We start from the raw sequence: 205,109 nt of genomic DNA, 5'->3' as shown, positions 1-205,109 counted from the left end.
CGGGGTGGCTCGGGGAACGCGGCGTCCGGGGCGCGTTGGTGGGGAGGTCGCGGACTGCGCCCGGATGTCCCGAGGTGCCAGTCCAGCCGCCCTGCCCCTGACGTCCACCGCGCGGCGACGGCGTTGCGCCGCTGGGAGCCGACGGGCTCGCCGGAGAGCCCGCTGCGCCGGCAGGGGCGTTGCCCGAGGGCTGGTCCGGGCGCGGAGCCGCGGGGGCCGACTGCGGAGCGGCCGCGTCCGGCCTGGCCGGGGCGTCGACGGCGGCCGCCGAGGTGCTGGAGGGGGCTCGCGGGACGTCGGAGGTGTGCGCACTGGACGTCGCACCGCCCGAGCCGGCGTTGCTCGACCCCGTGTCGGCGCGAGTCGCTCCACCCGGGTCCGCGTGCGACTGGGTCCCCGAATCGGGGCGGGCCTGCGGTCCTCCGGAGTCCGCGTGCCGCTGAGAGCCCGAGCTCGGATCGGAATCGGCCTGCGATTGCGATCCCGAACCGGAGTCGGATCGCGTCGAGTCCGAAGCATCCTGCGACTGAGAACCGGAATCGGTGCGGTTCGAACCGCCCGAGCCCGAACCGTCCTGCGACTGGGTGTTGGACCTAGCCGAACCGCCGGAGTTCGAACCGTCCTGCGACCCGGCACCGGAATCGGTGCGCGTCGATCCACCCGAATCAGCGCTCGACCGCGAATCCGGGCCCACGTCGCCGCGCCCGCCAGCGGAACCCCCGGGACTCGAACCGTCCGAAATGGACTCGGAACGCGGAGAGCCGGTCTCCGCGATGGATTCCGAGCGGGCCGAAGACGGCGAATCCCCCTGCCCCGAAGCACCGCCCGACGACCGAGGACCTGACTCCCCACCACCGGAAGCCGAATTACCCGAGGACGACTCGCCGTCCCCGGAGCTCGGAGCGTCCGGGCCGCCGAACTTGGCGTTGTGCTTGCCGACGACGTCGGTGCCGAAGGTGTCGTCGACCTTCTTCCAGGCCTTCTCCGCGATCCGCTCGGCGACGTCGAGCTTCTCGGCGACCTTCCCGATCGCCCCAGCACCGGCCTTGCCCTTGTCGCCGAGGGTTCTCATGATGTCGCCGAAGACCTCGGCGAGCTTGGCGAGCTTCGGGGAGACGTTGCTGATCGTCCTGGTCAGCTTGCCGACGATGTCGGCGATCTTGGTGACCGTCTTGGAGATGAACGCGACCGCCTGCGGGATCACCCAGGCCAGCGAAGCGATCGGCGGCAGCAGGGCTTCCAGCGCGTAGGTGATCAACCGCGAGATGCAGTCGGCGACCAGGTCGCGGACGAACTCTCGGACGAACGAGACGACCTCGCCCATGATCGTCACGACCGAGCTGATGGTCCCCGCGAGCTTCGCCGCTCCGTCGAGGGCTTCGCCCTTCTCGGCGGCGGTCCTGCGGTAGGCGTCGCCCGCGGCACCGGTCCAGCTCGCGGTGTCGGCCTTGACGGCGTCCTTGTACTGACTCGCGGCCCCCTCGACGGCCTTGGAGACGTTCTCCCAGGTCTTGCCGTAGGCGGTGACGCCGTCGGGGTCTCCTGCGAACCAGTCGAGGGCTTCCTTGAGCGGCTGGACGTGCTCGATCAGCCAGGTCAACCCGTAGGAGAGCAGCGTGCCGATGGGATCGACGGCGAGGCTGATGCCCTCCAGCGCGAGACCGCCGTAGCCGAGGCCCGACTCGACCCAGCTCGAACCTTCGTCGAGGCTGGAGACGTCGTTGACGGACTCGGCGATGCCGATGCCGCTCGCCCAGCCCGCGTCACCGCTGCCCTGGGTGACGAAGCCGTCGTTGCTCTCCGGCTGCTTCTCGACGAGCGGGTTCGTCACGGCTGCACTCCGCGGATCAGCGCGCTGTTGGAGTCGTCGACCTGCTGGTAGTCCTCGGCGGTGGCGCGCACGTCGTCGGCGATCTGCCGCATCGACGTCACGGCCTCGCGCAGCGCGTCGACGCCGTTCTGCTCGACCGGGTCGATCATCCACGCGAAGGGGCGGCACAGGATGCCGTAGGCGTCGTTGTCCAACGAAACCTGCTGCGAGGCATCGACGGCCGTGTTCAGCTGGTCCACCACACCATCCACTTTGGACGCGTGGATGCGCAGGTCCTCGATGGCGACGTTCATCTCGTCAGGCATGTGCAGTCCCCAGGTCAGCGCAGGAAGGAGCCGTTGCCGAAGTCGTCGTCGAAGTCGTCGGGCCTGCGGCGGCCGGGCGACTGCCGACGTTGCGGCGGCTGGTGGTCGTCCTCGACGGCCGGGCGGATCTCGTTCGGCCGGGTGCCGCGCGGCGGCTCCTCCTCGGGCGGGGGCTCCGGGAAGTGCTTGCGGGCCTGGTCGAGCACGTGCTGGGCGGCCGAGTCGGCGAGCCCGACGGTGCCTTCGACGGCCTCCTGCATCTGCCCGGGGATCTTGGCCTGCGCTTGCTGCACCAACCGCATGATCTCCGCACCGAGCCTGGGCATCGGGCGGTTGTTGGCGTTGTCGGCGAGCTGCAGGTCCTGCAGCATCCCGGTGGACGCCACGGTCACCCTAATCGCGCCATCGCGGGAGGACTCGGTCACCGAGATCTGCTCGACCTGCTGCTGCAGGCGGTTGAACTTCTCGGCCTTCTCCGCCGCCCGGTCCTGCCACTCGCGAACCATCCGCTCGGCGGCACCGATGTCCCTGCCGAAATCCTCCGCCACAACACTCCCCGTCGATCAACTGTCCAGCGGCTGAGCACGTTATCAACCGATCGTGCACCGGCAGGGTCGAACGGATCTTTCCCACCGAGGCGATGATCACGACGAGCCATGAGGCACCGCTGCGCGGACCGAGCGCCGCTCGAGGTACTAAGGTCTGCACCGTGACGGTGGGATGGTTCGCTGGGCTGGTTCACCCGGACAGCAAGCAGCTGACCGAGGCCCTCAGGGCCGCCGTCCGGGACGGATCTCTCGCGGCCGGCAGCCGGGTTCCCTCGACGCGTTCGCTCGCTCAGGAGCTCGGGATCGCGCGCGGCACCGTCACCCGCGCCTACGACCAGTTGGTGGCCGAGGGGTTCCTGGTGGCCCGGCAGGGCGCTCCCACGGTCGTCGCCGAACTGCTCGCGACCCCCGCGCAGCCCGACGCGCCCGAGCCCGCGCAACCGGGCGTCGCGCGCTGGGACTTCCGCTCGGGACGGCCGGACCTGAGCTCTTTCCCGCGCCGGGACTGGCTGGCGGCCAGCCGCCGCGCGCTGCGCGACGTGCCCACCGACGACCTCGACTACGGCGATCCGCAGGGGCATCCGCGGCTGCGCGTGGCGCTCGCCGGCTACCTCGCGCGCGAGCGGGCGGTGGCGACCACGCCGGGCAACATCATCGTCTGCAATGGCTACACGCAGGCGTTGTCGCTGCTCAGCAATGCGCTTGCCGATCAAGGCGAGTCCTCCGTCGACTTCGAGGACCCGTCGGCGCCGCACCTCTGGGACATCCCCGCCGGGTTCGGGATGTCGGTGCACGGCATCCCGGTCGACGGCGAAGGAATCGACGTCTCCCAGCTGCGCAGCCGGGCCGTGGTGGTCACCCCGGCGCACCAGTTCCCGCTCGGCGTCAGCATGAGCTCGGCACGACGGGCGGAGCTGGCGCGGCGCGCCAAGGACGAGGACCTGCTGGTCATCGACGACGACTACGACGGCGAGTTCCGCTTCGACCGGCAGCCGATGGGCTCGCTGCAGGGGATGGGCCCGGACAACGTCGTCTACGCCGGGACGGCGAGCAAGACCCTGGCGCCCGCGCTGCGTCTGGCCTGGTTGGCGCTGCCGTCGCGGCTGGTGGGACCAGTTCGGGAGCTCAAGCGGAACAGCGGGTTGCACGCTCCGCTGTTCGAACAGCTGGCCATGGCTGAGTTGATCTTGTCGGGGGCCTACGATCAGCACGTCCGCCGATCGCGCGCCACCTACCGTCAGCGCCGCGAGCACCTCGGTGAAGCGCTGCGCGGAATGCGTGCGAAACACCGGCCCCACCCGGCCGGTATCTCGGCGGGACTGCACGTGACCTTGCAGCTGGATCCGGAAGGACCCACGGAACTCGAAGTCCTCGACAGGGCGCGGCGGCGGTCGGTGGAGCTCCAGGTGCTGGGGCCGCACTGGCTCAGCCCCGGATCGCACCCACCCGGCGTGATCGTCGGGTACGCGGCGCCCTCCGACCACGCGTTCCGTCCCGCACTGCAAGCCCTGGTCAGCGTCCTCGAACGGTGACCTGATCAGACGACACTGCGCGTCGTCGGCGTGTCCACTGCAACAGCTGGGGAACACCTGTTCTATTCTGGTGTCCCCTCCCGCGATAAACAGGAGCACAGAGTTGACCGAAGACCAGACCACTCCGGCCGAGAACACCGGCGCGGACAGCACGGCGCCCTCCGCTGTCGCGACCGAGGCCCCCTTGTCCGAAACCCAGGCCCCGGCGGCCACCGAGACCTCCGAGGCTCAGGCTGAGGCGCCCAAGAAGCGCCAGACCCGCAAGAGCACCGCGAAGAAGACCCGCACCGTCGAGCTCACGCTCACCGTCACCGGCACCGCCGACGGCGAGTGGCAGGCCGACCTGCTGCACCAGGGCAAGCGCGTCGTGCAGGCCCTGCCGGTCGCGGCCGCCGCGGTGTCCAAGGCCGCCGCCGAGCTCAACTCGGAGATCTCCGAGACAATCGAGGGCGTCATCAACGAAGCCCGTCAGCAGCACGAGGCCAAGCTCGCCGAGCTCGAAGCCGAGGTCGAACGAGTCCGCAAGGCCCTCGCCGAGCTCGAAGGCTGACCCGAGGACTCCCGGGGCGCCGTGGTCCCCTCCCAGGCATGGCCCCCTGGACATGAAGAAGCCCCTGCCCAGCAGGGGCTTCTTCATGCTCGAAAGTCAACGGAATGATCACCAGAGGTTCCGCTTGACCATGGACTGCACTAACTTCCGTCGCATGAGTCCAGCCCCCGCTGAACAGACGCTCCCCATGCCCAAGATCGAGGCGGAAGCCCTCGCCGACCACTACGACGCGCAGTCCTCCCCCGCGGATGCCACCGCGGACGAACCTCAGCACTAGTAATAGCGCACAACAACACCACGACGAACATCGGTTGATGCGATGGAAGCGCCCCCTGCCCGGAGGAGTCGGGCAGGGGGCGCCTGATCACTTCGGACCTCAGCGGTAGTCGCGGCCGAAGTCGTAGTCGTCCAGCGGGACGGCCGCACCGGTGCCGGCGCCGAACACATCCGGGGTGTAGTAGCTGTCGTCGTAGGACGGGATCGCGTAGGCCGCGGCCCGTGCCTCCTCGGTCGGCTGCACCTGGATGTTGCGGTACCGGTTGATGCCCGTGCCAGCCGGGATCAACTTACCGATGATCACGTTCTCCTTCAGGCCGACCAGCTTGTCACTCGCGCCCTCGATAGCGGCGTTGGTGAGGATGCGGGTCGTCTCCTGGAAGGAAGCCGCCGACAGCCACGATTCGGTGGCCAGCGACGCCTTGGTGATGCCCATCAGCACCGGACGGCCGGAGGCCGGGTCCCCGCCTTCGGCGACGACGCGGCGGTTCTCGGCCTCGAACTGCGAGCGCTCGACCGGCGAGCCGGGCAGGAACTCGGTGGCACCCGAGTCGATGATGATGACCCGGCGCAGCATCTGGCGGACGATGACCTCGACGTGCTTGTCGTGGATGCCCACACCCTGCGACCGGTACACCTCCTGCACCTCGTTCACCAGGTGCAGCTGGGCCTCGCGCGGGCCCATCACGCGCAGCACCTCGTGCGGGTCGACCGCACCTTCGAGCAGCTGCTGACCGACCTCGACGTGGTCGCCGTCGGAGATCTGCCGCTCGGTGCCGTCCACCGAGATCGCCGCGAGCCGCTGACGCTTGGACAGCTTGTCGTAGACGATCTCCTCGCCGCCGTCGTCCGGAATGATCGTGATCTTCCAGTAGCGGTCGTTGTCCTCCAGCCGGATGCGTCCGGAGGTGTCGGCGATCGGGGCCTTGCCCTTCGGAACGCGGGCCTCGAACAGCTCCTGCACACGCGGCAGACCGGTGGTGATGTCGTCACCGGCGACACCGCCCTGGTGGAAGGTGCGCATCGTCAGCTGCGTGCCGGGCTCACCGATCGACTGGGCGGCGACGATGCCGACGGCCTCGCCGACGTCGACCAACTTGCCGGTGGCCATCGAGCGGCCGTAGCAGACCGAGCAGACGCCGACCGCGGACTCGCAGGTCAGAACGCTGCGAACCTTGATCTTCGTGATCTTCGCGGCGAGCAGCTTCTCGATCGCCGGGTCGCCCAGGTCGGACCCGCGAACCAGCACGATGTTGCCGTCGGCGTCGGTGACGTCCTCGGCGGTCGTGCGGGCGTAGACGCTGGTCTCGACGTGCTGGTCGCGCAGCAGCTTGCCGTCCGGCAGCAGCTCCGCGATCGGCATCTTGACGCCGCGCTCGGTGCTGCAGTCGGTCTCGCGGACGATGACGTCCTGCGAGACGTCGACCAGACGACGGGTCAGGTAACCCGAGTCGGCCGTGCGGAGCGCCGTGTCGGCCAGACCCTTGCGGGCACCGTGGTTGGAGATGAAGTACTCCAGCACGGACAGGCCCTCGCGGAAGTTCGCCTTGATCGGGCGCGGGATGTACTCACCCTTGGGGTTCGACACCAGACCACGCATACCCGCCAGCTGAACGACCTGGGTCATGTTACCGGCCGCCCCGGACTTCACGATCGTGCTGATCGAGTTGTCGTCGGGGAAGTTGGTCTCCATGGCCTCGGCGACCTCGTCCTTGGCCGCGGTCCAGACCTTGACCAGCTCGGCGTTGCGCTCCTGGTAGGACAGCGCACCACGGCGGTACCGCTTCTCGACCTGGTCGGCCTTGGCCTCGTAGCCGTCGAGGATCTCGGTCTTGTTCGGCGGCACGACGACGTCGGTGATCGACACGGTCACACCGGAACGGGTGGCCCAGTGGAAACCGGCGTCCTTCAGCTTGTCCAGCGTCTGGGCGACGGCGACCATCGGGTACCGCTCGGCGAGGTCGTTGACGATCGCGGCCTGCTTCTTCTTCGGCAGCAGGTCGTCGACGAACGGGTAGTCCTCGGGCAGCAGCTCGTTGAACCAGACGCGGCCCAGCGTGGTCTCGGCGATCCACGCCTGCCCCGGCTCCCAGCCCTCCGGCATCTGCTGCGCGTTCGGGACCAGGTCCCGCAGGCGGATCTTGACCTTGGCCTGCAGGTCCAGCACGCCGCGGTCGAAGGACATGATCGCCTCGCCGACCGACGAGAACGCCAGACCTTCGCCCTTGGCGCCCTCGACCAGGCGGGTCAGGTGGTACAGGCCCGTGACCATGTCCAGACGCGGCATCGCCAGCGGCCGACCGGAGGCCGGCGACAGGATGTTGTTGCTGGACAGCATCAGGACCCGGGCCTCGGCCTGAGCCTCGGCCGACAGCGGCAGGTGGACCGCCATCTGGTCACCGTCGAAGTCCGCGTTGAACGCCTCGCAGACCAGCGGGTGCAGCTGGATCGCCTTGCCCTCCACCAGCTGCGGCTCGAACGCCTGGATGCCCAGGCGGTGCAGCGTGGGAGCACGGTTGAGGAGCACGGGGTGCTCGGCGATGACCTCTTCCAGCACGTCCCACACCTGCGGGCGCTGGCGCTCCACCATCCGCTTGGCGGACTTGATGTTCTGCGCGTGGTTGAGGTCGACCAGCCGCTTCATGACGAAGGGCTTGAACAGCTCGACGGCCATTTCCTTCGGCAGACCGCACTGGTGCAGCTTCAGCTGCGGGCCGACGACGATGACCGAACGGCCCGAGTAGTCGACTCGCTTGCCCAGCAGGTTCTGACGGAAACGACCCTGCTTGCCCTTGAGCAGGTCGGACAGCGACTTCAGCGGCCGGTTGCCCGGACCGGTGACCGGGCGTCCGCGGCGGCCGTTGTCGAACAGCGCGTCCACGGACTCCTGCAGCATCCGCTTCTCGTTGTTGACGATGATCTCGGGGGCGCCGAGGTCGATCAGTCGCTTGAGGCGGTTGTTGCGGTTGATCACGCGGCGGTACAGGTCGTTGAGGTCGGAGGTCGCGAAACGACCACCGTCGAGCTGCACCATCGGACGCAGGTCCGGCGGGATGACCGGCACGCAGTTGAGCACCATGCCGCTCGGGTCGTTGCCGGTGGCCTGGAAGGCCGCCACGACCTTGAGCCGCTTGAGGGCGCGCAGCTTCTTCTGGCCCTTGCCGCTGCGGATCGTCTCGCGCAGCGACTCGGCCTCGGCACCGATGTCGAAGTTCGACAGCAGGGTCTGGATCGCCTCCGCGCCCATGCCACCGGTGAAGTACTCGCCGTACCGGTCGTAGAGCTCGCGGTAGAGGACCTCGTCGGCGATGAGCTGACGGGGCTCCAGCTTGGTGAAGGTGTCCCAGATCTCGTCGAGCTTGTCGAGCTCGCGCTGCGCGCGGTCGCGCAGCTGCTTCATCTCGCGCTCGGCGCCTTCCTTGACCTTGCGGCGCTGGTCGCTCTTGGCGCCCTCGGCCTCGAGCGCGGCCAGGTCGGTCTCGAGCTTCTGGGCCCGGGCCTCCAGGTCGGCGTCGCGCTGGTCAGCGGTCCGCTTGCGCTCGACGCTGATCTCGCTCTCCAGCGTCGACAGGTCGTTGTGCCGCAGCTCGGTGTTCACACCGGTGATCACGTAGGCCGCGAAGTAGATGATCTTCTCGAGATCCTTCGGGGCCAGGTCGAGCAGGTAACCCAGCCGCGACGGAACGCCCTTGAAGTACCAGATGTGGGTGACCGCGGCGGCCAGCTCGATGTGGCCCATCCGCTCACGACGCACCTTGGCGCGGGTGACCTCGACGCCGCAGCGCTCGCAGATGATGCCCTTGAAGCGGACCCGCTTGTACTTGCCGCAGTAGCATTCCCAGTCCCGGGTCGGACCGAAGATCTTCTCGCAGAAGAGCCCGTCCTTCTCCGGCTTCAGGGTTCGGTAGTTGATGGTCTCGGGCTTCTTGACCTCGCCGTACGACCACTGGCGGATGTCGTCGGCCGTGGCGAGGCCGATGCGGAGTTCATCGAAGAAGTTGACGTCAAGCACGTCGGGTCTTCTCCCTTGGTCGAATGGTGCCTCTCCCGGTGCCACCGGTTGAAGCAAGTGCCAGGTTGGGTCGGTCGCCGGCCCGCGGGACTAGGCCCGCGGGCCGGCGGCGAGGGTCAGTGCGCGATGTCGTCGACCGACGGGTTCTCGTTGCGGGACAGGTTGATGCCGAGGTTGGCAGCGGCGCGCTCCAGGTCCTCGTCCTCGGTGTCGCGCATCTCGATCGCGGCGCCGTCGCTGGAGAGCACCTCGACGTTCAGGCACAAGGACTGGAGCTCCTTGAGCAGCACCTTGAACGACTCCGGGATACCCGGCTCGGGGATGTTCTCGCCCTTGACGATCGCTTCGTAGACCTTGACGCGGCCCACCACGTCATCGGACTTGATCGTCAACAGTTCCTGCAGCGTGTAGGCGGCACCGTAGGCCTGCATGGCCCAGCACTCCATCTCACCGAAGCGCTGACCACCGAACTGCGCCTTACCACCCAGCGGCTGCTGGGTGATCATCGAGTACGGGCCGGTGGAACGGGCGTGGATCTTGTCGTCCACCAGGTGCGACAGCTTGAGGATGTACATGTAGCCGACCGCGGTCGGGTACGGGTACGGCTCACCGCTGCGGCCGTCGAACAGCTGCGCCTTGCCGTCTCCGCCGACCATCCGGTCGCCGTCGCGGTTCGGCTTGGTCGAGCCGAGCAGGCCGGTGATCTCCTCCTCCCGCACACCGTCGAAGACGGGGCTGGCGGTGTTGGTCCCGGGCTCGACGTCGAGCAGCTCCTCCGGCAGGCGCTTGGCCCACTCGGCATCGGGGTCGATCGTCCAACCGCGCGAGGCGATCCAGCCGAGGTGCGTCTCCAGCACCTGGCCGATGTTCATCCGTCGCGGAACACCGTGGGTGTTCAGGATGATGTCGACCGGGGTGCCGTCGGACAGGAACGGCATGTCCTCGGCGGGCAGGATCTTGCCGATGACGCCCTTGTTGCCGTGGCGGCCGGCGAGCTTGTCGCCGTCCTGGATCTTGCGCTTCTGAGCGACGTAGACCCGCACCAGCTGGTTGACGCCCGGGGGCAGCTCGTCGTCGTCCTCGCGGTTGAACACGCGGACGCCGATGACCTTGCCGGTCTCGCCGTGCGGCACCTTCAGGGAGGTGTCGCGGACCTCGCGGGCCTTCTCGCCGAAGATGGCGCGCAGCAGCCGCTCCTCCGGGGTCAGCTCGGTCTCGCCCTTCGGGGTGACCTTGCCGACCAGGATGTCACCGCCCTGGACCTCGGCACCGATGCGGATGATGCCGCGCTCGTCGAGGTCGGCCAGCACGTCGTCGGAGACGTTCGGGATGTCCCGGGTGATCTCCTCGGCACCGAGCTTGGTGTCGCGAGCGTCGACCTCGTGCTCCTCGATGTGGATCGAGGTGAGCACGTCGTCCTGCACCAGGCGCTGGCTCAGGATGATGGCGTCCTCGTAGTTGTGCCCCTCCCACGGCATGATCGCCACGAGCAAGTTCTTGCCCAGGGCCATCTCGCCGTTCTCGGTGCACGGTCCGTCCGCGATGACCTGCCCGGCCTCGATCCGGTCGCCCTCGTTGACGATCGGCTTCTGGTTGATGCAGGTGCCGTGGTTGGACCGGGAGAACTTCTCCATCCGGTACGAGCGGCGGGTGCCGTCGTCGGCCATGATCGTGACGAAGTCCGCGGTCAGCTCCTCGACCACACCGGCCTTGTCAGCGGTGATGACTTCACCGGCGTCGACCGCGGCGCGCAGCTCCATGCCGGTGCCGACCAGCGGGGACTCGCTGCGCAGCAGCGGCACCGCCTGACGCTGCATGTTCGCACCCATCAGGGCGCGGTTGGCGTCGTCGTGCTCCAGGAACGGGATCATCGCGGTCGCGGCGGAGACCATCTGCCGCGGCGAGACGTCCATGTAGTCGATCTCGGTGGGGGCGAGCAGCTCGACCTCACCGCCCTTGCGCCGACCCAGCACGCGCTCGTCGATGAAGTTGCCCTCGTCGTCGATCACCGCGTTGGCCTGGGCCTTGACGTAGCGGTCCTCTTCGTCGGCCGTCAGGTAGTCGATCTGGTCGGTGACCCGGCCGTCGACGACCTTGCGGTACGGCGTCTCGATGAAGCCGAACGGGTTCACCCGCGCGAACGTGGCCAGCGAGCCGATCAGGCCGATGTTCGGGCCTTCCGGCGTCTCGATCGGACACATGCGCCCGTAGTGCGAGGGGTGCACGTCTCGGACTTCCATGCCCGCGCGCTCACGGGACAGACCGCCCGGGCCGAGCGCGGAGAGACGACGCTTGTGCGTCAGACCCGCGATCGGGTTGGTCTGGTCCATGAACTGCGACAGCTGCGAGGTGCCGAAGAACTCCCGGATCGCCGCCGTGATCGGGCGGATGTTGATCAGGGTCTGCGGCGTGATCGCCTCGACGTCCTGCGTGGTCATCCGCTCGCGGACGACCCGCTCCATGCGCGACAGACCGACGCGGACCTGGTTCTGGATCAGTTCGCCGACGGTGCGCAGGCGGCGGTTGCCGAAGTGGTCGATGTCGTCGACCTCGACCGGGATGTTGTCGCCGGCGTCCTCACCGCGAGCGGGCATCTCGATCTCGCCTGCGTGCAGGCGGACCAGGTACTCGATCGTGGTGACGATGTCCTCTTCGGTCAGCACGCCGGTCTCGTAGGACTGCGAAAGACCGATCTTCTTGTTGACCTTGTAGCGGCCGACGCGAGCCAGGTCGTAGCGCTTCTCCTTGAAGAACAGGTTCTCCAGGAGGGTCTGGGCGCTCTCCTTGGTCGGCGGCTCGCCCGGGCGCAGCTTGCGGTAGATGTCCAGCAGCGCCTCGTCGGTGCCGCCGGTGTGGTCCTTCTCCAGGGTCGCCATCAGCGTCTCGGAGAAGCCGAAGCGCTCGCGGATGGCCTCTGTGGACCAGCCCAGCGCCTTGAGCAGCACGGTGACCGGCTGACGGCGCTTGCGGTCGATGCGGACACCGACGGTGTCCCGCTTGTCGACGTCGAACTCGAGCCACGCACCGCGGCTCGGGATGATCTTGACGCTGAAGACGTCCTTGTCAGTGGTCTTGTCGACCGACTGGTCGAAGTAGACACCGGGGGAACGCACGAGCTGGGAGACCACGACCCGCTCGGTTCCGTTGATGATGAAGGTGCCCTTGTCGGTCATCATCGGGAAGTCACCCATGAACACCGTCTGGCTCTTGATCTCGCCAGTCGAGTGGTTGGTGAACTCAGCGGTGACGAACAGGGGCGCCGCGTAGGTCATGTCCTTGTCCGTGCACTCCCCGACGGAGGCCTTGACCTCGTCGAAGCGCGGATCGGAGAAAGACAGCGACATCGATCCGGAGAAGTCCTCGATCGGGGAGATCTCGCTGAGGACCTCCTCAAGACCACCAACCGGATTGTCCTCGCCGGCGTCGACCCGGCGCTGGAACCAGGCCTCGTTACCGACAAGCCATTCGAAGGACTGGATCTGCAGGTCTAGCAGGTTCGGCACGTTCAGCGGTTCGCGGATGTTCGCGAACGAGACCCGCTTGGGTGCCCCAGGGATCCCCGACGTGTAGTTGGAAGCTGCAGAGACCTTGGTCGCGCGGGAGACTGCCAAGATGCGTCCTTCCGGGACTCTGAACTGGCTACAGCCATGCTCACGGCGAGAAGCGCGCGTCAGGCAAGCGCGCAAATCACTAGCACAGCTGTCAAGGGTGCAATGGCGCCGACCATCCTACGGTCCAGTGCGGGCAGACCAATAGGAGGGCAGCGCAAAGTAGCAGTCTAGCCGGAAGGACGCCAGCTGTCGAGGGGGCCCACCGATGGCGGCCCAGCCCCGCGTTGAGGACCAGAGTGAACCCGCGCGCGCTTTCAGTCAAGAGATCACCGATCGATCACTCTCGTGGCGGAAGACACGATCACCTCGCGTGATCACCGAGGGGCTTGTTCAACCTGGTCAGGGCCTTTTGATCAGCACATGAGGCAGTTCCTTCACGCCCTCGGCGAACCCGTCCGATCGGCTCTTGACATCCGTTCAGGAACTCCCTTCGGGCTACGGTGCAGGGACCCCGGAACGCGCTTCCGGCGCGCCCGCGGGCGCACCGAGACCGCCCGGGACCGCCTCGACGCGGGCGAACTTCACCTTAAAGTGGTCATTCACTGTCGGCGTGTCACTTCCGCGACGCACGCCACACAATTCCCACAGGCCCCATGAGCCCCAATTCGCACGCGCCCTGAGTGGAATCAGCCAGAACTCGGGCGCGACATTTCGAAGCGTCGGTGTCGCGATCTTGAAAGGATTGGCCCAGACCATTTATCGGGACCACCCGAGACCACTCGACGAGATCGGGAATCTGGAAACGCCCGTTCATGATCGACTACGTTGAGTGGTGGCAGGTGTTGTGACCTGGACGGCCGCCACCCGAACGTCGTAACGCTCCGAGGCTTCACTTCGACTCCGGGCGACCGTCGACGCGGCTTGACCACATCGAGACCCCAAGATGCCGCAAACCTTCCCCTATGGGGCTGATGCCGTCGCGCAGAGCTAGTAGTTTCACCAACCGAAGCTCAGCAATTACATCCAACGGGGGGACGCGTCACCTCTGTGGCGATCCCACCTAGTAACACATGGGCTACTCGACAGATACCTCCGCCGGTAACGTGAGACGACCACCGGCTTCCCCGACCGGTGCCCGGCAGGCCACAGGAGAAACGACCGATGACAGACGATGCACGCCGCGCGAGCGAGCGGTTCCGCGGGCTGCAGCGTTGGACCGGAGGCAAGGACCAGAGCGGCCCTCAACCCCCTCAATCCAGTTGGTTCGCGCCGGAGGACGACGGCCAGGCCACCGCGGACAGCCCCGACGCGCGACCCGGCGGCCCGCACACCGGCACCAACCCCGGCACCGGCACCAACCCCGGCTTCGGTGGCGGACCCGGCAGCGGCGGCCCTGCCACCGGTGGGAACAGCGCGGTCGCCAGGCCCGGGGGCACCGAGCGCCGCAGCGCCGAGCAGCGCTACGCCGACGCGATCGCGGCGATGAACCAGATCGTCACCACGCTCGACTTCAGCAATCTGCAGTGGGTCACCGAGGTCTTCCGCACCACCGCGGGCGTGCTGCGCGAGGACGACCCCGCCCGAGCGGGCGTGCTCAACAACCTCGGCAGCGCCGTCCAGCTGACCTACGTGCGCAGCCGCGAGCTCGCCGACCTCGAAGACGCCATCGGCTACTACCGAGCGGCGACGAACTCCGCGCACTCCGGCGACCGCGACCGCATCCTCTACTACTGCAACCTCGCGCTGGCCCTCACCGACCTCGCGGGCAAGACCGGTCAGGCCCAGTTCGCCGCTGACAGCGCGCACGTCGCGCGCGAAGCCGTCGAGATCACCCCCAAGCGCGACCAGCGGCGCCCCATGGTGCTGCTGCGGCTGGCCAACGCGCTGAAGTTGCACGCCCAGCTCGCGGACTCGGCGGAATCCGACGTGGAATCCATCTCGGTCTTCCGGGAAGCCGCGCGGATCTCCCCGGCTAGCGACGCCACCACCTCCGAGCTGCTGATCAACCTCGGGGGCGCGCTGATGCGCCGCTACCAGCGCAACGGCGACCAGGACGACCTCGACGAGGCGATCAAGCACCTCTCGGCCGGATCGGGTGCGCTGCCCGACGGCGACGCCCGCCGCGGCGGGCTGTGCCGGTACGCCGAGGCGCTGCGGCTGCGCTTCCAGCGCAACGGTGACCTCACCGACCTCAACTCCGCGATCAACGAGCTGATCGGCGTCCTCGGCGTCCTCGAAGGCGGGAACCCGCAGCTGGGCCTGGCCGTTTGGCAGTTGTCCGTCGCCACCGCCGAGCACGTCGACGCCACCGGTGAGTCCGGCCAGCTGCGCCGGGTCCTGCGCCCGATCACGCCGGCCGTGCGGGCGCTGGCCAACGAGGACACCCACCGCTCGCTCGCACTCGGCGGGTACGCGATCCTGCTGCGCAGGCACTTCATGCACGGTGGCGAGGTCAAGGCGCTGGACACCGCGGTCACCGCGGGCGAAGCGTCGGTCGAGGCCGCCGCTCCCTCCCAGCGCGCGCGGATGATCACCGCGCTCATCACGAGCCTGCTGGTGCGCTACGAGCACGTCGAGAACCGCGACGACCTGGACCGCGCGGGCGAACTGGCCCGCGAGGCGGCGAAGGCCTCGGACTCCCAGACACAGCACATCGCGTGGGTGCAGCTGGGCGCGGTGCTGGCGCACCGGTTCCAGCGGGCCGGGCGCGCGCAGGACGTGGAGACAGCGATCGAGCTGTTCGACCAGGCGCTCATCGGGATGCCGGACACCACTCCCGGGCGGGCGGCGGTGTCCATCCAGCTCGGCCGGGCGCTGCAGGCGCTTCACCAGCGCACCGGTCGTCGCCGGTACCACCGCTGGGCGCGCAAGGTGCTCACCGAGGCTGCCACCCAGATCAACGCGCCCGCCGAGCAGCGGCTTCGGGCAGCCGCGCTGGCCGGACGCATCAGCGCTCAGGAGCAGCGCTGGTCGGAGGCGCTGGAGTCGTTCACCACCGCCGTCGAGCTGCTGCCGCTGATGACCCGCGGCAAGCGGGTCGTGGCCTCCCCGAGCGCGCAGCAGCGCTGGGCATCGATCGTGGCCGACGCAGCGGCCAGCGCCATCGAGGCCGGCGAGCCGGACAAGGCCGTGGAGCTCATCGAGCACGGCAGGTCGGCGATCCTGGCGGACTTCCTGCCCAGCGGCGGCGAGCTCGGCTCGCTGCACCGCGAGCACCCCGACCTCGCCAACGAGATCGTGCGGCTGCGGCGGTTGCTGGACCGCCCGGCCGAGGACCCCGACCTGGGCGACACCGACGACCGCATGCGGCTGGCCGAGGCCTGGGCGGTGCTGATCAACGAGGTCCGCGAAGTCCAGCCGACGCACCTGCGGGTCCAGCCGTTCTCCGAGCTCAGCGGTGTCGGCGGCGACGGGTCGGTGGCGATCGTCAACCTCAGCCGGTACCGCTCGGACGTGCTGGTGATCTTCGGCGGTCGGGTGCTGACCGTGCCCATCCCGCACGCCACCCCGGAGAAGGCTGGTGAGCAGGCCCTCGCGCTGCTGACCGCTGCGCAGCAGGACGACCACGCGTCGATGGCCGAGGTGCTGGACTGGACGTGGGTACGACTGGTGCGCCCGGTGCTGGACCGGATGGGATACCTCAACACACCTGCCGCGGGCGCGCGCTGGCCCCGGGTCTGGTGGAGCGCTTTCGGCGCGTCGGCCTACCTGCCGCTGCACTCCGCGACGGCGCATGCCGGCGCCTCGGCGCTGGATCGCGTCGTCTCGTCGCACACGCCGACGCTCGGTTGCCTGCTGCGCGCCCGCACCCGGCCCGTGCCGGAAGGCGACGCGCTGGTGGCGGCCGGATCGGCCGAGCAGGTCTCGCGCGAGCTCCCGCCGCAGAACCAGGTGCTGGCCCAGCACTGGCCGAGCGCGGAGATCATCTCCACCGAGAGCGCCAGCGCGACCGACGTGCTGCGGATGCTGCCGAACTACCCGTGGGTGCACATCTGCGAGCCGAGCTCGCAGTTCCCCGCCCAGCCCGCCGCCGGGATGCTGCTGGACCGCGACGGCCAGCGGCCGCTCGGCCTGGTCGAGCTGGGGCAGGTCGCGTTGGACAAGGCGGAGTTCTGCTACCTGGGTCAGGTCGCGACCGCGGCCGATCATCCGTGCGCGGCTGCGCTGTCGCTGGCCTCGGCGCTGGGGTTCGCCGGGTTCACCCACGTCATCGGCACCCTGTGGGAAGTCGACGTGAGCAGCGCGGTCGAGGCGCACGCGGACTTCTACTCGGAGGTGTTCGGGCAGCGCGGGTACGGAACCGACGGTGCCGCCTACGCGCTGCACAACGCGGCCCGGGAGCTCCGCAACGCCCGTCCGAACGACCACGCGACCTGGAGCGCCCACATCCACGTCGGTCCCTGAGGGAGCGGCTGCTGCGACGAGGGCGGTCCTGGTCCGACCAGAACCGCCCTCGTCGTGCAATGCCGGGATCAGCGCAGCGTGAGCTGGGTGATCTTCCACTTGTCGCCCTGCTTCTCGGCGCTGACCGAGAGCTGGGCGGGGCCGATGTTGGACTCACCGGTGTTGGCGCGCATCGCGTGCTGATCGACGAAGATGAGGACCTCGGCGCGGTCGCCTTCCAGACGCGTCACCGCGCTGTTCTTCACCGTGGTGGTGACGATCAGCTGCTGCTGCGGCGCCTGCTGCTTGACCAGGGCGAACAGCTCGTCGTACTTCTGCACCGCCGGGCCGACCAGGAGGTCCTTGGCGGCGTTCTCGGTCTTGGCCGTGTCGTTGAAGTCGTAGGAGAAGAGCTTCTCGATCCCGTCGCTGACCTGGCCGTTGACCTCGCTGGTCGCGCCCGCCGAGGTCAACGCCTCGTTCGCGGCAGGGCCGGTGTTGTAGGTCGTGTAGGCCGAGACACCGAAGAAGATCGCCAGCGCGAACAGCAGCGCCGTCACGCCCCACAGCACCCACGGCTTGCCGGCCTCGCCGGACTCCGCGACCTCGGACTTCGAGCTCTCGGGCTCGGCATCCTCGGTCTCGGTCCTCTTCGGCTCCGAGGCGGACGACTCCGCCTCGGATGACCGCTCGTCGGCCGCGACAGCCTCGCTGACCTGCTGTTCCGGCTCAGCGGCGTCGGGCTCAGCCGCCTCGCTCTCGGCTGTCTCCGGCTCAGCGGCCGCAGGTTTCGCAGCCTCCGGCTCAGCAGGCTCCGGCTCGGCGGCCGCAGGCTCCGCAGCCTCCGGCTGCTCGGTCACCGCAGTGCCGTTGACCTGGTCCTCTTCCTCCGGCTTCGCCGTCTCCTCGGAGGAGGCGGGCGAAGTGGGGCGCTTGCGCAGGCCGGCCACCTTCGGCCGGCGTGCCGCTGGCTGCCGGTTCGTGCCGGAACGGCGGTTGGTAGGCACTGGCTGTACTCCTCGAATCGCTTTCGGGTCTCGCCGTTCAGCCGACCGGGACGGTGCCCAGTCCGCTGATCTTCCAGACGTCGCCCTCACGCGTGAGTTCTGCCTGGTAGCGATCCTGCTTGTTGGCCGGGGGCTGGCCCTCCACGGTGACCGTGATCTGCACGACCGCGATCATCCGGGCCTTGCCCGCGTTCTCGTCGAGCTCGACGATGCCCGCGTCCAGCACGCGAGCGGTGGTGCTGCTCTTGGCCTGCTGGATGCGGGTGGCGTAGTCCTTGCGGCCCTTCCGGACCTCGTCCCGCAGCGCACCGGTGGAGTTGTCCTCCCACCGCTGCAGACCGCGGTCGATGTCCTTGTGGTCCAGCGAGTTGAAGTTGACGATCGCTTCTTGGCCCTGCTGCAGCGCCTCATCACGCGTCGCCGCGTAGGCCACCGACGAGTTGTTGCTGGCCAGCACCCACAGCACCCCGAGGACCAGGGCGCACACCAGGCTCACCACGAACAGCACCAGCGACAGCTTGTGCCGCCGGCGAGCGGTGTCGGCTTGAACGGTCACGTGTTGCCTCTCTTACTGCCCGGGTGCGTTCTGCGCGCCGCGCACTGAGGTCGGACTGCCCGGAGGCTCCGCGCAGTGCGCGTCCTTGTTGAGCGGGACCGGCGACATGTCGGTACCCGTCCGTTCGGGTGTTCCCTCGTACCCCTTGGTACACGGCATCGGGTGGAACATGTTGAGAACCAGTCCGAAATGAGCGGTGCCATCCCCGGGGACGACCGTGTTGGAGACCGCGACCTGAGCCGGGTAGCTGACGAAGAGCTGCTCCATGCCGTCGGTGTGCGACGACAGCAGCTTCGCGGTCGTGGTCAGGTTGGCCAGCAGCGGCCCGATCCGGGGGTTGTCCTCGATCAGGCCGGACAGCTGCACCGCAGCGGGCGGCGCCTTCCGGATGACGCCGCGCAGGTCGCCGTCGGAGCGTTCCAGCGACTGCGACAGCAGGTTCAGGTCCTTGCTGAAGGACTTGATCGCCGAGCCCTGGTCGTTCTGCGTCGCCAGCACGGTCTTGCCGTCCTCCAGCAGCTGCACCGTCTGCGGCAGGTGGTTCTGCGCCTGCGTGGTGAACTCCCGCGAGGTGTCCAGGATCGTCTGCAGGTGGCCGCCGTTGTCGCGGAAGGCGGTGCCCAGCTCGCTGACGACGGTGCGCAGCGAGTCCTGCGGCACCGAGTTGGCGAACGAGTCCAGGTTCATCATCAGGTCCTGGACCGGCAGCGGCGTGGTGGTGCGGGATTCGGCTATGACCGAGCCCTCTCGGAGGTACGGGCCCTCGTTCTGCTTGGGACGCAGGTCCACGTACTGCTCACCGACCGCGGACCGGTTGGTGACCACGGCCTCCACGTCGGACGGGATCGCCGGCGCGTTCTCCTCGATGTCCAGCGGCACCTGGACGCCGTCGTCGGTCAGCTTGAGCTCGCCGACCCGGCCGATCGGCACGCCCCGGTAGGTGACCTCCGCGTTCTCGAAGACACCACCGGTGCTGGCCAGGTTGAGCGCCACCTCGTAGCCGCGGTTGCCGAACAGGCGGTCCAGGCCGGCGTACTTGAACCCTGCGTAGCTGCAACCGATCAGCGCGATCAGCACGAAGCCGATGATCTGGAATCGGGCTCGACGGGTGAGCATCAGTTGTCACCTCCGAACAGCCAGCCCAGCGCGCCGCCACCGGATTGTTCTTCCGGCTTCGGCTGGGGCGGTGCGGGTAGCTGGGGCTGCTGGGGCTGCGGCGCCTGCCCGTCGAGCGGCAGCGGGAGCCCGTCGGGAACTGGCAGCAGCGGCTGGCGGGAGCGCCCGAGGTTCTCCACGATCGTGCTCAGGTTCAGGTCGACCTCGAGGTACAGGTTGTTGTAGTCGCTGCCCCCGATGCCTTCCACCGCGTTGTCCGGGAACGGGAAGGTGACCAGGGTTTCCAGCGATTTCGGCAGCGAGTCACCGGCGGCTGCGAGCTGGTGCAGCGTCGGCGCGAGCTGGTTGAGGTCGTGCACCAGGTCTTCGTGCGACTTGTCGACGACGTTGGTGGCCACGCCCGAGAGCCTGTCCAGCGACTGCAGCATGGTCACCAGCTGTCCGCGCTGCTCGTTGAGCACCTGCAGACCGGGGCCCAGGTCGCGCAGCGCGGTGTCGATGCTGCCGCGCTGCTCGTTGAGCTTGGCTGAGAGCCGGTTGATGCTGTCCAGCGCGCGCACGATGTCGTTGCGCTGCGCGTCGAGCCCGGAGACCAGCTCGTCGAGGTTGTTCAGCAGGCCGCGGATGTCGGACTCGCGGCCGCTCATCGCCTTGTTGAGCTCCCTGGTGATGTCCTGCAGCTGCGCGACACCACCACCGTTGAGCAGCAGCGACAGCGCGCCGAGGACCTCTTCCACCTCGGGGTTGCGGTTGGAGCGGTTGAGCCCGATGGTCGCGCCGTCGGTCAGCCGCCCGGAAGCCGCCTGCGGTGGCGCCGCCAGCTCGACGTACTTCTCACCGAGCAAGCTGGACTGGCGCAGCCGGGCGATGGAGTTGGCCGGTAACTTCACGTCGCCGTTGACGGTGACGGTCACCTCGGCCTCCCACGTCCCCGGAGCGAGGGCGATGTTCGAGACCCGGCCGACCGCGACGTCGTTGACCCGGACGCCCGCGTTGGGCACCAGGTCCAGCACGTCGGAGAAGCGGACCTTCACGTCGTAGGGGCGGCTGCCGACGTCGGCGCCGCCCGGCAGCGGCATGTCGTAGACACCGCGGGAGGAACACCCCGACAGCGCCAGCAGGCCGACCGTCGCGACCGCGCCGACCTTGACGGCCGAGGAGCGGGTGAAGACGGATCGCACCAGACGAGTCAAACCGGACCGCATCACCGGCCACCTCCAGCGGGCTGAAGTCCGTTGGTCAGCGGGAGCGGCAACGGCGGCAGCTTGCCGTTCTGCACCGCGTTGAGCGTTTCGGCCGGTGTCGGCAGCTTCTCGGCGCCGGCCAGCACCGGGCGCAAGGCGTCGCAGGCGCTGCTGACCTCGAGCGGAACCTGCTGCGGTGTCGACTGGTCGAGCAGCTTGCACACCGCCACCAGCGGCGGCTGGTTGAGCTCGTTGAACATCGCGCGTTGGTCCAGCGTTCCGGAAGCGCCGTTGTAGGAGTTGTTCAGGTTGCTCATCGCAAGCGGCGCGGTGGTCAGCGACTCGTTGAGCGCGGCCTTCTGCTTGACCAGCACAGCGGCAACGTCGTGGAGCTGGCTGACGTTGGACTGCACCTCGGAGCGGTTGTCCCGCACGAAGGATTCCACCTTGCCCAGCGCCACGGACAGCTCGGCCAGGGCCGCGCTCATGTCGTTGCGCTCTCCGGCGAGGTTGCTGCTGACCTCTTGCATCTGCGTGTTGAACCGGCGCATCTGGCCGTCGTTCTCGGCCAGCATCCCGGTGAAGCGCTGCAGGTTGTCGACGGTCTTGAACAGCTCTTCGCTGTTGCCCGACAGCGTCGTTCCCGCCTCACCGAGGTTGCGCAGCGTTTCCGACAGCGCCTTGCCGTTGCCCTCCAGGTTGGCGGCACCGGTGTTGAGCAGGTCGGTCAGCGCGCCGTTCTTGTTGGCCCCGTCGGGTCCCAGCGCCTTGGTCAGGTCGTTGAGGCTGCGGTAGATGTTGTCCAGCTCGACGGGCGTCGCGGTGCGCTCGGCGGGGATGACCGCGTCGTCTCCCAGCTTCGGGCCTCCCTTGTAGACCGGGGCGAACTGCACGTACCGGTCGGAGACGATGCTGGGGGAGACCGCCACCAGGCTCGCGTTGGCGGGGATCGCGGTGTCGCGGTCGACGCTCAGCGTGACCTTGACCTGCTTGCCCTGCGGCGTCACCTCGTCGATGGTGCCGATCGGGACGCCGAGGACGCGCACGTCACCGCCCGGGTACAGGCCGACCGCGGCGTCGAAGTAGGCGGTGACCTTGCGCTCCGCCGCGCCGTAGAACAGCCACCAGCCGCCGACCGCGCCGAGCAGCACGACCACGATCCCGATGGTGAGGACCTTGGCCAGGTTCGAGCTCTTGAGGGGTGCGTTCATCATTGCTTGCAACCCTCCTGGTTGATCGGACCCACGGCGGGCGGCAGCAAACCGCAGACGTAGGTGTCGAACCAGCGCCCGTTGCCGAGGACGTTGGAGAACAGCCTGGTGAACGGGGCGAAGGTGTTCAGGCTCCGGTCCAGGTTGTGCTGGTTGCGCTGCAGCATCTTGGTCACCTTGTCCAGCTGTTGCAGCGTCGGCCCGAGCTGCGCCTGGTTGTCGTCGACCAGGCCGGTCAGCTGCTGCGACAGCTCCTGGGTCCCGGTCAGCAGCGACGAGATCGAGTCGCGGCGAGCCCGCAGCTCCTGCAGCAGCAGGTTGCCGTCGGAGAGCAGCTTCTCGAAGTCCTCGTTGCGGTCTGCGAGCTGCTGGGAGACCTGCGTGGTGTTGTTCAGCAGGTGCTCGATCTGCTCGTCGCGCGAGGAGATCGTCTTGGAGAGCTGCGAAAGCCCGTTGAGGGCGCCGCTGACCTCGCCCGGGGTGTCCTTGAACGTGCTCGACAGCGTCTCGAAGCTCTTCGCCAGCTGCGCTGTGTCGATCTGGTCGACGTTCTTGGACAGGTCGCTGAACGCCTCGATGACGTCGTAGGGCGACATGGTCCGGCTCAGCGGGATCGGCTGGTCGTTGTCGAGCTCCTTGGAGCCCTGCGGGTCCAGCGCCAGGTACTTCTGGCCGAGCAGGGTCTTGACCTTGATCGCCGCGGTGGTGCGGTCACCGAGCTCGACGTCGGAGACCCGGAAGCTGACCAGCACGTGGTCACCTTCGAGCTCGACGTCGGAGACGGTGCCGACCTTGACCCCGGCGACCCGGACCTCGTTGTCCTCGCGCAGTCCTGCGGCCTCGGTGAACTGCGCGGTGTAGGTGGTGCCGCTGATCAGCGGCAGCCGCTCGTAGTTGGCAACCAGCAGGAACGCCAGCACCAGCACCAGGATGCCGGCGACGCCGATCTTGAGGGGGTCGCGCTGGGAGAAAGCAGTCATCGCTGGCACCTCGGCTGGGTCACCGGCATCAGCGGCAGCGGCAGGGTGATGTCGCCGACGCCGACGTTGCCGGAGCTCTTGCACATGAAGAAGTTGAACCACGACCCGTGCGAGGCGGTCCGGCTCAAGCTCTCCAGCTTGTTCGGCATGTTGCGCAGCACCCGGTCGACCAGCTGCTCGTGGTCGTTGAGGTTCTTCGACACCTCGCCGAGGCCGGCGATGTCCTGCTGCAACCCTGGCCTGGCGTCCTGCAGGAGCCCGGCGGTGGTGTTGGTCAGCCCGTCCATCGCGGTGATCGCGCTGCCGATGGAGTCGCGGTCCTCGGCGAGTCCGGACACCACCTGCCGCAGCTGGCCGACCAGCTCGGAGAGCCGCTGGTCACGCGTGTTCACGGTGTCCAGCACGCCGTTGAGGTTGTTGATCACCTCTCCGATCACCTGGTCGCGCGAGGCGATGGTGGTCGTCAGCGAAGCCGTGTGCGACAGCAGGCTCTCCACCGTGCCGCCCTCGCCCTGCAGGACCTGGATGATCTGGTAGGACAGCTTGTTGACGTCCTCCGGCGACAGCGCCTGGAACAGCGGCTTGAAGCCGCCCAGCAGCACCGTCAGGTCCAGCGCGGGTTTGGTGCGCTCCAGCGGGATCGTGCCGCCCACCGGCAGGTACCCACCTCGGACGGTCCGGCCGGAGGCGCCGCCGGAGCCGGTGGTGGGCGTGGCGCCCTGCTCCAGCGCGAGGTAGCGCTGCCCCACCAGGTTCCGGTACTTGATGGTCGCGGTCACCGAGGACGGCAGCCGCCGGTCGGCGACGTTGAACTCGACCTCGGCGACCTTGTTGTCGACGAGCTCGATGTTCTCGACCTCACCGACCTTCACACCGGAGATGCGCACCTCGTCACCCACGTTGAGGGCGGTGACGTCGGTGAACCGCGCGGTGTAGGAGTTCGCCGAGCGCAGGTCCTGGTTGGCGATCGTCATGATCAGCAGGCCGGTCGCCAGCGAGGTGATCACCACGAAGACCAGGAACTTGACCAGTGGTCCGCGAACGCTGATCCCGTTCATCGGTAGCTCACCTCCGCACCCCGCAGGACCGGTCCGACCAGCAGGCTGCCCCAGCCGGGGACCTCCGAGGAAGGACGGCCCAGAGCAGGAGCCAGCACGGTGGCGACCATGTCGCGCTCAGCCGGCGAGTTGACCCACTGGGTCGCGGTGGCCGCCGGTGCCGACTGGGGAGTGCTGCCCGCGGGTGGGTTCAGGCCACCGTTCGACGGGCGCGATGCGGGCGGGGGAACCGAGCCGTCCTTGAACGGGCCGTCCGGCGGGTACTCCGGCATCGGGTCGAGGTTCTCCCAGAAGTTGTAGCAACGCGGTCCGCGCTTGTCGCGGAACTCCGGCTCGTCCTGGTTCGGGCGGTACTCGCCGCGGTGCGGCGCGACCTCCAGGGTCACGTGCAGGCCGGGCTCGTTGGTGCCCTCGCCGAACGCCTGGCGGATGCGCGGGACGAACTCCTCCATCTCCCCGAGGAAGCACGGGTAGGACGGCGAGTACTTCGCCAGCACGTCGAGCGTCGGACGCTGGGCGTCGGCGAGCTGGATGAAGTTCTGGCCGTTGGCGTCGAGGAACGTCGTCAGGTCACCGGAGGTGGTGGTGAGCTGCCCGGTCATCTTCTGCAGGTCCTGCTTCTGGTCCACCAGGGTTCGCGCCGTGGTGGAGAAGTTGTCCAGCGCGGAGATGATGTCCGGTGCGGCTTGCTCGTAGGTCTGCGCGACGCCCACCAGCTCCCGCAGGTTGTCCCGCAGGGCCGGCACCGACGGGTTGAGCCCGTCCAAGTAGGTGTTGAGCTGGGACAGCGTTTCGCCGACCTGCTCACCGCGGCCCGACAGCGCCTGGTCCAGCGCGTTGAGCGTGGCGGACAGGTCGTCGGGGTTCACCGCCTGCAGCACCGGCATGGTGTCCGCCAGCACCGTTTCCAGCTCCAGCCCCGCGCGGGTGCGGTCCTGCTCGATCACGCCGCCGGAGGCCAGCGTCTTCGACGAGGGCTTCTCCGGCAGGTCCAGCGCCACGTAGCGCTCGCCGAACAGGGTGCGCGGCAGCAGCTGCGCGGAGACGTTGGCCGGGATCTTCTCGGCCATCTCCGGCTGCAGCGCCAGGTGCAGCTCGGCGCCCTTGCCGTCGGACTTCACCTCGACGACCCGGCCCACGATCATGCCGCGCACCTTGACGTCGGATTCCGGCAGCAGCTGGTTGCCCGTCGAGGCCGCCTTGAGGATGACGTCCGAGGACGCCGTGAACGCCTTGTTGTAGAACGCCAGGCACAGCACGACGAACATGACCATGCTCATCAGCAGCGCCAGGCCCATCAGCCTGCGCTTGACCTTGGTGACCGCTCCCTGCGCGCTCATCCGGTGATCCGAACGGTCGTCGTGGTGCCCCAGATCGCGAGGCTGAGGAAGAAGTCCAGCAGGGCGGTGGTCACGATCGCGGTTCGCACCGCGCGCCCCACCGCGACGCCGACGCCGGCGGGGCCGCCGCTGGCGCGGTATCCGTAGTAGCAATGCGTCATGATCACCACCACGCTGAAGATCAGCACCTTCCCGAAGGACCACAGCACGTCCTCGGGAGGCAGGAACAAGTTGAAGTAGTGGTCGTAGGTGCCCGCCGACTGGCCGTAGAGGTGGACGGTGACGCCTCGGGCCGCGACATAGGACGTCAGCAGGCCCAGCACGTACAGCGGGATGACGGCGACGAAGCCGGCCATCACGCGGGTGGTCACCAGGTAGGGCAGGCTCGGCACGCCCATGACCTCGAGCGCGTCGATCTCGTCGGAGATCCGCATCGCGCCGAGCTGGGCGGTGAAACCGGAACCGACCGTCGCCGACAGGGCAAGACCGGCCACCAGCGGCGCGATCTCACGCGTGTTGAAGTAGGCCGAGACGAAGCCGGCGAAGGCAGAGGTGCCCAGCTGGTCGAGAGCCGCGAACCCCTGGATGCCGACGACCGTTCCGGTGAACAGCGTCAGGCCGATCATCACGCCGACCGTGCCACCGATGACCGCCAGTGCGCCGCTGCCGAAGCTGACCTCGGCCAGCAGGCGCAGCGTTTCCTTGGCGTAGCGCGGGATCGCCCGCGGAATCCATGCCAGCGATCGGATGTAGAACGACATCTGGTCACCCAGGTCGTCCAGCACCTCCACCGGCCGTCGGGCCGCGCGCTTGGCGCGCTGCGAGATCGTCACCATGTTCCCATTCCCCTGGCGGCCATCACATTCCCTTCGGCGGGACCAGCTGCATGTACAGCGTCGTGAGGATGAAGTTCACCGCGAACAGCAGCAGGAAGGTGATCACCACCGACTGGTTCACGGCGTCCCCGACGCCCTTCGGGCCTGGTGGCGGGTTCAAACCCCGGAAGGCGGCCACCACGCCTGCCAAGAAGCCGAAGATCAGGGCCTTGATCTCGCTGATCCACAGGTCAGGCAGCTGCGCCAGCGCGTTGAAGCTGGCCATGTACGCACCCGGCGTGCCGTTCTGCATGATCACGTTGAAGGTGTAGCCGCCGACCACGCCGACGACGCTGACCATGCCGTTGAGCAGCACGGCGACCAGCATCGCGGCCAGCACCCGGGGCACCACGAGGCGCTGGATCGGCGAGACGCCCAGCACCTCCATCGCGTCGATCTCATCGCGGATCTTGCGCGAGCCGAGGTCGGCGCAGATCGCCGAACCACCGGCACCGGCGATCAGCAGCGCCGTCACGATCGGGCTGGCCTGCTGGATGATCGCCAGGACGCTGGCGGCACCGGTGAACGACTGCGCACCGATCTGCCTGGTCAGCGATCCCAGCTGGAGCGCGATGACCGCGCCGAAGGGGATCGAGACCAGCGCCGTCGGCAGGATCGTGACGCTGGCGATGAACCAGCACTGCTGGATGAACTCGCGGACCTGGAACGGTCGCGAGGGCATCGCCCGCACGATGTCCATCCCCAGCGCGAACAGGCGGCCCGTCTGGCGCAGCCCACCGGCACCGGGGAACTGTGCCCGGGACGCGCTCACCGCTCACCTCGCTTCCGGCCGAACCAGCGGCGACGAGCGCCCGCCGAATCCTCCTCGGCCTGCAACCCACCGGGCCACGCCGACTCTTCCTCCGGCTGCCGCGGGTGCGGCGAGGGCCGCATCTGCTGCTGGGGCTGAGCGGGAGCGGCCTGCTGCGGTTGAGCAGGAGCGGGCTGGGGCGCTTGAGCGGGAGCGGTCTGCGGGGGTGCCTGCGGGACGGCCTGCTGCTGCGGCCAGGAACCCGTCGTGGGCGACTTGAACCCGTACAGGGCGAGCTCGTCCGACGACAGGCTCTTGAGGATCTCCTCCTGCGCGGAGGGGTTCATCGAGCGCAGCTGGCGCAGCACGCGGTCCTTGCGGCGGTGCACCGCGGTGCGGTCCGGCAGTCCGGGACTGACCTCCAGCTGCGGCATCATCGGCGGCACCTGGGGTCGACCGTGCTTGGCCAGCTCCGCTTCAACCAGCGCGGTGTCCTTCTCCTCGCTCATGCCGATCGGGCCGTCGGGGCGGCCGTTGAGGAACTGCACCACCACCGGCTCGTCTGAGGTCAGCAGCACCTCGCGCGGCCCGAACATCACGAGGTTGCGGCGGTAGAGCATGCCGATGTTGTCCGGCACGGTCCGCGCGGTGTTGATGTCGTGGGTGACGATCAGGAAAGTCGCGTCGATCTGCGCGTTGAGGTCGACGATCAGCTGGTTCTGCACCGCGGTCCGGACGGGGTCCAGGCCCGAGTCGGGCTCGTCGAACAGGAGGATCTCCGGGTCGAGCACGAGGGCGCGGGCCAGACCGGCGCGCTTCTTCATGCCGCCCGAGATCTCACCGGGGAGCTTGTCCTCCGCGCCGATGAGACCGACCATCTCCATCTTCTCGAGCACGACGTTGCGGATCTCGGACTCGCTCTTGCGCGTGTGCTCGCGGAGCGGGAACGCGATGTTGTCGTAGAGGTTCATCGAGCCGAACAACGCGCCGTCCTGGAACAGCACGCCGAATAGCTTCCGGACCTCGTAGAGATCTTTTTCCGAGCAAGTGCATATGTCCGTCCCGTTGATGACGACCTTGCCCTCATCCGGCTTGAGCAGACCCACCAGCGACTTCAGGAACACCGACTTACCGGTGCCGGAAGGCCCGAGCAGCACGCTGATCTCGCCCTGGGGCAGGTTCAGCGAGACGTCCCGCCAGATGGTCTGCGGGCCGAAGGACTTCGAGAGCCCGTCGACAACCACCTCGACGCCCATCGGAACCTCCGCGTCCTCGATTACACCGATTTCGGGGAGGCAATCCGTCCCCGAAGAAGCACCCTCGCACACGTGACGCGCATAACGAAGGTAGTTGGCGTCACACCTATGCAACGAGCTCGACGCAGCAGGGTTACTCATGAGTTCACTGCAAATCAAGGTGCCATCTCGGATTCGTCCGAAAAAAGGCCCTTGTTTCCGCGCAAAGGAAAAGAGAACGGGCACCCGCAACAGCGAGTGCCCGTTCTCTTACCGTGAGTCAAAGACCCAGAACCCGTTCCAAACCCAGTGCGAGCGGCGGAGCCGAGTGGCGCCGGAATCCAGACGGAGCGTCAGGTTCCGCTACCGCCATGCAGCGGGAGCACCGGATCAGGAAAGCAAGGTCACTTGACGGAGACGGAAGCGCCAGCTTCTTCCAGCTTGCCCTTGGCCTCTTCGGCCTTCTCCTTGTCGACCTTCTCCAGGATCGCCTTCGGGGTGCCCTCGACGAGCTCCTTGGCCTCCTTCAGGCCCAGGCCGGAGACGATCTCGCGGACGACCTTGATGACCTGGATCTTCTTGTCGCCGGCGCCCTCGAGGACGACGTCGAACTCGTCCTGCTCCTCAGCGGCGTCAGCCTCGCCACCGGCGGCCGGCGCAGCGGCGACCGCGGCCGGGGCGGCGGCGGTGACGTCGAAGGTCTCCTCGAACTGCTTCACGAACTCCGACAGCTCCAGGAGGGTCATCTCCTTGAAGACGTCCAGCAGCTCGTCGTTGCTCAGCTTCGCCATGTCGGCGTTCCTTTCTGCTCAAAGCCCGGATGCCGTCGGCATCCCGGTGGGGGTTGTCGCGAAAGACGGTCCGCGGACCCGCATCGGCGGCGCGCTCTCCCGCACCGTCCACTGCGGACTGCGGAGAGCCTTACTCGCCCTTCTTCTCCTGAAGGGCGGCGGCCATGCGAGCGACCTGCGAAGCAGGTGCGACGAACAGCGCTGCGGCCTGGTTCATCTTGGCCTTCATGGCACCGGCCAGCTTGCCCAGCGTGACTTCGCGCGAGTCGAGGTCGGCGATGCTGTCGACCTCGGACACGGACAGCGCGCGGCCGTCCATGTACCCGCCCTTGATCACCAGGTTCTGGTTGCCCTTGGCGAATTCCTTGATCGCCTTGGCTGCGTCGACCGGCTCGCCCTCGACGAAGGCGATCGCGGTCGGGCCGACGAACAGGTCGTCGAGACCCTCGACGCCCGACTGCTCGGCGGCACGCTTGACCAGCGTGTTCTTCGCGACACGGTAGCTCACGTTCGAACCGAGCGCGCGGCGCAGCTCAGACAGCTGAGCCATCGAGAGCCCGCGGTACTCGGTCACAACGGCAGCGGTGGAGCTGTTGAACTTCTCCGAGATCTCGCTGACCGCATCGACCTTGTCGGACTTCGCCATGTCGCCTCCTCTCTGTTTCCGACTGTGGCTGACCCATCCAGTCGGTCCTGAGACGACAGAACGCCCCGGCGCAGGGCAGCACGGGGCGTGAAGATCGGTGCGCGCGGACAGGACACGCGTGACCAGCCTCGTCCCTCCTGCGCGGGTCGCCCGCATCTCACGGGACCTTCGTTCCTCCCCGCTCGTTGCCGAGCCGGGAGGAAGACCAGCGGTCTTGGGTGGAACCTCGACAAGACTACTCGACTCGGGACGGGCGCTTCCACCGGCCCCCGTCGCCCGGCATCATGTGGGCGTGGCTGATCAGCGGGAACCGCGCTCCGACAACCTGCCCGAGATCGTCGACGCGGAAGTCGTCGAGGTCGCCGAGTACGACCCGCTCCCGGAACCGGCTCCGCGCGGCGACGCTCCGAAGGCGGCCGACGACCCGGAATACCAGGAGTTCCTGGAGTTCAAGCGGTTCAAGGAGTGGCAGGCCTCCCAGGGCGGTGGCACGACCGCCGCGGCGCCCGAGAAGCCCGGGTGGAAGAAGGCTCTCGGCCTGCTCCACCACAAGTGGGTGCGGCGGATCATCTACGTCCTCGTCGCGCTGCTCCTGCTAAACCTGGCATACGACCACTACTTCGGCGGCAGCGACGGCTCGTCGAGCGGCAACGGCTCCGGCGGGAGCGCACCGGCCGACTCGGTGCCGATGACCGCGCAGAACCCGCAGCAGGCCATCCGCAGCGTTTTCAACTACCTGCGGGCCGAACCGCCGGAGCAGGCGTGCGCGCTGTTCGACGACCAGGGCAAGGCGGATTTCGCCGCCGCCTACGGCACCCCGGACTGCGCGGGCGCGGCGCGCGCGGTGCACGGTCAGATCACCGACTTCAACGCCTACGCCAATCCGAAGTTCGCCCACGACGCCATCGTGGAAGCGGGACCGGAAGCGCAGGTGCCGGGTTGCCGCCTCCGAGTCAGCGGCGGACCGGGGCTCGGAACTTTCAAACTCACCCGCACGCCACAAGGCGGTTGGACCATCTCCGCTTACGCCCTGACCAGTTCCGCGTGCCCCTGACCGAGCAATTCCCGGACTACCCGAATCGTATTTCCGGAGTAATCATCTCGGCACTGCCCGTCACCTCTTCCGGGAGGCGGGTCGGTTCTGCTCAGAATGTTTCCGGGCAAATGGGATACCGATCATGCCGGTTTGACGGAAATCGTCGTGGAATGCGAAAGAGGGCGAGCGCTCGTGGAGCGCTCGCCCTCTTTCGAAGGGGTATCGGGTCAGGCGGACGCCGACACGCGCGTGGCGGTCGGGTCGACCGGGATGCCCGGACCCATCGTGGTCGTGAAGGTGACCTTCTTCAGGTACCGGCCCTTCGACGCCGACGGCTTGGCGCGCAGGATCTCGTCCAGCGCGGCCGCGTAGTTCTCCACCAGCTTCTCGGTGTCGAACGACGCCTTGCCGATGATGAAGTGCAGGTTGGCCTGCTTGTCGACGCGGAAGTTGATCTTACCGCCCTTGATGTCCGCGACCGCCTTGGTGACGTTCGGGGTGACGGTGCCGGTCTTCGGGTTCGGCATCAGACCGCGCGGGCCGAGAACCCGAGCGATCTTACCGACCTTGGCCATCTGGTCCGGGGTGGCGATCGCCGCGTCGAAATCGAGCCAGCCGCCCTGAATGCGCTCGATCAGGTCCTCGGAACCAACCGCGTCCGCGCCGGCGGCCTCGGCCTCAGCGGCCTTGTCGCCGGTGGCGAACACGATGACGCGGGCAGTCTTACCAGTGCCGTGCGGCAGGTTCACGGTGCCGCGGACCATCTGGTCTGCCTTGCGGGGGTCGACGCCCAGCCGCAGAGCGACCTCGACGGTGGCGTCGTACTTGACCTTGGTGGTCTTCTTCGCCAGCTCGGCGGCTTCCGACGGGGTGTAGAGACGCTCCCGGTCGATCAGCTCGGCCGCCTGCTGGTATGCCTTGCTGCGCTGTGCCATTTCTGTCCTAAGAGTCAGGTTGGATCAGTTGTGGTTGGTCGGGCTGCGCATGAGCCCTCCCACTACCCGTGCGCGCCGGTGGAACCCGGCAGCGGCTCAGGCTTCGACCGTCAGGCCCATCGAACGAGCAGTACCAGCGATGATCTTCGCGGCCTGGTCGATGTCGTTGGCGTTGAGGTCTTCCATCTTGGTCTGCGCGATCTCCTTGACCTGCTCCATGGAGACCTTGCCGACCTTGGACTTGTGCGGCTCGCCGGAGCCCTTCTGCACGCCAGCGGCCTTGAGCAACAGCTTCGCGGCCGGCGGGGTCTTCAGCTTGAAGTCGAAGGACCGGTCTTCGTACACGGAGATCTCAACCGGCACGACGTTGCCACGCTGAGCCTCGGTGGCCGCGTTGTACGCCTTGCAGAACTCCATGATGTTGACGCCGTGCTGACCCAGCGCCGGGCCGACCGGCGGAGCCGGGTTGGCTTGGCCGGCCTGGATCTGCAGCTTGATGATCCCTGCCAGCTTCTTCTTCTTGGGCGGCATGTTTGCTTCCTGTGTCTTCGCTATCCGGTTGCTCGGTCCCGCCGGAAGGCGGCACCGAATCTGGCGAGACCACGAGACGGTGGAATCGCCCCTGCTGCGCGGGTCCTGCCAGGTCCACGCGCAGCCCGCCGCGCTCCCGCAGACGGGAGAGCGGTCAGAGCTTGGAGACCTGGTCGAACGAGAGCTCGACCGGGGTCTCGCGGCCGAAGATCGACACCAGCACCTTGAGCTTCTGGGCGTCGGCGTTGACCTCGTTGATGGTGGCCGGCAGCGTCGCGAACGGGCCATCCATCACGGTGACGGACTCGCCGACCTCGAAGTCGACCTCGACCGCTGTCTTGGTCGCGGCGGCGGTCTGTCCCGCACCGGCCTTCTTGCCCGCTTCCGGCTTCTTCTCCTCGACCTGCGGCGCGAGGAACTTCAGCACGTCATCGATGGTCAGCGGCGAAGGCTTGGAGGTCGCACCGACGAATCCGGTCACACCCGGCGTGTTGCGCACGGCGCTCCACGACTGGTCGTTGAGATCCATCCGAACCAGGATGTAGCCGGGCAGCACCTTGCGCTGCACCATCTTACGCTGGCCGTTCTTGATCTCGGTGACCTCTTCGGTAGGCACCTCGACCTGGAAGATGTAGTCCTCGACGTCGAGCGTCTGAGCACGGGTCTCGAGGTTGGTCTTGACCTTGTTCTCGTAACCCGCGTAGGAGTGGATCACGTACCAGTCGCCGGGCGCGCGGCGAAGCGCGGCGCGCAGCTCCTCGACCGGGTCCACCTCTTCGGCTTCCGCCTCTTCAGCGTCGCCCTCTTCAGCGTCCGCCTCGTCGGCGTCCGCCACTTCAGCGTCGCCCTCGTCAGCGTCGCCCTCGTCGGCGTCGGCCTCTTCGGCTTCCGCCTCCTCGGACGCGGTCTCTTCACCGCCAGCGGCCACGGTCGCAGTGTCGTCGGCCGCGGCGTCGTCGGCCTCTTCGGCGGAGTCGGTTTCCGAGGAATCGACTGCGCCGGCCGCTTCAGCCTCGACGGACACGGCCTCGGCTTCGGCAGCCTCGGGCTGCACCTGCTCGTCGGTGAGGCCGGTGGCTTCCTTGGAGGTCTCCTCGTGCGAGGTCACAGTCGGTCTCGCTTCCTCTCGTGCGTTGCGTGCCGGGTCGTTGTTCCGCCGCCGGCACCACTTAGGCGGGCCCGGAGGTTCAGCCAGTGCCGAACAGCCAGCCCACGCCCTTCGCGAAGAGCACGTCCACGCCGGCGACGAACGCCACCATGATGCTGACGAACACCAGCACCACAAGCGTGTAGGTCACCAGCGCCTTGCGTGTCGGCCAGATGACCTTGCGCAGCTCGGCGACGACCTCGCGCAGGAAGCGCCCGATCTTCCGGAACAGCGAAACCCGACCCTGCCGGCCATCCCGCGAGGGAGTGGGCCGACCCTTCGACTCAGTTGTGCGCGCCGGACCGGAGCCCGACTGGGAACGGGCGGAGGCACGACGCTCGCGCCGCGCCGCGGCGCTGGACGGACGTGCGCCCTCGCGCGCTCCGTCCTGGCCCTGCTCGCGGTCCTCGCTCACGACCATCCTCCGCTCACCGTCGCATCGACGCAGGGGTGACAGGACTTGAACCTGCAACCTGCGGTTTTGGAGACCGCTGCTCTGCCAATTGAGCTACACCCCTCTGCGGCCTGTGGAGCCCGACCGCAAAGTCGGGACGCCATTCACCAGCCTTGAAACTGTGTATTTCAAGGTGCTCAGGCATCCCAGGTTCGAAAGTGTACGGCACGTGGAGAACGCAACTCCAACGGCACCCCCGTGTTGGCGGGAACACGACTTCGCCGCTGGTGAGCGCACTGCGTCACGCAGCGATGCGGACCGTGGCCGAAGCGCCCCCGAGCACGCCCTGGTCGGCGGACTTCGCGGTGATGCTGACCTTGATCGTGCCGTCTTCGTTGATCTTCGCGACCTTGCCGCCGAGCTCCACCACGGCGCCGCTGCCGTCGTCCGGGACGACCACAGGCCGGGTGAAGCGCACGCCGTAGCGCACGATCGCGCCAGGGTCGCCGGTCCAGCTGCTCACCAACCGCCCGGCCAGCGCCATGGTCAGCATCCCGTGTGCGATCACGTCCGGGAGGCCGACGTCCTTGGCGAACCGCTCGTTCCAGTGGATCGGGTTGAAGTCGCCCGATGCGCCCGCGTAGCGGACCAGGTCGGACCGCTCCAGCGGCACGCTCAGCGGCGGCAGCTCGTCCCCGACGTTGATCTCCGACAGCTTCACGCCTCAGGCCCCCTCACGACCAACATCGACGTGGCGGTGCAGACCTGCTCCCCGTCGGTGGTGGTGATCTCCGCGCGGACGGTCAGGAAGTCGTTGCCCGCCCGGGTCTTGATGTCGTCGACGTGCGCGACCGCCAGCAGCCGATCACCGGCGCGGATCGGCCGGTGGTGGACGAAGTCCTGCTGGCCGTGCACCACTCGGCCGTAGTCCAGGCCGAGCTGGTCGTCCTCGACGATCTGGTCCTGCGCGGCCATCGAGAGGATCACCGCGAAGGTCGGCGGCGCGATCACGTCCGGGTAGCCGGCGGACTTGGCTGCGTCGACGTCGTGGTGCAGCGGGGAGTCGTCCTTGACCGCGCGGGCGAACTCGCGGATCTTCTCCCGGCCCACCTCGTAGGGCTCGGTGGGCGGGTATTCACGTCCGATGAATGACTGGTCGAGCGGCACGCGGGAAGGCTACTAGGTCTCATCCGGAACGGCGGAACCGCTTTGACCTCCCGGCGACCACCCGAGCAGTCCCGCGCCCGCGGGAACGAGAAGAGCCCGCCCCCCGGACCAACCGGGGGACGGGCTCTCGAAGGCGTTCCGAAGGAACCGCTGGGGTCAGCGGGTCTCCTTGTGGAGCTTGTGCGTGCCGCAGTTCATGCAGAACTTCTTCATCTCCAAGCGGTCCGGGTTGTTGCGCCGGTTCTTGTTGGTGATGTAGTTGCGGTTCTTGCACTCCTCGCACGCCAGCGTGATCTTGGGTCGAACGTCGGTGGCGGCCACGGGGGTGCCTTTCTCTCGGTCGTAACGTGTCGGTTCGCTGGAGAAGTCCTCGCGAACCCGTGACTGGTAGCGGTGGCCGGACTTGAACCGGCGACACAGCGATTATGAGCCGCTTGCTCTACCGACTGAGCTACACCGCCATGCCGAGGCCGCGGTGTGCACCGGTTGCCTCAAGCGACGCAGGATGTCCCACGCAAAACAGCCACAGCACTCAGTTTACCGAGCACCGCGGCTGCCTTTCGAGCCCCAATACGGAATCGAACCGTAGACCTTCTCCTTACCATGGAGACGCTCTGCCGACTGAGCTATTGGGGCGTGCCCTTGCGGAGCGATTAGAACTTTACACACCCGCAGAACCCGCCGGAACAGGGGGGTACCTTCTTGCGAAAACGCAGGTCATAGCCGACTTTTCACAGGACACCTCACCGGATCGGGCGAATTCGGACATCAGTGCAGGAGTGTGAGCACGGTCTCCTCGCGGCTGCCCTGGTCGCGCTTGGTGCGGGCCTGCAGCCACGCTTCGAAGCGCTCCTCGGACAGCGGGCGGGAGATCAGGTAGCCCTGGGCCACGTCGCAGCCCATTCCGACCAGCTGGTCGCGCGCGGCGTCGTCCTCGACGCCCTCGGCCACCACGGCGAGGTCCAGCGAGTGGCCGAGCTCGACGATCGTGCGGACCACCGCGAGGTCGCTGAGATCGGTTCCCATGCCCAGCACGAAGCTCTTGTCGATCTTGACCTCGTCCACCGGCAGCTGCCGCAGGTAGGCCAGCGACGAGTAGCCGGTGCCGAAGTCGTCCACCGCGAGCACCACGCCCATCGCGTGCAACCGCCGCAAGACCGGCAGCGAACGCTCCTTGTCGGCCATCACGCTGGACTCGGTCAGCTCCAGGGTGAGCAGCTCTGGCGGGATGTCGTGGCGTTCGAGCGCCTCGGCGACCCGCTCGGGGAAGGTCTCGTCAGCGAGGTTTCGCACCGACAGGTTCACCGCCACCGACATCCTCAGCCCGCGGTCCAGCCACTGCCGGATCTTGATCAACGCGCACTCCAGGACGAACGCGGTGAGCGCGTCGACCAGCCCGGTGGCCTCCACCAGCGGCACGAACTCGTCGGGATCCAGCCTCCCGTACTCCGGGTGCGACCAGCGCACCAGGGCCTCGGCGCCGACGACCTGACGTTCCGGCAGCGCCACCTTCGGTTGGTAGTGCACCTCGACCTGGCCGGTGTCCAGAGCCTGCCGGAACTGGGTGACCAGCTGGAAGCGGCGCAGGAACACCTGACCCATGGCCGGGGCGTAGCAGCGCACGCCGTCCTCGCCGTTGCGCGCGGCCCGCACCGCCACATCGGCGTGCTGCAGCAGCGTGTCGACGTCGGTCTCGGCCTCACCATCGGCGGGCGCAGAGGACGCGTAGCCGGCGACCCCGGCGGCCTCGACCACTATCCGGTCCAGCGGGTAGGACATGGCGATCACGTCGCACAACCGCAGCGCCACCTGGTGCGCCTGCTCCTCGGTGTGGTCGAGCAGCAGCACGGCGAAGGAGTTGGCCTCCAGCCGTGCCACCGGAGCGTCACCGAGGGCTTCGCGCATCCGCTGCCCGGCGGCGATCACCATCCGATCGCCCCAGGTGTAGCCGAGGGCTTCGCTGACCGTGGTGAGCAGGTCCAGGTCGATCCGCAGCACGACGGCGGCACGGCCGGCGCGGAGCTCGTCGCCGGAGATCTCGCGGAAGCCGGTGCGGTTGAGCAGCCCGGTCAGCGGGTCGTGGTAGGCGTCGTGCCGCAACCTGGCCAGCAGCCTGCGGTTGTCCATCGCGGTGGCCAGGTGACTGGCCAGGGTGTGCAGCAGTCGCACGTCCGCGCGGCCGAAGCCACGCCAGCGGCTGACCCGGTCGTGGACCTCGACGGCACCGAGCAGCTGGCTGGCACCCCGGAGCGGGACCACGAGCGCCTCGTAGGCGCCGCGCTGCCGCAGCGCGCGGCGAACCTCCTCCGGCGCTTCGAGGGTCCGGAACGACCGCACGTGGCTTCCGGGGAGTTGCAGCAGCGGGTCGTCGCGCAGCGCGTCCGGTGCCGCCTGGGTCGCGGCGTCCGGCATGGCTTCACCGGCGACCAGCGTGGTCACCTCGCCGCGCGGGTCCAGCCGCAGCCGCAGCACGACCCGGGTGGCGTTGAGCTGTTCGCGGATCCGCTCGGCGACGGGTTCCCACTCGCTGACCGGCACGGCCTGCTCGCCGACGGGATCGGGCGCGGTCTGCGCACCCTGGCCGGAGCGGGCCACGCTGAGGCTGACGTCGCTGAGCGCCTCCAAGTCGCGCTGCTCGCGCAGCAGGTCGGAGTAGGCGCGGTACAGGCCGATCACGGCGACGGCGACGAGCCCGACCAGCAGCCAGCCCCAGGGCGTGCCGATGGCGACCTCGTACCCGATGAGTCCCACGGAGGTGTTGAGCAGGCCGACGGCCAGCGTGCGCGCGGCCAGTCGCGCGCCCGCGGCGACCTTCATCGCACCGCCCAGCACGGTCAGCGCGGCCAGCGCGAACCCGCAGCTGATCAGCGGCGAGGTCAGCGTGCCGACAACGGGACCGAACCAGTCGGGAGCGACGCCGATGAGGACCTGGTTGACCAGGTTGGCGACCGCGAACGGCACCGCGATCTCCAGGCACAGCACGCCGGCGTTGTAGACGACGTGGGTGGCCGCGCGCCTGCCCACCTGGGCGCCGAGCCCGGCCAGCAGGTTCGCGGCGAGCACCACCTCGAACGGCGCGGTGAGCAGGCCGAGCAGCAGCGGGATCTCGGTGAAGGAGATGGTCCAGCCGACGCGCTTGACGTCGACGTCGATGGTCAGCTGCTCGGCGAGGAGGAACCCGACGGCCAACAGCGGACCGATGAACAGCAGCTCAGGGGTGTAGCGCGCCTCGAGGCCGCCCGCGGTGACCAGGGAGATGCCCACGCCCGCGGCGAGGACCACGAAGGAGAAGGTCGCGAAGGTCCGGCGGCGCACCGGATCGACTTCGGCTCTGACCGGTGGCCTGGATGGTTCCAGACCGGGATGCGGACTGAGGGAGCGGTGACGCTCGATCATCCACGCTCCTCCCGCTGGCGATACGGCCGTACCACATATGTCCGTCCGCCGATCGTGACGCACGAGAGCACGGTTGGCCAGGGTCGAACGGCCCTCCCGGCACACTCCGGATGCACGCATCAGATGAGTTCAACCGGCGGGTGGCGCGGGAAGGCTTTCTCTCAAGACCACTCTGACCTGCGGAACCTTCGCCGAGCACGGTGGAGCGCAAGAGCCCCTTGGGCTTCTCGCGGCTAACTCGCGACTGTGTGAGGATTACCGCAACAACATCAGATCGAGGTAACGGTACGTATTCGTTCTGACCACAAGAAGTCATCCTTGTAGATCGAACTCGTCCAGGAAGTCACGCACAGCACGGTCCAAGTCGGCCAGCCCGGACTCCTCGACGGGCAGATGACCGGACCCGCGCAGGGCGGTCGTGCGGGTCGGCCCGGCGATGCGGTCGAAGAACTCCTTCGACAGCAGCGGCGGCGTCCAGCGGTCCTCGTCGGGTTGCGCGAGCAGCAGCGGCGTCCCGGTGAAGCGCTCGGGCGGCACGACCGGTGCGGTGACCAGGCAGCTGCGGGCGAAGCGCAGCGAGATCCAGCCCCCACCGGCGAGCTCGTCGGCCCAAGCGAGGTTGGCGTACTGGGTCTGGTTGGACACCGCGGCGATGTTGACCAGCCAGTGCACGGGAACCCGCATCGCGGACAGCGGTTCGCGCACGAGCGAGAGCAGACCGGCCCAGCGCGCCATCTCGGGTCGCGCGGCCAGCACCCGCCTGACCTCGTCGCGGCAGGGGTCGGCCAGGCAAGTGGCGATGACGCCGTCGACCTCGGTGCTCGCCGCGACGTCGTAGGCGAGCCGTCCTCCGGTGCTCACGCCCAGCAGCACGACGGGGCGGGAGTCGCGCTCCTTCTCGCGCTCCACAAGGTCGCGCGCGCAGTCCAACCAGTCCGAGTAGGTCGCGCCGAGCAGCGGTGTCCCGGTGAGGCCGAAGCCGGGCAGGTCAGGGGCGATGAAGTCGAGGTCGGCCAGCGCGGGCAGCCTGCCGTAGGGGGCGAGCATCCGCCCGTAGGTGCCGACGCCGTGCAGCGCGATGACCTTGGCGGGAGCGCCGGCGCGCTCGACGCGGTCCACGTGCACCTTCAGCCCGCGCCACTGCCACCACTGCTCGTCGGGTGCGTTGTCGACGCTCAGGCGCAGCGCGCCGGGGAAGAACGCTTGATAACGCTGCCAGTGCAGGTGGTCGTGGTAGCCGGGGTCGACGTCGGTGGCAGACCCTGGGGTGGATGGAGCGCTCGAGGGCACACTTCGAACATACGGAGTCGGGCCGACCGCGCGCATCAGCCGTCAGCGGGCGCGGGCTGGTCTAGGCCGAAGGCGAACGCCTGAGCCGCACGACGTTGGAGTCCAGGTCGAGCGGACCGGCACCGGACTCGCGTTCGTCCTCCTTCGCCACCTCGACCCAGGCCAGGTGGTCGAGCTGGTGCTTGACCCCAACGTTGAACAACCCCTCGACCTCCATCGCAGCGCTCGCCGCGCTGGAGCGCTCCGGGGTGGGTGCGGGCGCGGTGGCCCGCAACTCCTCGCGCCGCTTCGCGCGTGCCGCGCGGTCGATGGCCATGGCTCCACGCTAACCCGGCGAAGCCGCTGAGCAGCACCGCCGACATCGACCCGCCACCAGTAAGGTCGTGCCCGTGCTCGATCCGTACTTCGTCCAGGTCGAAACGTCGGAACTCGCGGATCTCACGCGAGCTCTGGAACTCCTCGACTCCCGCGCGGACCTCAACCACCGCTACCGCAAGATGCTCGACGAGTCCCGCCAGCTGCTGACGGCCGACCAGATCCGCCTCACACAAGCCCGAGGCCTGGCGAAACGCCTCATGGTCCTGATCAAGGCAGCGGGCCCGGACTTCCCCGGCACCCTCGAGCACGAGTCCCGCGAAATCCTGCGCGCGGGCGAGACCAAAGCCGACGACCTGGTCTTCCGCCCGGAAGGAACTTGACGCCCACCCCCACCGAGGAACCGCGGTAACTGGTCTGTATGCTCTTCTCGCAAGCCAGCACGCTGGCGAGCACGCCGGGTTGCCCGAGCGGCCAAAGGGAGCTGACTGTAAATCAGCCGGCATTGCCTTCGGAGGTTCGAATCCTCCACCCGGCACAAGCAGGAAAAAGACCCCGTGACCAGCATCAAAGCGGTCACGGGGTCTTTGCTTTGCAGTCCGGCTGTGTCCGGCGTCGTCCGGCCGTGTACGACCGTCCACGGCAAATACACGGCAAAACTCAGGCTTGGGCTAGCGCCTGTTCCACTCGCTGGCGGGCTGCCTGCTCGCCGCCGTCCAGACACTTCGCGTAGACGTGAAGCAGCACGCCAACGCTGTGGCCGGCCCATTCGGCGACACGAGTCGGCTCGACCCCGCCGTTGAGCCAGGTGGACACGGCAGCATGACGTAGGTCATAAGGCCGTTTCCCGAGCGGCGAGTGAGCCTCCCGGGAGTGAATGCCGTTTCCCAGGCCTTGGCCCAAGCCCGGCCGTAGACCGTGCTCGAGATCCGTCCTCCGTTTCGCCGTCCCCGGAAGAGGCGGCCGTCAGGCGTCGTGCCGAACCTCGTGAGGTGGTCATGCAGGTACTGCGTCAGCTCAGGCGGGCACGGCACCTGGCGACCGGTGCCGTCCTCCCGATGCTTCAAGGAACGCTGCTCGCTCCTGGTTCGAGAGTCGGTCTACTCGGCTCCGATCTCAGGAGCCGAGGCTTCGAGGTAGAGCTCACCCCAGCCCTCCTTCGGTAGCGACAGGTTGTGCTTGCGGGAGGTCTGCGGCCTCTTCTGGACGAAGCGCCGCGAAGTACATCAGGGCGAAGAACGCCGGAAGGCGCTCGTTCGACTCGCCGACGGCGTGCAGCAGCTGTCGAGCCTGCACCGGGTTGACGACGCTACGACGATCAGCCTGGTGCAGCTTCGCCCGATGCCTTTCACTCGGACCTCCGAAAGCTGGATGTGTTGATCGGTTTTCCCTGCTCAGCAGCCGTTGTTCGCAGTTAGGCACTTTTGGTGCTGATGCCCGGGCAGCATTGTGATTCATCGGTAATGGTCGCCGCATCTAGCAGACATCGTTGTAGCCCTGGAGATCAGCCTGAGCTTGGTCCTTCTGCGGTTCTCGTGGGTTCATCGCGGGCTGCCAGCTGTTGCTGCACGCGGTCGGCGTCGCCGGTTCGATATTGCTTGTGGTAGAGCGTGAGAGCTAGCTGCCAGCTGTGTCGTGCTTGATCGTGCGTGCCCATAGCTGTGTGGGCCTGGCCGAGGCGATCGAGCACGTCGCTTTCTGCGTAGGTGTGGTTGAGTTCCTGGAATCGCATGAGCGCTTGTTCGAAGCATTTGATGGCCTGGCTGTGGTCGCCACTGTGGTGGGCGATGTAGCCGAGGCTGTCCAGCGTGTGCGCCTCGCCGAGGCGCTCGTTTCCGCGGCGGAACAACGTGAGGGCGGCTTCGCAGTTGGCGTGGGCCTGTTCGTGGTGGCCAAGTCGAGCGTGGAAGTAGCCCACCAAGTTGAGCGCTGGGGCTTCCTCATCCGAACCCTGGATGGTTTGGACGAGTTCGAGCGCTTCGCCGGCGTGCTCCAAGGCTTGCTGGTAATTGCCTTGCTGTCCCCATGCCCACGCCAACGCGCGATGGATGTTCGACCGCTCACCGATGTCACTGGTAAGGGCCAGGCCTTGCTGGAGATGGCCGATAGCTTCTGCCGATCTGTCCACGCGTGTGCATGCGTTACCGAGAGCTCGCCGGACTCGGGCTTGCACAGCTGGTTCCCGCAATTCGTCGGCAGCGGTCAGCGCCGCACGCCATGCAGCGAGCTGATCATGACGGTGCCCGCGCCTGTAATGGAAAGTTGCCAGCGTCCACGCGACTTGCCACACGGCCGTGTGCCAACCGCGGTTGAGGGCTAGTTGTTGGATCTCAAGTAGACAGTGGTGCTCAGTGTCCAGCCATGTCCAAGCTGTCGCGTCATCTCGGAGTGTCTCGGAAGCGGAACCGGAAGCGGCCGGTGCGATCTCGAATTGGGTGCGTCCAGGCTTGATTCTCTGGTCGGCGGCGTGCGCGGTATGCAGGTAGAACTCGACCAGCCGCTTTAGCTCCAGTTCGCAATCTTCATGGAACTGATGGGCTTGTTCGGCTGCGTACAGGCGAATGAAGTCGTGCATCGTGTAGCGGCCAGGGCGGTGTTGCTGAACGAGGGACACTCGCTCCAACGCCTTGAGGTGGGCCTTGGTTTGGCGTCTGGTGAGACCGGTGAGGTGGGCGGCGGCGGGCAGGCTGATGTCCTGGCCGGGAACTACGCCGAGCAGCCGGAAGACGGTCGCCTGCTCTGACGTGAGCGCAGCGTAGGACCAGGACAGCACTGCGCGCGGGCTTATGGCCGGGTCGCCTTCATCGAGGGCATCCAGTCTGTTGGCGCTTTCCTCGAGCTCCGTTGTGAGGACCTCTAATGGCATCTGCGGTTCGAGAGCGGCGCGGCTCGCAACAATGCTCAAGGCAAGGGGTGACCCGCCACAGTAGGTAATCAGCTTGTCGACCACATCCTGTGGTTCGGCAGCCAGCCGCTGCTGGCCGAGACGATGGGCCAAGAGATCCTGTGCTTGTTGCTCATCCAGCACATCCACTGCGACTGGTCGGGCGCCATGCGCGATGACCAAGCCTGCAAGCCGATCACGGCTGGTTACGAGCACAGTGCAATTCGCGCTTCCAGGCAGCAACGGAGCGACCTGACTGGCGTCGCGGGCATTGTCCAGCACGATCAGTATGCGGCGTCCAGCGACAAGGCTGCGGTAGAGAGCTCCCTGGCCGTCGATCCCCATGGGAATTGCAGCTGGTTCCACCCCCAGAGCGTCGAGGAAGCCCCGCACAGCGACTGCCGGGGGCATAGGCGTGCCCGAGGGAGCGAATCCCCGCAGGTCGACGAACAGCTGACCATCGGGAAAGGAATCGGCATTCAAGTGGGCCCAGCGTAGTGCGAGGGAAGTCTTGCCGATGCCGCCGGCTCCGCTGATCACGGAGATCGCAGCCGGTGCCGGGCGATCGGTGGTACTTCCGAGTGCGTTGGTCAGCGCGTCGAGTTCGGACGAGCGCCCGCTGAATACCCAAGGCGCAGCAGGGAGCTGGAGCGGGATGCCCCGTTTGGGGGCTGCTGGATTGAAATGGACGTCGCCGTGAATGGTGTTGGCCTGCACGATTCCGTGAGCGACGGTGCCGCTCAGCTGGTTGTGGACGCCATACCTACCAGACATGACGATCAGTGTGACGTGCAATAGCCTGGACCAGCCACCGCTTCAGACGAAAACAGCGAAGCCGAAAGTTATGGCCCAGTCCACTCGGTGAGCGGCGCAGTAGGTCAGATACAACGCCGTGCGGCCTGCGTAGACCCTGATCGTGTTCGGTGGGTCCCGACCCGTCAGCCCTACCAGGAACGCGGTCGCCTCGACATGGATGTCGTAGGACTCGACGTTCACCACGTGCCGGTGGTCAATGTCTGGACAGCGGAGCACCCACTATTGCGGTCACCACAGGGCGGAGACTGGCAGCCCGACCGACGACCGGACGCCCCAATCACAGTTGATCAAGCTCGCCCACGTCCTATCGCCCAGCCCGTCCTCGCGGTCTCGTCGGCGCCCGCCTGCTCAACGTTCATGTGGTCGCAGCGGCTCGTGACGTCAGGCTTGCCACGACGACTGGGCTACCGCCGTCCCACTGCGCGGCTAGCTGCCGTTCGCCGCCCGGATTGGCGTCCAACACGTGCGGGATCGTCAGCCGCACGGTGTCCACGGTGGCAGTTGCTGCGGGCATGTCATGCCCGTCCAACCCAGGCCCAGATGTGATGGTCACCCGTACCCCCGTTCCACGGCGGGCGATGAACTCGGCGCCTTCCCAGACCTCCATGTCGGCTTGTTCGAGCTGTCCTAGCAAGGCTCTGACGAAGCAATCGAAACCCACCGGATCACTCGTCGCAAGGTAGATCCAGCGCCTCCCGAGTGCGGAATGCTCCATCGTGGTCAGCAGCCGGGCACCGGCGTCGTCCATCGGCGCCCCCCGATAAGTCAGCGGCAGCTGAAAATGCGTTCCCCCGCGCCGTACAACGAGAGACTCAACACCCACCTCCCCCGCCGGGTCGTCGAAGCGGTAGCTACCCAACATCTCGACCCGCCCTTCAGCTCCCCAAGACTGCGCGTCGAGCCATGAGGTGACGATTTCCTGCTTGGTCGGCGAGACGGTCGCCCGGTGCACGATGGCCATGCCCGAAGGCTATTGCAGTCCGCCGGCACGTTGTGGCGTCCGCGGACTGCTCTCAGCAAGACGCTGCCGACGGTGCAACTGCTGTCGTGATTGGCCGAACGCCGCTTCGAGCCGATCACTGCTGCTTGCTCCCACCTGGAGTCGCCGAAGCACGTCCGGCTCAGGTCGACCAGGCTCTTGCGATGACCGGGCAAGGTCGGGGTGCGTTGGTCGGCCGCCCTGCGCATGAGCTTCGGTCGGCTGCCCAAGCGGCATCGTCCCCGGCAGTGCGAACCCCTCTCCGCGGGGGGACCGACGATTCGTTCCAGGTCGTCGCGGGTACCAATTGAGGATGACCAATGCGCACCCACGGTCGAACGCGTTCGCCGATGCATTGCGGGAGTTCGAAGACACAGGCGACAACTCCCAGCTCTACGAGCTGTTCGGCGAGAACCCCGAGCTGGTGCGGCCCGAGGTGGCTGGGAGCGACCACGACACCTCTGACGTGGCTCGGTTCTGGGAGGAATACCGCTCTCAGTTCTCCCGCATCTCGACCGAGTTCGTCCGCATAGCGGAAGCCGGCGACATCGGTGTGCTCGAGTGGACATCCAGCGGCACCCTCGCCACCGGCCGACCGATCGAGTACCGCGGGGCCTCGCTGCTGACCTTCGACGGCCAGGGCCGGGTACGCCGATTCGCAACCTATTTCGACACCGCTGCCTTCCTGCGGCCGGAGCCCCCAGGTGGATGACCACGGGACACCACCAACCTCGAAGGCGCCTACCTCGCCGATGCCCACCTCAATGGCGCCGACCTCAGCGCCGCCGAAGCATCAAAGCGGTCACGGGGTCTTTGCTCTGCAGTACGGCTGTGTCCGGTGCGGTTCGGCCGTGCACGACGGTCCACGGCAGATCGAGTGTTGATCTCCGGTGTCGGTGGCGGCGAGCAGTTGCTCGCCGGACGAGCATCGAGCGCGGCTAGCCTCGGCTCCGAGCTTTGCGGACGTACATGTCGCGGTCGGCGGCGTCCAGCAGCTCCACGCGGGAGAGCGTCGGGAAGGTCGTGGTGGCAAGCCCGACGCTCGCCTGCAGGGAGATCCGGCAGCCCGACACGGGGACGTCGGTCTTGAGGCACTTCTCCACGCGGTCGCGAAGCGCCTCCGCCGCCGCGAGATCAGGCACGTGGCTGACCACCACGAACTCGTCTCCCCCGAAACGGGCCACGGTGTCACCGGTCTGCGCGGCGCGCAGCAGCGCGTCACCCACCGAGATCAGGAGCTGATCGCCGACGGCGTGCCCGTGGCGGTCGTTGGTCTCCTTCAGCTTGTCGAGGTCCACCAGCATCACGGCCAGCACGCCCCCGTCACGTGGTAGTTCCGCTAGTGCGTGATCCAGCCGATCGGCCAGCAGTGCGCGGTTGGCCAGCCCGGTCAGCGGATCGTGCAGGGCCAAGTGCGCGAGGTGCTCGTCCGACATGCGCCGATCACCGATCTCCTCGTACTGGCCGACTACGCACACCGGCGCTCCCTCTGGGCCTGGTACCGCGCTGACCCGGATGAACAGCCAGACCGGGTACCCGGCCTTGTGCCGGTAGCGGGTTTCGACGCTCACCCGGTCCAAGCGCCCCTCGAAGACATCGGCGAGCGCCGCGCTCGCCTCTTCGTCCGGGTAGGTGAGGGCGGTGGGATCCAGGTCCACCAGCTCGTCGTGGCTGTAACCGAGCAACTCGCACAAGGCCGCGTTGACCTCTGTCCAAACCCCGTGCGCGTCCAGCAGAGCCATCCCGATGGGAGCGTTGGCGAACGTCCGTTGCCATCGGTCGTTGGATTCGTGCCGGTCTGTGATGTCCTGCGCGTGGGTCACGATGCAGAGCGGACGGTCTTCGTCGTCCCGGATGACCGAGGCGGACAGGAGCAACCAGACGACCCTCCCGTCGGCGCGCACGCATCGGAACTCCTGGGAGACCTCGCCCGAGGGTTCCGCGAGCACGTCGCCGATCATGTCGAGCCCCACCGTGTCGTCAGGGTGGATGTAGTGGTGGCGGTGGTTCCCGACGATCTCGTCTCGCTCGTAGCCCAGGAGCCGGCACAGTGCCCGGTTGACGTAGAGGAAGCGCCCCTCGAGGTCGAGCACCGTCATCGCGGATGCGGCCTGGTCGCACACGACCTGCCACGGAATCCGATCCTGGTCACCCGATGAGGGCATAAGCCGACCGTAGGCGGGCTCGTGCGCATGTCGAGCCCGTTTCACCCCTGTGAGTGATTTGCCTTGCCACGGTGACGAGTGACCGGCAATCGAAGCACCGCAGAAGCCTCGCAACGCACGGGGCCTCAAGATCTGGAGCTGATCGCGCATCCAGCGGATGCTCTCCGGCCGGACGTGACGTTCGGGTGGGCGCCCGCGCACCCGGAACACGGCCGTGTTCGGGCACCGACCACTGCGGTGGTCTGCACATCTCGGAGGAGGGGCGAATCCGCTGGCGGCCTGGCGGGAGGATGGGTTGATGCGGGTCTCTTTGGTTTCTCTCGTGGTGGATGACTACGACCGGGCGATCGCGTTCTTCGTGGACGTGCTGGGTTTCGAGCTGGTGGAGGACTCGCCTTCGCTGACCAACGACGGGCGGGAGAAGCGGTGGGTCGTGGTGCGGCCACCGGAGGCGGGAACGGGCATCTTGCTGGCCAAGGCGGACGGGGAGCAGCAGGTCGCGGCCGTGGGGAACCAGACCGGTGGCCGGGTGGGCTTCTTCCTGCACGTCGACGACTTCGACGCGCAGCACCGGCGGATGGTCGAGGCCGGGGTGACGTTCCTCGGCGAACCCCGGAACGAGCCCTACGGCCGGGTGGTCGTGTTCCTCGACGTCGCGGGTAACAGGTGGGACCTCCTCGGACCCCGGTAGCGTGTCTTGGCAGACCTGAACAGCGGCTCAACTGGGAGGTACTCAAGGTGGCAAACCCGTCCTTCGACGTGGTCAGCAAGGTGGATCACCAGGAGGTGGACAACGCGGTGAACCAGGCGGCCAAGGAGCTCGCCAACCGGTTCGACTTCCGCGGCACCGGAACCAAGATCTCCTGGTCCGGCGAGGACGCCGTCGTACTGGAGTCGGAGACCGAGGAGCGTTGCAAGGCCGCGATCGAGGTCTTCAAGGAGAAGCTGATCAAGCGGAACATCTCGCTGAAGGCCCTGGACATGGGCGAACCGGCGAGTTCCGGCCAGATCTACAAGGTCACCGGCAAGATCGTTCAGGGCATCTCGCAGGAGACCGCGAAGAAGATCTCCAAGAAGGTCCGCGACGAAGCGCCCAAGGGCGTCCAGGCGCAGATCCAGGGCGACGCGCTGCGCGTGTCAGGCAAGAAGAAGGACGACCTGCAGGCCGTCATCTCGCTTCTGAAGTCCTCCGACTTCGACGTGGCACTCCAGTTCGAGAACTACCGGTAGGTCCTCACCTCGTCCGCGCTGGGCCCGGCCCAGCGCGGAGGTCGGGGCCAGCAGCGTTGGCGGCGGTATCGGCCAGTGCTGGTCCGAACGGTCCGTGGTCGATGTCGCTCTTGCCCGGTAGTCCGGCAACACTGCCCGGCTCCCGCGCCGCGCTGGCGGGAACCTGCCTCGGAGCTGCGCGGATGTCCTCTTCATGCCTCTCCCGGATACGCTCGTCGACGTGTTCGGGGCGGGTCCGCCGCGCCGGCTGATCGGGAAGGTGTTCGTGTGAAGGGGATCGTGCTGGCCGGAGGCAGCGGGACTCGGTTGCACCCGCTCACCCAGGCGGTGTCGAAGCAGCTTCTCCCGGTCTACGACAAGCCGATGATCTACTACCCCATCTCGGTGCTGATGCTCGCGGGCATCCGGGAGGTCCTGCTGATCTCCACCCCGTCGGACCTGCCACTCTTCCAGCGTTTACTGGGCGACGGATCGCAGTTCGGGCTGGACATCTCCTACGCCGAGCAACCGCAGCCCAACGGCCTGGCGGAAGCCTTCGTCATCGGGGCCGACTTCGTCTCCGACGAACCCGTCGCCCTGGTGCTCGGCGACAACATCTTCTACGGCCAGGGCTTCTCCGGAATCCTCCGCAACTGCGTACGTGACCTGCGCGGATGCACCCTGTTCGGGTATCCGGTGCGGGATGCGCAGCGGTACGGGGTAGGCGAGGTCGACGCGGACGGCAAGCTGCTGTCGATCGTGGAGAAGCCCACCGAACCCAGGTCGAACATGGCGATCACCGGGTTGTACTTCTACGACAACGCCGTCGTCGACATCGCCAAGGGGCTCTCCCCTTCGGCGCGAGGCGAGCTGGAGATCACCGATGTCAACCTCGCCTACCTGCGAGAAGGCCGCGCGCACCTGACCGAGCTGGGCCGCGGCTTCGCCTGGCTGGACACCGGGACGCACGACTCGCTGCTGGAGGCCGGCCAGTTCGTGCAGGTGCTCGAACACCGCACGGGGGTGCGCATCGCCTGCCTGGAGGAGGTCGCGCTGAAGATGGGCTTCATCTCCGCGGAGGCCTGCTACGAGCTCGGCGCGAAGCAGTCCAAATCCGGCTACGGCGAGTACGTGATGGAGGTCGCCCGCAAGGCGGGCGCCTAGTGGATCGGGGGCAGTTGCCTGCCCGCCATGCCCTCCAGCCGCGCGATGCGCTCGTCCATCGGCGGGTGCGTCGAGAAGAACCTGGTCAAGCGCTCGCCCGGGCGGAACGGGTTGGCAATCATCAGGTGCGACTGCGACACCAGCCGCGGTTCCGGCGCGAGCGGCGCCGCCTGCGTCCCCAGCTGCAGCTTGCGCAGGGCCGAGGCCAGGGCCAGCGGATCGCCGGTGAGCTGAGCGCCCGAGGCGTCCGCCTGGTACTCCCGTGACCGGCTGACCGCCATCTGCACCACCGCCGCCGCGACCGGCCCCAGCAAGGCCACCAGCAGCATCGCGAACGGGTTGGGGCGGTCCTCGTCACTGCCGCCGAACATGCCGAAGAAGATCCCGAAGTTCGCCAAGAACGTCACGATGCTGGCCAGCGCCCCGGCCACGCTGGAGATCAGGATGTCGCGGTTGTAGACGTGCGAGAGCTCGTGGCCGAGCACCGCGCGCAGCTCGCGCTCGTCGAGCAGCTCCAGGACCCCGGTCGTGCAGCACACCGCGGCGTTGCGGGGGTTGCGGCCGGTCGCGAACGCGTTCGGGGCGCGGGTCGGGCTGATGTACAACGAGGGCATCGGTTGGCGCGCCGAGGTCGCCAGCTCGCGCACGATCCGGTACATCGCCGGCTGCTCGGCCTCCGAGACCGGCCTGGCGCGCATCGATCGCAAGGCCAGCTTCGCCGAGTTGAAGTAGGCGAACCCGTTCATGCCCAGCGCCACGACCAGCGCGATGACCAGTCCGGCCCGACCGAAGATCGCACCGACCAGCAGCACCAGCGCGCTCATCCCGCCGAGCAGCACCGCGGTTCTCAGACCGTTGAAATGACTGCGCACCTCTGCCTCCGCCCGTGATTCAACTGGAAAACGCGTGGCGTCGGCGGCTGGTTCCGTTGAACGGATGTGCGGAATGCAACTACGCCCTCCGATCGGGTGAACTCGGTAGTCAATCTAGGCTGAAACACCCAGTGATTGAAGCAGAAACTTTTCCTCCGCTTCCCGTCCAGGAGGACGCTCAGAAGGGATTCTCAATGGTCCTCGCCAAGCTGCGCCGACGGTTGTCGGCCAGCCCCGGCACTCCGGCACGCTCCCCCCGCGGCGGATTCTCCCTGCACCCCACGCCACTGGACAGCGGTCTGGTGAGCGGTCAGGTGCACGACGAGCGCGGCTCGCTCCTCCCCGAGGTGAGCGTCACCATCGTTGACCGGCTGAACCAGGTCATCGGTGAGACCAAGACCGACTCCTACGGCGGCTTCGCCGTCTCAGTCGCCCCCGGCACGCACAAGTTGTCCCTCACCGCCGGCGGTTACCGCCGCTACAGCACCCGGGTCCAGGTGCAGGTCAACCAGCACTCACCGCTCGGCAGCATCGGGGTGGAACCCGATGACTCGCTGCAGTTGCCGCAGCCCGGTCGCTACCGGTTCGACCCGTACCACACCGAGATCCGGTTCGTCGCCCAGCACATCGGGCTGTCCAAGATCCACGGGGAGTTCCGCCGGTTCGACGGCGTGATCGACGTGGCGCCCCGGTTCGAGGACTCCCGTATCGAGGTCGTCATGGAGGCCGATTCCATCGACACCGGCGTGAAGATGCGCGACGACCACCTCCGGTCGGCGGACTTCCTCGACGTCGAGTCGCACCCGCAGCTGCACTTCCGCAGCAACCGGCTCACGCACGTGCGCGCGGACCGCTGGAAGGTCAGCGGCGCTCTCACCTTGCGCGGCACCACGAGTCCGGTGGAACTGGCCGCGGTCTACCTGGGGCAACGCACGTTCCAGGGGCCCGGGTTCGACGGCGACCTGCGGGTCGCCTGCGACGCCACGGCGACCCTGCGCCGCGAGGACTACTCGGTGAACTGGCAGGCCACGCTCGCCAAGGGCATCGCGGTGGTCGGCCCCACGGTCAGCATCGAGCTGGGCGTTCAGGCCGTCATGGTGTGACGACGCGGAGAACGGCTGCACGATCGGCTCGCGCAGCCGTTCTCCCAGGTCAGTCGTGCAGTTCCATGGTGCAGCACTTGGGGCCGCCACCGGACTTGCGGAGCTCGGAGATGTCCAACCCGATCACCTCGTACCCGCGTTCCACCAGCTGCCCGGCCAGGCCCGTCGCCTCGAACGGCAGCACCACGTGGTGGCCGTCGGAGACGCCGTTGAGGCCCAGGCAGGAGGCGTCGGCCTCGTCGGCGATCACCGCGTCGGGGAACATCCGCGCCAGCACCCGGCGCGAGCCCTCCGAGAAGGCGCCCGGGTAGTAGGCGATCTGCGCGTTCGGACCCTTGTCCAGGACGAACAGGGCGGTGTCCAGGTGGTAGTAGCGCTCGTCGACCAGGCTGAGCGAGACGACCGGAACGCCCAGGGCCTCCTGCGCCTCGGCGTGCGCGGCGGGGTCGGTGCGGAACCCGGTACCTGCCAGCAGCACCTCCCCGGTCCAGGCGAAATCACCCTCCGCCTCGTTGATCCGGGTCGGCATCACCAGGTCGCGGTGGCCGTGGTTGACGAACCAGCGGCGGAAGTGCTCGGCCTCCGCCGCGCGTTCCGGGGCCCGGAACTTCGAGCCGAGCACGCGGCCTTCGATCACCGTGCCGGAGTTCGCGGCGAAGACCATGTCGGGCAGGCCGGGCTGAGGCTCGATGGTGTCCACGGTGTGGCCGAGCCGCACGTAGGTGTTCTTCAGCTCTTCCCACTGGGCCATCGCCAGCGCCGCGTCCACCGGTTCGTCCGGGTTCATCCACGGGTTGATCACGTACTCGACGGTGAAGTACGCGGGCGGGCACATCAGGAAGTGGCGGGTGGTGGCCTGCTTGGCCGCGAGCGTTTCGGCGGGTCGCTCCGCTGTTGCCGTCATGAATCGAAATCTAAGCGCTACGGATACCTACCATCAACGCCGCTACGTTCGTCGTTTGCGGCAGAATGTTGCGCATGGATGCCTTGGACCAACGAATCATTTCGCACCTGGTCGCCGACGCCCGCGCGAGCTACGCGGAGATCGGTTCCGACGTGGGACTGTCCGCGCCCGCGGTGAAGCGACGGGTCGACAAGCTGCTCGACCAGGGCGTTCTGCAGGGGTTCACCGCGGTGGTCGACCCCGAGGCGCTGGGCTGGGGAACGGAGGCGTTCGTGGAGGTCCACTGCCACGGCAACGTTCCCGCGCACCGGATCCGGACCGGGCTCGAACCGCTGCCGGAAGTCGTGGCCGCCTACACGGTCTCCGGGCAGGCCGACGCCATCGTGCACCTGCGCGCGGCCGACATCCACCACCTGGAGGAGGCGATGGAACGGCTCCGCGAGGTCGACTTCGTCTCCCGCACGGTCTCCACCGTCATCCTCTCGCGCCTGCTCGAGCGCCAGCCCCAGCCGGACTGACGCCGGACCCCAGCAGCCTCAACCGCGTGGGATCAAGAGCGGTTCCAGGCTTGGAAACCGGCGATCTCGGCGTCGGAGGGCGTGCGGAACCAGACGTCCGCGCTGACCTGGTCGTACTGCGGGGAGTCCGGGGTGTGGTACTTGCGGGACGCCGAATGCCCCTTGATCATCGGACCGCCTGAGGCGGGGACCTGGGCAGGCTGGGGCTTGGGCGGAGGGGCCTCGGCCCCGGCCCAGCGGGGTTCCGGTCGGTCCGGGACGGGTTCTTGGGCACGGGGGGTTTCCGAGGGCTTCTCCCACTTGGCGTCGCGGCCCGGATGAGGGCCTGCGCCGGGGGTGCGGCGGGGAAGCGGAGCGGAGTCGTCGGGGTTGTCGACCAGCTTGATCTCCGGGGCTTCCGCACCGTCGTCACCGCGCGAGAGCGGTTCGCCGTTCTCGACGCGCTGCCGCAGCGAGTCCGGGATCTTCGGCGGATCGGACTGCGCGGGGGAGTCGGAGCGCGGCTGCGGAGTGCGCTTCGGCAGCGGCTCGACCTCGGCACCGTCGCCGTTCGGGCTGCCGGCCTGCGGCTGCTCTCGGGGAACGGCCGGGAGGACCTGCGTGGCGTCGGCGCCGACCGGCGGCGTGTACGGCTCGCCGGCGTCACCACCGGACTCCGGCTCGAACAGCGAGCGGAGCTGACCCGAGAGCTGATCTGACTCCTCGTCGTCGGCTCCCGGCGGGAAGCGCGACGGGCGCGACTCGGCCTTGGGATCCTCCACCTCGGGATTGCGGAACCAGGTGTTGTCCCCGGACGGCCCCTCCGGCTCGGGTTCCGGTTCCGGCAGGCGCTGCGTCTCCGCTGGAGCGGAGCGGGTCGTCGCCTCCGTCGCGACCCACGGGCGCGGCCTGCGGTCCCACTCCTCGAGCTGCTGCTCCTCTGGGGACTCCCACCGGGGCGGGCGCTGTTCGAGCAGGTCCAGCGACCGGTGCTCGCCGACCGGCTCGTCCTCGTAGGTCTCGTGGACGGGCTCGTCGTAGACGGGTTCGGCGTAGCGCGGCCTGGCCAGGTCGGCCTTGAGCCTGCGCCGCAACGGCCGGACGAACAACGCCCAGGTGACGAGCGCGCCCAACAGGAAAGCGGCGAGGCTCCACAGCCACACCTGGGTGAACAGCCAGGTGATCACGAGAGATGTCCCTCCTCCGGGGCTCCAGCAGCTCCGCCGGTCACACCCGGGTTCCTACCACGCGTGCGAGCCAACCCGGTACCTCTTTGACCCGCTCGTGACTCAGACGGCGAGTTCAAGACAGGCCTCGCGTCGGCAGCGGCACATCACCAGGTGCGGGCGACCACGTAGTCGACGAGGGAGGACAGCGACTCCCTGGCCGGCACGTCGGGCAGCGAGGCGAGTTCTTTGCGCGCGTCGTCGGCGAACTCCTGCAGCGTGCCGCGCGTCCGCTCCAAACCGCGCGATCCGCGCAGCAGCTCCAGTGCCTCGGCGACCTCGGCGTCGGAGGACAGCGGACGTTCCAGCAGCTCGCGCAGCCGGGGCGGGCAGTTCTCGTCGGCCAGCGCGTAGAGCATCGGCAACGTCTTGACGCCCTCGCGCAAATCGGTGCCCGGGGTCTTGCCGGAATCCCGGGAGGGCGAGGCGATGTCGATGATGTCGTCCGAGATCTGGAACCCGGTGCCGATCAGCTTGCCGATGCGCTCCAGCGAGTCGATGGTCGCCCCGTCGGCACCGGAGAACCAGGCGCCGAACCGGCCTGCGGTCGCGATCAGCGAACCGGTCTTCTCGTAGATCACCTTGAGGTAGAAGTCGACGGCGTCATCGCCCTCGCCGACCCCTTCGGTCTCCCGCATCTGACCGGTGACCAGCGCCTCGAAGGTGGCCGCCATCCGGCGGACCGCCTCGGCGCCCAGGTCGGCGATCAGCTGGGAGGCCTTGGCGAACAGGAAATCGCCGGTGAGGATCGCGACGGAGTTGTCCCAGCGGGCGTTGGCGCTGGTCGCGCCTCGCCGCATGGTGGCCTCGTCCATCACGTCGTCGTGGTAGAGCGTCGCGAGGTGGATCATCTCCACCACAGCGCCGGACTTGACCACCTCGTCGGTCTCGGGGTCGCCGAACTGAGCGGCGAGCAGGACGAACAGCGGGCGGAAGCGCTTCCCGCCCGCGTCCACCAGGTGCAGCGAGGTGCGCGTGGCGAAGTCGAGGTCGCTTCGCACCTCGTCGTGCAGCAGCTGCTCGACGCGTGCCATGCCCCGCTTGACCGAGTCTGCCAGCTCCGTGTCGGTGATCTGGAAACCACCCAACCCGGCTGCGCTCAGTTCACTGATCGGGTCATCCGCTGGCCTGCTCACGTCACCGTCGCCTTCGCTCCCCCACGATCGCCCTACGGGCGAGCACTCTACGACACGAATCCCCCGACGTTCGCCCAGTCCAGAGCCAACGTCGGCAGCACGCCCAGCAACAACGTCACGACCACGCCCAGCGTGATCGCCGCCGTCGTGAACGCACCCGGCACGCTCACGGTGGGGCCGTCAGCAGCCGGTTCTTGGAAGTGCATCAGCACGATGACACGAAGGTAGAAGAAGGCCGCAACCGCACTCGCCACCAGGGCCACCACCACCAACGGTGCCATGCCGTCGCTCAGGGCGGCCTCGAAGACCACGAACTTTCCGACGAAACCGCTGGTCAGCGGAATTCCGGCGAGGGCCAGCAGCAGGAAGGTGAACACCCAGGCGACCAGGGGTGAACGCTTCGCCAGGCCCGCCCAGTCCGAAAGGTGAGTTGCCTCACCGTCGGACCGGCGTACGAGGCTGATCACACCGAACACGGCGATCGTGGTGAACCCGTAGGCGAGCAGGTAGAACAGCGTCGCCGCCAGACCGCGGTCGGACAGCGCGAGCGCCCCCAGCAGCATGAACCCGGCGTGGGCCACCGAGGAGTACGCGACCATGCGCTTCACGTCGCGCTGGGTCAGCCCCAGCACCACGCCGATCACCATCGACACCACGGCGATCGTCCAGACGACGCCGCGCCACTCCCAGCTGGACGCCTCGAAGGCGACCTGCAGCACGCGCAGGATGCCGCCGAAGGCCGCGACCTTCGTGCAGGCAGCCATGAAACCGGTGACCGCGGTCGGGGCGCCCTGGTAGACGTCCGGCGTCCAGGTGTGGAACGGGCCCACCGAAGCCTTGAACAGCAGGCCCACCAGCAGCAGGCCCAGACCGGCGAACAGCAGCGTGTCCGAGCGCTCCGAACCGGCCGTGGCGTCGGCGATCGCTTGCAGCTTCACCGAGCCCGCGTAGCCGTAGAGCAGCGCGAGGCCGTAGAGGAAGAACGCCGAGGCGAACGCGCCCAGCAGGAAGTACTTCACGGCCGATTCCTGCGACAGCAACCGGCGGCGCTTGCCCAGCCCGCACATCAGGTACAGCGGCAGGCTCAGCACTTCCAGCGCGATGAACATCGTCAGCAGGTCGTTGGCCGCGCAGAACACCATCATCCCGCCCAGCGAGAACAGTGCCAGCGGGAAGACCTCGGTGCGCATCCCGGACGCCGACGCGGCGGCGCGGCTCATCGTCCCCGGCCCCTCGGCCGGGATCGCTTCCGCCACGAACGCACCGCCCGGCTCCACCGAGCGGTCCGCGATCAGCAGCACCGAACCCAGGCCGAGCGCCAGCAGCGTGCCCCACAGGAACAACGTCGGCGGGTCGACGGCCAGCGCGTCGGACAGCGTGGTCACACCGGTCCCGGCGGACCGCGCGAACGCGGCCAGCGCGACACCCGCGATGACGATCGACGCCAGGCTGAGCCCGACCTGCACCGACCAGCGCTGGTGGCGGGGCAGGAACGCCTCGACCAGGATCGCCAGGCAGGCGGCACCGAGGATCACCAGCACCGGCGCGATCGCCGCGTAGTCGATCGGCGGAATCTCGACGGTACCCAGCTGGCTCGGGAATCCCTTGACCACTGTCAGTTACCTCCCTGCGAGGTCACGGGGTCGGTGACGCCGACCTCGCTCATGGTTGCCGCGACCGACGGGTTGATCACGTCCAGCACCGGCTTCGGGTACACGCCGAGCCCGATGATCAGCACGACCAGCGGGGCCAGCACGGCGATCTCCCGAGCGCCCAGGTCGGCCAGCCGGAGCCGGTGCGCGCCTTCGCGGTTCGGGTCGGTCACCGCCCCCGGCCCGGCCGCGGTGCCCAGCAGCGCGTCACCGCGCACCGGGCCCTGCATCATGCGCTGGTACAGCCACAGCACGTAGACCGCGGCCAGCACCATGCCGATCGTGGCAAGCGCCGTGTGCACCGGGCGGGTCGGGAAGGACCCGACCAGCACGAGGAATTCGCTGACGAAGGAGTTGGTGCCCGGCAGCGACAGGGTGCTCAGGCCCGCGATCAGCAGCGTGCCCGCCAGCAGCGGCGTCACCTTCGCCATGCCGCCGTAGTCGGCGATCCGGGTCGAGCCGCCGCGCACGATGATCATGCCGATCACCAGGATCAGCATGCCCGTGGCGATGCTGTGGTTGATCATGTACGACACCGCGCCGACCTGCGCCTGCGAGGTGAACGCGAAGATGCCCAGCGCGATGAACCCGAAGTGCGCGATGGAGACGTAGGCGATGAAGCGCTTGAGGTCGGTCTGCCCGAACGCCTGCAGCGAGCCGTAGAGCACCCCGATCACCGCGAGCACCAGCACCAGCGGCGCCAGCTGCTGCGACGCCTGCGGCGTCAGCGGCAGGCTGTAGCGCAGGAAGCCGAAGGTGCCGACCTTGTCCAGCACGCCGACCACGATCACCGCGACGCCGATCGGCGCCTGCTGCGCGGCGTCCGGCAGCCAGGTGTGGAACGGGATGAGCGGGGCCTTGATCGCGAACGCGGCGAAGAAGCCCAGGAAGAGCCAGACCTGCACGTTCAGCGGGGCGTCCGACAGGATCGGGACGAGCTTGGCCCAGTCGAAGGTGCCCTCGCCGGTGACCTGCGCGCTGTAGCTGTACGCGCCGATGGCCGAGGCCAGCATGATCAGGCCGCCGAGGAACGAGTACAGGAAGAACTTCACCGCCGCGTAGCTGCGGTTCTCACCGCCGTAGCCGCCGATGAGGAAGTACATCGGGATCAGCATGATCTCGAAGAGCACGTAGAACAGGAACACGTCGGTGGCGGCGAAGACGGCCACGGTCAGCGCCTGTTCGAGCAGCAGGAGCGAGAAGAACCCGCCGTGCGTGCGGCCCTCGGGCAGCCGTTCGCCCCAGCTGTAGCCGAGCACCAGCGGCATCAGCACGGCGATGACCAGGACCATCACGAGCGCGATGCCGTCCACGCCGAGCGAGAAGTTGATGTCGAACGACGGGATCCACGGGATCGAGCTGGTCAGCTGCAACCGCGGGCCGGCCGGGTCGTAGGCGAACCACGCGGCGACGGCGATCGCGAGCTCGGCGAGGGAGAACCCCAGCGCGGTCCACTTCGCCGCGCCGGCGTTGCCGCGCAGCAGCGCCACCACCACCGACCCGACGATCGGCAGCAGCACCAGGGCGAGCAGCAGGGTCATCGGATCTCCTCCCGGAGCTCACTGTGCCGAACAGGACTGGGCAGAACGGGTGCGTGCGAGGTCGTCATGCCGGGATCCCCACTGCCATCAGGGCGGCGATCACCACGACGCCGCCGAAGAGCATGGACAGCGCGTAGGACCGGACGAAACCGGTCTGCCAGCGGCGCATCCGGCCCGAGCTGGAGGTCAGCAGCGCGGCGATGCCGGTGACCGTGCCGTCGACGCCCTCGCGGTCGACCGCGAGCAGGCCCTTGGTCAGGCCGAAGGTCGGGCGCACCGCGAGGAGGTCGTTGATCACGTTGCCGCCGAGGTCGGCGCGAGCCGCGCGCACGACCGGCGAGACCTTCACCGGGCGCTCGACCGGAACCGGCTTGCGGCCCACGACCAGCCACGCGATCACCGCGCCCAGCGCGGAGATGGCCACCGTCAGCACGGGGATCATCGCGTGCGGGATGGCGGTGTGGTGGGCTTCCTGCAGCTCGCCCAGCGACGGCGACAGGAACGCCACCAACCGGTCGCCGCCGGCCAGGAACATGCCGGCCCCGATCGAACCGACGGCCAGCACGATCATCGGCGCGGTCATGATCGCCGGCGACTCGTGCGGGTGGAACTCCTGACCGTTGCTCGCCTTCAGGTTCTTCCAGCGCTTCTCACCGAAGAACGTCATCAGCACCAGCCGCGTCATGTAGAAGGCGGTGATGCCGGCGCCCAGCATCGCGGCACCGCCGAAGACCCAGCCGCGCCAGCCCTCCTGGCCGAACGCCGCCTCGATGATGGCGTCCTTGGAGTAGAAGCCGGACAGGAACGGGAATCCGATCAGCGCGAGGTAGCCGAGGCCGAAGGTGCCGAAGGTGATCGGCATGTACCTGGCGAGGCCGCCGAACTTGCGCATGTCGACCTCGTCGTTCATGCCGTGCATGACCGAACCGGCGCCGAGGAACAGCCCGGCCTTGAAGAAGCCGTGGGTGAGCAGGTGCATGATGCCCAGCGCGTACCCGGCCGGGCCGAGCCCGACCGCCAGCATCATGTAACCGATCTGGCTGACGGTGGAGTACGCGAGGACCTTCTTGATGTCGTCGTAGGCGCAACCGATGACGCACCCGACCAGCAACGTCACCGCGCCGACGATGGTGACGGCCAGCTGCCCGCCCGGGGAGAGCGAGAACAGCGGGTTGGAGCGGGCGACGAGGTAGACGCCCGCGGTGACCATCGTCGCGGCGTGGATCAGCGCCGAAACCGGGGTCGGGCCTTCCATGGCGTCCGGCAACCACGCCTGCAGCGGGACCTGGCCGGACTTGCCGCAGGCGCCGAGCAGCAGCAGGAGCGTGATCGCCAGCAGCACGCCCGGTGAGAGCTCACCGGCGCGGGCGAAGACCTCCGCGTACTGCGTGGTGCCGAGGTTGGCGAACAGCAGGAAGATCGCCAGCGCCAGGCCGACGTCGCCGACCCGGTTCATCACGAACGCCTTGGTCGCCGCCGCGGCGGCCGACGGCCGGTGCTGCCAGAACCCGATCAGCAGGTACGACGCCAGACCAACTCCCTCCCAGCCGAGGTAGAGGGTCACGAAGCTGTTGCCCAGCACCAAGATCAGCATCGAGGCGACGAACAGGTTCAGGTAGGCGAAGAACCGGCGGCGCTCGGTGTTGGCCGAACCGGTGCGCCCCTGCTGGTCGTGGCTCATGTAGCCGATCGAGTACAGGTGGATCAGCGATCCCACACCCGTGATCAGCAGCAGGAACACCATGGACAGCGGGTCCAGCCGGAGCCCGAAGTCGACCTGCAGCGCGTTGACCGGGATCCAGGAGAACAGGTGCAGATCGCGGACCTGCTCACCTTCCGGACTGCCGGCGACGGAGGTGAACAGCAACAGCCCGTAGACGAACGAGGCGATCACCGTGGCCGACCCCAGCAGGTGTCCCCAGCCGTTGGCACGGCGTCCCGCGATCAGCAGGATCGCGGCACCCACCAGCGGGAACGCGACCAGCAGCCAGGCGTAGGACTGCGCGGGCCCGGTCGCCTCGGCGACCCCCGCTGCGGTTTCAAGCGTCTTTGCCGTCACCACGCGCCCTCTCAGTACTTGAGCAGGTTGGCGTCATCGACCGAGGCCGAGCGACGCGTCCGGAAGATCGACATGATGATGGCCAGGCCGACCACCACTTCGGCGGCCGCGACGACCATCACGAAGAACGCCATGACCTGCCCGTGCACCGTCCCCTCGATGCGGGCGAAGGTGACCAGCGTCAGGTTGACCGCGTTGAGCATCAGCTCGACGCACATGAAGACCACGATGGCGTTGCGCCGCACCAGGACTCCCACCGCGCCGATCGAGAACAGCAGCGCGGACAGCAGCAAGTAGTACGTGGGGGTCACTGGTGAACCTCCTCGGTGGCGTGCCCGGCCCGCTGGTTCGAACGACCGTTGGCGCTGCCCGGCTCCGGAATCTCGGGACCCGCGTCGATGACCGGTTCACCGGACTTGCCGGAACCGGTCTGCTCGGGCGGCTCCGGCCGGTCGGTCAGCGCGTGCGCGTCGGGTTCGGGCTCGTCACCGGCGACCGCGCTGCGCTCGTGGTCCAGCCGTTCGGCGGGCAGGTTCTCCAGCAGCTCCGACAGCGACTCCGGCGCGACCGAACCGTCCGGCAGCAGCGCGGGCACCGCGACCGAGTTGGCCGTGGCGTACACGCCGGGTCCGGGCAGCGGCGACGGGCGCTCGCCGCGGAACCGCGCGTTGGCGCGCTCCCGCTGGCTCAGGCGCGGGCCGCGGCCCTTGCCGCCGTAGGTAAGCACCATGGCCCCGACCGCTGCGGTGATCAGCAGCGCGGAGGTCAGCTCGAACGGGAACAGGTAGTCGGTGAAGATCAGCCGGCCGAGGCCGCCCGCCCCACCACCGACGGGCTGCCACGGGTCAAGCGGCGGTGCCGCCTGCACCGAGGTCAGCGACCGGGCCAGTCCCGAGACCAGCAGCGCTGCCAGGCCGACCCCGCCGATCCCGGCCCAGAGGCGTTGTCCGCGCAGGACTTCCACCACCGAGTCCGAGGAGTCGCGGCCGACCATCATCAGCACGAACAGGAACAGCATCATGATCGCGCCGGTGTAGACGATGATCTGGGTGAAGCCCAGGAACGGCGCGCTCTGACCCATGTAGAGCACGCCCAGGCTCAGCATCGTCAGCACCAGCCACAGCGCGGAGTGCACCGCGTTGCGGGCGAAGACCATGCCGAGCGCGCCCAGCAGCGACAGCGGACCGAGGACCCAGAACAGCGCCGCCTCCCCGGTTCCGACCACGTTGCCGGCCTGTGCCAGCACGATTCCGGTGCTCATCGCGCATCAACCTCCGGACCGGATTCCACCGTCGATCCCGCGGGAACCCCTCGCTGCTTGGCGAGCTCGGGACCGTTGACGTAGTAGTCCTGCTCGTCCTCGCCGAGGCGCATCGGGTGCGGTGGCTGCTCCATGCCGGGCAGCAGCGGCGCCAGCATGTCGGCCTTGGTGTAGATCAGGTCCTGGCGGTTGTCGTCCGCGGTCTCGTACTCGTTGGTCATCGTCAGCGCCCGCGTCGGGCACGCCTCGATGCACAACCCGCAGCCGATGCAGCGCAGGTAGTTGATCTGGTAGTCCATCCCGTAGCGCTCACCGGGCGAGTAGCGGGCCTCGTCGGTGTTGTCGCCGCCCTCGACGAAGATCGCATCCGCCGGGCACGCCCATGCGCACAGCTCGCAGCCCACGCACTTCTCCAGCCCGTCCGGATGCCGGTTGAGCTGGTGGCGGCCGTGGAACCGGGGCGCGGCGACCTTCTTGACCTCGGGGTACTCCTCGGTGACGACCTTCTTGAACATCGTCGAGAAGGTGACGCCGAAGCCCTTGATCGGATCAAACATTCCCATGGGGCGCCTCCTCGCCTTCCGGACCCGCGAGCTCGCCGGGACCGGTGCCGCTTCGCACCGGGGTGCGTCGCGGCGGGGTCTTGGGGACTTCCAGGTCGATCGGCGGCACCGGGAACCCGCTGCCCGCGAGCGGCACCTCGTCGGGGTCCTCCTCGGGCTTGCGGTCCGGGATGAGGAACGTGGCCGCGACCAGGATCACCACCACGACCGCGCCGCCGATCATGAACTGCTGGGTGCTGACGGTGTCGGAGTTGCGCAGCGCCCGGATCACGGTCACCGCCACGATCCACACCAGGCTGACCGGGACCAGCAGCTTCCAGCCGAGGTCCATGAACTGGTCGTAGCGCAGGCGGGGCAGCGTGCCGCGCAGCCACACGAAGAAGAACAGGAAGGCCAGCGTCTTGCCGAGGAACCACAGCACCGGCCACCACCCGGTGTTGAGCACCCCGTCGCCGATCAGCGACAGCGGCCACGGCGCGTGCCAGCCGCCGAGGAAGAGCGTCGTCGCCAGCGCGGAGACGGTGACCATGTTGATGTACTCGGCGAGGAAGAACAGCGCGAACTTCAGCGACGAGTACTCGGTGTGGAAACCACCGACCAGCTCGGACTCGGCCTCGGGGAGGTCGAACGGGGCGCGGTTGGTCTCGCCGACCATCGACACCAGGTAGACCAGGAAGCTCACCGGCAGCAGCGCGAAGAACCAGCCGTTCTCCTGCGCTGCGACGATGCCGGAGGTCGACAGCGTGCCCGCGTACATGATGACCGCGACGAACGACAGGCCCATCGCGATCTCGTAGGAGATCACCTGCGCCGCCGACCGCATCGAACCCAGCAGCGGGTAGGGGGAGCCGGAGGACCAGCCGGCGAGCACGATGCCGTACACGCCCACCGAGGCGCAGGCCAGCACCACCAGCAGGCCGACGGGCAAGTCCACCAGCTGCAGCGCGGTGCGCTCGCCGAAGATCGTGACCTCGGGCCCGATCGGGATCACCGCGAACGACACCAGCGCGGGCGTCGCGGAGATCACCGGAGCCAGGAAGTACACCCACTTGTCGGCCATGACCGGGCGGATGTCCTCCTTGAAGGCCAGCTTCAAGCCGTCGGCCAGCGACTGGAGGATGCCGAACGGTCCAGCACGGTTCGGGCCGGGCCTGTGCTGCATGCGGCCGATGACCCGGCGTTCCGCCCAGATCGTCAGCAGCGTCATCAGCACCAGGAAGGCGAAGATGGCCACTACCTTGAGCAGGATCAGCCAGATCGGGTCGTCCGCGAGGAGTTCGGCTGTTCTGGTCATGCGTTCCCCCCGTTGTGGTGGGCCGGGGAATGGCCGTTCAACGAATGCCCGTTGATCTCCAGGCTCGCGCTGCTCGGCGCGATGTCGACGAGCGCTCCGTGCCCGGAGCCGAGAACCTCGAGCACGCGGGCCTCACCGGAGTCGGTGGGCACCCACACGACGTCATCGGGCATGTCGGCGATCTCGACCGGCAGCACGATCTTGCCCTGCGCGGTGCGGACCTCCAGCCGCTGTCCAGAACTGATCTCGACGCGCTTGGCGGTCTCCGGCGAGACGATCGCGACCCGGTTGCGGGCCGTACCCGCCAGGCTCGGCTCCTCGGCCTGCAACGATCCGTTGTCCAGCAGCTGCCGCCAGGTCGCCAGCACGGCCTGGCCGGGGCCGGGTCGTGGTGCGTGCGCGACGGCCTCGTCCGGGGCCGCGGTGCGTCCGCCGGTGTGGGTGCCGAGCCTGTCGAGCTCGGCGCTCGCGGCGGCCGGGCTCTGGGTGAACAGGTCGGCGTCCATCTCGACCGCGAGCGTGTCCAGCACCCGGCAGTCCGGCAGCGCGCCGGTGCCCTCGATGGTGGTGGCGAACTCGCGACGGCGGCCCTCCCAGTTGAGGTAGCTGCCGCTCTTCTCCACGCTGGGCGCGATCGGCAGCACCACGTCGGCCTGCTCGGTCACCGCGCTGGGGCGGAGCTCCAGGCTGACCACGAAACCGGCCACGGTCAGGGCCTTGCGTGCCAGTTCCGGGTCGGGCAGGTCGTTCGGGTCGACGCCGCCGACCAACAGGCCGGAGAGCTCCCCGGAGGCGGCGGCGGTGAGGATCTCGGTGGCGTCGCGACCCGCAGCGGCGGGCAGCGAACCGGGCGCCATGCCCCAGGCCCGCTCCACGTCGGAGCGGGCGTGGTCGTCGATGACGGGACGCGCTCCGGGCAGCAGGGTCGGCAGCGCGCCGGCCTCGATGGCGCCGCGTTCGCCGGCTCGGCGGGGGATCCAGGCGACGCGCGCTCCCGTCCGCTGGGCGGTGCGCAGCACCTCGGACAGCAGGCCGGGCACCTCGGCGGCGCGTTCGCCGACGATGAGCACCGCGCCCTGCTGCCGGATCGCTTCGTCCACATCGGCCGGCAACGACTCCAGCGCGGCCCCCTCGCCACCGGGCACGCACCGCACCAGCGAACCGGTCCGCACCGGGCCTCCGGCGTGGGTGATGACCGTGGTCTTCTCCACGCCCGGCGAGTTGCGCGGGGCGAGGTGGAAGACCTGCGTCTTGCCCGTCCGCGCGGCCTTGCGCAGCCGCAGGAAGACGATCGGCGACTCCTCCTCCGGCTCGAACGCCACGCACAGCACCGCCGGGGCTGACTCCAGATCGCGGTAGGTGACACCGTTCTCCGGCGTCACCCCGACCACGGTGGACTCCAGGAACCGCAGTTCCTCGGTGGAGTGCGGCCGCGCGCGGTGGTCGATGTCGTTGGTGCGCAGCGCTACCCGCGCGAACTTCGAGTAGGCGTAGGCGTCCTCGACGGTCAACCGGCCACCGGGCAGCACCCCGACCCCACCCGCGTCACGCGCGGCGGTCAGGCCTTCGGCGGCTGCCTGCAGCGCCTCGGTCCAGGACGCCTCGCGCAGCTGGCCGTTCTCCCGGATCTGCGGCCGGGTGATGCGGTCGGCGGCGTTGGCGTAGCGGAACGCGAAGCGACCCTTGTCGCAGATCCACTCCTCGTTGACCTCCGGGTCGTCCCCGGCCAGCCGGCGCATCACCTTGCCGCGCCGCCAGTCCGTCCGTGTCGCGCAGCCCGACGCGCAGTGCTCGCACTGCCCGGGGGTGGAGACCAGGTCGAACGGCCTCGACCGGAACCTGTAAGCGGCGCTGGTCAGCGCTCCGACCGGGCAGATCTGGATGGTGTTCCCGGAGAAGTAGGACTGGAACGGCTGCTGCTCGCCGATGCCGATCTGCTGCAGCGCACCCCTTTCCAGCAGCTCGATGAACGGGTCACCGGCGATCTGCTTGGAGAACCGGGTGCAGCGCTGGCACAGCACGCAGCGCTCGCGATCGAGCAGCACCTGCGAGGAGATCGGCACCGGCTTGGCGAAGGTCCGCTTGGTGTCGTGGAAGCGGGAATCCGCGCGGCCGTGCTTGAGCGCCTGGTTCTGCAGCGGGCACTCGCCGCCCTTGTCGCAGACCGGGCAGTCCAGCGGGTGGTTGATCAGCAGGAGCTCCATCACGCCCTGCTGCGCCTTGTCGGCCACCGGCGAGGAGTTCTGCGTCTTGACGACCATCCCGTCGGCGACCGTCATGGTGCAGGACGCCTGTGGTTTCGGCATCGCCCGGCCGTTCACCTCGACCTCGACGAGGCACTGCCGGCAGGCACCGGCGGGGTCCAGCAGCGGGTGGTCGCAGAACCGGGGGATGGTGATGCCCATCCGCTCGGCGGTGCGGATCAGCAGCTCGCCCTTGGGCGCCTCGACCTCGATGCCGTCGATGGTGAGCCGGACGTAGCCCTCGGGGACCGGGCGCGCTTCGGATTCGGGTGCCAGGGTCATCGGGCCGCTCCTACCAGTTCCGCGGCGGACTTGTTCTTGTCGCACAACGCGAGGAACTCCTCGCGGAAGTACTTGATACCGCTGGTGATCGGGCTGACCGCGCCGTCGCCGAGGGCGCAGAACGAGCGGCCGAAGATGTTGTCGCAGACGTCCAGGAGGGTGTCGATGTCCTCCTCGGTGCCGTGCCCGTCGACCATCCGCTCCAGCACCTGCGCGAGCCAGTAGGTGCCCTCCCGGCAGGGGGTGCACTTGCCGCAGGACTCGTGCTCGTAGAACTGCGTCCACTTCATCACGGCCCACGGCACCGACACGGTCTCGTTGAACACCTGGACGGCCGTGGTGCCCAGCATCGACCCGGCCTCGGCCGCGCCCTCGAAGTCCAGCGGGACGTCGAGGTGCTCGGCGGTGAACAGCGGTGTCGAGGACCCGCCCGGGGTCCAGAACTTCAGCGGGACGCCGTCCTTCATGCCACCCGCGAGTTCCAGCAACTGCCGCAGCGTGGTGCCCATCGGGGCCTCGTACTGGCCCGGGTCCTCGACGTGCCCGGAGATCGAGTAGATCTTCGGTCCCGGCGACTTCTCGCTGCCCATGGTGCGGAACCAGTCCGAACCGCCGTTGACGATGAACGGGACCGACGCGATGGTCTCCACGTTGTTCACCGTCGTCGGGCAGGCGTAGAGCCCTGCTGCCGCGGGGAACGGGGGCTTGAGCCGCGGTTGACCGCGCTTGCCCTCCAGGGAGTCCAGCAGCGCGGTCTCCTCACCGCAGATGTAGGCGCCCGCCCCGGCGTGCACGACGATGTCCAGGTCGAACCCGGAGTCCAGGATGTTCTTGCCCAGGTACCCGGCGGCGTAGGCCTCGCGGACCGCGTTGTGGAGCCGCCGCATCGGGTGCAGGGCCTCACCGCGCACGTAGATCATGCAGTGGTTGGCCCGCATCGCGTAGCTGGCGATGATGCAGCCCTCGATCAGCGAGTGCGGGTCGGCCATCATCAGCGGGATGTCCTTGCAGGTCCCCGGTTCGCCCTCGTCGGCGTTGATGACCAGGTAGTGCGGCTTGACCGGGTCCTTGGGCATGAAGCTCCACTTCACGCCCGCCGGGAACCCCGCGCCGCCGCGACCGCGCAGCCCGGACGCCTTGACCAGCTCGATCAGCTGGTCCGGGTGGGCTCGCAGCGCCTTGCGCAGGGCGGTGTAGCCCTCCAGCTGCTCGTAGGTGCGCAGCGTCCAGGAGTTCGACGACAGCCACCGCTTGGTCAGCACCGGGGTCACCGGGCTGGTGCTCGGTTCGGTCATGGCCACCCTCACTTCTTCTCCGGCAGCGGCGGGAGTTCCGCGTCATCGGGCATGCTCGGCGCGGTCCAGCCGCGGTCCCGGGCCAGTTCCGCACCGCGCACCGTCTCGGTCGCCTGCGACGGGCCGGTCACGGTCTCGTCGAGGTCGTCGAAGAACCCGGCCAGCTGGCGTTCGGCACCGCGGAAGTCCGACAGCGCCGGTCCGCGCGTCGGCGCGGGCTTCTCGCCGCGCTGGAGGGCCTTGACCAGCTCCAGAGCCTGCTCGGGCGTCTGGTTGTCGTAGTACTCGTAGTTGACCTGCAGCACCGGCCCGAGATCGCAAGCAGCCAGGCATTCGGCGTGCTCCAAGGTGATCGAACCCTCGCTGCCGGGTTCCCCGGCCGTGCCCTCGTGCCCGACGTCCAAGTGCTCGCCCAGCGCCTTGTAGATCGCGTCGCCGCCCAGCACCGCGCACATCGTGTTGGTGCACACGCTGACCAGGTGCTGACCGCACGGCTTGCGCTTGTACATGGTGTAGAAGGTCGCCACGGCGCTGACCTCGGCGACCGACAGCGCCAGCTCCTCCGCGCAGAACTTGATTCCCGCCGGGCTGACGTGCCCCTGCACCGACTGCACGAGGTGCAGCATCGGCAGCAGCGCCGATCGCGACTCCGGGTACCGGGCGATGATCTGCCTCGCCTCGGCCCGGGTGTCCTCGCCGAACACCGAGGTGTCGACCGCGTCGGTCTGCTCCTCGGTGGTGGTGAACTCGAACTGCTCGGTCATCGATCCACCCCGCCCATCACCGGGTCGATGGAGGCGACGGACGCGATCACGTCGGCCACCAGTCCGCCTTCGGCCATCACCGGCATCGCCTGCAGATTCACGAAACTGGGTTCGCGCACGTGCACCCGCATCGGCCGGGTGCCGCCGTCGGAGACCAGGTGGACACCCAGCTCGCCGCGCGGCGACTCGACCGGCGCGTACGCCTGTCCGGGCGGGACGTCGAAGCCCTCGGTCACCAGCTTGAAGTGGTGGATCAGCGACTCCATGGACTGGCCCATGATCTTGCGGACGTGCTCCAGGGAGTTGCCCATGCCGTCGGCGCCGATGCTCAGCTTCGCCGGCCAGGCGATCTTGGCGTCCTCCACCATGTGCGGACCGGACTCCACCTTGTCCACGCACTGCCGGATGATCTTCAGCGACTCGTGCATCTCCTGCACCCGCAGCAGGTACCGCGCGTAGCAGTCACCGTCGTTGCTGGTGGGCACCTCGAAGTCGTATTCCTCGTATCCGCAGTACGGTTCGACCTTGCGCAGGTCCCACGGCAGTCCCGCGGCCCGCAGCAGCGGTCCGGTCACGCCCAGCTGCAGCGCGCCGTCCAACGGCAGGTAGCCGACGTCCTTCAGCCGCTGCTTCCAGATCGGCTGACCGCTGAACAGCTTGTCGTAGTCCGGCAGCCGGGTGTCCATGACCTTGATGAACTCGCGCACCTTGTCCTGCCAGCCCTCCGGCAGGTCCTGCGCGACACCCCCGGGCCGGACGAACGCGTGGTTCATCCGCAGGCCGGTCAGGAACTCCAGCAGGTGCAGGACCTCTTCGCGCTCGCGGAAGCCGTAGGTCATGCCGGTGGTCGCGCCCAGCTCCATGGCCCCGGTGGCCAGGAACACCAGGTGCGAGGAGATCCGGTTGAGCTCCATCAGCATTACCCGGATCGTCTGAGCCCGCTTCGGCGCCTCGATGCCCAGCAGCTTCTCGATGCCGAGGCAGTAAGCGCTCTCGGTGAACAGCGGCGCCAGGTAGTCCATGCGCGTCACGAAGGTGACGCCCTGGGTCCACGTCCGGTACTCGGTGTTCTTCTCGATGCCGGTGTGCAGGTACCCGATGACCGAGCGGGCCTTGGTGACCGTCTCGCCCTCGAGCTCCAGCACCAGCCGCAGAACGCCGTGCGTGGATGGGTGTTGCGGGCCCAGGTTGATGACAATCCGCTCCTCGCCGCCGGTTTCGTCCAGGAACTCGTCCCAGTCGCCGCCGGTGACGGTGAAGATGCGGCCCTCGGTGGTGTCTCTCGACTCGGCGGGGTACGCGCCGGTGAGTGATTCGGTGGTCATTGCCCACACCTCTCCGCGATCACGAGTAGGCCCTGCGCTGGTCCGGCGGCGGGATCTCGGCGCCCTTGTACTCCACCGGGATCCCGCCGAGCGGGTAGTCCTTGCGCTGGGGGTGACCGTCCCAGTCATCGGGCATCAGGATCCGGGTCAGCGCCGGGTGCCCGTCGTAGACCAGGCCGAACATGTCCCAGGCCTCGCGCTCCTGGAAGTCGGCGGTCGGGTAGACCGACACGATCGACGGGAGGTGCGGGTCCTCCACGTCCACGGCGACCTCCAGCCGGATGCGGCGCCGGTAGGTCATCGACGTCAGGTGGTAGACCGAGTGCAGCCGCTGCGGCGCGTCCGGCCCGTAGTCCACACCGGACACCGAGCTGCACAGCTCGAAGCGCAGCGCCGGGTCGTCGCGCAGGGTGCGGCAGACCTCGACGAGGTCGTCGCGGCGCAGGTAGAAGGTGATCTCGCCGCGGTCGACGGTCACCTGCTGCACGGTGTCGTCCGGAAGCCCCTTGGCGCGCAGCGCGTCGAAGAGCGCGTCGGCGACCTCGTCGGACCAGCCACCGTAGGGGCGCTCGCCGGCCGGCGGCACGTAGGCCGGCAGGCGCAGCCCACCGAAGCCCGATGTGTCACCGGTGCCGCGCACGCCGAACATGCCCTGCCGCTCGCGGCCGGCTGCCGGAGCTCCGGCGCGCGCCGGCTCGGCTCCCGTGGGCGTCAGGTCCGCGGCGCGCTCGGCGCTCGAACCGGGTTCGCCCGGGGCCGGGGTGGTTTCCTTGTCCGCCATCGAATTCACCTACCCGACTTGAGTTCCGGGCGCTCGGGCGCGCTCTCGAACGCGCCGAGCTCATCCGTTCCGCCCATCTCGCGTCGCTGCGCGGCCTGCTGCCGCTCGGCGCGCTTGCGCTGCGAGGCGTTCTTCGGCGCGTACCGGACCGAGGACGGGATCATCGGGGTGCGGTCGCCGCGTTCGAGCTTCTCCTGCGCGCGCTTGGCGTTGATCGGCTCGTCCATGATCTTGGCGTGCAGCTTGAGGATCGAGTCGAGCAGCATCTCCGGTCGCGGCGGGCATCCCGGCAGGTACATGTCCACCGGCACCACGTGGTCGACGCCCTGCACCACCGCGTAGTTGTTGAACATGCCGCCGGTGGAGGCGCACACGCCCATCGCCAGCACCCAGCGCGGCTCGGGCATCTGGTCGTAGATCTGGCGCAACACCGGGGCCATCTTGTTGGTCACCCGACCGGCCACGATCATCAGATCGGCTTGTCTCGGGGTGGCGGAGAAGCGCTCCATGCCGAACCGCGAGATGTCGTAGCGGGAACCGCCAACGGTCATCATCTCGATGGCGCAGCAGGCCAGCCCGAACGTCGCCGGCCACATCGACGTCTTCCGGGTCCAGTTGACGAGCTTCTCCACGTTGGCCAACAGGATGCCGTTGGGCAGCTGCTCTTCGAGCCCCATCGCCGGCACTCCTTCCCGCGTCCTTGCGGCTAGTCCCTTTAATCCATCTCGGGCGAGTTCCACTCGAGCGCCCGGCGAACCGGGCGGTAGCGCTCGGTTAGTTCCAGTCCAGTCCGCCTCTCCGCCAGACGTAGATGTAGGCGAAGCCGACGGTCGCTATGAACAGCACGATCTCGACGACGCCGAACATCCCCAGGGCGTCGGCCGAGACCGCGAACGGGTAGAGGAAGACCATCTCGATGTCGAAGAGGATGAACAACATCGCGGTCAGGTAGTAAGCGACGGGCATCCGGCCGCCGCCGATGACGGGCTGCGGCGACGGCTCGATCCCGCACTCGTAGGCGTCGAGCTTCGCCTTGTTGTAGCGGCGGGGACCGACGAGCGGTGCGATCGCGACCGAGAAGACCGCGAATCCCAGCGCCAGCGCGAACAACAGCACCAACGGGATGTACGGGTCGAGCACCTCTGCTCCCCTCCAACCGGTTCCGGGCCCTGTGACCCGGAACACACATCGTCAGTCCCCGCCAAGGCGCAGGTCACGCCTCAGGCCTCCGATGCGCACTCTATGCGGTCGGCCGATTCGGCTCCGTAGTGAGGCGCACCTAACTTTATGACTTCCCTCACGGTTACCGGGACATCTGACCAGACACTCAGGGTCACGCGCTAGGGGTGACGCGAGTAGTGGTGCTGATCACACGGTCCATGACGTCCCCACCCTTCTCGTCGTAGAGATTTGCCAGCAACTTCAACACGAAACGCATCAACGTCTGCCGCGGCAGGCCGTGCTTGGTGGCCATCCGCATGACCGTGGGATTGCCAATCAACTTGCTGAAGATATTGCCGAGCCGGAAGTAGCCGCCGAGCTCTTGCTGCACCGCCGTCGGGTACCGGCTCAGGGCCTGCTCGCGGGAGAACGCAGTCGGTCGCGCCATCGCGTGCACCGCGCACTCGGCCGCCAGCCGGGCCGACTGCAGCGCGTAGGCGATGCCCTCGCCGTTGAACGGGTTGACCATGCCGCCCGCGTCGCCGACCAGCAGCAGGCCGTCGCGGTAGTGCGGGGTGCGGTTGAACCCCATGGGCAGCGCGGCGCCGCCGATCTTGCCGGTGGCGTTGTCCTCCCGGAATCCCCACTCCTCGGGGGTCCCGTCCAGCCAGGACCGCAGCAACTGCCGGTAGTCGGTCTTGCCGTAGGCCGACGAGGTGGACAGGATGCCCAGCCCGACGTTGACCGTCCCGTCGCCCATGCCGAAGATCCAGCCGTAGCCGGGCAGCAGCGTCGGGTCGGCCGGGTTGGACTTGTCCCACAGCTCCAGGTGCGACTCCAGGAAGTCGTCCTTGGTGCGCGGGCTCGCGTAGTACCGGCGCACGGCCACGCCCATCGGCCGGTCGTCGCGCTTCTGGATGCCCACCGACAAGGCCAGTCGAGCCGACACCCCGTCGCAGGCCACGACCAGCGGCGCCCGGTAGGTCACCGGCTTGCGCTCGGGCCCGGTCTTGGCCTCCACGCCGACGACCCGGCCGGTGCGCTCGTCGGTGATGGCGCCGCTGACGCTCGTCTGCTGGAACAGGCGGGCCCCGGCGAGCTGGGCGTTGCGGGCCAGCAGGTCGTCGAAGTCGTTGCGCGGGCGGACCACGCCGTAGGGCGGGAAGTCGGACAGGCTCGGCCAGTCGAGCTCCAGGCTGACTCCGCCGCCGACCACCCGAAGGCCCTTGTTGTGCAGCCAGCCGGCTTCTTCCCTGGTGTCGATGCCCAGGTCGATGAGCTGCTTGACGCCCCGTGGCGTGATCCCGTCGCCGCAGACCTTCTCCCGCGGGAAGACGCTCTTCTCCAGCAGCAGGACGTCCAGTCCCGCCCTGGCCAGGTACGTCGCAGCCGTCGAGCCGGCCGGTCCCGCTCCGACGACGATCACATCGGCGTCATCGTCCGGTCGGCGGCGGCTGGTGGCGCTGGTCATGACACTCCTCGAACTAGTGCAGTGCTCGGTGCGAAACCCGCTTGTGAACGAGTTCACTAACTCCGAGTCTAAGCCGCTGCACCAGCGCGATCGACCCTTTCGCGTAGGCCACCTGAGTGAGGAAACCCGCCATCCGGTTCAAGGTCCGCGAACCTCGCCGAGGGCAGACCTGGTCCGGACTGACCGGGCGGTGGCGGATTTCGATCACGGACGGATCGGACCACAACCGCCCACCAGCCCCACGCGCTCCTCGCGACTCACAGATCCAGGGCGAGGAGGCGGGAGCTGAGGGTCTTCCCGTGGGTGTCCAGGGACAGGGACGTGGTCACGCCCCCGTCGAGGGCTCGGTGGCAGGTGAACTGCAGGGCTTTGAGCAGGGGGAGCTCGCAGCGGGTGACCTCGCCGCGGACCTGGCAAGCGAGGTGGGTGCGCACCCGGTCGGCGGTGAGCTCCCGACGCAGGCGGTCGTAGTCGGCGTCGTCGAGCGGGAACACCGACAGGATCGAGGTGTCCCCCTTGTCGCCCGCTCGGCAGTGCGCGATCTCATGCAGTCGCATCGTTCACCTCCAGGGTCCTGACCTGCGATGTCACATCAGACCTGGGGATCAGGGCGGAGACGATGCCGATCACCTCGCGCACGTCGGTGCGCACTCCGCCGCCTCCGGCAGGGCCGTTGGTGTAGAGCGATTCGACCTCGTGGCAGACCGCCTGCACCGCCGTCCGGTCCTCCGCGATGGCGGCCACTCGCAGCCGGCACTCACCGTCCGGATCGCCCATCGCCCCCAAGACGTCGGCGCGCACGCGCAGCCCGGTGCCGCGCAGCCGCTCGCTCACCACGTCCGCAGCCAACCTCGCCCGTTCGGCCGCCCCCGGTCCGGCGTAGCTGATGCCGCATTCGGCGCGGTGCCCCGCGCGGTAGCCGACGCTGACCTTCAGCTCCTCCGGCCTGGTCCGCCCGCGTGCTCCGCTGATGCGCACCCGGTCCGCACCGGTCCGCTCGGCGCGGACCTCGCGGAAGTCCAGGACCACATCGGGCGTGCGGTAGGCGGTCGGGTCGGTGACCTCGTAGAGCAGCTGCTCGCGCACCGTTGCGACCGTCACCATCCCGCCGGTCCCGTCCGGTTTGCCGATGGTCGCGCTGCCGTCGGCGTTGACGTCGGCGAACGGGAACCCGAGCTCGGCCAGCCCGGGGACGTCCTTGGCGCCCGGGTCGGCGAAGTAGCCGCCGGTCACCTGCCCCGCGCACTCCAGGACGTGGCCGACCAGCGTCGCGGCGGCGACGCGCTGAACGTCGTCGAGATCCCAGCCCATCCGCTGCGCGATCGGCGCCACGAACAACGAAGGGTCGGCGACCCGCCCGGTGATCACCACGTCCGCGTCCAGCGCGGGCAGCAGCGCCTCGGCGCCGAGGTAGGCGTTGGCGGAAACGATCTCGCCGTGCTCGGCCAGCGGGAGGCCGTCCTCCAGCGCCGGCGTGGCCGGGTCGAGCCGGTCCAGCACGTCGTCACCGGTGACCACGGCGATGCGGCCGGCCAGCCCAGCGGCCGTCATCACCTCCCGCGTGACCTCGCCCGCCCGCAGCGGATGGGCGGCGCCCATGTTGGTGATCACCCGTGCTCCGTTCGGCACCGCGACCGGCAGCAACCGCTCGAACCGCGCGCGCAGCAACGGGTCGTACCCCTGATCCGGATCCCCCAGCCTGCGTTGCTGCCCGAGGGCGATGGTGCGCTCGGCCAGGCACTCCAGGACCAGGTCGTCCACACCCGCCCGCACGAGCTCCAGCGCCGGTTCGAGGCGGTCACCGGCGAAACCGGCTCCACTGCCGATGCGCATCTACAGCACCCCCGTGAGCAGCGCGACCGCCGTCATCACCAGCGTGGTGCCGAAGGCCCAGCCGAAGATGAACCGCTGGTGGTCGCCGAGATCGACCTTGGACATGCCGAGCAGGATGAACGTCGAGGCGGTCAGCGGGCTCAGCGGGAACCCGGTGGTCATCTGGCCGAGGATCGCCGCCCGCCCGATCGCGGCCGGATCGCCGCCGAGCGCCGCGCTGGTCTCCGCCAGCACCGGGACGACCCCGTAGTAGAAGGCGTCGGGGGTGAAGACCAAGCTCAGCGGCATCCCGGCGATGGCCGTGACCACCGGCAGCAGGGCGCCACCGGCGTCGGGGATGACCGCGACCAGGCTCTCGGCCATCGCCTTGATCATGCCGGTGCCGGTGAGGATGCCCGTGAACACGCCGGCAGCGAAGATCACCACGACGACCAGCACCACGTTGTAGGCGTGCTTGGCGAACAGCTCCTGCTGGCCCTGCCACGACGGGCGGTTGATCAGCAGCGCGACCAGGAAGGCCACCAGGAACAGCACTTCCAGGTCGGCGAGCTGGAAGAGCAGGCAGCCGACCAGGGCCAGCGTCAGCGCCGCGTTGATCCAGAACCGCACGCGGTCCGCGCCGGTCAGCCGCGCCCGCTCGCCGACTTCGATGCTCACCACGCCGAGTCGCTTCCGCTCGGATCGGCCGATCAGGTAGGCGGCCACCAGCACCCAGCAGATGCCGGCGAACATCGCGGGCAGCACGGGCAGGAACAGCTGCGCGGAATCGAGCTCCAGCGCGGCCATCGCGCGGGCGGTCGGACCACCCCACGGCACCATGTTCATGACTCCGGCGCCGAGGCAGACCACGCCGGCCAGCACGATTCGGCGCATCCCCAACCGCTGGTAGATCGGCAGCAGCGCGGAGACGGTGATCAGGAAGGTCGAGGCCCCGTCGCCGTCCAGCGCGACCAGCAGGGTCAGCAGCGCGGTGCCGACGGTGATCTTGAGCGGGTCGCCCTTGGCCCAGCGCAGGATGCGGGTGACGGCGGGGTCGAACAGCCCCGCGTCGATCATCAGGCTGAAGTACAGCACCGCGAAGGTGATCATGATGGCCACCGGGGCGACGGTGAGCAGGCCATCGGCCACCAGCTCACCGAGCCCCGCGCCGTGACCGCCGAGCAGTGCCGCGGCGATCGGCACCAGGGTGAGCGCGAACAGCACCGACACCCTGCGCGAGAGCACCAGGGCGAGGAACACGCCGATCGTCAGGAATCCACTCGCGGCCAGCATGGGCAACCTCCGAACACCGCAGTTGGGCCGGGCGAGAGAACTGTGATCCACCTCGCTCATGCTGGTCAAGCACTGAAAATTGATAGATTCATGCGCCATGGGCATGGATTTGACCGTGCAGCAGCTCCGGCTGGTCCTCGCTGTGCACGACACCGGTGGGTTCACCGCCGCTGCCGAGCAGCTCCACCAGGCGCAGTCCTCGATCAGCCGCGCGGTGCGCGACGTCGAGCGCAAGCTCGGCATCACGCTGTTCCAGCGCAGCACCCGCAACCTGGTCACCACACCGGAGGGCACCGAGTTCTGCCTGGTCGCGCGGCGGGTGGTGGACTCGTTCGACGCCGGGATCAACCACTTCCACGGGTTCCTGGCAGGCACCCGCGGCCGCGTCCGGGTGGCGGCGCTGCCGTCGATGGCGGCGATCCTGCTGCCCCCGGTCGTCTCGGCCTACCGCGCGGAGCACCCGGACGTGGAGCTGTCGATCGAGGACGGCATGTCCGACGAGGTCCTCGCCAAGGTTCGCGCGGGCACCGTCGACCTGGGCGTCACGGTGGTCGCCGAACCGCTGCCCGACCTGGCCGTGCACCCCATCGCCACCGACCGGATGTGCGCGGTGTTCCCGCAGGAGCACCGCCTCGCCGCGCGCGAATCGCTGACCTGGGCGGAGCTGGCGACCGAACCGCACATCGCGTTCGCGCCGAACTCCAGCATCCGCCAGCACGCCGACCGCGCCTTCGCCGCCGCGGAGGCGCACCCCCGCGTGGTCCTGGAATCGGGCAACATCACCGCAGTGGCAGGGCTGGTCGCCGCGGGCCTCGGCACCGCCATCATGCCCGGGATGGTCCTACCCCTGATCGCCTTCGCAGGCCTGGTCCACGTCCCCCTAGCAGCACCGGAGACTCACCGGCGGATCGCGGTGATCCGCACTCCCAACCACCCGCAACCTCCGGCCACCAGGGCCTTCACCCGGTCCCTCACCTGGGCCAGGACCACGACACCCGAGACCACCTGGCTCTGAGCCGCTCCCGTGCCCGGTCGATCAGGACGGGTTCTTGGCGTGGTGGACCGTCACGACGCCGCTCGTGAGGTTCTTCCAGGTGGTGTCGGACCAGCCGGCTTCGCCGATGAGCTCGGCGAGGGCTCGCTGGTCGGGCCAGGAGCGGATGGACTCGGCGAGGTAGACGTAGGCGTCCGGGTTGGAGGAGACCGCGCGGGCGATCGAGGGCAGCGCGCGCATCAGGTAGTTCATGTAGACGCCGCGGAAGGGCTGCCACGTCGGCGTGGAGAACTCGCACACCACCAGGCGCCCGCCGGGCCGCACCACGCGGCGCATCTCGCGCAGGCCCGCGACCGTGTCGGCGAGGTTGCGCAGACCGAAGGAGATCGTCGCGGCGTCGAAAGCGCCGTCGGCGAACGGCAGGTGCAGGGCGTCGGCCGCCACCAGCGGCACACCCCGGCCCTTGCCGACCGAGAGCATGCCCAGCGAGAAGTCGGCCGCGACGCAGTAGGCGCCCGAACGGGAGAACTCGACGGTCGACACGCCGCTCCCAGCGGCGAGGTCGAGGACCTTCTCGTCCTGCTGGGGCGCGAGCAGCTGCCGGGTCACCTTCCGCCAGCGCCGGTCCTGCCCGAACGACAGCACCGTGTTGGTCAAGTCGTACCGACGCGCGACGCCGTCGAACATCGCCGCGACTTCGCGAGGGTTCTTGTCCAAGCCTGCCCGAGACACACCCGAAGCGTACGTGGCCCGCTCCGGAGCCGGTTCAGGCAGCTGCCGACTCCACGTACCCGCTCACCGACGCGTAGTGGTCCACCAACTGGCGGCACAGGGCCGGCCAGGTGCGACCTGCCACGGCGTTGCGGGCGTGGGTGCCGAAGCGCTCCCGCAGCGCGGGATCGCGCAGGTCGGCGATGGCGCGGCGCAGGGCCGCGGCGTGCTCGGCGTCGTCGTGGGCGGGCAGCAGGTAGCCGGTGCGCCCCACCTCGACCAGGTCGCGGGGCCCGCCCGCGTCCGGGGCGACGACCGCGACTCCGGAGGCCATCGCCTCCTGCACCGCCTGGCAGAACGTTTCGTGCGGGCCGGTGTGCACGAAGACGTCGAGGCTGGCGTAGATGCGGGCCAGCTCATCGCCGGTGCGCTGACCGAGGAATGCGGCGTTGGGCAGTTCCGCGTTCAACCGCTCGCGCTCCGGGCCGTCGCCGACCACGACCAGCCGCACGCCGGACGTGCCGTCGAGCTCGGCGAGCCGCTCGATGCGCTTCTCCGGTGCCAACCTGCCGACGTAGCCGACCAGCAGTTCACCGTTCGGAGCCAGCTCGGCCCGCAGCTGCTCGTCGCGCTTGCGCGGCGTGAACCGCTCGGTGTCGACCCCTCGACCCCACCGGTGCACGCGCGGAACGCCGTGCTCGCGCAGCGTCTCCACCGCCCACGTCGAGGGGGCCAGCGTGCGGTCGGCGTGGCAGTGCAGGCGGCGGATCCACTTCCACGCCGCCTTCGCGGTCAGCCCGAGCCCGTAGGACTCGGCGAAACCCGCCACATCGGTCTGGTAGACGGCGACCGTCGGAACGCCCAGCCGACGCGCGGCGTTCATCCCGCGCGCCCCGACCACGAAGGGCGAGGCCAGGTGCACCACGTCGGGCGCGAACTCCTGGAGCCCGCGCAGCACGCGGCGGCTCGGGAACCCGATGGGCAGCGACGACACCATCGGCAGGTCCACCGCCGGCAACCTGATGACGGGGAAGCCCGCGTACTCGTCCGGACCGGGTCCGGGGGCGATGACCAGGGCCTGGTCACCTCGACGACGCAAGTGCTCCAGCACCCGCAACACCGAGTTCGTCACTCCGTTGATCTGCGGCAGGAAGCTCTCGGTCACGATCGCGATGCGCACGGACAACACGGTCGCCGCCGGTTCCGGCGAGCAGCCGAAGGCAACGTGACGCGATCCCCAACGACAACCGAAGAGCACCCCAACTCGCCGATCGGCCCGCAAACGTGGCTTGCGGCTCCGCAGCCGGTCACCTCGACGTTGCTGAGCGGTCACCCGCCACGCGGAGGCTGGGGACGCATGACGGCCCTGCCTACTCCACCCGCCCAGATCGAACCGGCCCTGGTGTCGCGGGCGTTCGAGGTCGCCGGTCGGCTGGCCAACGACGCCGCCGACGTCATCATCGCGACCGCGGGCAGAGGGGCGCGGCCCGAGCCCAGCGAGTCGCCGTTCGACTGGGTCACCGATACCGGCCGCACGCTGGAACGGCACACCCGCCGCATCCTCGCAGACGAGTTCCCCGGCACGCCGGTGTTCGGCGAGGAGTTCGGGGACGAGCCCAGCGTTCCGCCGCAGCAGGGCGCCTCGGAGTTCCGCTGGTCGGTCGACCCGGTGGACGGCACCGCCAACTACGTGGCCGGGCTGCCCTGGTGCGCCTACAGCCTGGCGATGCTCGACGGCTACGGGCCCGTGGTCGGCGTGGTCGCCGACCCCTACCGGACCCAGATCTACGCGGCCGCGCGAGGCCGGGGCATGCGGGCCAACGGCACTCCGGTGCGGTTGCCCGACCGCACCGAGATACGCGGCGGCATCGTGTGCACCGAGCTGACCAAGAACGGGCCGTGGCCTGGGATGAACCGGTTCATCACCAACGCGGCCAGCGCGCAGGTCGGCGTGCGCTTACTGGGTTCACCGGCGCTGGCCATCACCCAGGTCGCCCTCGGCCACACCATCGCCGCCGTGCTCGACGACTACGAGGAGTGGGACGTCGCCGGAGCGCTCGCTCTGGCCACCGAGGCCGGTGCCACGGTCCTCGACCGGCGCGGCGAGCCCAACCCGCTGCCGCGCGACGGGCTGCTCGTCGCCGCGCCCGGTGCGGCCGTCGAGGTCCACGCGTGGTGGGCGCAGGCGGCCGAGGTACCGGCTAGCTGACCGGATCGGGCAGGACTGCCGAGATCGGTCGCAGCAGCGGGAACCGCCCGCGCAACTCGCCCACCCGCTCGGGGTCGGGGTCCTCGACGAGTTCGAGCACCTCGCGGGTGACCGCGCCGAAGCGCTCCTCGGCCTCGGCCAGCTCGTTGCGCACCCGGCCCGCGATCTCGACGTCGCGGGAGGTCGCCCCCAGACCGCGTCCGAGTTCGGCGAGCACGCGCAGGTTGGGCAGCTCGGCGTCCATCCGGCGCACGACGGTCAGCAACCGGTTGCGGGCTTGCTGCGAGGACATCGCCTCGACGGCCCGGCTCGCGCGCAGCACCGCCTGCTCGCAGTGCCGCACGGACGGACCCCAGCCGTCCGGCTCCCGCTGCGGCAGCGGCTCGGGTGCGGGTTCCGGTTCCTCCGCGACCTGCTCGGCGGGACGTCCGCGCACCGCGAGGACCACGCCCGCACCGGCACATCCCGCCATCAAGGCCATGAGCACCTGCAACCAGATCTCGTCCATCCGCGTTGCGCCCTTCCACTAGTCCCCGACCGAGGAGCGCGGAAGACCCCAGGCACTGCTCCCGCCGCCTCTACTGCCCCTCGATCACTGTGCGCCCGGCCGGTGCTCATCGGCTTGCGGGGAACTACTCATCTTCCATTGCATTTCTGAAACTTCGCTCGTCCTGTTGAGGCTTCTTCGGGGGTTGCCCGCTGGCCAGCCCCGCCCTGACCAGGTACTGCATGTCGGCCAGCAGGAACTCCATGGATTCGGTGTGCGCGCCGTCGCGACCGCCCGGCCGGACGAACTCGCCGAACTCGGTGGTGTCCGGGTGCTGGAGGCGAGCGATGGAGAACACCTCGTCGAGCCCCTGCCCCACCCGAGCGCGCAGTCGGGAGGTGTCCACGCCGTAGCCGGCGTCGGCCAGCCTCGCTTCGACCGGGTGCGAGACGAACAGCTCCGCGGCCAGCGGCCACACGCGTTCCAAACCGGCGCTCATCAGCTGCGAGCCGTTGGGGCCGTGATCGCCCAGCTTGATCACCCACTGAGCGGCGTGGTTGCGGTGTTCTGCCAGCCGGTGCAGCGACCTCGCCGCCAACGTCCCCAGCACCGCGTCCCGGCAGGTGGCGAGTTCCTCGAAGACCACGAGGCGCCAAGTGGTGAACAGCAGCAGGCGGGCCACCGTGGTCGGGAAGTCACCGCCCGGCCCAGGGCCGCAGTCGACCTCGGCCAACCGCACGTTCCGGAACTCGGCGGGCTCCCGGTGGTAGGCGAGCAGGTCCTCGTCCTGCTCGCCGCGCACCTCGACCGCCCGGCCGTACAGGACCCGGGCCTGTCCGAGCAGGTCGTGCGCGATCTCCCCGAGCGCTGCGGACTCCTCCAGACCGGCGCGCATCCCCCACTCGGTCAGCCGGTGGGAGAGCACCAGGGCGTCGTCGCCGAGCATCGTGCAGTACAGCGCCAGTTCGGCGGGATCCACCTCAGCGGGTACCGACCGGTCGACGGTGGACAGCACCGGTGCGCCGAGCACCCACTGCTGCTGAACCTGGGGCCAGTCGGACAACGCTCTAGGGCTGTTCATGGGCAACGACCTCGCAGACGCGGGGTCGGCCCTTCGGAGTGTGACCACCGACCCCTTTGCGGCGGATACCCAGTCTGGCACCGGCCGAAAGGCGCCGGAAGGGCCCTCAGTCCCTGTCCGATCTCCTGAGCAGCCAATACGTTGGCAGCAGCACCGCCCACAGGACCGCCAGCGTGCTGAACACCGGCAGCAGCGAGATCATCGCCGTGCGACCTGCGACTCGGACCAGGTCGGGGTTGCGGGAGTCGTACTCGACTCGCACCAGCTGCCCCGCTTGCAGGTCGGTCGGGTAGATCACGCCGTTCGGCGGTATGTAGACGCGGCCGTCCTCGGTGTTGAACCGCACCACGGTCCGGGTCAGCGAGGTGTCCACGACTTCGGCCACCGCTTGGCCCCGTGATTCCATGATCGTGCGGTCGTTGATGAAGCAGGCACCGATGATCGACAAGCCCATCACCGACAGCAACAGACCCGTGATCAGCACACCGCGTCTCACTCGGCGGCGGACCCTCCCAGGTGAGGGCTGTGCTACCGACTGATAACCGTCCGTGTTTGACCTGGTCACAAAGTCGGCCGCGTCCTGGGGCACCGCGTCGCCTGCCACGGTGACCGATTGTAAGGGCCGGGGGTCGTGTCCAGGGCCACGCGGCCGGTCAGCCCACCCGGATTCGCACTCCGCATACGCTCCAAGCGTGGCGACTACATCCAGGCGGCTGACGGCGCGCACCCGCAGGCTCGATCCTGCCGACCCACGGCACGACCGCCCGCTGCTGGACCTGCTCCCCGCCGGCGAGTCGCTGAGCTGGGTCCGCGAGGGCCAGGGCCTGGTCGGATGGGGCTGCGCGGCACGGCTGGACACCTCCGGCGCGGATCGCTTCACCGACGCCGACGCGTGGTGGCGGCAGCTGTGCGGGCACATCGACGTCGATGACGCGGTGGGGCTGCCCGGCTGCGGACCGGTGGCCTTCACCAGCCTGGCCTTCGCCGACCGCCCCGGCGACTCGGTCCTGGTGCTGCCCGAGCTGATCATCGGTGAGCGGGACGGCGTCCGCTGGATCACCACCATCGGCGACGCGCCCGAACCGGCCCCCGAGCCGGTGCGCCAGCCCGGCACGGTCTCCTACAGCGATGGTCGGCTGTCGTCCACGGCATACCGGCAGGCGGTGACCGAAGCTGTCCGGCTGATGCGGGAGTCCGGTGGTGAGCTCCGCAAGGTGGTGCTCGCGCACGACCTCGTCGCCAACACCTCCGAGCCGCTCGACGTGCGCTTCCTGCTGCACAACCTGGCCGCGCGCTACGCGAACTGCTGGACCTTCGCGGTGGACGGCCTGGTCGGCGCCACCCCGGAACTGCTGTTGGAGCGGCGCGGGTACGAGGTCCGCTCCCGGGTGCTGGCGGGCACGGCCTGGCCACACCCCGGCCGCACCGACCACGAGATCGCCGCCGAACTGCTCGACTCGACCAAGAACCGCAGCGAGCACGCCTACGCCGCCGAGTCGCTGGCCGAGAAGCTGCGCCCGTTCTGCAGCGAGCTGTCGGTGCCGACGTCGCCGTCGGTGCTGCGGCTGCGCAACGTGCTGCACCTGGCCACCGACGTCGAAGGCAAGCTGGCCGACACGCCTGACGGGTCGGGGCTGCTGCAACTCGTCGAAGCGGTGCACCCCACGGCGGCGGTCGGTGGCACCCCGACCGAGGACGCCGTGCCGCTGATCTCCGAACTCGAAGGCATGGACCGCGGCCGCTACGCGGGTCCGGTCGGTTGGATCGACGGCGCGGGCAACGGCGAGCTCGGCATCGCGCTGCGCTGCGGGCAGATCGAACAGCAGAGCACCGCCGGAGCTGGCTCCGGCGGTGCTCGTGGCGGCCGGGTCCGGCTGTTCGCCGGAGGCGGGATAGTGCCCGACTCCGAACCGGACCTGGAGGTGGCCGAGGTGGAAGCGAAGCTCCTCCCGGTGCGCGAAGCCCTGGAAGGAGTTCGTTGACCGGTTAGTGGTCGTGGAGGTGTTCGTGCGCGCGGTCGATCTCGGCGACCGCCGGGGGCGTGGGCACGTGCTCGCGGGCCGCGCTGGCCGCGACTCCGGCCGCCGGGTTCACCGCGGGCTTGCCCTTGGTGAACAACCAGGTGTTGAACACCTCGTCGAGCTGCTTGCCGGACTTCTGCTCCGCCAAGTCGATGAACTTCTCGATGGTGCCGGTCGAGAAGCGGTGCTCCGCCGCCCAGGTGCGGGTGATGTCCAGCATCACCTCATCACCGACGACGCTGCGCAGCGCGTGCAGCGTCATCGCGCCCCGGTCGTAGACGGCGTCGTGGAAGACGTTCTCGGCACCCGGGTCTCCCGGCAGGACCTGCCAGAACGGGTCATCCGCCGGGTGCGAGTTGTAGTAGTGGTCGAACAACTCCTGCGCGGTGCCCGTGCCGTGCGCCTCCGACCACAGCCACTCCGAGTAGGACGCGAATCCTTCGTTGATCCAGATGTCGCGCCAGGTGTCCACCGACACCGAGTCGCCGAACCACTGATGGGCGTTCTCGTGCACGACCACCGACACGTTCGACGCGCTCTGGAAGAACTTGTGGCTGTACGTCGGGCGGGTCTGGTTCTCCAGGGCGAAGTTCAGGCCCTCGGACGGGACGACACCACCCTGCGCGGAGAACGGGTATTCCCCGAACAGCTGGGTCAGGAAGTCCACGACCTCCGGGGTGCGCTCGATGCTGGCCTTGGCCGGTCCGGCCAGCGGGCCGAGCTTGTCGGAGTAAGCGGTGACGAACGGCTGGCCGAACGCACCGGTCTTGCTGCTGATCTCGTACTGGCCGATGGTCATGAACGCCAGGTAGGTGGCGGTCGGCTCGGTGTTGCGCCAGTTCCAGGTGGTCCACCCGGCCAGGCTGCTGTTGCGGGTGTTCACCCCGTTGGAGATGGCCTCGGTCCCGTCGGGCACGGTGACCGCCACGTCGTAAGTGGCCTTGTCCCTCGGGTGGTCGTTGCCTGGGAACCACCAGGAGGAAATTTCCGGCTGGCCGATCGCCAACGCTCCGTCCGAGGTGCGCACCCACGGGTTGAAACCGTCGACGTCCGCGGTCGACGGCGTGCCCTCGTACTCCACGACGAAGGTCGCCACCTCGCCCTGCGGCAGGGTCGACGGCGGGGTCACGGTGAGCTCCAGGCCTTTCTGGGAGAACTGCGCCGGCACGCCGTTGACCCGCACCGACTTCGCGGTCAGGGCGAAGTCCAGGTTGAACGCCGTCAGGTCCTGCGTGGCGGTCGCGACGATCGTCGCGGTGCCCTGCAGGTGATCATCGGCGGGTTGGTAGCGCAACTGCAGGTCGTAGTGGGATACGTCGTAGCCGCCGTTGCCGTAACCGGGGAAGTAGGCGTCGCCCGCTCCCGGTGCGCCTGGTCCTTCACTCCCCGCCAACGCCGGCGCGACGAACACCGCGCTCGCACAGCATGCCGCGATCACCGCGCGCAGGCCCTGTCGTCGAATCACCCTGCACCTCCTCGAACTCTTCGGTCCGATCAGGAGACTAGGCACTCACGTTCACACCGGGCGCGCTTTTCGCGCCGAGTTTTTCCCATCGCCACGCGGAAAAACGCGAATGCACACCAACGGGCTAACGCACCCGTCCGACCACTGTGTCCGGTCGCACCGCACCTCACCTTGCGGCTGACCCAGGGCGTTCACGTTCCCGAGGCGCACGAGGAGTGTCGCCGCAACGGTTTTCGCCCGGTCGTTCTCACCCGAGCAGGGCGGAGCGGACGGCGGCGTGCAGCCGCTGGTGCACCGCGCGCAGCTCGTCGCGGTTGGCGCGCACCTCGACGACGCGCAGGCCGGGTTTCGGCCGCAGCGCCTCGCGGAGTTCTGCGTGGCCCGGCACCTTGACGTGGTCGACCCCGTGCGCCGCGCACAGCTGCCCCAGGTCGGTGCCGTGCGGCGTGCCGAAGACGCGGTCGAAGGAGTCGCTGTGCTCGGGACCGCCCTGCTCCAGCAGGCTGAAGATGCCTCCGCCGTCGTCGTTGAACACCACGATCGTCAGGTCCGGCCGCTGCTCGTACGGACCGAGCACCAGACCGTTGCTGTCGTGCAGGAACGTCAGGTCGCCCAGCAACGCGTAGGTCGGCCCGCCGTGGCCGGTGGCCGCTCCGAGCGCCGTGGACACCGTCCCGTCGATGCCGGCCGCGCCGCGGTTGCGGTGCACCAGCACATCGGGCCGCTGCCGCCCGGCGAGCGCGACGTCCCGGCTCGGGTTCGACGACCCGAGCACCAGCAGCGAGTTCTCCGGCAGCGCGTCGACCACCTCGCGCGCCACCGCCGGCCCGTTCGGCCACCGCTCCAGGTCGAGGGCGGCGTGCAGGGCAGCGGAGGCCTTCTGGTCGGCTTGCTGCCAGGCCGTCAGCCACTGCGGGTCGACGAGTCCGGGACCTCCGGAGTCGGCCCCGAAGGTCTCGGCCACCTCGCGCACGTTGTGCGCGGGCGCGGGCCAGCCGATCCCGCCGTGCGCGAGCAGCACCTCCACCCCGGAATCGGCGAGCAGTTGCTGAACCTGGCGGAACACCGTCGGGCGTCCCACGCACAGCACCTGCTCGGGCCGGTGCTCGCGAATGAACTCGGGCAGGTTGAGGAGCCACATCCCGGTGCTGATCGCAGCCGGTCCGGACACCCCGACGCCGCCGACCTCCGACAGCACGGGCCAGCCGACGCGCTCGCCCCAGGCGCTCGCCTCCTCGGCGCCGTCCCAGTCGCCCACCAGCACGAGCCCGCGACCGGAGCTCAGCCTCCCCAACGAGCTCGGCGACGTTCCGCGATCGGCGACCTCGGTCCACCGCGCACCACCCGGTCGTCCCTCCAGCAGCTCGAACCACTCGGTGTCGCCGTCGGGCACCAAGGGCTCGCGGAACGGCAGGTTGAGGTGCACCGGCCCGCCGCGCATGCCGCACGCCGCAGCCGCCCAGGCGCGGCACACCTGACTCCGCCAGTAGGCGTTCTGCCCGGAACGCGCCTCGGCGACGCCGAGCTCGTCGAACAACCGCACCTCACTGCCGTACAGCCGGTGTTGGTCGATGGTCTGGTTCGCTCCCGCCGCGCGGAGCTCCGGCGGCCGGTCGGCCGTGATCACCAGCAGCGGCACTCCGGCGTGGTACGCCTCGCTGACCGCCGGGTGGAGGTTGCTCGCGGCGGTGCCGGAGGTGCAGAACACCGGAACCGGCCGACGGGTGCGCGCCGCCAGGCCCAGGGCCAGGAAGCCGGCACTGCGCTCGTCGATCCGCACGTGCAGCCTCAAACGCGCAGCGTGTGCGGCCCGGTGCAGAGCGTAGGCGAGAGGTGCGTTACGCGACCCCGGGGCGAGCACCGCGTGGCGCACCCCGTTTCGGACGAGCTCGTCGACGATGACCTCAGCCTGAGCTGTGGACGGGTTCAACCGATCACCTCTGAAATCGCCTGGCGGACAACGGCGGAGGGTCCGCGGCTCCCTCCGTCGACGTCCACGCAAGCACCGGGCGGTCGCGGGGAGGACCCCGCGCCGAGCACTTGCGCCCCCTATTGTCCCAGGTGTGCAGAATCCCGTTGTCTCTGAGCTGTTCGATCCGAAGTTGTGGGAGCCCATCGAGGGCTTCGACTTCACCGACATCACCTACCACCGCTGCATCGAGGACGGCCCCGGAAAGGGCACGGTGCGCATCGCCTTCGATCGCCCCGAGGTCCGCAACGCCTTCCGCCCGCACACCGTCGACGAGCTCTACCGCGCCCTGGACCACGCGCGGATGAGCAGCGACGTCGGCTGCGTGCTGATCACTGGGAACGGCCCGTCCGAGAAGGACGGCGGCTGGGCCTTCTGCTCCGGCGGTGACCAGCGCATCCGGGGCCGTTCCGGGTACCAGTACGCCGGTGGCGAGACGGCCGAATCCGTCGATCCCGCTCGTGCCGGCCGGCTGCACATCCTAGAGGTGCAGCGGCTGATCCGGTTCATGCCCAAGATCGTCATCGCGGTCGTCCCAGGCTGGGCCGCCGGTGGCGGGCACAGCCTGCACGTGGTGTGCGATCTCACCCTCGCCAGCGCCGAGCACGCCATGTTCAAGCAGACCGACGCCGACGTCGGCAGCTTCGACGGTGGCTTCGGGTCGGCGTACCTGGCACGCCAGGTCGGGCAGAAGTTCGCCCGCGAGATCTTCTTCCTCGGACGCCCCTACACCGCCGAGCAGGCCCACCAGATGGGCATGGTCAACGAGGTCGTCCCGCACGCCGAACTGGAGGCCACCGCGCTGCAGTGGTCCCGGGAGATCAACGGCAAGTCCCCGACGGCGCAGCGCATGCTCAAGTACGCGTTCAACGCCATCGACGACGGGCTCGTCGGTCAGCAGCTCTTCGCCGGTGAAACCACCCGGCTCGCCTACATGACCGATGAGGCCGTCGAGGGCAGGGACGCGTTCCTGCAGAAGCGGGACCCCGACTGGTCCACCTTCCCCTGGTACTTCTGAGACCTCCCCCTCCTCTTCGACCAGCACTCCGGACAGGAACAGCCCCGGCGGGCGTCCCTCCTCCGGCGTCTTCCGCACGGGTCCGGCCGGGCCGGTGTCAGCACCGGCCCGCGGCTGGCCCTGCGGCGAACCCGACGACTGCTGCGGATGCGGCGGAGTCCCGGCGGGGACCGGGACGACCAGCACGAACACGAGAAACATCGCCTCCTCCTTCCGCTCGCACCAAAAACATCGACCAATCCTTTCGAACACTTGATCGCTCGAACAGGTGAGCTAGTGGCGAACCTCTCGGGCACCGGCGGAGTGGCCAGCGACGCCGGTGCCGAGAATGGAGCTCATGCCGAACCTTCGGGACCTCCAGCCGCTTCCAGTCCCCTCGGGCACCGGCGCGCTGGACGTGCTGCCGGCGCTGCGCCGGGCGCTGGACGGTGAAGGCCCCGCGCTGCTGCCTGTCGCGGCCGACGACCCCGGGCGAGCGCACCACCTGATCGGACCGCTGAACCCCGGCGAGGACGCCGAGCACGACCCGACCGCCCTGGTCGTCACCACCTCCGGCTCGACCGGAACCCCCAAGGGCGTGCTGCTGCCCGCCGGCTCGCTGCGCGCCTCGGCCGCGGCCACCCACCGCAGGCTCGGCGGCCCGGGCGAGTGGTTGCTGGCGATGCCCGCGCACCACGTCGCCGGGATCCAGGTCCTGGTCCGCGCCCTGATCGCGGGGACCACGCCGGGCGCGGTCGACACCTCCGGCGGCTTCCGCCCGGACGGCTTCGCCTCGGCGGCGCGCGAGCTGCTGGCCTCCGACCTCCCGCACTACACGGCCCTGGTCCCGACTCAGCTGTCCCGGCTACTCAACGACGGCGGCGAGGGCCTGGACGCGCTGCGCGCCTTCGACGCCGTGCTGCTCGGCGGCGCCGCCACTCCGCCCGCCGTGCTGGCCCGCGCCCGCGACAGCGGCGTCCGGGTGACCACCACCTACGGCATGAGCGAGACGTCCGGCGGCTGCGTCTACGACGGCGTGCCGCTGGACATCACCGAGGTCGACGTGGACGGCGAGCTGGGGCCGATCCGGCTCGCCGGACCCATGCTGGCCAGGGGTTACCGCAACCAGCCTGAGGCTGCGGCGTTCGCGGGCGGCTGGTTCCGCACGGGCGACCTCGGTCGCTTCACCGACGGCGAGCTGGAAGTGCTCGGGCGCGCCGACGACATGATCATCACAGGCGGGGAGAAGGTCGCCCCGCTGCCGGTCGAGCGGGTCCTGGCCGAGCAGCCGGGCGTGCACGATGCCTGCGTGCTGGGCGTTCCCGACCCGGAGTGGGGGCAGGCGGTGGTGGCCGCCGTCGTGGCCGATCCCGCGGCCCGGCCGGACGAGGAGATCTTGCGGGCCGCCGTTCGCGAACGCCTCGGCGCCGTGGCCACCCCGAAGCGCATCGCGCTGGTCGACGAGCTCCCGCTTCGCGGCCCCGGCAAACCGGACCGACGCGCGCTCGCCGAGCAGCTGACCTGCTAGCCGGAGGACTTGCCGCGTGAGCGAAGATGAGGCTCATGGCGACTGTCGCGCAATGGATCGAGGGTGCCCGTCTGCGCACCTTCCCGAATGCGATCGCGCCGGTGCTGGCCGGGTCCGGCGCCGCCGCGGGAGTGGACGAGTTCGACCCGCTGATCGCACTGCTGGCGCTGGCCGTCTCGGTCAGCCTGATCACCGGCGTGAACTTCGCCAACGACTACTCCGACGGCATCCGCGGCACCGATGACTCCCGCGTCGGCCCGTTCCGCCTCGTCGGGTCGCGTTCGGCGCGGCCGGGCGCGGTGCGCAACGCGGCCTTCGCGTGCTTCGGCGTGGCCGCGCTGGCCGGTCTCGGCGTGGTCGCGCTGAGCGGGCAGTGGTGGATGCTGGCGATCGGCGCGCTGTGCATCGCAGGCGCCTGGTTCTACACCGGCGGCAGCAAGCCCTACGGCTACGCCGGGCTGGGCGAGCTGGCGGTGTTCGTGTTCTTCGGCCTGATCGCCGTGCTGGGCACGATGTTCGTGCAGGCCGGTACGGTCTCGGGCTTCGGCATCGGTGCCGCCGTGGGCGTCGGCGCGCTGTCCTGCGCCGTCCTGGTGGCCAACAACCTCCGCGACATCCCCTCCGACCGAGTCACGGGCAAGCGAACCCTCGCCGTCATGCTCGGCGACCGCGACACCCGCACGCTCTACACCGCCCTGGCGCTGATCCCGTTCGTGATCACGGTCCTGATCGGCCTGCGCAACTCCTGGGCGCTGCTGGGATTCCTCGCCCTGCCCCTGCTGCTCGTCCCGCTGCGTGCGGTCGTGCGCGGAGCCACCGGCCGCTACCTGATCCCGGCGGTCCGGGACACCGGGTTCGCCATGCTCGCCTGGGGCGCCATCACGGGCCTGGCGCTGGCCTTCGGCTGACGGTGGTGTCCCGCAGCGGGCCGCACCGCTGCGGGACACCGCTCGATCAGGCGTGGGTCTTGCGCGCTCCCAGGCCGAGAACGCTGACCGCGAGGAACGGCGCGACGGCGACCACTGCGGCGCCGAGCTGGACGATCCGGTCCTTGGTGCGAGCTCGTGGACCATCACCTGAGACCCGGTGCGGATGCGCACGGGCGCGGTGCAGGTCATCTTCGCCGGGCAGCAGAACCAGGGTTTGATCAGCTGGAGCGTTCCTCCGCAGAGCGCGGTGACCGCCTCCACCGCCGGGACCAGCACCACCATCAACCCGGTGGAGCTGGTGTCGGCCGCGGTGCTCTCGGCCCACTCGCCGATCCTGTTCGAAATGGCCGGTGCTTCGGTCGAGAAGTCCTTCGAAGCCGTTGAGCTCCGACGGAATCACCCGCCATCCCACCCCTCTGCTCGCCGTTCGGGGAGTGCGTTGAGGAACCTGCGCGCAACCACGAGGCACGTCCGGGCGAGAACCGGCAAGATGATCTCCCGGCATGTGCGCGTTCGATCCAGCGCGCTGCGAACTCCCCCAGTCGCGAGCATTCAAACCGATCCGGTCAGACCGCGAACGAGCTTCCGGCTAAGCGTTACGGGTTGGAGGTCTACCGCGTCACGCGACCACGGCGGGCAGCACGTACTGGGCGACGTGCGAAGCGATGCGGCACTGATCGGTATCGGCCTGGTCGGCGATCACCACGATCTGCAGGGTGGCTCCGGCGACGGGGGCGTAGACGGTGCAGCCGTCGGCCCGCAGGACCTGCGTGCCGCGAACGGCTCCCAGCTCGACCTCCTCGGTCCCCAGGTCGGCGAAACCGGGAGCCTGAGCTCCGATGAGCACTTCCCGTCCTCCGCTGCGGTCGGGGAACCCGCACCCGCGCACCGGGGGCTGGATCCCGACCTCGCGCGCCCGTCCGGGCTCGGTCTCGAAGGCCAGCGCCGCGATCTCGTCCGGCCGGACCAGCCCGCACAGCTCCTGCGCCGACATCGATCCCAGCATCCGCCGCTGCTCCGGCCGGACCTCGCGGGTGATCGACGGCGCGGTGCTGGTCGCCGTGGACTCCTCGGAGGTGCTGGGCTGCGACGACGGAGGACTGGGCACGACCTGCTGCACAGCGGTGCAACCGGCCAGTGCGGCGCTCAGGAGCACCGCGCTGATCAGCAGGCGCTTGGCGACCACCGGACCTCCACCACGCGATCGTTGAGGAACTGCTCTGCTCGGCGGTGCGGTAGCGGGACCAGACCTGGCGCGCGAACTCCGCGCGCCACTCCTGATCCATGCCAACACACGGGTCGCGGCGTCCTCGCCGCGAAGCCGATGAGGAACCCGCCGCGGGGCCAGCTGAGTCCCACACCGGGAACAGCGGCCCCCGCCGCACTCATGAACAACTCCTAGTCTGCCTGGAACTCACCGGTGGTGTGGAAGTGGTCCAGGATCTTGCGCGGGGTCTCCAGGTCCATGCCCTGGTCGGCGACCCAGCGGTCGTCGAAGTAGGTGTTGGTGTAGCGCTCGCCGCCGTCGCAGAGCAGCGTGACGATGCTGCCTTCTCGGCCCTCGGCGAGCATCTGCGAGATCAGCGCGAACACGCCCCACAGGTTGGTCCCGGTGGAGCCGCCGACGCGGCGTCCGAGGACCTGCTCGGTGCAGCGGATGGCCGCGATGGAGGCGGCGTCCGGGACCTTGATCATCCGGTCGATGGCCTGCCCGATGAACGACGGTTCAACCCTCGGCCTGCCGATGCCCTCGATGAGCGAGCCGGAGTCGCTGGTGAGCGAGGAATCGCTGTCACGCCAGGCTTCGAAGAACACCGAGCGCTGCGGGTCGACGACGGCCAACCGAGTCCCGAGCCTGCGGTAGCGCAGGTAGCGGCCGATGGTGGCGCTGGTACCGCCGGTGCCGGCGCCGACGACGATCCAGGCGGGTTCCGGGTGCGGTTCGAGCGCGAGCTGCTCGAAGATCGACTCCGCGATGTTGTTGTTGCCCCGCCAGTCGGTGGCGCGTTCGGCGTTGGTGAACTGGTCCATGAAGTGGCCGCCGAGCTCGGAGGCCAGCAGCCGGGACTCGGTGTAGATCGCGCCGGGCTCATCGACGAAGTGGCAGCGGCCGCCCTGCCACTCGATGAGCGCGACCTTCTCGCCGCTGGTGGACCGGGGCATCACCGCGATGAACGGCAACCCGAGCAGTCGGGCGAAGTAGGCCTCCGAGACCGCCGTCGATCCGGACGAAGCCTCGATCACGGGCGTGTTCTCGGTCACCCAGCCGTTGCAGATGGCGTAGAGGAACAGCGAGCGGGCCAGTCGGTGCTTGAGCGAACCGGTCGGATGTGTTGACTCGTCCTTGAGGTAGAGGTTGATCCCCCACTCGGCGGGCAACGGGTACCGCAGCAGGTGGGTGTCTGCGCTGCGGTTCGCGTCGGCCTCGATGATCCGGACGGCCTCGCTGGTCCAGGCTCGCGTGCGCTCGCAGGAGCGGTCGAGGTCGCTGGTCATTCGGCATCCGCCGGGGCGTCGCCGCGCAGTTGGGCGCGCAGCTGCTCGCGGCGTTCGCGGCGGTCCTCGGTGCGCTCGGCCATGCCGACCGCGACACGGCGCCGGAGCTTGCCGAAGACGAGCAGCGACAGCGGCATGACCACGACGACGGACACCGCGATGGCGACCAGGACCGGCACCTGGGCCAGCATCAGCAGCACCGCGACGATCGCGACCAGGCCGAACCGGGCTGCGGTGTAGAGCGCGATGTCGCGGGCCAGGTTGGGCTTGACCTCGGACGTCTCGCCGGTCGGCTGCTCAGGGCCTGCTCCGGGCATCTTGACGTCGGCGGTCTCGGGCTCGTCGGTTCTCGTCTCCTGCTGTTCCCGCACGTCATCCAGGGTAGAGCACCCTTGACAGCGACCGATTCGGCGGCCGGGGACCGCAGGCCAGAGCGCCCGAAGCGCCGGTTTCGTCCCTTACCTTCCCTTTACCTAAACCCAAACGTTCGAGTACCTGACCCTTCAGGTGCCACGATTGCGACCGGAATGCCCGAATACCAGTTATCGCAAAAGTGGAGGTCACCTGTGACCGCGTCGACTCAGCAACCTCGCCAGAACGGTCAGGAGCAGCTCCTCACGCCGGGTGAGGTCGCGGCGCTCTTCCGGGTCGACCCCAAGACCGTGACCCGATGGGCGACCGCCGGCCGGATCGGTTCGATCCGCACCCCCGGTGGCCACCGTCGCTTCCGCGAGTCTGAGGTCCGCACCCTGCTGGCCGAGCTGACCAACGATGTGAACCGCACCGCCTGACCAACCGGTCCGGCAGCGGCGAACATCTCGAAGCGGCGCGGACGTCAACGCGGCGGTGCGCAGGCCCACTCGCCAGACCCCTCGTGGTGAGTGCACCGAGCACCGCTGCAGGCGCCGAACAAGCAGTCGCAACAGCCGTGGATCACCGCACCAGGTCGAAGATCGCTCGGCGGCCGGCCGATGACGACCGCCGTCCCTGGTGACGCCTCGCACATCCACGAGGCGTCACCAGGGACCCCGCTCGAACCGGACACCTCCGGACAAAGACACCGCCTGCTCTGATTGGCTAGTGTCGTAAGCGGAACGGTTGGAGGTGGCCACGATGATCTATGCCCTCGCCGCCATTGGCGCGCTCACCATCGCTGTGCTGATGTGGAAGGCGTTCGGCCCGCAGGTCGCCGCGCCCCGCGCCCGCAGAGCCCCCGTGGCACCCGACGACGACCCGGAATTCCTCCGCAGGATCGCCGAAGAACAACGCAAGAACCAGCGCCGCGCAGAAGAGGACGGCGGCCTCGAGTGATCCCGTCAGGCAAGCGGCGAAGCCGCTCGCTCAGCACCCCCGAAGCAGCAGGCACCGCCGCGGATTCTCAGACGTCTTCTGGCGAGGACAGCCGCAGCGCCGCGCGCATCGACGTGCTCGAGTCGCGATTCCCGGAGCCAGGAGGCGACTGAGGTTGCTGCGAACGCACCGCTGAGCGCACCAGGCACGGAGCCCTAGGACTGAGCCTGACGCCCAGGAGCGTGGGGGAAGTCGTCGGCGACCATCGCTGCCAACTCCAGCAACGCCATCCGCGTCGGAGCCGCCAGCTGGTCGAGTTCGACCTCCGCACCCTCTTCCAGGTGCGGGTCGAACGGGATGCGCGAAACGGCGCGGCAGCGGGACGCGAAGTGGGCGCCGAGCTTGTCCACGTCGACCTTGCCCGATGCCGGGCGCACCGAGTTGATCACGGCAACGGAGCGGGAGACCAGGTCGCCGTAGCCGTGGGCGTCGAGCCAGTCCAAAGTGGCCGAAGCGCTGCGGGCGCCGTCGATCGAGCTGGAGGAGACGATCACCAGCGAGTCGGCGACGTCCAGCACGCCCTTCATGGCCGAGTGCATCAGACCGGTGCCGCAGTCGGTGAGCACCACGTTGTAGAAGTGCTCCAGCAGCGTCACGGTGCGCCGGTAGTCGTCCTCGCTGAACGCCTCGGACACGGCCGGGTCCTGCTCGCTGGCGAGGATTTCCAGTCGGCTCGGGCCCTGCGAGGTGTAGGAGCGGACGTCGCTGTAGCGGCGGATCCGGTGCGCGTCGCGCAGCAGGTGCCGGACGGTCGCGGTGGTCTCCAGCGGGATCTTCTGGCTCAGCGTGCCCCGGTCCGGGTTCGCGTCGACGGCGATGACCCGATCGCCGCGCAGCGAGGCGAAGGTCGCACCGAGCGTGGCGGTCGCGGTGGTCTTGCCGACGCCGCCCTTGAGGCTGAGCATCGCGATCTTGTAGCAGCCCTGCAGCGGCTGGTTGATCCGCGTGATGAGCTCGCGGCGTCGGCGGTCGGTCGGTCCCTCGCCGAAGTTGACCGTCTTACCGCTGGCCAAGTAGACGGCCTTGCGCCAGCCGGACTGCGGCGGCCGCTTGGTCTGCCGCAGCAGCTGTGCGGACGACAGGTCGGCGTTCGGCTGCGGCTGCTGGTGACCCGGCTGTTGCGGACCGGGCTGCTGGGGCGGCTGCTGCGGGTACGGCTGGCCGGTCGGGAACGGCCCGGACGGACCGCCCGAGACGGGCGCGTACGGGCTCACCGGAACCGGCCCGGAGCCGCCCTCCGCGACCGGGTGCGGGCCCGAGACCTGGTGGGGGCCCGAGACCTGGTGGGGTCCGGAATGGTTCCCCGGGTAACCGGGCCACGGCTGCTGCTGCGGGTGCGGATCTGACTGGGACGGGTCGGGGTACACCGGCGCTCCGCTCGGGTAGTACGGCTGCGGGGTGCCCGCGACCGGGAAGGGACCGGACACGTCGGGCTGCGACGGGTCCACGTACGACGGTTCGGGGTGCTCCGGAACCGGCTTGGGCTGGTGCGGCCGGGTCTCCGGGTCGGTGTAGGAACCGTTGCCGCCGGTCTTGCTCCCGGCCTCGGTGCCCGCCGGGCCGTCTGCCTCCGGCGGGACAGCACCGGCGTCCCGCCTCGTCTCGGGCTCTTCGTACTGTCCCGTCACCGTCGCCGTCCCTCCAACGTTCGAGCCGAGCTGTACCGCGCTTGCGCACAGCAACCTAAACCCACGCACACCCCCAGTCACCATAGGTGGCAGGTAGGCGCCGCGGGTTCCTCACGTCACCAAACGCGATTCGCGCCACGGCTGCGAGCCGAACGCGCCGTCGCACTCCTGCGAACGCCGGATCGAGTGCTGCTCACAGCCCGGCGTAGGAGTGCAGACCCGTGACGACGAGGTTCACGAAGAACAAGTTGAAGATCATCACGGCCAGGCCGAGGACGTTGATCCACGCCGAACGCACCCCGCGCCAGCCCGCGGTCGCGCGCGCGTGCAGGTAGGCGGCGTAGACGATCCAAGCGATGAACGCGCAGGTCTCCTTGGGGTCCCAACCCCAGAACCGGCCCCACGCGGCCTCCGCCCAGATGGCGCCGGCGACGATCGCGAACGTCCACACCGGGAAGATGATCACGGTGGCCCGGTAGGCCATCCGGTCCAGCGCCTGGCTGGTGGGCAGCCGCGAACCGATCTTCGCCATCTTCAGCGGGTTGTTCTCGTACCGGCAGCGCAGCAGGTAGAGGACGCTGGCGACACCGGCGAACAGGAGCGCGCCGCTGGAGACGATGGCGGCGGCGACGTGGATGATGATCCAGTACGACTGCAGCGCCGGCTGCAGCGGCGCGGCCTCCGCGTAGAGCACGGTGCCGGAGAGGAACAGCAGCAGCGTCACCGGCAGCATCAGGAATCCGCCGAGGCCGCGCAGCTGGGCCGGAGTGGCCTCGCGGCGCGCGTTGCGCAGCTGCCGGAACAGCACGATCAGCCAGGCGACCACGGCCGCCAAGCAGATCGCCGAGCCGAACTCGTACATGTTGCCCCACGGCACCCGGCCGGTGGCCAGACCGCGGGTCAGCAGGGAGACGAAGTGCACCAGCGCACCCAGCACGGTCATCGACACGGCCATGCCGCCGAGCCGCTCGGCCAGCGGCCGCTTGGGCTGAGCCGGGACGTGGCCGACGACGTCCTTGGCCTCGGACGACTTCTCCGCGCCCACCAGGGCGGCTTCGCGGGTCCGGGTGGCAGTGGCGACCCTGCCGTAGGCGAACTCGCCGAAGTACAGCAGCATGGCCGCGATGTAGATGACCACCGAGGTGGCGTAGGCCATGTCGCTGTAGTTCGACAGCGTCTCGTTGACCGGCATCAGCTCTTCCTTTCGCGCGCGGTCCCAGCGTCCGCGCGGGGCTGGGGCGAGTGGTCGACATCCGCACCGAGCAGGTCATCGGCGATCCGGGCGAACTCCTCGCCGTACCCGGCCTGGTCGGTGCGGGCGAGCCCGCCGACCTCGACAACGGTACGCGCGGCGGGGCTTTCGCCGGATTCCGGGTGCGGAGCGGCCCGCACCCAGATGCGGCGGCGCTTGACGATCAGCGAGGTGCCGAGTCCGAAGATGATGAGCACCGCGAAGGCCAGCACCGATGTCTGGAACGGATCGTGCGAGACCTGCAGGTTCGCCCAGCGCTCGACGCCGTCGAAGCGCACCGTGGTGCCATCGTCGAGGCGGATCTCTTCGCCGACGCGGACGTTCTCGCGGGCGACCCGGTTGAGCCTGCCCTGCTCGACCATCGACTGGTCGACGCCGAAGATCGACTGACCGCGCCCGGAGTCCAGACCCAGGTCGCCGCGCATCACGTCGATGGCCGCGGTCGGGTCCAGCAGATCGGGGAACCCGGAGCTGAGGATCTTGCCGTCGAACGCCGCCGTCGGCGCGAACAGGCCGGTGATGGCCAGCTGGCTCTGCCTGCGCTGCACCTCGTCGGTCACGCCGGGCTGGTCGAACTTGGTGGCGCCCTGCGACAGCATCGTCTGCGGCGACATCGGCTGCCACTGCACAAGACTGGTGCGCTGCTGGCCGTCCGGCCAGGTCACGGTGAACCGGGGCGCGTAGCCGTTGCCGGTCAGGTAGATCCGGTCACCAGCGGTGCGCAGCGGGTGGTTGACCTGCAGCGTGTAGGGCTGCCAGGTGTTCGTCTCCAGCCCCTCGCCGGACTGGTACTGCATGCCCACGCGGTAGTTGGCCACCTGGCCGTTGGGCTGGTAGTCGACGTCGAAGTCGTCGACCTTGACGCAGAACGGGGACAGCTGGGTGCCGTCGACCGACAGTCCCGCGCGGAACGAGTCGTAGTTGTAGGTGCCGGAGTTGCAGAACTCGGAGCCGTCGGCCACCACGATGACCTGCCCCTCGTAGCCGTAGAGCTTGCCGCCCGCGAGGCCGATCAGCAGCCCGACCAGCGCGAAGTGGAACACCAAGTTGCCGATCTCGCGGAGGAATCCGCGCTCGGCGCTGATCGACCGGGCTCCGTCGCTCTCGGTGTGCTCGACCATCCGCCAGCCGTGCAGCCGAGTCTTCGCCGCGGCGATGGCCTCGTCGACGGAGGTGCCGTCGAGCGTCTTCTCCGCGTGGTGCGGCAGCCGACCCAGGTTCCGCGGGGTGCGGACCGGCTTGCTGCGCCACTGCTTGTAGTACTCCCAGCAGCGCGGCAGCAGGCAGCCGATCAGCGAGGTGAACAGCAGCACGTAGATCGAGGCGAACCAGACCGAGCTGAAGACCTCGAACATGCCGATCTTGTCCAGCAGCGGAGCGATGTCCGGGTACTGCTGGAAGTACTTGTCCACTTCGGACCGGTTCAGCGAGCGCTGCGGGATCAGCGCACCCGGCAGCGCGGCCATGGCCAGCAGGAAGAGCAGCACCAGCGCGGTGCGCATGGACGTCAGCCCGCGCCAGGTGTTGCGCAGGAGAGCTAGGGCGGTCTTGAGGTGGTCGCGCATCAGATCGGCGTCTCGAATCCGGCGATCGGGCCACGAAGCATCGAGATCAGCTCTCCCCACAGACCGGTGACGAGCAGCAGACCCACCACCACCAGCAGCACTCCGCCCGCGATCTGGATCGCGCGGCCGCGCCGCCGCAGCCAGCCCGCGCTGCGCACCGCCCAGCGGGCGCCCAGGGCCAGCAGCACGAACGGGACTCCGAGGCCGACGCAGTAGGCGAGCACCAGCAGGATTCCGCGCAGCGCGGTGCCGGTGTCCACATCGGTACCCGCGGCGACCGAGATGACGCCCACCAGAGTCGGTCCCAGGCACGGGGTCCAACCGAGGCCGAACACCGCGCCGAGCAGCGGCGCGCCCCACACCCCTGCGCGAGGCACGCGGTGCATCCGCACGTCCCGCTGCAGGGCGGGGATCAGGCCGAGGAACACCAGGCCCATCGCGACCGTGACGACGCCGCCGATGCGCTGCAGCAGCAGCTCGTTGGTCAGCAGCGCATCGGACACACCGAGCAGCAGCAGCGCTCCGGCCGCGAACACGACGCTGAAACCGGCCACGAACAGCAGCGCGGCCCCGGCCACCCGCCAGCGACCGCGCCGGTTCTCCTCGGCTTCGGCTTCGTCGACCGGCGGCGAGTCGGCGCCCACGACGCCGGCGAGGTACGCCAGGTAGCCGGGCACCAGCGGGACCACGCAGGGCGAGGCGAAGCTGATCGCCCCGGCGAGCGCCGCGATCGCCGCCGCGAACAGCAGCGGTCCGGACGCGGCGAGCTCGGTGGGGTTCACGCTTCGAGGGTAGGAAAGCCGACGTCGCCCTCACGCACCGGGCTCGGTGAACCAGCCCACGAACCCCCAGGTGAAGGCAATGCCCAGGCACGAACCGCGCACCAGGAGGACGTGGGTCCCACCCATTTCAGGACCAACGTCCACCACCGAGAGGCACAACTCACAACTACCGGCATCGGGCCATCAGCCCCAACCACCGTCAGGCAACCGGCGAAGCCGCTTCCTCAGACTCCACCTGATCGACCGGCACAGCCGCGGGTTCTGAGCGGCTCTCTGGGGAGGACAGCCGTAGCGCCGTGCATTAAGCGTCTCGGATCCCGGAGCCAGAAGGCGTGTCAGGTTCCGCCACCCGCACCGCTGAGCAGAGAGACCACTAAGAGTTGCAGTAAACCCGGTCGAGCAGTTCAGAACCGGAGCTAGAAGGCCGCCCAGGTGTCGCTACCCGCACCGCGAGCAACGAGGCCAGGGGGACGCAGCAAGCACCTACGCAGGCTCGGAAGCGATCTTCTGCACCTCGGGGAGCAGTTCGCTCTCCAGCATCTCGGTCAGGAAGATCGCCGCGACCCGGTGCTGGCGGTCGAGGACGATCGTGGCCGGCACGGTGCTGCGCGGGAACTGGCGCAGCGAGAGCAGCGTGCGGCCTGCCGGGTCGAAGATCGACGGGTAGCTCAGGCCGCGGTCGCGGTGGAAGTCCGCCGCCGCGCTCTGGTTGTCCCGCACGTCGATGCCCAGCACCTGCACGCCCTGCGGACCGAGCTTGTCCTGCACGGCCTGCAGGTCGTCGGCCTCCGAACGGCACGGACCGCACCAGGAGCCCCAGATGTTGAGCACCACGACCTGGCCCTGGAAGTCCTGAATTCCCAGCTGCTTCCCGGGTTTGAGCAGGTCGTCGCCGGAGAGGTGGCTGATCCGGCCCCGCTCACCCGCCGGGTAGAAGATGCGCGTCTGCCCGCCGGGCGAGACGAAGGTGAACTCGCCGCCCGCCTTGCTCGAGTCGTCGCCCTCGGTGGCGCAGCCACCGAGCATCGCCAGCACGGCCGTCATCAGGCCGAGCCGCACCAGGAGCTTTCTCATGCGCCCGTCACTCTCGGATCGGTGCCACCTGCGGGTTCCACGTAGGCAACCCGCACCAGCTGTTCGCCGCGGAACACCAGCGTCGTCACCGACGCCAGCGAGCACTGCCTGCGGCGGGGGTCGTGCCACATCGGCTTGCCCTCGACGTAGCGGCGCAGCGTCCAGATCGGCAGCTGGTGCGAGACGCACACCGCTTCCCGCCCGGCCGCCGCGGCACGCGCGCGGTGCGCGACGCCGAGCATCCGGTGCGCGATCTCCAGGTACGGCTCGCCCCAGGAGGGCGCGAACGGGTTCCACAGCTTCGGCCAGTGGCGGGGTGAGCGCAGGGCCCCGTCGCCGACTGAGACCTTCAGGCCCTCGAAGCGGTTGTCGGCTTCGATGAGCCGGTCGTCGGTGGCCACGTCGACCTGGAACATCGAGCCCAGCGGGCGGGCGGTCTCCTGGGCGCGCTGCAGCGGTGAGGAGATCACGCGGGCGATGTCGTGCCCGGAGAGGAACTCCGCGACGAGCTTGGCCTGCTGCTCTCCCTTGTCGGACAGCCGGTAGCCGGGAAGCCGGCCGTAGAGGACGCCCTCCGGGTTGTGCACCTCGCCGTGGCGGAGGAAGTGCACGAGGGTCTTCTCAGCCTGCGGCTCGGTCATTTCGACGCCTCCGGGGCCGTGGCGGCGGCGGCTGCGCGCGCGGCGTGCGGCAGGGCGTCGGCGATCTGCTCGAACGCCTCGTCGTCCATGGCTGCGTTGACGAACCAGGTCTCGAAGGCGCTCGGCGGCGGGTAGATGCCGCGCGCGAGCAGCTCGTGGAAGAAGGCCGGGAAGCGCCAGGTCTTCTGGGCCTGGGACTGCTCGTAGTCGTGCACCGGTGTCTCGCTGAAGAAGACGCTGAGCATGTTGCCCGCCGAGGCGATCTGGTGGACAACGCCTTCGGCGCTCAGCGCGGACCCGATGAGCTCGCGGAGCCGTTCGGCGTTGCGGTCCAGCGCCGCGTAGGTCGAGGCGTCGGCGGCGCGGAGGTTGGCCAGGCCGGAGGCGACGGCGATCGGGTTCCCCGCGAGCGTGCCCGCCTGGTAGACGGGGCCGGTCGGCGCGAGGCGCGACATCACGTCGGCACGACCGCCGAAGGCCGCGGCCGGGAGACCACCGGACATGACCTTGCCGAAGGTGTAGAGGTCACCGGCGACGCCGTCGATGCCGAACCAGCCGGCAGCGGAAACGCGGAAGCCGGTCATCACCTCGTCCATGATCAGCAGTGCTTCGTTCGCGCTGGTCAGCTCCTTGAGCCCGGCGTTGAAGCCGGGCAGCGGCGCGATCGTGCCCATGTTGCCCGCGGCGGCCTCGGTGATCACGCAGGCGATCTCGTCGCCCTGCTCGGCGAAGACCTGCCGCACGGCTTCGAGGTCGTTGTAGGGCAGCACGAGGGTGTCGGCGGCCTGCGCGCCGGTGACACCCGGCGAGGTCGGCAGGCCGAGCGTCGCGACGCCCGAGCCAGCGCTGGCCAGCAGCGCGTCCACGTGGCCGTGGTAGCAGCCCGCGAACTTGACGATCTTCTGCTTGCCGGTGAAGGCGCGGGCGAGCCGCACGGCGCTCATCGTCGCCTCGGTCCCGGAGTTGACCAGGCGGACCTGCTCGACCGGCTCGACGCGGTCGATGATCTCCTGCGCCAGGTCGATCTCACCGGCGCCGGGTGTCCCGAAGGACGTGCCGTGCACGGCCGTGTCCCGCACCGCGGCGACGACGTCGGGATGGGCGTGCCCGTTGATCATCGGGCCCCAGGACGACACCAGGTCGACGTAGCGGTTGTCGTCGGCGTCCCAGAGGTAGGCGCCCTCACCGCGCACCATGAACCGCGGCGTGCCGCCGACGGACTGGAAGGCGCGGACCGGGGAGTTGACGCCGCCGGGCGTCACCGCCTGCGCACGCTCGAACAGCTGCCGCGACTGCGGAGCCGGATCGTCGTGCCGGGTCGAAGCGGAGTTCGCAGAAGCTGTCACGCCCCCCAGTTTGACACTCCCCGCACTGTGGCCGGGCGCACACCGACCTCGTGTCCGAGAGGGCGGCGGAACCGCTGCGCTGCCCCCTTCGGGGGTTTCCGCCACCCAGACCGCGACGCAAGGCGGCCCGCAGCAGCAACCCTAGCCGCCCGCTCGGATGGCGAGGCCGATCTGGCGCGGCGCGTCGACGAGCAGCAGTCCGGCGAAGGTGGCGGCGATGACGGCACCGGACAGCCAGCTTCCGATGGAGCGGGTCACCACGTCAACGGCGCCTCGCTGCCCGGGCAGGTAGGTGGTCACCACGCCGCGGTGCCACGCCCACCACGCGAGCAGCACCAGCGCTACCGCGGCGACCAGTTCGAGCCCGGCCACGGCCGCGCGCCACGGCTGGTTCAGCCGACCACCCGAGCGCACCGGTTCGGCGTCGCCGTCGAGCTTCGGCCCGCTGGCGGGCCCCTGTTCGGCAGTCGTCACGGCGGAGAGCGTCTCACACGTCGCGGGCGTCGAGGACCGCGCTGATCCGGTCGGTGCGCTCGGCGTGCCGGGCCGCGTCGTGGGAGAGGTGACCGAGCAGCCGGTAGATGCGCTCGTGGTACTCGGGCAGGTCGAGGTAGAAGATCGGCTCGTGGTGCATGACCCGGTTGCGGAAGTCGAGCAAGCCCATGAAGTCGTCGTGCAGCGCGTTGCGCGGGCCCGTGTAGTGGGGGAAGGCGCGGTGCGCCGCGGGAACCCAGATCTGCCGGTCGTGGGTGCGGCTGAGCAGCGAGACCCAGAACCCGAAGGTCAGCTCGGCCACCACGTCATCGGGGGAGGAGTCCGCCCGGCGTTCGACCTTGCGGCGAGCGCGGCCGATCTTGAACTTGGCGTTGTCGGCCAGCTGCGCGACCTCCCACCAGTCGTCCCGGCCGAAACGCTCACGCAAGCGGTGGTGCAGGGCGTTGCGCAGCGACACCTCCAGCCAGTGCAGCGGGCCGTAGAAGGCCGCCGAAACCTGCACGTTCCAGTCGTAGAGCCGGACCGCGACGTCGACGTCGCCTCCGGCCTTCTTGAGGTAGCGGTCGAAGCGAGATTCCGACAGCAGCTCCCTCACCCAACCGGGGAGCTCGACGTCGTCCCTGGTCATGGGGCTTTCCTTTCGACCGCTGCGGATCTCGTGCTAGGTTGGGCGGCGTAGGCCCCGGGTTCGCCTCTGCTCCGCGCATGCCACCCGGGGCACTTTGCTGCCTAGAGCTCCGGCGAGCGCTCCTCGACGAGCTCCGCGAGTTCGGCCGACAGCTTCTCGTGGTCCTTGGCCCAGGCCAGCACCACGGTGTCGTCGGTCAGCCGCAGCGGGATCTCGCCGGTGCCCTTCGGGACCGTCCAGCTACCGCCCAGCACGCGCGCCCCTACGGGCGCTCCCACGTCGTTGACCTCTGCGATCTTGTCGACCGCGACCGCCTCCCTGCCGAGCACCAGTTCGGACGTCGTCAGGCGCACCGCGAGGAGCCGCTGCCTGCCGTAGACCCAGGTGGCGGCGCAGACGGCGAGCGCGAGTCCGACCAGGACCCACATCGCGACGTGCTGCGGGCCGAGCGTGAGCTGCTCGGCGAGGAGCCCCAGCAGCGCGAAGGCCGGGCCCCACAGCACCGGCCACCAGCTGCTGCCGCGTTCGGAGTACAACACCGGATCGCTCATCGCTCACCCGTCAGGAAGTCGGAGCTCTGCTGCGCCCACATCAATACGGTCCCGGCGACGCCGAGCACAAGGAGCAGGACGGGCATTCCGAAACCTGCACCCGAAACGACCATCAGCACCGCGTGCACCGCGGCGAACGCGCTGAGCAGGAACCGCGCCCACCCCCGGCGACGGAGCACCAGCGCACCCAGCGCCAGGTAGATCGCCGCCATGACGACCCCGACGACGGTGTTGACCAGCAGCAACCGACCTTGGACGGCGGGGTCGAACCAGGCCTGCCCGGTCTCCAGCAGGAGCAGCAGGGCCACGACCCACCACAGCACGACCGCGATGCGCAGCGGTTTCGGCGGCGCCATCAGTACTGGCGGTTCGACGCGTCGAAGTAGGCGTTGGACTTCGCCGTGAAGACCAGCACCACGAAGGCGACCGTGCCGACCACGCCCAGCCCGCCCTGCACGTAGCTCAGGGCGTAGTAGCTCCCGGGCAGCGCCTCGGTATCGCTCAGACCGGTCGCCATGCCGCCGGAAGCCAGGGTGCCGGTGCTCGACATCGCCCAGAACGCGGCGAAGATCGTCAGGGTGACCCGCGCCCAGTTCCGGCCCGCCCGCAGCTTGAAGCCGAATGTGATCCACAGGCCGGTCAAGATCAGGTAGAAGATCGTCACGATGACGAAGAAGACCATCATCACGCCGTTGACCGCGGAGGTCACCTCCGCGGTGACGTCCTCCGAACCTCCGCCGATCGAGTCTTGCACCCAGCCCTGCAGCACCAGGTAGCTGACCACGTTGAGCACCGTCACCAGCAGTGGGAGCACCACGGCGATCCAGAACGCGGTCTCGACCGTCGCGGGCCGCTGCGGCACGGCCATCTCGTGGACGGGCACCGGCGGCGCGCTGAACGGGTTCTGCGAGTAGGGCTGGTATCCGCCGAGCTGCTGCTGCGGAAAACCGCCGGAAGGAGTCCCCGACTGAGGGTGCCCACCCTGCTGCCAAGGATTCTGCGGGAAGTTCACGCACGAACCCTAGGAACCAGCCGATACCCCTGTCCACCGGTTCAGGTCAAGTACCGCGAAGAGGACGTTCACATCACCACCCGGGTCCGGCAAGCGGAGCAACCAGGTGGGTCAGCGGGGCTGGAGGTACTGGTTCGAGGGAGCCAGGTAGGCGTAGACGATGGTGGCGGCGATCGTCGCGAGCTGGAGGACGGCGACGAGGACCGTGGCGATCCCGCCTGCCGCGCCCCCGATGACCGTGGGGATCGTCAGCAGGAACCACAGCGCGCCGACCACCGTGATCACAACGCGGGCCCAGTTGCGGCCGTTGCGCATGAAGATCAGGAACATGATCCACAAGCCGGCCAGAACCAAGCAGAACACCACCGCGATCGCGATCGCGACCTGGAACAAGGAGCGGGCCTGATCGAGGCTGAGCGCCGGCTGACCGGTCGCTCCCGCCTGGTTGAGGACCATCTGCAGCTCGGCGTCGCTGATCGTCGCGAACGCCAGCGCGAACATCACGAACCCGACGACCGGGCTGGCGATCCCCGCCCAGAACGAGTTGTCGATCGTGCGCGGGCGCTGCGACCCCGGCGGCCGTTCCGGCGGTGGCGGTGGGGCAGCGCCGTACGGGTTGACTGCGTCTGGCGGCGTCACCAGGTCAGCCTAGGAACAGGCCGAGGCCGTGTCCACCGAATGGTCACCACACGTTACGGGGCGGTTGCGGGCGGAAGCGTCGGGACTCGCGGAAGAACCGGTTGGCCTCGGGCCGGTACATGAACACGATCGCCGCGACCTCGACCGCGGCCACCAGCACCGCGAACACCACGTCGACGCCGCTCACGGTCATCCCGGTCAGCTGCTTGATCAGCGCGGGACCGACCAGCGACACCGTCAGCACGGTGATCACGGCGTTGAACACGCCGAAACCGCCGAACACCGCGAGCGTGATCCGACCCCAGTTGCGACCCTCCAGCATCCGCTTGCACAGCAGCACGTACACCATCAACGTCAACGCCTTGAACATGAAGGTGAACATGATGCCGCTGTTGGCGGCGGCGTCCAGGTCGGTCTGGGTCATCTCGGGTTGCAGCTGGCGGAGCTCGCCGATCAGCCGTTGCCGGTCGAGGAGCTGGACGAACGCCTGCACCACGCCGACCAGCACGGCACCGATCCACAGCCACCGCGCGGTCTGCAGCGCCTGCGGCGGCTCGGGGGGTTCCGGCGGCGGGACCGGTCGGCCGAAGGCGTCCACCCGCTGCTCCAAGTCGGTCATGCGCGCGCGTCCTGCAGCCACTGCGCGGCTTCGGTGGCCCAGTAGGTGAGCACGACGTCCGCGCCCGCGCGGCGGATCGAGGTCAGCGCCTCGAGCACCGTGCGCTGCCGTTCGAGCCAGCCGTTGGCCACCGCCGCCTCGATCATCGCGTACTCGCCGGACACCTGGTAGGCGGCGACCGGGACGTCGGCGACACCGGCGATGTCCCGCAGCACGTCCAGGTAGGACATGGCCGGCTTGACCATCACCATGTCGGCGCCCTCGGCCAGGTCCAGGTCCGCTTCGCGCAGGGCTTCGCGGCCGTTGGCCGGGTCCTGCTGGTAGGTCTTGCGGTCGCCCTTGAGCTGGGAGTCGACGGCCTCGCGGAACGGGCCGAAGAACGCCGAGGCGTACTTCGCGGAGTAGGCCAAGATCGACACGTCGTCGAAGCCGGTGGCGTCCAGCGAATCCCGAATCACGCCGACCTGACCGTCCATCATGCCGCTCGGCCCGACCACGTGGGCACCGGACTGCGCCTGCACCACGGCCATCTCGCCGTAGATCTGCAGCGTGCGGTCGTTGTCGACGTTGCCGTCCTCGTCCAGCACGCCGCAGTGGCCGTGATCGGTGAACTCGTCCAGGCACAGGTCGGCCATCAGCACCGTGCTGTCGCCGACCTCGGAGCGCAGGTCGCGCAGCGCGACGTTGAGGATCCCGTCGGGATCGACCGCGCCGGACCCGTCCGCGTCGTGCTCCTCCGGCACCCCGAAGAGCATCAGCCCACCGACGCCCGCGCTGACCGCCTCGGCCGCGGCCTTCTTCAGCGAGTCGCGGGTGTGCTGCACGACCCCGGGCATGGACTTGATCGGCACCGGCTCGGAGGCCCCTTCGCGGACGAACATCGGCAGCACCAGGTGCCGCGGCTCCACGGAGGTCTCGGAAACCAGCCGACGCACCGCCGGGTTGCGGCGGAGTCGACGGGGACGGCTCGTCGGATACATAACAGCGGCTCCCCAAGCTGACTAGGCGGGGTGACTCCCCGAGCGTAACCACTCCGTGAATTCAGACTCCCGGAGACCTCACCCGACCGTGATCGTCCCCTCAACCCGAGGCGGTCGCCAGACCCCTCCCGAAGGACTTCAACAGCGGTGTCCGTCCCGGTGAGGTGCCGAAGGGCGCCTGGACGTGGTGTCCTGGGCGCCCTTCGAGGTCTCGATCGGCTTTCGACGCCGCGCCGGATCAGCTCCGGCGGGCTCGCTTGGCCTTGCGCGGAGGCGGCAGCGCGCCTTCCGCGCGGAGGCGGGCCGCGTGAGCGGCGAGGGCGTCGACCAGCTCCTCGACCCGGGGGGCCTCGGGCTGGACGTCGACCCGCAGACCGAACTCCTTCGCCGTTTCGGCCGTGTTCGGCCCGATGCAGGCGACGAGCGTGCGGGCGTGCGGCTTGCCCGCGATGCCGACGAGGTTGCGGACCGTGGAGGACGAGGTGAAGCAGACCGCGTCGAAACCACCGGTCTTGATCATCTCGCGGGTTTCCGCGGGCGGCGGAGCGGCGCGGACGGTGCGGTAGGCCGTCACGTCGTCGACCTCCCAGCCGCGCTCCTGCAGCCCAGCCGACAGCGTCTCGGTGGCGATGTCGGCGCGCGGCAGCAGCACCCGGTCAACCGGGTCCAGTATGTCGTCGTGCGGCGGGAACTCCTGCAGCAAGCCCTCGCTCGACTGGTCGCCCGAGGGCAGCAGCTCCGGGAAGATGCCGAAGGCGCGCACCTTCTCCGCAGTGGCCTCGCCGACGCAGGCGATCTTCACACCGGAGAACGCGCGGGCGTCCAGGCCGAACTCCGCGAACTTCTCCCACACCGCGCGGACCGCGTTCGCCGAGGTGAACACGACCCACTGGTAGCGGCCGTCGACCAGGCCCTTGACCGCGCGCTCCATCTGAGCGGGGCTGCGCGGCGGCTCCACGGAGATGGTCGGCACCTCGTGCGACACCGCACCGTGCGACCACAACCGCTCGCTCATCACGCCGGCCTGCTCCTTGGTGCGCGGCACCAGGATCTTCCAGCCGTACAGGGCTCGGGACTCCCACCAGGACAGCTTGCTGCGCTCGGAGACGATGTCGCCGATCGTCACCACCAGGTGGCCCTGCAGCTCGCCGGCGTCGGCGGCGAGCGAAGCCAACGTGGTGTCGATGGTGCGCTGCTGCACCGTGGTTCCGGAGGCGGTCACCGCGACCGGGGTGGTCGCCGGACGGCCGTGCTCGACCAACCGCGAAGCGGCTTCGGCGAGGTGGCTGCCGGTGGTGTGCAGCACCAGCGCGCCGGGCACACCGGCCAGCGCCGGCCAGTCGGCATCACCGCGGACGTCGACCTCGGTGTGCACCGCGCCCAGCGCGATGCCGGCGTAGGCCGGAACCGCGCTGCCGCCGGAGACACCGGGGATGACGTCGAACGGAGCCTCGGTCTTGGAGACCTCCTGCGTCTCGCGGACCACCGCGTCGGCGGTGAGCGGGTCACCGGCGACCAGGCGCACCACGTTGCGGCCTGTGTCGGCCTCGTTCACCAGGTCCTTGGCCACGTCGGAAGGATCGCCGACGGCGGGGCGAACTTCCGCCCCCTCGGCGGCCATCGCGACGATGTCGGCGGGTACGTCCGGGTCGGTCACCAGCAGCGAAGCGCGGGCGATCACATCCCGGCCCCGAACGGTGAGAAGTCCCGCGTCACCGGGACCGGAACCCACGAAAGCAATCCGTCCGGGGGTCTTACGTGCTCGGGTCATCAGGGCACTCCCCATCAACTACTGCCGGGACCGCTGAGCAAAGCGGCCCTGGCTTCGAGCAGCTCATCGGCCAGTTCCAGGCCAAGCTGCTCTGCGGCGGTCGTCTCACCAGTGGCGGAAGCGCGGACCAGGACATCGTCGTCGGTCGCTACCACTCCACGAAGGGACAGGCGCAGCGCCACGCGCCCGTCGTCGTCGAGGTCCTCCACCACTTCGGCCAGCGCGCCGACCGGCGCGTGGCAGCCGGCTTCGAGCCGGGCCAGCACAGCGCGTTCGGCGGCAACCGCGGCGCGGCTGGCCTGATCGTCCAAAACGGACTGCAGCAAGTGCTCTGTGTCCACGTCGTTGACGCGGCATTCCACTGCGAGCGCGCCCTGAGCGGGCGCGGGCAGCATCTGCAGTGGATCGAGCGTTTCCGTGATCACCGAAAGCCGGCCCACCCGGGCCAGCCCGGCGCGGGCGAGGACGACGGCGTCCAGCTCGCCGTCTGTCACCTTGCGCATTCGGGTGTCCACATTGCCGCGGATGCCGCGCACCTCCAGCCCCAGGCCCGCGGCCCGGAGCTGACTGGCGCGGCGCGGCGAACCGGTGCCCACAACGGACCCCGGGGGCAGTTCGCCGAGCGTCAGACCGTCCCGTGCCACCAGCGCGTCCCTCGGGTCCTCCCGGACCGGGACAGCGGCCAGCGACAACCGGGGGTCCGGTTCGGTCGGCAGGTCTTTGCAGGAGTGGATGGCCACGTCGACCTCGTCGTTCACGAGCGCTTCGCGCACCGCGGAGGTGAACACGCCGACGCCGATCTCGGCGATCGGGGCCGTCGACTGGTCACCGGGGGTCTCGACGGCCACCAGCTGGGTCGGGTAGCCGGCCGCCTCCAGCTGTTCGGCGACCCACGTGCTCTGCGCCATCGCGAGCGCGCTTCCGCGGGTGCCGATCCGGAGGGTCTTGTTCAACGGTCCTCACCGTCCTGTTCCGCCCGGCCGCGCAGCAGCGCCTGGGCGACCGTGACCCCGCCTGGGAGGTTCTCCTCGGCTAGCGGGGTGCCGATCACCGCAGCGGCCTGCGGGTCGAGCTCGAAGAGCTCACGGAGTGCGTCGGCGTAGCCGGAACCACCCGGCTGCGACGCGAGTTGCTTGACGCGGACGGTCGGCGCGTGCAGGAGCTTGTCCACCACGCGGCGCACCGTGCGGCTGAGCTCCTCCCGCGTCGGCGCGTCGATGTCGGGAAGCCGCGAGTCCAGTCGCAGCAGTTCGCTGTCGACGACCTCGGCGGCGCGCTTGCGCAGCGCGGTGACCGTGGGGGTCACCTCGGCCGAGCGCTGCGCGGCCAGGTAGCCGCGCACCTCCTCGGCGACGATCTCGGCGGCCCGGTCGGACTCGTTGCCGCCCTGCTTGGCCGACAACCGGTGCTGCAGGCTGGCCAGGTCAACGACGGTGACACCGGGCAGGTCGCCGACCTCGGCAGCGATGTCGCGCGGGAGCCCCAGGTCGCAGCACAGCAGCGGCCGGTCGTCCCGGACCACCAGCGCTGCGGAGACGACCTCTTCGGTCACCACGGCACCGACCGCGCCGGTGCAGGCGACCAGCAGGTCCGCCGCGGCGATCGCGTCGGCCAGGTTCGAGAGGTCCGCGGTGCCGGCGTCCACGCCGTCGGCGCGCAGGGACTCGGCCAGCCGCTCGCCGTTGGCGGCGGTGCGGTTGGCGATGACGACGCGACCGATGTCCGCTCGCTTGAGCTGCGCGGCGGTCAGGCCGCCCATCGAACCGGCACCCACCAGCAGCGCGCTCTTGCCTTCGAGGCCGTCGAGCGCGGCCTCGGCGTCGGCCAGGGCCTCCGAGACCACCGAAGCGCCCTCGTTGTCGATGCCGGTCTCGCTGTGCACGCGCTTGCCGACGCGCAACGCCTGCTGCGCCAGCTCGTGCAGCGTCTTGCCGACGGTGCCGCGCTCGTCGGCGGTTCCGTAGGCCTGACGCAGCTGGCCGAGGATCTGCGCTTCTCCGACGACCATCGAGTCCAGCCCGGACGACACCGAGAACAGGTGCTCGACGGCGGCGCCGGCGTAGTAGACGTAGAGGTGGTCGGCGAGTTCACCGACCTCGGTTCCGGAGTGGCGCGACAGCACGGCCGTCACGTCACCCAGGCCGCCGTGGAAGGTCTCGGCCAGCGCGTAGATCTCGACCCGGTTGCAGGTGGAGATCACGAACGCCTCGGCGATGTGCTCGCGCAGCACGAGCTCGTCGAGGATCTTGTTGATGTCCGCACCACTGATGGCGACCCGCTCCAGGACCCGGACCGGTGCGCTGTGGTGGGAAATCCCGACGGTGAGCAGGTTCACAGCCGTTCCACCATCCTGTTCGCCGAATCGATCTCACCCGGAAGCCCCGCGCCGCCGCCCGGCGGTCCGCCGTCGGACGCCGCGGCGTCGACCGCGTTCGCGGCTTCCTGCTGCCGTCGGGCCACGTGGAAGGAAAGGATCTGCATCTCCACCGCCAGGTCGACCTTGCGCACCTCGACGTGCTCGGGGACCTGCAGCACGATCGGGGCGAAGTTCAGGATGCACATGACGCCGCCGGCCACCAAGCGGTCGCAGACCTCCTGCGCGCCCTGGGTGGGGGTGGCGATGACGCCGATGGTGACCTCGCGCTCCGAGCACACCTCGACGATGTCGTCGATGTGGCTCACCGGGATGCCGCCGACCGGTACACCGACCAGGTCGTCGTCGAGGTCGAACAGCGCCGAGACCGGGAATCCCCGACCCGGGAATCCGCCGTAGTTGGCCAGCGCGTGCCCGAGGTTGCCGATCCCGACCACGGCGACGCTGTGCTTGCGGGTCAGGCCGAGCGTCCGCTCGATCTGGCCGATCAGCACCTCGACCTCGTAGCCGACGCCGCGGGTGCCGTAGGAGCCGATGTAGGAGAGGTCCTTGCGCAGCTTGGCGGAGTTGACGCCGGCCGCGGTGGCGAGCTCTTCGCTGGAGACCGTGGTGATGTCCTGCTCGGCGAGCGCGGACAGGGCGCGCAGGTAGACCGCGAGCCGGGCGACGGCCGCTTCCGGGATGGAACGGGCGCGCTCGCGGGCGGCCGGGACGGCGATGGAGGTGCCGTTGGGGTCGGCGGCCCCGTTCGACGCCCCCGAGGACGCAGCGGTCCGGGCAGTGGTCTGCCCGTCTCCTTCTGGCACGTCCGCTCCTTGGGCCGTCACGCTGGATCTCCCTCGCCTGCTGGTGGTCTGCGCCTCGGGCGGCACCGAAGTGGTGCGAACACCGGGGAAACGGTGAGGCGGAACCACCCGACCCGCTGTTCCGCGCCGGAAAATCCGACGGGGAGTCCCGGCGGCACGACCCTTACACCGTAGCCATTTGTGAATGCATGCACAAAGTCGGCGGGGGTGAGCGCACCGGAGGCGCGAACCTTCCCCGCCATCATTGCGGATACCCCCCTGAAGTGCCAAAACGGGTGGTACAGGGCACGTGACCGACGTCGCCGGGCTCCGAGACGGGTCAGTTCCGCAGCGCGCGGCGGAAGCGCTCTTCCTCGACCTTCCAGAAACCGTGCTCGACTCCATCGATCAAGATCACCGGGACGCGGTCGCCGTACTCGGCGCGCAGCTCCGAGTCGGTGTCGACATCGCTGACCGACCACGCCACGCCCAGCTCATCGCAGATGCGACGCACGTCGGCGATCGCGTCGACGCAGGAGTGGCAGCCCTCGCGGGACATCACGGTCACCTCGTGCACGTCGCCTCCTCAGCGAGCCGTTCGAAGAATTTCGGCACTTCCAACCTACTCAGCCCGTGGCGCCGCGGAGACCGGGCTCACCTCGCCGACCGAGCAGCTCACGTGCGCAAAATCACGCGGCGTGATCATGGTCATCCAGCGCGGACAACACGGAGCGCGACCGGACCGTCACCGCAAAGATCTACCTACTTCCGAGTAACAACACGTATGCTGCTGCTCCAACGCCCACCCCGGTGAGCGTTAGCCAGTCGAGTGAAGGCCCGATCGAGCGGTACCGGCGCGACCCGTCGTAGCTGATCGGCCCCCGGATCAGGTGCCCGTCACGGGCACGACGACATGGTTGCCGGCCCGATGCGTCCCAGATCCACCAGCGCCGGTGAAGCCAACGAAGGCAGGAGGTCGCCGGAGATGAGCAGCCCCAAGACGCTCACACCCCCCGCCCCCGACACCGCAGACCTCACTCAACACGTCTCGCCGCGGCCGTTGAGTTCAACGCGCACGAACGTCTCCGTGCCGGACAGCTGGCCGACCGAGAAGTTCACCCCGGACACCTGGGCCTACGTCAGCGCGGCGCAGCAAGGCGACAACGACGCCTTCGGCAGGCTCTACGACGAGTACTCCCAGACCGTCTACCGGTACGTGCTGTTCAGGGTCAGCGACCACTGCCTGGCCGAGGACATCACCAGCGAGACCTTCCTGCGGGCGCTGCGGCGCATCGCCTCGATCAGCTACCAGGGCCGCGACGTGGCCGCCTGGTTCATCACCATCGCCAAGAACCTCGTACTCGACCACATCAAGTCGAGCCGGAACCGCCTGGAGATCCCCACCTCCGAGGTCACCGACCACCTGCCTTCCAAGGGCACGCACGTCGGTCCCGAGAACCAGGTTCTGCTCGACGCCACCAACGACGAGCTGCTGCAGTGCATCCGCCAGCTCAACCCCGACCAGCGGGAATGCATCCGGCTGCGGTTCCTCGAGGACATGTCGGTGACCGAAACGGCCATCGCCATGCAACGCAACGAGGGCGCCGTCAAGGCCCTGCAGCACCGCGCGGTCCGCAGGCTGGCGCAACTCCTGCCCGACGATCTCCGATAGTGCTTGCCGATCCCGGCGGAGGTGCGCAATCGTGGCGCGGACGAGGTCTTAAGCTGTGAGGCAGCCGCCCCCGGGACCGGGGCCGGTTGGATCACGGACTTCGCACACCACCACTCCGGAGGACCCTGGGAGGCGCGGCGGTGCCGACACGGCAGGGCTCGGCCGATGACGCGGACCACAACGGCATGCGCACGTCCAGCACAGAGCAGATCGACAGCGCGAAAGTAGCAGGTCGCGCCTCGGCCGAGGCGGCGGTTGCAGCCGCCACGGTCCAGGACGGCACGCTCACGACGCCGCCGGACCTCACCGCGGCGGCGTTCTTCGACGTCGACAACACGATGATGATGGGCGCCTCGCTGTTCCACTTCGCGCGAGGCCTGGCCGCCCGGAAGTTCTTCAACCCGGGGGACCTGGCCGGATTCGCCTGGCAGCAGCTGAAGTTCCGGATCGGTGGCCGGGAGAACCCGCAGGACATCCAGGCCAGCCGCGAGCAGGCGCTGTCCTTCGTCGCCGGGCGCAGCGTCGAGGAGCTGGTCACCCTCAGCGAGGAGATCTACGACGAGCTGATGGCCGACCGGATCTGGGCGGGCACCCGCGCGCTCGCGCAGATGCACCTCGACGCCGGGCAGCGGGTGTGGCTGGTCACCGCGACACCCGTCGAGCTGGCCTCGATCATCGCCCGGCGCCTCGGCCTGACCGGCGCGCTGGGCACGGTCTCCGAGAGCGAGAACGGCACCTACACCGGTCGCCTGGTCGGTGAGATGCTGCACGGCCGCGCCAAGGCGCACGCGGTGCGCGCGATCGCCGCCAGCGAAGGCTTGGACCTGCGCCGCTGCACCGCCTACTCCGACTCGGCCAACGACATACCGATGCTGTCGGTCGTGGGCACCGCCGTGGCGGTCAACCCGGACCAGCGGCTGCGCGAGATCGCCCGAGCCCGGGACTGGGAGGTCCGCGACTTCCGCACCGGGCGCAAGGCCGTCCGCATCGGCCTCAACTCCATGCTCGGCGCGGGCGCGGCAGCGGGCGCCGTCGCAGCAGGCCTCGCCTACCGCCGCCGTGACCGCTCCTGACCAGCGCTCACAGGCACTGGCGCTTCCTCAACCCCGCAAGGGCAACCCGCACCGCCGGGAATTCTCCTGAGGACGAGCGCGCGATTCGACACGCCCAGGTCACCCACCCGCACCGCTGAGCGAGCCGACGACGGTCAATCCGAGATGTCGACCATCCAGTTGGTGCCGTGTCGGTCGGTGCACATCCCGAACTCGTCGCCCCACATCTGCTTCTCCAGCGGGACGTGGACCTGTCCGCCTTCGGCCAGCTTGACGAAGTAGCCGCGCAGCGCGTCGGCGTCGGCCGCCTCGCCGCTGATGCTGATCGAGAAGTTGTTGCCGGACTGGGTGGGCGTGTCCGGCGGGGCATCGGCCGCCATCAGCGTGAAACCGAGCTGCGTGATCAGGTTGCCGTGCATGATCTTGTCCGCGGACGGCCCGTCGGCCTGACCGAACTGGCCGTAGGTGTTCAACGTCAGATCCCCGCCGAGCACCGACTGGTAGAACTCCAACGCCTGCCTGGCGTCGCCGTTGAACTGCAGGTACGGGTTGAGCTTCGCCGCCACCGTCGATCGCCTCCAGCACTAGGGGTGCGGATGGGCCGGCGCGGCGACATCCCCGCCCGCCGCGCCGGCCCGCTACATCCTCGTCATGCGGCGGCGCACCACGCACGCCCGACGGCCCGGGATCATCAGTCCGAGTGGCCTTCAGCCCAGGAAGACGTTCGTGCGCTGCGACAGCAGCCGGTAGAGCGTCTGCTGGATAATCTCCCTGACCTGGTCGGACAGGCTGAACACCAGCATCGGGTCGTCCGCCGCGCCCTCCGGGTACCCGGAGGTCTCGATCGGCTCACCGAACTCGATGTACCACTTCGAGGGAAGCGGCACCGCGCCCAGCGGGCCGAAGTGCGGGAACAGCGGCGTCACCGGGAAGTAGGGCAGGCCCAGCAGCCGGGCGATCGGCTTCAGGTCCGCCAGCTTCGGGTAGATCTCCTCGGCACCCACGATCGCGCAAGGGATGATCGGCGCGCCCGTGCGCAGCGCGGCTGAGACGAAACCCCCGCGGCCGAAGCGCTGCAGCTTGTAGCGGTCCTTGAACGGCTTGCCGATGCCCTTGAAGCCCTCCGGCCACACCCCGACGATCTCCCCGCCGGTCAGCAGCCGCTCGGCGTCGGGGTTGCAGGCCAGCGTGTGCCCGGCCTTGCGGGCCAACGCGCCCAGCATCGGCATCCGGAACACCAGGTCCGCGCCCAGCATCCGCAGGTGCCGCTCGGCTGGGTGGTGGTCGTGCAGCGCGACCGTGGTCATCAGCGCGTCCCACGGCAAGGTGCCCGAGTGGTTGGCGACGACCAGCGCACCGTCATCGGGAACGTTGTGCGCGCCGATGGTCTCCACCCGGAACCACTTGTCGTAGAACGGGCGGATCATCCGCAGGAGGACCTCGTCGGTGAGCTCCTCGTCGAAGCCGAACTCGTCGACGCGGTAGTCGCCGAGCAGCCGACGCCGGGCGAAGGCGAGCACGTCGATGACGGCCTCCTCCCAGCCCGGCTCGTCCGGGGTGGGAGGAGGCCGGACGCCGTTCTCCGGTCGCAACGGGATCACCTGCGCATCGGCCATCGCGCCTCCGTCTCGCCTCCCGCTCACCGCGGTCTCGAAAGCAGTTCCCCGGCGCGCCGCTCCAGCGCCATGATCTTCTCCGGCTCCACCACCGGGCGCAGGCCGCGGCCGCGCACGAAGTCGTCGAACGCTTGCTGGGTGGTCCAGCGCGGGGTGAACCCGAAGGTCTCACGAAGCCGCGTGGTGTCCAGCACCCGGCCGAAGTTGAGGAAGCGCAGCTGCTCCGGCGAGAAGTCCACCAGCCGGGCGCTGCGGAACAGCTGCGTCACGGCGGGCACCGACGGGCTCGGCAGCGGCAGCGCCACCCGGCCCGCGCGGCGGATCGCCTGCGACAGCATCAGCACCCCGTCGCCGGCCACGTTGTAGACACCGGTCCTGTCGCCCAGCGTCGCGCGCTCCAGCACGGCCAGCGCGTCCTCGGAGTGCAGCAGCTGGAAGCGCGCGTCGAAACCGAGGACGGTCGGCACCACCGGCAGCATGAAGTAGCGGGACAGCATCGCGTCGATGCGCGGGCCGATCAGGTTCGAGAACCGCAGCGTCGTGACGTCCACGTCGGGCCGGCGGCGGCCGAAACCGCGCACGTAGCCTTCGATCTCCACGGCGTCCTTGGCGTAACCGGACGACGGCAGGTCCTTGGGCTCGACGTCCTCGGTGAACACGGCGGGATCGCGCGAACTGGACCCGTAGACGGCGCAGGTGGAGCGCACCACGACCTTGCGGACCCGCGGAGACTGCTGGCAGGCCGCCAGCAGTTGCATGGAGCCGATGACGTTCATGTCCTTGAGCGTCGCCCGGCCGCCGGGACCCGTGTGCGTGTTGATCGCCGCGTGCACCACGGTGTCGACACCGGCGTTGTTGATCACCTTGCTGATCAGCGGGTTGCGGATGTCGGCGCGCACGAACTGGGTGCGCCCCATCCGCCGCATCAGGTCACGACCGGGCTGGACCGTGTCCACGCCCAGCACCCGATCGATCGCCGGATCGGCCGCCAGCCGCGCCGCCAGGTGGCCGCCCAGGAAGCGGCTCACACCCGTCACCAGCACGACGTTCGGCCCCATGTTTACCCCGCGCAGTCGAAGGAGTGCCGCCCGAGATCGATGCTACAGGCGGACCCGCCTCCCACCAGTCATCCCGGCGTTACCGGGCGGGGTCGAACAAGCAAAACCGCCGTCGACTCCGAGGGTCGACGGCGGCTTTTGTCAGATCACTTGCCCAACTTGCGACGCTGGACCCGCGTCTTGCGAAGCAGCTTGCGGTGCTTCTTCTTGGACATGCGCTTGCGGCGCTTCTTGATGACCGAGCCCATGCGGACTCCTTCACTCTTGACGGCGGTTCGAACGTCTTCCGTGCCGGAGCAGCTGCCAGGAGCGCATCAGGCACGACCAACCCAAAACTTTACCCGCCCTGGTCTCGGGCCTGCCGCCGTGGTCCGGCAAGCAGGGTTCGATCACCCCCGGGCGCGCCTGGGGGTGATCTTCGCGAGCGGCTCAACCCGCGTCGTAGTAGGCGTGTTCGAGGTAGGCGTGGACGTCCTTCTCGGCGACGCGGAACGAGCGGCCCACCCTGGCGGCGGGCAGCTCGCCTGCGTGCACGAGCCGGTACACCGTCATCTTCGACACCCGCATCAGCTTGGCCACCTCGGCGACGGTGAGGAACCGCACCTGGCCCATGCTCGGCGGTGCCTGGCGACCGGGTTCGGAGTTCGCAGACATGCTTCACCGTGCCCTCCACACGTGTCGCCCCCGGCGGCTTCCCCGCCCGCCGGAAACCTCACGCACGTGCTCCACCGAGACTAACGGGACACACGACAATTGTTGAGTTGACTTTTTGCTCGTTGGTCGCCTTTCGTGGCGGTGCGGTGGCCGGGCTCGATCGGCTTGGTGGACTCCGCGCGCCGATCCTCGAGTACCTGAGCGCGGCGTCGCGGTGCACTCGCCACGACGCCGCTGAAGACCCGCGGCGGCAAGCTGCGGGGGTTGGGGCGCGGAGAGAATCGGCTCGCCGGTTGCCTGACGCGGCCCGGCTGTGCTCAGTCGTCCTCTTCGTGGGCTCGGCCGAGTTCGACCGAGCGGTCCCGGGCTGCTTCGATGGCGTCGATGAGGGCTGCTCGGACTCCGTGCTTCTCCAGCTCGCGGATGCCGGCGATGGTGGTGCCCGCCGGGGAGGTGACCGCTTCGCGGAGCATGACCGGGTGTCCGCCGCCCTCGCGGAGCATGGCCGCTGCGCCGACCGCGGACTGGACGATGAGGTCTGCGGCCGTGGCCCGCGGGATGCCCAGCAGGATCCCAGCGTCGATCATGGCCTCGACCAGGTAGAAGAAGTACGCCGGACCGGAACCCGACAGCGCGGTGACCGCGTCCTGCTGGCCCTCCGGAACCCTCGCGACCTTGCCGACGCTGCCCAGCAGCTCCTCGACCAGGTCCAAGTCCCGGTCCGCGGCGTGCGCGCCACCGGAGATGGCGGCCATGGCCTCGCCAACCAGCATCGGGGTGTTCGGCATGACCCGGACGACCGCCGTGCCCTCCGGCAGCCGGCGCTCGAACAGCTTCGTCGGCAGGCCGGCGCACAGCGACACGACCAGCTTGCCGCCCGGGACCTTCGGCGCCATCTCGTCCAGCAGCGGCTCGATGTCCTGCGGCTTGACCGCCACCACGATCACGTCCGCGCGCTCCACCGCCGTGGGCACGTCCACGTGCGAGATGCCGTAGGTCTTGGTCAGCTCCTCGGCACGGGTCGGGAAGCGCTCGGTGAACAGCAGGTCGGACGGCGCTCGTCCGGCTTTGATCAGGCCCGAGAGCAGGGCTTCTCCGATCTTTCCGGCTCCGAGCACGGCGATGGTCGTCATGAGGCTCAGGGTGCCAGACCACGCTGCGTGTCGACCCCTCCCGTTGGCCCGCACCTGCGGCTACCGTGTTCCGCACCACAATTCTGAAGGTCTTTCACCCCGCCGCCACCACGCGACCCCCACAGCGGAGGAGCTTCGACCATGTTGAGCACGATGAACGACGGCCCCCTCTCGATCGCCCGGATCATGCGGCAGGGCACAGGCCCGCACGGTGCCACCGCCGAGGTCGTGACCTGGACCGGCGCCGAGTCCCGGCGCAGCGGGTACGCCGAGATCGGCCGGGAAGCCGCGCGGCTGGCGCACGCGCTGCGCGGACTCGGCGTCACCGGCGACCAGCGCGTCGGCACGTTCATGTGGAACAACGCCGAGCACCTGACCGCCTACCTCGCGGTGCCGTCCATGGGCGCGGTGCTGCACACCCTCAACATCCGCCTGTTCCCCGAGCAGCTGGTCTACGTCGCCAACCACGCCGAGGACCACGTGGTGCTGGTCGACCACACCCTGCTGCCGCTGTTCGCCAAGCTGCTGCCCGAGATGAAGACCGTCCGGCACGCGGTCGTGGTGGGCGGTGACGCGAGCGCCTTGGAGGCGCCCGCGGGCGTCGAGGTGCACGGCTACGCGGATCTGCTGGCCGGGCAGCCGGAGGAGTTCGACTGGCCCGAGCTGGACGAGCGCTCCGCCGCGGCTATGTGCTACACGTCCGGGACCACCGCCAACCCCAAGGGCGTCGTCTACTCGCACCGCTCCATCTACCTGCACTCGATGCAGGTGTGCATGACCGACGGCATGGCCCTCGAGCAGGGCGACCGGGGCCTCGCGGTGGTGCCGATGTTCCACGCGATGTCGTGGGGCCTGCCCTACGGGGCGTTCATGGTCGGTGCCTCGCTGATCATGCCGGACCGTTTCCTGCAGCCCGAACCGCTGGTGGCGATGATGACCGCCGAGCGCCCGACGATGGCCGCGGCGGTGCCGACGATCTGGCAGGGCGTGCTCGCGGAGCTGGCGAAGGAACCCCACGACATCTCCTCGCTGCGCGAGGTCGTGATCGGCGGTTCGGCGTGTCCGCCGACGATGATGCGGACCTTCCAGGAGGACTACGGCATCACGGTCGTGCACGCCTGGGGCATGACCGAGACCTCGCCGCTGGGCAGCCTCGCACGGCCGCCCGCTGGAGTGACCGGCGAGGACGAGTGGCCCTACCGCGTGAGCCAGGGACGGCTGCCCGCCTCGGTGGAGGCGAGGCTGGTCGACGACGACGGCCGGATCCTGCAGTGGGACGGCCTGAGCATCGGCGAGCTGGAGGTTCGCGGCCCGTGGGTCGCCGAGGCGTACTACGGCGACGACGATCCGGAGAAGTTCCACGACGGCTGGCTGCGCACCGGCGACGTCGGCTACCTGACGCCCGAGGGCTTCCTGCACCTGACCGACCGGGCCAAGGACGTCATCAAGTCCGGCGGTGAGTGGATCTCCTCGGTGGAGCTGGAGAACCAGGTCATGGCGCACCCCGCGGTGGCCGAGGCGATGGTCATCGGAGTTCCGGACGAGAAGTGGTCGGAACGCCCGCTGGTGGCGGTGGTGCTGCGCGAGGGCGAGACCGCCGACGCGGCGGGCCTCCGCGAGTTCCTGTCCGGTTCGGTCGCGCGCTGGCAGCTGCCCGAGTACTGGACGTTCATCACCGAGGCGCCGAAGACCAGCGTCGGCAAGTTCGACAAGAAGCGCCTCCGCAAGCAGCATTCCGAAGGCGATCTCGACGTCATCCACCTCACCTGATCGGGGCGGCGAGGGCGGGACGAGATCCGGACGTGCCCGCCCTCGCCCCGCATCAGGAGGGGGACAGGGCGAGCTGGCGGGCCTGGCAGATGAGGCGGCCGACCGAGTCGATGACCTGGACGTCCTCGTCGAACCACTGGCCGTGCACGGCACGGCAGTCGACCAGCATGCGCAGCCACCCGTTGGCCGGGTGGGCGCGCAGGTAGGCGGTCAGCTGCACCGTCGGTGCCCAGCCGAAGCGGCCCATGTTGAGCGTGACCGGGACCGTGAGATCCCCCGCGACCAGGCCGAACAGCAGATCTGGCTGGCCCTCGCGCGGCCTGACCCACATCCGGTAGCGCGGCTCACCGGTGCCGCCGTTGAGGAACTCGGCCGTGTTCGGGTCCAGCCGCATGTCGCAGACCTCCGCGAGGTGGAAGAACCTCGTGGACTGGCTGAGGTCGATGGCGTCCGTCGGCGGGTTGACCGGCATGGACGGCAGATCAGACCACTCCGGCTCGGCCGCGGGCATCCGTCCCGCGGTGACCGTCGCGTCAACGCACACCTGGCCGCGCTGCTCCAGCGCCGCGCGCACCACCGTGACGGTCTTGCCGGTCTTGAGCGCCTGCAACCGGATCATCACCGGCCCGACCCGCGGCGGGCGCAGGTACTGCGCGCTGATCGACAGCGGTTCGAGCCCGCTGCCGTCGCTGACGGCTCTGGTGAGCAGTGCCAGTAGGTACCCGCCGTGCGGGTTGTCACCGACAGCCCAGTCCGGGTGGAGGTTCGCGACGTAACTGCCGTCGCCGAGCGAACGCACCGAAGTGGCCGCGGAGAACGGATCCTGGACCTCGGTCACGTGCGATCCACCGGTCGAACGCCCACTACGCGCAACGAGTTCATGGTCGAAGATTCTAATGACCTCCACCGAAGTTGATCATCAGGTATCGGTTAGCGGCCCTAAGCTCCCAGCGGTTCCAGGTGCAGACGGGCGAACAGCAGCGCTTCGGCGAGTATTTCCGCTCGTTGCTGGGGATTCCGCGCCTTGCGGGTGTTGACCTCCAGCACCACCGAACCGTCGAAGCCGTCAGCCGCCAGCGCCTCGCAGACCTCCGCGCACGGCTGGCTCCCCTGGCCGGGGAGCAGGTGCTCGTCGCGGGAAGCGCCGGTGCCGTCGGCGAGGTGCACGTGCGCGAGGCCGTCGCGCATCCGCTTGAGCAGTTCGATGGCGTCCACGTGCGCCGCGGCCGAGTGCGAGAGGTCCAGCGTGTAGTTGCGGAAGCCCACGTCAGTGGGGTCCGGCGAGGGCTTGAACGCCGAGAGCCCGCCGTTGGTCCGACCGCTGCGGAGCCGGTTGAGCGTGTTCGGCGGGCGCAGCGGGAACATGTTCTCCACCGCGATCTTGAGGCCGCTGGTCTCCTCCAGCTCCTCGACCAGCTCCGGGAACGCGTCGGCGTAGCGGCGCTGCCAGCGGAACGGCGGGTGCACCACGACCGTCGAAGCGCCCAGCTCGCCGGCCACCACCACGGCCTTGCGCAGGCGCTCCTCGGGCTCCGGCGACCAGACCCGCTGGGTGATCAGCAGGCAGGGCGCGTGCACCGCGAGCACCGGCACCCCGTGCTGCTGCGACAACCGGCTCAGCGCGTCGACGTCCTGGCTGACCGCATCGGCCCAGACCATCACCTCGACCCCGTCGAAACCGAGGTCGGAGGACATCTCGAACGCCGCGCGAGCAGGCTGCGGCCACACCGAGGCGCTGGACAGCCCCACCGGAATCCGCCCGGGGGTGTCCTGGCGCTCAAGCCGCGAAGGTTGTCCCGTCATCTCGAACCAAGCATGACCCACGGCCCTGGTGAGGTTGCGCGGCGGTGGGTCGTCCGGCCTCGCACCGCCCGGCGGTCACCTGTCCGAGCCAACACCGACAACCTCTCACTGATTGATCAACAGCAGTGCGGCCGGAGACACCGTGCAGAACAGGCCGACCAGCACCGAGAGCAGGATGGTCTGCAGATCGTTGGTGCGGAAGAACTTCCACGCAACGAGCACCAAAAGGCCGGTGAACACCAGTGCCGCGCCGAACGCGGCGATGGTCGCGTTGATCCACAACCAGCGGAAACCCACCCACACAGCACCGCCGCCGACCAGGCCGAGGACGCCCTGCAGGGCGAGCGTGCCCCACTCCTTGCCCGCCGACGGCGGCCGGTCGGCCTCCTCGTCGGGGTCGTAGTCATCGTTCAGCCCGGCGGGAGCGGAGCTGTCGTAGTCCTCGTCGTAGGACTGGTCGTAGTCCTCGTCGTAGGGCTGCTCGTAGGCACCGGAGTAGCTCTGCTCGGAGTCGTCGAAGGGCTCGTAGTCGTACGGATCGGCGTGGGGCTCGGCCTGCGCCGCGTACGACTGATCAGCACCGCCGTCTATGCGCGGCAGCTGCTCGGTGAAGTTCTCCGGCAGCTGCGGCGGACCGGCCGGCGCCATCGGCGGCCCCGGCCGAGCGGGCGGTGTCGGCAGCGCCGGCTGCCGGATGGTCGCCTCGGCGTCGCTGCTGGGCGCGGAGGGCGTCAACGGGGTCGAGGCGGCACTGCCCGGGCTCCCGAAGCGCTGCGCCCAGTAACCGGCGCTGCCGGGCTTCGGGCCCGACTCCGCCGGCGGTTCGGCCGCGGGGCGCGCGGGCGGCGCGCTGGGCGGCGACACCGGCCCGGCGGCCTGCGGCGGCTTCGCCGGGGGTTGAGCGGCCGGAGGCTGAGCGGCCGGAGCTTGGGCCGTGGGGGGCTGAGCTGGTGGTGTCGCCGGGGGTTGGGCTGCCGGAGGCTGAGCGGGCGGCTGGCTCGCCGGAGCCGCGTGGGGCGGGGCGGCGGCCGGCCCTGCCTGCCTGCGGCTGCTCGGCGGCTCCTCGTCCGGCTTGACCGGGCGCATCTTGCCGCTGTCGGACAGCACCCGGTTGATGATCTCCTGAGGCGCCGTCTCGGTCGGGTCCTCGGCCTTCCTGCGCCGGCGCCGGGAGCCCTTCTCCGAGCTGCCGCCGTACTCGGCGAGCAGCTCTGCAACGGTGCGCTGGGTGGGCTGGTCCGCCCCGCTGTCCCGACTCATCGTTCCCACCGTGCCCCGTGCCGCGTTCGCAGTCCAGTTCCGTCCACCGGTGCCTCGGTTCCATCCCGTGTCGGGCCGGACGCATTCTCCTGCGCCGGCACGAGCCCGTCCGTGCCCCCCGCACGCACCGGAACGCCGCTCCTGAACGCAGTGTGACTATCTCCGTTGGTGTGGTCCAGCCGCCGAAGGATGACTCCCTCGCGCAGGGCCCACGGGCAAATCTCGAGTTCGGTGACTCCCAGCGCCTTCATCGCGGACTCGGCGACCAGCGCACCTCCGACGAGCTGGTGCGACCGCGCGGCGCTCACACCGTCGAGCGCGGCCAGGTCGCTGGCGGACATGCGTGTGATGAACGCCAAGAGCTGCCGCAGGCCCGTGTCGGTCAGCGTGCGCGACACGCGCTGCCCCGCCGAGGACGGCGCCGCACCGGTCAGCCGGGCCAGCGAGCGGAACGTCTTCGACGACGCCACCACCCGGTCCGGCCGGGCCAGCTTGCGGAACTTCTTGGCGGTGGGCGCCAGCTGGCCCTCCAACCAATCCCGCGCCTTCTTGATCTCGTCCTGCTTCGGCGGGTCCTTGAGCATCGTGCGGCTCATCCGGCCCGCGCCCAGCGGTAGCGAGACCGCCAGGTCCGGCTGCTCGTCGATGCCCAGCGCCATCTCCAGCGAACCACCACCGATGTCGAGCAGCAGCAGGTTGCCCGCCGACCAGCCGTACCAGCGGCGGGCCGCGAGGAAGGTGTAGCGGGCCTCGTCCTCGCCCGGCAGCACCTCCAGTTCGACCCCGGTCTCGACGCGCAGCCGGTCCAGGACCTCCACCGCGTTGTCCGCGTCGCGGATCGCCGAGGTCGCGAAGGCCATCAGCTCCTCGCAGCCGGCCGCCACGGCCGAGTCCCGGGCTTCGGAGATCGTCCGGATCAGTTCGTCGGCGTCGTCGTCGGAGAGCCGGCCGTGGTGCGCACCGATCCGCTCGGCGAGCCGCAGCACGGTCTTCTCCGATGTCATCGGGGTCGGGTGCGCACCACGGTGCGCGTCCACCACGAGCAGGTGGACGGTGTTGGAGCCGACGTCGAGGACTCCTAGGCGCATGACCGACAAATTACCGGCTGCGCATGCGCCGGGGCGGCAGGTGGGCGGGAAACTGCGGTCCGGAACACTCCCGCCACGCCCGCTACCAGGTCAGCAGCCCGTCGGGAATGCGACCGGGCACACCCGGCCGGCTCAGGCCTCGAACTTGTAGCCAAGACCACGCACGGTGATCAGGTAGCGCGGGTCCGCGGGGTCCGGTTCGACCTTGGAGCGAAGCCGCTTGACGTGCACGTCGAGGGTCTTGGTATCGCCGACGTAGTCCGCTCCCCACACCCGGTCGATGAGCTGACCGCGGGTCAGCACCCGGCCGACGTTGCGCAGCAGGTACTCCAGGAGGTCGAACTCCTTGAGCGGAAGGCTCACGTCCTCACCCTCGACGGTCACCACGTGCCGCTCGACGTCCAGCCGAACCGGGCCCGCCGCCAGGACTTGCGGTTGGAGCTCCTCGGCCTCACCGCGGCGGCGCAGCACGGCGCGCACGCGGGCGATCAGCTCGCGCGCCGAGTAGGGCTTGGTGACGTAGTCGTCGGCTCCCAGCTCCAGTCCCACGACCTTGTCGATCTCGCTGTCGCGCGCGGTCACCATGATCACCGGGACCGCGGAGCGCTGCCGCAGCTGCTTGCACACGTCGGTGCCGCTCATCCCGGGCAGCATCAGGTCCAGCAGCACTATGTCCGCACCGTTGCGGTCGAACTCGTCCAGGGCATCGGTGCCGTTGGTCGCGACGGCGGCCGTGAAGCCCTCCTTGCGGAGCAGGAAGGCAAGTGGGTCGGCGAAGGACTCCTCGTCCTCCACGATCAACACTCTGGTCACCGGACTCCTCCCGTTTCGACGGTTGTCACGCCGTCCGCGCTTTCCGTGATCGACCGCGCGGCTGGTGCCGCCCGATCCGGTTCGGTGGTCGCCACGTCGCCTCCGACTTCGCCCGCGCCGTCGACTCCGCCCGTGCCGTGCCTGGGCACCCGGATGGTGAAGGTGGAGCCCGTCCCCGGCCTGCTCCACAGCTTCACCTCGCCTCCGTGGTTCGCGGCGACGTGCTTGACGATGGCCAGCCCCAAACCTGTACCGCCGGTGGCCCGCGAGCGAGCGGGATCCACCCGGAAGAACCGCTCGAACACCCTTTCGTGGTGTTCGGGTTCGATCCCGATCCCGCGGTCGGTGACCGCGATCTCGACGAAGTCCTCGGACAGCCGGCGCGAGATCGACACCGGGCTCCCGTGGGACGAGTAGTTGACCGCGTTGGTGATCAGGTTGGTCAGCGCGGTGACCAGCAGCGCCCGGTCGCCTTCCAGCAGGTACCCGGACGGCCCGTCCACCGCGATCTCGATGCCCGCGGACTCGGCCGCCAGTCGGGAGCGGCCCAGCGCCTCCTCGACGACCTCGTCCACCTCGACCGAGTGGAGCTCCGGCAGCCGTTCCGCGCCCTGCAGGCGGGACAGCGCGATCAGCTCGGAGACGAGCGTCCCGAGGCGCGTCGACTCGTGCAGGATCTTGGTGGAGAAGCGCCGGACTTCCTCCGGGTCTTCGGCGGTGTCCAGCAGGGCCTCGGCCAGCAGAGCCAGCGCGCCCACCGGCGTCTTGAGCTCGTGGCTGACGTTGGCCACGAAGTCCCGCCGGGTCGCCTCCAGGCGCACCGAATCGGACTGGTCCGCGGCGTCCACGACGGTGAAGCCGTCGCCGAGCGGGCGGACGTCGCCGATCACTGCGGCCGGACCGCGTCCGGCCAGCGAGGCGCGACCGTCCAGCGGGCAGAGGTCAACGGTCACCGTCTCCCCGGTCTTGCGCGCCTGTTCAGCGGCCTTCTGCGCCCGGGGGTCGGCTCGGTAGTCGTGGATCACGCCCAGCTCGACCGCGCGCGGGTTGTGCAGCACCACGTCGCCGAAGCGGTTGAGCAGCACGACGCCGCTGGTGCTGGTGTGCACCTGGCGCTGGAGCAGCTCTGCGACGGTGGGGCCCTGCGGCTGGGACTTGCGGTAGGGCCGGGGTCCTCCGGCTGCCAAGAATCCGCCGACCGCGCCCAGCAGGAGCGCGGCGATGATCAGGGCGGTGTAGCCCAAAGCGGTCACATCTGCATCGTAAGCAAGCGCGGGTGGGGAAAGGCCAGTCCACAGGGGCGTTCAGTGACGCCCGTGACACGAATCGGGCCGTTCTTCACCTCTGGTTCATCCCCTGCTCGGAGCTGATTCAGCTACCGACCGAGCCTCGGTAGCGCTCCGTTCCCCAAGTCGGCGATTTCTCGCCACTCCTCACCCACGTGAGTGACGCGTGGAGGGCACCGGACCTCGGGTTCGTGCCGTGGTGCCCTCCACAGCGGGCTGCAGCTCAGCGACCCTGGTTCGCCACGGCGGCGGCGGCCTTCGCAGCGGCCTCCGGGTCCAGGTAGGTGCCGCCCGGGTTGGTGGGTTCGAAGTTCACGTCCAGGTCGTAGCGCAGCGGGATGCCGGTGGGGATGTTCAGCCCCGCGATGCTCTCGTCGGAGATCCCGTCCAGGTGCTTGACCAGCGCGCGCAGCGAGTTGCCGTGCGCGGCGACCAGCACGGTCTTGCCCGCCTCGAGGTCCGGGACGATCGCCGATTCCCAGTACGGCAGCAGCCGGGCCACGACGTCCTTGAGGCACTCCGTGCGCGGCATGCCGGTGCCGAGGTCGGCGTAGCGCGGGTCGGAGTCCTGGCTGAACTCGTCACCGAGCTCGATCTCCGGCGGCGGGGTGTCGTAGGAGCGGCGCCAGAGCATGAATTGCTCCTCGCCGTAGGCGTCGAGGGTCTGCTTCTTGTTCTTGCCCTGCAGAGCGCCGTAGTGGCGCTCGTTGAGCCGCCAGTCGCGCTTGACCGGGATCCAGTGACGGTCAGCGCCGTCGAGGGCGATGTTCGCGGTGGAGATCGCGCGCCGCAGCAGCGAGGTGTGCAGCACGTCCGGCAGCACGCCCGCCTCGCGCAGCAGCTCGCCGCCGCGCTTGGCCTCGGCCTGGCCCTTGTCCGACAGCGGGACGTCCACCCAGCCCGTGAACAGGTTCTCGGCGTTCCACGTGCTCTCACCGTGCCGCAGCAGCACCAAAGTCGAAGTCATGGCCCCAGGCTATCCGCACCCCTGAGCAGGGCAGCCAGGTTGTGAGCTTCACCCGAGAGTTACTCAATCACCGTTCGACTGTGACACGATCGTGGCGGCCGTCACTTCCCGTGGGCGAAATGGCCCTCTCCAAGGCTCCTGCTCTGGTTTTCTTTTCGAACATCACACGAATGGAGTAATGCGGCAGCCTTGTGGCGGCTACACAACTCTGCGAGGTTGGCAATGCTCTCCTTGATCGGCTCCCACGCACTCCCCGATCCAGCGAGAGCGAGAAACGCGGTTCAGCTCCCCCAACGAACCGCACCCGCCGGGTCCCCGGGTGCCCCCCGCCCTCCAGGCCCGTCAGGCGGGACCAGCGTGGTGGGGCGGCTCGAGCTCGTGACTCCCCCTCTCTCCCGAGCCGCCCCCCTCGTGGGGCTCTTCGTCGCCTGACCGTGGTCGTTCTGCGAAGCGGTGCGGGTAGGGGTCATGACCGGCGCTGGAGTCGCGCCGGGCTCGTGCCACGGCGTCGCGCACAGCACCGCTGCAGAACCCCCGGCGAGCCGGTCGCTCGGGGTGGTGAGCAACAGCGCGGCGCTTGCCTGACGGGTGTTGGGCTGTCAGTCGCCTTCTTCTTCCACCAGTTGCTTGAAGGGTTGCAGGTTGGCGAGGGATTCTCCTCTGGACTCGCGCCAGGCCCACTCCCTGCGGATCGCAGTGGCGAAGCCGAGTTCCAGCAGGGTGTTGAAGTCGCCGTCGGCTGCTTCCAGGACCTGGCCGAGAACCCTGTCCAGCTCTTCCTCGGTGACCGCGTGGAGACCGATCCGGCCCACCAGGTAGATGTCGCCGGACTTGTCGATCGTGTAGTGGACGCCGTAGAGCTTCGCGTTGCGGCGCAGCAGGTAGCGGTAGACGTCCTCGTGCGCCTCGTCCGGCTGCCTGCAGACGAACGCCTCGATGAGCAGGGCGTGCTCGGCGACGATGAGCCAGCAGTTGGTCTGCAGCTTCTTGGTGCCGGGCAGCGTCACGAAGAACCGGCCGCCGCCCTTGTCCTGGTAGCCGAGCTCGTTGGCCTCCAGCGTGGACGTGATGACCTGCTCGGGGCTCACGCCGTCACCTCCTCGATCCGCAGACTCCGGTGGAAGGCCAGTTTGGCCTGCGCGTAGGCGTCGAGCAGCGACTCGGTCGTGCGCGTCCAGGAGAACGTGGTCGCGTGCTCCCGCGCGTTGCTCGCCAACCGCTCCCGCAACCCGCGGTCCAGCACGACCGGACCGAGCGCGTCGGCCCACTGCCCGGTGCGGTGCCCGTCGACGAGCAGTCCCGAAACACCGTCGCGGACCGCGACCGGAAGACCGCCGACCGCCGCCGCCACGACCGGCGTTCCGCACGCCTGCGCCTCCAGCGCGACCAGGCCGAACGACTCGTTGTGGCTGGGCACCGCCACCACGTCGGCGGCCCGGTAGACCTGCGCGAGCTCCGCTCCGCCGCGCGGCGGGAGGAAGCGCACCACGTCGTCGATGCCCAGGTCCACCGCCAGCTGCTGCAACGCCCGAGGTCGCTCCAACCCGCTGCCGGACGGCCCGCCGACGACCAGCACGACCAGCCGTTCGCGCAGTTCGGGGCGCCGGCCCAGCAGCTCGGCGGCCGCGCGCAGCAGCACGTCCGGGGCCTTCAGCGGCTGGATCCGGCCGATGAACGCCAGCACCAGCGCATTGGCCGGAACACCCAGCTGCTCGCGGGCGGCGGCGCCGTCGCCGGGTGTGAAGGCCCCCAGGTCCACACCTGGCGGGATGGTCGCGACCGCGTCCGGATCGGCGTCGTAGCGGTCGACGAGATCCGCGGCCTCGAACTCGGTGTTGGCGACCAGCATGTCGGCTTGATCGACGATCTGCTCCTCGCCCAGCACGCGCACCCGCGGTTCCGGCAAGTCCCCTTCGGCGAGGTTGGCGTTCTTGACCTTCGCCAGGGTGTGCGCGGTGTGCACCAGCGGCACGCCCCAGCGCTCCCGCGCCAGCCAGCCGACCTGCCCGGACAGCCAGTAGTGCGAGTGCACTAGGTCGTAGTAACCAGGTTCGTGCCGGGCTTCCACCCGCAGCGCGCCAGCGGCGAACGCGCACAGCTGCGAGGGGAGGTCGTTCTTGTCCAAGCCCTCGAACGGCCCGGCCACCACGTTGCGGACCAGCACCCCCGGGGCCATTTCCGCGATCGGCGGGATGTCGGAGGAGGTCGCGCGGGTGAAGATCTCGACCTCGGTGCCGAGTTCGGCCAACCGCCGGGAGGTCTGAGCGATGTAGACGTTCATCCCACCGGCGTCACCGGTGCCTGGCTGCTCCAGCGGGGAGGTGTGCAACGAGAAGACGGCGGCGCGACGAGGCCGCATGCGTAATGTCCTGGAACTCATCTGCTGCCCTCGCAAGCCGGTCCGCCCGAGTCGTTCGGACGCTGATCAACTCCGACATCGCGCGCCGCTGAAACATTCCCGTCCAGTCGGCGAGACCTCGGAGCCAACGCTGGACGCTACCGCCGAGGGGCGGCGAAGCCTCCGCTCCGCCGCCCCTCGGTGGCTTCCGTCACAGCAGTCCTCCAGGCGAACGGCGAAGCCGATTCTCCTTGCCCACCTTCGCAACCGGCACCGAGGGAGGTTCTCTAGCGGCTCTCCTGGGAGGACGACCGTGGCGCCGTGCACTGGTCATGCACCAGTCCCGAACCCGGAACCAGACGATCGGTGAGGTCCCCACCAGCACCGCTACGCAGGACGAGTGCATCCGGACTAGAGCGCGGACTTCGCCTTCCACTGATCCCAGGAGAGGATCCAGTCGTAGACGTCGTAGCGGGGCTCCATCGAACTGGCCGAGCCCGTGACCTCGACGGGATCGCCCAGCAAGGCGCTGTCGTAGTAGGCCTTGGCGTCGGCGGCGCTGAGGTTGATGCAGCCGTGCGAGTTGTTCACCTTGCCCAACGCGGCGGCGTTCTCCTGGTTCTCGTGGATGAACTCGCCGTGGTTGGAGAACCGAGCGGCCCAGGTCTTGCGCACGTCGTGGTAGCCGTAGCGCGGGTTGTCCATGATCTCGACCGGGTTCTTCTGCATCACGATGTAGGTGCCGTTCGGGGTGTTGCGCCCCGGGTCGTACTCCTCGCCGAAGCTGGCCGGGTAACTGGCGACCTGCTGCCCGTCGCGCATCACGACCATCTGGTGGGTTCCCACCGCGGCCTTGACGATCTGCTCGCGGCCGATGTCGAACTCGCTGGTCAGGTCGGCCAGGCCGTAGGCGCCGTTGCCGTAGGGCACGCCGTAGAGATCAGCCTTGACGGTCACGTGCGTTTTGGCCGGCCAGTACTCCTTGGGCCGGTAGTCGACCTGCTTGTCCGACAGCCACGCCCACGCCCCCTCGACGGGCGTGGAGGTCTGCACGCTCAGCGCGCGCTCGGCCGCGGCCTTGTCCTTGACCGGCTCGTCGAACTTGACGCTGATCGGCATCGCGACCCCGACCTGGGCGTCGTCGGTGGGGTTCACGGTCGCGCGGACCGTCTTCTTCGGCTGCACGGTCCGGAAGGAGCCCCGCACCGGCGCCTTCTTCCCGTCGGTGCCGACGGCCTGGCCGGACCAGGTGTAGTCCTTGCCGTAGCCGAGCGCCTCGCCGGCCTGCCACGTCTTGCCGTCCGCGGACAGCTGCCCGGCGACGGCCTTGCCGTCGGCGTTGGTCAGCTGGACGGATTCGAAGCGGCCCTCCTCGACCGTGGCCTTGATCGGAGCGGTCGGACTGACCTCACCCGCACCGGCACCCGGTTCGAAGTGGACCGCGGCGACCGCCGGAGCGGTTTCGGACCGCCCCGGCGGTTGCGCGGAACAGCCCGAGATCAGCAGGACGGCCGCCAGCGCTCCCAACAACACGCGGGCCGGCAGCCGCATCACACCACTCACCCTGAAGAATCCTCTCTGGAATCGAACCATGACGAAGGGGACATCGCCGAAAAAGCGGAGAACGGCCCACTTCTCGTCCAGCCGACGGTTCTACCCCGCCCCCACGATGAAGACGTGCGAAAGGCCGAAAAGATGTCCGAACCTCGCTGTGCATCGCATCACAACTGCTGAACCGCACGTCAACCGGCCCGGAATGCGCGCATTCCGCCGAACGGTGTTCAGCGGGAACGGGAAGACGATTCGCGCGGAATACCGCTCACACGCCGAGCGGCTGCGATCGCGGGTTGAGCCGGACGTCGAGTTCAGCGAGAACGTCACCGATGGGCGTCGCGTAACCGATCCCGCCGTCGGAGGCACCCGCGACGTGCAGGCCCACCAGCCGACCACCCAGGTCGAGGACCGCCGCGCCCGCATCACCGGGACCGCAGAAGCGCGGCCGGTCGGTGGCGATGCGGATCTGCTCGCGCAGCACCCGCACCCCCAGCGCCTCGCCGTGGTCCACGCGGATGGTGGCGTCGGTCGAGGTCACGAAGCCGTCGGTGAGACCGGTGCCGAAACCGTGCTTGCGGACCAGCTCACCCGGGTACGCACGAGCGCGGCCGGTCACCGGCCCGAGTCCGCCGACCTCGGGCGAGGCCGCCAGACCGGGGACGAGGCTGACCGCTGCGGCATCGACCCGGCCGGACAGCGCCGCCCGCGCGAGCTCGGCGTGCACCCTCCCGCTGTCGACGTCGACCATGCGGTCGCCCACCGCCCAGGCGTCGTCCAGGCAGCCGACGTCGAAGGTCGTCAGCCCCATCGGTTCGGCGGAATCACTGGTCACGAGCGCCCCGAGGGTGCCGACGCGGCGGTACTCGTCGGACCCCACCCGGACCGCCCTGCACGGCGCCAGACCGCTTCCGCCGCGCACCGCCCGAATCGGGCAACCCGCGCTGCCGCCGTCGGAGCCGATCGTCCGGGTGGGCCACCGCAGCGGTTCGCCGCACGCGCGGTGGATGTGCTGCAGGAGCGGCTGCTCCTCGACGACGTCGGTGGGGATGCCGAAGACCTCCTCGGGCACGCAGTCGTCGCGCCCGAGGCCCTCCCTCGGCCGCTTGCCCACGACCGACACGACGATGACCTGCTCCCGGAGGCGGGTGCCCGCGCGGGTCCGGCTGCCGATGTCGACGCCCGTCACGCCGGGCAGGTCGAGCAGCTGATCCTCGACGGCGCGCTTGATCGGGCGGATCACCGCCCGATCCCGAAGTTCCCTGATGCTCAACATGGTGGCCCCCTCCACCCACATCATTTAACACTCAGGGTTATCGATCAGTCACTAAGAGTCACCCTTACGGCGGCTGGTCAGACCTCGCAGTCGACCATGACCGGCTCGGGAACGAGGGTGACGCCGAAGGCCGAACGCACGCCGTCGCGGACCTCGCGTGCGAGTCCCAGCAGATCAGCGGTGGTGGCACCGCCTCGGTTGGTCAGCGCCAGCGTGTGCTTGGACGACAGCGCGACGCGCCCACCCGGACCGCCGTGGCCCTTGGCGAAGCCCGCGCGCTCGATCAGCCAGGCCGCCGACAGCTTCCCGCCGCCCGCCGCCGGGTACTGCGGGATCCGCTGGTCGGCGCCGACCTGCGCGGCGATGCGCGCGATCACGTCCGGCAGTTCGGCCTCGGCGATGATCGGGTTGGTGAAGAACGAACCCGCGCTCCAGGTGTCGTGATCGGCGGGATCGAGCACCATTCCCTTGCCGCGCCGCAGTTCCAGCACCGCCTGCCGCGCCTTCGCCGCGTCGACCCGCTCACCGGGCTCGACGCCCAGCGCGCGGGCGAGCTCGGCGTAGCGGATCGGCGCCGACAGCCCGCTGTCGTGCAGCTGGAAGCGGGCGCGCAGCACCACCGCCGCGTCGCTGTGCTTGAGCACGCTGTTGCGGTAGGTCAGCCCCAAGTCCGCGGCCCGCACGGTGCGCACCCGCCCGGTCGCCCGGTCCAGCAGATCCACCGAGACCAGCAGCTCCGAGACCTCCACGCCGTAGGCGCCGACGTTCTGCACCGGGGTCGCCCCGGCCAGGCCCGGGATGCCGGACAGGCATTCCAGCCCGCCCAAGCCCTGCTCGACCGAGTCGGCGACCACGTCGTCCCAGTCCTCGCCCGCCTCCGCGGTGAGCTGGACGATCCCGTCACCGACGTTGTCGTACTCGCGGCCCTTGGTGGCGATGCGCACGGCGTGCCCGTCGAACCCCTCATCGGCGACGACCAGGTTCGACCCGCCGCCGAGCACCAGCAGCCGGTGCCCGTCCCCGTCGGCTGCCCGGACCGCGTCGATCAGCGCGTCGTCGCTGGTGGCGACCACCAGACCGCGCGCGGGGCCACCGAGACGCAGGGTGGTGAACTCGGCCAGCGGCGACCCACCGCCCGGCCGCTCACCAGGCAGGGCAGTGTTGTCGCGCACTTCGTCGGCACCGGACATGGAGGCACTCACGATTGCCAAAGGTAACCTCCGCTGCATGGCACGCCGCATCGAGCACCGCAGCACCTCCGAACGGTCCGCTGTCGAGGTGTACCGGGCGCTGATCGATTCCGGTTACCTCGCAGCCCGGTTGGAAGAGCTCGGCGGACCCACCGCGTCCCTCGTCCAGCACGTGGGCACCGAGGACGGCGCGCGCTTCCAGACCCGGCAGGGCGTCTCCGTCGACAAGCTCCCGTCGCTGGCCCGCACGGTGGTCGGCGGTGACCTCCTCATCGACCGCAGCGAGTCCTGGCGGCGCGAGGAGGACGGCCACTACACGGGCGAGATCGCGGCGGAGATCGCCGGAGCGCCGTGCTCGATCACCGGCTCGATGTGGCTGCGCGACATCGTGGCGCCGACCGGCACCGCGGTCAGCGAACTCGTCGTGGAGGGTGCGGTCAAGGTCACCGTCCCGTTCATCTCCGGGAAGCTCGAAGACCTCATCGCCGACCAGGTGCAGAAGATGCTGGTGGACGAGGACAACTTCACCGCCGCCTGGCTCGCCCAGCACGGCTGATGAGCGCTTCGACGTCCCGCCGCGCTCGGGCGCTCACCGCGACGAGAAGGCGGCTCCTCCGCTCCGCGACGGAGTTCAGCCCGCGATGAGCGTCCCGAAGAAGCGCAATCCCCGGCTCGCCGCCGGACGCGCCCGCGCGATGGGCGTGCCGACGCGCGGCACGACCAACCCGAACCGGCTGCGCCGCATCGACCGCTGGATCGCCGGCACCCCGTGGGTGGCACGCGCCGTGCGCAGCGCCGTCGAACCGGTCGTCATCGACCTCGGCTACGGCGCCACCCCGACGACCACCGTCGAGCTCGCGCAACGGCTGTCCGGTCTGCACCCGCGGTTGCGGGTCGTCGGCCTGGAGATCGACCCCGACCGGGTGGCGGCGGGCAGGGCCGTGGCCGACCCGCCCCGGCTGGAGTTCCGGCGCGGCGGTTTCGAACTCGCCGGGCTCGCAGCGGGGATTCGCGACTTCCCCGGCCCCGCGCTGATCCGCGCGCTCAACGTCCTGCGCCAGTACACCGAACCGGAAGCGTGGAAGGCGTGGGACGAGGTGTGCTCGCGGCTGGCGCCGGGCGGACTGCTCGTCGAAGGCACCTGCGACGAGATCGGCCGCCGCTGCTGCTGGGTGACGCTCACCCGGGAAGGGCCCCGCACGCTCACCCTGGCCTGCCTGCCCTCCGACATCGACAAGCCCTCCGACCTGGCCGAACGCCTGCCCAAGACGCTGATCCACCGCAACGTCCCGGGCGAACGGATCCACGCGCTGCTCAGCGGGCTCGACGTCTGCTGGGCGAAAGCGGCCCCGCACGCACCCTTCGGGCCCCGGGCGCGCTGGGCGCACACCGTCCGCCTGTTCGCCGAGCGGTGGCCCGTCCTCGACCGGCACCCCCGCTGGCGCCTCGGCGAACTCACCGTCCCCTGGACGGCGGTCGCCCCGCAGGTGTGAGATTTTCCGTTTCGCGCCACGGGCTCAGCACCTTTAATGGGGGCATGGATCTCGACTTCCACCTCGAAGCCACGCACGAGCAAGGGGAGGCGTTCCGCCGCGCGGTGCTCAAGGCCGGCCCGGACGCCGCTGTGCCCACCTGCCCCGGCTGGGACGTCCGGCGGCTGACCGGGCACGTCGCGCAGGCGTACTGGCGGGCGCGGGAGTCGTTGAAGGTCGAACGCGGCGGCAGCAGACCGGAAGCACCCGAAGCGCCGGCTGCTCTGGACGCCGCGCTGTCCTGGTGGGACGAACTCCGCACCGAGCTGCGCACCGAGCTGTCCACGGTGGACCCCGACCTCCCGGTGTTCGCGATCTTCGCCGACGGGACCCCGGCCGCCTGGGCGCGCCGGGTCGCGCACGAGACCGCGATCCACCGGCTCGACGTCGAACTCGTCCTCGGCCAGGGCGGTGACCTGGTCTTCGACCCCGAGCTGGCGGCCGATGGCATCGACGAGATGCTGGTGAAGCTGCTGCCGCTGGGCGATTGGACGACCCGCGAGCACCACGGCACCGTGCTCTACCACGCGGCCGACGCCGGGCGGGCCTGGCTGGTGACCTACCGACCGGGCGAACCACCCACGACAGGCGCTCCGTCGGACGCCGGGCTGGAAACCGACGCGACCGTGGCGGGCACCGCCGACGCCCTCTACCGCCGGGTGTGGGGACGCCCGAGCTCGGCGCTGGTCACCGGCGACACCACACTCGCCGGGGTGGCGGCCGGACGCTGATGCAAACCACCCCACCTGCGACAATCATGGTCGTGAGCTCTTCCGAACGCCGCTTCGTCATCAGCCTCGGCTGCCCAGACCGAACCGGGATCGTCGCCCGGGTCTCCGGATTCCTGGCCGAGTTCGGCGGCTGGATCGTCGAGGCCGGTCACCACACCGACACCGCGACCGGCTGGTTCTTCACCCGGCAGGAGGTGCGCGCGGACTCGCTCCCCTTCGGCGTCGACGAGCTGCGCGAACGCTTCGCGGCCGTCGCGGAGGAGCTCAGCGACCGGGCGGAGTGGCGGGTCTGGGACACAGCTGAGCGGCGCCGGGTCGTCGTGCTGGTGTCCAAGGAGGCGCACTGCCTGCACGACCTGCTCGGCCGCGTCGGGTCCGGGGAGCTGGACGTCGAGCTGTGCGCGGTGATCGGCAACCACCCGGAGCTCGGGCCGATCACCGAAGCGCACGGCATCCCGTTCCACCACGTGCCCTTCAGCAAGGACCCGGAATTCAAGGCCGCCGCGTTCGAGCAGGTCAGGACGCTGGCCGAGGAGCACGATCCGCACGCGATCGTGCTGGCGCGGTTCATGCAGGTGCTCCCGCCGGAGCTGTGCGACCGGTGGGCGGGCAAGGCCATCAACATCCACCACAGCTTCCTGCCTTCGTTCGCGGGCGCCCGGCCGTACCACCAGGCGTACGAGCGCGGCGTGAAGCTGATCGGCGCGACCTGCCACCACGTGACGGCGGAGCTCGACGCGGGCCCGATCATCGAGCAGGGCGTGATCCGCATCGACCACACCGACGACGTCACCGACATGGTGCGCAAGGGTCGCGACATCGAGAAGATGGTCCTGGCCCGGGGCCTGCGCGCCCACGTGGAGGACCGAGTCCTGGTCCACGGCAAGCGCACCGTCGTCTTCTAACTCCCGCTCCCACGCGAAGCGGAACGTCGCCAGCGGGCAGTGCTGGTTCGAGCCGACCGGACACGACGGTTCGGTCATGCTCGGTCCAGCCACGACTGCCTGCACGCGAGGGGCTCAGCGAGGTGAGAGGGCTCAGCGGGCGAGGTCTTCGATGAGTTCCGCTCCGGGGCGCTCGGTGAGGACGTCCGCTGGAGTGATGATCTTGCTCCGGCGCAGGCCACTTCCGACGACGACCGCGCCCGCCTCGGCCACCCTCGGGTCGATCAAGATCGGCCACGTGTCCGGGAGCCCGAACGGGGTGATCCCGCCGTGCTCCATGCCGGTGAGCGACACCGCCTCGTCCATCGGCGCGAACGAGGCCTTGCGCACGTCGAGGCGGCGCTTGACGACGCCGTTGACGTCGGCGCGGGTGGTGGCGAGCACGACGCAGGCCGCGTATCGGACCTCTCCGGAGCGCTTGCCCGCGACCACCACGCAGTTGGCCGACCGCTCCAGCGGCGACCCGTACTCCTCGCAGAACGCGGCGGTGTCGGCGAGCTCCGGGTCGATCTCGGTGACACCGACCCGATCGTCACCGAGCGCGCGCACGACGTCGGCGACCGGGTCGGCCAGCAGGTCGAGCCGCTCCAGCGCCGTCGTGACTTCCAGCGTTCCCGCCGCAGCGGACCAATCGAAACCCATGGTCGCCCACGATAGAGCGCTCAGCGCAAGAAGTTCGTCAGCAGGTCGCGCAGCTGCCTGCGGTGGGTGAGCATCGGGGCCCGCGATTCCAGCAGCTCCAGCCGCGCGGAGCGGAACGCCGCAGCGGTCGCCTTCGCCGCCGAGGCGGGATGCACGGGGTCGCCGGTGGCACCGATGACCAGGACCTCCGCGATCGCGTCCGACAGCGCGCCCGCGTCGGTGACGGGGACCTGCTCGGGCAGAGCGCGCAGCGCCTCGGAGAGCCGGGACAGCGCCCGTGCTCGCTGGTCGAGGTGGTCGCCGACCTCGATGCCCGGAGGGATCTCCGCGGCCAGCACGTCGTGCAGGCTCGCCCCGCCGTCGTCAGCGGCGACCGCCGCCGCCAGGCGCTCGTAGGCCCAGGCAGCAGCGGGTTCGCGGGGATGGTCGAGAGCCGCCGGGAGCAGCAGCGCCAGGCGCTGGAAGCGGTCGGGGCGTTCGGCTGCGATGCGGGTGAGAGCGCCCGCGCCGAGCGAGACGCCGACCGCCTGGGTCGCGCCGACCTCGTCGGCGACCGCGAGCACGTCGGAAGCGACCGAACCGTAGTTCCAGTAGCCGGCCGGGGCGTCCTGCGCTGCACCGTGGCCGGGCAGGGTCACCACGACCCGCGTGCCGCGCAGCCCGGATGCGGGAATGCGCGCCTCGCCCTCCGTCGCACCGAGTCCGTGCACGACCAACGTCACCGGGGTGCCGTCGCCGAACACCCGCCAGCGGGCGTGCACTACCAGGACCGCCCCTGGACTTCCCTCACCTTGGGACGGACGTCGACGATGTAGACGAGGGCGGCGACCAGACCGGCGATCCAGATGATCCCGTAGGGACCACGCATGTCGAGGATCAGCAGGAGCGCGGCGGCACCGGTGATCCCCATCCAGGCCAGCTTGTTCAGCTTGTCCGCGGCCGTGAAGGCATCCGCGCGCTGCAGCGCGGCGTGCACGAAAGCGAACACACCGACCGGGATGCCCACGACCCAGATGACCGTCAGGATCCACCAGTACAGCGGCATTCCGCTCGAAAAACCCACGTCCCCACCTTACGTGCTAGTCAACGCCGAAAGCACCCACCTCCACAGCAACCGGTCCCGGCACCCGCGTCGGGTACCGGGACCGGCGCTCGCGGAGATCAGTTGCCGCTGGTCTTGGTGGTGCTCGTCTTCTTGGCGGCAGGGGTCGGCTTGGTGGCCGTCACCTTGGCCGCCGGGGTGGCCTTCGCCGCGGGCTTGGTGGCAGCGGACTTCTCGGTGGCGGTCTCGTTCTGTGCCGTCCCGTTCTGTGCCGTCCCGTTCTGGGCAGTCCCGTTCTGGGCCGTCCCGTTCTGGGCGGTAGCGGTCTGGGCCGTCCCGTTCTGGGCCGTAGCGGTCTGGACCTTCCCGCTCTGGGCCGTCTCAGCCTGGGCGGTCTCCGTCTCGGTGGACTCGGTCTGAGCGGTCGCGGCCTGCGGAGCCTCGGCCTGGGCCTCGTCCTTGGCGAAGGTGCGGGTGACCTTGCCCAGCACGTCGTCGGCCAGGCTGCGCACGTCACCGACACGCCCCTGAGCTGTGCCGACCTGCTCGCGGACCTTCTTCACCTGCGAGGAGTCCTGCAGCTTCTTGAAGGTCTCCTCGCCGTGCTCGCTGAGCTGGTCGTAGATCTTCTTGGCGGACTCGCCGTAGGTCTCCAGCTGCTTGCGGACCTCGGAGGGGTCCAGCTTGGCCTTGAACTCGCCGAAGTCCTTGGGCAGCTCGGCCTTGGCGGACTCGGTTCGCTCGGTGACCTCGGTGCGGAACTTGTTCACGGCGTCCAGCACGGCCTGCGCGGCGAGGTCACCGGCGCCGAGGGCGGCCAGCAGGGGGGTGCGCGCCTGGTCGACGCCGTCCTTGAAGGCCTTGTTGACGTCGTCGGGGTTGGGGAAAGTCGGCATTTCGCGTTCTCACTCCTCGGGTTGGTGGGTGTTCCCGTTGGCGTCCCCGTCCTCCGTCGCGTCCTGCTCGCGACGGAACGAGGAGTAGATGTCCAGGAGGACTTGTTTCTGCCGCTCGTTGAGCTCCGGGTCGGCGAGGACCGCGTCGACCACGGGCCCGGACTCCCGGCTTTCCAGGATTCCGGCCTGCACGTAGAGCGCCTCAGCGGAAATCCTCAGCCCCTTGGCGATCTGCTGCAGGATTTCCGCGCTCGGTTTGCGCAGTCCGCGTTCCACCTGGCTCAGATACGGGTTGGACACGCCAGCGAGCTTCGCCAGCTGCCGCAACGAGATCTGCGCGTTGTTGCGTTGTGCCCGGATGTAGCTCCCGAGGTCGCTGACCGCCTGGTTCACGGCTTTGGGGACGGCTTTGTCCATGCGTTCCATCGGGCACCTCTCCGGTTCACGACCCACCATAACGCCGAGTGCTAGCTCTTGCAAGCACCCAGCTAACACCCTTTTGCGCTCGGCCGACAACCTTACTGAGCTGCGCACATGCAGAAGGGGTGACCTTCTGGATCGACGTAAACCCGAAAGCTAGCGTCGAGCTGGTCGGGCGGCTGCGGCAACTGCACCGCGCCGGCGCCGATCGCCCGCTCGTGCCCCTCGTCGAGCGTGCCCACCCGGACGTCGAGGTGCGCCATCTGCGGAACCTCCCGATCCGGCCAGGTCGACGGCCGGTGATCGGGGTCGAGCTGGAAGGCCAGCGGAGCACCGCCCGCGGGGTCGGCGAGCTCCACCCAGCGATCCCCGGACTCCTCCTCGTCGATCTGCCAGCCCAGCAGCCTCCCGTAGAACTCGGCGAGCCGACGCGGGTCGGCGCAGTCGATCGCGTACGCGGCGAGCTTCAACGCACTCATCGCACTCCCTCTCGAACCAGTCTCGACGTTTTGGCAGTTACTAACCGCCGACAAGCAGAATGCTGGTTACAGGGGTCGGCCGCAACCCCCTACTGGCTTACGATGGTGTCCGTGAACAGCAGAGCTGTCGCTCCGGAAGTGGGCCGAGCGCCTGTGCTGGAGGCGGTCGAACTCGACTTCGACCACGACATCGAGCTAGTCCTGGCCTTCCTCAACACCTGCGACGCCGAGAAGGGCACCGAAGTCCTCGACGATCGCGCCCAATGGCAGCGGTGGTGCACCGCGCGCGGTCTGGGCGTGGTTCCCGAAGTCGAAGCCGCCCGCGAAATCCGCGACACGATGCGGTCAGCGGTGACCTACGGGATGCGCCCCTCCGGTCTGGCGAACACGACGTGGCCCGTGCAGGTACAGCTGCGCAACGGCATCCCCTCGCTGGTCGGGGTGGACGCGCTGGGCAGCGTGCTGGTCGCCGCCACGCGGCTGGTGCACACCGAGCACTGGGATCGGATCAAGATCTGCCCGGCCGAGGACTGCCTGTGGGCGTTCTACGACCGCTCGCGCAACAGATCGCGCACCTGGTGCTCGATGCGCGTCTGCGGCAACCGCGAGAAGGCTCGTTCCTGGCGCGAAAGGCACACGCCGGCTTGAGAGCGGTACGAGCTGCGAGGGGGTTCCACGCCTCGGGCTACGCCGCTGAACGCGCAATGCGCGTTCAGAACAGCAGGTCCGAGATCGCGTAGATCGCCAGGCCGGCGAGGGCGCCGACGACGGTGCCGTTGATGCGGATGAACTGCAGGTCGCGGCCGACCTGCAGCTCGATCTTGCGCGAGGTCTCCTGGGCGTCCCAGCGCTCCACCGTGTCGGTGATCAGCGTGGTCAGCTCGTCGCGGTAGTTCGACACGACGTAGGTGACGGCACCTTCCAACCAGCCGTCGACCTTCTCCCTCAGCTCGGGTTCGGTGTGCAGCCGGGCGCCTAGCGAGCGCAGGCCGTCCCGGACCCGCACCCGCAGCTCGCTGGAGGGGTCCTCCGCGGCGTCGAGCAGCATCTTCTTGGCCGTGCCCCAGGCCGAGGACACCAGGTTCTGCACCTCGGGGTGCTCCAGCACCTGGTGCTTGATCTGCTCGGCCTTGGCCATCGTCTTCTCGTCGTGCTGCAGGTCGTGGGCGAACTCGACCAGGAATCGGTCCACGGCCTGGCGCATCGGGTGCTCGGAGTCGGTCCGCACCGCCCAGGCGAACGAGAGCACCTCGGCGTAGATCTTGTCGGCGAGCATCGCGTCGACGAACTTCGGCGACCACGACGGCGCCCGCTGGCTGACCACCCGCAGCACGGTCTCGTGGTTGTCGCGCACCCAGTCGTAGGCGCGGTCGCAGACCAGGTCGACGAGCTTGTGGTGCGAGCCGTCGGTGAACACCTGGCCCAGGATCCGCCCCAGCGGCGGGCCCCACTGCTGGTCGACCAGCTTGCGCACGACACCGTGCTCGATGATCGCCTGCACGTCGTCGTCGCGGAGAACCTGCACGGCACCGCGCACGGCGGTCGCCAGCTCGGAGGTGACCCGCTCGGCGTGGTCGGCGTCGTCGAGCCAGTGCCCGACCCGGCGGCTGATGCCCGCGCTGCGCAGCTTGTCGCGCACCACCTTCTCGGTGAGGAAGTTGGTGCCGACGAAGTCACCGAGGCTGCGGCCGATGGTGTCCTTGCGGGTCGGGATGATCGCTGTGTGCGGGATCGGCAGGCCCAGCGGGTGCCGGAACAGCGCGGTCACCGCGAACCAGTCCGCCAGCGCACCGACCATGCCCGCCTCGGCCGCGGCTCGGACGTAGCCCGCCCACGGCCCGGCTCCGGCGGTCTCCTGCCAGCGAGCGAAGAAGTAGACCACCGCCGCCAGCAGCAGGAATGCGGTGGCGACGGTCTTCATCCGCCGAAGACTCCGGCGCTTTTCCGAGTCGGGAACCGATGTGGGGTGCACGCATCGATTGTTGCAGCGATTCCGGGCAAGCCGGGGCGAACGCGACCACGTGGCTCTGCTAACAGCAGCGACGACGACCTGGTGAGGCCCCCGAGCGGCTGCTCGGAACCGGTGCTGCGGTGCGGACGTGCGTTGGCGAGAACGCGTCGGCGCGCCCCGAGCCGACTCCGGTCCCGCCACGCGGGACGACCACCGGGCCGCTAAAACGCTGGTCATCGGCTTCGTCCGATGCATTAGCATCCGGAGGCGTGCGCACTCCTGCTCTGACCTCCCGCCTCCGGCCGTTCACGTCCACGATCTTCGCGGAGATCACCGAGCTGGCCCGCCGCACCGGCGCGGTCAACCTCGGCCAGGGCTTCCCCGACACCGACGGCCCGGAGAGCATGCTGCGGGTCGCGCAGGAAGCGATCGCGGGCGGCGTGAACCAGTACCCGCCGGGGGCCGGTGAGCCCGAGCTGCGCGCTGCCATCAGCGAGCACCGCTCCGCCCGCTACGGCACCGAGTACGACCCGGGAGGTCAGGTGCTGGTCACCGTCGGTGCCACCGAGGGGCTGACCGCGACGATGATGGCCCTTGTCGAGCCCGGTGAGGAGGTCGTACTCGTCGAGCCGTACTACGACTCGTACCCGGTCGCGGTGGCCATGGCCGGTGGCGTTCGCAAGACCGTCGGCCTGCGCCAGGGCCCCGACCACCGCTTCGAGCTCGACCTCGACCAGCTGCGGTCGGTCGTCGGCCCGCAGACCCGCGCGCTGGTGCTCAACTCGCCGCACAACCCGACCGGCACCGTGTTCACCGATGCGGAGCTGGCCGCGATCGCCGAGGTCTGCCGGGACAACGACGTCATCGCGGTCACCGACGAGGTCTACGAGCACCTGCTGTTCGACGGGCGCGCGCACCACCCGCTGGCCGGGTTGCCGGGCATGGCCGAGCGGACCGTGTCGATCTCCAGCGTCGGCAAGAGCTTCAGCGCCACCGGCTGGAAGATCGGCTGGGTCTGCGGCCCGTCCGAGCTGGTCTCCGCCGTGCGAGCTGCCAAGCAGTTCATGACCTTCGTCGGCGGCGCGCCGTTCCAACCAGCCGTCGCGCACGCGCTGCGCAATGAGCTGGCGTGGGTGGACCAGCTTCGCGCCGACCTGCAGCGCAAGCGGGACCGGCTCTCCGACGGCCTCAGCGAGGCCGGGTTCGACGTGCTCGACAGCGAGGGCACTTACTTCATCTGCGCCGACGTGAGACCGCTGGGCTTCACCGACGGGGCCGACTTCTGCCGCTCGCTCCCCGAGCGCGTGGGAGTCGCCGCCATCCCGGTGCAGGTGTTCTGCGACAACCCGGGCGACTTCCAGCACCTGGTGCGCTTCGCGTTCTGCAAGAAGGACGAGGTCCTCGACGAAGGCATCCGCCGGCTGCACAAGCTGCGGTAGTCCTCAACCACCTCCGTACCCGATGCAGATGAACCCGGTTTCGCCGTGCCGCGCTTGGGCTTCGGCCAGGGCAGCGGCAGGCGGCACGCCTGCGTCGAGCCCGTCGTGGAGCGACAGCATCACCTCCACCGTCCGCTCGTCGGGGACCGGGACGACGCTGGCGATCACCGTCGCTGTGCCCCGGTCCAACAGGGTCGCGGTCAGCCCGCTGAGCTGATCACCCCTGCTGATCGCGGACTTCCCGACGTCGCAGGCCGACAGCACCACCGTGGTGGGGCTGCGGCGGAGGCCGTCGAGGTCGTGCGCGTAGAGCGGGCCGTTGTCGAGGTCCAAGCAGGACAGCAGCGGTTGGTCGTCACGGAAGTGGCCGTGCGCGGCCAGGTGCGCTACGCGGGCTCCGTCCAATGCGGACAGAACGCGGTCGGTTCTCGCGCCTGATCCGGTGAGCAGCCGCCCGCCTCCGCGGTGGTGCAGCGTGCGGACCTCGCGTTCGGCGTGGTCCAAACGCGGCCCGGCGATCCACGCCTTGCCGCCGTGCGGATCCGCCTCACGTGCCCGCTCGGCGCCTCCCAGCCAGCAGCGGATCGACGGGCTGACCGTGACGGGGTTGCCCCGGCACGCGGGCAGCGCCGCCCACGGCAGCAGGTGCAGCCGACCGGTGGGCACCACGACGAGTTCGCGCCCCTGCTTCAGGGCTGGGAGGACGGGTGCCAACAGCTGCGCTTGGAGTTCGGCCGCGGCCAGCTCGACTCCGTGCTCGAACATCGGGGCCGCGCGGGAGTCCACGCCGCACGCCTGTCGCGCGAGCAGGTGGCGGAGGCGGACGGCCTGGCCCTCCGCCGTTGTCTCCGGTCCGAGCACGTGCAGCGCAGCCTCACCGTCCACGATGGACACCGCGAAGAGCCTGCCGTTCTCGGAGAACAGGCTCAGCAGGACGGCGTCCGTGAGTGCGGCGCTGATCTCCCCGATCTCGGCCGCCGCCCGCAGCCGGTCCGTGCGACCCTCCACGAGCATCGCCTGGTGCCGCACCTGTTCTTCCAGCTCGGCGACGGTGTTCAAGGCCCGCTTCGGGTCCGCCGCGCGTTGCGCGTCGAGCACCGCACCGCGCAGCCTGACCAAGGCCGCGTTCAGCCGCGGGTCCGACGGCGGTCGCAGCGCCCGGCGGTGCAGCGCGCTGGCCCGCGAGCGTTCGGTCCAGCGCAGCACCAGCTGCGGGTCTCCGATGCGCAGTGCGGCGCGCACCGCGACCTCACCGAGCTCGTCGCCCAGTCCCAGCGCGTGCACCCGCATCTCGAAGGCGGCCATGCCGACCGCCTGGCCGTCGACGGCCTTGAGCCCGGCTCGGCACGCCCGCAGCAGCCGGGCGGTGTTGCCCTCCTGCTCGGCGAGCAGCGCCTCGGCCAACCAGCCCAGGGCTCGCAGCTGTGGTGGCACGGCGAGCTCGCGCAGATCAGCGCAGCGCCCGAGCAGCTTGCGCGCCACCGAGGTCAGGCCCGCCAGCTGCGCGGTGCGCCCTGCGGTGAGCCGGAGCTCGGCGGCGGCTGCGCGCCACCCGAAGTCCTCGCACGCGTTGGCGGCTCGTCGCGCCGCTGACAGGGCGTACCGCGTGTTCTGCCCGGACCGCAGCTTCGCCTGCCACACGATCGCCGACGCCAACGCCGCCCAGGCAGGCCGCTTCTGGCCGCGAAACAACCGCCTCGCCTCGCTCGCCGCCTCCGCCGCCGCAGCCGGGTCGCCGTCACGCAGCGCGCATTCGGCCAGCGCGAGCCGGGTTTCGGCGAGCCGGCCCTGCCGTCCGGTGGCGGCCAAGCGCTGCGCCGCCTGTTCCATCACCGCGCGGGCGTGCCGGGTCAGTCCCGCCGCCGCCAATGCTTCACCTCTGTCCACAGAGGCTTCCGGGTTCGCGGTGACGTCGAGCCCGGCCGCCTCCGCCTGCTCGAAGAGCCGCAGCGCCCGGGGCAGATCGCCCGCCCGGAACGCCACGCAGCCCCGGTTGTGCCGGCAGCCTGCGGCGCGCGCACCGCGCGCGTCGTCGATGAAGATCCGCTCGGCGTCGGCCAGGTCCTGCTCGGCCTCCTCCAGCCTGTTGGTGTAGAGGTTGGCCAGGCCGCGACCGAGCAGCGCGTTGGCCTTCCACCGCCGATCCCCGTCGAGGTGGACCAGAGCGCTGGTCAAGCGCAGTCTCGCGTCCCGGTGGTGGCCGCGCTGGCAGTGCAGCAACCCGCGAAGGCACGTCGCCCTGGGCCGGTCTTCGGCGGGCAGGTGCGGTTCGGCGGCGGCGAGGTTCGCCCAGCTCGCTCCGGTGGCGCCTCGTTCCAGCTCGATCCACGCCAGCGTCAGCTGCAGCTGCGCGGCCCGCTTGGACCAGCCACCGCGTTGCGCGGTGGACAGCCCGAGCCGCACGTGCCTGCGCGCCTCGTCGACGCGGCCGAGCTCGACCGCCGCCAGCGCGGCGATGTGCCGGGCCAGCACCCGCAACTCACCGTCCGGAGCCGCACCCGACAGCAGTCGTTCGGCCTCTCGCGACGCGTCGTGCGGTGCCGCGGTCGCCTCGTCGCGCCACCGCAGCGCGGCCTCGATCGCACCCGGCGGCGCCACCGCCGTCGCCGCGCTCAACAGACCAGCCAATCCGCGATGGCGGGCTCGGCCCGCTCGGGGCGGAACACCACGCTCAGCGGCCCGCGCGGTACGTCGGCCACCTGGAACGCGCCGTGCCGGTCCAGTTCCCCGCTGCGCTCGCCGGACGGGTGGCGCAACACCACCTCGCCGGTCGGCGGTGCCTGCCCGGACCGGTTGAGCACCATCCCGGACACCCGGACCAGGCCCGCCGCCGTGGGCACCACGTCCATCTCCAGCACCCGGCCGGGCATCGCGAACGTCAGCACGCGGGACTGCGAGCCGCCGGTGCGCACGCCGATGCGCTCGTCCGCGGAGTCACCGACGAGCTTGAGCTCGCCCCTGTCACCGCGCGCCGCGCGCATCGCGACCGCCGCGTACGAGCCGGCCAGCACTCGGTCCGGGACCGGGTCCTGGTTCTGGAACAGTTCGCGCAGTCGGCGCAATTCCGCCGGAATCCGCTGCTTCATCCCGCCACCTCCTCGGGCAGGTCGGCGCTGACCAACCGCCTGCGCAGCTCAGCCAAGCACCGGCTCTTCTTCGGGCCGATCGTTCCTCTCGGTATCCCCAACGCCTCGCTGACCTGCGCGTAGGTGGTCTCCGGCGCGACGGCCAAGACCCGCAGCAGCTGTTGGCAACGCTGCGGCAACGCGCCGAACGCCTGCGCCAACCGGGTACCGGAGACCACGCGCAGCGCCAGCTTCTCGGCGGCCTCGGAGTGCTCGGTCGCGCCCAGGTGATCGGTGTCCAGGCCGACGGGCGCTTCCCGCGCCCGCGCGCGGCGCAACCGGATGCGTTCGAGGTTCTCCGCCAGCGACAACCAGGTCGCCTGGCAGACGTCCTCGGCGTCCGCGGTGTTGCCGGCGTACGCCCGCGAGACACCCCAGATCACCGGCGTGTACAAGTCCACCAGCTCCCGCCACGCCTGTTCGTCCCCGGACGCTGCCCGATTCAGCAGCACCGCAGCCGGACCGGCTTCTCCGACCTCGTACACGACCAGCACCTCCGGAGCTCGGTGTCTCTCTTCCTTCCCACCGAGTAAGAGGACGAAGGGGGGCTCAAAGATTCAGTTGGCGGTGGATACCGCACGATCGGGTCAAGAATCGCGGTACTGAATCACTCGGCCGCGACGGGCTCAGGCAACGCGGTGTCGTACGGGTAGCAGTGCTCGACGAGCTCGCGGGCCCGCGCGGGGACCCGCTCCGCTTGCAGGGCCGTGGCGATCATGGCGGCGACCCTGGGCGCGGCGAAGGACGTCCCGCTCCAGCGCGCGTAGCCGAAGTCGCGGTCACCGCCGGGCGCCATCTGGACGAAGCAGCTGCGCACGTCCACGCCGGGGGCCGCGGCGTCGACCCAGCCGCCGGTGTTGGAGAACGACGCGATCTTGCCGTCGGCCCCGGTCGCGGCAACGGCCAGCACCTCGGGCGCGGCGGCAGGCCAGAAGGGCCGGGTCCGGCCGTGGTTGCCGGCCGCGGCCACCACGACGGCCGGGTCCATCGCGCGCAGCGCTGAGGCCAGGACCTCCGGGCAGCGGTCGTCGGCGGTGTGGCAGCCGGAGGTCAGCACGACCACGTCGATCGACTCGCCCCGGCGCTGCGCCGAGCGCCGCAGGGCGCGCAGTCCGGAGGCGACGGTGCAGTCGTCGGTGAATCCCAGCGAGGACAGCACGCGCTGCGGCCGGATGACCGCGCCCGGTGCGTGCTGCAGGACGATTCCGCTGACGAAAGTGCCGTGCCCTGCCTGCCGGTCCTGACCGGAGTCATCATCGGCGTCCAATTCCTCCGGAACCGCTTCGAAATCCGGGCGGCCGGTGAACCAGGGATGCCGATCACAACCGGTGTCGAGCACGCCGACGAACACCGGTGGTTCCCATTCGGCCGAAGGCGGCGCTGCGAATGGAAGGGTGAATTCCGGTTCGTCCCCGGTACCGAACATCACCGGAGTTCCGAACATGACCGGACTGCCGACGTGGACGTTGTTCACCGAGGCACCGGCACCCTCTCCTGCCAGGTCGACGCAATGGTCGCGTTCGGCATCGCGGAGCCGAATTCTGGCGAGCAGCAGGTCTTCGTCGTGGTGCACCCGATCGATCCACCTGCGGTACCGGTCGAGCACCGGGTCCAGCGAGTCCGCCGGAGCCAGCAATTCACCGCGCCTGACCAGGCATTCGCCATCGCCGCCGAGATCGTGCAGCAGCATCTCGTGCCCGTAGGACGTCCAGATGCGGTGGAGTTCTTCTAGACCCAGCTGTTCCTGATTCTGATCCTGATCCACAGCGGACACTGTGCCGCTTTCGGGCTAGGTCCACAGCGGACGAGACCCCTTCGGGGAAAGGGGATCATCCTTAACGACAACATTTGGCCCCTTCCGGAGTCCTCCAAATGCATGGAGAATGCTGGCCCAACTGTCGTGATCGTCGCTCAAGGTGGTCCGAAATCGCCCCCTGGGGTGGTTGAATGTCAGCCGGAGGCGCCGATCATGGTGCAGCCGTTGCTCCACCGCGCCACGCGGCGCGACTCGACCGGAATTGGCGGTGGTGACCGTGAAGGGAATTCGCGCAGTGCGCGGTCCCCATTCGCGCACCGCTGCGTTCCTGGTCAAGGCTTCTCTCTTCAGCGGTTTGTGCCTGGGGGTGACGGTCGGCGGTGCGACCGCGGCTTCAGCCGGCGAGAATGCGCACGCCGACAAACCGGTCGTATCGCAGCAGTCCGCTTCGGCATCAGCGTCGAGTAAGCCCGACTCCGCTGATCACTCTCCCGGATCAATGGCCACGGGCTCGGGGTCTGGAGAATCGTCGAAGCCCGCTGGGAAGCTCTCCCAGCAGAGGACCCCCGGGCCCCAGAAGGCGGTCGAGACCGAGGAGCCCGACCCGCCGAAAAGGGTTCAGCCGGAAAGGCCTGAGAAGGCCGATCCGGCGAAACCGGAGAAGGCCGAACCCGGCGAACCCGCCGAACCGTCGGTCACGACTCCCGCGGTCCCCGACAACGCGTCGGCGAACGCCAACGCGAACGAGACCTCGAGCGGGGACGCCTCCGCGAACGCCAACTGCTCGTCCAACGGGAGCTCGGCCCAAGCGAATTCCGGTACCCAGAGCGAGCGCGATTCGCTGGGCAAGGGCAGCAGCGCACGTCACAAGAACACCCACGCCGTCGCCGACGAGCAGTCGAGCGCACCGTCCAGCGCCGCCTTCACGGGGCCGACGGTCCGCGAATCGGTGAAAGCGTCGGGAACCAGCACCACTCGCGATGATGCACGGCCCCGGGCACCTGATGCGGACGAAACGCCGGACGGCGACCCTTCGGACAGCCCGAGCCCTGCCGTGCCGTCGCCCTGCTCGCCTCCCGCGAGCGCGCTGACCACGGCGAGCGTCGGTGGTGTCGGTGGCCTGCGCCAAGCTCTTGCCATCCTGCCCACCGCACCCGACCTCTCGGGCAGCGCTGCCACCTTGGTGGCTCAGCGCGACATCGGACCGAACGTCTGCACCCGATCGGCCGAAACCACGGCGTCGCCTGACTGATCGCGGCCGTTCCGGCCTGCGCATCACCGCTCCTGCGGTGACCCTGGTGTCAACACCACCCGATGAACTCCGATCCGGACGTCTGCGCCCGACCGGATCGGAACGGGGCGCCACCAGCCTGTCCGGCAGCGTCGATCAAGAACATCGCTGATCAAGCGTTTCTGACCTGCTGAGAGTAAGGCTGGCTCTGGCCCCGGTGCCGCAATTGCCCCTGCGGCGCCGGGGTGGCGCCCTCTGGCCGCACCGCCCGTCGGCACGTCGAGGGGCCGTGCCGACGGGCGGCCGGCGACTACTCCTGGGTGCGGGTCCGTGCGAAGCGCGCACAGGAACTCGCACGAATTCCACCGGCGTGGGCCTGAAGCTTTCTACGAGGGGTGTCAGCTTCAGGCGATCGGAACGGTGAGCGGGTTCGGTGCTGGTCCTGGCCGCACCGAACCCGCTGCCGCAGCGAGCCGCTGGATGGCTTCGACCAGCCGTTCACCCGGCAACGTGTAGGGCACCCGGATCCAGCGCTCCAGTGATCCGTTCACCGAGAAGCGAGCTCCCGGCGCCAACCGAACAGCGTGCGCCTCGGCCGCGACCGCCAGCCTGCTGGAGACGGGTTCGCCGACGTCGCACCAGAGCGACAGCCCGCCGTCGGGCAGGCGGAAACGCCACTCCGGCAAGTGTTCTCGCAGCGCGGCGACCAAGACCGCAAGCCGCTGCCGGGTTTCCTCCCGCCGCCGGGCCAGAACCGGTTCGGCGTCCTCGAGCAGTTCCGCGAGCACCAGCTGCTCCAGCACCGGGGTGCCCAGATCGATGGCCGCCCGCCCGAGCACCAGTCGCTGCACGAACTCCTCGCCGGCCCGGATCCAGCCGAGCCGCAGCCCTCCCCAGAACGACTTGCCCGCCGAGCCGATGGTGATGGCGCGCTCGGTGAAGCTCGCCATCGGCGGCGGCGGTCCCTCCTCGGTGAGGTCGATGTCGATCAGCGTCTCGTCGATGACCGCGTTCGTGCAGGTCCTCGCCAGGGCCGTCGCCAGCCTGGAACGGCCCTCGGCGTCCAGCCGCACACCGGTGGGGTTGTGGAAGTCGGGGATCAGGTAGGCCAGCCGGGGCGCGGTCTGGCGCAGCGTGGCGGTGAGCAGCTCCAGGTCCCAGCCGTCGTCGGTCATCGGCACGGCCACCGGGGTCACGCCGTGACCACGCAGCGCCTCGACGGCGTTGGGGTAGGTGGGGTGTTCGACGAGGACCCGCTCGCCCGGTGCGACCAGCGTCCGCAGGACCAGCGCGAACGCGTGCTGAGCACCGTTGGTGACCAAGATCTGCTCGGGGTTGGTCGGCAGACCGCGCGCGGTGTACCGCTCGGCGATGCGGGTGCGCAGCGCGGGGAGCCCGTGCGGCTGGTAACCGTGGTCCCCGAGCTGCTCGGCGAGGCGCACCTGCGCGCGTTCCACGGCTCCGCGCATCTCGGGCGGAGCGCCCGGGGTCGCCTGGGCCAGGTTGATCACGCCCGGGTCGTTGGACGGGAACCAGCCGCCGTGCATCTCGTTGCCCCGCCGCGAATCCGGCAGCTTCACCCACGAGCCGGCACCTCGGCGACTCGCCACGAAGTCGTCCTCCCGCAACCGCTCGATCGCCCTGGTGACCAGGGTCCGGCTCACGTCGAGAGCGGCGGCGAGTTCGCGCTCGGCGGGCAACCGGGTTCCCGGCGGCAGCCGTCCGTCGAGCACCAGCTGGCGAATGCCCTCGGCGAGCAGCTGCGAGGAGGGTCGGGACGTGCCGGGCCAGGACCCGAGGAGATCGACGAGCTTCTGGCCGTAGATGTGAGCGCCCGGTGTCGGCAACATGAGTCCAATCTAGCCACATTGGCTATCGATATGAAGTCCAATTCACCGGTAAGAAGGGAGCATGGCTTCGATCCCCGCTCCACTGGACCTCTCACCGCTGTCGATGCGCTTCCGCCCGCACGCACGGTTCCCGCAGCTCCTCGGCGGCCTCCTGCTCTACGGGGCGAGTCTGGCGCTCATGGTGCGCGGCGACCTCGGCCTGTCGCCGTGGAGCGTGCTCGACCAGGGGATCTCGGAGCGGCTGGGCGTGAGCATGGGGATGGCGAGCGCGGTGGTGGGCGTCGCGGTCCTGCTCTCCTGGCTACCGCTGCGGCAGCGGCCGGGCGTGGGCACGATCGCCAACGTGCTGCTGATCGCGGTCGCGGTGGACGCCACCCTCGCCCTGCTCCCTCCGGTGGAGGGCCTGGGGGTCCGGGTTCCGCTGCTGATCGCAGGGATCGTGCTCAACGCCCTGGCGACCGCGACCTACGTCGGCGCCCGCCTCGGACCGGGCCCTCGGGACGGCCTGATGACCGGGCTGCACGCGCGAACGGGCTGGTCGGTGCGTCTGGTGCGGACGTCCATCGAGGTCTGCGTGCTCGCAGCCGGATGGCTGCTCGGCGGCACTGCGGGCCTGGGGACGGTCCTCTACGCGGTGGCGATCGGTCCACTCACACAGACCTGCCTGCGGTTCACCGCCGTGCGAGTGAAAAAAGATCTCTGCCCCTAGAGACATCTCGGATACCACGCAGTAGCATTGACGCCGTCCACCTGACCCCCAGGGGTGGACCTTGACGCCCCCGCACTCCCGGTAACCCCCAGGCCGGTTGAGCGCGGGGGCGTCGCTACGTTTGGATCGCGTTCGACCGCGGACACCGCCCGATCCACCCTGCTCAGCGCTCGCAGCAGCGCGTTCTGCCGGTGCCGCCGGGCGGCCGAGGTGGACGAGCACCACCGGGTCGAACACATCGGACGGCAGCGCTGTGGTCTCCCACCACGATCCCTCCCCGCCCTCGATCATCCGAACGCTACCGGCGGCCACCGACGAACGCGGGAGGCCGTCGCGGCGATGACTTCCCAGCGGATCGCCGGTCTACCTCTGCGACAGTCCGAGAGGAGGAGCGGGCATGCAGAAGCGCGAACCGGTGACGGGTTCTGAGCTGGTCGGGTTGTTGGAGGGGGCCTTCGAGGCCACCTCGGCGGTGCTGCAGGCGGTGCCGTCGCAGCGGTTTGGAAATCCGAGTCCTTGCGACGGGTGGACCGCCGGCCAGGTCGGCAGTCATCTCGTCGGTGGTGCGAGGTACTTCGGGCAGGTAGCGGCGGGGCAGGCCACCGGGCTGCCCGCCGAGGACCCGCGAATCCCCGTCGACGAGGTGGCGACGGCGTTCGCCGAAGCAGCGCGGCTCAACCTGGCCGCCTTCAGCAGGCCGGGGGTTCTCGATCAGCAGCTCCCGTTCGCGTTCGGCCCGACGCCGGGCTGGGTGGTCGCCAACATCAGCCTGTCGGAAGCCGTGATCCACGGCTGGGACCTGGCCCGCGCTGTCGACCTGCCGTACTCGCCGGACGACGCCGCCGTCGACGCCGTCATGCGGTTCCAGTCCCAGAGCAGCGAGGACGAGCTGCGCACCGGAGGAATGTTCGGCGCGGCAACGTCGGCGCCCCAGGACGCGAGCCCGTTCGAGGAGCTGTTGGCCTTCACCGGCCGCGAACCCTGATCCGGGTCCCGGGATGAAACGGGCGCGGCTGTCGGACCGGCGTGGCAGGATTTCGCAGGTGGGTGGGTCATCGGGCAGGTCGGCGCGGTTGCGGGACCTCGCGTTGCTGAGGCGGGTCCGGGATCGGATCGATCGCGAGTACGCGCAGCCGCTGGACGTCGAGGCGCTGGCGCGCGGGGTGAACATGTCCGCCGGACACCTCAGCAGGCGTTTCCGGGCCGCCTACGGCGAATCCGTGTACGCCTACCTGATGACCAGGCGGATCGAGCGGGCGATGGCGTTGCTGCGGCGAGGCGACCTGAGCGTCACCGAGGTGTGCTTCGAGGTCGGCTGCTCGTCGCTGGGCACCTTCAGCACCCGGTTCACGGAGCTCGTCGGGGTCTCGCCCAGCACGTACCGGCGCGCAGCGGCCGGGACGGCGGCGCTCGTGCCATGCCTGGCCAAGCAGGTCACCAGACCGGTCAGGAATCGAGAAGCGCCGTCCCCGAGCAGCTCATAGCGTGATTGACATGGACATCAGCATCAACGCCAGCTTCCTCCCGCAGGACGATTCGGAGGCGGCCCTGGCCTTCTACCGCGATCTGCTCGGCTTCGAGGTCCGCAAGGACGTCGGCTACGCCGGGATGCGCTGGCTGACCGTCGGCCCGCCCGGGCAGCCCGGCACCTCGATCGTGCTGCACCCGCCGGGCGTCGACCCGGGCATCACCGACGACGAGCGGCAGGTGATCAGCGAGATGATGGCCAAGGGGACCTACGCCGGAATCCTGCTGGCCACACCGGATCTCACCGCCACGTTCGACGCGCTGCAGGCCGGTGACGCCGAGATCGTCCAGGAACCCACCGACCAGCCCTACGGCGTGCGCGACTGCGCCGTCCGGGACCCCGCCGGGAACCTGATCAGGATTCAGGAAGCGCAGTGAACGGAGCCGCGATGCACATCGCCGACAGCCACGACCTGATCCGGGTTCACGGGGCGCGGGTCAACAACCTCCAGGACGTGAGCGTCGAGATCCCCAAGCGCCGGTTGACCGTGTTCACCGGCGTGTCGGGATCGGGCAAGAGCTCGCTGGTCTTCGGCACGATCGCCTCCGAGTCGCAGCGGATGATCAACGAGACCTACAGCGCGTTCCTGCAGGGCTTCATGCCGACGCTGGCGCGACCCGACGTCGACGTGCTCGACGGGCTGACCACGGCGATCATCGTCGACCAGGAGCGCATGGGCGCGGACCCGCGTTCCACGGTCGGCACCGCCACCGACGCGAACGCGATGCTGCGGATCCTGTTCAGCAAGCTCGGGAAACCGCACGTCGGCTCACCGCAAGCGTTCTCGTTCAACGTCGCCTCCATCAGCGGGGCGGGCGCGGTCACGGTGGAGCGCGGCGGGACGAAGGTGAAGGAGCGCCGCGAGTTCAGCATCACCGGCGGCATGTGCCCGAGGTGCGAGGGGCGCGGCAGCGTCTCCGACTTCGACCTCACCCAGCTCTACGACGACTCGAAGTCGCTGCGCGAGGGCGCGCTGACCATCCCCGGCTACACCATGGACGGCTGGTACGGGCGGATCTACATGGGTTCGGGGTTCCTCGACCCGGACAAGCCGATCCGCGAGTACACCAAGAAGGAGCTGCACGACCTCCTCCACAAGGAGGCGACGCGGGTCAAGGTCGAGGGCGTCAACGTCACCTACGAAGGCCTGATCCCGCGGATCCGGAAATCGATGCTGGCCAAGGACCGCGAGGGGATGCAGCCGCACATCCGCGCTTTCGTGGACCGCGCGATCGCCTTCGCCACCTGCCCGGAGTGCGACGGCACGCGGCTCAGCGAAGGAGCCCGGTCGTCGAAGATCGCGGGCATCAACATCGCCGACGCCTGTCGGATGCAGATCAGCGACCTGGCCGAATGGGTCAGCGGGCTGGACGAACCGTCGGTGGAACGGCTGCTCGGCAAGCTCCGCCACACCCTGGACTCGTTCGTCGAGATCGGCCTCGGGTACCTCTCGCTGGACCGGCCCGCCGGCACACTGTCGGGCGGTGAAGCCCAGCGCACCAAGATGATCCGGCACCTCGGATCGTCGCTGACCGACGTCACCTACGTGTTCGACGAGCCAACGATCGGGCTGCACCCGCACGACATCCAGCGGATGAACGACCTGCTGCAGCGGCTGCGCAACAAGGGCAACACGGTCCTGGTCGTCGAGCACAAGCCGGAAACGATCAGCATCGCCGATCACGTCGTGGACCTGGGTCCCGGCGCGGGAACCGACGGCGGCGCGGTCTGCTTCGAAGGTGACGTGGCCGGTCTGCGCACCAGCGACACCGTGACCGGCAAGCACTTCGACGACCGCGCCTCGCTCAAGTCGGAGGTCCGCCAGGCCACCGCTGCGCTGGAGATCCGCGGCGCGACGGCCAACAACCTGCGCGAAGTCGACGTCGACGTGCCGCTCGGCGTGCTGTGCGTGGTCACCGGCGTCGCGGGTTCCGGCAAGAGCTCGCTGATCCACGGCTCGATCCCGGCCGGACAAGACGTGGTGTCCATCGACCAGAGCGGCATCCGAAGTTCGCGGCGAAGCAATCCGGCGACCTACACCGGGCTGCTCGACCCGATCCGCAAGGCGTTCGCCAAGGCCAACGGTGTGAAACCCGCTCTGTTCAGCGCGAATTCCGAAGGCGCCTGCCCCACCTGCAACGGCGCCGGGGTCGTCTACACCGACCTCGGGATCGTGGAAACCGTTGCCACGACGTGCGAGGAGTGCGAGGGCAAGCGGTTCAACGCCTCGGTGCTGGAACACCTCCTCGGCGGGCGCGACATCAGCGAAGTGCTGGACATGTCCGTCGTCCAGGCCGAGGAGTTCTTCGGTGACGGGGACGCCCGAACGCCCGCCGCGCACAAGATCTTGCAGCGCATGAACCAGGTGGGCCTGGGCTACCTGCGCCTCGGCCAGCCGCTGACCACGCTCTCGGGCGGTGAGCGACAACGCCTCAAGCTGGCCACGCACATGGGCGACAAGGGCGGCGTCTACGTCCTCGACGAGCCCACCACCGGTCTTCACCTGGCGGACGTGGAACAGCTCCTCGGCCTGCTCGACCGGCTCGTGGACTCGGGCAAGTCGGTGATCGTCATCGAGCACCACCAGGCGGTCATGGCTCACGCGGACTGGATCATCGACCTCGGTCCGGGCGCCGGTCACGACGGCGGCCAGGTCGTCTTCGAAGGCACCCCGGCCGACCTGGTCGCCTCCGGCAAGACCCTGACCGCCCAACACCTCGCCGACTACGTCCGAGCCTGAGCACCCGACGTGGTGCACACCCTCGCCACGACCGGCTGCATGAGGGCGCGCTGAAGCAGCAGGCCCGACAGCGGCGAACGCAGGGGTGCCGTCGCACTCGTGGCAGCGGGGCTTTGTCGACAGTGCAGCAGACCAAGGACACGCCCTCGTGGAGGAGTCCCCCTTCCGAGATCGGGAGGACACTGCCGTTGCTCAGCGCTGCGCCGCGGGCACTGCGAACACCGAGTTCCTCCGCGGCCATCCCTTTCCGGCGAGATGTGCACCGCTTCGGGCGCCCATCACGCGCGACCAGGCTCTTCGCAGGCGCGCCCGGAAACGGCTTATAACGCGGTTAGCGGCCATCGGGGTGGTGAGGACCCGACAGGCGCACCTCCCGCGATGGCCAACCCGTTGGTACATCCGCCCGGTGATGTTGCCTCCAAGCGAAGGGGAGCCCATGCGTGGAACCCGTCTGCTCGTGACCGCCGCCTTAGCGGCAGCTACCGCTCTGCCCCTCACCGCAGCCCCCGCAACAGCAGTCGAACGCGATCCGGTGATCTTCGTGCACGGCTGGAACGGCAGCGCCTCCAACTGGAACGAGCTGGTGGCCGACTTCAAGGCCGACGGCTACACCGATGGCGAGCTCACCGCCTGGAACTACAACACCGCGCAGTCGAACAAGACCACCGCCGATCAGCTCTCCGCCGTCGTCGACGACGTGCTCGCCAGGACCGGCGCAACCAAGGTCGACATCGTCACGCACTCGATGGGCGGGCTCAACAGCCGCTGGTACCTCAAGTTCGCCGGTGGAGCCGACGAGGTCGACGACTGGGTTTCGCTCGCCGGGCCGAACCACGGCACCACGTCGGCGAACTCCTGCTTCGACGCGTCCTGCGTGGAAATGCGGCCGGGGTCGGAGTTCCTGACCACCCTCAACGACGGGGACGAGTCACCGGGCGCGGTCACCTACGGCACGTGGTGGTCGACCTGCGACGAGACCATCGACCCCGACGACAGCACCGTTGTCGCGGGTGCGCGCAACACCCAGACCGGGTGCATCACGCACCTCGGCTTCCTCACCGACGACGGCGTGTCGCAAGACGTCCGCACCTTCGTCGCATGACGGTGATCTGAGGAAACCGGGGCGTGCCAGGCACTTTCGATCGGTGCGCCGGCTGAGGTCCACTGTGGGGGCCTTGCCGCCTGCCGCCGGGCAGGAGCCTGTCGTCATGGCGCGTTCGCATCGAGACGACCTGGTCACCGGAGGATGTCACGGGCCCTCGGGTGCTGTCCGGGACCGCACCGAACGGTCGTGGTCGGGTGGGTCATGCCGGTGGTACTACCCGAACCACCTTCAAGGGCATCAACGGATTCCTCTAGTCCCCTACGGCCACGACACGCTGGAACGCCTGGTCGAGATGCGTGTGATGGGGGCAACCAACCACCCACTCAGCGTGATCAACTCTCGCTCGAGCTTGCGCAGCAGCTTCCGTGTCGATGGCAGTAACACGGCCTCGTGAACATCACCCCTTGGCCGGGCCCAAGCCGAGATCAGTGTCGGATCATCACGGACATGGTCCAGGCAAGCGGTGAGCGGCGAACAGCAGCGACAACCCGCGTGTGGCCACAATGGCCACAACACGCGCAGCTGGCCTTGGTCGCGACCATGAGTGCGTTGGCCGGTGCACTCATGTTCCTGATCGCACGTCGTGGCCTCGGGGACGACGCTTACATCACGGTTGATTACGCCCGCAACCTCGCCTTCTTCGGGCATTGGGGGATCATTCCCACGCAGACGGCGAATACCGCGACATCACCTTTGCAGGTCTGGTTGCTCGCGCTCCTCACGGCAGGCACCGGTGCGCCGATCATGGCAGTTGGGCTGCTGCTGGTGATCACGACGACAGCCTCGGGCGTGTGGCTCTACCGGATCGCGGATCTGACGGGGCTACCGCGACGGGTCCTGCCTCTGCTCGGAGTAGCGCTGCTGGTGTCGAACCCGCTGCTGGCCTCGACGGTGGGCATGGAGACCTATCTCGGGGTTGCACTGCTGATCGCATTGGTACGGCACGCGCTCCCGGGGAACTGGGTGGCCACGGGCGTGGTCGCCGGAGCGCTGGTCTTGACCCGCCCCGATTTCGCAATCATCGATCTAGCTGTCGTGCTGACCATCTCGGCAGCTCGTCGTCGCGCCCTGCGCAGTGCGCTCGTGGCTTCGGCAATCGCCCTGCCGTGGCACGTGCTGAGCTGGCTCACCCTGGGATCGGCGCTGCCGGACACGCTCATGACGCGAATGGGCGAGTCCTGGGGTGCGACCTACGCCACCGGGCTCGTCTGGTACTTCCAGCACTGGACAACAGCAATCGGCACGACCTTCTTGCTGCTGCTGTGCGGGCTCGTGTCTGCCTGCTGGGCTTGGTCGGCGAGGAGGAAACCCCGCAGCGCTGCCCCTGCCCAGGCGACGCTGGGATTCGCAGTTGGCGGCGCCGCCCACGCGATGGCGTTCGTGCTGCTCGCGCCACCACCTGCCCACTGGTACTACGGTCCGGTCGTCGCAGGATTCGCCCTCGCATCAGCAGTCGCGGTCTCGACCCTCGTGCGACAGCACGACCGCAGCGATGTTGTGCTCAGTATCGCGACCCTCCCAGTGCTGTGCGCACTCAGCGTCGACATCGGCCACGGGCTCCCGTGGGCCACCGCACCTCTCAACGGCAACTGGGCAACCGCGAGCCAGTACCAGCGCATGGCCGAGTCGATCTCCGCCACAAGACCCGGCTCGACGATCGTGAGCCCGGCCGAGGTGGGAACGCTCGCCTACTACTGCCAATGCCAGATCGTCGACGATCTGTCCGACCCCGGCCGCACCGCGAAGTACATCTCCCGGCAACTCGACCGAGCCGGACCGTTGACCCGGACCTTGCTGACCATCAACTACTTGCACCGATCACCGGCTGAAGCGGTACCGGCCCAGTACCACATGGAGTGGGAGAACCGACCTGCCAACGGTCCCGATCAGTGGCCAGCGCGGTTGCCCACCGACCCGGACGCGCATGTACGAATGCGGCTCGTCCCATTCCATCACGCACCCTGAACGACCGAACCGGACCGGTTCTCGCGAACCACGACTCGGCACGAGGGGCCGGTCTCACCGCGGTCTGACGGCTTCGCGGGCGGTCGAGTCACCACGAGGCTAGGTCTTCCCGAGCGGTGGGTTAGTTCGAAGGGTGACGAGTGCCCACCAGTAGCCAGTGATGGTTCGGTGCCAGGCCAGCAGGACACCGGGGGACGGTTCTGCTGCTGGACATGTCGGCCAATCCCAAGCGTGTCACTCGATATGCGGGCGTTGCCCGAGTCGTGCTGGTGTCAGCACCGTGCGCAGAGTGCTGGGCGCCTACGAGCTCGCCCCGTGGCCCGAGGACACCCAGCGGCAGGAAGTCGTCGAGGAGCTGCGGGACCAGTTCCGCGACGAGGGGTTCCACTAGATCTGCCCGTGCGTCAAGCGATCATCAAAAGCGGGCAAACCGGCACCATCCCACCGCCCGTCCCGACATGGCAGCCTGCCGCCCCATCTGACTGACATGCCCTCTTTCGAGTGACCTGCGGCTTTATGAGGAACTCCACGCGGATCCTTCGCTGGGTGAGCGCACTGGTAAAGAAGTTGCCAGCACCCGCAGTCCCAGAGGGTGGTAGTTCGGCCCGTTGGTGGCGGCGTAGGTGGAGCCAGTGGGGTTCCGCCATGTACGGCGCTGTGCTCGGGCTGGCGCTGTTCCTGGTCACGCACCGAGCCATGTCGGACGATGCGATGATCACGCTGACTTATGCTCGGAACCTCGCTGAGCACGGGGTGTGGGGCGCATTGCCCGGGGTTACGGCGAACACGCAGAGCTCACCCCTGAACATGTGGCTGCTGGCCGCAGGGAGCCTTCTCGCCGATGGTCGCGTGGTGCATGCCGTCGGGATCGTTCTCCCCCTGACCCTCGCTGTGACCGGCCGGTGGGCCGAAGGGCTGCGCCGTTGTCTCGGGCTTCACTGGGCAGCGCCGTACCTTGCGTTGACCTTGGTGGCGTGCTCACCCCTGTTGACATCCACCGTGGGTCTCGAGACCTACCTCGGGGTCGCGACCCTCGCTGGTGTCGCCCGCTACGCGGCCGCCGACCGTGCCGCGGCCGCCGGAGTGGTCGCAGGTGCGGCGCTGCTGACTCGACTCGACATGATCGTGCCGGTGGCCGTGCTGATCTTCGCTCTGCTGCCGTGGCGGCGGTCATTTCCAGCGACCGCCGTTGGCGCCGTGGTGGTCGTGCCGTGGCACGTGTGGTCGTGGTTCGCCCTCGGCGGTGCGGTGCCGGACACGACATGGCTCAAGAGCAGCAGCGGCGCGTCGCTCACAATGGCGACGTCAGTGGGCTCGTACTACTTCGCCGGGTGGCCGGTCGCGACGTTTTTGACCTCACTGCCGGTGGCGATGGCCTTGGCTTGCGGCGTGTGGGCTCTGACCCGGGGTGGCCGTCATGCGCGCGTTGTGTTGGCAGCGCTCATTGCGGGTTGGGCGCATTGGGCGATGATGTGGCTGGGTGGGGCCTACCCGCAATTTTGGTACTTCGCGCCATTGGTGGCCTGCTCGATCCTGGCTACGGCACTCAGTCTGTACTCCTCGAACCGTCTCGGGCTCGCCACCTTCGTAGCCGCTCTCGTGCTAGCTACCGGATCGCTGGTCGCGTCGCTGCCAGTTCCTTGGACAATGGCCTACCTGACTGGAAACAATGCCCGCACCCCGCAGTACGCCGCCGTCGCCGCGGATCTCGGGCGACTCACCGGCGGACAGCCCGTCGGCAGCCCTGGGGAAGTAGGTGCGTTGGCTTTCCACGCGCCGGTCCCCGTCGTGGACTACCTCACCCACCCGGCCTTGACCCGGCCGCTGCTGGATGAACGCTACCGTGATGCCGGGCCGATCAAGCAGACCTTGCTGCGGTGGAACTGGGCCCACCGCGAAACATTGACTCCGACGCCACTACCGCGTTACCAGCTCGCGTTCATTGGTGTCGGGCTTCCGTCCGGTCGGGAAGTGGCTCGCTGGCAGGTGCTGGATTCGGCCGAGCAACCGCGCACCCTCATACTCCTCGACACCGCACTGACTCGCTGAACCCTGTCAACTGACGCGCAGGCGCGGTGGACGCGACCACGCCGCACTCGGGGCCGGCAGCGGCCGACCCACCCGTCCCCAGCGGCGGAACTCGCTCGCCGGCTGATGCTGCTCGCTGAGCTCGCGCAGCACGCATCATCACGTCCAGCCGTGCAGATGCTTCCAGGCCGACCTCGTCGACGCTCTTCCCGAGTTGCTCAGCAGCAGCCGATCGACCACCGCACCCCCCGCCGCTGACCGAGCGGCGATACCTGTCGATGACACCCAAGACTACGAGAACGAACTGAGACGAAAAACGAGATGAAGAAGCCCCCGTCGAGATCGGCGGTGGCTGTTCTTGCAGCGCTGAGCGGTGGCCAGGTGCGGGGTGTGACCGAAGTTGATCAAACACCCGAAATCAGACACGTCGATCATTCTGAAACGCGCTGCAAACACGATCCTTACAACTCAACTCTCTTCAGCTTCAGTGGATTGCCGACTGGTGGCAATCTCCCTTGGTATATCCGACGAGCTCGTCCAGCACGGACTGCAGACGTTTCGCTTGTACGGATCTGGATTTGTGCTCACGCATGTATGCCACAGCGTTGTCCCGCATCTGCGCGAGCATCTTATCGTCCAGGTTGGCCAGTGCGCGTATGCCATCAGCGAGGTCTCCCGGGGCGACGCCGAGGCCGGCGTTGGAGGTTTGGACGATCGCGTGCGGTTCGCCTTTGGCATTTGTGACCACGGGCAGACCAGCCGCCAAGTAGTCGTAGAGCTTGTTCGGGCTCATTCCTAGGCGGAACAGCGGCAGATTGGCGACTGCATGCACTCCGATGTCGGCTCCACCGAGGATTCCGCACAGTTCTTTTTTGGGCAGCATGTCCAGGAAGTAAACATTGAACAGTTCCTCTTCGCGCGCGTGTTCGACGAGCCGGGACTTGTCCATCCCGTCGCCGATGAGCACGAAAGTATGCTCCTGGAGTTCAGCAGCCGCCTCCAACACCGCTTGTACACCGTCCTTGACGCCGTGTGCTCCGGCGAACACGATCAGTCGGCCGTTCACTGGAACGCGTTCTCGCAGAGGTGTCATCGAAGGATCGGGCTGGAAGTCGTCGGGCTCGGCGCCGTTGCTGATCGTCGTTACCCGCCGCAGATCTATGCCCAGCTGGTCAAAGTAGGGACGCCAACCGTCAGTGACGATCACAATATGGTCGGCCCTGTAGTAAAGCCACCGCTCCAGTGTGGATAGGGCCCGGTGCAGCATGGAACCTTCGCGCAAGTGGCCGAGCTCAACCAATGATCTCGGCCAGAGGTCTTGAACCTCGAAGACGAAGCGGGAACGCCACAGTCGGGCAAGCAGCCAGCCGACGAGTGGGGTGAGTAGGTGCGGTGACACCGCGTACACGACACTTGGACGCTCGCATCGGATGCCGGACCAGATTGTGCCAACACAGTAGCTGAGCCAGTTGAGGACCCGACGATGGTCGTTGCGATTGTAACTGCTGACTCTGATGGTGGTAAATCCCGGCTCTCGGACGGAGAACCTGCGTCGGCTGTAGAAGTCACGGTCGCCGGCGATAATACGGAACCGTCCGCGCAACCGTTCGAACAGCTCGACGTGTCGGGTGCAGCCAGTTTCGCTGCGCGGTTTGGCGAACTGGTTAAGCACCAGGATGGAGGGCGACAAGCAATGCACGGTCACCTCAATTGTTCGCGGCGGAAGCTAGCGTCGTCCGCTTCGGACGGTTTGAGGAAACCGTTCAGCGACGAGGTCGCCCCGAAAGTGGTAAATCCATAGCTGCGGCGGACAACCGATGGACGGGCGACCACCCAGCCGGCGGGTGGGGAACTGGCATGTAGTTCTCGCCGGACTGCGGGCAGGCCAAGCGCTACCCCAAGCATTACGAAGAAGGCTCGGTTGTCGTTGACATCACCGGAAAGGCAAGCGTTGAGCAGGAAGAACCAGAGCAGGGACATGACACCAATGCCTTCCAGCTGGCGCAGCAGCGCGCGTGCGCGTGTGAGCGCCAGCACCACCACGGCAACCAGTGCGGCAGCAGCGATCCATCCACCTTCGACTCCAACCTCAACAAAGATGTTGTGAGGATATTGGCGCAGTCCGCTGTCCAGCTGAGCCCAGGGAGGAAGCTCCGCCGAAAGATCACCCCAACCAACACCGAGTGGACGCAGCACAGCAAGGGCCAAGGTGGCCGAGTAAAGACGTGCACGAGCGAGCGCAGAAGCGTCCTCATTCCCGTCGATAATCCCTTTGATCCGTTGCTCCGATAGTTCTGGCGCGTTTGACAGGCCCCACAAGGCGAAAATCAACAGCGCTACGGTCGCGAGTGCTAGCCGTGCGGCGCGACGTATCGGAGTGCCTGGCACCGAGATCGCGACGAGGATGACCGCCGCGGCCAGCGCAATCAGCGGGCCGCGTGACCCTGTGGCAAAGGCCGATCCGGCCAGGAACGCCACCACCACGCCGCAGCCCATGATGCCCCACATCCAACCGCGCGCGCGTCGCCGCTGCAGGTGCAGTATCAACACTCCGATCACGCATATGGCTGCACCCGCAGCCCTGCCGAGGTGGACGGTGTTGGATCCCACCAGTGCAAGACGCTCTTCACCCATCCCGACTGCTTGCGCTTGGGCAATAATGATTTCCAACAACCCAGCCAGTGCGAACCACCACAGCAACCATAGGATTCTGGGGCGGGTACGGACGAGTGTTACAGCTGCTGCCGTGGCGAGGCAGGTGATGAAGAAGAATGATGGTATTTTTGTTTGTCCATACTCATTGAAAGAGGACAGCAGTACGGCGGGAATGCAGGTCGCAAACAAAACAGCGACCGGCGCGAATCCGGTCAGCCACTGCATGCGGGCGCAGAGCGTCAGCAAAGTAGTCACGCCGAGGGTGAACCCGACAAGTGCGGTCAAGTCGACCGGCAAAGAGCTGAAGACCGGCAGGCTTCCCAGAACACTGCTGTTGAGGAGCGCGACAATCAATCCGGTGATGAACCCGTCAGCGAGCCACGGGTTGCGCTGATCCACTTCAGTCTCGACAGCCATGGAGTCAATCGTGCTCAACCTCGTCATCATCCCCACAAATATCGTCGAATCCCGTTAGCGATCGATACATAGTTAGCAGGCGTATTTTTTCGCGGCCCCAATTGAACTCCTCAACAATGGCACGTCGGCCGTTTGCGCCCATCTCCTCGGCCCTTGCCTGCTCGGCAGCGAGCCCGCTCATGGCTTCGCCAATCACCTTCGGATCCAGTGGATCCACCAGCAGACCACAACTCTCTTCTTCGACAATCCCGCGCCAATAAGGAAAATCTGACGCGACCACAGGAATACCTTCTGCCATGTATTCGAGAAGCTTTGTCGGAAGAGCGTCGACATAGGCGCGTGTCGGATGCAGCACCACTATGCCGATCCTTGACCTGGCCACCAGGTTCCGTGCTTCGCCTGGGGAAACGTGGCCATAGTAGTCCACACGCCCCCACGCAGCTTCACGCCGCAAGGAATCGAGTAGCGTGGGCGGATGCACTGGACCGGCTAAGGTCAACCGCCAACTCTCTGGCATGTACTTCATCGCGGCCAGCATTTCGTAGATACCGCGATCTACTGATATCTCACCGACATAGACGAGCAAATTCCTGCGCAGCCCATTAGCAGTCGTGTCAGCATATTCCCCCTCGACATCTTGCCGCAGCTGTGGGTAATTGCGGACGACCGTCGTCCGATGCGAGGGGAATCGGTTGGCGACTGTATTCGTAGCAGCTATCACTTGGTGGCAACTGTACCCGGCAAACCAATACAACGCCTTCGCGAAGGCCGCGGCCGCCTTGCGCGTGGGCCGCGGCAGGTAATGCTTGTCAAGGACCTGGTTCGGAAGGTCTTCATGCGCATCAAAGATGACGCTGGCACCGCTCCGGCGCAGCAGCGGTGCCAGCGGAATCAGTTCAGGATCATGCAGGTGGTAGACATCGGCGCGGCGGCCCCGAGCGATCAGAAGCGCCCGCGGAACTCCTCTCGTGATACGCCGAAATCGTCCGCGTTCTGGCGGGACGGGATGGATGTGGACTCCGTAGACCTCGCGCTCGACTTCGGTGCCCGCGATGAGTTCGACCCGGTAACCGCTTTGCGACAACGCGCGGCATTCCCGTTGGAGGATCCGGTTGTCTTCCCACGGGTGTGCGGTCGAGATGTGGACAACCCGCGGGCGGTTATTCGTCGCTGATCGCTGCACGCGCGCGACGCTACGGCCAAACAGCACGCGGGGCAGCCTGCGATTGCACAATCCACCGAATCGGGTCTCGTTCCGCGGGACGTTTCTAGAGGTTGTCCCGAACCAAGAGGTCGCTGAACGTAACCGTCGTAAGGGGTCCGGCTAGCCCGCGTTCAATGACGCACAGGTCATCTCCACCGCTGATCTGCTGCGCCAGCTTAATTCCGACCTTGATGCCTCGTGGCGCGACTACGGCCTGGCGTATTGAGCCCGGCGAAGCTTTCCAAGCTGCTGGCCGAGTTCGAGATCCGGTCAGCGAACGTTCGGTTCCCCGACGGGACTCAGGCCAAGGGCTACCGCCGCGCCGATTCCGCCGACGCCTTGGCCCGCTACTGCCCGTTCGAGCCCACCCCCGGGTAGGCGTCCCAGCCGTCCCAAGCGTCCCAGCCCAGGTCAGCGCGGGACGGCAACACCGACCGGGACGGCTCAAGCCGTCCCACCCAGATCACCGGCCCAGTCCCATGGGACGGCAAAAGCCGTCCCAGCAACCCAAGCCGTCCCAGCCTGACCTGCATTGGGACGGCTGGGACGGCAACCCCACGCACCATCAACACCAGGGGGATCGCATGACAGCGAACACCGCACAACTCGCCGCCACCCTCGCCTCACTCGCGGCAATGCTCGCCGAACAGGAGATCCCCGAACCGGCCGCCCCGACGCCACCCGCCCGCAAGATGCCCGACCGCGTGCTGCTGACCGTCGAGGAAGCAGCCGAACAGCTCGGCATCGGCAGGACCAAGACCTACGCACTGGTCAAGGCCGGCGAACTCGAATCCGTCCAGATCGGCCGACTCCGCCGCGTGCCCAAGGCGGCGATCGAGGACTACGCCAACCGACTCATCAGCCAGCGCAACGCCTGAAGGGGGCCGAGGTGGAAGAGAACAAGACGCGAAACCCCAACGGCCGCTCCTCGATCTACTTCGGCAACGACGGCCTCTGGCACGGCCGCGTGACGATGGGTGTCGGTGACGACGGGAAGCCGGATCGTCGACACATCAAGCGGAAGAACCGGGACGAGGTTGCCGCTGCGGTCAGCAAACTGGAGTCCGAGCGATCCTCCGGGAAGGTCCGTAAGAAGGGCCGTAGCTGGAAAGTCGAGCGGTGGCTCTCTCACTGCGTGGAGGACATCGCGCCGCTCACGACCAGGTACACGACCATGCGCGGCTACCAGACGGCCGTGTACAAGCACCTGATCCCCGGGTTGGGAGCTCACCGGCTGGACTACATCGAGAAGCACCCGGAGCTCTTCGAAAAGCTCTACCGCCGAATGCTCGACGCCGGCCTCAAGCCCGGCACCGCGCACCAGGTGCACCGCACGGCACGGACCGCTTTCGGTGAGGCGTACAAGCGGGGTTACAACAGGAATCCGCTGGAGATCGCCAAGGCGCCTCGCCTGGAGGAAGAGGAGATCGAATCTCTCGATGCTGAGGACGTGCAGCGAATCTGGCACCGTGGCTGTCGTTCCGTCTGAGGGAACCACCTCTACGAGCCCCCTCCGACCCGGGGCCGCGCCATCATCGACAACCAACTGAGACCCAAACCGAGACCCAAAAAGGCCCCTCCGGGATCCGGAGGGGCCTTCTCGCAGCTCTGAGCGGTGGCCAGGGGCGGGGTCGAACCGCCGACCTTCCGCTTTTCAGTTCTACGATCACCGGTTCAGCGGGGGCCACTGACAGCAAACCAGCTGGTCAACGGATCGCGCCGAACATCCGAAGCCACCTTCGAACTGCCGTGAACCCTGACGAATGAGACCAAAACTGAGACCATGCAGCTGATCCGCAGGTGCCCCGGTCGCAGTGTCTCGCCTGCCACTACACCAGCGCCGCAAGGACTTTCCTCCCCGTTCTCGCCGACCGGGACCGTGCGACTTAAAAGACGGCCCGGCCGCCTGAGACAGCTAACTTGCAGGCTCACGCGAGCGATGCACCACGCAACAGCAATAAGGCCACGTCGCAGTTAGGGCTTATGCGGCTGTCCATCTTCTTGTTCACTGTTTGGGTTGCGGTAGTAATCCTGTTTGAGGACGGCAGTTCCGTCGCCATTCTCCTCCACTTTGACGGACTCAGGCCAAGAATGCCTTCTTCTATCAAACTTACCGACCGTCACGCCACTCAAAGTTGGGACATCACTTGTCATCGAAATCTGGCCGCGACCACTGAAATGACACCCTTCAAATCTTGCCTTGATACTGAAATCCGTCCGATAGAAGTCAGCAGATTCTGCAAAATTGGCACGGTGCCACCAGCTCTCCCTAGAGAAGCGTGCATCTCGGAAGCTCACATAACCAAATCTCGCGTCCTCGAACCAGCTAAGACCATCGAAGATGGTCGAATCAAAGTTAACGGAACCGGACTCAGCATCGAACTCGTCAAACCGTGCATCATCCTCGAAACTAGCCAGGGAGAAGTCAGCACGGGCCGCCTTAGCCTTAAAGAACTGGGCGTCACCCTTGAACCTTGCGCCAGTAAAGTCAACTTTCCCCGAAAATTCTGCGAACTCGAACGAGTGCCCCCTAGCGAAGGTTGTGCCGCGAAAGTCAGCATTGGCAACCCTGCACCCTTCGAAGTCAAAATCCTTAAGGACCGCCCCCGAGAGATCAATATCAATCTCTCCCCAGAAACTAGGATCGTCCTCGGCCGTAAATCCAGGCACCGGGTAAGGCTGAGCTTTCTTGGGGGCAAGATGCCTGAGGAGGACTCGCTGCACCATGCGCAGAGCCTCCGCTTCGTGCTCCCTAGACAGACCGCCACTCCACCCAGCGACTTTCCGTGCCATACCAGCAACCTGATTCCTCGATGATATCGCCATTGACTTGGTGGAGTTTTCCGGCAATTGGACGTGAGCGCGCGGAGGCGCCATTCGAATATAGGAACACAGCAAATCTGTCACCGTTTGACGCATTGCCGGGTAGTCCTTCGCTAGCCTTTCAAGGGCGTGGATCCCAGCCATTCGCATCGTAAAGTTTTCCGCGCCGAGCTGCTCGGAAGCTTTCGTATAGATCTCGGTGATACGGCGTTCCGTCGCATCGTACCTCTGGTCCTCTGCGGACTCCTCTTTTTGGGCGAGATCTAATTCCGTTGAACGTTGACGGCGCACCGCTAGCCAGAGCGCGATACCGCCGCCGGCACTTGCGCCGAAAGTAAGCGCCGTGCGAACCGCCTCAAGTTGCACACGCAACATCCCCGGATCCACGCTGGCCCGAATCCAAATGATGGCGGCAGCTAGAATTCCACTCGTAAGAGCAACTGCCCCGGCGACTACGGCTGCTTCAGATCGGCGCGTCATGGGCTTCATCCCACTCCGCTTTACGTCTTCTCGTTCAGACACGGCTGTATCATGCAACAACTACGCATATCGGAGCATGCGTTTTACGCTGATTCGTCAAGCGACCCGTACATGACCTTCTGGATCTCAGGTAGGGGCTGGTGCACACCTGGTTTCCAGGTGTCGAAATCAGCTTGGGGGCTGCCTGTTTTGGCGTTGCTCTCGATCTCACGTAGTGGTGCTGGCATGCTCGATCTTGCCTCCCGCCGGAGGTGTTAGCCCCCAGGGGACGCTCTGGGGGCGCCGGTGGGGGTTTCCGGCGGGAAGGTAGAGGACCATGTCCGAGGAGTCTTTCGGGCAGGCCTTGCGGCGGCATCGTCGTGCGGCCGGCCTGTCTCAAGCCCAACTTGCCCAGGAACTTCACCTCGACCAGGGCAATCTCTCCCGGTACGAAAACGACCGGCAACGCCCCGAGCCCGCGACCGTGCGCGCCTTAGACGCGCTCCTGTGCGCCGGCGGCGAGCTCCGCGCCCTGGCCAACGCCACCACCCCGCAGCCCGCGACCAGGGGAATCCCGGCCGCCGGTGCGATCCATCCGAGTGATGAGACCGATGCGATGGAGTTGGCCCGCAGGGTCGCGGCCTCCGACATCAGCACCGAGACGCTGGCCCAGCTGGAAATGGCCTTCGACGATCTGGCCACCGCCTACCCCGCGTCGAGCCCGCACGATCTCCTGCCGCGGCTGCGGGAGCACCTGGGCTACATCTCCCAGCTCATCGACGCGCCCCGCAAGACCCTCGCCGCCCACCGCCACCTGCTGGTGCTTGGCGGCTGGTTCTCGCTGCTGGCCGCCACCGTGCACATCGATCTGAATCAGCACGCGCCGGCCACCGCCCGGCTACGCACCGCCGCAGGCCTTGCCACCCACGCCGAGCAGGACGAGATCCGCGCCTGGTGCTACGAAACCGAAGCCTGGCGCACGCTGACCGGCGGCGACTACCGACGCGCCGCCGAGCTCTCCCAGCACGCCCAGTCGATCGCCCCGTCCGGCAGCTCGGCGGAGATCCAGGCGACCGCTCAGGAAGGCCGCGCGTGGGCACGGCTTGGTGAAGCCGATGCCACCTACCGCACCGTCGAACGCGTCCACTCGCTCTCGGCACACCTGCCGAAGCCGGTGCCGGCCGAACACCACTACCGCTACGACCCCGGCAAAGCCGCGGCCTACACCGCCACCACCCTGGCCTGGCTCGGCGACCCCGAAGGCGAACAGCACGCCCGCCAGGTCATCGAGCGTTTCCGGCCCACCAACGACTCCCAACCCTGGCCCCGCCGCTACGCCACCGCCCACGTCGATCTCGCCCTGTGCACAGCCCGCAACGGCCGCCTCGACGAAGCAGCCGACGCCGCCCACACCGCCATCGAATCCGGGCAGGTCGCCCCGTCCAACTGGTGGCGCGTCCGCGAAGTCGTCAACCACGTCACCGCAGGAAAGCTCCCAACCGCAGGCGAGCTCCAGGACTCCTACCGGACCATGACCAGCCGCTAACCAGCATGGCTATGCGCATCAGCCCATCGTTGATGCGCATAGCCCCGCATTTCCGATCACTCGCGGTCGCGTTTCGGCAGCGTTGGGTGCATGGATGCGGCACGACCAACGCCACCGCTCGACGCGGGCCTGTGGACCAGCCCTGACGGCTGCGTCCACATCCGCAACGCCGGCACCGGAAACACCTTCTGCGGCCAACCCGTCGGCAACTACGGCACCCAACCCACCCACGCCTGCGACGACTGCGTCGCGGTGAGCCTGCGCGAGTACGCACGCATCTACGCCTGCGACCTCATGTGCCGGAAGCGGAGCGAATCGTGAGCGCCCCGACAAAGTCCGAGCAGCGCTACGCCCAGGTGTGGACCGATCACCTCGGCGTCGCGCACGAACGCCACCACAACGACCACGGCCGGACCCTCTGCGACCTCAACGCCGGCGAGAGCAACCGCCCGATCTCCGCCCGCGCCTGCCGCAACTGCATCACCGAACGCCTTGCATCCGAGATCCCCTAGCCGCCGAGGGGCGCGGATGGCCCCGAACTCCGCGCCCCTCGGTGTTCCACACCCCTCCCACCCCTCCGGACGTGCCCGAACAAGCCGCGTACGGCGCTCTCAGCGCGCCCTGAAATCGCCAACACCTTCACTGACCAGCGAGGCAAGGACAAGGCCACGCCTCCCCGAAAGATCCGCGAGAGCCCGGCACAGCGCTCCGTAATCGCCGAGCTCCGATGCACAACCCAACTCGCCGATGACCGTTTGAGACCGTGAAAGGTAGCGTGAGCGCACATGGAGCTGGTCCAGCAAGCCGCCGAGACCGCCGAACGCTTCGTGGCCCCGCTGGGGCGCCGTTGGGAGCATGTTCAGGCAGTCGCCGCACGAGCGGCTGAGCTCAGCGACGCCGTGCCACCGCAGGACCGTGACACCTTGGTCGCCGCGGCTTGGCTGCACGACATCGGATACGCCCCCGAGATCGGTCACACCAAGTTCCACCCGCTCGACGGTGCCCGGTACCTCCGGGAAGAGGAGTGGCCCGAGGTGATCGTGAACCTCGTCGCGCACCACTCCGGGGCGCGTTTCGAGGCGGCCGAGCGCGGCATGTCCGACGAGCTGGCCGAGTTCCCGTTCGAGGACTCGGCATTGCTGGATGCGCTGGTCATGGCCGACCTCACCACGGGGCCGGCGGGGCAACGCCTGGACTACGACGAGCGGATCGAAGAGATCTTCAGCCGGTACGCGCCCGAAGACCCGGTTCACCGCACGTGGGTGAAGGCGCGTCCTGTCATGGCTGAGGCAGTCCAGCGAACCGAACAGCGCTTGGCCGCTCAGCCCAAGTAGGGCTGCGTACGCGTCTCGTCCAGCGCGTGATCGATGCGCAGACGCATCGAGGTGTGGATGTTCAGGCGATCGAGGTCCGCTGGGGCGACCCAGCGGACCTCCTTCGTTTCGCTGCCGTCTTCGCGCGGCTGGCCACTGACCCACTTGGCCTCGAAGCACAGCGAGAACTGCTGCCGCACTTCCCCATCGTCGTAGGCCATGACGTGCTGGGGGTTGGTGTAGGTGCCGACCAAGCGCACGACCTCGACATCCAGGCCGGTCTCCTCCTTGACCTCGCGAACCACAGTGTCTGTGAGGGATTCGCCGGCGTCATGGCCACCGCCCGGCAGCGCCCACAGGTCGTTGTCAATCTTGTGGATCAGCAGGATGTCGCCAGCGTCGTTGCGGATGGCTGCGGTCACCGAGGGAACGACCGAGTTGGCCGCCGGTGCATTGGGGTCGTTGAAGTAGTCCACGCGGGCCACGGTTGTGCTCCTCAGACGGTTTCCGGAGTGGCTTCCTGCCACACGCGCTCGAACGACCGCAGGTAGTGCTCCCACATCGGTCCGTCGTCCACCTGACGCAGGTGCAGAACGGGATTCTCACCGGCGAGGGAGCCGAAGGCGTGCCCGTTGACCAGCATCTGATCGTCGAAGCGGTAGATGGAGTTGTAGAGGATCGTCCCGTGGGTCCGGATCTCGACGTTGTCCAACTCCGCGACCTTGCTCAGATAGCGCCGCATCATCTGAATCCGGCCTTCCAAGCCTCCGGTCGTACCCTCCTCGACCGCGCGCTGGATGACCGCCGGCGAGGTCTCATCCCCCACCGCGAAGCGAAAAACTGTGCCCTCTTCGGCTTTCCGCCTGATCACGGGCAGGATGTTGTGCTGCTCAACGAGGAATTGCCCCGAGAAGACCAGCACCTCCATGCGCTCCTGGACGCCGTGGATCAGCTCGTTCCACAGCTCGAACGGCACAGCTGAGCGAGACGGGAACAGGTGCACCAGCTCAACGTCCTGGTTCGGCGTGGTGTGCGGGTCCTCCGCCAGGGACGGCCAGAGCTGGACCTCGGACGTGCCGAGCAGCTCAGCGACCTTCCTCCGGGTCTGCGGGTGCGGCTTCCGCTCCTTGGTGATCCAGCGTCCGGCAGTCTTCTCATCGACTCGCACCTTGGCGGCGACCTGCTCAATCGTGAGGCCGGCCGCGCGCACCGCTGCGCGAAGACGCTCGTTCGCCATCTCTACCCCGGGGACGTTTTGAGGATTTTTTGGGACGTCGAGCAGACGGTATAGAGCTGCGAGGACGTCTGCAACCGACCCGGAAATACCCGTGGGAACGTCCGCGGTTTCGCGGTGAACTTGTTGCCAGAGACGGAAAAACCCCCGACCACCAAATCGGCGGCGGGGCTGACCGAGGAGGCAACTATGGCGAAGAACGCGTTTCCGATGATGCCGCAGTCCGGCGGCGGCGTGATGCCGAAGCTGATCGGCTTCCTGGTTCTGTTCGCAGTCGGATCGATGATCATCAAGCAGCCGGTCGAGTCGGCCCACCTGATCGGCGACCTGTGGACGAAGTTCGCCGGCGCCGGCGACGCCCTGGCGACCTTCCTCCAGGCGATCGGCGGCTGACCGATGTCAGGCCTGCTTCTCCTCCAGAACGCCGAGGCGTTCCCGCAGCTCAGCCACGTCCTTGCGAAGGCGGGCGACTTCCGCGCGAAGGTCCGCTTCCTCTTCGGGGGACTCGCCTTCGAGGACCTGGGCCAGGTGGTCGGACGGCCAGCGGAGCGCTTCGGAGATGGCAGCCAGCAAGCGCGGACTACGACGACGCGGCTCGTAGTTGTTCTGGAGCTGTCGCAGAGTCGCGGTGCTCACCCCAGACCGCTCGGCGAGCTCCCGCTGCGTCAGGTCGAGCTCCGCCAATCGGGTGTTGATTGCGGTCGCTACTGCGTCCCAGTCCTTGCCCACGACACCTCCCGTTGACCCACTCCTATCAGCGCAAATCCTAGCGCTGAAGTTCCACGTTCCCCGAAAAATCCCAAGCCGGAGTTTTCCGTGACCATCCCCCAACGCTTCCGTAGCGCTAATAGTTGCGCTAATGTTCTCGCATCGCTCAAGGAAGGAGCCCGAGAGATGGACTCTCACAAGTACGACGCGTTCGCCCCTGACCTCGACAGATGGCACGGCACCGAGGACTTCGACTCGTTCGGCGCCGAGCTCGCCCACTGCGAGGCCGAGCTGAACGAGTTCGGACAGCAGGCGGTGCAGAACTACTGGGAGCAGGTCATCGCCGAGGAGTTGGGAGCGTCCGCGCTGCCGACCACGCCGTTCGCCTGGTCCGAGCTGGGGACCCGTGAGCGCACTCGGCTGCGCCGCTACGACCGCCGCGAGGCCGGCGCGACGCTGCGGCTGATCACGACCGAGGCCGACGAGGCTTCCAACTCGGGGGAGGCCGCCTGATGTCGGACCTGAAGTCCGCCCTCGTGTTCGCTGTCGTGCTCCCGACGCTGTTGGTGGCGCACAACGTGGCTGATCACTGGGTGCAGACCTCGCATCAGGCCGCGACGAAGGGCATCCCGGACTGGTCGGGTCGGTGGGCGTGCTTGAAGCACGTGGCCACCTATACCGCCACCACGGCCAGCGCGGTTGGCCTGGTGTGGGCGGTGCTGGGTCTGCCGATCCACCCGGTGGCGTTCGCAGTTGGCCAGTTGGTTTCGGCGGTGACGCACTACTGGGCCGACCGCCGCCACACCCTCGCCCAGCTCGCCGAGATCACCGGCAACGGCAGCTTCTACCGGCTCGGAGCCCCGCGCACCGGCCACGACGACAACCCCTCGCTGGGCACCGGGGCCTATGTCCTGGATCAGTCCTGGCACTGGCTGTGGCTGTTCGTCGCAGCCCTGATCACCACCCTCTGACCACCGTCATACCGAAGGGGATGAGTTTCATGTCCGAGCGCAAGCAGATGAGCGACAAGCAGGCCGAGGAGTTCGTCAAGCAGCACGGCCCGCACGTCGCACGAAACGTGGCCTACGTGGCTGATCACCGCCACGACGTCGGCACGGCCGACGCCCTGTGGGAGGCCGCCGAGCGCGCCGACGGCGGCAACACCACCTCGCCGAACTGACCAATCACGAGGAGAGGAACAGCGAAATGCGTTTGTTCGGAAAGCGAAACCAGCAGGACAGCGGCGGTGTCGGGACGCCTGGGCCGACGAAGCCGGACCCGTCGTGCAGCCACGAGGCGTACTCCGCGACGCCCAACGACTACGGCGAGTGGCACGTGCTGTGCAGCCAGTGCAGCGGCGAGTGGGTGCAGAAGCGGGGCTCCTAGTTTCGCCCCGGCCCAGCAGGACAGTCGCCAAACCAACTGCTGGGCCGGGTCTCCCACCGATCACCAAACCGTTAGGAGATCTCTGATGCTACGGATCGCCACCAGCCCCGTTGGGGGTGTGCGATGAAGACCCTTCTCATGGGCGCGCTGTACGTCCTGATCGAGCTGACCGTCCTCGTGGTGCTGCCGCTGGTGCTGCTGGCTTTCGCCGGCCTGCTGCGGTTCACCGTCGTCACCGTTCTACCCGTGGCCGTGGTGTTCGCCCTCGCTGTGGCCTCCGGTGCCGTTCGCACGGTGGGTGTCGGCCTGTTCCTACTGGGTGCGGCGCTGCGTGTGGTGATGGCCGGCATCGAGCGGGTGGGCGCGTGGGTGCCCGTTCCGCGGTTCGGGTCGGGGGTGGCCCGATGACCGCCGCGAAGAGCGCCTACCCGGTTCCGGTCGACGAGCTGCTTCCCCAGGCCCGCGACCTGGCCACCGAGCTGGGCCGCACACCGAGCCGGAACCAGTTGATGACCACGCTGCGGATCGGGGCTCCCAAGGCCCGCGAGATCCTGGAGCGCCTGGCAGAGGAGACCCCGGCAAAGGCTTCCAACCCGGCGGGGCTGCACGTCGTCACCGAACCCACCCAGACCCACGACGACAACCCGGCCGACACCCAGTCCGAGTCCACCGAGGTAGAGCCGATGGCCGAGTCCGAGCCGGTTCCGGCTGAGGAGTCGGAGCCGGTAGGCGGAACGGTGTCGGAGCCGATCACGGCGGCCGCAGACCCGGACAAGCCCGCCGACGATCAGGCGGTGAAGTCGGTGGCGGTGTGGCCGGTGATGCTGCTGGCACTGCCGGCGTTCGTGGCGATCTGGTCCGGCTGGGTCGGACTCGGCCAGCTCACCGGGTTCGGCATCGTCCACCCGCTTCCGGGCATCGCCGACGGGTTCGCGATCAACACGGCGATCACGCTTCCGATCGGGGTGGAGACCTACGCCGCTTACGCCCTGCGGGTCTGGCTGTCCGGACAGGTCCCGCCGCGTGCCCGCCGGTTCGCCAAATACTCCGCCCTCGGCTCCCTCGCTCTCGGGGCGTTGGGGCAGATCGCCTTCCACCTGATGAAGGCCGCCGGCATGACCGAAGCGCCCTGGCTCATCACCGCCGCGGTCGCCTGCCTGCCCGTCGCCGTACTCGGCATGGGTGCAGGTCTGGCCCACCTGATCAAAGACAACCACCGGGAGGTGCAGCGATGACCGAACAGCCCCACATCCCCAAGCCCGACGACGACAACGAGCACCAGGCCGAGGAACAGGCGCGGGTGCTGCGCTTCCCCTCCGAACGACTCAACGACGATCAGGCCACCGGCGAGCCGCAGGTGATCGACGGCGAGCTGGTCGACGACGCCGACCAGGCCCCGCAGGTCGACCAGGCCGCCGCGACGGAGTCGGGTTCGGGTCTGGTCCGCCACGAGAAGCGCGAGCCCGTGCTGCCGAAGTGGGCGAGCGACGTCGACGAGTTCCGTGAGACCGCGAAGTGGGCGGTGGGCTACGCCGGCCACACGCTGGCGTTCCACACGGTGCGCTGCCCGGTCTACATGGGCCGCATCCTGCTGCGGGTTCCGCAAGGCACCCTGCGCCTGCTGGGCGGTTTCCTGCGGTGGGTGACCGACGCCGAAGGCCGGCCCGTTCGCTCCGATGCCGCTCACCGAGCCGATGCCGCCGAGTACCTGCGCCTGTCCGGACAGCGTGATAACCGGGTTCGAGGCCGGGTCTACACCACGGTTGGCCTGGGCGCAGCTGCCCTGGCGGCGTTCTTCCTGGGCCGGGCGATGCTGCCGGAACTGGTGCAGTACGCGATCGTGGCCGGTGCCCTGGGCGCGGTGGGTTGGTTGGGTGCTCCGGCGGATCAGCCGATCGCTTCGCGAGCGGTGGAGGCGACGAAGGTGCCGAAGCTGACCAGCAACGCCGTCGAAATCGCCCTGTCCGCCCTCGGCATCTCCGGCATCAACCAGGCCATGGCCAAGGGCGGCGAGGGCGTCGGATTCCCCAAGCCCATCTCGCGTGACGGCAAGGGATGGCGCGCCGACGTCGACCTCCCGCACGGTGTCACGCCGGGCGACATCATGGACCGCCGCGAAAAGCTCGCCTCTGGTCTCCGCCGGCCGCTGGGCTGTGTGTGGCCCGAGGCCGACAACGGCGAACACGCCGGCCGCCTCATCTTGTGGGTGGGGGATCAGGACATGCGCAAGGCCAAGCAGCCCGCCTGGACGCTGCGCAAGGGCGTGCGCGTGGACCTGTTCCAGCCGCAGCCCTTCGGGACTGATCAGCGTGGACGGTGGGTCGACCTGCGGTTGATGTTCACTAGCGTGGCGATCGGGGCGATCCCGCGCATGGGCAAGACCTTCGCCCTGCGTGAGCTCCTGCTCATCGCCGCGCTGGACCCGCGCGCGGAGTTGCATACCTACGATCTCAAGGGCACCGGCGATCTCGACCCCTTGGAGAAAGTCACCCACGCCCACGGCGTCGGCGACGAAGACGAGGAAATCGAGAAGGCCATTAGTGACCTGCGGAAACTCCGTGACGAGCTCCGACGCCGCGCCAAACTGATCCGAGACCTGGCAAAGCAGGGTCTCGCCCCGGAGAACAAGGTCACCCCGGAGCTAGCCGGCAAGAAGAGCTTGGGTCTGCACCCGATCGTGATCGGTGTGGATGAGTGCCAGGTGTGGTTCGAGCACCCTGACCACGGCGAAGAGTTCGAGGCCATCTGCACCGACCTGGTCAAACGCGGACCCGCGCTCGGGATCATCATCATGCTGGCCACCCAGCGCCCCGACGCCAAAAGCCTGCCCACCGGCATCTCCGCGAACGTCTCCACCCGCTTCTGCCTGAAGGTGCAGGGCCAGACCGAAAACGACATGGTCCTCGGCACCAGCAAGTACAAGCAGGGCGTCCGCGCGACGACGTTCGCCTGGGCCGACAAAGGCATCGGCTACCTGGTCGGCGAAGGCTCGGATGCACAGATCGTGCGCACCGTGGCCGGCCTGGACGGTCCGGCGTCGGAGAAGGTCGCCGCCTACGCCCGCACCCTCCGCGAACAAGCCGGCACCCTCACCGGCCACGCCATCGGCGAAACCCCCGAGGTCGACGACTCAGTGTCCAAGAAGGACACATTGCTCGAAGACATCCTCGCTGTGGTAGGCGGGACCGAGAAGAAGGTTTGGAACGAGCGTGTCATCGCCCGGCTCTACGAGCTCAAGCCGGAGGTCTACGGCACCTACACCGAGTCGGCCGACCTCACCGCGGCTTTGAAGCGGCACGGCATCCGGACCGGGCAGGTGTGGGGCACCACCGACGACGGCAAGGGCGCCAGCCGCATCGGCATCACCCGCGCCGACATCACCAAGGAAGTCGCGGAACGTAACCGCCGCGACAGTGCCGGCTAGCCCTCGCCGGGTCTCTAGACCTAGACGACACCGCCTCTAGGTCTAGAGACCCCGCTAGAACCCCATCCCGCTTGTCACCAGTGCCCTAGTCCCTAGAGGCGCCGGGCCGAATGCGCCCAAAAAACGCCCCGGAGGCCATCTGTGACCCCCACCGACCCCACGAGCGTCACCCTGTTCGTCGCACTCGCGGTGTTCACGCTCGGTTACGCCGCGACCTGCTGGCTCTGGCCGTTCAAGGCGTGCCGCACCTGCCGAGGAGCCGGGAAATTGCGTTCCCCGTTCCTGCGAGCCATCCGACTCTGCCCCGCCTGCAACGCCACCGGACTCCGGCCGCGCGTCGGGCGCAAGGCCTACAACGCCCTGCTCCGCGTTCACCGCGCCCACCGCCGCCACTGACGTCAGGAAGGACCCGATCCCGCATGAGCACCACATTCGACATCGCCACCTGGCTCGCCGCCCAAGCCCTGCACGTCTTTCCGCTCCGGCCGGGCAGCAAGCGCCCTTTCGGCAACTGCCCGCACTGCAAGGCCAGCCACGCCGCACCGGCCGCCTGCGAGTGCCTGACGGCCGAACGCCCTTGCCACGGGCTGCTTGCGGCCACAACCAACCCCGCGCTGATCCGGCAGTGGTGGGCCCGCACCCCGAACGCCGGCGTCGGCATCGCCGCCGGCCCGTCCGGACTGGTCGTGCTCGACCTCGACCGCAAACCCAAGCCACCAGCGCCGGCCGCGCACGACGTGCCCAGCCCGGTCGGCGACGGGTTGGAAGCCCTCGACGCCCTGGCCATTGCCGCCGGAGCGACCTGGCCGGCCACGCTCACTGTCGCCACTCCCTCCGGCGGCCGGCACCTGTACTTCAAGGCCGGTGGGCTGAAGGTTCCAAGCGACGCCACCGGCCGAGTGGGACATCAGATCGACGTCCGCGCCCAGGGCGGCTACGTCGTCGCTCCGGGCTGCGCGATCTCCAACCCGCCGGAGGAGATCGCCGGCACCTACAGCCGCATCTCGTCGACGACCGAGATCGCCGAACTGCCTGCTTGGCTGCGACACCGGGTCACGCCGTCGGCCGCGCCGATGCCGGTGGCTCCCAACCCCGGGGAGGGTCAGCCGGGCAGCCACGCACCGGGCTACTGGCAGCGCGTCTGGGAAGGCCAGCTGACCAAGGTCGAAACCGAGCCGGGGGAGCGCTGGCGCCTGGTCTACGCCGCCGCTCGCCGCCTGGCCAACCTCGCCACCCACGACACCGCCCCATGGTCAGCCACCGAGGCGATCGACGCCCTCACCACTGCCGCACTCCGCCGGCGGGAACGCACCGGCAAGCCCCTCGAACCCGCTGCCGCCCGCCGCAACGCCATCCGTGGTTGGGAGCGCGGAACCCACGACGGCCCGGAATCCCTGCTCGGACGCGGCGCCGCATGAACCCCACCGACACGAAAGGAGACAGCTCGATGACGGCACCCACCACAGGCGCTGAGCTCCTGGACCAGCTCCACCAGGCGTTGACCCGCTACGTGATCCTGCCCAGCCCGCAAGCTGTGGATGCGGTGGTGCTGTGGATCGCCGCGACCCACGCCCAGCCCGCATGGGCGCACGCCCCGCGACTGGTGATCCGTGCACCGGAGAAGCGCTGTGGGAAATCCCGGTTGCTCGACGTGGTCGAGGCCGTCTGCTACGAGCCGCTGATCACCGTCAACGCCTCGCCGTCGGCGATCTACCGGTCCATCACGGACGACCCGCCCACGATGCTGGTTGACGAAGCCGACACGATTTTCGGCGCCGAGGCCGCGAGCAACGAAGACCTGCGAGGTCTGCTCAACGCCGGTCACCAGCGCAACCGCCCAGCCATCCGGTACGACGCCAACACCCGCAAGGTCGAAGCCATTCCCACGTTCGCTATGGCCGCGTTGGCCGGCATCGGCGCCATGCCCGACACCATCGAGGACCGCGCGGTAGTCGTCCGGATGCGGCGACGCGCTCCGGGCGAGTCCGTCTCGCCCTACCGCCACCGCCGCGACCGCCCGGCCCTAACGCACTTGGGCGACCAGATGACCGCCTGGCTTCGAGGCGACCTCAACCTTCTCGAACGCGCCGAACCGGAGATGCCGCTCGAAGACCGAGCGGCGGACACGTGGGAGCCGCTGATCGCAGTGGCAGACCACGCCGGCGGCAGCTGGCCGGACCGCGCACGCCAAGCCGCAGTTGACCTCCTGGCCGAAGCGACCGACAACGACCAAGGCACCATCCGCACTCGGCTGCTCGTCGACTGCCGAACCGCGTTCAACGACGCACAGGTCATCTCCACCGCTGACCTGCTCCGGCAGCTCAACTCCGACCTCGAAGCCCCGTGGCGCGACTACGGACCTGGCGGGTTGAGCCCGGCAAAGCTTTCTAAGCTGCTCGCCGAGTTCGAGATCCGGTCGGCGAACGTGCGCTTCCCCGACGGATCTCAGGCCAAGGGCTACCGCCGCGCCGATTTCGCCGACGCCTGGGCCCGCTACTGCCCGCCGGAGGCGACCCCGGAGGAGCCGTCCCAGCCGTCCCAAGCGTCCCATCCCAGGTCAGCGCGGGACGGCAACGCCGACTGGGACGGCTCAAGCCGTCCCACCCAGATCACCGGCCCAGTCCCGTGGGACGGCAAATGCCGTCCCAGCGACCCAAGCCGTCCCAGCCTGACCTGCATTGGGACGGATGGGACGGCTGGGACGGCTACCCCACGCACCATCAACACCAGGGGGATCGCATGACAGCGAACACCGCACAACTCGCCGCCACCCTCGCCTCACTCGCAGCGATGCTCGCCGAGCAGGAGATCCCCGAACCAGCCGCACCGGCACCACCCGCCCGCAAGATGCCAGACCGCGTGCTGCTGACCGTCGAGGAAGCAGCCGAACAGCTCGGCATCGGCCGGACCAAGACCTACGCACTGGTCAAGGCCGGCGAGCTCGAATCCGTCCAGATCGGCCGACTCCGCCGCGTGCCCAAGGCCGCGATCGAGGACTACGCCAACCGACTCATCAGCCAGCGGAACGCCTGAGGAGGCCAAGGTGGAAGAGAACAAGACGCGAAACCCCAACGGCCGCTCCTCGATCTACTTCGGTAGCGATGGCTACTGGCACGGGCGGGTCACCGTGGGGATCGGCGACGACGGCCGACCGGACCGACGGCACGTCCAACGACTCGACCGCGACGAGGTCGTTGCCGAGGTCGGGCGGCTCGAAGCCGAGCGTGAGTCCGGCACGGTGCGCAGGAAGGGCCGTAGCTGGAAGGTCGAGCGCTGGCTGATCCACTGGGTTGAGGAAATCGCGCCGCTGACCAGCCGCTACAAGACGATGCGCGGTTACAAAACGGCGGTCTACAAGCACCTCATCCCCGGCCTGGGTGCCCACAAGATGGAGCGCATCCAGCACCACCCGGAGCTGTTCGAGAAGCTGTACTTGAAGATGATGGAGTCCGGGTTGAAGCCTGGTACGGCGCACCAGGTGCACCGGACTGCCCGCACGGCTTTCGGCGAGGCGATGAAGCGCGGCTATATCGTGCGTAACCCCCTGGAGATCGCCAAAGCGCCTCGTGTCGACGAGGAAGAGATCGAGCCACTGGATGCCGAAGAGGTTCAGCAGATCCTCAAGGTCGCGTTGGGCCGCCGAAACGGCGTCCGCTTCGTCATCGCGTTGGCCCTCGGCACTCGGCAAGGCGAGTCACTTGCTCTGAAGTGGGACTGCCTCGACGAGCGGCGGAAAACCCTGCGGATCAAGAGGGCTCTCCAACGGCAGACATGGCAGCACGGGTGCGACGACCCGCACCAGTGCGGGCAGAAGTACCACAAGACGAAGCCGTGCCCGCCCGCGTGCAAGCGCCACACTCGCGCGTGCCCACCACCCTGTTCCGCGGATTGCACCGATCACGCCCGCTGGTGCCCCCAGCGCAAAGGGGGAGGCTTGGTCGAGGTCGACGTCAAGTCGAAGGCTGGCCGCAGGACGATCTCGCTCCCCGACGAGCTCTTCGAACTCATCCTGCGGCACCGAGATGTTCAGAACACCGAACGCGAGAGGGCAGCCAACGAATGGCACGAGGAGGGCTGGATGTTCGCCCAACCGAACGGCCGGCCACTGGATCCCCGCCGTGACCTCGACGAGTGGAAATCTTTGTTGGCGGAGTCCCATGTCCGAGAAGCCAGGTTGCACGATGCTCGGCACACTGCCGCAACGGTGCTTCTCATCCTGGGCGTTCCCGACCGAACGGTCATGGACCTCATGGGCTGGTCGACTATCTCAATGAAGCAGCGCTATATGCACGTCACGGACGCGCTCAGGCGCGACGTTGCCGTCCGCCTCAACACGTACTTCTGGGGCATGAACTGAGCTGAGGGGACCCTCGCCAAGAGACGGGGGTCCCCTCACTGATCTGCAACCGAGGAAGCGAGCGATCTTGAGGTTGCGACTCGCCGGGTCGAATCGACATTCGCATCGCGAGTTGCTTCTAACCTTGGGGGACTGCTTGATCCCGGCGGCGTAGCTACCTGCCGGGGTCGAACGGCCTCGGTGGGTACTCAGTAAGCCGCCTACCGAGAGGAGCCAATGTGGCTCACAGGAAGAAGCAGCGACGGCGCCGGGGAAACGAACCCCGTACCAACAAGAAGCGCCTGGGCTTTAGCACCCAGACGCTTCTTGCCGTGCTGGTTCGCATACTGCTGTGGATCTTTATGAGCGACTTCCACAGCTAACAGCAGTTGGCCGGGCCGGAGTGGCAGCTCCGCGCCCGGCCTCTGCGTGCCGGGCGTTGGCCACGTCACCTGGCCATCATCATGATGAAAGCCAGATCGAGCTGTTCCGCTCATAGTACACAGCATTGACAGAAAATTGGCCGCCAAATATGCCACCTGACCTGCTGTTTTCTTGAAAATGTGGCCGCGCCACAAGCGTCCCGATCGGCGTGTCGTTCTTTGCGCCAATGCGATGAGCTCATACTCAGCAGCTCCACTTCGTGGGTGACAGCCACAGGGCTAGCGGCACCTCGGCGCCACGCCCGTTGCCCCGCCCCACACGAAGGAACTGAGACGAAAAATGAGACGAAGAAGCCCCCGTCGAGATCGACGGGGGCTGTTCTCGCAGCTATGAGCGGTGGCCAGGGGCGGGGTCGAACCGCCGACCTTCCGCTTTTCAGGCGGACGCTCGTACCAACTGAGCTACCTGGCCGATAGCGTCCGGCGTGCTGCCGTTCGCCTTGGCGACCCAGACGGGACTCGAACCCGCGACCTCCGCCGTGACAGGGCGGCGCGCTAACCAACTGCGCCACTGGGCCATGCTTCAATCTTCAGTTGTTCGTACCCCCAACGGGATTCGAACCCGCGCTACCGCCTTGAAAGGGCGGCGTCCTAGGCCGCTAGACGATGGGGGCTTGACCGATCCGAAACCGGTCCGGCCTTCGCCTCCAACCGGCTTTCCCTTTCGGGGCGCCCCGTTGGCAGTGATGAAAGCTTACGACACACGCTTCCAGCCACCTGAACCGGGGGCCCCTTCAGCCGCGCGGCACCGTCGCGGACCGCCCCAGCGCTCCGCGCCCGAGGCCGATACTAGTCCCCTGACCTGCCGAATCGCCACCATCATCCGAGGCGCCCTGCGTGCCGCACCAAGGAGACCGAGGGGCCCCGCCAGGCCCAGGAACGGTCAAATCGGGCCGTGGTGGGATTTTGTGATCCACGACTCATGATCAGCCGACTGCTGCGGCCACCCGGGTGCCGTCCACGGCCAGACCCGGGAGCAGGACCCGCCACGACTCCTCCAAGCGGGCTGCGAGACGTCGCGGGTCGCCCGCCACGAGCAGGTTCGTGCCGACGGCCACCGCGTAGCAGAGGCGAGCCGTCGCGGCCGGGTCCACGCCCGGACGCAGCAAGCCGTGGTCGGCGGCGCGGCCGATCAGGTCGTCGAACAGGAACTCCCAGCCGTCCGTCTCCGTGCCGACGTGGTTGCAGGCCAGGGACAGGCCCGCGCGCAGCAGCACGTCCTCCTCCAAGCGGCGAGCCGTGTCGCAGGTGAGGCCGACCATCGTCGCCAGCGGGTCCTGCCCGCGCTCGTACCAGCGGGTGCTCAGCTCAGCGAGGTGCTCGCGGTAGCGCTCGACCAGCGCGTGGGCCACCTCCTGCTTGCCGCTGAAGTGGAAGTAGAACGCACCCTTGGTGGTTCCGCAGCGGCGCAGGATCGCGCTGAGCCTGGCCGCCTCGTAACCGACCTCGTCGATCTCCTCCGCCGCGGCGACCATGATCGAGTGACGGGTGAGATGCGCCCGGTGCTGCTGTGCCATTGATCGACTCCGACCCCCGGTGGCCATGCATGACCGCCCATGCGGGCGACACCACGCCCGAACGGTTGATCAAATATGCCACCGGAAGTTACCCCGGATGCGCATTGTTCGCCCAGCGGAACACCTGGGTGTCACACGTTCGTAGAACGCCTGCCGACGGTGAGTTCGGCAGCGAGCTCACCGCGCCTCCAAGACCGGCCCACACGGGGTCCAGCCACGACGCGGTCCAGGTCAGCGCGCCACGGGTGGTTGCCCGTCCTCGTCCGGGACCAGGCCCAGCATGTCCAGCAGCAGGCGGCAGTCCTCCGCGCTCTCGGCACTGCGAGCGACCGCGATCCTGGCTCGGTGCACTTGCTCGTCCGAGATGCGCGAGGGCTCGCCGACGCGCTGCCCGGGCACCGCGGACTGCTGCCGCGACTGCCCGTCTTCCTGCTGCCACAAGAACTTTCGTACATCCAGCGACCCGTACATGACGCCTCCCAGGCCCTCGGGTTCCGGCCGCAGGTTATCCACAGGTTGTCAACAGCCGCAGCCCCCCAGAGAGTGATTCGACATCAACTGAGAGTAATCGCGTGCGTGGGTCGATCCACTTCGGATATTGCCTGCGTCACACCGTGCGTCCACCCCGGACAACGAACGGGACGCCGCTCGCATTCCGGATCATCGCGATCTCGTGTTCCGCAGCGGGCGAGCGAGACCGCCGACCGGCCGCATGCGGACCGTGCCGGATGCACGAATCGTGGTCGCAACGCTCCCCGCGAGGGGGAGGCGCGTGCCACAATCGGCGGCGCTGACACACCCCCCGGTCAGCACCTGTGGAGATCCCTCCAGCCCCCGTGCTCCTCCCCCTGGCGCGGGGGCCTTCCACGTCAGAGCGGGTTTTCGCCAGATCTCACTCGATCGGAACACTCGCTGGTGGCGGCCCCGCGCCCAGAACCGCGAGCCGAACTCCGAGGTCGCCACGATAGGCAGGCCGCAATACAACCGTTATCGTGTCCGCGTGGCTCTAGGACGAACGAAGGCGAATCGGCAGCGCAATTCAGCCGAAGAAGCCGAACCGGACCCCGAATTCGAGTCGTACCTGGCTGCGCTTGACCCGGAGGAAAGCCCCGAAACCACCGGATCAGGGCGTCGCTTCGGTGCCGCTCAGGTGTACCAGCTGCGGCTGCCGCTGCTGGCAAACGAGCGTCTCCGCGAGCTCGCCTTCAAGCAGGGAACATCCCCGGCCTCGCTCGCGCGGGACTGGGTGATGCAGCACCTCGAGATCGCCGAAGAGGAGCACGCGGCCCAGCCGCAGGCGCAGCAGCAGCCGATGGCTCAGGCACCCGCGTGGCCCGGTCAGGACGGCCCCCATCCCGACAACACCCCCGACCCGATGCAAGCACGACTCGCCGGCGGAATCCCCGACGTCGAGCAGACCGAAGAGATGACCGTCCCGGTCGACCGCTATCGACCCATGTGAGACGGCGAAGGAAGAGGTCGTGGCCGCGAAGCCCCCCGCTCGCGACCACGACCTCTCGTTCTTGCTCAGGCTGGTAGGCCGAGCTCCCTGGCGATGAGCATGAGCTGCACCTCGCTGGTGCCCTCACCGATCTCCAGGATCTTGGAGTCGCGGTAGAAGCGACCCACGGGCGTCTCGTTCATGAAGCCGTAGCCGCCGAAGATCTGCGTGGCGTCGCGGGCGTTGTCCATCGCCGCGTTCGACGAGGCGAGCTTGGCGATCGCGGCCTCCTTCTTGTACGGCTCGCCGCGCACCATCCGCGAAGCCGCGTCGTAGTAGGCCAGCCGGGCCGTGTGGGCCCGCAGCTCCATCTGGGCGACCTTGAACTGCATCGCCTGGTACTCGCCGATCTTGTGCCCGAACGCCTCGCGCTCTCCCAGGTAGCGTAGGCACTCGTCGACGCAGCCCTGGGCCGTGCCGACGCCGAGCGCGGCGATCGCCACCCGGCCCTCGGTGAGCGTGGCCAGGAACTGGGCGTAACCCCGACCGCGTTCGCCGACGAGGTTGGCCACCGGGACCCGGCAGTCGTCGAAGGACAGGGCGTGGGTGTCGGAGGCGTTCCAGCCGACCTTCGAGTACTTCTTGGCGACCGTGAAGCCCGGGGTGCCCGAGGGCACCAGGATCGCCGAGATCTCCTTGCGGCCGTCCGGACGCTCACCGGTGACGGCGGTGACCGTGACGAACCCGGTCATCTCGGTGCCGGAGTTGGTGATGAACGCCTTCGATCCGTTGATCACCCATTCGTCGCCGTCGAGCACCGCCGTCGTGCGGGTAGCGCCTGCGTCGGAGCCGCCGTCGGGTTCGGTGAGGCCGAACGCGCCCAACGCCTCGCCCTGAGCCAGCTTGGACAACCACGTGCGCTTCTGCTCCTCCGAGCCGAAGCGCAGGATCGGCATGATGCCCAGCGACACCCCGGCTTCGAGGGTGATGGCCACCGACTGGTCGATGCGCCCCAGCTCCTCCAACGCCAGGCACAGCGCGAAGTAGTCGCCGCCCATGCCGCCGTGCTCCTCCGGAACCGGCAGGCCGAACAGGCCCATCTCACCCATCTTGCGCACCAGCGGGTAGGCGAACTCCTCCCGCTCGTAGTAGTCGGCGATGACCGGGGCTACTTCCTTGCGCGCGAACTCCCGCACGCTTTCGCGCAGCGCTTCGTGCTCCTCGCTGAGCCGGTGGTCAACCATCGCGTCTTCCCTCCCCTTCGGCGGTGAGAACGGCCAGCGGCTGATCGAGCCCGACCGACTGCCCCTTCCTCGCGTGGACTTCGGTGACGGTTCCGTCGATCGGGGCGGTGACGGTGTGCTCCATCTTCATCGCCTCGACGACGAACAGCCGCTGGCCGCTGCTCACCTGCTGGCCCTGGGTGACGTCGGCGACCAGCACCGTTCCCGGCATCGGGGCGGTGACGACGCCGTCGGAGCGGCCGGCGGCGTCGCCGCGTTCGGCCAGCAGCCGGTGCTCGGTGAGCGCCCAGGTGTGCCCGTCCGCGGCCAGCCAAGTGGTGCCGTCGACGTGCGCGCACCGGTACCAGCGGGTCCGTCCCTGGTAGGTGACGGTGAGGACGTCGCTTCGGAGGTGGCCAGAGGCTTCCGCCGACGCCGTCGTGTCCCCGTTCTCGACCGCGACCTCCGCGCGCTCCGGGGCGCCCCGGAGGTGGACCTTGAGGTCTCCGGTGAAGCGCCAGGTGCTCCACGCCGGGCGACCGAGGCGCCAGCCGGTGAGCGCGTCCCAGGGAGTGGACCCACTGCTCGGCTGGGCGGCGATGAGCCGTCCCATCGCTGCTGCGACGTAGGCGTGCTCGGGCACCGCGCTCTCGGTCAACGACTCCAGGTCGCGTTCGACCAGGCCCGTGTCGAGGTTGCCCGCGAGGACGTCGGCGTGCTGCAGCAGGGCGCGCAGGAAGGCGATGTTGCTGTTCAGGCCGAGGATCGTGGCGTCGGCGAGGGCCTTGTCGAGACGGCGCAGGGCGTCTGCCCGGTCGGGAGCCCAGGCGATGACCTTGGCCAGCATCGGGTCGTAGTCCGAGCCGACGCTGCCGCCGGGGCGGATGCCGGAGTCGACGCGGATTCCGGGACCGGTGGGTTCGTGGACGGCGAGGAGCTCACCACCGGTGGGCAGGAAACCGCGGGCCGGGTCCTCGGCGTAGACGCGGGCCTCGACGGCGTGACCGTCGAGCGTCAGGTCCTGCTGCTCCCAGGTCAGCGGCTGGCCCGAGGCCACCCGGACCTGCTGCTCGACGAGGTCCACACCTCGCTCGCCGCGCACCGCCGTGACCAGCTCGGTCACCGGGTGCTCGACCTGCAAGCGGGTGTTCATCTCCATGAAGAAGAACTCGTCCGGCCGGTCGGCCGAGACGATGAACTCCACCGTGCCGGCGCCCGTGTAGCCGACCGCGCGCGCGGCGTCGGCCGCCGAGGCCCCGATCCGGGCGCGCGTCTGGGCATCGAGCAGCGGCGACGGCGCCTCTTCGATGATCTTCTGGTGCCGCCGCTGCAGGCTGCACTCCCGTTCGCCGAGATGCACGACGTTGCCGTGCGAGTCGGCGAGGACCTGGACCTCGATGTGCCGGGGCCGCGAGACGAACCGCTCGACGAACAGGGTGTCATCACCGAAGGACGAACCGGCCTCGCGGCGCGCCGAGGCGATCTGGTCGTCCACCTCGGCTTCGGCGTGCACCAGCCGCATCCCCTTGCCGCCACCGCCCGCCGAGGGCTTGATCAGCACGGGGAACCCGACGCCCAGCGCGGCCCGGTGCAGGTCGGCGTCGGTCATGCCGGTGTCGCTGCGGCCCGGCACCACCGGAACCCCTGCTGCCGAGACGGCCTGCTTGGCGCGGATCTTGTCGCCCATCGACTCGATCGCGCTCGCGGGCGGGCCGATGAACACCACGCCGGCCTGCTCGCAGGCGCGTGCGAAGTCGGCGTTCTCGGCCAAGAACCCGTAACCAGGATGGATCGCCTGCGCACCCGTTTCCCGAGCCGCGTCGAGGATCCGCTTGCCGTTGAGGTAGCTCTCGGTCGCCAACGCGGGTCCGATGTGGACCGACGTGTCGGCTTCGGCTACGTGGCGGGCATCGCGGTCGGCGTCGCTGAACACCGCGACCGAGCGGATGCCCATTTCACGCAAGGTGCGGACGATCCGAACCGCGATCTCCCCGCGGTTGGCGACCAGCACGGTGTCGAACATGCTCATCCCTCACATCCGGAAAACGCCGTAGGAGATCGGTTCCAACGGCGCGTTGCCCGCCGCGGAGATGGCCAGGCCCAGCACGTCCCGGGTCTGCTTCGGGTCGATCACGCCGTCGTCCCAGAGCCGGGCCGTCGCGTAGTAGGGGTGGCCCTGGTGCTCGTACTGGTCGCGGATCGGCTGCTTGAACGCTTCTTCGTCCGCGGCGGGCCACTGCTCGCCGCGTGCGTCGAGCTGGTCGCGCCGGACGGTGGCCAGCACCGACGCTGCTTGCTCACCGCCCATCACCGAGATCCGGGCGTTGGGCCACATCCACATGAACCGCGGCGAGTACGCCCGGCCGCACATCGAGTAGTTGCCCGCGCCGAACGAGCCGCCGATGACCACGGTGAACTTCGGGACCCGGGCGCAGGCGACGGCGGTGACCATCTTCGCGCCGTGCTTGGCGATGCCTCCGGCCTCGTACTCCTTGCCGACCATGAACCCGGAGATGTTCTGCAGGAACACCAACGGGGTAGAGCGCTTGTCGCACAGCTCGATGAAGTGCGCGCCCTTCTGGGCGGACTCGCTGAACAGGATTCCGTTGTTGGCGATGATGCCGACCGGCTGGCCGTGGATGCGGGCGAAACCGGTCACCAACGTCTGGCCGTAGTCGTGCTTGAACTCGGCGAAGCGGCTGCCGTCGACGATCCGCGCGATCACCTCGCGCACGTCGTAGGGGGTGCGGGAGTCGGTGGGCACCGCGCCGTAGATCTCGTCGGGATCGACCGCGGGCTCCTCGCCCGGCGCGACCTCCCACGGGCGCGGCTCGCGCGGACCGAGCGTGCTCACGATGCTGCGGACGATGCGCAGCGCGTCGGCGTCGTCCGCAGCGAGGTGGTCGGTGACCCCCGAGGTGCGCGAGTGCAGCTCGCCGCCGCCCAGCTCCTCGGCTGTCACCTCGGCCCCGGTCGCAGCCTTCACCAGCGGCGGACCACCCAGGAAGATCGTGCCCTGCTCGCGGACGATCACGGCCTCGTCGCTCATCGCCGGCACGTAGGCACCGCCGGCCGTGCAGGAGCCGAGGACGGCGGCGATCTGCGGGATGCCGCGAGCGGACATCGTGGCCTGGTTGTAGAAGATCCGGCCGAAGTGCTCGCGGTCGGGGAACACGTCGTCCTGCCTGGGCAGGAACGCGCCGCCAGAGTCGACCAGGTACAAGCAGGGCAGGTTGTTGTGCAGCGCGACTTCCTGCGCGCGCAGGTGCTTCTTGACCGTCACCGGGTAGTAGGTGCCGCCCTTGACCGTCGCGTCGTTGGCCACCACCACGCACTCACGACCGGACACCCGGCCGACTCCGGTGATGATCCCCGCCGAGGGTGCCTCGTCGTCGTAGAGCCCGTGGGCGGCCATCGGCGAGAGCTCCAGGAACGGCGAGCCGCGGTCGAGCAGCGCGTCAACCCTGTCCCGGGGCAGCAGCTTGCCGCGCTCGACGTGCCTGGCGCGCGCCTTCTCCGACCCGCCCGCACGGGCTCTGTCCAGCTGCGCGTTCAGGTCGTCGACGAGCTTGGCGTGCTGCTCGGCGTTGCGCGCGAACTCCGGCGAGTCCGGGTCCACCGACGTGCGCAGAACGGGCGCATCCATGGGGCACACCTTCCGCTTGGCTCGGTTAGTCATCGTTAACTTGACTCCATGTTAACGGCGGTTAACCGAATCGTCTAGTATCGAGCAGCATGTCGACCGATGCGGCGAAACCGACCCGGCGCGAGCAGATCCTGACCGCGGCGGCGGAGAAGTTCGCCCGCGCCGGCTTCCACGGCGTCGGCATCGACGACATCGGAGCCGCCGTGGGCATCTCCGGACCCGCGCTGTACCGGCACTTCCGCAGCAAGGACGCGATGCTGGCCGAGCTGCTGACAGGCATCAGCGACCGGCTGCTGCTCGGCGGCAAGCACCGGGTCGACGCCGCTTCCGGCTCGCAGGACGCCCTGGACCGCCTGGTGCGCTGGCACGTGGAGTTCGCGCTGCACAACCCGGCGCTGATCACGGTGCACATGCGCGACCTGGACTCCCTCTCCGACCGCGACCACCGCCGTGTCCGGGAATCCCAGCGGCTCTACGTCGAAGTGTGGGTCGCGGTGCTGCGCGACGCCCGCCCGGAGCTGGACCGGCCCCGCGCCCGCGCGGCGGCGCACGCGGTGTTCGGCCTGATCAACTCGACCCCGTTCAGCGCTCACCTGGACACCTCGGCCATGTCGCGACTCCTCCGCGACATGGCGCACGGGGCCATCGCAGCGATCTGAACCCCCGCCGGGCTCCGGATCGTGGAGACGGGGTGCCACCGGGCACGGCGCTGGCCCGAACCGCGCTTGATCAACAACCGTTCGGCTGCCCGGCGCCCTGCGCGCGGGACGAAGGTTGCGTAGGCGGATCCGCGGTTAAGGGCGGAGCATTGGTCGGTACAGGTCGCTCCCGCGAAGGCCGGAGGCTGGCATGGCAACCACCCAGATCCAACCGACGGCGGTGCCCACCAGGACCGCGGCCGGAAGACGCCCGCGCAAGGGCGCGCGGCTGGTGCCCTGGCTGCGGACCACCGACCCCAAGGACATCGGGGTCCTGTACCTGATCACCTCGTTCGCCTTCTTCATCGCAGGCGGAGCGATGGCGCTGCTGATCCGCGGCGAACTGGCCGTCCCCGGCCTGCAGTTCCTGTCCCAGGAGCAGTACAACCAGCTGTTCACCATGCACGGCACGATCATGCTGCTGCTGTTCGCCACACCGATCGTGTTCGGCTTCGCCAACGTGATCCTCCCGCTGCAGATCGGCGCGCCGGACGTGGCGTTCCCGCGGCTGAACGCCTTCTCCTACTGGCTTTTCCTGTTCGGCGGGCTGACCGTGATCAGCGGGTTGCTGATGCCCGGCGGCGCGGCCGACTTCGGCTGGACCGCGTACGCACCGCTGTCGCGCGGCGCGTACAGCGTCGGGCCCGGCGGCGACCTGTGGGCGGCCGGGCTGATCGTCAGCGGTCTGGGCACGATCCTGGGCGCGGTCAACATGATCACGACCGTGGTGTGCCTGCGCTGCCCGGGGATGACGATGTGGCGGATGCCGATCTTCACCTGGAACATCCTGGCCACCAGCATCCTGGTGCTGATGGCGTTCCCGATCCTGACCGCCGCGCTGTTCGGGCTGCTGGTCGACCGCCACCTCGGCGGGCACGTCTTCGACCCGGCCCACGGCGGAGCGATCCTCTACCAGCACCTCTTCTGGTTCTTCGGGCATCCCGAGGTCTACATCGTGGCGCTGCCGTTCTTCGGGATCGCCACCGAGATCCTGCCGGTGTTCAGCCGGAAACCGCTGTTCGGCTACGCCGGGTTGGTGCTGGCCACCATGGTCATCATGGGCCTGTCCGCGGTCGTGTGGGCGCACCACATGTTCGCCACCGGGGCTGTGCTGCTGCCGTTCTTCTCGTTCGCCACGTTCCTGATCGCGGTCCCGACGGGCATCAAGTTCTTCAACTGGATCGGGACGATGTGGCGTGGGCAGCTGACGTTCGAGTCACCGATGCTGTTCTCGATCGGGTTCTTGGTGACGTTCCTGCTCGGCGGCCTGACCGGGGTCCTGCTGGCCTCACCGCCGCTGGACTTCCACATCACCGACACCTACTTCGTCGTGGCGCACTTCCACTACGTGCTGTTCGGCACGATCGTGTTCGCGGTGTTCGCAGGGGTCTACTTCTGGTTCCCGAAGATCACCGGACGAATGCTCGACGAGCGGCTGGGCAAGCTGCACTTCTGGCTGACGTTCGTGGGGTTCCACCTGACGTTCCTGGTGCAGCACTGGCTCGGCGACGAGGGGATGCCGCGCCGCTACGCCGACTACCTGGTCACCGACGGTTTCACGGCTCTGAACACGGTCTCCACCATCGGCGCGTTCGTGCTCGGCGCTTCGATGCTGCCGTTCCTCTACAACGTCCTCACCAGCTACCGCTTCGGCACGCCGGTCGACGTGGACGACCCGTGGGGCCACGGCAACTCCCTGGAGTGGGCGACGTCGTGCCCGCCGCCGCGGCACAACTTCACCGCGTTGCCGCGCATCAGGTCCATCCGCCCGGCCTTCGAGCTGCACTACCCGCACATGGCCAAGCGCCTGGAGACCGAGGCGGACGCCCTCGTGCACCGCGCCCGTGGGCCGAACGGGCGATGACCTCCGTGGCGCGTTTCATACCTGGACGAGGAAGAGCACAGGCCTGCGTACTGTTGAACACGTGTGAAGCGCCATCGGCGCCGGGACTGAATCGTTCCCGTCGACCGCGCACCCACGAGGCGATGACCGCCTGACACGCCGTGCAGCGCAGCGCGCGCGGAACAGACCACCACCTTCTTCACCACACGGGGGACTTCCTTGCCCATTGCCCTGTTGGCTCTGGCCATCGCCGCATTCGGGATCGGAACGACCGAGTTCGTGATGATGGGGCTGCTGCCTGAAGTGGCCACCGACCTGCAGGTGTCGATCCCCGACGCCGGAGGTTACATCTCGCTGTACGCACTCGGCGTCGTCATCGGCGCGCCCGCGCTCACCATGATCGGCCTGCGCTCCCGCCGCAAGACGATGCTGCTGCACATGCTGGTGCTGTTCACGGCCGGGAACCTGTTCTCGGCGTTCGCGATGAACCACGAGACGCTGCTGGTCGCCCGGTTCATCTCCGGACTGCCGCACGGCGCGTTCTTCGGCATCGGCGCGGTCGTGGCCGCCGGACTGGTCTCCGCCGACCGGCGCGGGCAGGCGATCTCGATGATGTTCATCGGCCTCACCATCGCCAACATCGTCGGCGTGCCGATCGGCACCCAGCTCGGGCACGCCTTCGGGTGGCGCTGGGCGTTCGGCCTGGTCGCCGTGATCGGCGTGGTCGCGCTGGCCGCCGTGGCGGTGCTGGTGCCCAAGCAGCCCAAGCCCACCGAGGTCAGCCTCCGCGGTGAGCTGCGGGCGTTCCGCCGCCCGCAGGTGTGGCTCGCCTTCGCCGTCGTCGTGTTCGGCTTCGCCGCGATCTTCTCCTTCTACAGCTACATCAAGCCGGTGCTCACCGACGTGGCCGGCTTCAGCGCCACAGCGGTCACCCCGCTGCTGGCCGTGTTCGGCGTCGGCATGACCGTCGGCACCGCGGTGGGCGGCCGGCTCGCCGACCGCTCGCCGGTGAAGACGCTGTGCGTGGGCATCTCCGCGCTGGCGGTGTCGCTGGTGGTGTTCGCGCTGACCGCGCAGAACCCGATCATCGCCCCGATCATGGTCTTCCTGATCGGCGCGACCGGGTTCACCGCGATCCCGAGCATCCAGGCCCGCATCCTGGACGAGGCCAAGGAGGCCCCGGCGCTGGGTTCGGCGAGCATCCAGTCCACGTTCAACATCGCCAACTCGCTGGGCGCCTACCTGGGCGGCGTGGTGATCGCCGCCGGGTTCGGGCTGGTCTCACCGAGTTGGATCGGCGCGCTGCTGGCGCTGGTCGGACTGGGCTTCGCGGTGCTGTCGGGCCGGCTGGACAGCCGCCCGAAGCGGAGCGGCGTCGTGGCCTCGCACCAGGCATCTCCCGCGACCGAATCCGAGCTCACCGCCTGATCTGCGGTTGCTCAGCTCACACGAGTGCTCTGGAATGCAAGGGGCCCTGAATCAGTTCCAGACGACCGGGGCCCCTTGGCAAGACCAATCCCGATCGGGTGGAGGAAACACGCACATGACTCAGGTTCCGAACGTCACGCTGAACACCGGTGCTTCCATGCCTCAGCTGGGTTACGGCGTCTTCCTGGTTCCGGCCGACGAGGTCATCGCCCCGGTCCGCGCAGCGATCGACGCCGGGTACCGCAGCATCGACACCGCGAAGGTGTACGGCAACGAGGAAGGCGTGGGCAAGGCCATCGCCGACTCGGGCGTCAAGCGTGAGGACCTCTTCGTCACCACCAAGCTGTGGAACGACGACCAGGGCTACGACAGCACGCTCAAGGCGTTCGACGACAGCCTGTCCCGCTTGGCCCTCGACTACGTGGACCTCTACCTGATCCACTGGCCGGTTCCGAGCCAGGACGCCTACGTCGACACCTGGAAGGCGTTCGAGAAGATCTACAACAGCGGCCGCGCCAAGGCGATCGGCGTGTCGAACTTCCAGGTCTCGCACCTGGAGCGCCTCTTCGACGAGACCAGCATCGTGCCGGCGCTCAACCAGGTCGAGCTGCACCCGAACCTGCCGCAGGCCGAGCTGCGCGCATTCCACGCCGAGCACGGCATCGCCACCGAGGCGTGGAGCCCGCTGGGCCGCAACAACGGTCTGCTGGACAGCGCCACGGTCGCCAACCTGGCGGAGAAGTACGGCAAGACCCCGGCTCAAATCGTGCTGCGCTGGCACATCGAGCTGGGCAACGTGACCATCCCGAAGTCGGTCACGCCGTCGCGCATCAAGGAGAACATCGAGGTCTTCGACTTCGAGCTCGCCCAGGACGACATCAAGGCCATCACCGCCCTCGAGACGGGCGTCCGAGTCGGCCCCGACCCGGACGAGATGTGAGCCGACGGCTTCGCCGCTGAAAAGGGCCCTTGACCTTCGCAGGTCAAGGGCCTTCTCGCGGTCAGGCGACGCGGAGGCGCGGCTTCGGGGACAGGGAGCGCAGGACGTTGCTGCCGGAGCGCAGCGAAACGACCTGGCTGTGGGTGGCCAGCCAGCCCGGGAAGCGGGCGAGGCGCTGGATCGGGGTACGGCGCTGCGCCGAGGTCAGCGCAGCCGTGCGGGAGACCTTGAGGACCCGCGGGCGGCGTTCGAACTCGTAGGCGCGCAGTCGCTCGGCCGGGGAACCCTCGGCGTCGGCCATGTACTGGGTGAGGAGCCAGGCGTCTTCGAGCGTCTGGTTGGCCGCCTGGGCGACCGCTGGCGGCATCGCGTGCACGGCGTCGCCGAGCAGGGTGCTGCGCGGCCCGCCCCAGATGTGCGGGACCTTGTGCCGGATGTGCGGGAAGAAGCCCAGGTCGTCGTCAGTGACGGAGGCCAGCAGCGCCTCGACCGGACCCGGCCAGCCGCGGAACATCTCGCGCAGCTCGGCGACCGTGTGGACGCGGTCGCCTTCCTTCCACGGCACGTCGAACCACCAGTGCAGCAGCCCGTCGCCGGTGGGGATGAGCCCGCAGTGCGCGTTGCGCCCGGCGATGTTGAGCGTCTGCCTGCCCGTCGCGACCGGCAGGTCGCTGCGGGTCAGGCCCTGCCAGCTGGCCCACCCGGTGGGCTTCGCGGGATCACCGCCGAGGACCTGCTGGCGCACCACCGAGCGCTGCCCGTCGGCGCCGATGAGCACGTCGCCGACCGCGCTGGAACCGTCGGCGAACTCGACCCGCACGTGATCGGGGTGCTCGCTGACCGAGACGCAGCGCCGACCGAACTGGAGCGCGCCCGGAGGCAGCGCGGTGGCCATCTCCGCGATCAGCTCGCGGCGCGGGATCTGCACGGTCGGCGACCCGAGCCGCTCGGTGACCTCGTCCAGATCGGCTTCCCAGAGCAACCGGCCGGATTCGGCGAGTGACCGAAGGCTGTCGAGCTGATGCCCGCGGTCGGTGATGTCCACCCCCAGCTCGCGCAGCGCCGCCGTGCCGTTGCTCCACACCGTGATGCCCGCGCCAGACGTCCTCAAGGCGTCGTGGTGCTCGTAAACTTGCACGTCATGGCCTTTGCCGAGCAATCCGTTGGCGATTGCGAGTCCCCCGACTCCGGCTCCGATCACGAGAACTCGCATCGTCTCCATCCGTCATCCCCGACGTAGCTGCCCCGACAATTTTATCCACTCGACCGTATGTACCGAATTGTCCTTGGTCACACGCCGTGAACGACCCAGCCGCACCCGATCGGGACAGGTTTTCGAAAAATGAAAACTTGCCTAGGCACCGGGGTACCCGAGAACTATGTTGCGTGCCATGAGCCCACGTGTTGCACCACCGTTCCGGGCCGACCACGTCGGCAGCCTGCTCCGCCCCGAGCGCCTGTTGGAAGCCCGAGACTCGCACGCGGTCGGCCGAATCGACGACGCCGAGCTGCGCGGGATCGAAGACGAGGCGATCACCCAGGTCGTCAAGATGCAGGAGGACATCGGCCTGCAGAGCGCCACCGACGGCGAGTTCCGCCGCAGCTCATGGCACATGGACTTCCTGTACCAGCTGGACGGCGTCGAGCGCGTCGACGACAACAGCCTCAAGGTCCAGTTCCACAACGCCCAGGGTGACATCGAGTTCATCACCCCCGACCTGAAGGTCACCGACAAGATCAAGCTCTCGGGCACCATCTTCGCCGACGCCTTCAGGTTCCTGGCCTCGAAGACCACCAAGAACACGCCGAAGCTGACCATCCCCTCACCGGGCATGCTCACCTACCGGGGCGGTCCCGCGGCCGTCGACTCCAGCGTCTACCCGGACATGGCCGAGTTCCGCGCCGACCTGGCCGCCGCGTACCGGTCGCAGGTGCGCGCGCTGGCCGACCTGGGCTGCCACTACCTGCAGCTCGACGACACCAGCCTGGCCTACCTCAACGACCCGAAGCAGCGCGAGATGCTCAACGCCCGAGGTGAGGACGGCGAGAACGCGCACGTCAAGGACATCGAACTGATCAACGAGTCGCTGCGCGACCGCCCGGACACGCTGACGGTGACCACGCACATGTGCCGTGGCAACTTCCGGTCGTCGTGGGTCGCCGAGGGCGGCTACGACTTCGTCGCCGAGGCGCTGTTCGGCCGGCTGGAGGTCGACGGCTTCTTCATGGAGTTCGACGACGAGCGCTCGGGCACCTTCGCCCCGCTGCGGTACGTGCCCAAGGGCAAGCACGTGGTGCTGGGCCTGGTGACGACCAAGCGCGGTGAGCTGGAGTCCAAGGACGACCTCAAGCGCCGCATCGACGAGGCCGCCAAGTACGTCGACCTCGACCAGCTGTGCCTGTCGCCGCAGTGCGGATTCGCCTCGACCAAGGACGGCAACGCCCTGACCTACGAGGAAGAAGTGGCCAAGCTCCGCCTGGTCGTGGAAACGGCCCAGGAGGTCTGGGGCTGATCGTTCGCGGGCGGTTGCTCGGTGCTCGTACTGCCCCACCAGAGCAACTCGCACCGCCGCAGGTTCTGAGCGGCTTCGTGGCGAGGACGCCGTCGCGTCGTGCATCGGACGTGCACGGGCGACGGCACCCGCAGTCCATGGAGCCGCTCAGGTCCTGCTACCGGCACCGCCACGCACGGCGACCACCGTCAGATGGGTCTCAGGCCGCTTCTTCGAGGAAGCGGCCAGCCACCAGGCCCGGTTCTTCGGCGCCGTCGAACCTCACCCAGAGGACGGGACCTTCGAAAACCTGCGGGAGACCCGTGGCGGTCTCCACCACCGTGCCCTCCTGATCACGGAACCGGCCGAACGTGGCACGCACCCGCACGCCTGGTTCAAACGGGCTCGATGATTGCTCCATGAGGGTGGACGGTACGTGGCGGCACCGACAAGGCGGAAATCGCCCGTCCCTTCCATGAAAATCACCACACGCTGATCGTCGAACCACCAGGTGGGAGGATGGCCGGGGGAGGGTTGATGCGGACGATCAAGCGGTCGGGCGAGCACGAGATCGAGGTGCGCAAGTCCCGGTTCATCTGCTCGTTGGCGCGGGTGACCGAGGAGTCCGATGCGCGGGAGTTCATCCAGCTCCAGCGCAAGACGCACCACGACGCCCGGCACCACTGCTCGGCGTTCGTGCTCGGCGACTCCGGTGAGATCCAGAAGTCCAGCGATGACGGCGAACCCGCGGGCACGGCCGGAGTGCCGATGCTGGAAGTGCTGCGCCGCAACGAGATCACCAACTCCGTGGCCGTGGTGACCCGCTACTTCGGCGGGGTGCTGCTGGGCGCGGGCGGTTTGGTCCGCGCCTACGGGGGCGCGGTGTCGGCGGCGCTGGAGCACGTCGGAACCCTTCAGCGACGACCGGTGCGGGTGCTGCTAATCGAGGTCGACCACGTGCTGGCGGGCAGGCTCGACAACGATCTGCGGTCGGCCGGATACCAGGTCGCCGACACCTCCTACGACGCCGCGGTCCGCTTCCACGTCCACGTGCCGGTGGAGGACGTCGACGGGTTCCACGCCTGGCTGGCCGAGAGCACCGGCGGAGCCGCCCAGGCCGTCGAAGGCCCGCTCGTCCACGCCGAGATGTAGATCAGGACGCCGCCGACGTCGTGGCCGCAGCGGTGTCGGCGCGAGCTGCCGGGGGCTGCCTGGCACCGGGCTTGCCCGCCACCGCGGCGATCGTGCCGATGAGCACTCCGAACAGCAGACCGAGGACCACGTCGTGCGGGTAGTGCACGCCGATGTAGACCCGCAGGAACGCCTCCAGCAGCGCCACGACCGCGACCACCGCGGCGGCGCGCCGCCACAGCGCGGCCACGGTCACCGCGAACGCCGCCGCCGTGGCCGAGTGCCCGCTGGGCAGCGAGAAGATCCCGACCTCGCTGCAGTGCTCGACCGTGGGGATGGGCATCGCGAAGCACGGCCTCGGCTGTTCGATGATCTCCTTGACCAAGCCGTTGAGCACCCACGTGGAGCCACCGGAGAGCAAGATCGCCAGCATGGCTCGAATCCGCCGGTCGACCCTCCACCACACGAACACCGCGACGGGGACGAACGCGAGCAGCAGGGCATCGGTCAGCACCACCGCGACGGCCTGCACCCAGGCCGGAGAAGCCACACCCCACCCCGCGATGACACGGAACAACTCGGAGCTGAAATCCACCACACCCACCCTAACCGGATTCTCGAGCATCGCCCGGCACACCGGCCGCGGCGGCGATTTTCCGAAAGGTCCTCAACGCGATCGAATCATGGACTCAGCGGAAAGCCGTTACCGGGCACCGCGAGCCGGGTGTATGAGTGGGTGGGTACTGATCTCCTGGGAGGGGTCTGCGATGCGTTCGCTGATCGTCGGAAGTGCTGTTGTCATCGCTGTTCTGGGGCTGGGTCTTCCGGCGAGCGCGGAAGGCGCGCTGGACCCGCTGGTGGGTTCGGCCGCGCAGCGCGTGGCGCTGGCCGATCAGGTCGCGGCGGCCAAGTGGGGAACGGAGTCGCCGATCGAAGACCCCGAGCGCGAGCAGCAGGTGCTCGACGGTGTCGCGGAGGAGGCGGCCGAGCTGGGGCTCGACCCCGAGGAGGCCAAGCGGATCTTCCGCGACCAGATCGAGGCCAGCAAGCTCGTGCAGCGGGGGCTGCACGAGCACTGGCGCGCCAATCCAGACGAGCAACCCACCGAGCGGCCCGATCTAGGCGAAATCCGCCCCGAGCTGGACCGCCTGGGGGAGGCGATCCTGCTGCAGCTCCGCGACACCGACGAGCTGCGCGACGGCCCGTCCTGCGACGGCCAGCTGCTCAGCGCCTACGTCCGCGCCGCTCACGACCTCACCGTCCTGCACCACGCGGGGCTGGGCCGGGCGATCCCCTCGTTGTGCTCCTGACCTCCGCTCAGGCGAGGGCCTGGTAGGTGGTCGTCTCGAAGTCCTGGAAGTGCGGTGCGCCGCCGGTCAGCGCGCGCTGCGTGAGCAAGATTGCGATCAACCCCTCGGCCGGTTCGGCGAAAGCGGTGGTGCCGAAGCCGCCGCTCCAGCCGAACTGGCCGACGCCTGCCAGGCCGACCCGCCGGGTCACCACGCTCTGCCCGAACGCCCAGCCGACGTTTTCGGGCAGAGTGGCTGCGGGATCGGGTTTCTGCGACTCGACGAGACGATCCGTGGTGAGCAGCTCGACCGACGCGCGGGACAGCACGCGGGTTCTCCCGTGCTTCCCGCCGTTGCGCAGCATCCGGTAGAACGCGAGTAGATCGTCCGCCGTGGACAGCAGTCCTCCGGCTCCCGAACCGAAAGCGGGCTCCTCGGAAGCGGACGCGGGGAACGGGACGAGCACGCCGTCGTCGGGCATGTAGACGGTGGGAACGCGGGATTCGGCGGAGGTGTGGAAGCCGGTGTCGCGCATCCCGAGCGGTTCGAAGATCCGTTCGCGCAGCAGGTCCGCGAGCTTCCGCCCGGTCGCGCGGGCGATCAGCACGCCGAGCACGTCCGATCCGGTGTGGTAGAGCCACTGGTCACCGGGCTGGTACGCCAGCGGGAGTTCGCCGAGCCGCCGCATCCACTCGTCGGGAGCGACGCCCGGGTCGACCGGGGACGGTGACAGACCCGCTTCGTGCATCGCCTTCGCGATCGGCACGTCACCGGGCACGGCGCCGAGCCCGAAGGTGAAGGTCAACAGGTCTCGCGCGTTGATCGGCCGAGCCGCGGGGACCGTGTCCGACAGCGGCGCGTCCGGGCTGGTCAGCACACGTCGGTCGGCGAGTTCGGGCAGCAACTCCTCGACCGGGTCGTCGAGCCGCAGCACGCACTCCTCCACCAGGCTCATCACGGCCGCGGCGGTGACGGGCTTGGTCATCGAGGCGATGCGGAAGATCGTGTCGCGCCCCACGGGCTCGCCGTCGATCGACAGCCTCCCGTACGACGCGATGTGCGTTTCTCCGCCGCGGCTGACCGCGGTCACCGCGCCGGGGAGCGTGCCGTCGGCGACGTAGCCGTCCATGACGCCGCGCATCCGCGCCAGCCTGGCTCGATCGAATCCCACCGTCGTCCTCCTTCGACATCGTTCGAGTGTCGACTCGACGCAACCCCCGAACTCATCGGCGCTGGAAGAGGCCGACCTGGAGGAAGTCCACGCCGAAGACCGGCGACTCCGGCGGCTGGGCTCGCATCGGCCGGACCTCCACGGGGGTCAGATCGGCGAAGACGTCCCGCAGCTCGTCGGCGGTGTCGTCCGGCTGGGCGGCGAAGAACGGGACACCCCGGTCGCGGCTGGGAGCGGTGATCTGGCGCCAGGATGATCTCGTCGAGCACCTGCAGCAGACCGTCATCGTCGCGCACCGAACGAGCAACACCTCCCATCCATCCTGCCGGAACACCAAGCGGCCCAGGAGGACTAACGACTCCAGAGGTGCTGCGACGCCAGTTGCGCGCCTTCCGCCAGGGCCGAGAGCTTCGCCCACTGGATCTCCTCGTGGACCCTCTTCACGAAGGCGCCCTGCGCGAAACCGCAGTCGGTTCCGGCGAGCACGTTGTCCCGCCCGACGACACCCGCCAGCCGAACGAGCCGCTGCGCCACCAACTCCGGGTGCTCGACGACGTTGGTGTGGTGCGTGACCACGCCTGGGATGAGCTTCTTGCCGTCCGGCAGCTTCACGTCCTCCCACACCCGCCACTCGTGCTCGTGACGCGGATTGGCCTGCTCCATCGCGTAAGCGCCCGCGTTGACCTGCAGGATCAGGTCGATGACGTCGCGCAGGGGGAGGTCGAACGCGTGCGGACCGTGCCAGCTGCCGAAGCAGACGTGGTACCGGACGCGGTCCTCCGGCAATCCCTCCAGCGCGTGGTTGAGGGCCCGCACGCGCAGCTCCGCCCAGCGGCGGTAGTCGTCGTAGGAACCTCCCCCGGACAGGATCGTGTCGCACTCGTGCATCAGCACCGCGTCGTCGACCTGCAGCAGCAGGCCGCTGTCGACGATCGCCCGGTACTCCTGCTTGAGCACGTCGGCCAGCGCGAAGACGAACTCCTCCTCGGAGTCGTAGTGCTCGTTGGTCAGCCAGTAGGCGCTCGCCGGCGCGACCACCGGCAGGAACCCCTCGATCCCTTCGTGCTGCGCCACAGCGGCTTTCACGTTCGCGATGTCGCGGTCGATCGCGGTCCGGTCATAGCGCAGCGGGCCGGTGCAGTACCAGGCCGACGGCGTCTGCTCCTGCGTGCTGCTCTTGCGGACGGCCGCCTCGTCCAGCGCGTCGAGTTCTGCGTAGGCGCGGGGGAAGGCCTGCCGGTCGCGACTGGGCGGGAGCATGCTCGGGCCTTCGAGTTCGATCGGACGCGACTCCAGACCGCTGACCCGCTCGTAGAGGTAGGTGATCCAGCTGGCCTTTCCCATCTCGCCGTCGTCGACGACGTCGACACCCGCCTCCACCTGCTTGCGGACGACGTCGTCGACGGACTGGGACAGGCGGAGCTGGTAGGCGTCCTCGTCCACGACCGCACCTCTGGCCTTCGCGGACAGCAATGACAGGAGTTCGGTCGGACGGATCAGACTTCCGGTTTGCGCCGCAAGGATCCTGCTCACGGCTCTCCTCCTGCCGACGGACCTGACGAACACGGCCCCCAAGACCGCACTCCGAACCCTTCTCCACCCCCAGCCCCCGGTCAACACCC

General features: G+C 68.7%; 196 protein-coding genes and 7 tRNA genes. 67 read left to right on the top strand and 136 right to left on the bottom strand.

Annotated features, from left to right (window positions below):
• From E1161_RS09245 to E1161_RS09235, 3 genes are all read right to left on the bottom strand, one after another.
• The coding region (locus E1161_RS09245) for an MSCRAMM family adhesin SdrC (RefSeq protein ID WP_235874896.1) at positions 1-1,831 on the bottom strand (1,831 nt) is incomplete at its 3' end.
• A complete protein-coding gene (locus E1161_RS09240) occupies positions 1,828-2,136 on the bottom strand; it encodes an ESX-1 secretion-associated protein (RefSeq protein ID WP_132621607.1) in 309 nt (102 codons plus the stop codon). The genes E1161_RS09240 and E1161_RS09245, both read right to left, overlap by 4 nt.
• A gap of 14 nt (positions 2,137-2,150) precedes the next feature.
• The gene (locus tag E1161_RS09235; RefSeq protein WP_207920151.1) at positions 2,151-2,684 is read right to left on the bottom strand and encodes a YbaB/EbfC family nucleoid-associated protein; all 534 of its coding nucleotides are present in this window, start codon (positions 2,682-2,684) and stop codon (positions 2,151-2,153) included.
• 161 nt (positions 2,685-2,845) lie between these two features.
• Here E1161_RS09235 and pdxR point away from each other — a divergent pair, with 161 nt between their 5' ends.
• From pdxR to E1161_RS28315, 3 genes are all read left to right on the top strand, one after another.
• Positions 2,846-4,216, top strand: a complete 1,371-nt coding sequence (gene pdxR, locus E1161_RS09230; protein ID WP_235874895.1) for a MocR-like pyridoxine biosynthesis transcription factor PdxR — start codon at positions 2,846-2,848, stop codon at positions 4,214-4,216.
• A gap of 103 nt (positions 4,217-4,319) precedes the next feature.
• Positions 4,320-4,766, top strand: coding sequence for a DUF6319 family protein (locus tag E1161_RS09225; protein ID WP_165939731.1), 447 nt, complete (start codon positions 4,320-4,322; stop codon positions 4,764-4,766).
• Between the two features lie 154 nt (positions 4,767-4,920).
• Entirely contained in the window at positions 4,921-5,043 is a 123-nt protein-coding gene (locus E1161_RS28315) for a hypothetical protein (RefSeq protein ID WP_268951375.1), read from the top strand.
• A gap of 99 nt (positions 5,044-5,142) precedes the next feature.
• Here the strand turns inward: E1161_RS28315 and E1161_RS09220 are convergent, their stop codons facing one another.
• Together E1161_RS09220 and rpoB are read right to left on the bottom strand one after the other, a co-directional pair.
• Complete coding sequence (locus tag E1161_RS09220) at positions 5,143-9,054, bottom strand: DNA-directed RNA polymerase subunit beta' (protein WP_132621601.1); 3,912 nt, start codon at positions 9,052-9,054, stop codon at positions 5,143-5,145.
• A gap of 116 nt (positions 9,055-9,170) precedes the next feature.
• Complete coding sequence (rpoB, locus tag E1161_RS09215) at positions 9,171-12,665, bottom strand: DNA-directed RNA polymerase subunit beta (RefSeq protein WP_132621599.1); 3,495 nt, start codon at positions 12,663-12,665, stop codon at positions 9,171-9,173.
• Positions 12,666-13,766: 1,101 nt separating this feature from the next.
• On the opposite strand from rpoB, the gene E1161_RS09210 reads away from it, so the two are divergent.
• On the top strand, positions 13,767-17,009 hold the full coding sequence (locus tag E1161_RS09210; protein WP_132621597.1) for a CHAT domain-containing protein: 3,243 nt from the start codon (positions 13,767-13,769) through the stop codon (positions 17,007-17,009).
• 68 nt (positions 17,010-17,077) lie between these two features.
• Here the strand turns inward: E1161_RS09210 and E1161_RS09205 are convergent, their stop codons facing one another.
• The 13 genes from E1161_RS09205 to rplJ all read right to left on the bottom strand — a co-directional run bounded on the left by E1161_RS09205 (position 17,078) and on the right by rplJ (position 29,738).
• Positions 17,078-17,995 (bottom strand): hypothetical protein, encoded by a 918-nt coding sequence (locus E1161_RS09205; protein WP_165939730.1) that lies wholly within the window; start codon positions 17,993-17,995, stop codon positions 17,078-17,080.
• A 37-nt stretch (positions 17,996-18,032) separates the two neighbouring features.
• Positions 18,033-18,551, bottom strand: a complete 519-nt coding sequence (locus E1161_RS09200) for a nuclear transport factor 2 family protein (RefSeq protein WP_235874894.1) — start codon at positions 18,549-18,551, stop codon at positions 18,033-18,035.
• Positions 18,552-18,563: 12 nt separating this feature from the next.
• The gene (locus tag E1161_RS09195; RefSeq protein ID WP_132621595.1) at positions 18,564-19,667 is read right to left on the bottom strand and encodes an MlaD family protein; all 1,104 of its coding nucleotides are present in this window, start codon (positions 19,665-19,667) and stop codon (positions 18,564-18,566) included.
• On the bottom strand, positions 19,667-20,848 hold the full coding sequence (locus E1161_RS09190; RefSeq protein WP_235874893.1) for an MCE family protein: 1,182 nt from the start codon (positions 20,846-20,848) through the stop codon (positions 19,667-19,669). The genes E1161_RS09195 and E1161_RS09190 overlap by 1 nt, the downstream gene beginning before the upstream one ends.
• Positions 20,849-20,871: 23 nt before the next feature.
• The gene (locus tag E1161_RS09185; protein WP_328591235.1) at positions 20,872-22,065 is read right to left on the bottom strand and encodes an MCE family protein; all 1,194 of its coding nucleotides are present in this window, start codon (positions 22,063-22,065) and stop codon (positions 20,872-20,874) included.
• Positions 22,062-23,042: an MCE family protein gene (locus tag E1161_RS09180; RefSeq protein WP_132621591.1), complete on the bottom strand. Its 981-nt coding sequence runs from the start codon at positions 23,040-23,042 to the stop codon at positions 22,062-22,064. Before E1161_RS09180 ends, E1161_RS09185 begins: the two co-directional genes overlap by 4 nt.
• Complete coding sequence (locus tag E1161_RS09175) at positions 23,039-24,100, bottom strand: MCE family protein (RefSeq protein ID WP_132621589.1); 1,062 nt, start codon at positions 24,098-24,100, stop codon at positions 23,039-23,041. The genes E1161_RS09180 and E1161_RS09175 overlap by 4 nt, the downstream gene beginning before the upstream one ends.
• Positions 24,097-25,440, bottom strand: coding sequence for an MCE family protein (locus tag E1161_RS09170; RefSeq protein WP_132621587.1), 1,344 nt, complete (start codon positions 25,438-25,440; stop codon positions 24,097-24,099). The genes E1161_RS09175 and E1161_RS09170 overlap by 4 nt, the downstream gene beginning before the upstream one ends.
• Positions 25,437-26,276, bottom strand: a complete 840-nt coding sequence (locus E1161_RS09165) for an MlaE family ABC transporter permease (protein WP_132621585.1) — start codon at positions 26,274-26,276, stop codon at positions 25,437-25,439. Before E1161_RS09165 ends, E1161_RS09170 begins: the two co-directional genes overlap by 4 nt.
• Positions 26,277-26,298: 22 nt before the next feature.
• On the bottom strand, positions 26,299-27,087 hold the full coding sequence (locus tag E1161_RS09160) for an MlaE family ABC transporter permease (RefSeq protein ID WP_132621583.1): 789 nt from the start codon (positions 27,085-27,087) through the stop codon (positions 26,299-26,301).
• Positions 27,084-28,322 carry an ABC transporter ATP-binding protein gene (locus E1161_RS09155; RefSeq protein WP_132621581.1) on the bottom strand — a complete coding sequence of 413 codons (1,239 nt, stop codon included), beginning with the start codon at positions 28,320-28,322 and terminating at the stop codon, positions 27,084-27,086. The genes E1161_RS09160 and E1161_RS09155 overlap by 4 nt, the downstream gene beginning before the upstream one ends.
• Before the next feature lie 383 nt (positions 28,323-28,705).
• Positions 28,706-29,092 (bottom strand): 50S ribosomal protein L7/L12, encoded by a 387-nt coding sequence (rplL, locus tag E1161_RS09150; RefSeq protein ID WP_132621579.1) that lies wholly within the window; start codon positions 29,090-29,092, stop codon positions 28,706-28,708.
• 130 nt (positions 29,093-29,222) lie between these two features.
• Complete coding sequence (rplJ, locus tag E1161_RS09145; RefSeq protein WP_132621577.1) at positions 29,223-29,738, bottom strand: 50S ribosomal protein L10; 516 nt, start codon at positions 29,736-29,738, stop codon at positions 29,223-29,225.
• Between the two features lie 292 nt (positions 29,739-30,030).
• On the opposite strand from rplJ, the gene E1161_RS09140 reads away from it, so the two are divergent.
• Entirely contained in the window at positions 30,031-30,792 is a 762-nt protein-coding gene (locus E1161_RS09140; RefSeq protein WP_132621575.1) for a hypothetical protein, read from the top strand.
• A gap of 209 nt (positions 30,793-31,001) precedes the next feature.
• On the opposite strand, the gene rplA is transcribed toward E1161_RS09140, so the two are convergent.
• From rplA to E1161_RS09075, 13 genes are all read right to left on the bottom strand, one after another.
• A complete protein-coding gene (gene rplA / locus E1161_RS09135) occupies positions 31,002-31,709 on the bottom strand; it encodes a 50S ribosomal protein L1 (protein ID WP_132621573.1) in 708 nt (235 codons plus the stop codon).
• A 96-nt stretch (positions 31,710-31,805) separates the two neighbouring features.
• Positions 31,806-32,240, bottom strand: coding sequence for a 50S ribosomal protein L11 (gene rplK, locus E1161_RS09130; RefSeq protein ID WP_132621571.1), 435 nt, complete (start codon positions 32,238-32,240; stop codon positions 31,806-31,808).
• 154 nt (positions 32,241-32,394) lie between these two features.
• Positions 32,395-33,348, bottom strand: a complete 954-nt coding sequence (nusG, locus tag E1161_RS09125; RefSeq protein WP_235874892.1) for a transcription termination/antitermination protein NusG — start codon at positions 33,346-33,348, stop codon at positions 32,395-32,397.
• Between the two features lie 79 nt (positions 33,349-33,427).
• A complete protein-coding gene (gene secE, locus E1161_RS09120) occupies positions 33,428-33,802 on the bottom strand; it encodes a preprotein translocase subunit SecE (RefSeq protein ID WP_132621569.1) in 375 nt (124 codons plus the stop codon).
• A 30-nt stretch (positions 33,803-33,832) separates the two neighbouring features.
• Positions 33,833-33,905, bottom strand: a tRNA-Trp gene (locus E1161_RS09115).
• Positions 33,906-34,082: 177 nt separating this feature from the next.
• Positions 34,083-34,502, bottom strand: coding sequence for a MaoC family dehydratase (locus E1161_RS09110; protein ID WP_132621567.1), 420 nt, complete (start codon positions 34,500-34,502; stop codon positions 34,083-34,085).
• On the bottom strand, positions 34,499-34,948 hold the full coding sequence (locus tag E1161_RS09105) for a MaoC family dehydratase N-terminal domain-containing protein (RefSeq protein WP_132621565.1): 450 nt from the start codon (positions 34,946-34,948) through the stop codon (positions 34,499-34,501). Before E1161_RS09105 ends, E1161_RS09110 begins: the two co-directional genes overlap by 4 nt.
• Before the next feature lie 156 nt (positions 34,949-35,104).
• On the bottom strand, positions 35,105-35,269 hold the full coding sequence (gene rpmG / locus E1161_RS09100; protein ID WP_132621563.1) for a 50S ribosomal protein L33: 165 nt from the start codon (positions 35,267-35,269) through the stop codon (positions 35,105-35,107).
• A 64-nt stretch (positions 35,270-35,333) separates the two neighbouring features.
• Positions 35,334-35,409 (bottom strand) — tRNA-Met (locus E1161_RS09095).
• A gap of 102 nt (positions 35,410-35,511) precedes the next feature.
• Positions 35,512-35,584: transfer RNA gene (locus E1161_RS09090), tRNA-Thr, on the bottom strand.
• A gap of 132 nt (positions 35,585-35,716) precedes the next feature.
• On the bottom strand, positions 35,717-38,344 hold the full coding sequence (locus E1161_RS09085) for a putative bifunctional diguanylate cyclase/phosphodiesterase (RefSeq protein WP_132621561.1): 2,628 nt from the start codon (positions 38,342-38,344) through the stop codon (positions 35,717-35,719).
• Between the two features lie 312 nt (positions 38,345-38,656).
• Positions 38,657-39,634 carry an alpha/beta fold hydrolase gene (locus E1161_RS09080; protein ID WP_235874891.1) on the bottom strand — a complete coding sequence of 326 codons (978 nt, stop codon included), beginning with the start codon at positions 39,632-39,634 and terminating at the stop codon, positions 38,657-38,659.
• 61 nt (positions 39,635-39,695) lie between these two features.
• Positions 39,696-39,950, bottom strand: coding sequence for a hypothetical protein (locus tag E1161_RS09075; protein WP_132621557.1), 255 nt, complete (start codon positions 39,948-39,950; stop codon positions 39,696-39,698).
• Between the two features lie 73 nt (positions 39,951-40,023).
• Between E1161_RS09075 and E1161_RS09070 the strand changes: the two genes are divergently transcribed.
• Together E1161_RS09070 and E1161_RS09065 are read left to right on the top strand one after the other, a co-directional pair.
• Positions 40,024-40,332 carry a hypothetical protein gene (locus E1161_RS09070; protein ID WP_235874890.1) on the top strand — a complete coding sequence of 103 codons (309 nt, stop codon included), beginning with the start codon at positions 40,024-40,026 and terminating at the stop codon, positions 40,330-40,332.
• 73 nt (positions 40,333-40,405) lie between these two features.
• Positions 40,406-40,487, top strand: a tRNA-Tyr gene (locus E1161_RS09065).
• 966 nt (positions 40,488-41,453) lie between these two features.
• On the opposite strand, the gene E1161_RS09055 is transcribed toward E1161_RS09065, so the two are convergent.
• Both E1161_RS09055 and E1161_RS09050 read right to left on the bottom strand, forming a co-directional pair.
• Positions 41,454-43,607, bottom strand: a complete 2,154-nt coding sequence (locus E1161_RS09055; RefSeq protein ID WP_132621553.1) for an ATP-binding protein — start codon at positions 43,605-43,607, stop codon at positions 41,454-41,456.
• A gap of 397 nt (positions 43,608-44,004) precedes the next feature.
• A complete protein-coding gene (locus tag E1161_RS09050) occupies positions 44,005-44,610 on the bottom strand; it encodes a maltokinase N-terminal cap-like domain-containing protein (protein WP_132621551.1) in 606 nt (201 codons plus the stop codon).
• Positions 44,611-44,941: 331 nt separating this feature from the next.
• Between E1161_RS09050 and E1161_RS09045 the strand changes: the two genes are divergently transcribed.
• Positions 44,942-45,340 carry a nuclear transport factor 2 family protein gene (locus tag E1161_RS09045; protein ID WP_132621549.1) on the top strand — a complete coding sequence of 133 codons (399 nt, stop codon included), beginning with the start codon at positions 44,942-44,944 and terminating at the stop codon, positions 45,338-45,340.
• A gap of 226 nt (positions 45,341-45,566) precedes the next feature.
• Here the strand turns inward: E1161_RS09045 and E1161_RS09040 are convergent, their stop codons facing one another.
• Positions 45,567-46,793 carry a sensor domain-containing diguanylate cyclase gene (locus tag E1161_RS09040; protein ID WP_132621547.1) on the bottom strand — a complete coding sequence of 409 codons (1,227 nt, stop codon included), beginning with the start codon at positions 46,791-46,793 and terminating at the stop codon, positions 45,567-45,569.
• 298 nt (positions 46,794-47,091) lie between these two features.
• Here E1161_RS09040 and E1161_RS09035 point away from each other — a divergent pair, with 298 nt between their 5' ends.
• The 3 genes from E1161_RS09035 to rfbA all read left to right on the top strand — a co-directional run bounded on the left by E1161_RS09035 (position 47,092) and on the right by rfbA (position 49,166).
• The gene (locus tag E1161_RS09035) at positions 47,092-47,484 is read left to right on the top strand and encodes a VOC family protein (RefSeq protein ID WP_132621545.1); all 393 of its coding nucleotides are present in this window, start codon (positions 47,092-47,094) and stop codon (positions 47,482-47,484) included.
• Positions 47,485-47,531: 47 nt separating this feature from the next.
• A complete protein-coding gene (locus tag E1161_RS09030; protein ID WP_132621543.1) occupies positions 47,532-48,023 on the top strand; it encodes a YajQ family cyclic di-GMP-binding protein in 492 nt (163 codons plus the stop codon).
• A 267-nt stretch (positions 48,024-48,290) separates the two neighbouring features.
• Positions 48,291-49,166 (top strand): glucose-1-phosphate thymidylyltransferase RfbA, encoded by an 876-nt coding sequence (gene rfbA, locus E1161_RS09025; RefSeq protein ID WP_132621541.1) that lies wholly within the window; start codon positions 48,291-48,293, stop codon positions 49,164-49,166.
• Here rfbA and htpX read toward each other — a convergent pair.
• Positions 49,163-50,038, bottom strand: a complete 876-nt coding sequence (htpX, locus tag E1161_RS09020; RefSeq protein ID WP_132621539.1) for a zinc metalloprotease HtpX — start codon at positions 50,036-50,038, stop codon at positions 49,163-49,165. The two genes, rfbA and htpX, sit on opposite strands and share 4 nt — an antisense overlap.
• A 194-nt stretch (positions 50,039-50,232) precedes the next feature.
• On the opposite strand from htpX, the gene E1161_RS09015 reads away from it, so the two are divergent.
• Positions 50,233-51,141 carry a YceI family protein gene (locus tag E1161_RS09015; protein WP_132621537.1) on the top strand — a complete coding sequence of 303 codons (909 nt, stop codon included), beginning with the start codon at positions 50,233-50,235 and terminating at the stop codon, positions 51,139-51,141.
• 49 nt (positions 51,142-51,190) lie between these two features.
• On the opposite strand, the gene ddaH is transcribed toward E1161_RS09015, so the two are convergent.
• Positions 51,191-52,045, bottom strand: coding sequence for a dimethylargininase (gene ddaH, locus E1161_RS09010; protein ID WP_408011967.1), 855 nt, complete (start codon positions 52,043-52,045; stop codon positions 51,191-51,193).
• A 74-nt stretch (positions 52,046-52,119) separates the two neighbouring features.
• Here ddaH and E1161_RS09005 point away from each other — a divergent pair, with 74 nt between their 5' ends.
• Positions 52,120-52,563 carry an Lrp/AsnC family transcriptional regulator gene (locus E1161_RS09005; protein ID WP_132621535.1) on the top strand — a complete coding sequence of 148 codons (444 nt, stop codon included), beginning with the start codon at positions 52,120-52,122 and terminating at the stop codon, positions 52,561-52,563.
• A 32-nt stretch (positions 52,564-52,595) separates the two neighbouring features.
• Here the strand turns inward: E1161_RS09005 and E1161_RS09000 are convergent, their stop codons facing one another.
• The 20 genes from E1161_RS09000 to E1161_RS08905 all read right to left on the bottom strand — a co-directional run bounded on the left by E1161_RS09000 (position 52,596) and on the right by E1161_RS08905 (position 75,701).
• Positions 52,596-53,729 (bottom strand): sunset domain-containing protein, encoded by a 1,134-nt coding sequence (locus tag E1161_RS09000; RefSeq protein ID WP_132621533.1) that lies wholly within the window; start codon positions 53,727-53,729, stop codon positions 52,596-52,598.
• Positions 53,730-53,875: 146 nt separating this feature from the next.
• The gene (locus E1161_RS08995) at positions 53,876-54,904 is read right to left on the bottom strand and encodes a polyprenyl synthetase family protein (RefSeq protein ID WP_132621531.1); all 1,029 of its coding nucleotides are present in this window, start codon (positions 54,902-54,904) and stop codon (positions 53,876-53,878) included.
• Positions 54,905-54,951: 47 nt separating this feature from the next.
• A complete protein-coding gene (gene nuoN / locus E1161_RS08990; RefSeq protein WP_132621639.1) occupies positions 54,952-56,493 on the bottom strand; it encodes an NADH-quinone oxidoreductase subunit NuoN in 1,542 nt (513 codons plus the stop codon).
• 26 nt (positions 56,494-56,519) lie between these two features.
• Positions 56,520-58,097, bottom strand: coding sequence for an NADH-quinone oxidoreductase subunit M (locus E1161_RS08985; protein ID WP_132621529.1), 1,578 nt, complete (start codon positions 58,095-58,097; stop codon positions 56,520-56,522).
• 64 nt (positions 58,098-58,161) lie between these two features.
• A complete protein-coding gene (gene nuoL / locus E1161_RS08980; RefSeq protein ID WP_132621527.1) occupies positions 58,162-60,156 on the bottom strand; it encodes an NADH-quinone oxidoreductase subunit L in 1,995 nt (664 codons plus the stop codon).
• Positions 60,157-60,167: 11 nt separating this feature from the next.
• On the bottom strand, positions 60,168-60,467 hold the full coding sequence (gene nuoK / locus E1161_RS08975; protein WP_093414272.1) for an NADH-quinone oxidoreductase subunit NuoK: 300 nt from the start codon (positions 60,465-60,467) through the stop codon (positions 60,168-60,170).
• Positions 60,464-61,417 (bottom strand): NADH-quinone oxidoreductase subunit J, encoded by a 954-nt coding sequence (locus E1161_RS08970; protein WP_132621525.1) that lies wholly within the window; start codon positions 61,415-61,417, stop codon positions 60,464-60,466. The genes nuoK and E1161_RS08970 overlap by 4 nt, the downstream gene beginning before the upstream one ends.
• Positions 61,414-61,980 (bottom strand): NADH-quinone oxidoreductase subunit NuoI, encoded by a 567-nt coding sequence (gene nuoI, locus E1161_RS08965; protein ID WP_132621523.1) that lies wholly within the window; start codon positions 61,978-61,980, stop codon positions 61,414-61,416. Before nuoI ends, E1161_RS08970 begins: the two co-directional genes overlap by 4 nt.
• Positions 61,967-63,274 (bottom strand): NADH-quinone oxidoreductase subunit NuoH, encoded by a 1,308-nt coding sequence (nuoH, locus tag E1161_RS08960; protein WP_132621521.1) that lies wholly within the window; start codon positions 63,272-63,274, stop codon positions 61,967-61,969. Before nuoH ends, nuoI begins: the two co-directional genes overlap by 14 nt.
• On the bottom strand, positions 63,271-65,799 hold the full coding sequence (locus E1161_RS08955) for an NADH-quinone oxidoreductase subunit G (protein ID WP_132621519.1): 2,529 nt from the start codon (positions 65,797-65,799) through the stop codon (positions 63,271-63,273). Before E1161_RS08955 ends, nuoH begins: the two co-directional genes overlap by 4 nt.
• Complete coding sequence (gene nuoF, locus E1161_RS08950; RefSeq protein ID WP_132621517.1) at positions 65,796-67,094, bottom strand: NADH-quinone oxidoreductase subunit NuoF; 1,299 nt, start codon at positions 67,092-67,094, stop codon at positions 65,796-65,798. The genes E1161_RS08955 and nuoF overlap by 4 nt, the downstream gene beginning before the upstream one ends.
• An 8-nt stretch (positions 67,095-67,102) precedes the next feature.
• Positions 67,103-67,858, bottom strand: coding sequence for an NADH-quinone oxidoreductase subunit NuoE (gene nuoE / locus E1161_RS08945; RefSeq protein ID WP_132621515.1), 756 nt, complete (start codon positions 67,856-67,858; stop codon positions 67,103-67,105).
• Positions 67,855-69,183, bottom strand: coding sequence for an NADH-quinone oxidoreductase subunit D (locus E1161_RS08940; RefSeq protein ID WP_132621513.1), 1,329 nt, complete (start codon positions 69,181-69,183; stop codon positions 67,855-67,857). Before E1161_RS08940 ends, nuoE begins: the two co-directional genes overlap by 4 nt.
• Positions 69,184-69,202: 19 nt before the next feature.
• Positions 69,203-69,964 (bottom strand): NADH-quinone oxidoreductase subunit C, encoded by a 762-nt coding sequence (locus E1161_RS08935; RefSeq protein WP_132621511.1) that lies wholly within the window; start codon positions 69,962-69,964, stop codon positions 69,203-69,205.
• A gap of 5 nt (positions 69,965-69,969) precedes the next feature.
• Positions 69,970-70,641 carry a NuoB/complex I 20 kDa subunit family protein gene (locus E1161_RS08930; RefSeq protein WP_132621509.1) on the bottom strand — a complete coding sequence of 224 codons (672 nt, stop codon included), beginning with the start codon at positions 70,639-70,641 and terminating at the stop codon, positions 69,970-69,972.
• 97 nt (positions 70,642-70,738) lie between these two features.
• Positions 70,739-71,104, bottom strand: coding sequence for an NADH-quinone oxidoreductase subunit A (locus E1161_RS08925; protein WP_132621507.1), 366 nt, complete (start codon positions 71,102-71,104; stop codon positions 70,739-70,741).
• A 193-nt stretch (positions 71,105-71,297) separates the two neighbouring features.
• Positions 71,298-72,596, bottom strand: coding sequence for a geranylgeranyl reductase family protein (locus E1161_RS08920; RefSeq protein ID WP_132621505.1), 1,299 nt, complete (start codon positions 72,594-72,596; stop codon positions 71,298-71,300).
• 257 nt (positions 72,597-72,853) lie between these two features.
• The gene (locus E1161_RS08915) at positions 72,854-73,153 is read right to left on the bottom strand and encodes an AtuA-related protein (protein ID WP_132621503.1); all 300 of its coding nucleotides are present in this window, start codon (positions 73,151-73,153) and stop codon (positions 72,854-72,856) included.
• Complete coding sequence (locus E1161_RS08910; protein ID WP_132621501.1) at positions 73,140-74,429, bottom strand: acyclic terpene utilization AtuA family protein; 1,290 nt, start codon at positions 74,427-74,429, stop codon at positions 73,140-73,142. Before E1161_RS08910 ends, E1161_RS08915 begins: the two co-directional genes overlap by 14 nt.
• The gene (locus E1161_RS08905; protein ID WP_132621499.1) at positions 74,430-75,701 is read right to left on the bottom strand and encodes a CitMHS family transporter; all 1,272 of its coding nucleotides are present in this window, start codon (positions 75,699-75,701) and stop codon (positions 74,430-74,432) included.
• 97 nt (positions 75,702-75,798) lie between these two features.
• On the opposite strand from E1161_RS08905, the gene E1161_RS08900 reads away from it, so the two are divergent.
• Entirely contained in the window at positions 75,799-76,716 is a 918-nt protein-coding gene (locus E1161_RS08900; protein WP_132621497.1) for a LysR family transcriptional regulator, read from the top strand.
• Between the two features lie 21 nt (positions 76,717-76,737).
• On the opposite strand, the gene E1161_RS08895 is transcribed toward E1161_RS08900, so the two are convergent.
• Together E1161_RS08895 and E1161_RS08890 are read right to left on the bottom strand one after the other, a co-directional pair.
• Entirely contained in the window at positions 76,738-77,427 is a 690-nt protein-coding gene (locus tag E1161_RS08895; protein WP_132621495.1) for a demethylmenaquinone methyltransferase, read from the bottom strand.
• 34 nt (positions 77,428-77,461) lie between these two features.
• Complete coding sequence (locus tag E1161_RS08890) at positions 77,462-78,586, bottom strand: glycosyltransferase family 4 protein (protein WP_207920150.1); 1,125 nt, start codon at positions 78,584-78,586, stop codon at positions 77,462-77,464.
• A gap of 177 nt (positions 78,587-78,763) precedes the next feature.
• On the opposite strand from E1161_RS08890, the gene E1161_RS08885 reads away from it, so the two are divergent.
• A complete protein-coding gene (locus E1161_RS08885) occupies positions 78,764-79,615 on the top strand; it encodes an inositol monophosphatase family protein (RefSeq protein WP_132621491.1) in 852 nt (283 codons plus the stop codon).
• Here E1161_RS08885 and E1161_RS08880 read toward each other — a convergent pair.
• The 3 genes from E1161_RS08880 to E1161_RS08870 all read right to left on the bottom strand — a co-directional run bounded on the left by E1161_RS08880 (position 79,608) and on the right by E1161_RS08870 (position 81,667).
• The gene (locus tag E1161_RS08880) at positions 79,608-80,123 is read right to left on the bottom strand and encodes a hypothetical protein (protein ID WP_132621489.1); all 516 of its coding nucleotides are present in this window, start codon (positions 80,121-80,123) and stop codon (positions 79,608-79,610) included. The genes E1161_RS08885 and E1161_RS08880 overlap by 8 nt on opposite strands.
• Before the next feature lie 124 nt (positions 80,124-80,247).
• Entirely contained in the window at positions 80,248-81,183 is a 936-nt protein-coding gene (paaC, locus tag E1161_RS08875) for a 1,2-phenylacetyl-CoA epoxidase subunit PaaC (protein ID WP_132621487.1), read from the bottom strand.
• Positions 81,184-81,289: 106 nt separating this feature from the next.
• A complete protein-coding gene (locus tag E1161_RS08870; protein WP_132621485.1) occupies positions 81,290-81,667 on the bottom strand; it encodes a DUF3592 domain-containing protein in 378 nt (125 codons plus the stop codon).
• Between the two features lie 208 nt (positions 81,668-81,875).
• Here E1161_RS08870 and E1161_RS08865 point away from each other — a divergent pair, with 208 nt between their 5' ends.
• Positions 81,876-83,165, top strand: a complete 1,290-nt coding sequence (locus tag E1161_RS08865; protein ID WP_235874889.1) for an isochorismate synthase — start codon at positions 81,876-81,878, stop codon at positions 83,163-83,165.
• Positions 83,166-83,169: 4 nt separating this feature from the next.
• Here E1161_RS08865 and E1161_RS08860 read toward each other — a convergent pair whose 3' ends face one another.
• Both E1161_RS08860 and menD read right to left on the bottom strand, forming a co-directional pair.
• Complete coding sequence (locus E1161_RS08860; protein WP_132621483.1) at positions 83,170-84,669, bottom strand: M1 family metallopeptidase; 1,500 nt, start codon at positions 84,667-84,669, stop codon at positions 83,170-83,172.
• Positions 84,670-84,916: 247 nt separating this feature from the next.
• Entirely contained in the window at positions 84,917-86,599 is a 1,683-nt protein-coding gene (gene menD, locus E1161_RS08855; RefSeq protein WP_132621481.1) for a 2-succinyl-5-enolpyruvyl-6-hydroxy-3-cyclohexene-1-carboxylic-acid synthase, read from the bottom strand.
• 133 nt (positions 86,600-86,732) lie between these two features.
• On the opposite strand from menD, the gene E1161_RS08850 reads away from it, so the two are divergent.
• The 3 genes from E1161_RS08850 to E1161_RS08840 all read left to right on the top strand — a co-directional run bounded on the left by E1161_RS08850 (position 86,733) and on the right by E1161_RS08840 (position 90,071).
• On the top strand, positions 86,733-87,656 hold the full coding sequence (locus tag E1161_RS08850) for a 1,4-dihydroxy-2-naphthoyl-CoA synthase (RefSeq protein WP_132621479.1): 924 nt from the start codon (positions 86,733-86,735) through the stop codon (positions 87,654-87,656).
• Positions 87,657-87,993: 337 nt separating this feature from the next.
• Positions 87,994-89,163: an o-succinylbenzoate--CoA ligase gene (menE, locus tag E1161_RS08845; RefSeq protein WP_132621477.1), complete on the top strand. Its 1,170-nt coding sequence runs from the start codon at positions 87,994-87,996 to the stop codon at positions 89,161-89,163.
• Between the two features lie 35 nt (positions 89,164-89,198).
• Positions 89,199-90,071, top strand: a complete 873-nt coding sequence (locus E1161_RS08840; protein WP_132621475.1) for a 1,4-dihydroxy-2-naphthoate polyprenyltransferase — start codon at positions 89,199-89,201, stop codon at positions 90,069-90,071.
• A gap of 640 nt (positions 90,072-90,711) precedes the next feature.
• On the opposite strand, the gene E1161_RS08835 is transcribed toward E1161_RS08840, so the two are convergent.
• From E1161_RS08835 to E1161_RS08825, 3 genes are all read right to left on the bottom strand, one after another.
• Positions 90,712-91,278, bottom strand: a complete 567-nt coding sequence (locus E1161_RS08835; protein ID WP_132621473.1) for a DUF3558 family protein — start codon at positions 91,276-91,278, stop codon at positions 90,712-90,714.
• A 212-nt stretch (positions 91,279-91,490) separates the two neighbouring features.
• Positions 91,491-92,588, bottom strand: coding sequence for an L-cysteine desulfhydrase Cds1 (gene cds1 / locus E1161_RS08830; RefSeq protein ID WP_132621471.1), 1,098 nt, complete (start codon positions 92,586-92,588; stop codon positions 91,491-91,493).
• Positions 92,585-92,959: a DUF4229 domain-containing protein gene (locus E1161_RS08825; RefSeq protein WP_328591234.1), complete on the bottom strand. Its 375-nt coding sequence runs from the start codon at positions 92,957-92,959 to the stop codon at positions 92,585-92,587. The genes cds1 and E1161_RS08825 overlap by 4 nt, the downstream gene beginning before the upstream one ends.
• Positions 92,960-93,154: 195 nt before the next feature.
• On the opposite strand from E1161_RS08825, the gene E1161_RS08820 reads away from it, so the two are divergent.
• Entirely contained in the window at positions 93,155-93,379 is a 225-nt protein-coding gene (locus E1161_RS08820) for a BldC family transcriptional regulator (RefSeq protein ID WP_093414319.1), read from the top strand.
• Between the two features lie 322 nt (positions 93,380-93,701).
• A complete protein-coding gene (locus E1161_RS08815) occupies positions 93,702-93,899 on the top strand; it encodes a hypothetical protein (protein ID WP_132621469.1) in 198 nt (65 codons plus the stop codon).
• 194 nt (positions 93,900-94,093) lie between these two features.
• Here the strand turns inward: E1161_RS08815 and E1161_RS08810 are convergent, their stop codons facing one another.
• From E1161_RS08810 to E1161_RS08715, 20 genes are all read right to left on the bottom strand, one after another.
• Positions 94,094-95,566: a MinD/ParA family ATP-binding protein gene (locus tag E1161_RS08810; protein WP_132621467.1), complete on the bottom strand. Its 1,473-nt coding sequence runs from the start codon at positions 95,564-95,566 to the stop codon at positions 94,094-94,096.
• 193 nt (positions 95,567-95,759) lie between these two features.
• Entirely contained in the window at positions 95,760-96,758 is a 999-nt protein-coding gene (gene ccsB / locus E1161_RS08805) for a c-type cytochrome biogenesis protein CcsB (protein WP_132621465.1), read from the bottom strand.
• Positions 96,758-98,383, bottom strand: coding sequence for a cytochrome c biogenesis protein ResB (resB, locus tag E1161_RS08800; protein ID WP_132621463.1), 1,626 nt, complete (start codon positions 98,381-98,383; stop codon positions 96,758-96,760). Before resB ends, ccsB begins: the two co-directional genes overlap by 1 nt.
• Complete coding sequence (locus tag E1161_RS08795; protein WP_132621461.1) at positions 98,383-99,165, bottom strand: cytochrome c biogenesis CcdA family protein; 783 nt, start codon at positions 99,163-99,165, stop codon at positions 98,383-98,385. Before E1161_RS08795 ends, resB begins: the two co-directional genes overlap by 1 nt.
• A 483-nt stretch (positions 99,166-99,648) precedes the next feature.
• Positions 99,649-100,239 (bottom strand): TlpA family protein disulfide reductase, encoded by a 591-nt coding sequence (locus E1161_RS08790; protein WP_207920149.1) that lies wholly within the window; start codon positions 100,237-100,239, stop codon positions 99,649-99,651.
• Positions 100,236-100,880, bottom strand: a complete 645-nt coding sequence (locus tag E1161_RS08785; protein WP_132621459.1) for a histidine phosphatase family protein — start codon at positions 100,878-100,880, stop codon at positions 100,236-100,238. Before E1161_RS08785 ends, E1161_RS08790 begins: the two co-directional genes overlap by 4 nt.
• Complete coding sequence (gene hemL / locus E1161_RS08780) at positions 100,877-102,226, bottom strand: glutamate-1-semialdehyde 2,1-aminomutase (RefSeq protein WP_132621457.1); 1,350 nt, start codon at positions 102,224-102,226, stop codon at positions 100,877-100,879. The genes E1161_RS08785 and hemL overlap by 4 nt, the downstream gene beginning before the upstream one ends.
• 141 nt (positions 102,227-102,367) lie before the next feature.
• Positions 102,368-102,700, bottom strand: a complete 333-nt coding sequence (locus tag E1161_RS08775) for a hypothetical protein (protein ID WP_132621455.1) — start codon at positions 102,698-102,700, stop codon at positions 102,368-102,370.
• Positions 102,701-102,713: 13 nt separating this feature from the next.
• Entirely contained in the window at positions 102,714-103,349 is a 636-nt protein-coding gene (locus E1161_RS08770; protein ID WP_132621453.1) for a hypothetical protein, read from the bottom strand.
• Positions 103,350-103,450: 101 nt separating this feature from the next.
• Entirely contained in the window at positions 103,451-103,900 is a 450-nt protein-coding gene (locus E1161_RS08765) for a hypothetical protein (protein ID WP_132621451.1), read from the bottom strand.
• Positions 103,897-104,256 carry a hypothetical protein gene (locus E1161_RS08760; RefSeq protein ID WP_132621449.1) on the bottom strand — a complete coding sequence of 120 codons (360 nt, stop codon included), beginning with the start codon at positions 104,254-104,256 and terminating at the stop codon, positions 103,897-103,899. Before E1161_RS08760 ends, E1161_RS08765 begins: the two co-directional genes overlap by 4 nt.
• The gene (locus E1161_RS08755; RefSeq protein WP_132621447.1) at positions 104,256-104,912 is read right to left on the bottom strand and encodes a hypothetical protein; all 657 of its coding nucleotides are present in this window, start codon (positions 104,910-104,912) and stop codon (positions 104,256-104,258) included. The genes E1161_RS08760 and E1161_RS08755 overlap by 1 nt, the downstream gene beginning before the upstream one ends.
• A 111-nt stretch (positions 104,913-105,023) precedes the next feature.
• The gene (locus E1161_RS08750) at positions 105,024-105,551 is read right to left on the bottom strand and encodes a hypothetical protein (RefSeq protein ID WP_235874888.1); all 528 of its coding nucleotides are present in this window, start codon (positions 105,549-105,551) and stop codon (positions 105,024-105,026) included.
• 43 nt (positions 105,552-105,594) lie between these two features.
• Positions 105,595-106,170, bottom strand: a complete 576-nt coding sequence (locus tag E1161_RS08745; protein ID WP_132621445.1) for a hypothetical protein — start codon at positions 106,168-106,170, stop codon at positions 105,595-105,597.
• Positions 106,167-107,150 carry a porphobilinogen synthase gene (gene hemB / locus E1161_RS08740; RefSeq protein WP_132621443.1) on the bottom strand — a complete coding sequence of 328 codons (984 nt, stop codon included), beginning with the start codon at positions 107,148-107,150 and terminating at the stop codon, positions 106,167-106,169. The genes E1161_RS08745 and hemB overlap by 4 nt, the downstream gene beginning before the upstream one ends.
• A gap of 238 nt (positions 107,151-107,388) precedes the next feature.
• The gene (locus E1161_RS08735) at positions 107,389-108,921 is read right to left on the bottom strand and encodes a bifunctional uroporphyrinogen-III C-methyltransferase/uroporphyrinogen-III synthase (RefSeq protein ID WP_132621441.1); all 1,533 of its coding nucleotides are present in this window, start codon (positions 108,919-108,921) and stop codon (positions 107,389-107,391) included.
• A 14-nt stretch (positions 108,922-108,935) separates the two neighbouring features.
• Positions 108,936-109,874: a hydroxymethylbilane synthase gene (gene hemC / locus E1161_RS08730; RefSeq protein ID WP_132621439.1), complete on the bottom strand. Its 939-nt coding sequence runs from the start codon at positions 109,872-109,874 to the stop codon at positions 108,936-108,938.
• A complete protein-coding gene (locus E1161_RS08725; RefSeq protein WP_132621437.1) occupies positions 109,871-111,256 on the bottom strand; it encodes a glutamyl-tRNA reductase in 1,386 nt (461 codons plus the stop codon). The genes hemC and E1161_RS08725 overlap by 4 nt, the downstream gene beginning before the upstream one ends.
• Positions 111,253-112,122 carry a redox-sensing transcriptional repressor Rex gene (locus tag E1161_RS08720; protein WP_132621435.1) on the bottom strand — a complete coding sequence of 290 codons (870 nt, stop codon included), beginning with the start codon at positions 112,120-112,122 and terminating at the stop codon, positions 111,253-111,255. The genes E1161_RS08725 and E1161_RS08720 overlap by 4 nt, the downstream gene beginning before the upstream one ends.
• 298 nt (positions 112,123-112,420) lie before the next feature.
• Positions 112,421-112,639, bottom strand: a complete 219-nt coding sequence (locus tag E1161_RS08715; RefSeq protein WP_132621629.1) for a glutaredoxin family protein — start codon at positions 112,637-112,639, stop codon at positions 112,421-112,423.
• Between the two features lie 426 nt (positions 112,640-113,065).
• Between E1161_RS08715 and E1161_RS08710 the strand changes: the two genes are divergently transcribed.
• Together E1161_RS08710 and E1161_RS08705 are read left to right on the top strand one after the other, a co-directional pair.
• A complete protein-coding gene (locus tag E1161_RS08710; protein WP_132621433.1) occupies positions 113,066-113,752 on the top strand; it encodes a sigma-70 family RNA polymerase sigma factor in 687 nt (228 codons plus the stop codon).
• A 185-nt stretch (positions 113,753-113,937) separates the two neighbouring features.
• A complete protein-coding gene (locus E1161_RS08705) occupies positions 113,938-114,825 on the top strand; it encodes an HAD family hydrolase (protein ID WP_132621627.1) in 888 nt (295 codons plus the stop codon).
• Positions 114,826-114,959: 134 nt separating this feature from the next.
• Here E1161_RS08705 and E1161_RS08700 read toward each other — a convergent pair whose 3' ends face one another.
• The 6 genes from E1161_RS08700 to proC form a co-directional block, all read right to left on the bottom strand.
• The gene (locus tag E1161_RS08700; RefSeq protein WP_132621431.1) at positions 114,960-115,370 is read right to left on the bottom strand and encodes a VOC family protein; all 411 of its coding nucleotides are present in this window, start codon (positions 115,368-115,370) and stop codon (positions 114,960-114,962) included.
• A gap of 141 nt (positions 115,371-115,511) precedes the next feature.
• The gene (locus E1161_RS08695; RefSeq protein ID WP_132621429.1) at positions 115,512-116,420 is read right to left on the bottom strand and encodes a lysophospholipid acyltransferase family protein; all 909 of its coding nucleotides are present in this window, start codon (positions 116,418-116,420) and stop codon (positions 115,512-115,514) included.
• Between the two features lie 23 nt (positions 116,421-116,443).
• Positions 116,444-117,478, bottom strand: coding sequence for an NAD-dependent epimerase/dehydratase family protein (locus E1161_RS08690; protein ID WP_132621427.1), 1,035 nt, complete (start codon positions 117,476-117,478; stop codon positions 116,444-116,446).
• Between the two features lie 146 nt (positions 117,479-117,624).
• The gene (locus tag E1161_RS08685) at positions 117,625-117,726 is read right to left on the bottom strand and encodes a 30S ribosomal protein bS22 (protein WP_010241351.1); all 102 of its coding nucleotides are present in this window, start codon (positions 117,724-117,726) and stop codon (positions 117,625-117,627) included.
• Between the two features lie 181 nt (positions 117,727-117,907).
• Positions 117,908-118,132 (bottom strand): helix-turn-helix domain-containing protein, encoded by a 225-nt coding sequence (locus tag E1161_RS08680; RefSeq protein ID WP_132621425.1) that lies wholly within the window; start codon positions 118,130-118,132, stop codon positions 117,908-117,910.
• Between the two features lie 317 nt (positions 118,133-118,449).
• Positions 118,450-119,265, bottom strand: a complete 816-nt coding sequence (proC, locus tag E1161_RS08675; protein ID WP_132621423.1) for a pyrroline-5-carboxylate reductase — start codon at positions 119,263-119,265, stop codon at positions 118,450-118,452.
• 141 nt (positions 119,266-119,406) lie between these two features.
• Between proC and E1161_RS08670 the strand changes: the two genes are divergently transcribed.
• On the top strand, positions 119,407-121,035 hold the full coding sequence (locus E1161_RS08670; RefSeq protein ID WP_132621421.1) for a long-chain fatty acid--CoA ligase: 1,629 nt from the start codon (positions 119,407-119,409) through the stop codon (positions 121,033-121,035).
• Between the two features lie 52 nt (positions 121,036-121,087).
• Here E1161_RS08670 and E1161_RS08665 read toward each other — a convergent pair whose 3' ends face one another.
• The 12 genes from E1161_RS08665 to E1161_RS08610 all read right to left on the bottom strand — a co-directional run bounded on the left by E1161_RS08665 (position 121,088) and on the right by E1161_RS08610 (position 134,607).
• The gene (locus tag E1161_RS08665; protein ID WP_132621419.1) at positions 121,088-121,873 is read right to left on the bottom strand and encodes a thioesterase family protein; all 786 of its coding nucleotides are present in this window, start codon (positions 121,871-121,873) and stop codon (positions 121,088-121,090) included.
• A 101-nt stretch (positions 121,874-121,974) separates the two neighbouring features.
• Positions 121,975-122,838, bottom strand: coding sequence for a sugar phosphate isomerase/epimerase family protein (locus E1161_RS08660; protein ID WP_132621417.1), 864 nt, complete (start codon positions 122,836-122,838; stop codon positions 121,975-121,977).
• A gap of 105 nt (positions 122,839-122,943) precedes the next feature.
• A complete protein-coding gene (locus E1161_RS28310) occupies positions 122,944-124,098 on the bottom strand; it encodes a hypothetical protein (protein ID WP_132621415.1) in 1,155 nt (384 codons plus the stop codon).
• Positions 124,095-125,186, bottom strand: coding sequence for a Ppx/GppA phosphatase family protein (locus E1161_RS08650; protein ID WP_132621413.1), 1,092 nt, complete (start codon positions 125,184-125,186; stop codon positions 124,095-124,097). The genes E1161_RS28310 and E1161_RS08650 overlap by 4 nt, the downstream gene beginning before the upstream one ends.
• A gap of 132 nt (positions 125,187-125,318) precedes the next feature.
• Positions 125,319-125,999, bottom strand: coding sequence for a response regulator transcription factor (locus E1161_RS08645; protein WP_132621411.1), 681 nt, complete (start codon positions 125,997-125,999; stop codon positions 125,319-125,321).
• Positions 125,996-127,252 carry an ATP-binding protein gene (locus E1161_RS08640; RefSeq protein WP_235874887.1) on the bottom strand — a complete coding sequence of 419 codons (1,257 nt, stop codon included), beginning with the start codon at positions 127,250-127,252 and terminating at the stop codon, positions 125,996-125,998. The genes E1161_RS08645 and E1161_RS08640 overlap by 4 nt, the downstream gene beginning before the upstream one ends.
• A 256-nt stretch (positions 127,253-127,508) precedes the next feature.
• Positions 127,509-128,252 carry a phosphoglyceromutase gene (locus E1161_RS08635; RefSeq protein WP_132621409.1) on the bottom strand — a complete coding sequence of 248 codons (744 nt, stop codon included), beginning with the start codon at positions 128,250-128,252 and terminating at the stop codon, positions 127,509-127,511.
• Positions 128,253-128,851: 599 nt separating this feature from the next.
• Positions 128,852-129,340, bottom strand: a complete 489-nt coding sequence (locus E1161_RS08630) for a type III secretion system chaperone family protein (protein WP_132621407.1) — start codon at positions 129,338-129,340, stop codon at positions 128,852-128,854.
• Entirely contained in the window at positions 129,337-130,632 is a 1,296-nt protein-coding gene (gene mshA, locus E1161_RS08625; RefSeq protein ID WP_132621405.1) for a D-inositol-3-phosphate glycosyltransferase, read from the bottom strand. The genes E1161_RS08630 and mshA overlap by 4 nt, the downstream gene beginning before the upstream one ends.
• Positions 130,633-131,001: 369 nt before the next feature.
• Entirely contained in the window at positions 131,002-132,141 is a 1,140-nt protein-coding gene (locus E1161_RS08620) for a L,D-transpeptidase (RefSeq protein WP_132621623.1), read from the bottom strand.
• Between the two features lie 268 nt (positions 132,142-132,409).
• The gene (locus E1161_RS08615; RefSeq protein ID WP_132621403.1) at positions 132,410-133,417 is read right to left on the bottom strand and encodes a chymotrypsin family serine protease; all 1,008 of its coding nucleotides are present in this window, start codon (positions 133,415-133,417) and stop codon (positions 132,410-132,412) included.
• 77 nt (positions 133,418-133,494) lie between these two features.
• A complete protein-coding gene (locus tag E1161_RS08610) occupies positions 133,495-134,607 on the bottom strand; it encodes a UDP-N-acetylmuramate dehydrogenase (protein WP_132621621.1) in 1,113 nt (370 codons plus the stop codon).
• A 37-nt stretch (positions 134,608-134,644) separates the two neighbouring features.
• Here E1161_RS08610 and E1161_RS08605 point away from each other — a divergent pair, with 37 nt between their 5' ends.
• The 4 genes from E1161_RS08605 to purU all read left to right on the top strand — a co-directional run bounded on the left by E1161_RS08605 (position 134,645) and on the right by purU (position 137,775).
• Positions 134,645-135,163, top strand: a complete 519-nt coding sequence (locus E1161_RS08605) for a DUF2505 domain-containing protein (protein WP_132621401.1) — start codon at positions 134,645-134,647, stop codon at positions 135,161-135,163.
• Between the two features lie 85 nt (positions 135,164-135,248).
• A complete protein-coding gene (locus E1161_RS08600) occupies positions 135,249-136,100 on the top strand; it encodes a methyltransferase domain-containing protein (RefSeq protein WP_132621399.1) in 852 nt (283 codons plus the stop codon).
• A gap of 44 nt (positions 136,101-136,144) precedes the next feature.
• Positions 136,145-136,870: a maleylpyruvate isomerase family mycothiol-dependent enzyme gene (locus E1161_RS08595; protein ID WP_132621397.1), complete on the top strand. Its 726-nt coding sequence runs from the start codon at positions 136,145-136,147 to the stop codon at positions 136,868-136,870.
• A 32-nt stretch (positions 136,871-136,902) separates the two neighbouring features.
• Positions 136,903-137,775, top strand: coding sequence for a formyltetrahydrofolate deformylase (purU, locus tag E1161_RS08590; protein ID WP_132621395.1), 873 nt, complete (start codon positions 136,903-136,905; stop codon positions 137,773-137,775).
• 132 nt (positions 137,776-137,907) lie between these two features.
• Here the strand turns inward: purU and E1161_RS08585 are convergent, their stop codons facing one another.
• From E1161_RS08585 to E1161_RS08560, 6 genes are all read right to left on the bottom strand, one after another.
• Complete coding sequence (locus tag E1161_RS08585; protein WP_132621393.1) at positions 137,908-138,456, bottom strand: YbaK/EbsC family protein; 549 nt, start codon at positions 138,454-138,456, stop codon at positions 137,908-137,910.
• Positions 138,457-138,476: 20 nt separating this feature from the next.
• Positions 138,477-139,217: an alpha/beta fold hydrolase gene (locus E1161_RS08580; RefSeq protein WP_132621391.1), complete on the bottom strand. Its 741-nt coding sequence runs from the start codon at positions 139,215-139,217 to the stop codon at positions 138,477-138,479.
• Positions 139,217-139,501, bottom strand: a complete 285-nt coding sequence (locus tag E1161_RS08575) for a DUF2516 family protein (RefSeq protein WP_132621619.1) — start codon at positions 139,499-139,501, stop codon at positions 139,217-139,219. Before E1161_RS08575 ends, E1161_RS08580 begins: the two co-directional genes overlap by 1 nt.
• A 116-nt stretch (positions 139,502-139,617) precedes the next feature.
• A complete protein-coding gene (locus tag E1161_RS08570; RefSeq protein WP_132621389.1) occupies positions 139,618-140,394 on the bottom strand; it encodes a hypothetical protein in 777 nt (258 codons plus the stop codon).
• A gap of 9 nt (positions 140,395-140,403) precedes the next feature.
• Positions 140,404-140,820 (bottom strand): helix-turn-helix domain-containing protein, encoded by a 417-nt coding sequence (locus E1161_RS08565; RefSeq protein ID WP_132621387.1) that lies wholly within the window; start codon positions 140,818-140,820, stop codon positions 140,404-140,406.
• 92 nt (positions 140,821-140,912) lie between these two features.
• Entirely contained in the window at positions 140,913-141,293 is a 381-nt protein-coding gene (locus tag E1161_RS08560) for a VOC family protein (protein WP_132621385.1), read from the bottom strand.
• A gap of 102 nt (positions 141,294-141,395) precedes the next feature.
• Here E1161_RS08560 and E1161_RS08555 point away from each other — a divergent pair, with 102 nt between their 5' ends.
• A complete protein-coding gene (locus tag E1161_RS08555) occupies positions 141,396-141,941 on the top strand; it encodes a CGNR zinc finger domain-containing protein (RefSeq protein ID WP_132621383.1) in 546 nt (181 codons plus the stop codon).
• Positions 141,942-142,005: 64 nt separating this feature from the next.
• Here E1161_RS08555 and E1161_RS08550 read toward each other — a convergent pair whose 3' ends face one another.
• Positions 142,006-143,214, bottom strand: coding sequence for a DUF445 domain-containing protein (locus E1161_RS08550; RefSeq protein WP_132621381.1), 1,209 nt, complete (start codon positions 143,212-143,214; stop codon positions 142,006-142,008).
• 299 nt (positions 143,215-143,513) lie between these two features.
• Between E1161_RS08550 and E1161_RS08545 the strand changes: the two genes are divergently transcribed.
• A complete protein-coding gene (locus E1161_RS08545) occupies positions 143,514-144,683 on the top strand; it encodes a pyridoxal phosphate-dependent aminotransferase (RefSeq protein ID WP_132621379.1) in 1,170 nt (389 codons plus the stop codon).
• Positions 144,684-144,686: 3 nt separating this feature from the next.
• Here E1161_RS08545 and E1161_RS08540 read toward each other — a convergent pair whose 3' ends face one another.
• From E1161_RS08540 to E1161_RS08525, 4 genes are all read right to left on the bottom strand, one after another.
• On the bottom strand, positions 144,687-147,299 hold the full coding sequence (locus tag E1161_RS08540) for a CHAT domain-containing protein (protein ID WP_132621377.1): 2,613 nt from the start codon (positions 147,297-147,299) through the stop codon (positions 144,687-144,689).
• Positions 147,296-147,769 (bottom strand): hypothetical protein, encoded by a 474-nt coding sequence (locus E1161_RS08535; protein ID WP_132621375.1) that lies wholly within the window; start codon positions 147,767-147,769, stop codon positions 147,296-147,298. Before E1161_RS08535 ends, E1161_RS08540 begins: the two co-directional genes overlap by 4 nt.
• Positions 147,766-148,293: an RNA polymerase sigma factor gene (locus E1161_RS08530; protein WP_132621373.1), complete on the bottom strand. Its 528-nt coding sequence runs from the start codon at positions 148,291-148,293 to the stop codon at positions 147,766-147,768. Before E1161_RS08530 ends, E1161_RS08535 begins: the two co-directional genes overlap by 4 nt.
• 122 nt (positions 148,294-148,415) lie before the next feature.
• Positions 148,416-149,573, bottom strand: coding sequence for a S8 family peptidase (locus E1161_RS08525; protein ID WP_235874885.1), 1,158 nt, complete (start codon positions 149,571-149,573; stop codon positions 148,416-148,418).
• Positions 149,574-149,826: 253 nt separating this feature from the next.
• Between E1161_RS08525 and E1161_RS08520 the strand changes: the two genes are divergently transcribed.
• Positions 149,827-150,816, top strand: coding sequence for a hypothetical protein (locus E1161_RS08520; protein ID WP_132621371.1), 990 nt, complete (start codon positions 149,827-149,829; stop codon positions 150,814-150,816).
• A gap of 383 nt (positions 150,817-151,199) precedes the next feature.
• On the opposite strand, the gene yczR is transcribed toward E1161_RS08520, so the two are convergent.
• Positions 151,200-152,645, bottom strand: coding sequence for a MocR-like transcription factor YczR (gene yczR / locus E1161_RS08510; RefSeq protein ID WP_132621367.1), 1,446 nt, complete (start codon positions 152,643-152,645; stop codon positions 151,200-151,202).
• A 61-nt stretch (positions 152,646-152,706) separates the two neighbouring features.
• Between yczR and yczE the strand changes: the two genes are divergently transcribed.
• From yczE to E1161_RS08470, 8 genes are all read left to right on the top strand, one after another.
• A complete protein-coding gene (yczE, locus tag E1161_RS08505) occupies positions 152,707-153,354 on the top strand; it encodes a membrane protein YczE (protein ID WP_165939728.1) in 648 nt (215 codons plus the stop codon).
• A gap of 397 nt (positions 153,355-153,751) precedes the next feature.
• Positions 153,752-154,339, top strand: coding sequence for a TIGR03086 family metal-binding protein (locus tag E1161_RS08500; protein ID WP_132621365.1), 588 nt, complete (start codon positions 153,752-153,754; stop codon positions 154,337-154,339).
• A gap of 58 nt (positions 154,340-154,397) precedes the next feature.
• The gene (locus tag E1161_RS08495; RefSeq protein ID WP_235874884.1) at positions 154,398-154,838 is read left to right on the top strand and encodes a helix-turn-helix transcriptional regulator; all 441 of its coding nucleotides are present in this window, start codon (positions 154,398-154,400) and stop codon (positions 154,836-154,838) included.
• Positions 154,839-154,848: 10 nt separating this feature from the next.
• On the top strand, positions 154,849-155,259 hold the full coding sequence (locus E1161_RS08490) for a VOC family protein (RefSeq protein ID WP_132621361.1): 411 nt from the start codon (positions 154,849-154,851) through the stop codon (positions 155,257-155,259).
• An 11-nt stretch (positions 155,260-155,270) separates the two neighbouring features.
• A complete protein-coding gene (locus tag E1161_RS08485; RefSeq protein WP_132621613.1) occupies positions 155,271-157,622 on the top strand; it encodes an ATP-binding cassette domain-containing protein in 2,352 nt (783 codons plus the stop codon).
• A 436-nt stretch (positions 157,623-158,058) separates the two neighbouring features.
• A complete protein-coding gene (locus tag E1161_RS08480; RefSeq protein ID WP_132621359.1) occupies positions 158,059-158,724 on the top strand; it encodes an esterase/lipase family protein in 666 nt (221 codons plus the stop codon).
• Positions 158,725-159,117: 393 nt separating this feature from the next.
• Positions 159,118-160,692, top strand: a complete 1,575-nt coding sequence (locus E1161_RS08475) for a hypothetical protein (protein WP_132621357.1) — start codon at positions 159,118-159,120, stop codon at positions 160,690-160,692.
• A 645-nt stretch (positions 160,693-161,337) separates the two neighbouring features.
• On the top strand, positions 161,338-162,741 hold the full coding sequence (locus E1161_RS08470; RefSeq protein WP_132621355.1) for a hypothetical protein: 1,404 nt from the start codon (positions 161,338-161,340) through the stop codon (positions 162,739-162,741).
• Between the two features lie 463 nt (positions 162,742-163,204).
• On the opposite strand, the gene E1161_RS08465 is transcribed toward E1161_RS08470, so the two are convergent.
• From E1161_RS08465 to E1161_RS08455, 3 genes are read right to left on the bottom strand one after another with little or no spacing between them, the layout of a single operon-like run.
• The gene (locus E1161_RS08465) at positions 163,205-164,410 is read right to left on the bottom strand and encodes a glycosyltransferase family 4 protein (protein WP_132621353.1); all 1,206 of its coding nucleotides are present in this window, start codon (positions 164,408-164,410) and stop codon (positions 163,205-163,207) included.
• Positions 164,411-164,421: 11 nt separating this feature from the next.
• Entirely contained in the window at positions 164,422-165,792 is a 1,371-nt protein-coding gene (locus E1161_RS08460) for an O-antigen ligase family protein (protein WP_165939727.1), read from the bottom strand.
• A 4-nt stretch (positions 165,793-165,796) separates the two neighbouring features.
• Entirely contained in the window at positions 165,797-167,002 is a 1,206-nt protein-coding gene (locus tag E1161_RS08455) for a glycosyltransferase family 4 protein (RefSeq protein ID WP_165939726.1), read from the bottom strand.
• A 216-nt stretch (positions 167,003-167,218) separates the two neighbouring features.
• Between E1161_RS08455 and E1161_RS27965 the strand changes: the two genes are divergently transcribed.
• The 3 genes from E1161_RS27965 to E1161_RS08440 all read left to right on the top strand — a co-directional run bounded on the left by E1161_RS27965 (position 167,219) and on the right by E1161_RS08440 (position 168,485).
• Entirely contained in the window at positions 167,219-167,374 is a 156-nt protein-coding gene (locus tag E1161_RS27965) for a DUF3631 domain-containing protein (protein WP_235874883.1), read from the top strand.
• A gap of 206 nt (positions 167,375-167,580) precedes the next feature.
• The gene (locus E1161_RS08445) at positions 167,581-167,874 is read left to right on the top strand and encodes a helix-turn-helix domain-containing protein (protein WP_132621347.1); all 294 of its coding nucleotides are present in this window, start codon (positions 167,581-167,583) and stop codon (positions 167,872-167,874) included.
• A gap of 11 nt (positions 167,875-167,885) precedes the next feature.
• Positions 167,886-168,485, top strand: coding sequence for a hypothetical protein (locus E1161_RS08440; RefSeq protein WP_235874882.1), 600 nt, complete (start codon positions 167,886-167,888; stop codon positions 168,483-168,485).
• A 485-nt stretch (positions 168,486-168,970) separates the two neighbouring features.
• Here the strand turns inward: E1161_RS08440 and E1161_RS08435 are convergent, their stop codons facing one another.
• Complete coding sequence (locus E1161_RS08435) at positions 168,971-170,341, bottom strand: pentapeptide repeat-containing protein (RefSeq protein ID WP_132621345.1); 1,371 nt, start codon at positions 170,339-170,341, stop codon at positions 168,971-168,973.
• 274 nt (positions 170,342-170,615) lie between these two features.
• Here E1161_RS08435 and E1161_RS08430 point away from each other — a divergent pair, with 274 nt between their 5' ends.
• The 4 genes from E1161_RS08430 (at position 170,616) to E1161_RS08415 (ending at position 173,158) form a co-directional block, all read left to right on the top strand.
• Positions 170,616-171,824: a helix-turn-helix domain-containing protein gene (locus E1161_RS08430; protein WP_132621343.1), complete on the top strand. Its 1,209-nt coding sequence runs from the start codon at positions 170,616-170,618 to the stop codon at positions 171,822-171,824.
• 90 nt (positions 171,825-171,914) lie between these two features.
• The gene (locus E1161_RS08425; protein WP_132621341.1) at positions 171,915-172,145 is read left to right on the top strand and encodes a hypothetical protein; all 231 of its coding nucleotides are present in this window, start codon (positions 171,915-171,917) and stop codon (positions 172,143-172,145) included.
• Positions 172,142-172,336, top strand: a complete 195-nt coding sequence (locus E1161_RS08420) for a hypothetical protein (RefSeq protein WP_132621339.1) — start codon at positions 172,142-172,144, stop codon at positions 172,334-172,336. The genes E1161_RS08425 and E1161_RS08420 overlap by 4 nt, the downstream gene beginning before the upstream one ends.
• Positions 172,337-172,609: 273 nt before the next feature.
• Positions 172,610-173,158: an HD domain-containing protein gene (locus tag E1161_RS08415; RefSeq protein ID WP_132621337.1), complete on the top strand. Its 549-nt coding sequence runs from the start codon at positions 172,610-172,612 to the stop codon at positions 173,156-173,158.
• Here the strand turns inward: E1161_RS08415 and E1161_RS08410 are convergent.
• The gene (locus E1161_RS08410) at positions 173,146-173,622 is read right to left on the bottom strand and encodes an NUDIX hydrolase (protein ID WP_132621335.1); all 477 of its coding nucleotides are present in this window, start codon (positions 173,620-173,622) and stop codon (positions 173,146-173,148) included. The two genes, E1161_RS08415 and E1161_RS08410, sit on opposite strands and share 13 nt — an antisense overlap.
• An 11-nt stretch (positions 173,623-173,633) precedes the next feature.
• Positions 173,634-174,374, bottom strand: coding sequence for a helix-turn-helix domain-containing protein (locus E1161_RS08405; protein WP_132621333.1), 741 nt, complete (start codon positions 174,372-174,374; stop codon positions 173,634-173,636).
• A 186-nt stretch (positions 174,375-174,560) separates the two neighbouring features.
• Here E1161_RS08405 and E1161_RS08400 point away from each other — a divergent pair, with 186 nt between their 5' ends.
• Complete coding sequence (locus tag E1161_RS08400; RefSeq protein ID WP_132621331.1) at positions 174,561-174,764, top strand: hypothetical protein; 204 nt, start codon at positions 174,561-174,563, stop codon at positions 174,762-174,764.
• A gap of 6 nt (positions 174,765-174,770) precedes the next feature.
• On the opposite strand, the gene E1161_RS08395 is transcribed toward E1161_RS08400, so the two are convergent.
• Complete coding sequence (locus E1161_RS08395; RefSeq protein ID WP_132621329.1) at positions 174,771-175,100, bottom strand: helix-turn-helix domain-containing protein; 330 nt, start codon at positions 175,098-175,100, stop codon at positions 174,771-174,773.
• A 165-nt stretch (positions 175,101-175,265) separates the two neighbouring features.
• Between E1161_RS08395 and E1161_RS08390 the strand changes: the two genes are divergently transcribed.
• From E1161_RS08390 to E1161_RS08335, 12 genes are all read left to right on the top strand, one after another.
• Positions 175,266-175,592 carry a hypothetical protein gene (locus E1161_RS08390; RefSeq protein ID WP_235874881.1) on the top strand — a complete coding sequence of 109 codons (327 nt, stop codon included), beginning with the start codon at positions 175,266-175,268 and terminating at the stop codon, positions 175,590-175,592.
• Positions 175,592-176,050, top strand: coding sequence for a DUF3307 domain-containing protein (locus tag E1161_RS08385; RefSeq protein ID WP_132621327.1), 459 nt, complete (start codon positions 175,592-175,594; stop codon positions 176,048-176,050). Before E1161_RS08390 ends, E1161_RS08385 begins: the two co-directional genes overlap by 1 nt.
• 29 nt (positions 176,051-176,079) lie before the next feature.
• Positions 176,080-176,259 (top strand): hypothetical protein, encoded by a 180-nt coding sequence (locus tag E1161_RS08380; protein WP_132621325.1) that lies wholly within the window; start codon positions 176,080-176,082, stop codon positions 176,257-176,259.
• A 26-nt stretch (positions 176,260-176,285) separates the two neighbouring features.
• A complete protein-coding gene (locus E1161_RS08375) occupies positions 176,286-176,465 on the top strand; it encodes a hypothetical protein (RefSeq protein ID WP_132621323.1) in 180 nt (59 codons plus the stop codon).
• Between the two features lie 123 nt (positions 176,466-176,588).
• The gene (locus E1161_RS08370; RefSeq protein WP_132621321.1) at positions 176,589-176,873 is read left to right on the top strand and encodes a hypothetical protein; all 285 of its coding nucleotides are present in this window, start codon (positions 176,589-176,591) and stop codon (positions 176,871-176,873) included.
• On the top strand, positions 176,870-177,700 hold the full coding sequence (locus E1161_RS08365; protein WP_132621319.1) for an ABC transporter permease: 831 nt from the start codon (positions 176,870-176,872) through the stop codon (positions 177,698-177,700). Before E1161_RS08370 ends, E1161_RS08365 begins: the two co-directional genes overlap by 4 nt.
• Positions 177,697-179,889, top strand: a complete 2,193-nt coding sequence (locus E1161_RS08360) for an FtsK/SpoIIIE domain-containing protein (RefSeq protein ID WP_132621317.1) — start codon at positions 177,697-177,699, stop codon at positions 179,887-179,889. Before E1161_RS08365 ends, E1161_RS08360 begins: the two co-directional genes overlap by 4 nt.
• Before the next feature lie 141 nt (positions 179,890-180,030).
• Positions 180,031-180,285, top strand: coding sequence for a hypothetical protein (locus tag E1161_RS08355; protein ID WP_132621315.1), 255 nt, complete (start codon positions 180,031-180,033; stop codon positions 180,283-180,285).
• Between the two features lie 23 nt (positions 180,286-180,308).
• Positions 180,309-181,307 (top strand): bifunctional DNA primase/polymerase, encoded by a 999-nt coding sequence (locus E1161_RS08350; RefSeq protein WP_132621313.1) that lies wholly within the window; start codon positions 180,309-180,311, stop codon positions 181,305-181,307.
• A gap of 29 nt (positions 181,308-181,336) precedes the next feature.
• Positions 181,337-182,632 (top strand): DUF3631 domain-containing protein, encoded by a 1,296-nt coding sequence (locus E1161_RS08345; RefSeq protein WP_132621311.1) that lies wholly within the window; start codon positions 181,337-181,339, stop codon positions 182,630-182,632.
• Positions 182,629-182,922: a helix-turn-helix domain-containing protein gene (locus E1161_RS08340; protein ID WP_132621309.1), complete on the top strand. Its 294-nt coding sequence runs from the start codon at positions 182,629-182,631 to the stop codon at positions 182,920-182,922. Before E1161_RS08345 ends, E1161_RS08340 begins: the two co-directional genes overlap by 4 nt.
• A gap of 10 nt (positions 182,923-182,932) precedes the next feature.
• Entirely contained in the window at positions 182,933-184,246 is a 1,314-nt protein-coding gene (locus tag E1161_RS08335) for a tyrosine-type recombinase/integrase (RefSeq protein WP_132621307.1), read from the top strand.
• A gap of 760 nt (positions 184,247-185,006) precedes the next feature.
• Here E1161_RS08335 and E1161_RS08330 read toward each other — a convergent pair.
• From E1161_RS08330 to E1161_RS08310, 5 genes are all read right to left on the bottom strand, one after another.
• A tRNA-Phe gene (locus E1161_RS08330) sits at positions 185,007-185,080 on the bottom strand.
• A gap of 29 nt (positions 185,081-185,109) precedes the next feature.
• A tRNA-Asp gene (locus tag E1161_RS08325) sits at positions 185,110-185,186 on the bottom strand.
• Between the two features lie 23 nt (positions 185,187-185,209).
• Positions 185,210-185,282: transfer RNA gene (locus tag E1161_RS08320), tRNA-Glu, on the bottom strand.
• Between the two features lie 312 nt (positions 185,283-185,594).
• Positions 185,595-186,185, bottom strand: a complete 591-nt coding sequence (locus E1161_RS08315) for a TetR/AcrR family transcriptional regulator (RefSeq protein WP_132621305.1) — start codon at positions 186,183-186,185, stop codon at positions 185,595-185,597.
• 231 nt (positions 186,186-186,416) lie between these two features.
• Positions 186,417-186,656, bottom strand: coding sequence for a hypothetical protein (locus E1161_RS08310; RefSeq protein WP_132621303.1), 240 nt, complete (start codon positions 186,654-186,656; stop codon positions 186,417-186,419).
• Between the two features lie 529 nt (positions 186,657-187,185).
• On the opposite strand from E1161_RS08310, the gene E1161_RS08305 reads away from it, so the two are divergent.
• Positions 187,186-187,647, top strand: coding sequence for a hypothetical protein (locus tag E1161_RS08305; RefSeq protein WP_132621301.1), 462 nt, complete (start codon positions 187,186-187,188; stop codon positions 187,645-187,647).
• A gap of 65 nt (positions 187,648-187,712) precedes the next feature.
• Here the strand turns inward: E1161_RS08305 and E1161_RS08300 are convergent, their stop codons facing one another.
• From E1161_RS08300 to E1161_RS08290, 3 genes are read right to left on the bottom strand one after another with little or no spacing between them, the layout of a single operon-like run.
• Positions 187,713-188,870: an acyl-CoA dehydrogenase family protein gene (locus E1161_RS08300; protein ID WP_132621299.1), complete on the bottom strand. Its 1,158-nt coding sequence runs from the start codon at positions 188,868-188,870 to the stop codon at positions 187,713-187,715.
• Positions 188,863-190,872 carry an acetyl/propionyl/methylcrotonyl-CoA carboxylase subunit alpha gene (locus E1161_RS08295; protein ID WP_207920153.1) on the bottom strand — a complete coding sequence of 670 codons (2,010 nt, stop codon included), beginning with the start codon at positions 190,870-190,872 and terminating at the stop codon, positions 188,863-188,865. Before E1161_RS08295 ends, E1161_RS08300 begins: the two co-directional genes overlap by 8 nt.
• Before the next feature lie 9 nt (positions 190,873-190,881).
• Positions 190,882-192,495: a carboxyl transferase domain-containing protein gene (locus E1161_RS08290; RefSeq protein WP_132621295.1), complete on the bottom strand. Its 1,614-nt coding sequence runs from the start codon at positions 192,493-192,495 to the stop codon at positions 190,882-190,884.
• A gap of 89 nt (positions 192,496-192,584) precedes the next feature.
• Here E1161_RS08290 and E1161_RS08285 point away from each other — a divergent pair, with 89 nt between their 5' ends.
• From E1161_RS08285 to E1161_RS08270, 4 genes are all read left to right on the top strand, one after another.
• Complete coding sequence (locus E1161_RS08285; protein ID WP_132621293.1) at positions 192,585-193,154, top strand: SACE_7040 family transcriptional regulator; 570 nt, start codon at positions 192,585-192,587, stop codon at positions 193,152-193,154.
• Positions 193,155-193,344: 190 nt separating this feature from the next.
• Positions 193,345-195,057 carry an aa3-type cytochrome oxidase subunit I gene (gene ctaD / locus E1161_RS08280; RefSeq protein ID WP_132621291.1) on the top strand — a complete coding sequence of 571 codons (1,713 nt, stop codon included), beginning with the start codon at positions 193,345-193,347 and terminating at the stop codon, positions 195,055-195,057.
• A gap of 198 nt (positions 195,058-195,255) precedes the next feature.
• On the top strand, positions 195,256-196,464 hold the full coding sequence (locus tag E1161_RS08275; RefSeq protein ID WP_132621289.1) for an MFS transporter: 1,209 nt from the start codon (positions 195,256-195,258) through the stop codon (positions 196,462-196,464).
• Between the two features lie 115 nt (positions 196,465-196,579).
• Positions 196,580-197,404, top strand: a complete 825-nt coding sequence (locus E1161_RS08270; protein WP_132621287.1) for an aldo/keto reductase — start codon at positions 196,580-196,582, stop codon at positions 197,402-197,404.
• Positions 197,405-197,465: 61 nt separating this feature from the next.
• Here the strand turns inward: E1161_RS08270 and E1161_RS08265 are convergent, their stop codons facing one another.
• Entirely contained in the window at positions 197,466-198,617 is a 1,152-nt protein-coding gene (locus tag E1161_RS08265) for an FAD-dependent monooxygenase (RefSeq protein ID WP_235874880.1), read from the bottom strand.
• 178 nt (positions 198,618-198,795) lie between these two features.
• Here E1161_RS08265 and E1161_RS08260 point away from each other — a divergent pair, with 178 nt between their 5' ends.
• Both E1161_RS08260 and E1161_RS08250 read left to right on the top strand, forming a co-directional pair.
• Positions 198,796-199,917, top strand: a complete 1,122-nt coding sequence (locus tag E1161_RS08260) for a 5-methyltetrahydropteroyltriglutamate--homocysteine S-methyltransferase (RefSeq protein WP_132621283.1) — start codon at positions 198,796-198,798, stop codon at positions 199,915-199,917.
• Positions 199,918-200,433: 516 nt separating this feature from the next.
• The gene (locus E1161_RS08250) at positions 200,434-201,048 is read left to right on the top strand and encodes a YigZ family protein (protein WP_132621281.1); all 615 of its coding nucleotides are present in this window, start codon (positions 200,434-200,436) and stop codon (positions 201,046-201,048) included.
• Position 201,049: 1 nt separating this feature from the next.
• Here E1161_RS08250 and E1161_RS08245 read toward each other — a convergent pair whose 3' ends face one another.
• A complete protein-coding gene (locus E1161_RS08245; RefSeq protein ID WP_132621279.1) occupies positions 201,050-201,622 on the bottom strand; it encodes a phosphatase PAP2 family protein in 573 nt (190 codons plus the stop codon).
• A 172-nt stretch (positions 201,623-201,794) separates the two neighbouring features.
• Here E1161_RS08245 and E1161_RS08240 point away from each other — a divergent pair, with 172 nt between their 5' ends.
• Positions 201,795-202,337, top strand: coding sequence for a chorismate mutase (locus E1161_RS08240; protein ID WP_132621277.1), 543 nt, complete (start codon positions 201,795-201,797; stop codon positions 202,335-202,337).
• Between the two features lie 7 nt (positions 202,338-202,344).
• Here the strand turns inward: E1161_RS08240 and E1161_RS08235 are convergent, their stop codons facing one another.
• From E1161_RS08235 to E1161_RS08225, 3 genes are read right to left on the bottom strand one after another with little or no spacing between them, the layout of a single operon-like run.
• Positions 202,345-203,487 (bottom strand): serine hydrolase domain-containing protein, encoded by a 1,143-nt coding sequence (locus E1161_RS08235; protein WP_235874879.1) that lies wholly within the window; start codon positions 203,485-203,487, stop codon positions 202,345-202,347.
• 52 nt (positions 203,488-203,539) lie between these two features.
• Positions 203,540-203,797, bottom strand: a complete 258-nt coding sequence (locus tag E1161_RS08230) for a hypothetical protein (protein WP_132621275.1) — start codon at positions 203,795-203,797, stop codon at positions 203,540-203,542.
• A 41-nt stretch (positions 203,798-203,838) separates the two neighbouring features.
• Entirely contained in the window at positions 203,839-205,020 is a 1,182-nt protein-coding gene (locus tag E1161_RS08225; RefSeq protein WP_132621273.1) for a cobalamin-independent methionine synthase II family protein, read from the bottom strand.
• Between the last annotated feature and the right edge of the window lie 89 nt (positions 205,021-205,109).

Source organism: Saccharopolyspora aridisoli (genome assembly GCF_004348445.1).
In the GTDB taxonomy this organism is placed as follows: Bacteria; Actinomycetota; Actinomycetes; order Mycobacteriales; family Pseudonocardiaceae; genus Saccharopolyspora; species Saccharopolyspora aridisoli.
The sequence above is the reverse complement of the archived record's forward strand: the minus strand, read 5'-3'. Positions and strand labels throughout refer to the sequence as shown.

What these genes read in the sequence shown, in the direction of transcription:
- E1161_RS08920 (WP_132621505.1), bottom strand. Translation starts at nt 72,596, where the DNA reads ATGACCAGCGCCACCAGCCGCCGCCGACCGGACGATGACGCCGATGTG.
- E1161_RS09050 (WP_132621551.1), bottom strand. Translation starts at nt 44,610, where the DNA reads ATGGCCATCGTGCACCGGGCGACCGTCTCGCCGACCAAGCAGGAAATC.
- E1161_RS08300 (WP_132621299.1), bottom strand. Translation starts at nt 188,870, where the DNA reads ATGGTTGACCACCGGCTCAGCGAGGAGCACGAAGCGCTGCGCGAAAGC.
- E1161_RS08375 (WP_132621323.1), top strand. Translation starts at nt 176,286, where the DNA reads ATGCGTTTGTTCGGAAAGCGAAACCAGCAGGACAGCGGCGGTGTCGGG.
- rplA (WP_132621573.1), bottom strand. Translation starts at nt 31,709, where the DNA reads ATGGCACAGCGCAGCAAGGCATACCAGCAGGCGGCCGAGCTGATCGAC.
- E1161_RS08585 (WP_132621393.1), bottom strand. Translation starts at nt 138,456, where the DNA reads ATGGGTTTCGATTGGTCCGCTGCGGCGGGAACGCTGGAAGTCACGACG.
- E1161_RS08735 (WP_132621441.1), bottom strand. Translation starts at nt 108,921, where the DNA reads ATGACCCGAGCACGTAAGACCCCCGGACGGATTGCTTTCGTGGGTTCC.
- E1161_RS08840 (WP_132621475.1), top strand. Translation starts at nt 89,199, where the DNA reads ATGGCGACTGTCGCGCAATGGATCGAGGGTGCCCGTCTGCGCACCTTC.
- E1161_RS08680 (WP_132621425.1), bottom strand. Translation starts at nt 118,132, where the DNA reads ATGTCTGCGAACTCCGAACCCGGTCGCCAGGCACCGCCGAGCATGGGC.
- E1161_RS08350 (WP_132621313.1), top strand. Translation starts at nt 180,309, where the DNA reads ATGAGCACCACATTCGACATCGCCACCTGGCTCGCCGCCCAAGCCCTG.
- E1161_RS08620 (WP_132621623.1), bottom strand. Translation starts at nt 132,141, where the DNA reads ATGCGGCTGCCGGCCCGCGTGTTGTTGGGAGCGCTGGCGGCCGTCCTG.
- paaC (WP_132621487.1), bottom strand. Translation starts at nt 81,183, where the DNA reads ATGAACAGCCCTAGAGCGTTGTCCGACTGGCCCCAGGTTCAGCAGCAG.
- hemB (WP_132621443.1), bottom strand. Translation starts at nt 107,150, where the DNA reads ATGTATCCGACGAGCCGTCCCCGTCGACTCCGCCGCAACCCGGCGGTG.
- E1161_RS08570 (WP_132621389.1), bottom strand. Translation starts at nt 140,394, where the DNA reads ATGCCGACTTTCCCCAACCCCGACGACGTCAACAAGGCCTTCAAGGAC.
- E1161_RS08815 (WP_132621469.1), top strand. Translation starts at nt 93,702, where the DNA reads ATGATCTATGCCCTCGCCGCCATTGGCGCGCTCACCATCGCTGTGCTG.
- E1161_RS08695 (WP_132621429.1), bottom strand. Translation starts at nt 116,420, where the DNA reads ATGGCCGATGCGCAGGTGATCCCGTTGCGACCGGAGAACGGCGTCCGG.
- E1161_RS08310 (WP_132621303.1), bottom strand. Translation starts at nt 186,656, where the DNA reads ATGTACGGGTCGCTGGATGTACGAAAGTTCTTGTGGCAGCAGGAAGAC.
- E1161_RS08685 (WP_010241351.1), bottom strand. Translation starts at nt 117,726, where the DNA reads ATGGGCTCGGTCATCAAGAAGCGCCGCAAGCGCATGTCCAAGAAGAAG.
- rplJ (WP_132621577.1), bottom strand. Translation starts at nt 29,738, where the DNA reads ATGGCGAAGTCCGACAAGGTCGATGCGGTCAGCGAGATCTCGGAGAAG.
- E1161_RS28315 (WP_268951375.1), top strand. Translation starts at nt 4,921, where the DNA reads ATGAGTCCAGCCCCCGCTGAACAGACGCTCCCCATGCCCAAGATCGAG.
- E1161_RS08290 (WP_132621295.1), bottom strand. Translation starts at nt 192,495, where the DNA reads ATGGATGCGCCCGTTCTGCGCACGTCGGTGGACCCGGACTCGCCGGAG.
- E1161_RS08480 (WP_132621359.1), top strand. Translation starts at nt 158,059, where the DNA reads ATGCGTGGAACCCGTCTGCTCGTGACCGCCGCCTTAGCGGCAGCTACC.
- E1161_RS08940 (WP_132621513.1), bottom strand. Translation starts at nt 69,183, where the DNA reads ATGACCACCGAATCACTCACCGGCGCGTACCCCGCCGAGTCGAGAGAC.
- ctaD (WP_132621291.1), top strand. Translation starts at nt 193,345, where the DNA reads ATGGCAACCACCCAGATCCAACCGACGGCGGTGCCCACCAGGACCGCG.
- E1161_RS08955 (WP_132621519.1), bottom strand. Translation starts at nt 65,799, where the DNA reads ATGACCCTGGCACCCGAATCCGAAGCGCGCCCGGTCCCCGAGGGCTAC.
- E1161_RS08615 (WP_132621403.1), bottom strand. Translation starts at nt 133,417, where the DNA reads ATGTTGAGCATCAGGGAACTTCGGGATCGGGCGGTGATCCGCCCGATC.
- E1161_RS08765 (WP_132621451.1), bottom strand. Translation starts at nt 103,900, where the DNA reads ATGAGCGATCCGGTGTTGTACTCCGAACGCGGCAGCAGCTGGTGGCCG.
- E1161_RS08650 (WP_132621413.1), bottom strand. Translation starts at nt 125,186, where the DNA reads ATGCGCCTAGGAGTCCTCGACGTCGGCTCCAACACCGTCCACCTGCTC.
- rplL (WP_132621579.1), bottom strand. Translation starts at nt 29,092, where the DNA reads ATGGCGAAGCTGAGCAACGACGAGCTGCTGGACGTCTTCAAGGAGATG.
- E1161_RS08550 (WP_132621381.1), bottom strand. Translation starts at nt 143,214, where the DNA reads ATGAAGACCGTCGCCACCGCATTCCTGCTGCTGGCGGCGGTGGTCTAC.
- E1161_RS08380 (WP_132621325.1), top strand. Translation starts at nt 176,080, where the DNA reads ATGTCCGAGCGCAAGCAGATGAGCGACAAGCAGGCCGAGGAGTTCGTC.
- E1161_RS08635 (WP_132621409.1), bottom strand. Translation starts at nt 128,252, where the DNA reads ATGACTTCGACTTTGGTGCTGCTGCGGCACGGTGAGAGCACGTGGAAC.
- E1161_RS09165 (WP_132621585.1), bottom strand. Translation starts at nt 26,276, where the DNA reads ATGGTGACGATCTCGCAGCGCGCCAAGCGCGCGGCCCGACGGCCGGTG.
- E1161_RS08690 (WP_132621427.1), bottom strand. Translation starts at nt 117,478, where the DNA reads ATGGGGCCGAACGTCGTGCTGGTGACGGGTGTGAGCCGCTTCCTGGGC.
- E1161_RS28310 (WP_132621415.1), bottom strand. Translation starts at nt 124,098, where the DNA reads ATGAGTCGGGACAGCGGGGCGGACCAGCCCACCCAGCGCACCGTTGCA.
- cds1 (WP_132621471.1), bottom strand. Translation starts at nt 92,588, where the DNA reads ATGACCAGCGACCTCGACCGCTCCTGCGAGCGCACGCGAGCCTGGACC.
- E1161_RS08910 (WP_132621501.1), bottom strand. Translation starts at nt 74,429, where the DNA reads ATGCGCATCGGCAGTGGAGCCGGTTTCGCCGGTGACCGCCTCGAACCG.
- E1161_RS08760 (WP_132621449.1), bottom strand. Translation starts at nt 104,256, where the DNA reads ATGGCGCCGCCGAAACCGCTGCGCATCGCGGTCGTGCTGTGGTGGGTC.
- E1161_RS08470 (WP_132621355.1), top strand. Translation starts at nt 161,338, where the DNA reads ATGTACGGCGCTGTGCTCGGGCTGGCGCTGTTCCTGGTCACGCACCGA.
- E1161_RS08745 (WP_132621445.1), bottom strand. Translation starts at nt 106,170, where the DNA reads ATGACCGACTTGGAGCAGCGGGTGGACGCCTTCGGCCGACCGGTCCCG.
- ccsB (WP_132621465.1), bottom strand. Translation starts at nt 96,758, where the DNA reads ATGCCGGTCAACGAGACGCTGTCGAACTACAGCGACATGGCCTACGCC.
- E1161_RS08555 (WP_132621383.1), top strand. Translation starts at nt 141,396, where the DNA reads ATGGTGTCCGTGAACAGCAGAGCTGTCGCTCCGGAAGTGGGCCGAGCG.
- proC (WP_132621423.1), bottom strand. Translation starts at nt 119,265, where the DNA reads ATGACGACCATCGCCGTGCTCGGAGCCGGAAAGATCGGAGAAGCCCTG.
- E1161_RS08240 (WP_132621277.1), top strand. Translation starts at nt 201,795, where the DNA reads ATGCGTTCGCTGATCGTCGGAAGTGCTGTTGTCATCGCTGTTCTGGGG.
- E1161_RS08930 (WP_132621509.1), bottom strand. Translation starts at nt 70,641, where the DNA reads ATGGGGCTCGAAGAGCAGCTGCCCAACGGCATCCTGTTGGCCAACGTG.
- E1161_RS08575 (WP_132621619.1), bottom strand. Translation starts at nt 139,501, where the DNA reads ATGCCGCTGTACTGGTGGATCCTGACGGTCATCTGGGTCGTGGGCATC.
- E1161_RS09155 (WP_132621581.1), bottom strand. Translation starts at nt 28,322, where the DNA reads ATGGGCGTCGAGGTGGTTGTCGACGGGCTCTCGAAGTCCTTCGGCCCG.
- E1161_RS08490 (WP_132621361.1), top strand. Translation starts at nt 154,849, where the DNA reads ATGGACATCAGCATCAACGCCAGCTTCCTCCCGCAGGACGATTCGGAG.
- E1161_RS08915 (WP_132621503.1), bottom strand. Translation starts at nt 73,153, where the DNA reads ATGCGACTGCATGAGATCGCGCACTGCCGAGCGGGCGACAAGGGGGAC.
- E1161_RS09175 (WP_132621589.1), bottom strand. Translation starts at nt 24,100, where the DNA reads ATGAACGGGATCAGCGTTCGCGGACCACTGGTCAAGTTCCTGGTCTTC.
- E1161_RS08250 (WP_132621281.1), top strand. Translation starts at nt 200,434, where the DNA reads ATGCGGACGATCAAGCGGTCGGGCGAGCACGAGATCGAGGTGCGCAAG.
- E1161_RS08715 (WP_132621629.1), bottom strand. Translation starts at nt 112,639, where the DNA reads ATGTCCCGCGAGGGCTGCCACTCCTGCGTCGACGCGATCGCCGACGTG.
- nuoH (WP_132621521.1), bottom strand. Translation starts at nt 63,274, where the DNA reads ATGACCAGAACAGCCGAACTCCTCGCGGACGACCCGATCTGGCTGATC.
- menE (WP_132621477.1), top strand. Translation starts at nt 87,994, where the DNA reads ATGCCGAACCTTCGGGACCTCCAGCCGCTTCCAGTCCCCTCGGGCACC.
- mshA (WP_132621405.1), bottom strand. Translation starts at nt 130,632, where the DNA reads ATGAGTTCCAGGACATTACGCATGCGGCCTCGTCGCGCCGCCGTCTTC.
- E1161_RS08970 (WP_132621525.1), bottom strand. Translation starts at nt 61,417, where the DNA reads ATGAGCACCGGAATCGTGCTGGCACAGGCCGGCAACGTGGTCGGAACC.
- E1161_RS09185 (WP_328591235.1), bottom strand. Translation starts at nt 22,065, where the DNA reads ATGATGAACGCACCCCTCAAGAGCTCGAACCTGGCCAAGGTCCTCACC.
- E1161_RS08535 (WP_132621375.1), bottom strand. Translation starts at nt 147,769, where the DNA reads ATGAAGCAGCGGATTCCGGCGGAATTGCGCCGACTGCGCGAACTGTTC.
- E1161_RS09005 (WP_132621535.1), top strand. Translation starts at nt 52,120, where the DNA reads ATGGATGCCTTGGACCAACGAATCATTTCGCACCTGGTCGCCGACGCC.
- E1161_RS09035 (WP_132621545.1), top strand. Translation starts at nt 47,092, where the DNA reads ATGCGGGTCTCTTTGGTTTCTCTCGTGGTGGATGACTACGACCGGGCG.
- rplK (WP_132621571.1), bottom strand. Translation starts at nt 32,240, where the DNA reads ATGCCGCCCAAGAAGAAGAAGCTGGCAGGGATCATCAAGCTGCAGATC.
- E1161_RS08425 (WP_132621341.1), top strand. Translation starts at nt 171,915, where the DNA reads ATGGATGCGGCACGACCAACGCCACCGCTCGACGCGGGCCTGTGGACC.
- E1161_RS08400 (WP_132621331.1), top strand. Translation starts at nt 174,561, where the DNA reads ATGGCGAAGAACGCGTTTCCGATGATGCCGCAGTCCGGCGGCGGCGTG.
- E1161_RS09040 (WP_132621547.1), bottom strand. Translation starts at nt 46,793, where the DNA reads ATGCCCTCATCGGGTGACCAGGATCGGATTCCGTGGCAGGTCGTGTGC.
- E1161_RS09015 (WP_132621537.1), top strand. Translation starts at nt 50,233, where the DNA reads ATGGTCCTCGCCAAGCTGCGCCGACGGTTGTCGGCCAGCCCCGGCACT.
- E1161_RS08600 (WP_132621399.1), top strand. Translation starts at nt 135,249, where the DNA reads ATGAGCGTCCCGAAGAAGCGCAATCCCCGGCTCGCCGCCGGACGCGCC.
- E1161_RS09055 (WP_132621553.1), bottom strand. Translation starts at nt 43,607, where the DNA reads ATGTCTGGTAGGTATGGCGTCCACAACCAGCTGAGCGGCACCGTCGCT.
- E1161_RS08460 (WP_165939727.1), bottom strand. Translation starts at nt 165,792, where the DNA reads ATGGCTGTCGAGACTGAAGTGGATCAGCGCAACCCGTGGCTCGCTGAC.
- E1161_RS08360 (WP_132621317.1), top strand. Translation starts at nt 177,697, where the DNA reads ATGACCGAACAGCCCCACATCCCCAAGCCCGACGACGACAACGAGCAC.
- E1161_RS08660 (WP_132621417.1), bottom strand. Translation starts at nt 122,838, where the DNA reads ATGACGGGACAACCTTCGCGGCTTGAGCGCCAGGACACCCCCGGGCGG.
- resB (WP_132621463.1), bottom strand. Translation starts at nt 98,383, where the DNA reads ATGCGCGACCACCTCAAGACCGCCCTAGCTCTCCTGCGCAACACCTGG.
- nuoI (WP_132621523.1), bottom strand. Translation starts at nt 61,980, where the DNA reads ATGGGAATGTTTGATCCGATCAAGGGCTTCGGCGTCACCTTCTCGACG.
- E1161_RS08710 (WP_132621433.1), top strand. Translation starts at nt 113,066, where the DNA reads ATGAGCAGCCCCAAGACGCTCACACCCCCCGCCCCCGACACCGCAGAC.
- E1161_RS08345 (WP_132621311.1), top strand. Translation starts at nt 181,337, where the DNA reads ATGACGGCACCCACCACAGGCGCTGAGCTCCTGGACCAGCTCCACCAG.
- E1161_RS08670 (WP_132621421.1), top strand. Translation starts at nt 119,407, where the DNA reads ATGTTGAGCACGATGAACGACGGCCCCCTCTCGATCGCCCGGATCATG.
- E1161_RS08285 (WP_132621293.1), top strand. Translation starts at nt 192,585, where the DNA reads ATGTCGACCGATGCGGCGAAACCGACCCGGCGCGAGCAGATCCTGACC.
- E1161_RS08790 (WP_207920149.1), bottom strand. Translation starts at nt 100,239, where the DNA reads ATGAGAAAGCTCCTGGTGCGGCTCGGCCTGATGACGGCCGTGCTGGCG.
- E1161_RS09240 (WP_132621607.1), bottom strand. Translation starts at nt 2,136, where the DNA reads ATGCCTGACGAGATGAACGTCGCCATCGAGGACCTGCGCATCCACGCG.
- E1161_RS09170 (WP_132621587.1), bottom strand. Translation starts at nt 25,440, where the DNA reads ATGAGCGCGCAGGGAGCGGTCACCAAGGTCAAGCGCAGGCTGATGGGC.
- E1161_RS08390 (WP_235874881.1), top strand. Translation starts at nt 175,266, where the DNA reads ATGGACTCTCACAAGTACGACGCGTTCGCCCCTGACCTCGACAGATGG.
- E1161_RS08385 (WP_132621327.1), top strand. Translation starts at nt 175,592, where the DNA reads ATGTCGGACCTGAAGTCCGCCCTCGTGTTCGCTGTCGTGCTCCCGACG.
- E1161_RS08885 (WP_132621491.1), top strand. Translation starts at nt 78,764, where the DNA reads ATGACGGCCCTGCCTACTCCACCCGCCCAGATCGAACCGGCCCTGGTG.
- E1161_RS08900 (WP_132621497.1), top strand. Translation starts at nt 75,799, where the DNA reads ATGGGCATGGATTTGACCGTGCAGCAGCTCCGGCTGGTCCTCGCTGTG.
- E1161_RS09085 (WP_132621561.1), bottom strand. Translation starts at nt 38,344, where the DNA reads ATGATCGAGCGTCACCGCTCCCTCAGTCCGCATCCCGGTCTGGAACCA.
- yczE (WP_165939728.1), top strand. Translation starts at nt 152,707, where the DNA reads ATGGCTTCGATCCCCGCTCCACTGGACCTCTCACCGCTGTCGATGCGC.
- E1161_RS08365 (WP_132621319.1), top strand. Translation starts at nt 176,870, where the DNA reads ATGACCGCCGCGAAGAGCGCCTACCCGGTTCCGGTCGACGAGCTGCTT.
- E1161_RS08415 (WP_132621337.1), top strand. Translation starts at nt 172,610, where the DNA reads ATGGAGCTGGTCCAGCAAGCCGCCGAGACCGCCGAACGCTTCGTGGCC.
- yczR (WP_132621367.1), bottom strand. Translation starts at nt 152,645, where the DNA reads ATGTTGCCGACACCGGGCGCTCACATCTACGGCCAGAAGCTCGTCGAT.
- E1161_RS08260 (WP_132621283.1), top strand. Translation starts at nt 198,796, where the DNA reads ATGAGCCCACGTGTTGCACCACCGTTCCGGGCCGACCACGTCGGCAGC.
- E1161_RS08935 (WP_132621511.1), bottom strand. Translation starts at nt 69,964, where the DNA reads ATGGCGGACAAGGAAACCACCCCGGCCCCGGGCGAACCCGGTTCGAGC.
- E1161_RS08340 (WP_132621309.1), top strand. Translation starts at nt 182,629, where the DNA reads ATGACAGCGAACACCGCACAACTCGCCGCCACCCTCGCCTCACTCGCA.
- E1161_RS08880 (WP_132621489.1), bottom strand. Translation starts at nt 80,123, where the DNA reads ATGGACGAGATCTGGTTGCAGGTGCTCATGGCCTTGATGGCGGGATGT.
- E1161_RS08445 (WP_132621347.1), top strand. Translation starts at nt 167,581, where the DNA reads ATGACAGCGAACACCGCACAACTCGCCGCCACCCTCGCCTCACTCGCG.
- E1161_RS09210 (WP_132621597.1), top strand. Translation starts at nt 13,767, where the DNA reads ATGACAGACGATGCACGCCGCGCGAGCGAGCGGTTCCGCGGGCTGCAG.
- E1161_RS08265 (WP_235874880.1), bottom strand. Translation starts at nt 198,617, where the DNA reads ATGCGAGTTCTCGTGATCGGAGCCGGAGTCGGGGGACTCGCAATCGCC.
- E1161_RS08430 (WP_132621343.1), top strand. Translation starts at nt 170,616, where the DNA reads ATGTCCGAGGAGTCTTTCGGGCAGGCCTTGCGGCGGCATCGTCGTGCG.
- E1161_RS09195 (WP_132621595.1), bottom strand. Translation starts at nt 19,667, where the DNA reads ATGCTCACCCGTCGAGCCCGATTCCAGATCATCGGCTTCGTGCTGATC.
- E1161_RS08595 (WP_132621397.1), top strand. Translation starts at nt 136,145, where the DNA reads ATGGATCTCGACTTCCACCTCGAAGCCACGCACGAGCAAGGGGAGGCG.
- E1161_RS08315 (WP_132621305.1), bottom strand. Translation starts at nt 186,185, where the DNA reads ATGGCACAGCAGCACCGGGCGCATCTCACCCGTCACTCGATCATGGTC.
- E1161_RS08770 (WP_132621453.1), bottom strand. Translation starts at nt 103,349, where the DNA reads ATGACCAGGGACGACGTCGAGCTCCCCGGTTGGGTGAGGGAGCTGCTG.
- E1161_RS08565 (WP_132621387.1), bottom strand. Translation starts at nt 140,820, where the DNA reads ATGGAACGCATGGACAAAGCCGTCCCCAAAGCCGTGAACCAGGCGGTC.
- E1161_RS08370 (WP_132621321.1), top strand. Translation starts at nt 176,589, where the DNA reads ATGAAGACCCTTCTCATGGGCGCGCTGTACGTCCTGATCGAGCTGACC.
- E1161_RS08560 (WP_132621385.1), bottom strand. Translation starts at nt 141,293, where the DNA reads ATGAGTGCGTTGAAGCTCGCCGCGTACGCGATCGACTGCGCCGACCCG.
- E1161_RS08610 (WP_132621621.1), bottom strand. Translation starts at nt 134,607, where the DNA reads ATGTCCGGTGCCGACGAAGTGCGCGACAACACTGCCCTGCCTGGTGAG.
- E1161_RS08605 (WP_132621401.1), top strand. Translation starts at nt 134,645, where the DNA reads ATGGCACGCCGCATCGAGCACCGCAGCACCTCCGAACGGTCCGCTGTC.
- nuoF (WP_132621517.1), bottom strand. Translation starts at nt 67,094, where the DNA reads ATGACCGAACCGAGCACCAGCCCGGTGACCCCGGTGCTGACCAAGCGG.
- E1161_RS08485 (WP_132621613.1), top strand. Translation starts at nt 155,271, where the DNA reads ATGCACATCGCCGACAGCCACGACCTGATCCGGGTTCACGGGGCGCGG.
- E1161_RS09075 (WP_132621557.1), bottom strand. Translation starts at nt 39,950, where the DNA reads ATGGCCATCGACCGCGCGGCACGCGCGAAGCGGCGCGAGGAGTTGCGG.
- E1161_RS08270 (WP_132621287.1), top strand. Translation starts at nt 196,580, where the DNA reads ATGACTCAGGTTCCGAACGTCACGCTGAACACCGGTGCTTCCATGCCT.
- E1161_RS08405 (WP_132621333.1), bottom strand. Translation starts at nt 174,374, where the DNA reads ATGGCGAACGAGCGTCTTCGCGCAGCGGTGCGCGCGGCCGGCCTCACG.
- E1161_RS08705 (WP_132621627.1), top strand. Translation starts at nt 113,938, where the DNA reads ATGCGCACGTCCAGCACAGAGCAGATCGACAGCGCGAAAGTAGCAGGT.
- E1161_RS08785 (WP_132621459.1), bottom strand. Translation starts at nt 100,880, where the DNA reads ATGACCGAGCCGCAGGCTGAGAAGACCCTCGTGCACTTCCTCCGCCAC.
- ddaH (WP_408011967.1), bottom strand. Translation starts at nt 52,045, where the DNA reads ATGACGGCAACAGCGGAGCGACCCGCCGAAACGCTCGCGGCCAAGCAG.
- E1161_RS08295 (WP_207920153.1), bottom strand. Translation starts at nt 190,872, where the DNA reads ATGTTCGACACCGTGCTGGTCGCCAACCGCGGGGAGATCGCGGTTCGG.
- E1161_RS09180 (WP_132621591.1), bottom strand. Translation starts at nt 23,042, where the DNA reads ATGACTGCTTTCTCCCAGCGCGACCCCCTCAAGATCGGCGTCGCCGGC.
- E1161_RS08905 (WP_132621499.1), bottom strand. Translation starts at nt 75,701, where the DNA reads ATGCTGGCCGCGAGTGGATTCCTGACGATCGGCGTGTTCCTCGCCCTG.
- E1161_RS08985 (WP_132621529.1), bottom strand. Translation starts at nt 58,097, where the DNA reads ATGACCCTGCTGCTCGCCCTGGTGCTGCTGCCGATCGTCGGGTCGGTG.
- E1161_RS08500 (WP_132621365.1), top strand. Translation starts at nt 153,752, where the DNA reads ATGCAGAAGCGCGAACCGGTGACGGGTTCTGAGCTGGTCGGGTTGTTG.
- nuoE (WP_132621515.1), bottom strand. Translation starts at nt 67,858, where the DNA reads ATGACCGAGCAGTTCGAGTTCACCACCACCGAGGAGCAGACCGACGCG.
- E1161_RS09045 (WP_132621549.1), top strand. Translation starts at nt 44,942, where the DNA reads ATGACCAATGCGCACCCACGGTCGAACGCGTTCGCCGATGCATTGCGG.